This window comes from Promicromonospora soli (assembly GCF_014653785.1).
GTDB classification, from domain to species: Bacteria; Actinomycetota; Actinomycetes; order Actinomycetales; family Cellulomonadaceae; genus Promicromonospora; species Promicromonospora soli.
This window is the reverse complement of record NZ_BNAS01000004.1, coordinates 193,046-421,170: the sequence shown is the minus strand read 5'-3', so window position 1 is coordinate 421,170 and position 228,125 is coordinate 193,046. Positions and strand designations below refer to the sequence as shown.

The 228,125-nt window shown below is 71.1% G+C and carries 206 protein-coding genes, 2 tRNA genes, 3 pseudogenes and 1 riboswitch; of the genes and pseudogenes, 135 read left to right on the top strand and 76 right to left on the bottom strand.

The window, feature by feature from the left end; all coding sequences use genetic code 11:
• Positions 1-5 precede the first annotated feature (5 nt).
• Positions 6-1,301 carry an ABC transporter substrate-binding protein gene (locus IE250_RS15050; RefSeq protein ID WP_189670079.1) on the bottom strand — a complete coding sequence of 432 codons (1,296 nt, stop codon included), beginning with the start codon at positions 1,299-1,301 and terminating at the stop codon, positions 6-8.
• A gap of 221 nt (positions 1,302-1,522) precedes the next feature.
• On the opposite strand from IE250_RS15050, the gene IE250_RS15045 reads away from it, so the two are divergent.
• Positions 1,523-2,335 carry a DeoR/GlpR family DNA-binding transcription regulator gene (locus IE250_RS15045; RefSeq protein WP_189670078.1) on the top strand — a complete coding sequence of 271 codons (813 nt, stop codon included), beginning with the start codon at positions 1,523-1,525 and terminating at the stop codon, positions 2,333-2,335.
• Between the two features lie 143 nt (positions 2,336-2,478).
• Positions 2,479-3,420 (top strand): oxidoreductase, encoded by a 942-nt coding sequence (locus tag IE250_RS15040; protein ID WP_189670077.1) that lies wholly within the window; start codon positions 2,479-2,481, stop codon positions 3,418-3,420.
• A gap of 39 nt (positions 3,421-3,459) precedes the next feature.
• Here IE250_RS15040 and IE250_RS15035 read toward each other — a convergent pair whose 3' ends face one another.
• The gene (locus IE250_RS15035; protein ID WP_189670076.1) at positions 3,460-3,996 is read right to left on the bottom strand and encodes an AAA family ATPase; all 537 of its coding nucleotides are present in this window, start codon (positions 3,994-3,996) and stop codon (positions 3,460-3,462) included.
• Positions 3,997-4,008: 12 nt separating this feature from the next.
• A complete protein-coding gene (locus IE250_RS15030) occupies positions 4,009-4,587 on the bottom strand; it encodes a TetR/AcrR family transcriptional regulator (RefSeq protein ID WP_189670075.1) in 579 nt (192 codons plus the stop codon).
• A gap of 75 nt (positions 4,588-4,662) precedes the next feature.
• On the opposite strand from IE250_RS15030, the gene IE250_RS15025 reads away from it, so the two are divergent.
• Positions 4,663-5,070: a VOC family protein gene (locus IE250_RS15025; protein WP_189670074.1), complete on the top strand. Its 408-nt coding sequence runs from the start codon at positions 4,663-4,665 to the stop codon at positions 5,068-5,070.
• Between the two features lie 108 nt (positions 5,071-5,178).
• On the opposite strand, the gene IE250_RS15020 is transcribed toward IE250_RS15025, so the two are convergent.
• Both IE250_RS15020 and IE250_RS15015 read right to left on the bottom strand, forming a co-directional pair.
• Complete coding sequence (locus tag IE250_RS15020; RefSeq protein WP_229872477.1) at positions 5,179-6,660, bottom strand: non-reducing end alpha-L-arabinofuranosidase family hydrolase; 1,482 nt, start codon at positions 6,658-6,660, stop codon at positions 5,179-5,181.
• 303 nt (positions 6,661-6,963) lie between these two features.
• On the bottom strand, positions 6,964-8,448 hold the full coding sequence (locus IE250_RS15015; protein WP_229872476.1) for a non-reducing end alpha-L-arabinofuranosidase family hydrolase: 1,485 nt from the start codon (positions 8,446-8,448) through the stop codon (positions 6,964-6,966).
• Positions 8,449-8,952: 504 nt separating this feature from the next.
• Here IE250_RS15015 and IE250_RS15010 point away from each other — a divergent pair.
• The 15 genes from IE250_RS15010 (at position 8,953) to pcaC (ending at position 22,243) form a co-directional block, all read left to right on the top strand.
• Positions 8,953-9,891, top strand: a complete 939-nt coding sequence (locus IE250_RS15010; RefSeq protein WP_189670071.1) for an ABC transporter substrate-binding protein — start codon at positions 8,953-8,955, stop codon at positions 9,889-9,891.
• Between the two features lie 252 nt (positions 9,892-10,143).
• Positions 10,144-11,103: an ABC transporter substrate-binding protein gene (locus IE250_RS15005; protein ID WP_189670320.1), complete on the top strand. Its 960-nt coding sequence runs from the start codon at positions 10,144-10,146 to the stop codon at positions 11,101-11,103.
• Positions 11,100-11,903 (top strand): ABC transporter permease, encoded by an 804-nt coding sequence (locus IE250_RS15000; RefSeq protein WP_189670070.1) that lies wholly within the window; start codon positions 11,100-11,102, stop codon positions 11,901-11,903. The genes IE250_RS15005 and IE250_RS15000 overlap by 4 nt, the downstream gene beginning before the upstream one ends.
• Positions 11,900-12,715 (top strand): ABC transporter permease, encoded by an 816-nt coding sequence (locus tag IE250_RS14995; protein ID WP_189670069.1) that lies wholly within the window; start codon positions 11,900-11,902, stop codon positions 12,713-12,715. The genes IE250_RS15000 and IE250_RS14995 overlap by 4 nt, the downstream gene beginning before the upstream one ends.
• Position 12,716: 1 nt before the next feature.
• On the top strand, positions 12,717-13,640 hold the full coding sequence (locus IE250_RS14990) for an ABC transporter ATP-binding protein (protein ID WP_189670068.1): 924 nt from the start codon (positions 12,717-12,719) through the stop codon (positions 13,638-13,640).
• 35 nt (positions 13,641-13,675) lie between these two features.
• Complete coding sequence (locus IE250_RS14985; RefSeq protein ID WP_189670067.1) at positions 13,676-14,479, top strand: IclR family transcriptional regulator domain-containing protein; 804 nt, start codon at positions 13,676-13,678, stop codon at positions 14,477-14,479.
• Positions 14,480-14,537: 58 nt separating this feature from the next.
• Positions 14,538-15,776: a thiolase family protein gene (locus IE250_RS14980; RefSeq protein ID WP_189670066.1), complete on the top strand. Its 1,239-nt coding sequence runs from the start codon at positions 14,538-14,540 to the stop codon at positions 15,774-15,776.
• Entirely contained in the window at positions 15,773-16,480 is a 708-nt protein-coding gene (locus IE250_RS14975; RefSeq protein ID WP_189670065.1) for a 3-oxoacid CoA-transferase subunit A, read from the top strand. Before IE250_RS14980 ends, IE250_RS14975 begins: the two co-directional genes overlap by 4 nt.
• Entirely contained in the window at positions 16,477-17,157 is a 681-nt protein-coding gene (locus IE250_RS14970; RefSeq protein ID WP_189670064.1) for a 3-oxoacid CoA-transferase subunit B, read from the top strand. Before IE250_RS14975 ends, IE250_RS14970 begins: the two co-directional genes overlap by 4 nt.
• Positions 17,154-18,368 carry a 4-hydroxybenzoate 3-monooxygenase gene (locus IE250_RS14965; protein WP_189670063.1) on the top strand — a complete coding sequence of 405 codons (1,215 nt, stop codon included), beginning with the start codon at positions 17,154-17,156 and terminating at the stop codon, positions 18,366-18,368. The genes IE250_RS14970 and IE250_RS14965 overlap by 4 nt, the downstream gene beginning before the upstream one ends.
• A gap of 41 nt (positions 18,369-18,409) precedes the next feature.
• The gene (pcaH, locus tag IE250_RS14960) at positions 18,410-19,240 is read left to right on the top strand and encodes a protocatechuate 3,4-dioxygenase subunit beta (protein ID WP_189670062.1); all 831 of its coding nucleotides are present in this window, start codon (positions 18,410-18,412) and stop codon (positions 19,238-19,240) included.
• Complete coding sequence (gene pcaG / locus IE250_RS14955; protein WP_189670061.1) at positions 19,233-19,850, top strand: protocatechuate 3,4-dioxygenase subunit alpha; 618 nt, start codon at positions 19,233-19,235, stop codon at positions 19,848-19,850. Before pcaH ends, pcaG begins: the two co-directional genes overlap by 8 nt.
• Positions 19,843-21,030, top strand: a complete 1,188-nt coding sequence (locus IE250_RS14950; RefSeq protein ID WP_189670060.1) for a lyase family protein — start codon at positions 19,843-19,845, stop codon at positions 21,028-21,030. Before pcaG ends, IE250_RS14950 begins: the two co-directional genes overlap by 8 nt.
• Positions 21,027-21,848 (top strand): alpha/beta fold hydrolase, encoded by an 822-nt coding sequence (locus IE250_RS14945; RefSeq protein WP_189670059.1) that lies wholly within the window; start codon positions 21,027-21,029, stop codon positions 21,846-21,848. The genes IE250_RS14950 and IE250_RS14945 overlap by 4 nt, the downstream gene beginning before the upstream one ends.
• Positions 21,845-22,243, top strand: a complete 399-nt coding sequence (pcaC, locus tag IE250_RS14940; RefSeq protein ID WP_189670058.1) for a 4-carboxymuconolactone decarboxylase — start codon at positions 21,845-21,847, stop codon at positions 22,241-22,243. The genes IE250_RS14945 and pcaC overlap by 4 nt, the downstream gene beginning before the upstream one ends.
• A 78-nt stretch (positions 22,244-22,321) precedes the next feature.
• Here pcaC and IE250_RS14935 read toward each other — a convergent pair whose 3' ends face one another.
• Together IE250_RS14935 and IE250_RS24860 are read right to left on the bottom strand one after the other, a co-directional pair.
• Positions 22,322-22,873, bottom strand: a complete 552-nt coding sequence (locus tag IE250_RS14935; protein ID WP_189670057.1) for a hypothetical protein — start codon at positions 22,871-22,873, stop codon at positions 22,322-22,324.
• A gap of 100 nt (positions 22,874-22,973) precedes the next feature.
• A complete protein-coding gene (locus tag IE250_RS24860; RefSeq protein WP_268247831.1) occupies positions 22,974-23,102 on the bottom strand; it encodes a hypothetical protein in 129 nt (42 codons plus the stop codon).
• A gap of 59 nt (positions 23,103-23,161) precedes the next feature.
• On the opposite strand from IE250_RS24860, the gene IE250_RS14930 reads away from it, so the two are divergent.
• The 3 genes from IE250_RS14930 to IE250_RS14920 all read left to right on the top strand — a co-directional run bounded on the left by IE250_RS14930 (position 23,162) and on the right by IE250_RS14920 (position 24,875).
• Positions 23,162-23,914: a DUF2625 family protein gene (locus IE250_RS14930; protein ID WP_189670056.1), complete on the top strand. Its 753-nt coding sequence runs from the start codon at positions 23,162-23,164 to the stop codon at positions 23,912-23,914.
• 83 nt (positions 23,915-23,997) lie between these two features.
• A complete protein-coding gene (locus IE250_RS14925; RefSeq protein ID WP_189670055.1) occupies positions 23,998-24,552 on the top strand; it encodes a flavoprotein in 555 nt (184 codons plus the stop codon).
• Entirely contained in the window at positions 24,549-24,875 is a 327-nt protein-coding gene (locus IE250_RS14920; protein ID WP_189670054.1) for a hypothetical protein, read from the top strand. Before IE250_RS14925 ends, IE250_RS14920 begins: the two co-directional genes overlap by 4 nt.
• Here IE250_RS14920 and IE250_RS14915 read toward each other — a convergent pair.
• Positions 24,872-25,735, bottom strand: coding sequence for a PHP domain-containing protein (locus IE250_RS14915; RefSeq protein WP_189670053.1), 864 nt, complete (start codon positions 25,733-25,735; stop codon positions 24,872-24,874). The genes IE250_RS14920 and IE250_RS14915 overlap by 4 nt on opposite strands.
• A gap of 149 nt (positions 25,736-25,884) precedes the next feature.
• Between IE250_RS14915 and IE250_RS14910 the strand changes: the two genes are divergently transcribed.
• The gene (locus tag IE250_RS14910; protein WP_229872475.1) at positions 25,885-26,778 is read left to right on the top strand and encodes an aminoglycoside phosphotransferase family protein; all 894 of its coding nucleotides are present in this window, start codon (positions 25,885-25,887) and stop codon (positions 26,776-26,778) included.
• 368 nt (positions 26,779-27,146) lie between these two features.
• Here IE250_RS14910 and IE250_RS14905 read toward each other — a convergent pair whose 3' ends face one another.
• The 8 genes from IE250_RS14905 to IE250_RS14870 all read right to left on the bottom strand — a co-directional run bounded on the left by IE250_RS14905 (position 27,147) and on the right by IE250_RS14870 (position 36,778).
• Complete coding sequence (locus IE250_RS14905) at positions 27,147-28,253, bottom strand: N(5)-(carboxyethyl)ornithine synthase (RefSeq protein ID WP_229872514.1); 1,107 nt, start codon at positions 28,251-28,253, stop codon at positions 27,147-27,149.
• Between the two features lie 448 nt (positions 28,254-28,701).
• Positions 28,702-29,256 (bottom strand): peptide deformylase, encoded by a 555-nt coding sequence (gene def / locus IE250_RS14900; RefSeq protein ID WP_189670052.1) that lies wholly within the window; start codon positions 29,254-29,256, stop codon positions 28,702-28,704.
• 396 nt (positions 29,257-29,652) lie between these two features.
• Entirely contained in the window at positions 29,653-33,225 is a 3,573-nt protein-coding gene (locus IE250_RS14895; protein ID WP_189670051.1) for a hypothetical protein, read from the bottom strand.
• 333 nt (positions 33,226-33,558) lie between these two features.
• Positions 33,559-33,798: a hypothetical protein gene (locus IE250_RS14890; protein WP_189670050.1), complete on the bottom strand. Its 240-nt coding sequence runs from the start codon at positions 33,796-33,798 to the stop codon at positions 33,559-33,561.
• Positions 33,799-33,857: 59 nt separating this feature from the next.
• On the bottom strand, positions 33,858-34,373 hold the full coding sequence (locus tag IE250_RS14885; protein WP_189670049.1) for a YxiG-like protein: 516 nt from the start codon (positions 34,371-34,373) through the stop codon (positions 33,858-33,860).
• A gap of 173 nt (positions 34,374-34,546) precedes the next feature.
• A tRNA-Gly gene (locus IE250_RS14880) sits at positions 34,547-34,617 on the bottom strand.
• Positions 34,618-34,736: 119 nt separating this feature from the next.
• Entirely contained in the window at positions 34,737-35,846 is a 1,110-nt protein-coding gene (locus IE250_RS14875) for a transaldolase family protein (protein ID WP_308434141.1), read from the bottom strand.
• 194 nt (positions 35,847-36,040) lie between these two features.
• Complete coding sequence (locus IE250_RS14870) at positions 36,041-36,778, bottom strand: GntR family transcriptional regulator (protein ID WP_308434140.1); 738 nt, start codon at positions 36,776-36,778, stop codon at positions 36,041-36,043.
• 175 nt (positions 36,779-36,953) lie between these two features.
• Here IE250_RS14870 and iolC point away from each other — a divergent pair.
• The 9 genes and pseudogenes from iolC to IE250_RS14830 all read left to right on the top strand — a co-directional run.
• Positions 36,954-37,910, top strand: a pseudogene (gene iolC, locus IE250_RS14865) (5-dehydro-2-deoxygluconokinase); the annotation flags it as partial.
• Positions 37,911-38,021: 111 nt separating this feature from the next.
• Positions 38,022-38,885: a Cgl0159 family (beta/alpha)8-fold protein gene (locus IE250_RS24575; protein ID WP_444544354.1), complete on the top strand. Its 864-nt coding sequence runs from the start codon at positions 38,022-38,024 to the stop codon at positions 38,883-38,885.
• Positions 38,882-39,853 carry a 5-deoxy-glucuronate isomerase gene (gene iolB / locus IE250_RS14860; protein ID WP_189670047.1) on the top strand — a complete coding sequence of 324 codons (972 nt, stop codon included), beginning with the start codon at positions 38,882-38,884 and terminating at the stop codon, positions 39,851-39,853. Before IE250_RS24575 ends, iolB begins: the two co-directional genes overlap by 4 nt.
• Positions 39,854-39,855: 2 nt before the next feature.
• Positions 39,856-41,778, top strand: a complete 1,923-nt coding sequence (gene iolD / locus IE250_RS14855) for a 3D-(3,5/4)-trihydroxycyclohexane-1,2-dione acylhydrolase (decyclizing) (RefSeq protein ID WP_229872512.1) — start codon at positions 39,856-39,858, stop codon at positions 41,776-41,778.
• 52 nt (positions 41,779-41,830) lie between these two features.
• Positions 41,831-43,333, top strand: a complete 1,503-nt coding sequence (locus tag IE250_RS14850) for a CoA-acylating methylmalonate-semialdehyde dehydrogenase (RefSeq protein ID WP_189670045.1) — start codon at positions 41,831-41,833, stop codon at positions 43,331-43,333.
• 13 nt (positions 43,334-43,346) lie between these two features.
• Entirely contained in the window at positions 43,347-44,366 is a 1,020-nt protein-coding gene (gene iolG, locus IE250_RS14845) for an inositol 2-dehydrogenase (RefSeq protein WP_189670044.1), read from the top strand.
• Positions 44,367-44,409: 43 nt separating this feature from the next.
• Positions 44,410-45,369, top strand: a complete 960-nt coding sequence (locus IE250_RS14840) for a TIM barrel protein (RefSeq protein WP_189670043.1) — start codon at positions 44,410-44,412, stop codon at positions 45,367-45,369.
• A gap of 28 nt (positions 45,370-45,397) precedes the next feature.
• Positions 45,398-46,594 (top strand): Gfo/Idh/MocA family protein, encoded by a 1,197-nt coding sequence (locus tag IE250_RS14835; protein WP_189670042.1) that lies wholly within the window; start codon positions 45,398-45,400, stop codon positions 46,592-46,594.
• A 153-nt stretch (positions 46,595-46,747) separates the two neighbouring features.
• Positions 46,748-46,821: transfer RNA gene (locus IE250_RS14830), tRNA-Pro, on the top strand.
• Positions 46,822-47,104: 283 nt separating this feature from the next.
• Here IE250_RS14830 and IE250_RS14825 read toward each other — a convergent pair.
• Complete coding sequence (locus IE250_RS14825) at positions 47,105-49,174, bottom strand: glycoside hydrolase family 36 protein (RefSeq protein ID WP_189670041.1); 2,070 nt, start codon at positions 49,172-49,174, stop codon at positions 47,105-47,107.
• Between the two features lie 327 nt (positions 49,175-49,501).
• Here IE250_RS14825 and IE250_RS14820 point away from each other — a divergent pair, with 327 nt between their 5' ends.
• On the top strand, positions 49,502-51,271 hold the full coding sequence (locus IE250_RS14820; protein ID WP_189670040.1) for a cellulase family glycosylhydrolase: 1,770 nt from the start codon (positions 49,502-49,504) through the stop codon (positions 51,269-51,271).
• 65 nt (positions 51,272-51,336) lie between these two features.
• On the opposite strand, the gene IE250_RS24570 is transcribed toward IE250_RS14820, so the two are convergent.
• Both IE250_RS24570 and IE250_RS14810 read right to left on the bottom strand, forming a co-directional pair.
• The gene (locus tag IE250_RS24570) at positions 51,337-51,534 is read right to left on the bottom strand and encodes an SDR family oxidoreductase (RefSeq protein WP_229872474.1); all 198 of its coding nucleotides are present in this window, start codon (positions 51,532-51,534) and stop codon (positions 51,337-51,339) included.
• 275 nt (positions 51,535-51,809) lie between these two features.
• On the bottom strand, positions 51,810-52,976 hold the full coding sequence (locus IE250_RS14810) for a mandelate racemase/muconate lactonizing enzyme family protein (RefSeq protein ID WP_189670039.1): 1,167 nt from the start codon (positions 52,974-52,976) through the stop codon (positions 51,810-51,812).
• A 243-nt stretch (positions 52,977-53,219) separates the two neighbouring features.
• On the opposite strand from IE250_RS14810, the gene IE250_RS14805 reads away from it, so the two are divergent.
• From IE250_RS14805 to IE250_RS14760, 10 genes are all read left to right on the top strand, one after another.
• Entirely contained in the window at positions 53,220-53,660 is a 441-nt protein-coding gene (locus IE250_RS14805; RefSeq protein ID WP_189670038.1) for a hypothetical protein, read from the top strand.
• A 159-nt stretch (positions 53,661-53,819) separates the two neighbouring features.
• Positions 53,820-54,359 carry an NADPH-dependent FMN reductase gene (locus tag IE250_RS14800; RefSeq protein ID WP_189670037.1) on the top strand — a complete coding sequence of 180 codons (540 nt, stop codon included), beginning with the start codon at positions 53,820-53,822 and terminating at the stop codon, positions 54,357-54,359.
• Positions 54,356-54,871 carry a flavin reductase family protein gene (locus tag IE250_RS14795; RefSeq protein WP_189670036.1) on the top strand — a complete coding sequence of 172 codons (516 nt, stop codon included), beginning with the start codon at positions 54,356-54,358 and terminating at the stop codon, positions 54,869-54,871. Before IE250_RS14800 ends, IE250_RS14795 begins: the two co-directional genes overlap by 4 nt.
• Before the next feature lies 1 nt (position 54,872).
• Positions 54,873-55,700 (top strand): ABC transporter ATP-binding protein, encoded by an 828-nt coding sequence (locus tag IE250_RS14790; protein WP_189670035.1) that lies wholly within the window; start codon positions 54,873-54,875, stop codon positions 55,698-55,700.
• 8 nt (positions 55,701-55,708) lie between these two features.
• Positions 55,709-56,569 (top strand): ABC transporter permease, encoded by an 861-nt coding sequence (locus IE250_RS14785; RefSeq protein ID WP_229872473.1) that lies wholly within the window; start codon positions 55,709-55,711, stop codon positions 56,567-56,569.
• Between the two features lie 113 nt (positions 56,570-56,682).
• Entirely contained in the window at positions 56,683-57,780 is a 1,098-nt protein-coding gene (locus IE250_RS14780) for an ABC transporter substrate-binding protein (protein ID WP_189670034.1), read from the top strand.
• A 29-nt stretch (positions 57,781-57,809) separates the two neighbouring features.
• Complete coding sequence (locus tag IE250_RS14775) at positions 57,810-58,886, top strand: LLM class flavin-dependent oxidoreductase (RefSeq protein ID WP_189670033.1); 1,077 nt, start codon at positions 57,810-57,812, stop codon at positions 58,884-58,886.
• Entirely contained in the window at positions 58,883-59,557 is a 675-nt protein-coding gene (locus tag IE250_RS14770) for a cysteine hydrolase family protein (RefSeq protein ID WP_189670032.1), read from the top strand. Before IE250_RS14775 ends, IE250_RS14770 begins: the two co-directional genes overlap by 4 nt.
• Positions 59,554-60,888 carry an NtaA/DmoA family FMN-dependent monooxygenase gene (locus IE250_RS14765; protein ID WP_189670031.1) on the top strand — a complete coding sequence of 445 codons (1,335 nt, stop codon included), beginning with the start codon at positions 59,554-59,556 and terminating at the stop codon, positions 60,886-60,888. The genes IE250_RS14770 and IE250_RS14765 overlap by 4 nt, the downstream gene beginning before the upstream one ends.
• Complete coding sequence (locus tag IE250_RS14760; RefSeq protein ID WP_189670030.1) at positions 60,885-62,069, top strand: MFS transporter; 1,185 nt, start codon at positions 60,885-60,887, stop codon at positions 62,067-62,069. The genes IE250_RS14765 and IE250_RS14760 overlap by 4 nt, the downstream gene beginning before the upstream one ends.
• A 36-nt stretch (positions 62,070-62,105) precedes the next feature.
• Here IE250_RS14760 and IE250_RS14755 read toward each other — a convergent pair whose 3' ends face one another.
• The gene (locus IE250_RS14755; RefSeq protein ID WP_189670029.1) at positions 62,106-62,807 is read right to left on the bottom strand and encodes a FadR/GntR family transcriptional regulator; all 702 of its coding nucleotides are present in this window, start codon (positions 62,805-62,807) and stop codon (positions 62,106-62,108) included.
• Between the two features lie 148 nt (positions 62,808-62,955).
• On the opposite strand from IE250_RS14755, the gene IE250_RS14750 reads away from it, so the two are divergent.
• Genes IE250_RS14750 through IE250_RS14725 form a run of 6 tightly spaced genes read left to right on the top strand, consistent with a single transcriptional unit; the run spans position 62,956 to position 68,507 of the window.
• On the top strand, positions 62,956-64,185 hold the full coding sequence (locus IE250_RS14750; protein WP_189670028.1) for an aminotransferase class V-fold PLP-dependent enzyme: 1,230 nt from the start codon (positions 62,956-62,958) through the stop codon (positions 64,183-64,185).
• A gap of 52 nt (positions 64,186-64,237) precedes the next feature.
• On the top strand, positions 64,238-65,542 hold the full coding sequence (locus tag IE250_RS14745; protein WP_189670027.1) for an ABC transporter substrate-binding protein: 1,305 nt from the start codon (positions 64,238-64,240) through the stop codon (positions 65,540-65,542).
• 4 nt (positions 65,543-65,546) lie between these two features.
• Positions 65,547-66,488, top strand: coding sequence for a carbohydrate ABC transporter permease (locus tag IE250_RS14740; protein WP_189670026.1), 942 nt, complete (start codon positions 65,547-65,549; stop codon positions 66,486-66,488).
• Entirely contained in the window at positions 66,485-67,369 is an 885-nt protein-coding gene (locus tag IE250_RS14735; protein ID WP_229872472.1) for a carbohydrate ABC transporter permease, read from the top strand. Before IE250_RS14740 ends, IE250_RS14735 begins: the two co-directional genes overlap by 4 nt.
• Before the next feature lie 60 nt (positions 67,370-67,429).
• Positions 67,430-67,972 (top strand): hypothetical protein, encoded by a 543-nt coding sequence (locus tag IE250_RS14730; RefSeq protein ID WP_189670025.1) that lies wholly within the window; start codon positions 67,430-67,432, stop codon positions 67,970-67,972.
• 40 nt (positions 67,973-68,012) lie between these two features.
• Positions 68,013-68,507, top strand: a complete 495-nt coding sequence (locus IE250_RS14725) for a YbaK/EbsC family protein (protein ID WP_189670024.1) — start codon at positions 68,013-68,015, stop codon at positions 68,505-68,507.
• Here the strand turns inward: IE250_RS14725 and IE250_RS14720 are convergent.
• The 6 genes from IE250_RS14720 to IE250_RS14695 all read right to left on the bottom strand — a co-directional run bounded on the left by IE250_RS14720 (position 68,504) and on the right by IE250_RS14695 (position 75,331).
• Positions 68,504-69,397 carry an SMP-30/gluconolactonase/LRE family protein gene (locus tag IE250_RS14720; protein ID WP_229872471.1) on the bottom strand — a complete coding sequence of 298 codons (894 nt, stop codon included), beginning with the start codon at positions 69,395-69,397 and terminating at the stop codon, positions 68,504-68,506. The two genes, IE250_RS14725 and IE250_RS14720, sit on opposite strands and share 4 nt — an antisense overlap.
• A gap of 114 nt (positions 69,398-69,511) precedes the next feature.
• Positions 69,512-70,087 (bottom strand): cysteine hydrolase family protein, encoded by a 576-nt coding sequence (locus IE250_RS14715; RefSeq protein WP_189670023.1) that lies wholly within the window; start codon positions 70,085-70,087, stop codon positions 69,512-69,514.
• A complete protein-coding gene (locus IE250_RS14710; RefSeq protein WP_189670022.1) occupies positions 70,084-71,514 on the bottom strand; it encodes a purine-cytosine permease family protein in 1,431 nt (476 codons plus the stop codon). Before IE250_RS14710 ends, IE250_RS14715 begins: the two co-directional genes overlap by 4 nt.
• A 103-nt stretch (positions 71,515-71,617) precedes the next feature.
• Complete coding sequence (locus IE250_RS14705; RefSeq protein ID WP_189670021.1) at positions 71,618-72,439, bottom strand: C40 family peptidase; 822 nt, start codon at positions 72,437-72,439, stop codon at positions 71,618-71,620.
• Positions 72,440-72,593: riboswitch (cyclic di-AMP (ydaO/yuaA leader) on the bottom strand.
• A gap of 213 nt (positions 72,594-72,806) precedes the next feature.
• Positions 72,807-74,156 (bottom strand): FAD-binding oxidoreductase, encoded by a 1,350-nt coding sequence (locus tag IE250_RS14700; protein WP_189670020.1) that lies wholly within the window; start codon positions 74,154-74,156, stop codon positions 72,807-72,809.
• Positions 74,157-74,275: 119 nt separating this feature from the next.
• On the bottom strand, positions 74,276-75,331 hold the full coding sequence (locus tag IE250_RS14695) for a substrate-binding domain-containing protein (RefSeq protein ID WP_189670019.1): 1,056 nt from the start codon (positions 75,329-75,331) through the stop codon (positions 74,276-74,278).
• Between the two features lie 88 nt (positions 75,332-75,419).
• Between IE250_RS14695 and IE250_RS14690 the strand changes: the two genes are divergently transcribed.
• Positions 75,420-75,806, top strand: coding sequence for a MarR family transcriptional regulator (locus IE250_RS14690; RefSeq protein ID WP_189670018.1), 387 nt, complete (start codon positions 75,420-75,422; stop codon positions 75,804-75,806).
• Positions 75,807-75,816: 10 nt separating this feature from the next.
• On the opposite strand, the gene IE250_RS14685 is transcribed toward IE250_RS14690, so the two are convergent.
• The 15 genes from IE250_RS14685 to IE250_RS14615 form a co-directional block, all read right to left on the bottom strand.
• On the bottom strand, positions 75,817-76,467 hold the full coding sequence (locus IE250_RS14685; protein ID WP_189670017.1) for a hypothetical protein: 651 nt from the start codon (positions 76,465-76,467) through the stop codon (positions 75,817-75,819).
• 240 nt (positions 76,468-76,707) lie between these two features.
• On the bottom strand, positions 76,708-77,763 hold the full coding sequence (locus tag IE250_RS14680; RefSeq protein ID WP_189670016.1) for a HoxN/HupN/NixA family nickel/cobalt transporter: 1,056 nt from the start codon (positions 77,761-77,763) through the stop codon (positions 76,708-76,710).
• A gap of 76 nt (positions 77,764-77,839) precedes the next feature.
• A complete protein-coding gene (locus tag IE250_RS14675) occupies positions 77,840-78,679 on the bottom strand; it encodes an urease accessory protein UreD (protein WP_189670015.1) in 840 nt (279 codons plus the stop codon).
• On the bottom strand, positions 78,645-79,397 hold the full coding sequence (gene ureG, locus IE250_RS14670; RefSeq protein ID WP_229872511.1) for an urease accessory protein UreG: 753 nt from the start codon (positions 79,395-79,397) through the stop codon (positions 78,645-78,647). The genes IE250_RS14675 and ureG overlap by 35 nt, the downstream gene beginning before the upstream one ends.
• A gap of 40 nt (positions 79,398-79,437) precedes the next feature.
• A complete protein-coding gene (locus IE250_RS14665) occupies positions 79,438-80,193 on the bottom strand; it encodes an urease accessory protein UreF (protein WP_189670013.1) in 756 nt (251 codons plus the stop codon).
• 10 nt (positions 80,194-80,203) lie between these two features.
• Positions 80,204-81,904, bottom strand: coding sequence for an urease subunit alpha (locus tag IE250_RS14660; protein WP_189670012.1), 1,701 nt, complete (start codon positions 81,902-81,904; stop codon positions 80,204-80,206).
• Positions 81,904-82,320 (bottom strand): urease subunit beta, encoded by a 417-nt coding sequence (gene ureB, locus IE250_RS14655; protein WP_189670011.1) that lies wholly within the window; start codon positions 82,318-82,320, stop codon positions 81,904-81,906. Before ureB ends, IE250_RS14660 begins: the two co-directional genes overlap by 1 nt.
• Positions 82,321-82,328: 8 nt before the next feature.
• Positions 82,329-82,631, bottom strand: coding sequence for an urease subunit gamma (locus IE250_RS14650; RefSeq protein ID WP_189670010.1), 303 nt, complete (start codon positions 82,629-82,631; stop codon positions 82,329-82,331).
• A 97-nt stretch (positions 82,632-82,728) separates the two neighbouring features.
• A complete protein-coding gene (locus tag IE250_RS14645; protein WP_189670312.1) occupies positions 82,729-83,427 on the bottom strand; it encodes an ATP-binding cassette domain-containing protein in 699 nt (232 codons plus the stop codon).
• On the bottom strand, positions 83,427-84,266 hold the full coding sequence (urtD, locus tag IE250_RS14640; protein ID WP_229872470.1) for an urea ABC transporter ATP-binding protein UrtD: 840 nt from the start codon (positions 84,264-84,266) through the stop codon (positions 83,427-83,429). Before urtD ends, IE250_RS14645 begins: the two co-directional genes overlap by 1 nt.
• The gene (urtC, locus tag IE250_RS14635; RefSeq protein ID WP_189670009.1) at positions 84,263-85,327 is read right to left on the bottom strand and encodes an urea ABC transporter permease subunit UrtC; all 1,065 of its coding nucleotides are present in this window, start codon (positions 85,325-85,327) and stop codon (positions 84,263-84,265) included. Before urtC ends, urtD begins: the two co-directional genes overlap by 4 nt.
• The gene (gene urtB, locus IE250_RS14630; RefSeq protein WP_189670008.1) at positions 85,324-86,205 is read right to left on the bottom strand and encodes an urea ABC transporter permease subunit UrtB; all 882 of its coding nucleotides are present in this window, start codon (positions 86,203-86,205) and stop codon (positions 85,324-85,326) included. The genes urtC and urtB overlap by 4 nt, the downstream gene beginning before the upstream one ends.
• Positions 86,206-86,242: 37 nt before the next feature.
• Positions 86,243-87,511 (bottom strand): urea ABC transporter substrate-binding protein, encoded by a 1,269-nt coding sequence (gene urtA / locus IE250_RS14625; RefSeq protein ID WP_189670007.1) that lies wholly within the window; start codon positions 87,509-87,511, stop codon positions 86,243-86,245.
• 154 nt (positions 87,512-87,665) lie between these two features.
• The gene (locus tag IE250_RS14620) at positions 87,666-88,706 is read right to left on the bottom strand and encodes a proline racemase family protein (protein ID WP_229872469.1); all 1,041 of its coding nucleotides are present in this window, start codon (positions 88,704-88,706) and stop codon (positions 87,666-87,668) included.
• Between the two features lie 4 nt (positions 88,707-88,710).
• Positions 88,711-89,205 (bottom strand): hypothetical protein, encoded by a 495-nt coding sequence (locus tag IE250_RS14615; RefSeq protein ID WP_189670005.1) that lies wholly within the window; start codon positions 89,203-89,205, stop codon positions 88,711-88,713.
• A gap of 179 nt (positions 89,206-89,384) precedes the next feature.
• On the opposite strand from IE250_RS14615, the gene IE250_RS14610 reads away from it, so the two are divergent.
• The 3 genes from IE250_RS14610 to IE250_RS14600 are packed head-to-tail and all read left to right on the top strand — an operon-like array spanning position 89,385 to position 93,537.
• Complete coding sequence (locus IE250_RS14610; protein ID WP_189670004.1) at positions 89,385-91,523, top strand: serine hydrolase domain-containing protein; 2,139 nt, start codon at positions 89,385-89,387, stop codon at positions 91,521-91,523.
• A 2-nt stretch (positions 91,524-91,525) separates the two neighbouring features.
• The gene (locus IE250_RS14605; protein ID WP_189670003.1) at positions 91,526-92,890 is read left to right on the top strand and encodes a sensor histidine kinase; all 1,365 of its coding nucleotides are present in this window, start codon (positions 91,526-91,528) and stop codon (positions 92,888-92,890) included.
• Positions 92,887-93,537: a response regulator gene (locus IE250_RS14600; protein ID WP_189670002.1), complete on the top strand. Its 651-nt coding sequence runs from the start codon at positions 92,887-92,889 to the stop codon at positions 93,535-93,537. The genes IE250_RS14605 and IE250_RS14600 overlap by 4 nt, the downstream gene beginning before the upstream one ends.
• Positions 93,538-93,849: 312 nt before the next feature.
• Here the strand turns inward: IE250_RS14600 and IE250_RS14595 are convergent, their stop codons facing one another.
• The 3 genes from IE250_RS14595 to IE250_RS14585 all read right to left on the bottom strand — a co-directional run bounded on the left by IE250_RS14595 (position 93,850) and on the right by IE250_RS14585 (position 98,149).
• Complete coding sequence (locus IE250_RS14595; RefSeq protein ID WP_189670001.1) at positions 93,850-95,304, bottom strand: flavin-containing monooxygenase; 1,455 nt, start codon at positions 95,302-95,304, stop codon at positions 93,850-93,852.
• Between the two features lie 23 nt (positions 95,305-95,327).
• Positions 95,328-97,742 carry a 7,8-didemethyl-8-hydroxy-5-deazariboflavin synthase CofG gene (gene cofG, locus IE250_RS14590; protein ID WP_189670000.1) on the bottom strand — a complete coding sequence of 805 codons (2,415 nt, stop codon included), beginning with the start codon at positions 97,740-97,742 and terminating at the stop codon, positions 95,328-95,330.
• A gap of 110 nt (positions 97,743-97,852) precedes the next feature.
• Positions 97,853-98,149, bottom strand: a complete 297-nt coding sequence (locus IE250_RS14585) for an antibiotic biosynthesis monooxygenase (protein WP_189669999.1) — start codon at positions 98,147-98,149, stop codon at positions 97,853-97,855.
• Positions 98,150-98,410: 261 nt separating this feature from the next.
• Here IE250_RS14585 and IE250_RS14580 point away from each other — a divergent pair, with 261 nt between their 5' ends.
• From IE250_RS14580 to clpX, 7 genes are all read left to right on the top strand, one after another.
• Complete coding sequence (locus IE250_RS14580) at positions 98,411-100,660, top strand: ATP-binding protein (RefSeq protein WP_189669998.1); 2,250 nt, start codon at positions 98,411-98,413, stop codon at positions 100,658-100,660.
• Positions 100,661-100,795: 135 nt separating this feature from the next.
• Entirely contained in the window at positions 100,796-101,515 is a 720-nt protein-coding gene (locus tag IE250_RS14575) for an alpha/beta hydrolase (RefSeq protein WP_189669997.1), read from the top strand.
• A gap of 256 nt (positions 101,516-101,771) precedes the next feature.
• Positions 101,772-102,887, top strand: a complete 1,116-nt coding sequence (locus IE250_RS14570) for a flavin-containing monooxygenase (protein ID WP_189669996.1) — start codon at positions 101,772-101,774, stop codon at positions 102,885-102,887.
• A 260-nt stretch (positions 102,888-103,147) separates the two neighbouring features.
• Positions 103,148-104,521, top strand: a complete 1,374-nt coding sequence (gene tig, locus IE250_RS14565; RefSeq protein ID WP_189669995.1) for a trigger factor — start codon at positions 103,148-103,150, stop codon at positions 104,519-104,521.
• Positions 104,522-104,752: 231 nt separating this feature from the next.
• Positions 104,753-105,391, top strand: coding sequence for an ATP-dependent Clp protease proteolytic subunit (locus IE250_RS14560; RefSeq protein ID WP_373301693.1), 639 nt, complete (start codon positions 104,753-104,755; stop codon positions 105,389-105,391).
• 42 nt (positions 105,392-105,433) lie between these two features.
• A complete protein-coding gene (locus IE250_RS14555) occupies positions 105,434-106,165 on the top strand; it encodes an ATP-dependent Clp protease proteolytic subunit (protein WP_308434139.1) in 732 nt (243 codons plus the stop codon).
• A gap of 287 nt (positions 106,166-106,452) precedes the next feature.
• Positions 106,453-107,742, top strand: a complete 1,290-nt coding sequence (gene clpX, locus IE250_RS14550; RefSeq protein WP_189669994.1) for an ATP-dependent Clp protease ATP-binding subunit ClpX — start codon at positions 106,453-106,455, stop codon at positions 107,740-107,742.
• 34 nt (positions 107,743-107,776) lie between these two features.
• On the opposite strand, the gene IE250_RS14545 is transcribed toward clpX, so the two are convergent.
• On the bottom strand, positions 107,777-109,609 hold the full coding sequence (locus tag IE250_RS14545; RefSeq protein ID WP_189669993.1) for an AMP-dependent synthetase/ligase: 1,833 nt from the start codon (positions 109,607-109,609) through the stop codon (positions 107,777-107,779).
• A gap of 165 nt (positions 109,610-109,774) precedes the next feature.
• On the opposite strand from IE250_RS14545, the gene IE250_RS14540 reads away from it, so the two are divergent.
• The 3 genes from IE250_RS14540 to IE250_RS14530 all read left to right on the top strand — a co-directional run bounded on the left by IE250_RS14540 (position 109,775) and on the right by IE250_RS14530 (position 112,182).
• The gene (locus IE250_RS14540) at positions 109,775-110,122 is read left to right on the top strand and encodes a chorismate mutase (protein WP_229872468.1); all 348 of its coding nucleotides are present in this window, start codon (positions 109,775-109,777) and stop codon (positions 110,120-110,122) included.
• 203 nt (positions 110,123-110,325) lie between these two features.
• On the top strand, positions 110,326-111,504 hold the full coding sequence (locus IE250_RS14535) for a baeRF2 domain-containing protein (RefSeq protein WP_189669992.1): 1,179 nt from the start codon (positions 110,326-110,328) through the stop codon (positions 111,502-111,504).
• A gap of 174 nt (positions 111,505-111,678) precedes the next feature.
• On the top strand, positions 111,679-112,182 hold the full coding sequence (locus IE250_RS14530; protein WP_189669991.1) for a DUF1877 family protein: 504 nt from the start codon (positions 111,679-111,681) through the stop codon (positions 112,180-112,182).
• A 105-nt stretch (positions 112,183-112,287) separates the two neighbouring features.
• Here IE250_RS14530 and valS read toward each other — a convergent pair whose 3' ends face one another.
• Positions 112,288-115,044, bottom strand: coding sequence for a valine--tRNA ligase (gene valS, locus IE250_RS14525; protein ID WP_229872467.1), 2,757 nt, complete (start codon positions 115,042-115,044; stop codon positions 112,288-112,290).
• A gap of 64 nt (positions 115,045-115,108) precedes the next feature.
• Positions 115,109-118,852, bottom strand: a complete 3,744-nt coding sequence (locus tag IE250_RS14520; RefSeq protein WP_189669990.1) for an ATP-binding cassette domain-containing protein — start codon at positions 118,850-118,852, stop codon at positions 115,109-115,111.
• 125 nt (positions 118,853-118,977) lie between these two features.
• On the opposite strand from IE250_RS14520, the gene IE250_RS14515 reads away from it, so the two are divergent.
• Both IE250_RS14515 and IE250_RS14510 read left to right on the top strand, forming a co-directional pair.
• A complete protein-coding gene (locus IE250_RS14515; RefSeq protein ID WP_189669989.1) occupies positions 118,978-119,706 on the top strand; it encodes a helix-turn-helix domain-containing protein in 729 nt (242 codons plus the stop codon).
• A gap of 10 nt (positions 119,707-119,716) precedes the next feature.
• Positions 119,717-120,598 carry a hypothetical protein gene (locus IE250_RS14510; RefSeq protein ID WP_189669988.1) on the top strand — a complete coding sequence of 294 codons (882 nt, stop codon included), beginning with the start codon at positions 119,717-119,719 and terminating at the stop codon, positions 120,596-120,598.
• Positions 120,599-120,731: 133 nt separating this feature from the next.
• Here the strand turns inward: IE250_RS14510 and IE250_RS14505 are convergent, their stop codons facing one another.
• Positions 120,732-122,228 carry a serine/threonine-protein kinase gene (locus IE250_RS14505; RefSeq protein ID WP_189669987.1) on the bottom strand — a complete coding sequence of 499 codons (1,497 nt, stop codon included), beginning with the start codon at positions 122,226-122,228 and terminating at the stop codon, positions 120,732-120,734.
• Positions 122,229-122,410: 182 nt separating this feature from the next.
• Here IE250_RS14505 and cofE point away from each other — a divergent pair, with 182 nt between their 5' ends.
• Entirely contained in the window at positions 122,411-123,184 is a 774-nt protein-coding gene (gene cofE, locus IE250_RS14500) for a coenzyme F420-0:L-glutamate ligase (protein WP_189669986.1), read from the top strand.
• 373 nt (positions 123,185-123,557) lie between these two features.
• Here cofE and IE250_RS14495 read toward each other — a convergent pair whose 3' ends face one another.
• Genes IE250_RS14495 through IE250_RS14485 form a run of 3 tightly spaced genes read right to left on the bottom strand, consistent with a single transcriptional unit; the run spans position 123,558 to position 129,923 of the window.
• Entirely contained in the window at positions 123,558-127,655 is a 4,098-nt protein-coding gene (locus IE250_RS14495) for an ATP-binding protein (protein ID WP_189669985.1), read from the bottom strand.
• A gap of 52 nt (positions 127,656-127,707) precedes the next feature.
• A complete protein-coding gene (locus tag IE250_RS14490; RefSeq protein ID WP_229872466.1) occupies positions 127,708-128,406 on the bottom strand; it encodes a DUF4194 domain-containing protein in 699 nt (232 codons plus the stop codon).
• The gene (locus IE250_RS14485; protein ID WP_189669984.1) at positions 128,403-129,923 is read right to left on the bottom strand and encodes a DUF3375 domain-containing protein; all 1,521 of its coding nucleotides are present in this window, start codon (positions 129,921-129,923) and stop codon (positions 128,403-128,405) included. The genes IE250_RS14490 and IE250_RS14485 overlap by 4 nt, the downstream gene beginning before the upstream one ends.
• Positions 129,924-130,102: 179 nt before the next feature.
• Here IE250_RS14485 and IE250_RS14480 point away from each other — a divergent pair, with 179 nt between their 5' ends.
• The 5 genes from IE250_RS14480 to IE250_RS14460 all read left to right on the top strand — a co-directional run bounded on the left by IE250_RS14480 (position 130,103) and on the right by IE250_RS14460 (position 133,745).
• Positions 130,103-130,420 (top strand): helix-turn-helix domain-containing protein, encoded by a 318-nt coding sequence (locus tag IE250_RS14480; RefSeq protein WP_268247830.1) that lies wholly within the window; start codon positions 130,103-130,105, stop codon positions 130,418-130,420.
• Between the two features lie 190 nt (positions 130,421-130,610).
• Positions 130,611-131,294 (top strand): YdcF family protein, encoded by a 684-nt coding sequence (locus tag IE250_RS14475; protein WP_189669982.1) that lies wholly within the window; start codon positions 130,611-130,613, stop codon positions 131,292-131,294.
• 95 nt (positions 131,295-131,389) lie between these two features.
• Positions 131,390-131,770 carry a DUF1232 domain-containing protein gene (locus tag IE250_RS14470; protein WP_189669981.1) on the top strand — a complete coding sequence of 127 codons (381 nt, stop codon included), beginning with the start codon at positions 131,390-131,392 and terminating at the stop codon, positions 131,768-131,770.
• 50 nt (positions 131,771-131,820) lie between these two features.
• On the top strand, positions 131,821-133,077 hold the full coding sequence (locus IE250_RS14465; protein WP_189669980.1) for an NAD(P)/FAD-dependent oxidoreductase: 1,257 nt from the start codon (positions 131,821-131,823) through the stop codon (positions 133,075-133,077).
• A gap of 80 nt (positions 133,078-133,157) precedes the next feature.
• Positions 133,158-133,745 carry a 1-acyl-sn-glycerol-3-phosphate acyltransferase gene (locus IE250_RS14460; RefSeq protein ID WP_189669979.1) on the top strand — a complete coding sequence of 196 codons (588 nt, stop codon included), beginning with the start codon at positions 133,158-133,160 and terminating at the stop codon, positions 133,743-133,745.
• A 61-nt stretch (positions 133,746-133,806) separates the two neighbouring features.
• Here the strand turns inward: IE250_RS14460 and IE250_RS14455 are convergent, their stop codons facing one another.
• Together IE250_RS14455 and IE250_RS14450 are read right to left on the bottom strand one after the other, a co-directional pair.
• Positions 133,807-134,382: a redoxin domain-containing protein gene (locus tag IE250_RS14455; RefSeq protein ID WP_189669978.1), complete on the bottom strand. Its 576-nt coding sequence runs from the start codon at positions 134,380-134,382 to the stop codon at positions 133,807-133,809.
• A gap of 59 nt (positions 134,383-134,441) precedes the next feature.
• A complete protein-coding gene (locus IE250_RS14450) occupies positions 134,442-135,173 on the bottom strand; it encodes a TetR/AcrR family transcriptional regulator (RefSeq protein ID WP_189669977.1) in 732 nt (243 codons plus the stop codon).
• Positions 135,174-135,262: 89 nt separating this feature from the next.
• Between IE250_RS14450 and IE250_RS14445 the strand changes: the two genes are divergently transcribed.
• Complete coding sequence (locus IE250_RS14445; protein WP_189669976.1) at positions 135,263-135,640, top strand: VOC family protein; 378 nt, start codon at positions 135,263-135,265, stop codon at positions 135,638-135,640.
• Between the two features lie 195 nt (positions 135,641-135,835).
• Here the strand turns inward: IE250_RS14445 and IE250_RS14440 are convergent, their stop codons facing one another.
• The 3 genes from IE250_RS14440 to IE250_RS14430 form a co-directional block, all read right to left on the bottom strand.
• Positions 135,836-136,525, bottom strand: a complete 690-nt coding sequence (locus IE250_RS14440; RefSeq protein ID WP_189669975.1) for an SIMPL domain-containing protein — start codon at positions 136,523-136,525, stop codon at positions 135,836-135,838.
• Positions 136,526-136,588: 63 nt separating this feature from the next.
• Positions 136,589-137,689, bottom strand: coding sequence for a winged helix DNA-binding domain-containing protein (locus IE250_RS14435; protein WP_189669974.1), 1,101 nt, complete (start codon positions 137,687-137,689; stop codon positions 136,589-136,591).
• Positions 137,673-138,296: a DUF4126 domain-containing protein gene (locus IE250_RS14430; RefSeq protein WP_189669973.1), complete on the bottom strand. Its 624-nt coding sequence runs from the start codon at positions 138,294-138,296 to the stop codon at positions 137,673-137,675. The genes IE250_RS14435 and IE250_RS14430 overlap by 17 nt, the downstream gene beginning before the upstream one ends.
• A gap of 98 nt (positions 138,297-138,394) precedes the next feature.
• Between IE250_RS14430 and IE250_RS14425 the strand changes: the two genes are divergently transcribed.
• The 7 genes from IE250_RS14425 (at position 138,395) to IE250_RS14395 (ending at position 144,906) form a co-directional block, all read left to right on the top strand.
• Positions 138,395-138,844: a nitroreductase/quinone reductase family protein gene (locus IE250_RS14425; RefSeq protein WP_189669972.1), complete on the top strand. Its 450-nt coding sequence runs from the start codon at positions 138,395-138,397 to the stop codon at positions 138,842-138,844.
• Positions 138,845-138,929: 85 nt separating this feature from the next.
• A complete protein-coding gene (locus IE250_RS14420) occupies positions 138,930-139,304 on the top strand; it encodes a helix-turn-helix domain-containing protein (RefSeq protein ID WP_189669971.1) in 375 nt (124 codons plus the stop codon).
• A 619-nt stretch (positions 139,305-139,923) separates the two neighbouring features.
• A complete protein-coding gene (locus IE250_RS14415; RefSeq protein WP_189669970.1) occupies positions 139,924-140,379 on the top strand; it encodes an anthrone oxygenase family protein in 456 nt (151 codons plus the stop codon).
• A gap of 43 nt (positions 140,380-140,422) precedes the next feature.
• Complete coding sequence (locus tag IE250_RS14410) at positions 140,423-141,478, top strand: diaminopropionate ammonia-lyase (RefSeq protein ID WP_189669969.1); 1,056 nt, start codon at positions 140,423-140,425, stop codon at positions 141,476-141,478.
• A 35-nt stretch (positions 141,479-141,513) separates the two neighbouring features.
• A complete protein-coding gene (locus IE250_RS14405; RefSeq protein ID WP_189669968.1) occupies positions 141,514-142,389 on the top strand; it encodes a putative RNA methyltransferase in 876 nt (291 codons plus the stop codon).
• A gap of 126 nt (positions 142,390-142,515) precedes the next feature.
• On the top strand, positions 142,516-144,024 hold the full coding sequence (locus tag IE250_RS14400) for a flavin-containing monooxygenase (protein WP_189669967.1): 1,509 nt from the start codon (positions 142,516-142,518) through the stop codon (positions 144,022-144,024).
• 222 nt (positions 144,025-144,246) lie between these two features.
• Complete coding sequence (locus IE250_RS14395; RefSeq protein ID WP_189669966.1) at positions 144,247-144,906, top strand: hypothetical protein; 660 nt, start codon at positions 144,247-144,249, stop codon at positions 144,904-144,906.
• 318 nt (positions 144,907-145,224) lie between these two features.
• On the opposite strand, the pseudogene trpA reads toward IE250_RS14395, so the two are convergent.
• Positions 145,225-146,064 (bottom strand): annotated as a pseudogene (gene trpA / locus IE250_RS14390) (tryptophan synthase subunit alpha); the annotation flags it as partial.
• Between the two features lie 14 nt (positions 146,065-146,078).
• Positions 146,079-146,732, bottom strand: coding sequence for a hypothetical protein (locus IE250_RS14385; protein ID WP_189669965.1), 654 nt, complete (start codon positions 146,730-146,732; stop codon positions 146,079-146,081).
• A 161-nt stretch (positions 146,733-146,893) separates the two neighbouring features.
• On the opposite strand from IE250_RS14385, the gene IE250_RS14380 reads away from it, so the two are divergent.
• Entirely contained in the window at positions 146,894-148,129 is a 1,236-nt protein-coding gene (locus IE250_RS14380) for a cytochrome P450 family protein (protein ID WP_189669964.1), read from the top strand.
• A gap of 40 nt (positions 148,130-148,169) precedes the next feature.
• On the opposite strand, the gene IE250_RS14375 is transcribed toward IE250_RS14380, so the two are convergent.
• A complete protein-coding gene (locus IE250_RS14375) occupies positions 148,170-148,760 on the bottom strand; it encodes an HhH-GPD-type base excision DNA repair protein (RefSeq protein WP_189669963.1) in 591 nt (196 codons plus the stop codon).
• Between the two features lie 202 nt (positions 148,761-148,962).
• Between IE250_RS14375 and IE250_RS14370 the strand changes: the two genes are divergently transcribed.
• Both IE250_RS14370 and IE250_RS14365 read left to right on the top strand, forming a co-directional pair.
• The gene (locus IE250_RS14370) at positions 148,963-149,622 is read left to right on the top strand and encodes a hypothetical protein (protein WP_189669962.1); all 660 of its coding nucleotides are present in this window, start codon (positions 148,963-148,965) and stop codon (positions 149,620-149,622) included.
• The gene (locus IE250_RS14365; protein WP_189669961.1) at positions 149,619-150,239 is read left to right on the top strand and encodes a hypothetical protein; all 621 of its coding nucleotides are present in this window, start codon (positions 149,619-149,621) and stop codon (positions 150,237-150,239) included. Before IE250_RS14370 ends, IE250_RS14365 begins: the two co-directional genes overlap by 4 nt.
• 56 nt (positions 150,240-150,295) lie before the next feature.
• On the opposite strand, the gene IE250_RS14360 is transcribed toward IE250_RS14365, so the two are convergent.
• From IE250_RS14360 to IE250_RS14340, 5 genes are read right to left on the bottom strand one after another with little or no spacing between them, the layout of a single operon-like run.
• Positions 150,296-150,817: an alpha/beta fold hydrolase gene (locus tag IE250_RS14360; protein ID WP_189669960.1), complete on the bottom strand. Its 522-nt coding sequence runs from the start codon at positions 150,815-150,817 to the stop codon at positions 150,296-150,298.
• A complete protein-coding gene (locus IE250_RS14355; RefSeq protein ID WP_189669959.1) occupies positions 150,817-151,764 on the bottom strand; it encodes a GNAT family N-acetyltransferase in 948 nt (315 codons plus the stop codon). Before IE250_RS14355 ends, IE250_RS14360 begins: the two co-directional genes overlap by 1 nt.
• 51 nt (positions 151,765-151,815) lie before the next feature.
• Entirely contained in the window at positions 151,816-152,304 is a 489-nt protein-coding gene (locus IE250_RS14350) for a GNAT family N-acetyltransferase (protein ID WP_189669958.1), read from the bottom strand.
• Between the two features lie 19 nt (positions 152,305-152,323).
• Positions 152,324-152,806 (bottom strand): GNAT family N-acetyltransferase, encoded by a 483-nt coding sequence (locus IE250_RS14345; protein ID WP_229872465.1) that lies wholly within the window; start codon positions 152,804-152,806, stop codon positions 152,324-152,326.
• Positions 152,807-152,858: 52 nt separating this feature from the next.
• Positions 152,859-153,254 (bottom strand): nitroreductase family deazaflavin-dependent oxidoreductase, encoded by a 396-nt coding sequence (locus tag IE250_RS14340; RefSeq protein ID WP_189669956.1) that lies wholly within the window; start codon positions 153,252-153,254, stop codon positions 152,859-152,861.
• Between the two features lie 408 nt (positions 153,255-153,662).
• Here IE250_RS14340 and IE250_RS14335 point away from each other — a divergent pair, with 408 nt between their 5' ends.
• From IE250_RS14335 to IE250_RS14270, 13 genes and pseudogenes are all read left to right on the top strand, one after another.
• Complete coding sequence (locus IE250_RS14335) at positions 153,663-154,511, top strand: nitrilase-related carbon-nitrogen hydrolase (protein WP_189669955.1); 849 nt, start codon at positions 153,663-153,665, stop codon at positions 154,509-154,511.
• Between the two features lie 54 nt (positions 154,512-154,565).
• Entirely contained in the window at positions 154,566-155,996 is a 1,431-nt protein-coding gene (hydA, locus tag IE250_RS14330; RefSeq protein WP_189669954.1) for a dihydropyrimidinase, read from the top strand.
• A gap of 10 nt (positions 155,997-156,006) precedes the next feature.
• Positions 156,007-157,047 carry a TIGR03842 family LLM class F420-dependent oxidoreductase gene (locus IE250_RS14325; RefSeq protein ID WP_189669953.1) on the top strand — a complete coding sequence of 347 codons (1,041 nt, stop codon included), beginning with the start codon at positions 156,007-156,009 and terminating at the stop codon, positions 157,045-157,047.
• Between the two features lie 42 nt (positions 157,048-157,089).
• Positions 157,090-158,691 carry an HD domain-containing phosphohydrolase gene (locus IE250_RS14320; protein ID WP_189669952.1) on the top strand — a complete coding sequence of 534 codons (1,602 nt, stop codon included), beginning with the start codon at positions 157,090-157,092 and terminating at the stop codon, positions 158,689-158,691.
• A 70-nt stretch (positions 158,692-158,761) separates the two neighbouring features.
• Positions 158,762-159,430 (top strand): hypothetical protein, encoded by a 669-nt coding sequence (locus IE250_RS14315; RefSeq protein ID WP_189669951.1) that lies wholly within the window; start codon positions 158,762-158,764, stop codon positions 159,428-159,430.
• A gap of 35 nt (positions 159,431-159,465) precedes the next feature.
• The gene (locus tag IE250_RS14310; protein WP_189669950.1) at positions 159,466-160,041 is read left to right on the top strand and encodes a class I SAM-dependent methyltransferase; all 576 of its coding nucleotides are present in this window, start codon (positions 159,466-159,468) and stop codon (positions 160,039-160,041) included.
• Positions 160,042-160,249: 208 nt separating this feature from the next.
• Positions 160,250-161,152 carry an ABC transporter permease gene (locus tag IE250_RS14305; protein ID WP_229872464.1) on the top strand — a complete coding sequence of 301 codons (903 nt, stop codon included), beginning with the start codon at positions 160,250-160,252 and terminating at the stop codon, positions 161,150-161,152.
• Positions 161,149-161,985: an ABC transporter ATP-binding protein gene (locus IE250_RS14300; RefSeq protein WP_189669949.1), complete on the top strand. Its 837-nt coding sequence runs from the start codon at positions 161,149-161,151 to the stop codon at positions 161,983-161,985. The genes IE250_RS14305 and IE250_RS14300 overlap by 4 nt, the downstream gene beginning before the upstream one ends.
• On the top strand, positions 161,982-163,853 hold the full coding sequence (locus IE250_RS24945; RefSeq protein WP_308434137.1) for an ABC transporter substrate-binding protein: 1,872 nt from the start codon (positions 161,982-161,984) through the stop codon (positions 163,851-163,853). Before IE250_RS14300 ends, IE250_RS24945 begins: the two co-directional genes overlap by 4 nt.
• Entirely contained in the window at positions 163,853-165,157 is a 1,305-nt protein-coding gene (locus IE250_RS14285) for an aminotransferase class III-fold pyridoxal phosphate-dependent enzyme (RefSeq protein WP_189669948.1), read from the top strand. The genes IE250_RS24945 and IE250_RS14285 overlap by 1 nt, the downstream gene beginning before the upstream one ends.
• Before the next feature lie 115 nt (positions 165,158-165,272).
• Positions 165,273-165,491: pseudogene (locus IE250_RS14280) on the top strand (DUF6480 family protein); the annotation flags it as partial.
• Positions 165,492-165,557: 66 nt separating this feature from the next.
• Positions 165,558-166,397 (top strand): SDR family oxidoreductase, encoded by an 840-nt coding sequence (locus tag IE250_RS14275; protein ID WP_229872463.1) that lies wholly within the window; start codon positions 165,558-165,560, stop codon positions 166,395-166,397.
• A gap of 143 nt (positions 166,398-166,540) precedes the next feature.
• Positions 166,541-168,112, top strand: a complete 1,572-nt coding sequence (locus IE250_RS14270; protein WP_189669946.1) for a molybdopterin-dependent oxidoreductase — start codon at positions 166,541-166,543, stop codon at positions 168,110-168,112.
• A gap of 62 nt (positions 168,113-168,174) precedes the next feature.
• Here IE250_RS14270 and IE250_RS14265 read toward each other — a convergent pair whose 3' ends face one another.
• From IE250_RS14265 to IE250_RS14255, 3 genes are all read right to left on the bottom strand, one after another.
• Positions 168,175-169,611, bottom strand: a complete 1,437-nt coding sequence (locus IE250_RS14265) for an MFS transporter (protein ID WP_189669945.1) — start codon at positions 169,609-169,611, stop codon at positions 168,175-168,177.
• A gap of 230 nt (positions 169,612-169,841) precedes the next feature.
• Complete coding sequence (locus IE250_RS14260; RefSeq protein WP_189669944.1) at positions 169,842-170,630, bottom strand: hypothetical protein; 789 nt, start codon at positions 170,628-170,630, stop codon at positions 169,842-169,844.
• Positions 170,631-170,644: 14 nt separating this feature from the next.
• Positions 170,645-171,214 (bottom strand): SigE family RNA polymerase sigma factor, encoded by a 570-nt coding sequence (locus IE250_RS14255; protein ID WP_229872462.1) that lies wholly within the window; start codon positions 171,212-171,214, stop codon positions 170,645-170,647.
• Positions 171,215-171,636: 422 nt separating this feature from the next.
• Between IE250_RS14255 and ileS the strand changes: the two genes are divergently transcribed.
• Positions 171,637-174,978 (top strand): isoleucine--tRNA ligase, encoded by a 3,342-nt coding sequence (gene ileS, locus IE250_RS14250; protein ID WP_189669942.1) that lies wholly within the window; start codon positions 171,637-171,639, stop codon positions 174,976-174,978.
• A 109-nt stretch (positions 174,979-175,087) separates the two neighbouring features.
• Here the strand turns inward: ileS and IE250_RS14245 are convergent, their stop codons facing one another.
• Positions 175,088-176,341 (bottom strand): chymotrypsin family serine protease, encoded by a 1,254-nt coding sequence (locus tag IE250_RS14245; RefSeq protein ID WP_189669941.1) that lies wholly within the window; start codon positions 176,339-176,341, stop codon positions 175,088-175,090.
• Between the two features lie 312 nt (positions 176,342-176,653).
• Here IE250_RS14245 and IE250_RS14240 point away from each other — a divergent pair, with 312 nt between their 5' ends.
• From IE250_RS14240 to IE250_RS14195, 10 genes are all read left to right on the top strand, one after another.
• Entirely contained in the window at positions 176,654-177,925 is a 1,272-nt protein-coding gene (locus IE250_RS14240; protein ID WP_308434148.1) for a bifunctional folylpolyglutamate synthase/dihydrofolate synthase, read from the top strand.
• Between the two features lie 187 nt (positions 177,926-178,112).
• Entirely contained in the window at positions 178,113-179,108 is a 996-nt protein-coding gene (gene dhaK / locus IE250_RS14235; RefSeq protein WP_189669939.1) for a dihydroxyacetone kinase subunit DhaK, read from the top strand.
• A gap of 20 nt (positions 179,109-179,128) precedes the next feature.
• Positions 179,129-179,812, top strand: coding sequence for a dihydroxyacetone kinase subunit DhaL (gene dhaL, locus IE250_RS14230; protein WP_189669938.1), 684 nt, complete (start codon positions 179,129-179,131; stop codon positions 179,810-179,812).
• Positions 179,809-180,585, top strand: coding sequence for an HPr family phosphocarrier protein (locus tag IE250_RS14225; RefSeq protein ID WP_189669937.1), 777 nt, complete (start codon positions 179,809-179,811; stop codon positions 180,583-180,585). The genes dhaL and IE250_RS14225 overlap by 4 nt, the downstream gene beginning before the upstream one ends.
• Positions 180,586-180,643: 58 nt before the next feature.
• Positions 180,644-181,339, top strand: a complete 696-nt coding sequence (locus tag IE250_RS14220) for a TetR/AcrR family transcriptional regulator (protein WP_189669936.1) — start codon at positions 180,644-180,646, stop codon at positions 181,337-181,339.
• Positions 181,340-181,401: 62 nt separating this feature from the next.
• Positions 181,402-183,003, top strand: coding sequence for an MDR family MFS transporter (locus IE250_RS14215; RefSeq protein ID WP_189669935.1), 1,602 nt, complete (start codon positions 181,402-181,404; stop codon positions 183,001-183,003).
• Positions 183,000-183,440, top strand: a complete 441-nt coding sequence (locus IE250_RS14210) for a DUF4233 domain-containing protein (protein ID WP_189669934.1) — start codon at positions 183,000-183,002, stop codon at positions 183,438-183,440. The genes IE250_RS14215 and IE250_RS14210 overlap by 4 nt, the downstream gene beginning before the upstream one ends.
• A gap of 54 nt (positions 183,441-183,494) precedes the next feature.
• Positions 183,495-183,968 (top strand): nucleoside-diphosphate kinase, encoded by a 474-nt coding sequence (ndk, locus tag IE250_RS14205; RefSeq protein WP_189669933.1) that lies wholly within the window; start codon positions 183,495-183,497, stop codon positions 183,966-183,968.
• A gap of 127 nt (positions 183,969-184,095) precedes the next feature.
• A complete protein-coding gene (gene smc, locus IE250_RS14200; RefSeq protein ID WP_189669932.1) occupies positions 184,096-187,932 on the top strand; it encodes a chromosome segregation protein SMC in 3,837 nt (1,278 codons plus the stop codon).
• Positions 187,933-188,056: 124 nt separating this feature from the next.
• On the top strand, positions 188,057-188,602 hold the full coding sequence (locus IE250_RS14195) for a hypothetical protein (protein ID WP_189669931.1): 546 nt from the start codon (positions 188,057-188,059) through the stop codon (positions 188,600-188,602).
• Here the strand turns inward: IE250_RS14195 and IE250_RS14190 are convergent.
• Genes IE250_RS14190 through IE250_RS14175 form a run of 4 tightly spaced genes read right to left on the bottom strand, consistent with a single transcriptional unit; the run spans position 188,599 to position 192,567 of the window.
• Positions 188,599-189,435: an ABC transporter ATP-binding protein gene (locus tag IE250_RS14190; protein ID WP_189669930.1), complete on the bottom strand. Its 837-nt coding sequence runs from the start codon at positions 189,433-189,435 to the stop codon at positions 188,599-188,601. The genes IE250_RS14195 and IE250_RS14190 overlap by 4 nt on opposite strands.
• Entirely contained in the window at positions 189,435-190,505 is a 1,071-nt protein-coding gene (locus IE250_RS14185) for a FecCD family ABC transporter permease (RefSeq protein WP_229872461.1), read from the bottom strand. The genes IE250_RS14190 and IE250_RS14185 overlap by 1 nt, the downstream gene beginning before the upstream one ends.
• The gene (locus IE250_RS14180; protein WP_229872460.1) at positions 190,502-191,503 is read right to left on the bottom strand and encodes a FecCD family ABC transporter permease; all 1,002 of its coding nucleotides are present in this window, start codon (positions 191,501-191,503) and stop codon (positions 190,502-190,504) included. Before IE250_RS14180 ends, IE250_RS14185 begins: the two co-directional genes overlap by 4 nt.
• Positions 191,504-191,517: 14 nt before the next feature.
• Positions 191,518-192,567 carry an iron-siderophore ABC transporter substrate-binding protein gene (locus IE250_RS14175; RefSeq protein WP_189669928.1) on the bottom strand — a complete coding sequence of 350 codons (1,050 nt, stop codon included), beginning with the start codon at positions 192,565-192,567 and terminating at the stop codon, positions 191,518-191,520.
• A 177-nt stretch (positions 192,568-192,744) separates the two neighbouring features.
• On the opposite strand from IE250_RS14175, the gene ftsY reads away from it, so the two are divergent.
• The 18 genes from ftsY (at position 192,745) to IE250_RS14085 (ending at position 210,095) form a co-directional block, all read left to right on the top strand.
• Positions 192,745-193,935, top strand: coding sequence for a signal recognition particle-docking protein FtsY (gene ftsY, locus IE250_RS14170; protein WP_189669927.1), 1,191 nt, complete (start codon positions 192,745-192,747; stop codon positions 193,933-193,935).
• Between the two features lie 315 nt (positions 193,936-194,250).
• The gene (locus tag IE250_RS14165; RefSeq protein ID WP_189670300.1) at positions 194,251-195,558 is read left to right on the top strand and encodes an ammonium transporter; all 1,308 of its coding nucleotides are present in this window, start codon (positions 194,251-194,253) and stop codon (positions 195,556-195,558) included.
• A 43-nt stretch (positions 195,559-195,601) separates the two neighbouring features.
• Positions 195,602-195,940 (top strand): P-II family nitrogen regulator, encoded by a 339-nt coding sequence (locus IE250_RS14160; protein WP_129783581.1) that lies wholly within the window; start codon positions 195,602-195,604, stop codon positions 195,938-195,940.
• 20 nt (positions 195,941-195,960) lie between these two features.
• Entirely contained in the window at positions 195,961-197,775 is a 1,815-nt protein-coding gene (locus tag IE250_RS14155) for a [protein-PII] uridylyltransferase family protein (RefSeq protein WP_189669926.1), read from the top strand.
• Between the two features lie 37 nt (positions 197,776-197,812).
• The gene (ffh, locus tag IE250_RS14150) at positions 197,813-199,453 is read left to right on the top strand and encodes a signal recognition particle protein (protein ID WP_189669925.1); all 1,641 of its coding nucleotides are present in this window, start codon (positions 197,813-197,815) and stop codon (positions 199,451-199,453) included.
• Between the two features lie 127 nt (positions 199,454-199,580).
• Entirely contained in the window at positions 199,581-200,702 is a 1,122-nt protein-coding gene (locus IE250_RS14145) for an amidohydrolase family protein (protein WP_189669924.1), read from the top strand.
• A 173-nt stretch (positions 200,703-200,875) separates the two neighbouring features.
• Complete coding sequence (rpsP, locus tag IE250_RS14140) at positions 200,876-201,301, top strand: 30S ribosomal protein S16 (protein ID WP_189669923.1); 426 nt, start codon at positions 200,876-200,878, stop codon at positions 201,299-201,301.
• The gene (locus IE250_RS14135; protein ID WP_108491086.1) at positions 201,301-201,540 is read left to right on the top strand and encodes an RNA-binding protein; all 240 of its coding nucleotides are present in this window, start codon (positions 201,301-201,303) and stop codon (positions 201,538-201,540) included. The genes rpsP and IE250_RS14135 overlap by 1 nt, the downstream gene beginning before the upstream one ends.
• A 129-nt stretch (positions 201,541-201,669) precedes the next feature.
• Complete coding sequence (gene rimM / locus IE250_RS14130) at positions 201,670-202,218, top strand: ribosome maturation factor RimM (protein ID WP_189669922.1); 549 nt, start codon at positions 201,670-201,672, stop codon at positions 202,216-202,218.
• A gap of 1 nt (position 202,219) precedes the next feature.
• On the top strand, positions 202,220-203,002 hold the full coding sequence (trmD, locus tag IE250_RS14125) for a tRNA (guanosine(37)-N1)-methyltransferase TrmD (RefSeq protein ID WP_189669921.1): 783 nt from the start codon (positions 202,220-202,222) through the stop codon (positions 203,000-203,002).
• 238 nt (positions 203,003-203,240) lie between these two features.
• Complete coding sequence (rplS, locus tag IE250_RS14120) at positions 203,241-203,588, top strand: 50S ribosomal protein L19 (RefSeq protein ID WP_189669920.1); 348 nt, start codon at positions 203,241-203,243, stop codon at positions 203,586-203,588.
• Positions 203,589-203,900: 312 nt separating this feature from the next.
• Entirely contained in the window at positions 203,901-204,569 is a 669-nt protein-coding gene (lepB, locus tag IE250_RS14115; RefSeq protein ID WP_189669919.1) for a signal peptidase I, read from the top strand.
• A gap of 3 nt (positions 204,570-204,572) precedes the next feature.
• Positions 204,573-205,271 (top strand): ribonuclease HII, encoded by a 699-nt coding sequence (rnhB, locus tag IE250_RS14110; protein WP_189669918.1) that lies wholly within the window; start codon positions 204,573-204,575, stop codon positions 205,269-205,271.
• Positions 205,272-205,278: 7 nt separating this feature from the next.
• Complete coding sequence (locus IE250_RS14105) at positions 205,279-205,578, top strand: DUF2469 domain-containing protein (RefSeq protein ID WP_119137991.1); 300 nt, start codon at positions 205,279-205,281, stop codon at positions 205,576-205,578.
• 168 nt (positions 205,579-205,746) lie between these two features.
• Positions 205,747-206,178 carry a YraN family protein gene (locus IE250_RS14100; protein ID WP_189669917.1) on the top strand — a complete coding sequence of 144 codons (432 nt, stop codon included), beginning with the start codon at positions 205,747-205,749 and terminating at the stop codon, positions 206,176-206,178.
• On the top strand, positions 206,178-207,725 hold the full coding sequence (locus tag IE250_RS14095) for a YifB family Mg chelatase-like AAA ATPase (RefSeq protein ID WP_189669916.1): 1,548 nt from the start codon (positions 206,178-206,180) through the stop codon (positions 207,723-207,725). Before IE250_RS14100 ends, IE250_RS14095 begins: the two co-directional genes overlap by 1 nt.
• The gene (dprA, locus tag IE250_RS14090) at positions 207,718-209,088 is read left to right on the top strand and encodes a DNA-processing protein DprA (protein WP_189669915.1); all 1,371 of its coding nucleotides are present in this window, start codon (positions 207,718-207,720) and stop codon (positions 209,086-209,088) included. Before IE250_RS14095 ends, dprA begins: the two co-directional genes overlap by 8 nt.
• Before the next feature lie 53 nt (positions 209,089-209,141).
• Positions 209,142-210,095, top strand: a complete 954-nt coding sequence (locus IE250_RS14085; RefSeq protein WP_229872459.1) for a tyrosine recombinase XerC — start codon at positions 209,142-209,144, stop codon at positions 210,093-210,095.
• A 2-nt stretch (positions 210,096-210,097) separates the two neighbouring features.
• Here the strand turns inward: IE250_RS14085 and IE250_RS14080 are convergent, their stop codons facing one another.
• A complete protein-coding gene (locus IE250_RS14080) occupies positions 210,098-210,745 on the bottom strand; it encodes a M23 family metallopeptidase (protein ID WP_229872458.1) in 648 nt (215 codons plus the stop codon).
• 638 nt (positions 210,746-211,383) lie between these two features.
• On the opposite strand from IE250_RS14080, the gene rpsB reads away from it, so the two are divergent.
• From rpsB to IE250_RS14045, 7 genes are all read left to right on the top strand, one after another.
• Positions 211,384-212,370 (top strand): 30S ribosomal protein S2, encoded by a 987-nt coding sequence (gene rpsB / locus IE250_RS14075; protein ID WP_189669914.1) that lies wholly within the window; start codon positions 211,384-211,386, stop codon positions 212,368-212,370.
• Between the two features lie 106 nt (positions 212,371-212,476).
• A complete protein-coding gene (gene tsf, locus IE250_RS14070; protein WP_189669913.1) occupies positions 212,477-213,316 on the top strand; it encodes a translation elongation factor Ts in 840 nt (279 codons plus the stop codon).
• 318 nt (positions 213,317-213,634) lie between these two features.
• Complete coding sequence (gene pyrH, locus IE250_RS14065) at positions 213,635-214,354, top strand: UMP kinase (RefSeq protein ID WP_189670297.1); 720 nt, start codon at positions 213,635-213,637, stop codon at positions 214,352-214,354.
• A gap of 109 nt (positions 214,355-214,463) precedes the next feature.
• A complete protein-coding gene (gene frr, locus IE250_RS14060) occupies positions 214,464-215,021 on the top strand; it encodes a ribosome recycling factor (protein ID WP_189669912.1) in 558 nt (185 codons plus the stop codon).
• A gap of 50 nt (positions 215,022-215,071) precedes the next feature.
• Complete coding sequence (locus IE250_RS14055; protein ID WP_189669911.1) at positions 215,072-215,908, top strand: phosphatidate cytidylyltransferase; 837 nt, start codon at positions 215,072-215,074, stop codon at positions 215,906-215,908.
• Positions 215,908-217,068, top strand: a complete 1,161-nt coding sequence (gene rlmN / locus IE250_RS14050) for a dual-specificity RNA methyltransferase RlmN (RefSeq protein WP_189669910.1) — start codon at positions 215,908-215,910, stop codon at positions 217,066-217,068. The genes IE250_RS14055 and rlmN overlap by 1 nt, the downstream gene beginning before the upstream one ends.
• A gap of 5 nt (positions 217,069-217,073) precedes the next feature.
• Positions 217,074-217,616: a DivIVA domain-containing protein gene (locus IE250_RS14045; protein WP_189670296.1), complete on the top strand. Its 543-nt coding sequence runs from the start codon at positions 217,074-217,076 to the stop codon at positions 217,614-217,616.
• Positions 217,617-217,734: 118 nt separating this feature from the next.
• On the opposite strand, the gene IE250_RS14040 is transcribed toward IE250_RS14045, so the two are convergent.
• Positions 217,735-218,130 carry a MerR family transcriptional regulator gene (locus tag IE250_RS14040; protein WP_189669909.1) on the bottom strand — a complete coding sequence of 132 codons (396 nt, stop codon included), beginning with the start codon at positions 218,128-218,130 and terminating at the stop codon, positions 217,735-217,737.
• A gap of 122 nt (positions 218,131-218,252) precedes the next feature.
• Between IE250_RS14040 and IE250_RS14035 the strand changes: the two genes are divergently transcribed.
• Together IE250_RS14035 and IE250_RS14030 are read left to right on the top strand one after the other, a co-directional pair.
• Positions 218,253-219,494: an MFS transporter gene (locus tag IE250_RS14035; RefSeq protein ID WP_229872457.1), complete on the top strand. Its 1,242-nt coding sequence runs from the start codon at positions 218,253-218,255 to the stop codon at positions 219,492-219,494.
• Positions 219,481-219,795, top strand: coding sequence for a hypothetical protein (locus tag IE250_RS14030; RefSeq protein WP_189669907.1), 315 nt, complete (start codon positions 219,481-219,483; stop codon positions 219,793-219,795). The genes IE250_RS14035 and IE250_RS14030 overlap by 14 nt, the downstream gene beginning before the upstream one ends.
• Here IE250_RS14030 and IE250_RS14025 read toward each other — a convergent pair.
• Positions 219,792-221,075: a DUF418 domain-containing protein gene (locus IE250_RS14025; protein WP_189669906.1), complete on the bottom strand. Its 1,284-nt coding sequence runs from the start codon at positions 221,073-221,075 to the stop codon at positions 219,792-219,794. The two genes, IE250_RS14030 and IE250_RS14025, sit on opposite strands and share 4 nt — an antisense overlap.
• A 135-nt stretch (positions 221,076-221,210) precedes the next feature.
• Between IE250_RS14025 and IE250_RS14020 the strand changes: the two genes are divergently transcribed.
• Positions 221,211-221,831: a hypothetical protein gene (locus tag IE250_RS14020; RefSeq protein ID WP_189669905.1), complete on the top strand. Its 621-nt coding sequence runs from the start codon at positions 221,211-221,213 to the stop codon at positions 221,829-221,831.
• 85 nt (positions 221,832-221,916) lie between these two features.
• Here the strand turns inward: IE250_RS14020 and IE250_RS14015 are convergent, their stop codons facing one another.
• The gene (locus IE250_RS14015) at positions 221,917-224,862 is read right to left on the bottom strand and encodes a TIR domain-containing protein (RefSeq protein WP_189669904.1); all 2,946 of its coding nucleotides are present in this window, start codon (positions 224,860-224,862) and stop codon (positions 221,917-221,919) included.
• Between the two features lie 225 nt (positions 224,863-225,087).
• On the opposite strand from IE250_RS14015, the gene IE250_RS14010 reads away from it, so the two are divergent.
• Both IE250_RS14010 and dxr read left to right on the top strand, forming a co-directional pair.
• Positions 225,088-226,887: a RyR domain-containing protein gene (locus IE250_RS14010; RefSeq protein ID WP_189669903.1), complete on the top strand. Its 1,800-nt coding sequence runs from the start codon at positions 225,088-225,090 to the stop codon at positions 226,885-226,887.
• 12 nt (positions 226,888-226,899) lie between these two features.
• Entirely contained in the window at positions 226,900-228,066 is a 1,167-nt protein-coding gene (dxr, locus tag IE250_RS14005) for a 1-deoxy-D-xylulose-5-phosphate reductoisomerase (protein ID WP_189669902.1), read from the top strand.
• Positions 228,067-228,125: the final 59 nt, after the last annotated feature.

The window sequence follows — 228,125 nt, the reverse complement described above, 5'->3', positions numbered from 1 at the left end:
GAGACCTAGAACTCGGCTTCCCACGCAGCCTGGGTCTTGTCCAGCATTTCCTCCACGGTCTGGCCGCCGTCCAGGGTGACCTGGAGCTGCTCGCCGAAGAGGCGCATCAGCTGCTCGGCGACGGGAAGGCCCGTGAACTCGTTGGCGGGGTAGCCCGCCTGGTAGATCTCGAACGCCTTGGCGTAGAGCTCGTCGTCGGCCACGAAGTCCGGCGTCGAGTTCTTGTTGCCCGGGAACGCGTTGGCGATCGAGGACAGCTCCGAGTTGGTCTCCTGGCTCATCAGGAACTCGACCAGCTTGAAGGCCTCCTCCGGGTGCTCCGAGCTCTCGGCGACGCCGATACCCCAGGACGCGTAGGGGATGCCGCGCTCGCCCTCGTAGCCGTCCTCGGCAGGGACCGCCGAGATCGAGAACTCGAGGTCCGGGTTGGCCTCGCGGATGAGGTTGATGTGCGCGAGCGAGTCGATCATCATGCCGACGCGACCGTTCGTGAACTCCTCGACCTTGTCCTGCTCCTTCATCGTGAAGGAGCCCGACGCGATGACTCCGTCGTCCCACAGGCCCTGGACATACTCGACCGCTGACGTGACGTCGTCGTTCGTGACGTCGGGCTGGCCGTCCGTGAGCATCGTGCCGCCCGAGGCCCAGACCCACGACATGACGTCGTTCTGGATGCCGTTGGGCGTCTCGAGCGAGAGCGGGAGGGTCCAGCCGGTCGTGTTGTCGCCGAGGGCGGTGACCGCCGCGGCGGCGTCCGCGAACTCGGTACGGTTCGTCGGCGGGGCGTCCACGCCGGCGTCCGCCAGGAGAGTGTCGTTCGTGAACATCGGGTAGACGAAGTTGACGACCGGGATCATGTAGGTGGAGCCCTCGACCTGGACCTGGCTGGCCAGCTCGCTGTCGTCGTACCCGACCTCGCCCATGAGCGTGGTCAGGTCCGCGATGACACCCTGGGACGCGAAGTCGCTGACCCAGGCTCCATCGAGGCCGACGACGTCGGGCATCGTGCCCGAGGCGGCGCCCGCGAAGAGCTGCTCCTTGGTGGCGGCGTAGGGCCCGCTGATGAGCTCGACCTTGATGCCGGGGTTCTGCGCCTCGAACTCGTCCATGAGGGCGCGGAACTCACCGTCCGGCAGCTCCGGCTCCCACCACTGGGCGAACTCGATCGTGACGTCGCCGCCCGAGTCGCCGCCGTCGCCTCCGCCTGCGCCACATCCAGCGATTACGAGTAGTCCGAACGTGGCGGCCGTGGCGCCGGCGAGCTGGGCGATGCGCCGCCGGACTTGAGCTTCGTTGCTCATTTCACTCCTCAGTCTGATCTCGTGCAGTTTTACGCTGTCCTGTGCGCGTTACTGCAACTTTTGGCGACAGTAGCCGCATCGAGGCGCAGAGGTCAAGAGTCGTGGCGCTTCAGTATTTGTGGGGGTCTAGGGGTTGGACAGGGCTGCTGGGCCGCTCCCGGCGTGCCGTTTCATGCGGTCGAGTTCGCGCGAGGATGCCGTCATATGCTAGAAATTTCTGCATGACGACCAGCGAAGACGCAGGAGAGCGGGCACGTCACCTGCCCGCGGGGCGGCGCGCCGCCCTCGTCGACTACGTCGGCCAGCAGGGCCAGGTCACTGTCGCGCAGCTCGCCGAGCGCTTCGACGTGTCGATCGATACCGTGCGCCGCGACCTCGACCAGCTCGACGCCGAGGGCCAGCTGATCCGTACGCACGGCGGCGCGGTGAGCGCGTCGTCGATGGCGCCGAACGACAGCGGTCTCGATGTGCGCCTGCGCATGCAGGTCGAGGAGAAGGAGGCGATCGCGCGCCGCGCGGTGGAGATCGTCTCGAACGGGTCGGTCGTGATGCTCAACGGCGGCACCACCAACCTGGCGGTCGCCCGTAATCTGCGCAACCACCGCGACCTGACGATCGCCACGAACAACCTTCGACTCCCGGCGGAGATCCCGGCGAAGGTGTACCGCGACCTGTACGTGTTCGGTGGCTCGGTGCGCTCGATCACGCAGACGACGACCGGTCCCGTGAGCTTTCAGGTCGTCGAGAACGGCGAGCAGATCGCCGTGCAGGCCGATCTCGCCCTCATCGCCGTGGGCGCTGTCTCGACCACGGGTTTCTCGACCAGCAACCTAGGCGACGCCGCAATGATGGCGGCCATGATGGACCACGCGAGCAAGGTCGCCGTCCTCGCCGACTCGACCAAGCTCGGACGCCGCCTGTTCGCCAAGGTCGCAGAGCTGGCTCGCGCCGACTACTTCATCTGCGAGACCCGGCCGTCGGCCGACATCGCCACCGCGCTCGAGGCCGGCGGGGTGGAGATCCTCACGCCCTGACGCGGCAGCGAGCACGAGCCCCCGGTGGGTCCGAGGACAGCCTGGGGAGCTCTGTACCGCAGCGCGTGTACCGCGATCGCTGTACGCAAGATGCCACGCCAGGTGGACGTGGCGACTGGGGGCCACCGGTGAGAGTTGGGCCCATGACCACGTCCCAGCCCGTGCCCGCATCAGCGGGCGGTATCCCAGGTGCAGCAGCGAGCTCTGCTTCCGTGAACGCACTCCAGATCCCCGACCTGACCGGCCGCACCGCGGTGGTCACCGGGGCGAACAGCGGCATCGGCCTCCCGACGGCCCGGGCGCTGGGCCGTGCCGGCGCGCATGTCGTGCTCGCCGTGCGCGATCTCGACAAGGGAAAGGCCGCCGCAACTACGGTCCCGGGCAGTCACGAGGTCCGTCGTCTCGACCTCGCCCACCTGGCGTCAGTGCGTGAGTTCGCGGCGTCCTGGGACGGCGACCTGGACCTGCTGATCAACAACGCGGGCGTGATGATGGCACCGGAGGGACGCACCAAGGACGGGTTCGAGACGCACTTCGGCACGAACCACCTCGGCCACTTCGCGCTCACCAACCTGCTGCTGCCGCACATCACCGACCGGGTCGTGACGGTCTCCGCCGCCGCGCACCGGTGGGTCAAGGGAATCGACTTCGACAACCTCTACCTCGCCGGCGAATACAACCCCCGGCGGGCATACGGTCAGTCCAAGCTGGCAAACCTGCTCTTCACCCTTGAGCTTCAGCGGCGGCTCAGTGACGTTGGATCACGGGTGCGTTCGCTCGCGGCGCACCCCGGACTGGCGGTGTCGAACCTCGGCCCCAGGTCCGGCCTTGGAGCCCAGCTCGGCCGGATGCTCTTCAAGATCGTCGCGCAGGATACGGAGGCCGGCGCCCAGCCGACTCTCCTGGCCGCGACCCAGGACGTTCCCGGTGCCAGCTACGCCGGACCGGACGGGCACTCCGGGATGCGAGGTGCCCCCGCACTGGTCGGGCGGACGGCGGCCGCGAGCGACCCAGCGGCGGCCAAGCGCCTGTGGGCACAGTCCGCGGAGCTGACCGGCACCGACTTCTCGGGAGTACCACTGTGATCTGACCGGCCGACCAGTCGGTAGAGCGACGTAAGTCCGTCAAGGAAAGAGGAAACTGAGGGCCTGACGTGCCAACGCCGCAGGCTCCTGACCTTCGACATGCAGACGAAGGTTGCTCGGCAAGTGCGGCAGGTGGTGAGAGTAAGCCTCGTGATCGGCGCGAAGGAAGGCCGGGTCCTTGCTGACCCCGCGCCCGTGATCTGCCCTCGCTCGTGCGAGAGAGGCGTCGAAGTCGGCGGTCAACACGATGTGGAACACATCGGTGCCCTCGGGCACCTGGTCAAGCACTTGTTGCACCTCGGTCGGGTTCGACGTGCCTTCGTCGACCACGATGTCGATGCCCGTCGCCAACCAGGCGCCGACCGTTTGCGCATGGATCTCATGAGCCCACGCCCAGTCCGGAAGCGTCGGCAAAGCCATCTCTGCGACGGTGTCCAGGTCGGTAAGTGCGACCGAGAAGCCATCCAGCCGCAACAGCCGGGTCAGCTCGTCAGCCAGAGTGCTCTTCCCCGACGCGATCGGACCGCTGATCATCACCAGCCGCGGACGCGCGCGGCCCCGGTCCTTGTCGATCACATCGGGATTGTCTCAGGTGAGGGCCGCGGCGAGAAGGCGGTCCAGCGCCGCGTGGGCCTGCTTCGATGCTGCCGGTCTGTCCGCCTGCTGCGCGATCCAGAGCGCGGCCTCGTTCATGGCGCCGGAGAGCTGGGCGGTCAGCGCATCGAGCAGATCGTCGGCGACGCCGGCTTCCCGGAGTGCCTCGCGCAGGTGCCGGCCCGAGTTCGCCTCGTCGAGCCGGCGCCACTCCTGCCACCCGACGGCGGCCGGGGCGTCCACGAGCAGTACGCGCACCGCGGTGCCCGCGGTGATGGCATCGAGGAAGGCGTGGGAACCTGCGCGCAGCTGCTCGCGAGCGTCCGGTCCCGCACGGTCGGCGGCTGCGACCACGGCGTCGGCGACCTGTGACTGGAGTCTGGCCGCAACCGCGAGGAACAGTCCGGCCTTGTTCCGGTAGTGGTGGTAGACCGCGCCGCGTGTGACCTGGGCGGCCTGGGCGACGTCGTCGAGCGAGACCTCGGCGAAGCCGCGCGCGGCGAACAGCTCGGTCGCCGAGACGAGCACCTGGTGGGCGGTATGGGCGGCAGCGGCCGCGGAGGCACGAGGCACGGCACTTCCTTTTACGTACGGCGCGTATGTATTCTGACTCTCGTTACATTCACAGTGTACGTAAAGGAGCGCCCGATGTCCGTCACCAGCTGCTACCCGGTCCTCATGGCGCAGGACGTCGCCGCAGCGGCGTCGTTCTACCGCGACGCGCTCGGGTTCGAGACCACGTACGAGTCCGACTGGTACGTCAGCCTGCGCCTCGGTGCGTTCGAGCTGGCGGTGGTCGCCCACGACCACCCCACGGTCCCGGAGGGATACCGTGCGCTCCCGCGCGGCGTGATCGTGAACCTCGAGGTCGATGACGTCGACGCTGCCCACGCCCGCCTGACCGGGCACGTCGGCCTGGCACCGGTCCTGGCGCTCCGCGACGAGGACTTCGGGCAGCGGCACTTCATCGTCCCGGCGCCGGACGGCGTCCTGCTCGACGTCATCCAGCCGATCCCGCCCGCTGCAGAGTACGCGCAGGCCTACGCGGCTTCGTGACCTGGCCGGGTCAGCCACCACCCGGGCCGAACGGACAAGAGAGGCTCCGCCCCGGGCCACAACCCGAGGCGGAGCCTCACCACGCCCTTGACAGGACGGCACTACATATCAGCGCTGCAGGGTCAGCACACCCGGCCGATAGGGCAGCGTGCCGTACTCCCCGCCGTCAGTGTTGGGGTCGCGCCCCTGGTAGAGGAACTGCAGGTTGCAGGGGTCGATGGTCTTGGTCTGGTCGGGGTTGGTCCGAAGCAGATCGCCGTGGCTGATGTCCCTGGTCCAGGTGGCGCCGCTGTTGGCACTGCCGGCGAACGGGTTGTTCACCGTGTCGGCCCCGGCCTGCGGTGTCCACGTGCCGCCGAGGCTGGTGGCCGTGAACGAGCGGAAGTAGCGACCAAACCCTGTGTAGTTCTGGGCCTCGACGATCATGAGGTACTGGTTCTGACCCTGGACCTTGTAGACCTCGACCGCCTCGAACAGGTTGAGCGGCGTGTCGCGCAAGACCTCCGTGTACGACGTACCGAAGCTGCCCGGGAAGTTCCCGATGGGCATGCTGGCCCGGTAGACACTACCTTCGTCGTCGACGAAGAACATGTACATGTTCGTGTCGTCGCCGATGAGGGTCACGTCAAGCCCGCCCCGGGATCTCCCGTCGTCCGTGGGGGGAAGGTTCGCGGTGAAGAGCTCCTGCTGCGCGGACCAGCCGTTGGGGTTGGTGGGGTCGCTCGAGGTGCGGTAGGAGAATGTGCCTTGCCCGCCCCCGTTGTAGGCGAGCACCCAGATGTTCTTCGGGGCGAAGTAGAACAGCGTCGGCGCGATGCCACCGAAGGGAATCGTGTTCTGGGTGGCGGTGGCCATGTCGGACCAGTTCGTGAAGGGGCTGAAGGACATCAGGCCCCAGTTGCCGTCGGGATAGGGACGCGAGCCGTGCGTCGTGGCGTAGACGACCTTCTGGCCGTTGTGGACGACGGCGGTGAGGTCCTTGAGCGATGCCCACCCCGCCTTCGGCTGCGCCAGCGGGGCGGTCGATGTCCAGCGGTACGTCGACGGAAGGGTGCAGTTGGCGCTGCCGCCGTCGACGCGGACGAGCTGCCACTGCTGGTTGCTGCCGCCCCAGTCGCTGAACTGCACGACGCCTGCGCCGTCGTTGGTCGCCGCGTTCTGGACCTCGACCGCCTTGTTGCTGTTGCGGTTGATCAACCGGACGTAGCCGTTGTCGGAGTCGGCCAGCCGGAACTGCTGGTTGGCGCCGCCGGTGTCGGTCCACTGGTGGATGGCCGCGCCGTCGGCCGTCGACCAGCTGGACACGTCGATGACCTTGCCCGAGTGCCGGGCCTTGAGCTTGTAGTAGCCGCCGCCGGCGTCCACGAACTGGAACTGCTGGTTGTTGGCGTTGGTGCGGGTCCACTGGTGGAGCAGGGCTCCGTCGGCGGTGGACACGCCGCTGACGTCAAGGGCCTTGCCGCTGTTGCGGTTCAGCAGCACATACCAGGCGGTGGGGTCGACCGTGGCGGCTGCGGCCGTCTCGGTGACCGCGAAGATGCCGCCTCCGGCCACCAGTGCCGCCACGGTGGCGGCGACGAACCGCTTCAACCACCGAGGTCGCCGCGACGGCGGCGCGATCGATTGAGTACTGGAAAGGGCAGACATTGATCCTCCTTGATCAAGAAACGGACGGCCCACCCGGAGTGGGCGCACCGCAAAGCGAGGGAACTGTTCGACGAAGACAACCCGACTTCCGCAACGCAACTGCGTGATCCGGGCGGGCTCGGCCTTGCACCGAGCCCGCCCGCTACATCCCCACGCGATCGTGATCGCAGCAACCTGCGACAACGCTCACCCGACTCGGCGCGGGCTGTTGCCGGCGCACGTCAGGAACGGTCCTGGGTCACGCCACTAGCGCTGCAGGGTCAGCACGCCCGGCCGGTAGGGCAGGAGGCCGTACTCCATGCCGTCAGAGCTGGGGTCGCGCCCCTGGTAGAGGAACTGCAGGTTGCAGGGGTCGATGGTCTTGGTCTGGTCGGGGTTGGTGCGAACCAGGTCGCCGTGGCTGATGTCGGCGGTCCAGGTGACACCAGTGTTGGCCTTGCCGGCGAACGGGCTGCTCTCGGTGTCGGCCCCGGCCTGCGGCGTCCATGTACCGTCGAGGCTGGTGGCCGTGAACGAGCGGAAGTAGCGACCCCCGTTGCCCTGCGCCTCGACGATCATGAGGTACTGGTTCTGACCCTGGACCTTGTAGACCTCCGGCGCCTCGAACAGGTTGAGCACCGTGTCGCTCATGATCTTGGTGTAGTTCGAGCCGAAGCTGCCCGGGAAGTTCCCGATGGGCATGCTGGCCCGGTAGATGTTGCCGGCGTCGTCGGCGAAGAACAGGTACATGTTCTTGTCGTCAGCGATGAGGGTCTGGTCGATGGGAGCCCCGTCGGCGGGAGTCCCATCGGCCTTGGGGGGAAGGGTTCCTGTGAAGAGCTCCTGGTGCGGGCCCCAGCTGTTGGGGTCGCTGGGGTTGGTCGAGGTGCGGTAGGAGAAGGTGTATGGCCAGCCCCACTGGTAGGCGAGCACCCAGATGTTCTTCGGGGCGAAGTAGAACAGCGTCGGCGCAATAGCGGAGAAGCTCGTCATCTGGGTCTGGCCGGCCGAGGCCATGTCGGACCAGTTCGTGAAGGGGCTGAAGACCATCGAGCCCCACTTGCCTTCGCGGCCTGCTACCGCGTCGTGCGTCGACCCGTAGACGAGGTACTGGCCGTTGTGGCGGACTGCGGTGAAGTCCTTGAGCGCGACCGACCCGTTCCTCGGCTGCGCCAGGGGGCCGGTCGATGTCCAGCGGTACGTCGACGGAAGGGTGCAGTTGGCGCTGCCGCCGTCGACGCGGACGAGCTGCCACTGCTGGTTGCTGCCGCCCCAGTCGCTGAACTGCACGACGGCGCCGCCGTCGTTGGTCGCCGCGTTCTGGACCTCGACCGCCTTGTTGCTGTTGCGGTTGATCAGGCGCACGTAGCCATTGTCGGAGTCGGCCAGACGGAACTGCTGGTTGGCGCCGCCGGTGTCGGTCCACTGGTGGATGGCCGCGCCGTCGGCTGTCGACCAGCTGGACACGTCGATGACCTTGCCCGAGTGCCGGGCCTTGAGCTTGTAGTAGCCGCCGCCGGCGTCCACGAACTGGAACTGCTGGTTGTTGGCGTTGGTGCGGGTCCACTGGTGGAGCAGGGCTCCGTCGGCGGTGGACACGCCGCTGACGTCAAGGGCCTTGCCGCTGTTGCGGTTCAGCAGCACGTACCAGGCGGTGGGGTCGACCGTGGCGGCTGCGGCCGTCTCGGTGACCGCGAAGATGCCGCCTCCGGCCACCAGTGCCGCCACGGTGGCGGCGAGGAACCGCTTCAACCAGCGAGGTCGCCGCGATGGCGGCGCGATCGATTGAGTACTGGAAAGGGCAGACATTGATCCTCCTTGATCAAGAGCGGCTCACCCGAACAGGGCGCGCACCGCGAAGCATGCCCGGGCTCATGCGGTACAAATGTGAGCGCTAACACCCAAAAGGGGCGCAGCACACCTCATCCAAGTTCCGACGAAGCCAGCCGCCCGGTAAGTCAGACATCGTCGGCTAGCCCAGATTGTGAGCGCTAACACGCCTGTCAGTCAAGGCGGTCCGGTCGACGGTGCGTGTGGGCGCGTTTGACCTGGTCGGGCACCTGATATTCACCCGATCGTGACCGCTGCGGTGTTGACCGCGTAGGCACAATCCGGGACGGTTCTCTCTCAGCACACTCGTTCGGATAGCGCGCGCCCCGCACGTGTCACGGCGTGGGTGCGCGTACGTCATCGTCAGCATCCTGTTCGAAGGAGAACCCCCTAGTGCGACGCCTGTTCCCATTGACGGCTGCGACCATGGCCGCGGCCCTGGTCCTGGCCGCGTGCGGCACCTCTTCCAGCGGTGGTTCTGAGGGGGCCGCCGCCGGCGGTGAGCTCACCCCGGTCACGGTGGGCGTCATCCCGATCGTGGATGTAGCTCCGATCTACCTGGGTGTCCAGACGGGAATCTTCGAGGACCACGGGCTGGACGTCACGCTCGAGCTCGCCGAGGGCGGGGCAGCGATCGTGCCTGCCGTGGTCAGCGGCGAGTACCAGTTCGGGTTCAGCAACGTGACGTCCCTCCTGGTCGCGTCGTCCGAGGGTCTGCCGCTCAAGGTGGTGGCGCCCGGCGACTTCTCCACGGGGAAGCCGGGTAAGGACTTCAGTGCCGTGGTCGCTCCGGCCGACTCCGACATCACGAGCGCGGCCGACCTGGCCGGCAAGACCGTTGCCGTCAACTCGCTCAAGAACATCGGCGACACCACGATCCGTAACGTCGTCGATGCCGCCGGTGGTGACCCGCAGGCGGTGGCGTTCGTCGAGATGGGCTTCCCCGACATGCCGGCCGCTGTCGCCGCGGGCCAGGTCGACGCCGCGTGGGTCGTGGAGCCGCACCTGACCCGGGCGGTGGACAAGGGCGCAAAGATCGTCAGCTCCAACTTCGTCGCGACCGACCCTGACCTGCTCATCGCGGCCTACTTCACCTCCGACGAGGTGATCGCACAGGACCCGGAGACAGTGGACGCGTTCACGGAGGCGATCCAGGAGTCCCTGAGGTATGCCACCGAGCACCCCGACGAGACGCGGGCCGTTCTGGACACCTACACCGAGATCGACCCGGTCGTGAGGTCGGTCATGTTCATGCCCCGTTTCGCTCCCGATCTCGACACGGCGTACCTCCAGGTGGTGGCCGACCTCGGTCTGAAGTACGGCATGTTCGACAAGCCCGTGGATGTGACCCGGCTCCTGCCATGAGGCGAGGCATCCGCGAGTGATGAGATCGGCGGCGGGCGGTCGGTGCGCAAGGTGCGCACCGACCGCCCGTTCTGCGTGCCAGAGCCGCGTTGGCGTGGCCAGACAGGGTTGACCGCGGTAGCCGGTTCTGGGAGTGTTCTCTGTGAGCACACTCGTTCGGATGCCGCACAATCGGCTGTCGCGCGGGTGCACCAAACCTCACCGCAAGCACCACGTTCGAACACCCTTCGAAGGAGAACCCCAGTGCGACGTATGTTCCCTCTCGCGGTTGCCGGCACGGCTGCGGCCCTGGTCCTGGCCGCGTGCGGCGGCCCTTCCGACGCCGCGGAGAGCTCGCCGGATGACGCCGGGCTCACCGCCGTCAAGGTCGGCGTCATCCCGATCGTCGACGTCGCCCCGATCTACCTCGGTGTCCAGGAAGGGTTCTTCGAGGAAGAGGGGCTCGACGTCACGCTGGAGCTTGCCCAGGGCGGGGCCGCGATCGTGCCGGCCGTCGTCAGCGGCGAATACCAGTTCGGCTTCAGCAACAACACGTCCCTGTTGGTCGCGTCTTCGGAGGGCCTGCCGCTCAAGGCTGTCGCGGCGGGCAACTTCACCACCGGCACGCCGGGCGAGGACTTCGGCGCCGTGGTCGCCCCGGAAGACTCCGACATCGAGGACGCGGCCGACCTGGCCGGCAAGACCGTCGCGGTCAACACCCTCAACAACATCGGCGACACCACGATCCGCAAGGTCGTCGACGAGGCCGGCGGCGACCCGGCCGCAGTGGAGTTCGTCGAGATGGGCTTCCCGGACATGCCCGCGGCCGTCGCCGGGGGCCAGGTCGACGCCGCGTGGATCGTGGAGCCGTTCCTCACCATGGCGCTGCAGCAGGGCGCGAAGGTGGTGGCGTCGAACTTCGCCGAGACCGACCCCGAGCTGATGATCGCGTCGTACTTCACGTCCGAACAGGAGATCGCGGAGAACCCGGAGACCGTCGAGGCGTTCACGGCGGCCATGGACAAGTCCCTCACCTACGCCGAGGAGCACCCGGACGAGACCCGCGCGGTCCTGGACACCTACACCGAGATCGACCCGGCGGTGAAGGACGCGATGGTCATGCCCCGCTTCGCACCCGGCCTGGAAGCGTCGTCGTTCCAGGTGCTGGCTGACCTCGGCCTGGAGTACGGCACGTTCGACGAGCCCGTCGACGTGGGCCAGCTCCTGCCGTGAGCCGAGCCGTGAACCGGGTATCCGGTCGTCGCACCCCCGCCTGGGCCCTCGGCCTTGCGGGGGTCGCGACCCTGCTCCTGGTGGTCGAGATCGGGCCGCGGCTGGGGATCGTGGACGCGCGGTTCCTGCCGCCGACGTCGCAGATCCTCGCCGCGCTCGCCGACCGGCTCGGCATGCCGGAGTTCTGGACCGCGCTGGGCCAGACGCTCACGACCTGGGTCACGGGCCTGGCGATCTCGCTGGTGACCGGCGTCGTGCTCGGCGTGGTCATCGGCTCGGTGCCGGTGCTGCGCGCCGTGACGGCGTCGACCATCGAGTTCCTCCGACCGGTGCCGTCGGTCGCGCTGATCCCGGTCGCGGTGCTGCTGTACGGCACGGGCATGGCCTCGACGCTGCTCCTGGTCGTGTACGCGAGCTTCTGGCAGGTGCTGGTGCAGGTGCTCTCAGGCGTGCAGGACGTCGACCCGGTCGCCTCCGACACGGCCCGGTCGTACCGCTTCTCGCCGCTGACCCGGATCCGAACCGTCGTATGGCCCACGACCCTGCCGTACGCGATGACGGGACTTCGCCTGGCCGCGAGCGTGGCGCTGATCCTCACGGTGACCGGTGAGCTGCTCATCGGGACGCCAGGGATCGGCAAGCTCCTCGGCATCGCGCAGTCCTCCGGTGCGGTCGCCTCGATGTACGCCTACGTCGTCGTCGCGGGCCTGCTCGGCGTCGCGGTCAACGTGCTGGCTCGTGTCCTGGAGAGCCGGGCCTTGTTCTGGCACCCGTCGGTCCGAGGAGAGGTGGCGGCATGAGTGACGCGGCCAAGGTCTTGCGGTCGGTGCTCCTGACGGTGGGGCTGCCCCTCGTGATCCTCGTGGCGTGGTGGGTCCTGACCGCGAACAGCACCTCGTACTTCAACCCCCCGCTGCGCACGATCGTGGGCACGTTCGGCGAGACGTGGTTCGCGGCTCCGTCCGGCGAGGGGTTCGGCGAGAGCCGGTTCGTCCACGACGTCGTGCCGAGCGTGCTGCGGCTCCTCAGCGGCTACTCCGTCGCGGTGGTCGTGGGTGTCACGCTCGGTGTCGCGATCGGGTCCTCGCGAGCCCTGCGCGCGTACGCGGAGCCCGTGCTCGAGTTCTTCCGGGCGATCCCGCCGCCCGTGATGGTGCCGATCCTGATGCTGTTCCTCGGGATCGGGACATCGATGAAGATCGTCGTGATCGCGATCGGGTGCCTCTGGCCGATCCTGCTCAACACGGTCGAGGGTGTGCGCGGGCTGGACCCCGTGCTGCGCGACACCGCCCGTGCCTACCGGCTGGGCCGGGTGGCGACCGTGCGGCACCTCGTGCTGCGCGGCGCGAGCCCGCAGATCGTGACGGGCGCCCGGCAGGCGCTGTCCGTCGGGATCATCCTGATGGTGATCAGCGAGATGTTCGCGGCCAAGGACGGCCTGGGCTTCTCGATCGTGCAGTTCCAGCGCAGCTTCGCCATCCCGGAGATGTGGAGCGGCGTCATCCTGCTCGGCGTCGTGGGCGTGCTGCTGTCCCTCGTCTTCCGGGCCGTGACGAACGCGGTCCTCGGCTGGTACCTCGGGTACCGGCAGTCCCAGCACGGAGGTGCCTGACATGTCCAGCCCGGCCAGCCCGGCGAGCACGGCCGCCGATCACGCCGTAGGCCACACCGGCGGCGCACGGCTCTCCGTGCGCAACCTGCGCAAGGTCTATACCGGTCGAGGAGAGCCCGTCGAGGCCATCGCCGACCTCACCTTCGAGATCCGTCCGGGCGAGCTCGTCTGCGTCGTCGGCCCTTCGGGCGCGGGCAAGACGACCCTGCTGCGCTGTCTGGCGGGTCTCATGCCCGCGACGGAGGGGGAGCTGGTGCTCGGCGAGTCCGCGATCACCGGCCCCCCGGAGGGCATGGCAGTGGTGCTCCAGGAGTACGGACGCTCGCTGTTCCCGTGGATGACCGTCGCCCAGAACGTCGAGCTGCCGCTGAAGGAGAAGGGCGTCACGAAGTCCCGCCGTGCCGAGCTGGTGTTTGAGACGCTCGCGGCGGTCGGCCTGGGCGACGTCGCCGGGTCCTACCCGTGGCAGCTCTCCGGCGGTATGCAGCAACGGGTGGCCATCGCGCGCGCGGCGGCCTACGAGCCGCAGGTGCTGCTCATGGACGAGCCGTTCGCGGCGGTCGACGCACAGACCCGGTTCGAACTCGAAGACCTGGTCCGCACGCTGTGGAAGCGGCTGGGGATCACCGTGGTGTTCGTGACGCACGACATCGACGAGGCGATCTACCTTGGCGAGCGGGTGCTGGTCCTGTCGGCCAGGCCTACGGTCGTGCTGGAGGACGTGGCGGTCGGGCTGGGCCCTGAGCGCGACCAGCTCGAGACGCGTGGCGACGCGGAGTTCGCCCGCCTGCGCACGCACGTGTACGAACTGGTGCAACAGGCGAAGAAGGGCGTACGCAGCCTGGCCGACGCGCACCTCACTCACCCGGCTGCCGTGGACGCCGCTGGGTCACCTGGCACGCCGGGGGGCCCGGAGGTTCCCTGAGCCGGTCCGACATGAGCTGATCCGAGGAGGTCCAGATGGCCGACGAGACGAGCGTGGACGACGACCACGTGGCAGCACGTTCACCTGAGTTCGTGCAGTCGCTGGAGCGCGGGCTGGCGGTGATCCGCGCGTTCGACAGCGAGCGACGGTCGCTCACACTGAGTGACGTTGCCCGGGAGACGTCGCTCAGCCGCGCCTCGGCGCGCCGGTTCCTGCACACCCTGGTCGAGCTCGGGTACGTCGCGACCGACGGGCGCGAGTTCTCGCTACGGCCCGCCGTGCTCGACCTCGGTTACGCCTACCTCTCGAGCCTCACGCTGCCCGAGATCGCGATGGTGCACCTGAAGGAGCTCTCCGAACAGGTGGGGGAGTCGTCCTCGGTGGCGGTGCTCGACGGTGCGGACATCGTCTATGTGGCGCGTGTGGCGACGCGCCGGATCATGAGCGCGGCGATCCGGGTCGGCACCCGCTTCCCGGCGTATGCGACGTCGCTGGGGCGGGTGATCCTCGCCCACACCGAGCCGGAGGCGCTGGACGCCTACCTCGCCTCGACCGAGCTCGTCCCCCTGACGGCGCGGACGATCACCGATCCGCAGGAGCTGCGGGCCGAGCTGGCCCGGGTCCGCGAACAGGGATGGGCACTGGTGGACCAGGAGCTCGAGGACGGCCTGCGGTCGGTCGCGGCCCCGCTGCGGGACGGCGCGGGCGCGATTATCGCCGCGGTGAACGTCTCGGCGCTGGTCCGCCGCGGAGAGATACCGGAGATCCTGGAGCACCTGCTGCCTCCGCTGCTCGAGGCAAGCGCGGCCATCGAGTCCGACCTCGCCCGGATGCACTAGGCGCGGGCTGACGGCGGGCCCGGCCCGAGGTAACGACGACACGTAGGGGAGTGACTTGATGCGAGAGGCCTTTGTCTTCGACGCCGTCCGGACGCCGTTCGGGCGGTACGGAGGGGCGCTCGCCCACGTCCGGCCGGACGACCTGGCCGCGTTCGTGGTCGGCGAGCAGGTGCGGCGCGCGTCCGGGCTGGACCCCGCCCTGGTCGACGACGTGATCCTCGGCAACGCCAACGGCGCGGGCGAGGAGAACCGGGACGTGGCGCGCATGGCCGCGCTGCTCGCGGGTCTGCCGGTCACGGTGCCGGGCACCACGGTGAACCGGCTGTGCGGCTCGTCGCTCGAGGCCGCGGTACAGGCGGCCCGCGCGGTCGAGACGGGCGACGCCGACGTCGTCGTCGCGGGCGGCGTCGAGTCGATGAGCCGTGCGCCGTGGGTGCTGCCCAAGACCGAGCGCCCGTACCCGGCCGGAGACCTGAGCCTCTCCTCGACCACGCTCGGCTGGCGGCTGGTCAACCCGCGGATGCGCGCGGACTGGACGGTCTCGCTCGGGGAGGCGACCGAGCGGCTGCGCGAGAAGTACGGCATCACACGGGAGCGGCAGGACGAGTACGCGCTGCGCAGCCACAGGCTGGCCCACGCCGCCTGGGAGGCGGGGCACTACGACGGTCTGGTGACGCCCTACCCCGGCGATGTGTCCGGCAAGGCGGCCGGCAAGGAGCTGGCCCGGGACGAGCCGATCCGCCCCGACACATCGATGGAGCGGCTGGCGTCCCTGGCGCCGTCGTTCCGGCCGGCGAGCGACGGCCCCGGTGGTGGCACCGTCACCGCGGGCAGCGCCTCGCCGCTCACGGACGGCGCCTCGGCGGCGCTGATCGGGTCCGAGCGGGCGGCCGCGCTGACCGGTCTCGACCCACTGGCGCGCGTCGCCGGGCGCGCGGCGGTAGCGAACGAGCCGCAGTACTTCGGGTACGCGCCGGTCGAGGCCGTCGAACGCGCCCTGGAGCGCTCGGGAATCACCTGGGACGACGTCGTCGCCGTGGAGATCAACGAAGCATTCGCCGCGCAGACCCTGGCCTGCACCGACGCCTGGGGTGTCGACATGGACATCGTCAACGCCTGGGGCGGCGCGATCGCCGTCGGGCACCCGCTGGGAGCGTCGGGGACCCGCGTGCTGGGCACGCTCGCGCGGCGGCTCGTGGCCGACGGCGGGCGGTGGGGCGTGGCTGCCATCTGCATCGGCGTCGGGCAGGGCATGGCCGTAGTGCTGGAGAACGTGACGAACGGGAGGCCTGGATGAGCGCGGCACGATTCGCGAAGAGCGCGCTCGAAGCGCTCGGGGACGTCGCCGACGGCGCGACGGTGATGATCGGCGGGTTCGGGCCGGCGGGGCAGCCGACCGACCTCGTGGAGGCGCTGCTGGAGCAGGGCGCCTCCGGCCTCGTGGTCGTGAGCAACAACGCGGGCAACGGAGACGACCCGCTCGCGCGGCTGATCCAGCGTGGGCGGGTGGCCAAGATGGTGTGCTCCTTCCCGCGCCAGGTGGACTCGTGGCACTTCGACGCCGCCTACCGGTCCGGGCAGGTCGAGCTCGAGCTGGTGCCCCAGGGCAACCTGGCCGAGCGGATCCGGGCCGCCGGCGCCGGGATCGGCGCGTTCTACACGCCGACCGGATTCGGCACTCCGCTGGCCGAGGGCAAGGAGCACCGGCGGATCAGCGGGGTCGACCAGGTGCTGGAGTACCCGATCCACGCGGACGTCGCCCTGGTCCGGGCCGACCGGGCCGACGGCGTCGGCAACCTCGTGTACCGGAAGACCGCGCGCAACTTCGGTCCGATCATGGTGACCGCCGCGCGGCGGGCCGTGGTGCAGGTGCGGGAGGTCGTCCCGACCGGGGCCCTCGATCCGGAGGCCGTGGTCACGCCAGGCATCTACGTGGACGCCGTCGTCGAGATCGCGGGAAGCGCCAGGGGCGCGACGGGCGCGACGGAGGAGCCGGCATGACCGCTACCGACACCTCAGGACCGCACACTTCAGGACGCCGAGCCCCGCTGACCAAGGCCGAGATCGCGGCCCGGGTCGCGGCCGACATCCCAGCCGGGTCATACGTCAACCTCGGCATCGGGCTGCCGACGCTCGTAGCGGACCACCTGGCCACAGGCCGCGGGATCACGCTGCACACGGAGAACGGGATGCTGGGCATGGGCCCGTCCCCGGAGCCGGACGACGTGGACCCCGACCTCGTCAACGCGGGGAAGATCCCGGTGACCGAGCTGCCCGGCGCGTCCTACTTCCACCAGGCCGACTCGTTCGCCATGATGCGCGGCGGTCACATCGACGTCTGCGTGCTGGGCGCGTTCCAGGTCTCGACCTCGGGCGACCTGGCGAACTGGTCCACGGGAGCGCCCGACGCCGTTCCCGCCGTCGGCGGGGCCATGGACCTCGCGATCGGGGCCCGGCGCACCGTGGTGATGATGACCCTGCTGACAAAGGACAGCCGGCCCAAGCTCGTGGAGCGCTGCACGCTGCCGCTGACCGGCGTCGGCTGCGTGTCCCGGATCTACACGGAGCTCGCAGTCATCGACGTGGGCATCGACGGCGCGCGCGTCGTCGAGCTCTTCGGCACGACCCACGGCGAGCTCGAGGACATGCTCGGCCTGAAACTCGGGAGGACTCGTTGACCACGGAACACACGCCCGTCGCGATCGTGGGCGGCGGCCCCGCGGGGCTGCTGCTCTCGCACCTGCTGCACCGCTCCGGCGTCGAGCACGTGGTGCTGGAGGCCCGCCCGCGCCAGGAGATCGAGCACACGCACCGGGCCGGGATCCTGGAGGCGAGCTCGGTGCAGACCCTCGTCGACGCGGGCCTGGACCGGGTGCTGCGCGAGGGCGACCGGCACGACGGGATCGTGCTGCGGTTCGACGGCGAGGACCACCGCATCGACCTGACGGGCCTCACCGGGCGCAGCGTGTGGCTCTACCCGCAGACCGACGTGTTCATCGACCTGGCCACCAGGCGCGAGGCCGACGGCGGCGACATCCGTTGGGGCGCCACGGTCACCCGGGTGCTCGACGGCGACAGCGACCGGCCCGGTGTGCTCTGGACCGACCAGGAGGGGGCCGCACACGAGCTGCGCTGCGACGTGCTGGTCGGGGCCGACGGCTCGCGCTCGACCCTGCGGCACACGCTGCCCGAGGCGCAGCGCCGCACCTTCTCGCACGAGTACCCGTACGCGTGGTTCGGCGTCATCGTCCAGACGCCGCGGAGCGCGCCCGAGCTCGTCTACACGACGTCCGAGCACGGGTTCGCGCTCGTCAGCCAGCGCACCGACACCCACCAGCGGCTGTACTTCCAGTGCGATCCCGACGAGGACCCGAACACGTGGAGCGAGGACCGGATCTGGGCCGAGCTGCAGCGCAGGGTCGTGGGGCCCGACGGGTTCCGGCTCACCGAGGGACCCGTGGTGGAACGGTCGGTGCTGCGCTTCCGGTCCTCCGTCGTGGAGCCCGTACGGCACGGCCGCATGCTGCTGGCCGGCGACGCCGCCCACACCGTCCCGCCCACGGGAGCCAAGGGCCTGAACCTGGCGCTCGCCGACGTCGTCGTGCTGCACGACGTGCTGGACACCTGGATCGCCAAGCGGGACGACGCTCTGCTCGACGAGTACGGGCGCCGGGTGTCCGAGCGGGTGTGGCGCGCACAGCACTTCTCCGCGTGGATGAGCAGCATGCTGCACTCCCACCCGGGCGAGACCGGGTTCGCGGCCCGACGTCGCGTCGCCGAGCTGCGCACCCTCACGTCCTCGGAGGCCGGCCGGCGCTTCCTCGCCGAGGGGTATACCGGCTGGGGCCCCGTGCTCGGGAAGCCGGCGCTCGCCGGTCTTGCGTCGTGAGCGCGGGCGTGAACGACGATGACGTCGAGAGGGAGATGACGATGAATGACGCAGCGGCGGACATCGCAGCCGACACGGCACAGCACACCGCACTCGATACGGCCGCCGAGTCGCAGGCGCAGCTCAGCGCCGAGATCGAGGCCGGGCACCGGGCTTACGAGAAGGGTCTGCAGGAGGGCGCGCCGGAGGAGCTCGGTCCGCGGCGCAACTGGCCGCCGTACCGCAGCTCGCTCCTTCGACACCCGACCAAGGACCTGCACCACGCCGACCCGGAGACGATCGAGCTGTTCGCCCCCGTCTTCGGCGAGCGCGACATCGGGGCGCTGGAGGCGGACCTGACGGTCCAGCACAACGGCGAGCCGATCGGTGAACGGATAGTGGTCCGCGGCCGCGTGGTCGACGGGCAGGGGCGGCCGGTGCGTCGCCAGCTGGTGGAGGTGTGGCAGGCCAACGCCGCCGGCCGGTACATCCACAAGCGCGACCAGCACCCGGCGCCGATCGACCCGAACTTCACCGGGATCGGGCGGATGCTGACCGACGACGACGGCTGGTATCAGTTCCAGACCATCAAGCCCGGCCCGTATCCGTGGAAGAACCACTTCAACGCGTGGCGCCCGGCGCACATCCACTTCTCCCTGTTCGGGCGGGAGCTCACGCAGCGCATCGTCACGCAGATGTACTTCCCGGGGGACCCGCTGTTCCCGCTGGACCCGATCTTCCAGTCGATCCACGACCCGCGGGCGCGCGAACGGCTCGTGGCCACCTACGACCACGACGTCTCCCAGCACGAGTGGGCCACCGGATACCGGTGGGACATCGTGCTGACCGGATCGCACCGCACCTGGACCGAGCCGGAGGACGGCGATGAGTGAGCTGCTTCCGCCTACCCCTGGGCAGACCGTCGGGCCCTTCTTCGGCTATGCGCTGCCGTATGCGCGCGGCAACGAGCTGGTCGAGCCCGGCACGCCCGGCGCCGTGCGCCTGCACGGGACGGTGTACGACGGCGCGGGCGCCCCGGTGCCCGACGCGCTGATCGAGATCTGGCAGACCGACCCTGCGGGGAAGGTCGTGGCCCGCTCCGGTTCCCTGCTGCGGGACGGGACGTTCACCGGCTGGGGTCGCGCCGAGACGGACCGCGAGGGCGGCTACTGGTTCCGCACCCTGAACCCGGGTGCCACGGAGCCGGGCCGGGCACCGTTCTTCGTGGTGACCGTCTTCGCCCGGGGCCTGCAGGACCGGCTGTTCACCCGCGCCTACCTGCCGGACGCCACGACCGACGACGTCGTCGCGCTCATCCCGGGCCCGCTGGAGAACGACCCGCTGCTCGCCTCGCTCGAACCGGAGCGGCGCGCGACGCTGGTCACGGCGCGCGAGCCCGACGGCTCGCTGCGCTTCGACATCCGCCTGCAGGGGGAGAGGGAGACCGTGTTCCTCACGTACGACGAGGGGCCAGCAGCGGGCAAGGACGGCGTCGGTGCCTGACGTCGGCCTGCTGTGGCCGGGGGCGGCCGGCGACGACGTCACCGACGACGTCGCCGTCCTGCGGGCACTGCTGGCGGCCGAGGTGGCGTGGGTCCGTGCCCAGGCCGCCGTCGGGCGAGTTCCTGGCGCGGATGCGGACGCCGTCGGGGCGGCGTCCGCGGAGCTCGGCGGTGCTGCCGCCGAACGGCTCGCGCGCGAGGTCGCTCTCGAGTCCGCAGGTGGCGGCAACCCGGTGATCCCCCTGCTGGCCCGGCTGCGAGCCGCCGTCCCTGAGCACGCCGCGACGATTCACGCGGGCCTGACCAGCCAGGACGTGCTCGACACGGCGCTCGTCCTGGTGCTGCGCGACGCCGCGCACGCCGCCGTCCGCGATCTCGACCGGGCGTGCACGGCGGTGGCCCGTCTGGCGCGTACTCATCGCGACGCCCCGGCCCTGGGGCGAACGCTCGCCCAGGCTGCCGTCCCCACCACGCTCGGAGCCCGGTTCGCAGGCTGGCTCGGCGGCCTGCACGCGGCCCGCCGGTTCCTCGCGGAAGTCGCCGGGGCGCTCCCGCTCGCCTACGGCGGCGCGGCCGGTGAGCTCTCGGGCGTTGCCGGTCTCATCAACGACCCGTTTGTCCTCGTCGATGCCTGGGGCGCCGAGCTCGGCCTGCCCGTCCCGCCCGGCCCGTGGCACCCCACGCGCACGCCCATGACGCGGGCGGCGGCCGCGCTCGCCGAGACCTGCGCCGCGTTCGGGCACGTCGCGGGCGACGTGCTCCAGGGGGTGCGCCCCGAGGTGGGCGAGCTGCGCGAGCCGGCGGCGCCCGGCCGGGGGACGTCGTCGGCCATGCCGCACAAGCGCAACCCCGTTCTGTCCGTGCTGCTGCGACGATCGGCGATCGCGGCACCGCACCTGGCCGCGACCGTCCAGAGCGCGGCCGGCCTCGCCGCCGACGAGCGGTCCGACGGCGCCTGGCACGCCGAGTGGCCCGCGCTGCAGCAGCTCGCGCGGCACGCCGTCGTCACGGCCCGTCTTGGCGCCGAGCTGCTCGAAGGGCTCGAGGTCGACACCTCGGCGGCCGCGCGGAACCTGCACATCGCGCTACCCGACGCGCGCGGTGTCGGGGTCGCGCCCGCAATCGTCGACCGCGTGCTCGCCCAGCTCGCCGCCACGGAATCCGCCATGGAGGAATCATGACCGCCGCACCCGCACTCGGTGCCAGCGCCTACGCGCTCACCGACGGGTCCCGGCCGCTGCTCGTGCTCGGGCCGTCGCTCGGCACCAGCGTCACGGCGCTGTGGCAGGACGTCGTGCCGCTGCTGGTCGGCGACATCGATGTCGTCGGGTGGGACCTGCCGGGGCACGGCTCGGCGCCCGCACCCGACGCCGCCGACCTCGCTGGGCTGACGATCGCGGACCTCGCGCGGGGCGTGCTCGACGTCGTCGACCGGGCTCAGGCCGAGCGGGGCGACGCGGGTGGCCCGTTCTGGTACGCGGGCGTGTCCGTGGGCGGTGCTACCGGTTTGCAGCTCCTGCTCGACGCGCCCGAACGGTTACGCGGTGCTGCCCTGATCTGCACCGCAGCCCGGTTCGGCGAACCCGGACCGTGGCTGGAGCGGGCGCAGCTGGTCGAGGCCGCGGGTACGCCCACACAGGTTGTCGGCTCGACCCAGCGCTGGTTCGGTCCCGGGTTCGTCGAGCGTGAGCCCGAGGTGGTGCTGCGGTTGCTCGCCGGCCTCCAGACGGCGGACCGGTTCGGCTACGGCGCCGTGTGCCGGGCCCTCGCGACGTACGACCTGCGCTCGCGGCTCACCGTGGCCCCGGTGCCCGTCCTCACGATCGCGGGCGAGCACGACGTCCCCGCGCCGCCTGCCGCGCTCGAGGAGATCGCGCGCGGCGTCGGCGCTGTGCGCGTGGAGGTGCTCGACGGCGTCGCGCACCTCGCCCCGGCCGAGGCTCCCGTCCGCGTGGCCGAGCTCGTGCGCGAGCTTGTGACTGTCGGGGCTGCCCGATGACCGGCGGTGCCGAGTCGGTGCCCAGCGGCGCCGACGAGGGGATGCGGGTGCGGCGCGAGGTGCTCGGCGACGCGCACGTGGACCGCGCGACGGCGAGTGCGACGTCGTTCACCGCCGAGTTCCAGGACCTCATCACGCGGTACGCGTGGGGCGAGATCTGGACCCGTCCGGGCCTGGACCGGCGCAGCCGCTCCATGATCACGCTCACTGCCTTGGTCGCGGGCGGGCACTGGGGCGAGCTCGCGATGCACGTGCGTGCGGCGCTGCGCAACGGGCTCACCGTAGACGAGCTGCGTGAGGTGCTGCTCCAGACCGCGATCTACTGCTCGGTGCCGAGTGCCAACCACGCGTTCGCCGTCGCCCAGGACGTGCTGCTTGAGGAAGGGCTGCTCTGAACACAACTTGCCCGTCGGCGCCCGAGCCTGGCGGCGCTGGCCTGTCCGCCCAGGGGCGGCGCCGGTTGCGGACCGTGGTTACCCGACCTCCATCTGGGGCTGGGGGACGCCGAGTTCGTCGGCGAGCCGAGCGAACCGTTCCCATTCGGACTGGTCCTCGGTCTGAACCTGATACGAGACGGTCCCCGGCGTCCCGGTGACGACGACCTGCACGTGCCGGGCCCCGGCGTCGGCCAGGGAGAACGCGTCCACGACGTGCTCGGCCGTGACCGGTTCTGCCCACACCACGGATACCCGCTCGACGCCGTCGGCATCCTCACCGACGAGGTGTACGTGGGCATCGCGGTTCGGCCCAACGGGCCTGCCCGTCCGGAGGGCCACCTCGCCGGCCTCCGCGGGCGACAACCCCGGGTCCAGGTGGACGGTCGTCACCGACCACGTTGCACGCTCGCCATGCACGGGCGACCACTTGTCGTGCCGATCGACCTGCACCGAGGCGACGCCCTCCACCTGCTCCAGGTGCCACGCCGCCAGGCGCACGGCCGGCGGTGCTGCCCACGGCTGCCACACGAAAATCCCTCCGATGGCGACGATCAGCACGACCAGGATCAGCACACGAGGACGGGTCACGGCCACGATCGTGCCGGTCGGGGGCATCGGCGTCCACCAAAGCACCGCAGAGCTGCAGACCTGCAGAGTCAACGATGATCGGGCTGTGCACTGGGCGCGTCTAAACGCCGGTGGTGCCGTCGACGGCCTCACCGATCAGGTCGGCGTGGCCCTCGCTACCGTCCTGCTGGTACTGGGCCCACCAGGAGGGCTGCTCTATCAGGCCGGCGAACCTCAGGTTGAAGGACACCGGTCAAGCGTGCGCGAGCTGTCGATCTGCACAGCCGCGGCGGGACTACGATCGAGCGCGTGCGACTGTTCGAGAACCTGACCGCCACGCAAGAACCAGCCTGGCCAGAGCTGCAACGCCTCGTCAGCGAGGCGTCGGTTACCGTCGAGATCCTCGCCCCTGACGAGGCGACCAGCCGTCGCACACTCGAACAGCTCCAAGTCACGACCAGGTCGTTCCTCGGCGCCGTCGTCGTCCATACTGGCGGACTCCTGATTGACCACGGTTGGCTACGCGTATACGGAAGCCCGCCGCTTGGCGGCCCTGGCCGCCTGCCCGGCCTGGCCGCGATGAACGGCTTCCCGCCGGCACCCGATGCCAGTTGGTCCCTGGCACAAGGGCTCGTCGTCGCCCATGACGTCCTCGGCGGTACCTATGTCCTCAACGGGCACGACCCTGACGCCGTCGCACGACCAGGAAGACCTGGCGAGATGATCTATCTCGCACCCGACACGCTCCAATGGGAACGGCTCGAGGCCGGGCATGCCGCCTGGCTCGCGTGGGTGCTCGATGGTGGCTTGACCGACTTCACGGACGGACTGCGGTGGGACGGATGGGAAGCCGAGACCCGCAGCCTGACTGGTGATCGCGGCCTGAACTTCTTCCCGCCGCTGTGGTCCAAGGAAGCCCACGAAGACCTCAACGCCACCAGCCGCGCTGCCGTGCCCATGGCCGAACTGGTCGGGCTCGCTCGAGCGACTGCCGCCCAGATCGATGGTGCCGACCTCGGACCACTCGGAACGTTTGACGACCGTGTTTCTGATACCCGTTGACGGCAGGGCGACACCACGCAGTCCGAGGCGTCCCGAGACAGGCAAAGTCAGGCTACGACGCGGGGCGCAGTAGCCTCACGTCCATGAGCCTGGGTGTGTTGTACGTCGTGGTGACAGGTGCTGGAGCCGTCCGACAGATACCGTCGCGGCTTCTGCCGCTGGCTACCGAGCGGGGCTGGGACGTGCACGTTCTGGCCACCGATCAGGCGGTGCGCAGCTTCCCCGAGACGATGCAGCAGATCGCGGAGGTCCTGGGGCGTCCGGTACGGACGGACTTCCACACCACGGTCGGGTACTCGTTGCCCGACCCGGACGCCGTGATCGTGGCCCCGGCGACCTACAACACGATCACCAAATGGGCGCTCGGTATCGCAGACACCTACGTCCTGACGCGCCTGGCCGAACAGGTCGGCCGCAACGTCCCGATCGCTGCTGGGCCCTACGTCAACGCCAACTTCGCTGGTCACCCGACCTACCGGGGGAGCCTGACCATCCTCAAGGAGTGGGGCGTGAACGTGGTGGTCGGCCCGAGCGAACCGCACGAGTCGGGAGACGACGCAGCGGACGACTTTCCCTGGGAAGAGATCCTGGACACGGTGACGCCGCCGCCTCGCACGCGACGAGGAGGCCAAGGATGACCTTTGGCCTGACGATCCTCGCGACGGCGCCTGACACCTCCGACAACGAGATTCGTGTCCAGGCCCTGCGATGCGCCGCCGAGTGGGACCATCCGGAGGGCGACCTCGACGCGCGCATCGTCGCGTTCTACGAGGTGCTCCGCGGGGTGCACACGGATATCGGCCCGGCGTCGCGCAGCGAGGAGAATCCCTGGGCATCATCACCGCTGGAACACTGGAATCGACCACGTGACCATCAACCTGCGACACGGCTGGGCCGGCGACGTCGTCGACACCCACCGACGTGTGACCCGGCACTCGAGCCTCCTGAGGCCGAATCCTAAAGGGGTCGCGACTTCGTCCACAGCTCTTCCGCCACACTTCCCGGTCTGAACCCGAAGTGCTCCAGCATCGCGGTGGCTTCGGGAAAGTTTTCCGCGATCGCGTCAGGTGTGTGAGCGTCGCTGCCGATGCTGACCGTCCTGCCGCCTTCTTCAGCCCACCACTGTGGTATCCACGGCCAGAGTCGTCGCGTGTTCATCTCCAGGGCTCGTCCGCCATCGGCGATCGACCGCATCGCTGCTCTGAATGCTTCCTCGAACGGGCGCGGATCGAACGGTCCGACAGCCTCGGTAGGCCATTGGCGGATCGCGTAGTCGACGTGCGTGAAGACCTCGAAAACGTCCGAGCCTCGCACCATGACAGGGACCTCGTCCAGATAGCTATGCATGACTGCCGCCGGTTCGTGCTCACGGAAGAGCATGTTCGGTTCTGCGGCACCCTCACCGAGGTCGAGGGTATGCAGCGAGCCGAGAACCCGGTCGATCAGATCCAGATCGACGATCTCCTCTGCCTGAGCGCCGAACAAGTGCGGCTGTCCGAATTCCACTCCGGTGTGGATCCGGAGATCGGGGAAGTCGTGACGCATGCGGTCTATGGCATCGAAATAGCCTTCCGCGTCGAACGGGGGGAAGTCGACGCGGCCGGCACCGTTGATGAAGTCCTGCTGGTGTGGCATCAGATCCTCGGGTTCGGCCCGCCAAGTATCCGGAATATCGAGGTGCTCGGTGAAGAAGAGCGCTGGCAGCCCGATCTTCACGGCGTGGGCGCAGGTGGCGCGCATACGTCCGACTGCGTGAGATTGCGGGCCGCCGGTGTCCCACGACCACTCGCTATGAACATGACTGTCAGCCGGCAATGTCATGAGCCGATGCTGCCACCGTGTCCCGTTTGTCCCGATCGGGGGCCTGCCTCATCCGCCACGACACATCAGGATCGTCCACTCCCCACTCGCCGGCCAGCCTACGAAAGACCCATGCACGGACGAGGCGCAGCGCGCGTACTGTCCAGCGAGTGAATGAGCAACTTCCGGATGCAGTGTTGGCGAGCATCCTTGGCCAACCCGGAGGGCACCTCGTGAGCTGCCGGAGCGAACCGATCACCCGCAGCAGTGGTGCCGCCACTGAGGGCGTCAACCGGCTGGTCGGAGTGGCCAGGCTGGGCTCAGCCGATGTGCTGTTTCGTGTCATACGCAAGGCGTTCCGTCCGGTGCTGTCTGGACGTCACGCTTCCTACGCAAGCGATCCCGGCCACTGGGCGTACTGGCGCCGTGAACCGCTGGCCTACGCCAGCACGGTCCTACCCACCGGGCCCGGTCTATCGGCGCCGCGCTGCTACGGCGTCGTCGATGACGTCGTCTATCTGGCCGACGTGACCGGACGCGCCGAGTCCGCTGAGATCGCGGCGTACCGGCTCGGTGCATGGCAGGGGACCGCGTCGGTGCCGGACGTCTACTGGCTTTCCCGCCATCAGCTCGCCCAGCGCATTGAAGCCAGCAACCTCGACTGGGACCAGGTCAGCGCCGACCCTCGCCTCATGGCTCTGTGGCAAAGGCGTAGCGAACTACTCCACGATCTCGAGCACGTCCCACATGTCCTGGTCCACGGCGACTTCCACGACGGAAACCTCATCGCTGCGGACAACCTCACGACCGTTGTTCTGGACTGGGGCACACTCGGTGCCGGTCCCGTCGGCGCGGACCTGGCGGGTCTCGCTCTCAGCACGTGCAGCGATCTCCTCGACCGTTACGCGGATGGCCTGAACGGAACATTCGACAAAGCCGCCGTGGAGTTGGGGTACCGGGCCACCCTGACGCTCACCGGAGCTAGCCGGGTCCACTGGATGCTGTCAAGGGGCGTGCAGCCTTCCGACGAGTACGTGGAGTTCGTCCTGTCTCAAGCTCTCTGAGAGAGCTTGCCCTCACCTTCCCGCCAGGGAACGGAAGGCTTTCGATCGCGAGGCGCCGGAGCAAGCTCGGGCCGCGGGAGACGGCCAGACTGGACGGGCTGACACCAGGCCCTTCCCAGAGCAGGCCCAAGGCCGCCCGCACTCTTCCATCCCGCCGCCAACCCCTCGGACCTGGACTGACAGAGGGCCAACTGGCCGAGCTCCAGCACACCACCCACGGCTTCACCTTCAGCGTCGACCATGCCGCTCTACTTCGACTGGCCACGCCCGAGGGCTGGGTTGATTGGTTCGGCGACGACTCCGTCGTTCGGGACAGGCTCGCGTGGCCGGCTCCACGCCGGTGGTACCGACGTCCTGGCACAGAATGCCTAGGCAGCCCGAGTGTGCGGATAGACCGGCTCGCGATCCTGAAAACTCAGGATGCTCTGGTTCTGGATCACGCCGTCGTGGATCTCGATCGCGCGGGAGATGGTGAGATCCTTCGCCCACGCGGCCGGTCCTTCCATGACCGTGCGCAGGAACGGCAGGATCGCCTCGCTGATCTCCCATGTCGCTGAGTTCCACAGGTACGACGGGCTGTGGTCGACGGCGTAGTAGTCCACGCCTTGGCCGACTGTGAACATCGGCTCGTCGAACGTGGTGGGCCTCGCCCATTCGAAACCCATCCCCTGGTCACACGAAACGTCGATGATCAGGCTTCCCGAGGCGAAACGCTCCAGGTCCTCGGTCCTCAGGTAGGTCAACGGTGCGGCGACGTCCTGGAGCGTGCAGTTGACGACGATGTCGTGCGATGCCAGGAACTCAGGGAGCAGGACGTCGCCGGCCTGTGTAAGGACCTCGCTGAGGTGGGTCGGGCCATCGTCGGTGTTGAGCTGGGTGATGTGTGCAGTGTGGATCGGCGAGCCGACCGCCGCGACACCACGCTGCGTGAGGACCTGGATGTCGTGGATCCCGTGCGCCTTGAGCGCGGTCACGGCACCCCGCGCCGTGGCGCCAAAACCGATGACAACGGCGCTAAGTCGTGGCCCGTAGTCACCGGTCGAGCCGACCAGGCTTAATGCGTGCAGTACGGAGCAATAGCCGGCAAGCTCGTTGTTCTTGTGGAACACATGCAGGCTGAAGTCACCCCGGCGGGTCCAGTGGTTCATCGCCTCGAAGGCGATCAGCGTGAGCCGATTGTCGATCGCCGTCTGCGTCATTCCGGCATCCTGGACGCAGTGCGGCCACCCCCACAGAACGCGGCCCTCGGGAATCGCTGCCACGTCCGCCGCCTGCGGCTTGGGTAGAAGCAGCACGTCAGCGGATTCGAGCACCTCGGAGCGTTCCGCGACCCTACCCACGCGCGCCTCGAGGTAACCAGGTTCCAGCTGGAAGTCAGCGCCGTAGCCACGCTCGACGATCATCCGTGCGCGCACGTCCGCGTCGATCCGGTCCAAGTGATTGGGATGTATCGGCAGTCGCCGCTCGTTTTCCATCGAGGAGCCCGCAAGCAGCCCGAGGGTGAGCAGATCGTTGCTCGGCGAGGAGCCGTTCGACGACACGGTTGGGACAGCAAAGGAAAGGTGAGTGGCGTCGGAAATCGGGATTCCCATCATTGGGGAACCAAGGTCAGTTCCTGCCTCGACTGTACGCTGATCTCCCGCGAGGCATGACCGAGGGCCGAGCCCCAGCCGTCGCCACGGCAGTCGATCGGAGCCTTCCGGACGGGTCAACGTTCCGCTTCAAGTCTGAGCACCACGGTTCGCGGCCTGGTCGCCTGACCAGGCTGGCTACGCGGCTCTTCCGGCCTGGCGCACCCCGTGGTGTGCGCAACAGCCGGTTCACATGCCCGGCAGGGCCGGCATTGGATGCGTCGACGGGACATGTCGGCCGAGCGGATCCGGCCCGCCGACGCGGATGGCTGAGGCCGCCGTTGACGCCCTGTCACGCGCGGTTGGCGAGCCAGTTCTGGACTGTGGTCAGTGTGCTCATGTCGGGCATGCGGTCGACGAACTCGATTGCGTCCAAGTGGTCGATCTCGTGCTGGATGGTGCGAGCGACATACCCCGCGTAGTCCTCTGTGACATAGTCGCCATCAGGTGTCGTGTACTCGACCGTGATGTGGGCGGCTCGTGGGACCTTGCCCATGAGACCGGGGACGGAGAAGCAGCCCTCCCAGTCGTCGATCTCGTCCTGGGACCGGTTCACGATGACCGGGTTGATCATCGAGATGAGCGGGTGCTCGGGTCGGTCGGGAAATTCGTCGGTGCGACGTACCTCGACGACCGCGACCTTGACCGAGGCGCCAACCTGCGGGGCGGCAAGCCCGGCGCCGCTCAGTGCGCGCAGCCGGTCGACCATGGACTCGACCAGAGGCCGGGCTTCTTCGGCTGTTACCTGCGCGGTGGGCGCCTTGAGCCGGAGGTCGCCGATGGTGACGACGCCTTCTCTGGCGACACCAGCGATCCAGTCGCGGTCACTCTTGGGCAGAGTCGACATTCAGATTCCGTCCTGTCTCGGATGTGGTGGGGGCGGGAAGCTGTCCTTCGTAGGAATAGCGGCGCTTGGCGACCTGTGCCTCGAGCAGCCGGACCGTGCTGCGGTAGTCGCTTTGTCGGGTGAGTGGTGCGAGCGCGAGGGCTTCCTCGTGCTTGGCGAGCTGGACGGAGAGAATGCCCCGGTCGACCGCGCGGCGATTCGCACTGATGGCTTCTCGGCTCTGCCGAGTTCCGCAAGAACATGCGCCGACCTGTAGGCGAGGTAGCTGTTGTGCGGTTCTGACTCAGCGATGCGGTCGAGGTCCCCCAGTGGACGCGAGGTCAGATCTGAGATCATCCAATCGTTGCATGACGCTCGGCTATGGCCCGCCGGGACGCAATGCTTAGAGAACGCCATCTACGACCGTTCTTCCGCCTCTCGCTGCTCGACGGTGCGCAGACGGGCGTTCAAGTGCTCCAGGAGTCGGCGGGTCCATTCGATTACAGGGCTAGCCTCACCACGACGGTTCGCCCATTTCTTAACCTGCTCAATCTGCGACTTGACTCGATCTGACTCGGGGCCTGTCCAGAACCCGCTCGTGAATTGGCCCGCGAGAGCAGCAGCAACCTCGTCGTCCTCCCCGAACTTCTCCAGGAGGTAGCGCACGACCTCGGGGAGTTCCGCTCCGCCGACGGGAGCTGTCCACGCCAGTGTGCGCGCTCGATCGGCGTCCTCCCCAACCCACAACTTGGCGACATCGAGGTCGACAGCTGCTGCCAGCCACCCTCGGGCGGTGAACCCGACACGCCATGCTCCGTCAACGATCCGGCCCATGATGCCCGCCCACGCGTCGGGTCCCGCTGCTGCTATGGCTTGCTGAAGGAGTTTCATCTCCTCAGAACCTTCGTAGATCCTGAGCGCATCGCCATCGACGAGATCGATGAGCAGTTCGACCAGTGCGGACGGGTTGGACATGAGCTGCCGTCGAGCGAGCTGTGCCCAGTCCCAACTTTGCTGTCCGAGCTGTGGAAACTGACGACGCTCGGCTGCCAGCCTGTCGACGGTGGCGCGTAGGGGACCGTCGACCACTTCACGACCGTGCAGATAGAGGGCCACCAAGTCCACCACCGCGTTGTAGTCCGCCTGAGAACTCATGCGGGCCATCCAGGCGTCGACCAGCTCCGAGATCAAGGTCTGATCGAGTTCCCTCAGCCACCGAAAGAGGCGGACTGCGCCGTCACGCACAGACAATGACGGCAGCAGGCTTACCGCTCGTTCCCAAGCCCGATCGGTCGCGGGTCCTCGCGCAGTTAGGTCAAGTGCGGTGATGGGCGGCAGGTCGAGACCATCGATGAAAGAGTCGAATGCGTCCTCGTGGCCGCCCTCAACCTTTGCCCACAGGTAGCCGATAGCCGCTTCTCCTATCGACCCCGTGGAGACCGTGGAAAGATCGATGAGATAGCGGTCGCTGTCGCTCGCCAGCTCGGCAAGCAATCGGCCAACCTGATGCGCTGCGGGCAGAGACGGCTCTTGTAGCAGTTGGAGCAATGCGGGCGGACCGTTTTCGCCGAGCCGGTTTACCAGGGTCGAAAGATCTCTGGGCAGCACATCGGCCTGCCGGTCCCATGAATGAGTGTGAGCGAGCGTCCAAAGTTTGTCGGCGTCTGTTTCTCTGGGTAGCGCCGCCCTCAGTTCCTGAACTGCAGGCGCGCGCCCATCCTGGACGTCGGTGCGGTCGAACAGCGCTTCCAGGTCAGCGATCTCGCCGCGAACCACGCGCAGGCGAGACGAGTCAAGGGTCGCGAAAACGTCGCCGAGATGGCGTCGGTTAGCTTCGATCTCAAGGCTCGCGTGGATGCAGTTGATCAATGCTTTCAGGGCCGGTGCCGAAGTTTCAGGATCCTGGTCGTCACTCAGGCGACGGAGCAAGTCGATTGCTTCGTTCCGGTATTGCCAAGCGTCGCTGTAAGTGGCCGGCATACCTCTCGGGGCCACGATTGCGCCGCCCTGCAGTTCTCCCGACACGGCGATGGTCTCGTGAGTGTCCAGTGCGTGATCGGCTGCGCGGACTACAAGTCGTCTCACGCGGGGATCGGCCGAGTCTGCAGTACGTCTCAGGTATTGCATTCGCGTCTCTGGATCGGTTGCTGTGCCGGGAAGCATCGTGCCGAAGAGACCGACCCAGGTTCCGGACGAGTTGTTTGCGTAGTCCTCGTTCTCGTTGACCGCTAGGCGCAGGAGAAGGTCGGCTGACGCGACGAAGGTCGCGCTGTGCCAGGCAAGCTTTTCCAGCGTCCAGACCAGGTCTCGCCGGATCCCTCGCATCGCCAACAAGTCGCCGTCCGATGTGCCTCCAACTAGCGATATGAGGTGGTCGGTCACCGTGCCAGGCGCGAGAACGGCAACATGGGTGAGGAGGCGGCCGTTGCCGCCGTACCCGAGCCGCTCCCATGTTCCGAGCGGACCGTGCGGGGTGAGCAGGTGTGCAACGGCCGCGCGAACGACATTGGGATCGCCGATTTCAGTAGCCCGTCGGAAGAGACGCTCGGTGAGATCACCGTCGAGCGTGGGGAGCAGATCACGAACAATTGCTCCTCCAAACTCAGCCCATCCGCGATCGGCAAGGTACAGCGCGACCGGATGTGGCCCGACGCTGCGGTACCGACCCTGCTGAGACAACAGGCCTCGCTGATCAAGTGCAATGGCCGCACTACGCAGGTCGCGTTCGTCGATATTGAGGCCCTGTGCGACGACTGCTAGCTCTGACGCAACCTCACCGTCGAACCCGAGCCGACTAAACAGTGCCAGAGCGCAACAGCCTAAAAAAAGTGCGCCGTCAGGAAGTTGACTGGCGAGGAACGATCGCACATCGTTCGCAGTGATCAGTTCTTTCGCCGAAGTCGTTTCGTGCTCAGTCAGCGCTCTGGACGCTCTGAATGCATAGTCGACGTTGCCGGCCGCCACCTCGGTCACGACGCGAACGGCCTCGGGCCAGAGCGATGGCTGATTGGCACGCAAGAGCTCGTTCATGGCTTCGTCCTCCAGACCATGGATTCCGAGCATCGGCGACCGGGTTGACCGGCCCGATGGTTCTCCGATCGTGATCAACCGTAATGAGGTGTTGGCAGGAAGTACGCTCGCGTAAATGTCGTGCGCCTTGGCGTCACATTCATCTAGCACGACTATGGCGGTTCGTCTCTGATGCTGAAGGTCGCCAAGGTTGAGGGGCTGGAACGAGTCTGCGGCCGGTGCGTAGACGACAAGCGACTCGTATGGCTGTCCTCGCAGTGCCTCTAGGACGAGCCTCGTCTTGCCAAGCCCGCTGAAGCCCTCGACGTGGATATCCGGTGGCAAGCCACTTCCTTCAATGAAGTTCCGGATGCCAGCAATTTCGAGGCTACGTCTCTCCGAGGTAGTCCACTGGGTCATATGCTGGTTCGAGCTCGACCACTCGTCGAAGGTCTGACCGAGCCTGCCTATGGAACCGAGGAGGCGGTTGACCGCGAGTGCCGGGTACTCCTCGACCCACTGAGCGAGCGTGTCCGCCGTCAGAACTTCGATCGAGTCGTCAGTCAGCGCGATGCCCAGCTCCGTCGCCGTCGCGATCAGTGCGCCCCGCCGCCGACCGATCATCTGTGGCGTGAGGCTCTTGCCCAAGACGAGCCGGTACTTGCCGCCCCCCTTCAGCGTTTCAAGGGCCTTCACCGCTCCCTTAAGCTCGTCCCTGCACTTCGAGGGCGCCAGGTCTCCCGCCTTGAACTGCCAGGCGCTCTCGCCCTGGGGGACCCATCGAGTGGCAATTGAGCTCCGTAGCCCTGCGTCTACGCCACCGTCGGCGAGGTTGTCCCGGTAGGTCGTCTCCAACGCGGCACCTGCGATCCCGTGCGCCGCGATCTCGGTGGCGAGCAGTCGGTTGACGAACGGAGTGAAGTTCGCACCGCCGAGCGCACTAATGCTGGCGGGCTCGACCGCGAAGGGACCGAATGTCATAGAAACGTGTCCTTGGCCCCGTCGTCAGCACGGGCCGCGCTCAGGGCGGTAGCGGGCCTGTGCCTGTAGAGGTCGCTGTTCATTGCTGCTCCTGATCCGCTCTGACAGGACACCAGTTTGGGACTTCGGGAGGCGTCGATGTCGGAACCATACTGGCTAAAAAGGTGGACGATCGGGCGTCGCGAGGAGACCTGTCCTCCGCGGGCACCAAAGAATAACGACGCGTCTGGCCGAACACTGGTTCGCCGCACTACTGACGACGTGAGCGCGGCGTCACCGCTGCCCACCCCGGCCTGCTGTAGTACCAGGACCCGCTCATCTATCTGATCCTGGTCAATCCCAGCCGTGTTCGGTGTACGTCTTCTTGTCCCAGTCCGGGTAGCTCGTCGTGTAGATGCCCCAGCCCTGGTGCTCGTAGTACAGCGTCATTGCCTGGAAGTTGCTGCTGGCTTCAACCGTCCATGTGAGGCGAGCGGCGGCGGAGAGACCTGCGCGGGCCTGTTCTCCGAGCTTGCCGGCGAGGCAAAACATGTAGGGATTCCCCTCGGGGTCCTCCCAGAGTTCGTGCTGCACACAGTGAGTGTAGAGCGACCGGCCTGCCGCATGAGGGGCCATGCCCGGAGGACGGGCTACTACTCGAAGTGGAACTTCGCATCCGGGCCTGATGTCGGAACGACGAACGGAGAAGCCCCCGGGGCGATCTTGGTGATCTCCAGGCCAGAGAAAATAAGCGACAAGTTGTGCCCATTGGTTTCGATCAGTGCCTCGTGGAATGGCCGACCCATGTCGATTGACCACTCCTGTGCTTCGGGTGACGCAGGTATGAGTTGCATGCCCGGGTACAACGCCTGCCACTTAACTCCCCACACGTACGCTTCGCGCTCGCCCGACTCAATCCAAGCGTCGTAGTCGATCAGGTCGTCATCCTGCGAATAGAGCCAGACATCACGCCGAACGGTCGTCGTCACTGTCGCGCGAACACAATGGGTGAACCGGTACCGGATGTGCTCGGGCTCGATTCCCGTTCGTGGATCCGCTGTCGCGTAGATGTAAAGGTCGTAGTCACGCATGTAGTCGGTGAAGCCGTGGAAGACCAGGGCCTGGTCGAGCACCTCGTCAAACGCCTGCCGGATCTGCTGTTCGTCCACGGGGACACCCTGCACCAAGTGGCTCGCAGATGCCCGCAATTACAGCGACGAGGTCAGCAACCCCGTCGCGCAGGACTTAGGGCCATCTAGGGCCAAGCCCCGCCGCCCCCAGCCCTCCAGAACGCACGAAGCCCAGGTCAGAAAACGTCTCTGACCTGGGCTTCCGCACTCTGAGCGGGCGACGGGAATCGAACCCGCGTAATTAGTTTGGAAGACTAAGGCTCTACCATTGAGCTACGCCCGCGCGACCGTGGTTCGAACCACGGTGCGGGCCACACCTTAGCAAACCTCAAGCCCTGCGCAGGGTTCCGACCGCGTGGCGGGCGCCGGCGCGTGCGACCCCGGCCCAGTAGGGCCCGCGCCTCAGGGCGCAGGGATCAACACCTCCCGCACCAGCGCGTCGAGCAGCGCGTCGGCCTCGAGGAACTGACGCAATGTGCGACGCGACGGGCCGAACCCCGCGAACTCCTCGGGCGCGAGCCCGTCGGGCTCGTGAGCGGCGCGGAAGTCGGGCAGCGTGCGCGAGAGCGCGTCGAGAATCTCAGGGTCGACAGGGGAGTCGATGCGGGACGGTAGGGCGAGGCCGTTGCGGTTGATCGACTCCTGCCACTCGAACGGCGGCGAGATCACGAGGTCGCCGCCCACCAGCTCCGACAGGTGCAGGTGCGTGCGGAACGCCGCCGACAGGACACGGGTGCGATATCCGCGCTCCGCGAAGATCCGGTAGGCGTTCTTGAGCGCCGCAACACCCGCCCAGTCGAGGGCACCCGGCGGCAGGAGCAGGCCCTCGCGAGCTGCGACGATCTTGAGCCAGTCGTCGAGCCGGCCGCCCATGATCGTGGCGACGGCGCCCATCTCCTCGACCGGTAGGCCGGCGCGCTCGCGGCGGTCGAGACCGCGCTCGACGGCCTCGGCGACGGCCACCGCCTGTGCCACGGTGAACGAGACCGTCGCGTTGACGCTGATGCCGCGGTAGGTCGCTTCCTCGATCGCCTCGATGCCGACCTTCGTCGCGGGGATCTTCACGATGATGTTCGGCGCCAGTGCGGCGAACTGCTCGGCCTGGCGCACCAGGGCGGCGGCGTCCCGGTGCAGGCGCGGGTCGGTCTGGATCGACAGTCGCCCGTTCCGGCCGGCGGACTCTTCGAAGGCGGGCAGCAGCAGGCGGGCCGCCTCGACGCTGAGCTCCTGGACCACCGCCCAGCCGAGCTCGGACTCGGTGGCGGTGGGCTGCTCGTCAGCGAGGGAGCGCAGCCGCGCCGTCCAGCGCGGCAGGTCCGCCTCGATCGCGGCGAGCGCGATCACCGGGTTGCAGGTCGCGCCGACGGCGCCCCAGGAGATGGCCTGGCCGAGCTGCTCGGGGTCCGCCGAGTCGTTCCACAGGGCTGTCCGCGGGTGCTCGCGCGTCATGCGCGCAAGCGGGGTCTCCCCGCCGGCGCCGTCGGTCGTGGCGGTGTCGAGCGTCTGGGTCACGGGATCCTCCGGGTGCGTAGGCCGACGGTGCTCGTCCGCACCCGGGCCCGCATCGTCGCGGGGTTCGGCGTGGCCCCATTCGACAGTGCGTCCAGGCAACCTGTCAACAGAATGTCAGGACAAACAGCCCCAGACGTGCAGGTTGGTCCGATGACGTGTGCGTCCGACGGCGACGAGGGCGGGCTTGCGCCCGGTCAGCTCGCGAACAGCATCGTGTCGAACATGTACCGGGAGGCGCGGTAGATGTGCTGCCCGAACTCGATGCCGTGGCCGTTGTCGTCGTACGCCGTGCGCTCCATCGTCAGCAGCGCCGCACGCGGCTTCTCTTCGAGCACGCGAGCCTCGGCCGCCGTCGCCGAGCGGGCGCCGATGCGCTGCCGTGCGACCTTGGGCTTGGCGCCCCGCGCGCGCAGCAGGTCGTACAGCCCGTTCGACGCGAGGTCCTCAGCACTAGGGGCGATGTCCGGCGGCAGGTAGTTGGTGAGCACCGCCAGCGGCTCGCCGTCGGCCATGCGGAGGCGGCGGATCATGACCACCTCGCTGCCCTCCGGCACCTCGAGCGCCTCCGCGACCTCGGCGCTCGCGGGAACGGCCCGACGTTCGAGCACCTCCGTGCTGGGCTTGCGGCCGGTCTTCGACAGGTCGTCGTGCAGGCTCGTCAGCTCGACGGGCCGGCGCACGCGCGCGGGGGCCACGTGCGTCCCGACGCCGCGCTGGCGCACCAGGCGGCCGCGCTCGACCAGGTCCTGCAGGGCCTGGCGCGCGGTGGGGCGCGAGATGCCGAGGCGCGCCGCCAGCGCCACCTCGTTCTCGAGGAACTCGCCGGGCTGCATCCGTCCGTCCTCGATCGCTGCGTCGATAGCGGTGGCAACCTGGTGGTACAGGGGCACCGGGCTCGACCGGTCGAGGTCGATACGCAGCGTCTGGGGCACGGACAGCCTCCTTGTGGTCATCTACTCGTCCACGAAAGTCTAGCCGTCAGTGGTACTGAGGACGGGATGTTCAAATGTCAGGACAAAGGATTGACAGGAAGGCGGGTCGGGGGCAGGGTCGATACCTGCCGCACGGGTGGTGCGCGCGGATCCGCGACGATGGGGATGAGGCAGCATGACAGGACGCGACGACGCCCGGGCGCCGGACGTGCTCGCTATCGGTCGCATCGGGGTCGACGTCTACCCCCTGCAGAGCGGTGTCGGCCTGGAGGACGTGCAGTCGTTCGGCAAGTACCTCGGGGGAAGCCCGACGAACGTCGCGGTGGCCGCCGCCCGGCTGGGCCACGCCACCGCCGTCGTCACGGGCGTGGGGGAGGACCCCTTCGGCCGGTACGCGCGGCGCGAGCTCGGCAGGTTCGGGGTGGACGACCAGTACGTCGTGGTGGTGCCAGAGCTGCACACCCCCGTCACGTTCTGCGAGATCTTCCCGCCCGACGACTTCCCGCTCTGGTTCTACCGGTCGCCGTCGGCCCCCGACCTGCGGATCACGCCGCAGGACATCGACGTCGACGCCGTGCGGTCGGCCCGCCTGCTGTGGCTCACCGGCACCGGCCTGAGCGAGGAGCCCAGCCGGTCCGCACACCATGCCGCCCTCGCCGCGCGCGGCCGGTCCGGCCACACGGTGCTCGACCTCGACTACCGCCCCATGTTCTGGCCCGACTTCGAGGCGGCGCGCGAGCAGATCCGCGCGGTGCTGCCGCTCGTGACGATCGCCGTGGGCAACCGGGAGGAGTGCTTCGTCGCCGTCGGCGAGAAGGACCCCGAACGGGCCGCCGACGCGCTGCTGGCCACCGGCGTGCAGCTCGCAGTGGTCAAGCAGGGCCCCCGCGGGGTCCTGGCCAAGACCCGCGACGAACGGGTGGTCGTGCCGCCGGTCGCCGTCGACGTCGTCAACGGGCTCGGGGCCGGCGACGGCTTCGGCGGGTCGCTGTGCCACGGGCTGCTGCAGGGCTGGTCGCTCGAGCGGACGCTGCGGTTCGCCAACGCCGCCGGCGCGATCGTCGCCGCGCGGCTGGAGTGCTCGACGGCGATGCCGACGCCTCCCGAGGTCGAGCACCTGCTGGCCACCGGCGAGGTCCCCGCACAGGAGACCCGGACCCCCGTCGAGGTCCGCGAGCGCGCGACCGGTCCGTCGGGCGGCACCGGTCCCGGGGTTCCCATCGCGGGGGTCGCGCGGACGGCGCTGACCGTCGACGAGGTCGTCGAGCTGCGGCTGCGCGACCCGCGGGCGCTGCGCGAGCGGCTCCTGGCCCGGCCGCGGCCTCCGGAATCGTTCCCCGCTGAACGGTTCCTCGTCATCGCGGCCGACCACCCGGCGCGCGGCGCCGTGGCGGTGGGGGACGACCCCATGGCGATGGCCGACCGGCGCGACCTCCTGCGCCGCACGGCCGTCGCGCTGGAGCGGCCGGGCGTCGGGGGCTTCCTCGGCACGGCCGACCTCGTGGAGGAGCTGGCAGCGCTCGGGGCGCTGGACGGCAAGCTGGTCTACGGATCCATGAACCGGGGCGGCCTGGCCGGTTCGGCGTTCGAGCTGGACGACCGCTTCACCGGCTACGACGCACGCGGCATCGCCGAGGCGGGCCTGGATGGCGGCAAGATGCTGCTGCGGATCGACCTGCAGGATCCCGCCTCCGTCGTCACGCTGGAGGCGAGCGCCCGCGCCGTGGACGAGCTCGCCGACCGGGGCCTGGTGGCCATGGTCGAGCCGTTCATCTCCCGCCGCGTGGACGGGCGGGTTCGCAACGACCTGACGCCCGACGCCGTCATGCGCTCGATCGCCATCGCGTCCGGCCTGGGCCGCACGTCCGCCTACACCTGGCTCAAGCTGCCCGTCGTGGCGGAGATGGAGCGGGTCCTTTCGGCGTCGACCCTGCCCGCGCTCATCCTCGGCGGGGAGGTCACCGGCGACCAGGACGCCGTCATGGCAGGCTGGGCCAAGGCCCTCGCCCTGCCGACCGTGCGCGGCCTGGTCATCGGCAGGTCCCTGCTGTACCCGCCCGGCGGCGACGTCGCGGCGGCCGTCGACGAGGCGGTGACTCTGCTGTGAACGACCTGGTGCTCAGAGCGGGCGTCCCCGACGCGCGCGCCGGCGGCCCCGTCGCCGAGGTCACTCCCGAGCGGGCCGGCTGGAGCTTCAGCGGCCTGCTCGTCCACGAGATCGCCCCGGGCGGGCGCCTCGACCTGGAGCTCACCGCCGACGAGGCGGTTGTGGTGCCGCTGCGCGGGAGCCTGCGTCTGGAGGTGACGGACCCAAGCGGGCAGCGGCACGACCTGCGGCTGGCGGGGCGTCCGGACGTCTTCGCCGGGCCGGCGGACACGGCGTACCTGCCGGTCGGCTCGACCGTGACGCTGTGGCCGGACGGCGCGGACGGCGCGGACGGCGCGGACGCCAGGGTCGCCATCGGCACCGCGCGCGCCGGCCGGGTGCTGCCGGTGCAGGTGCTGCGGGCGCAGCAGGTGCCGGTCGACCTGCGCGGAGCGGGCCGGGCCAGCCGGCAGGTGCACAACTACACGATCGGCACCGGCGTCGAGGTGAACCGCATCCTGGTGTGCGAGGTGCTCACCCCGGGCGGCAACTGGTCCAGCTACCCGCCCCACAAGCACGACGTGCACAGCGACACGCCGGGCCACGAGGAGCGCGCGCTCGAGGAGATCTACTACTTCGAGGTCGCCGACGGCCCGGTAGGCCCCGGCCTGGCGTACCACCGCGTGTACGGCGCGCCGGACCGGCCGATCGACGTGATGGCCGAGGTCCGTACCGGGGACACGGTCCTGGTGCCGCACGGGTACCACGGGCCGTCCGCCGCGGCCCCCGGCTACGACCTGTACTACCTCAACGTCATGGCGGGCCCGGCCGACGACGGCACCTGGCTGTCCGTCGACGACCCGGCCCACCACTGGGTGCGCGAGACGTGGGAGTCGGAGCCCGTCGACCCGCGCCTCCCGCTGGGCAGGGTTCCGAGCCCTGCGCCCACGACGTCCCCGACCACGGAACTCACCGAGGAGCCCACGTGAGCATCAACAGCCCGAGCACCACCGTCCGCCTCACCGTGGGGCAGGCCCTGGTCCGCTTCCTCGCGCACCAGCACACCGAGCGCGACGGCGTGACCCAGCGGCTGTTCGCCGGGGCCTTCGGCATCTTCGGGCACGGCAACGTCGCCGGGTTCGGGCAGGGGCTGCTCCAGGCGCACGTCGAGGCCGCCGAGGCCGGGGTGCCCGCAGGCGAGCCGGGGCCCGACGAGCTGCCCTACCTGCTGGCCCGCAACGAGCAGGGCATGGTGCACGCCGCCGTCGGCTATGCCCGCACCAAGGAGCGCCTGCAGACCTTCGCGTGTACGGCGTCGATCGGGCCGGGCTCGACCAACATGGTCACCGGCGCCGCCCTGGCGACGATCGACAGGATCCCCGTGCTCCTGCTGCCCTCCGACGTCTTCGCGAACCGGCTGCCGGACCCCGTGCTGCAGCAGCTCGAGCACCCCGGGGGCCCCGATGTGACGGTGAACGACGCGTTCCGCCCGGTGTCGCGGTACTTCGACAGGATCTGGCGGCCCGAGCAGCTCCTGGCCAGCGCCCCGGCGGCGATGCGCGTGCTCACCGACCCGGCCGAGACCGGGGCCGTCACGATCTGCCTCCCCCAGGACGTCCAGGCCGAGGCGTTCGACTGGCCGGTCGAGTTCTTCCGCGACCGCGTGTGGCACGTCGCCCGCCCGGTGCCGGAGCCGGCCGCGCTGGCGCGGGCCGCCGAGGTGATCCGCTCCGCGCGGCGGCCGCTCGTGGTCGCGGGCGGCGGCGTCGTCTACTCCGGGGCGAGCGAGGCGCTGCGCGCCTTCGCCACGGCCACAGGCATCCCCGTCGCCGACACGCAGGCGGGCAAGGGCGCGATCCCCTGGGACCACCCGCTGGCCGTCGGGGGAGTGGGGGCGACGGGCAACGACGCCGCCAACGCGCTGGCCGCCACCGCCGACGTCGTCATCGGAGTGGGCACCCGCTACACGGACTTCACGACGGCGAGCCATACCGCCTTCCGCGAGCCCGGCGTGCGGTTCGTCAACCTCAACGTCGCCGCCTTCGACGCCGCCAAGCACTCCGCTGAGATGCTGGTGGCCGACGCCCGCGAGGGGCTCGCCGCGCTCACCGAGGCCCTGGCCGGCCACCGCACCGACGAGGACTACCGGGCCGAGGTCACGCGCCGGGTAGCCGACTGGCAGGCGGTCACCGACCGCTGCTACCACCTGGGGCACGGCCCGCTGCCCGCCCAGACCGAGATCTTCGGGGCGCTCAACGAGATGATGAGCGACGAGGACATCCTCATCAACGCCGCCGGGTCCATGCCGGGCGACCTGCAGGCGCTGTGGCGCGCCCGGACGCCGTCGCAGTACCACCTGGAGTACGGCTACTCCTGCATGGGCTACGAGATCCCGGCGGCGATGGGCGCCAAGCTGGCGGCGCCCGACCGGGAGGTCGTGGCGATCGTCGGCGACGGCACGTACCAGATGCTCCCGCAGGAGCTGGCGACCATCGTCTCCGAGCGCATCAAGGTGATCGTGGTGCTGCTGCAGAACCACGGGTTCGCGTCGATCGGGGCGCTGTCGGAGTCGCGCGGCTCGCAGCGCTTCGGCACCAGGTACCGGATGCGCAACCCCGAGACCGGCCTGCTCGACGGCGACGACGTGCCCCTCGACCTGGTGCGCAACGCCGAGAGCTTCGGCGTCGACGTGCTGGTCGCGAAGAGCGTCGACGACTTCCGGACAGCGTTCCGCACGGCCGTCGCCTCCGACTACGCGACGCTCATCCATGTCGAGACCGACCTGTACGGCCCGAACCCGCCGTCCTCGAGCTGGTGGGACGTGCCCGTGAGCGAGGTCTCCACCCTGTCCAGCACACGGTCCGCGCGCGTCGAGTATGACGCGGCCCGCGCAGCAGAGCGGCACTACCTGTGACCGTCCCCCGCACCGACTCCACCGACCCGACCCAGCACGAGCGAGGTTTCTCATGTCCCTGATCACCCACTGGATCCACGGCAAGCGGGTCGAGCCCTCGGGCGAGCGCACTCAGCCCGTCTTCAACCCCGCCACCGGCGAGGAGACCGCGCGCCTCGGTCTCGGCACCGCCGCCGACGTCGACCGCGCCGTCGCCTCGGCCGCGGAGGCCTTCGAGGCCTGGTCGCAGTACCCGCTCGGCAAGCGCGCCGCGGTGCTGTTCCGGTTCCGCGAGCTGCTCGCGGCGCATACCGACGAGCTGGCGCGCCTGGTCAGCCGGGAGCACGGCAAGGTCGTCTCCGACGCCGCCGGCGAGGTCGGCCGCGGCCTCGAGGTCGTGGAGTTCGCCTGCGGTCTGCCGCACCTCCTCAAGGGGGAGTACTCGGAGCAGGCCGCGACCGGCGTCGACGTCTTCTCGTTCCGCGAGCCGCTCGGGGTGGTCGCGGGCATCACGCCGTTCAACTTCCCCGTGATGGTGCCGCTGTGGATGAGCCCCATGGCGATCGCCACCGGCAACACGTTCGTGCTCAAGCCGTCCGAGCGCGATCCGTCCGCCTCGCTGTTCCTGGCCGACCTGTGGCAGAAGGCCGGTCTGCCCGACGGCGTCTTCAACGTCGTCCAGGGTGACAAGGAGGTCGTGGACGCGATCCTGCACCACGACGACATCGCAGCCGTCTCGTTCGTCGGCTCGACCCCCATCGCCAAGTACATCCACGCCACGGCGTCGGCGCAGGGCAAGCGCGTCCAGGCGCTCGGCGGCGCCAAGAACCACGGCGTGGTGCTGGCCGACGCCGACCTCGACGACGCGGTGAACCACCTGACCGCCGCGGCCTTCGGCGCGGCGGGTGAACGCTGCATGGCGATCTCCGTAGCGGTGGTCGAGGACTCGGTGGCCGACGCGCTCGTCGAGAAGCTCGCCGCCAAGGCCCGCGCGGTCAAGGTGACGTCCGGCGACCAGCCGGGGGCCGACATGGGCCCCGTCATCACGGCGGCCGCGAAGGAGCGCATCGAGGGCCTCATCGGCTCGGCCGAGCGTGACGGGGCCGAGCTCGTGGTCGACGGCCGCGGCCACACCGTGCCCGGCTACGAGGGCGGCTTCTTCGTCGGCCCGACGGTCATCGACCGGGTCGCGCCCGCGCACGAGGTCTACCGCGAGGAGGTCTTCGGCCCGGTCATCGACGTCGTGCGCGTCTCCGGCCTGGCCGAGGCGATCGACGTGATCAACGCGAACCCCTACGGCAACGGCACCGCCGTCTTCACGAGCTCTGGCGAGTCAGCCCGCACCTTCCAGCGTGAGGTGAAGGTGGGCATGATCGGCGTCAACGTGCCGATCCCCGTCCCGGTGGCCTGGCACTCGTTCGGCGGGTGGAAGGACTCCCTGTTCGGCGAGAGCCACATCTACGGCCCCGAGGGCATCAAGTTCTACACGCGCGGCAAGGTCGTCACGCAGCGGTGGCCGCACCGCGAGCAGCGCGCCGACGCCTCGTTCCACTTCTCCGGCGACTCCCAGAAGTAGGAGGACAAGACCCATGCGCATCGCGCTCATCGGCGCCGGACGGATCGGCGCCGTCCACGCCCGCTCGATCGCCGCGTCACCCGACGCCGAGCTCGTGCTCGTCGCGGACCCGGTGGACGGCGCCGCGGCGCGCCTCGCCTCGGCCCACGGCGCGGCGGTCACCACCGACGTCGGCGACGTGTTCGCAGACGACACGGTGGACGCGGTGGTCGTCGCGTCCCCGACCGCCCACCACGTCGAGCAGATCCTCGCGAGCGTCGAGGCGGGCAAGGCCGTACTCGCCGAGAAGCCCGTGGACCTCGACCTGGCCCGCGCCGACCGGTGCCTGGCCCAGGTGGGCGACCGCGCGGACCGCGTGATGCTCGGCTTCAACCGCCGGTACGACGCGGGCTTCGCGGAGATCCACCGCCGCGTGGGCGCCGGCGAGATCGGCGACCTCGAACAGCTCACGATCATCAGTCGCGACCCCGCCGCGCCGCCCGTGGGCTACCTCGCGGGGTCGGGCGGGATCTTCCGCGACATGACCATCCACGACCTCGACATGGCGCGGTTCTTCCTCGGTGACATCGTCGCCGTCCAGGCGGTACCGCAGCGCCTGGACCCCGCCTTCGCGGAGATCGACGACTACGACGCCGCGATCGTCACCCTCACCGCCGCCTCCGGCGCCGTGGCGATGATCATCAACAGCCGGCACTGCGCGCCCGGGTACGACCAGCGGCTCGAGGCGTTCGGCCCGCGCGGCGCGCTGCGCGCGGAGAACCACACGGCGACGTCGGTGGTGCTCGACGCCGCGGGATCCTCGGGCGGCCGTGGCCCGTACCTCGACTTCTTCCTCGAACGCTACGCCGCCGCGTACACGAGCGAGCTGGCCGCCTTCGTGGCCGCGGTGCGCGAGGGCTCCGCGCCGACGCCGTCGCTGCTCGACGGGCGCCAGGCGCTGGCGCTCGCCGACGCCGCGACCGAGTCCGCCCGCACGGGCCGCAGCGTGGCCCCCGCCCCGGTGCCGTCGACGGCGTCGTCGGCCGCCGTCTGACCCCTGCTGGACCCCCACCCCACCCCGGACGAGAGAGAACGAGATGACCAGCGAGACGACGTCCTCCGGCGCCCCCACCAGCAAGGCGCGCAACACCGACCCGCAGTTCAGCAAGCTCACCGTCGGCGTCTGCCCTGATCAGTGGGGCGTGTGGTTCCCCGACGACGAGAAGCAGATCCCCTGGGAGAAGGCGCTGGCCGAGATGGCCGAGGCCGGCTTCGAGTACATGGAGACGGGCCCGTACGGCTACTTCCCGACCGACCCGAAGCGCCTGCAGAAGGTGATGGACGACAACGGCTTCACGGTCGTCGCCGGCACCGGCTGGGGCGTGCTGCACAAGGCCGACGCCTGGGCCGAGACCGAGAAGACCTTCCGGGCCATCGCCGAGACCCACGCGGCCGTCGGCGCGGAGTACATAGTCCACCTGCCCCCGCTGTTCCGCGACGACAAGACCTGGGAGTGGACCGACGACCGCGTGCTGACGCCGGACGCCTGGAAGCTCTACACCGAGAACGCCAACCGGCTCGGCCAGATCCTCAAGGACGAGTACGGGCTGAAGATGGTGCTCCACCCGCACGGGGACAGCCACATCGAGACGCCGGAGGACATCGCGCGCGTGTTCGACGCGACCGACCCCGACTACGTCAACCTGTGTCTCGACACCGGCCACATCGTCTACGGCGGGGGAGACCCGCTGGAGATGGTGCGCACCTACCCCGACCGCATCTCCTACGTGCACATCAAGGCCTTCGACGTCGAGCTGACCGAGCAGGCGCACAAGGAGGACTGGCCCTTCGGCGAGGCGGTCGCGCGCGGCGCGTCGGTCCGGCCCCCGGCCGGTGCTCCCGACATGAAGGCGCTCGTCGCCGCGCTGGCCGGCCTGGACAAGGACCTGTACGTCGTGACCGAGCAGGACCTGTACCCGTGCGACCCGCGGCTGCCGCTGCCGAACGCCGTCATGACCCGCCAGTACCTGGCGTCGTGCGGACTGGGCCTGCTCTGACGGGGATGCTGGGACGGGGGGTGCTGACGTGACGGGACGACGGCGGATCGGCGTCGGGCTGATCTCCGCGGGCTGGATGGGCGCCGTCCACTCGCACGCCTACCGGGCGCTGGGGGAGCGGTACCCGGAGCTCGACGTCGACGTCGTGCCCGTCATCGTCGCCGACACCTCGGCGCCGAACGCCGAGGCGGCCCGGCGCCGCTTCGGCTACCGGGAGACGACCGCCGACTACCGCAAGGTGCTGGCCCACCCCGAGGTCGACGTGGTGTCGATCTGCGGCCCCAACTACCTGCACCGCGAGCACGCGCTCGCGGCCGCGGCGGCCGGCAAGCCGTTCTGGGTCGAGAAGCCCATGGGAACCTCGGCCGGGCAGTCGCAGGACATCGCCGACGCCGCGCGGGACGCCGGGCTGGTCACCGCCGTCGGGTTCAACTACCGGCACGCTCCCGCGGTGGAGCACCTGCGGTCGCTTGTCCGCTCGGGCAGGCTCGGCCGGGTCACGAACGTCCGTGTGGTGCTCGACGCCGACTACTCGTCGTCGCCTTCCGGGCCGCGGACCTGGCGCTTCGTACGGGCGACGGCGGGGTCGGGCGTTCTCGGCGACCTGCTCAGCCATGGCTTCGACCTGGCGCAGTACGTCGTCGCCCCGGTGCGCGAGGTCACGGCGCTCACGGAGACCTTCATCCGCGAGCGGCCGGCGCCGGCCGACGGCGGCGTCGGGCACCAGTCCCGCGGCGACCTCGGCGGGGAGCCGCTGCCCGTGGAGAACGAGGACTACGCGGCGGTGCTCGCGCGCCTGGTCGGCGGTGCCGTGGCGACCTTCGAGTCGTCCCGTGTGGCCGTCGGGCCGCGGTGCGGCTACGGCATCGAGGTGTTCGGCAGCCAGGGCACCGCCCGGTGGGACTTCGAGCGCATGAACGAGCTCGAGATCTGCCTCGGGCCAGGCGACGCCGGGTACGGCTTCACGCGGGTGCTGACGGACGGGGCGCACGGGGAGTTCGGCCGGTTCAACCCCGGCGGGGGCATGGGGCTGAGCTTTGAGGACCTCAAGGTCATCGAGGGCGCGCGGTTCATCACGTCAGTGCTCACGGGCAAGCAGGTGGCGCCGTCCGTGGCCGACGGGCTGCAGGCCGCTCGCGTGGCTGCCGCCGCGGAGGCGTCGGCGGCCGACGGGCGGTGGCACGAGGTGCCCCCTCCTGACGAGGGGGTCACGTACGGGGCGTAGGCCGGGCTCCCGTGCCGCTGCGTCAGGTCGCGCACGGGGCCATCGGGGCTGGTAACGACTGGCGTCCCTGCCGTACCCACCGGATATGATGGGGCGCGTCGGCCGGGAGCCGGTCCGGAGAACCCCAAGGTCATCCTTGGTTTTCGCCGATTACGGGCTGTGGCGCAGCTTGGTAGCGCATCTGCTTTGGGAGCAGAGGGTCGCTGGTTCGAATCCAGTCAGCCCGACATATGCCCACCAGCATCGATACTCATCGGCGCTGGTGGGCATCGTCGTTCCCAGTGACGGGCGGAGCCAATTCGGGAGCCTAAGATTGTCCTGCTGGAATCGGCTCGTTGGGGTTGATAGAGATCCGATGAATATCCCAAGCGCCGGATGTCCATCCGGGTGACGATCCCGGTCGACCGTCTGGTCACGCCCGGGTCGGTGGACCGGGCCGCCGCAGCGACCCTGCCGCTGGCCGGAATGACCGCGCAGCAGGCTCCCGGCGGCCCGGCTTTGGACCCTGGATCACCGCTGCACTGTGAAGATCCTGGCGGCGGGCCCCGCCGGCAGCTCGACGACCGGCGTCTCGCCGTCGGTGCGGATCGTCCACTCCGGCAAGGCGACCGGGTAGGCCTGCTTCAGGTCCCGCCCGCGCAGCCCTGGCAGCGCGACCTCCGCAGCCTCACCGCGCGACCACAGCGCCAGCAGCGACTCGGATCCGGTGTCGAGCTGCAGGGCGATCACCTCGTCCCCCCAGCCCGGAAGTCCCAGCGGCCACACCGGATGCGACCTGGCGATGCGATGCCGCCAGTCCTTGTGCAGCGCAATGGCTTCGCGCACCAGATCGGACTGCTCCGCGCTCAACTCATTGAGGAACCCGGAGAGGTACAACCGGCCCATGACGCCCGCCGTCATCGCGAACGCCGTCTCCTCCAAACCCATCGACGCGGCCGGATACGCCCAGTTCCCCGCCTGCTCGGGAAGGACGCTCGCAGGCGCCGCCGCCGCGATCGGCGCGTACTTACGGAAGTCCTCCTGGTCTGAGGTCGACTGCAGATGCGCCACCGAAAGGAGGTTGTAGTCCATGCGCAGCGCACCCGAACCACAGTTCTCGAACAGCACTCCCGGATGCCGGGCCTGCACACCGAGCAGCCAGTCGCGGAAGGCACGGGTGTGACCGAGCAGCCCTGCCCCTGGCGCGTCGGCGTCCACTTCAGTCCCGGCGCCTATGTTCCTGTTGTAGTCGAGCTTGATGAACTCGAGCCCGAGCTCGTCCACCAGCCGGTCCACCGTCTCGTCCAAGTGGGCGCGCGCCGCCGGATGCCGCAGGTCGAGCTGGAAGTTCCCCGCCACGATCACCCGCTCGCCGAACCGCTGGAAGAACGCCTCTTCCGGCAACCGCTCCGCCATCGCCGACTCGACCCCGACCGCCTCCGGCTCCAACCACAACCCGGGCCGCATGCCGTTGGCGCGGATGGCGTCGATGACCGACAACAAGCCGCCGGTGAACCGCTCGGGAGCCTCGAGCCACTCGCCCGCGCCGACCCACCAGGCGCTGCCGGGCGTGGCGTACCACCCGGCGTCGATGCAGAAGTACTCCGCGCCCGCCTCGGCCGCCGACTCGATGAGCGGTAGTAGCTTCTCCGTCGACGGCTCGCCCATGAGAGTGTTCATGTAGTCGTTGTAGACCACCGGAAGCCGAGCATCGACCGGGCGCACCTCACGGATCGCGCGCCGGTAACCGGTGAGCGCCGCGAAGGCCGCGTCCCGGCCGCCATCGGCGACGCAGAGTCCTGCCGGCACCGAGGTGAACTCTTCGCCCGGCGCCAGCCGGGCGGCGAACTGGTGGTGCCTGTCGGTCGCGCCGTGCACGCCCACCGTCACGGTGCTCCCGGTCTGTGCCACCTCCCAGTGCCAGCTAGCGCTGGTCTCGACCTGCCACGCGATCGAAGGGACGGTCTCGGCCGCGAGGACGCCGGTCGGCAGGAACGATCCAGTCGACCAGCTCCCATGGCTGGTCAGCGAGAAGAGCCCGCGCGGGTGCTGGCCGCCGTGCATCGCGGGATCGATGTCGGGCAGCAGCTCGCTCAATGGGCGCTGCCGCCAGCGCCCCTCGGCCCGCCATTCGCTCTCGCCCCAGAGGAGGTCGTGCGCACCGTCGGCGGGCACGGCCACGAGCGCTGAGCTCACCGAGAGCAGTACGAGACTCCGGTCGGCCACGTTGCGAACGGTGTGTCGGATCTGGAGGCCCGGTCCAGCGACGCGGAAGACGCTGAGCACCTCGACGCCGAACTCCGGTGCGCGCTGGCGGATCCGCAGCTCGGTCTCGTCCGATTCGTGGCCCGCGTAGCGGAGCCGCTGCCCGGCGCTCGAGTAGAGGAGGCCCTGGTCGTTGCTGGCGCGGTGCTCGACGCCGGCGGTGATGACGTCGATGATCGCCCAGGGTGCGGCCGCTGACGGCGCCTCGGGTGCGGTCGCGAGGCGCACGAGCCGCACGGGCCGGTCGTCGCGGTGGTCGAACTTCAGGTGGAGCCCGGGGAGGGCCCACTCGAAGACCGGATCCTCGTCACGATGCAACGGGGCTTGCGATGTCATTTACCACTCCGCTCTCGATTGAAATACGCCTATGCATCTTTCGGATGACCCAACTCAGAGGCGCCGGCCGGGTCCGTCCGAAGCCGAGCCCTGGGGCCTCTTCCTCGAAACGCATCGACGAATGTCCATGACGCCAGCTGACACCCGACGATAGCGAAACGAGCCAACTTCTGCCCGATTTGCTCGGAGTTGGGGCTTGCATCCTCGCCATCCCCACCCTACGTTTGTCGAAGCGCTTCAACGGAGCGCTGCATCACCCGAGGCGCGCTCGATGGGGAGCCAACCACCCCTTTTCGAGCGCCACATGTGCGCGAAGAAGGGCATACCGTGAAAAGACCCCCTTGGCAGAAGCTCGCAGCCCTGGCGGCCGGACTGGCACTGACGGCGAGCCTCGCCGGCCCCGCCGGCGCGCAGACGACACCCGAGCGCCGTTCGTCCCCGCCGGACCACGCGGTCACGGCCATGGAGCAGGTCGCGGCCATGCAGCCCGGCTGGAACGTCGGCAACTCCCTCGACGCCTTCGGCGGTGACACCGGCGGTGAGACCGCCTGGGGCAACCCGCCGATCACCGAGGAACTCCTCCAGACCATCAAGGCCGAGGGCTACAACTCGATCCGCCTCCCGGTGGCGTGGGACTACGAGCACACCGGCCCAGGACCGGACTACACGATCTCCTCCGAGCGCATGGAGCGTGTCGCGCAGGTCGTCGACTGGGCGATCGCGAACGACCTCCAGGTGCTGGTCAACATCCACGACCAGATGTTCACCAAGGAGCTGCCGGACGACCGCGAGAACGTGCTGGCGAAGTTCAACGCGATGTGGACCCAGATCGCCGAGCGGTTCAAGGACTACCCGTCCGAGCTGTCCTTCGAGAGCATCAACGAACCGCAGTTCCCCACTGACGTGGCCAACCAGGACGCCCACACCGCCACGCTCAACGTCAACTTCTACGAGACCGTCCGCGCCACCGGCGGGAAGAACTCGGACCGGCTCCTGGTGCTGCCGACGTGGGTCACCAACTCCGAGCAGCCGCACCTGGACGCGCTCAAGGCCACCATCGACGAGCTCGACGACGAGATGATCGCCGCGACCGTCCACTTCTACGGGTTCTGGCCCTTCGGCGTCAACGTCGCCGGGGTCACCACCTACGACGAGGCGACCCAGCAGGACCTCGAGAACTCCTTCCAGCGCACCAATGACACCTTCGTCGACAACGGCGTGCCGGTCATCGTCGGGGAGTGGGGTGTCCTCGGCTACGACTACACCCGCGGCACCGTGCCCAACTCGCCGCAGTACGGCGAATTGCTGAAGTTCTTCCAGGCCACCGCGCACGAGGCCGTCGAAGAGCAGCTGACCTTGATGCTGTGGGACGCCGGCTCGTACCTCAACCGCCACACCCTGGAATGGCGCGACCCGCTCCTGAAGGCGTACATGGACTCAGGTTTTACGACGCTTTCGGGAACCGCCTCGTTCGACTCGATCTACCTCGAGAAGGCCGGGACCATCGCGGACGAGTCGCTCACCCTCAACCGCAACGGCCTTGACTTCGAGGGCCTGTGGCAGGGGGACACCGCACTTACCGAAGGCGCTGACTACACCGTCTCCGGTGACACGCTCACCCTGACCGCCGCCGCGCTCACCCGTCTCGCGGGCGACCGCGCCTATGGCACCAACGCGACCATCGAAGCCCGCTTCTCGGACGGCCTGCCTTGGGCGATCCACATCATCACCTACGACAAGGCGCAGCTCTCGGACGCGTCCGGGACCATGGACGGCGCACCTTGGTCCGGGTGGGAGCCCTGCAACTCCTCGTGCTTCGCGATTCCGACCGAGTTCAACGGCGACCAGGTCGCCACGATGGAGGCCAAGTACGCCGACGGCACCAACGCCGGGCCCCACACGTGGACCGCCTTCAAGGAGTTCTGGGCGACCTACCGGCCCGACTACGGCGCCGGCACGATCAGCCTCACCCCTGACTTCTTCAACGAGGTCAGGGACGACGAGCCCGTCACCCTCACGTTCCACTTCTGGGGCGGCGACACGATCGAGTACACCGTCACCAAGTCCGGCACGACCGTGACCGGAACCTCCGCCTAGGCGGCAACCAGCAAAGCGGCGTGGACACCCAGGTGCCCACGCCGCTTTGCTGTCGTGGACTGTCGTCATTTGCCGCGTGCCATGGCGAGGCGGTCTTTGCGGGTGAGACCGGCTGTGGCGCCGCAGTCGCAGAGGATCTCGGTGCCGGTGAGGTAGCCGGGTCGTTCGCTTGCGCAGAAGGCGACGACTTCGGCGATCTCTTCGGGGCGGCCGTAGCGCTGCAGCGCGGCATAGTCGCCCCGGCAGGTCTCCCATCGCGGCACAGCACGTGCCGGACAGTCAGCACCAGTCCCGGGGCCACCAGGATGTTCGGACCGCTCGACGAATTGTCGAGAGAACGTCCTAGGTTGGGAGCAGAGGGTCGCTGGTTCGAATCCAGTCAGCCCGACATAGGCCCACCAGCATCGATACTCATCGGTGCTGATGGGCTTCGTCGTTCCCGAGGGCCGAAGGTGCCTACTGGGCGCCTACGCTGACTCGGCATCGCCGTGCGTCCGGCCCGCTCGGGCGGGGGCCCGGCGGTGGGGGGCCTGAAGGGTCACGCATGCAGGGCGCGGAGCACCTCGTAGAACCTCGCCTTGCCCTCGAAGCCGATGCCGGGCATCTCGGTCAGGCCGACGTAGCTGTCGTCCACCACGGCGTCGTCGGCGAAACCGCCGGTCGGCTGGAACTCGCCTGGGTAGGACTCGTTCCCGCCGAGCTTGAGCGCGGCCGCGATGTGCAGCGAGAACTGGTGGCCCCCGTGGGGGATGCAGCGGCGTGAGGACCAGCCATGCTGGGCGAGCATCTCCTGGGTGCGGAGATACTCGGTCAGGCCGTAGCTCAGAGCAGGGTCGAACTGCAGGTAGTCGCGGTCAGGGCGCATCCCGCCGTAGCGGATCAGGTTCCGGGCGTCCTGGAGGGAAAACAGGTTCTCTCCCGTCGCGATCGATCCGCGGTAGTGCTCCGCCAGGACTGCGTTCAGCCGGTAGTCGAGGGGGTCGCCGACCTCCTCGTACCAGAACAGGCCGTAAGGCTCGATCGCGCGGCCGTACTCGAGCGCCGTCGCCAGATCGAAGCGGCCGTTGACGTCGACCGCGAGACGCGACCCGTCGCCGTCCAGCACCTCGAGGACGGCCTCGATGCGCTTGAGGTCCTCCGACAGGTCCGCGCCCCCGATCTTCATCTTGACGACCCGGTACCCCCGGTCGAGGAAGCCCCGCATCTCGTCCTGCAGATCCCGCATGCCCTTGTCCGGGGCGTAATAGCCGCCGGCGGCGTAGACGAACACCTTGTCATCCGGCTGGCCATCGCCGTAGCGCTCGGACAAATACCGGTACAGCGGCTGGCCGGCGATCTTCGACGCGAGGTCGAACAAGGCCATGTCGACCACCCCGACAGCGACCGAGCGCTCACCGTGGCCCCCGGGCTTCTCGTTGTTCATCACGATGGGCCAGGCCTTGGTGGGGTCCAGCTCGCCCGCGTCGTTGATGAGCGCGTCCGGCTCCGCCGCCATCAGCCGCGGCAGGACACGGCGTCGAAGGATCTCGCCGGCGCTATAGCGACCGTTGGAGCTGAAGCCGTACCCGACCACCGGCTTGCCGTCACGGACGACGTCGCTGACCAGCGCCACGATCGAGCAGTCCATGGTGCTGAAGTCGATCCAGGCGTTCCGGATCTGGGAGCTGATCGGGACCACGCCTTCGTGGACAGAAACGATCCTCATTGAGTTCCGCACCTCGCATCCTGTATCTCACATCTTATGGAACCGGCCCGTTCCTGAAACTTCGGTGGTGCGGTCACCGCCCCCGGTCGTTCGCAACGGCTGACCTGCTCAGGAGCTGGACCGCCCGGCGTCCTACTCGTTTGCGGCCGGGGGGAAGAGTCACAAGAGGCTCCTCGGCCAGGTGGCCCGGGTGGCCCGCCTGTGGGAAACGGAGCGGAAACGTGCGCTTCCTACCCTGTGCGGATGGAAGCCCCGTCCCGCCGGATCGAGCTCGATCCCACCCGCAGCCGCTTCGCCGCGGACTCGATCGCCGCCGGCATGCTCGCCTCGATGAGCGCCGCGTTCGGGCGAGTGCTCGGCCCGGCGACGGTGACGGTCGACGGCGTGACCCGGTGCGAGGTCGAAGCCGTCGACGCGGACGGAGCGGTGTTCGCACAGCTCATCGCGAACACGGGCGAGTTCACGTCGGCGTACCGCAACCGGGTCACGGCAAACATGTTCAAGCTCGTCTGGGTCACCCGGGCGCTCTTCCCCGGCGCCCGGCAGGTGCTGTGCATCACCCCGTCGGTGACCCCCGCCTTCGCACCGACCGGCTGGGTGCGGGTCGCTTCCCGCGACCTCGGTGTCGAGGTTTTCGTCTACGACCCGGTCTCGGGCGCGCTCCGCCCGCTCGAGGACACCTGACGGATCGAGATTCATGAACACGTAACACGGCGGCACTCGACGGGTAACACTCCGCTCGTACGGTCGTCACCACGTGGACCTCCGCAGGGCACATCGCATCGACGATTCGCTCAGCACGCTTTCCACCTCCGAACCCGTGTATTGAGTTGTGGAGGCTCCATGCGTTCCATCGTCGTCGTCTCAGGAAACCCGAGACCCGCTTCAAAGACCACCGCCGTCGCGACCGCGCTCGCCGAGGCGATCGCCGCGGACAGCCCGGCGCAGGTCTCCGTCATCGAGCTCGCCGACCTCGGCCCCGCCGTGCTCGAGTGGGGCAACCAGGATGCGGCCGCTCAGCGTGAGCGCGCGGCAGCTGCGGACCTGCTCGTCGTCGCCACCCCGTCGTACAAGGGCAGCTACACCGGCCTGCTGAAGGCGTTCTTCGACGGGTACGGGCCCACCTCGCTGCAGGGAGTTCCCGCCGTGGCGGTGACCGTCGCCGCGTCGCCCGCCCACGCGCACATCACCGGCGAGTTCCACCTCGTGCCGCTCCTGCACGAGGTCGGCGCCGAGACACCGCTCGGTGCCCTGGGCGTGCTCGAGACCGAGGCCGCCGACGCCAACGCGCGCATGGCGCGCGTCGGGTCGTGGGTGGATCAGCGACGGCCTCTCGTGCGCGCCGTCTGGGCCGCGACACGCGGGACGGGGGTGTCGGCATGACCCTCGTCGACAAGGCGCCCGCGCAGAACGCCGCGCCCGCCAGCCCCTCCGCGCCCGACCCGCTGCGGCGCACGCTCGGCCACATGGCCACCTCGGTGACCCTCGTCACCACCGTGCACGAAGGCATCCGCTACGGCTTCACCGCCAACAGCTTCACCTCGGTGTCGGCCAATCCGCCGCTGGTGACCGTCTTCCTCGCCGACACGGCCGACTGCTACGGCGCGTTCGCGGCCACCGAAGTGGTCGCGGTCAACATCCTCGCCGAGGGGCAGGGCGACATCGCCCAGCACTTCGCCACGAAGGGGGTCGACAAGTTCGCGGCGGTCGAGCTCGACCCCGACCGCGACGACGTGCCGGTCATCGCCGGCTCCATGGCGACGATCCTCGGACGCGTCGAGACCCGCCAGACCGCCGGCGACCATCTCATGCTGCTGATCGCGGTCGACGAGGTAGTCCACAACGACCGAGAACCGCTGGTCTACCACAACCGTTCGTTCCGGAAGCTGGTCTGACATGGCTGCCAACACCGCCATCCGCATCGCCGAGGCCCGCAAGGTGTACGGGTCGGGATCGTCGGCCATGGTCGCCCTGCACGACGTCGACCTCGAGATCCCCACGGGACGCTTCGTCAGCATCATCGGCCCGTCCGGCTGCGGCAAGTCGACCCTGCTGCGGCTCATCGCCGACCTCGAGACCCCGGACGCCGGGAGCGTCGAGGTGCTCGGCGGCAGCGCCGCCGACGCGTGCGACGGCAAGCACGTCGGCTTCGTGCCGCAGTCGCCGGCGCTCCTGCCCTGGCTGAACGTGCTGCACAACGTCACCCTGCCCCACAAGGTCAACCGGGGGGCGTCGCGCAAGCGTCGTGCCGGCGCCGCCGACGCGCGGCCGATGCCCGACATGGAGCAGCTCCTGCGCGCGGTGGGCCTCGACGACGCGATGCACAAGCTCCCGTCGGAGCTGTCGGGCGGGATGCAGCAGCGCGTCGCGATCGTGCGGGCGATGGGGTTGCAGCCCGACGTGCTGCTCATGGACGAGCCCTTCTCGGCCCTCGACGAGTTCACCCGCGAGGCGCTCCAGGAGCAGCTGCTGGATCTGTGGGACGACACCACGGCGACGGTCGTGTTCGTCACCCATTCGGTGTCGGAAGCGGTGCGCCTGTCGGACCAGGTCGTCGTCATGGCCCCGCGGCCGGGGCGCATCATCGACGTCATCGACGTCGACCTGCCGCGTCCGCGCCGCTGGGATCGGTTCACGTCCGACGCGTTCCACCACTACGAGAACCTCATCCGCGAGTGCCTGCAGTCGGCATGGCACTCGCCCGACCTGCCCTCAGCGGCCTAGGAGTCGACATGACCACCCTCGAATCCTCCGCCGCCCCGTCGGCCGCCGCGATGACCGCGGCCTCCGCTTCGGCACGCGAGGGAGCCGCCCGGCGGTTCCCGAAGTTCCTCCGTCCCAGCCGCTGGGCGCCGATCGTCGTGATGGTCGTGGTGCTGGCGGTGCTGTGGCAGCTGGTCGCCGAGGCGATGCCCTACCTGCTGCCCCCGCTGGACGCGGTGGGGAAGGCGCTCGCGTCGAACCCGCTGTACTACCTCGAGAATGCGTGGATCACCCTGCAGGAGGCGCTGATCGGCCTGGCGATCGCGTTCGTCTGCTCGTCGGTGCTTGCCGTCGCCGTCAGCGAGGTGCCCGTCATCCGTCGCGCGGTGATGCCGGTCGCGGTCGTGCTCAACGTCACGCCGCTGGTCGCGATCGCCCCCGCTCTCGTGGTCGCCTTCGGGTTCGGCCCCGAGCCGAAGCTCATCGTCACCGCCCTCATCTGCTTCTTCCCGATACTCATCAACCTCACGGTCGGGCTGCGGTCGGTGCCGACGCCGGTGCTGCAGCTCTACCGCACCGTGCACGCGTCCCGTGCCGAGCTCCTGTGGCACGTGCGGGCACCCAGCGCGCTGCCGTACCTGTTCGCGGCGCTGAAGATCGTCTTCCCGCTCTCGATCGTCGGCGCGGTCGTCGCCGAGATGTTCGCGCCCGGGGCCGCCGACGGACTCGGCACCGCCATCAGTCTTGCCAGCTCCAACAACCAGCTGGCGGTGGTCTACACGTCGATCTTCATCCTCGCCCTCATGGGCGCATCACTTCTCGCGATCGTCACCGCGGTCGAACGGCGCGTCCTGCACTGGCACGAGACGCATCGATCCGAATCCGAGTAATCCTCCCCGCCGTCACCACCCGCACGACAGCTTCCACCGGCTCCATCCCCTCCCGCGCCCGGTACCCCGGTCGAGCGCGCCCTTTTGCGCCCCCCGCGCAACGAAGGAGAACCATGACCCCCCGCATCCTCACTAGTTCCGTCGTCGTCGGCGCCGCCGCCACCGCGCTCGTCGCGCTCGCCGGCTGCGCCACCGGTGACGACACCGCCGCGGCCTCCGACGCCGGTTCGGCCATCTCGGCCGAACGTTGCGCCGAGAACGAAGCCGCCGGCACCATCACCTTCCTCACCGGCTACCAGTACCAGGCGTCGGCATCGATCCTCGAGATCGTCGCCGCCGACGAGCTGGGCTACTTCGACGCCCTGTGCCTCGACGTCGAGATCCAGCCCGGCACCGGAGACACCGGCCAGAACACGCAGCTCGTGGCCTCCGATCAGGTGCAGTTCACCTCGGTCAGCCAGCAGAACCTGCTGCAGGCCCACGACACCGGCATCGACCTGCGCGGCATCTCGTCGTACTCGAACGTCGGGCTGGAGATCCTCATGACGATGCCGGAGGTCACCGACCTCGCTGAGCTCGACGGCACCATCCTCGGCCACAAGGGCGGTCTTCCGGCGGCGGTCGAGGCGATGCTCGACGAGGCCGGCGCCGACGTCGACAGCATGCAGCAGGTCGTGGTGGGCTACGACCCCTCGATCCTGCCGCGCGGCCAGGTCGACTCGCTCACCGGGTTCATCTCGAACGAGCCGAACCTGCTCACCGCCTCGGGCGAGGACGTCACGGTCTGGCGCCCCTATGACTTCGGCGTGCCGTCGTCGCTCGGTTCCCTCGCGGTGAACCCGGCATTCGCCGACGAGCATCCAGGAGTCGTGGAGGACTTCCTGCGGGCGTCGTTCCACGCGTTCGAGTACTGCGAGGCCAACGCCGAGGAGTGCGTCGGGTACACCGCGGAGCTGTCCGGCGAAGGCTACGACGTCGACCACAACGTCAACATCTGGACCACCGAGACCGAGATCGTCCGCGAGTCGCAGCGCGACGGCGCGAACTTCGGAGCCATCGACGAAGAGAACGTCGTGGCCATCGTCGACCTGCTGAACGGTTTCTCGCTGCTGGAGAACGACATCAGCGAGGACGAGGCGCTCGGCCTGTTCGAGACGTCGTACGTCGACGCGATCTTCGCCGACGGCGAGCTGATCTGGCCCGCCCCGTGACCGGCAGACCTTTCGAGAAGGAGCACCACATGAGTGAGCACAAGGAGTACGGCGTCTTCCTGCCCAATGCGGCGGGCGGCTGGATGATCTCGAAGACGGCGCCGTACCCGCCTGCGAGCTACGACTACAACCGTCAGGTCGCGCGGCTGGCCGAAGAGGTCGGGCTCGACTTCATCATGGCGATGGCCAAGTGGCGCGGATTCGGCGGCGAAACCGACCACTGGGGCGAGACGCTCGAGTCGATGACCATGATGGCGGGGCTGGCCGAGGCCACCGAGAAGGTGAAGATCTGGGCCACCGTGCACGCGAACATGCAGAACCCCGCGTTCGCGGCGAAGGTCTTCACCACCCTGCAGCAGATCAGTCACGGTCGGGCCGGCATGAACATCGTCAACGGTGCGTACGCCGACGAGTTCCAGCAGATGGGCATCTGGGACGAGACCATGTCGCACGACGAGCGGTACGCGATGACCGAGGAGTGGACGCAGGCCGTGCTGCGGCTGTGGTCGGAGCCGTCGGTGACGATGCACGGCGACTTCTTCACCCTCACCGACTGCGAGTCGCGTCCGCTTCCTGACCCGCGGCCGACGATCATCTCGGCGGGGCGCTCCGACCGCGGCAGGGCCTTCCAGGCGCAGTACGCCGACGGGGCCTTCCTCGGGTCGGAGAGTCTCGAGGGCATGCGCGACCTGTCGCGCGACGTGCACGAGCGCGCCGCCGCGGCGGGTCGCACGGTACGCACCTACTCGATGCTGACCATCGTGCAGGCCGAGACGGATGCCGAGGCCGAGGCGCTGGTCGCGCACTACGGCGACGGCCTCGACCGCGAGGCGTTGTCGAACATGCGCCGTTCGTGGGGCTGGGCACCCGAGCGTGCACTGTCGTGGGCGCAGAGCGCCCAGGGCGAAGAGGCGTTCCAGACCCCGTACGTCACCGGGTCGGCGGCGACGATCGCCGAGCGCGTGCTCGAGATCGTCGATGCCGCCGAGCTCGACGGTCTGATGCTCATCTTCCCCGACTACCTCGAGGGTCTGCCGCGCTTCGGCGAGACCGTGCTGCCGTCGCTGCGCGCGGCGTCCGCCCCCGTGGTGGAGGTCGCCTCGTGACGGCCCTGCGCGACCGCCAGCTCGCCGCTCTCGTCCCCGAGGCGGGTGCGCTGATCGTGGTGGACGTCCAGCGCTCGTTCGGCGACCCCGCCCTCCTCGCTCCGTACGGGCTGGACGCCGCGGCCGAGGCGGCAGTCGCCGCCGCCGTGACGCGGTGCGCGGCGCTGGTGGACGGCGCCCGCCGGCGCGGCGTGCCGGTGTACTGGGTGGAGCTCGGCACCCCTGCCGACGAGCCGTGGCGTGCGAGCGCCTGGTTGCGGACGGGGAACCTCGATGCACCAGTGGGACCCGAGGAGCCGTGCGTACTCGGGTCGCGGGGCGCCGAGTGGTACGGCGTGACACCCCTGACGGGCGAGCCGCGCATCGTCAAGCGCGGCTACAGCGGATTCGTCGGCACCGACCTCGCCGAACGGCTCGCAGCCGACGGCATCGAGTGGGTCGCGGTGGCCGGTCTGACGACGGAGTGCTGCGTGGCAGCCACCGCCACCGACGCCTTCCAGCTCGGCTGGCCGGTGCTCCTGGTCGACGACGCCACCGCCGCCTACGCCGGCGACATCCATCGTGCGGCGGTCGCCTCCCTCGCGCTCAACGTCGCGGTGGTCGCCGACACCGCCCAGGTCGAGGGCGTGTGGGCCGGCCGTGCCGCCCTCGTCGCGGAGGTGATCGCATGAGCGGCATGCACGTAGCTTTCGACCTGTCGTTCACCCACACCGAGGGGCGCTGGGCACGCCCGGGGTCGTGGGTGGGCCGTGCCTTCCCCGATGTGCGGATGTTCCAGGAGATCGCCGTCACAGCCGAGCGCGCCGGCATGCACCTGCTGTTCTTCGGCGACGGCAGCGGCATCCCCGACACGTGGCGCGGGTCGATCGATCCGGCGGTGGAGTGGGGCGTGCAGTGGCCGCGCCAGGACATGAGCCCGTTCATCGCAGCCATGGCCGGCGTCACGCGCGACATCGGGTTCGGTCTCACCTATTCCTCGACGTTCATGCACCCCTTCTATGTCGCGCGGCTGCTGAACTCGCTCGACCACGTCACGGCGGGGCGCATCGCGTTCAACGTGGTCGCCTCGAGCCGCAGCGCGGATGCCGCCAACTACGGGTTCGACCAGCTGCTTGAGCACGGGCTGCGCTACGAGCGGATGGAGGAGTTCGTCGAGGTCTGCCAGGCGCTGTGGGACTCAGTTCCCGCCGAGGCGATCGTGATGGACCGGGAGACGGGCCGTTTCGCCGATCCGTCGAAGGTCGCGGCGATCGGCCACGAGGGGCAGTTCTTCAAGGTCAAGGGCCCGCTCAGCACGATGCCGAGTCCGCAGGGGCGTCCGGTTCTCGTACAGGCCGGGAACTCCCCGCGCGGTGTCGCCGCGTCGGCGAAGTTCGCCGACGTCGTGTTCGGCTTCGGCGGCGCGGTCGCGTCGCAGCAGCGCCATCGGCGGATGCTCGACGAAGCCCTCGCGGCCGAAGGGCGCGATCCGCGGCAGGTCGGCATCCTGTGGGCGACGCAGGTGATCGTCGGACGCACGGAGGACGAGGCGCGCACCCGGCGTGACGCGGTGCTCGAGTTCTGGAGCGAGGACGCGGTCGGGGCCTACATCTCGCACAACGCCGGCTTCGACTTCTCGCGCGTGCCCGAGCGCATCGTGCTGGGCGAGCTCGCCGAGCAGATTCGCGCTGCCCAGGCCTCTCCCGGTGGGTTCGTCGGGTCGCTGATCGATGAGTGCGGCCCCGACCACGAGATCAGTCGGGCGGAGTTCTTCGAGCACGGCTGGCGCAGCGCCACGGGGCTGGACCACAGCGCGATCGGTACCCCCGCGCAGGTCGCCGACCAGCTCGAGGAGAACTTCGCCGCGACCGGATCGCGCGGCGGATACATGTTCACGACGCCGCTCGCGACTCCGTCAGGTCTCGCAGACATCGCCGAGCTGCTCGTGCCCGAGCTCGGCCGCCGCGGCGTGCTCGCCCCCCGCACCCCCGGTGGCCTGCTGCGCGAGAACCTGCGGGCATGACCGTCGTGCGGCCCGAGCCCGGGCTCGGCCAGGCCCTGCAGGTGTGCGCGCTGATCGGCACCGCGCAGATGACGTGGGGCGTGGTCGTGCCCGTGCTGCCGCTGTTCGTCGACGACCTGCGGATCCAGGCGGCGCAGCTCGGCACGATCATCGCCGCCTTCGCGATCGGCCGGGTCATCGCGAACGTGCCGGCCGGTCTCGCCCTGCGACGGGTGCCCGCGCGCCCCTTCGTGCTCATCGTGCTGGTCGTGCTCGCCGGCGTGACCGCGGCGACGGGGTTCGCGACCAGTGCGGAGTGGCTCATCGCCCTGCGCCTGGTCGCCGGACTTCTTGCCGGAGCCGCCATCACCCTCGGCTTCGCGGTGCTGTTCGCCGGTGCCCCGCCCGTGCGTCGTGGTCGTGTCGTGTCGATCGCGACGATCGTGCAGATGGGTGCCGCCGCCGTCGGGTCCCTGATCGGTGGCATCGCGGTCACCCTCGGCGGGGTGCCGGCGGCGTTCGTGGCGGCGGCGGTGCCGGTGCTCGTCGCCGTCGCCGCCGACCTCGTCCGTCCGGCATCCGGGTACTGGGGTGCGCTCGCGCCTCGTGGCGGCACGGAGCCGGACGCCGACCCGGCGCCCGCGCCGCGGCGTTCGGCGACGCTCGTCACGCTGGCGATCGTGTCTTTCGGCCTGTTCTTCGCCAGGTTCGCCGGAGAACAGGGACTCATCCCCGTGCTCGCGTACGACCACGGCGGCCTCGAACCGCTGACCCTCGGGATCGCGTTCGCGCTCGGGACGGTCGTCAGCGCGGCGGCGCTAGGTGTGGTCGGACGATGGGTGGATGCCGGGGGCCGCGTCGCGGTCATCGTGCTGTCGATCGTCGGGGTCGTCGCGGCGACCGCGGCGTTCGGGGTGCTGTCGTCACCCGTATGGTTCGGTCTCGCGATCGTCGTCTACGCGGTGGCCACGAGCCTGGCGAACGTCGTGCCGAGCGTCGTGACCGCCGAGGTGTTCCCCGGTCGCTCGTCGGGCGGGGCCGTCGGCGTCACCCGCACCGCCGGAGACGTCGGCGCGGCGGTCGGGCCCCTCGCGGTGTTCGGCCTCGTCGACCTCACCGACGCGGGAGCCGGCCTGGCGATGCTGGCCGCGGTGCCCGCCCTCGCGATGACGCTGCTGCTCGTGCGCGTGCGTCGCGCGTGAATCGATCGATCAAACCAGGGACCAGCGACCGCACACTCACACCTCGGGGCCCACCATTGCCTCGGGTGCGGGACGGCGTTCCCGCAGCCACACCTCGCTCTGGGCGACGTGCGCCGCCGCCGCTACGGAGGCGGCGACGGGATCGCGTGACACCAGGGCGCCCAGGATCGCTCGGTGGCCGGCGTCGGAGACCCGCTTGGTCTCCGGGGTGAGGACCGGGTAGGCGCGCGACCGCGACCGCAGCACCGACACCATCGACCCGAGCGACTCGTTGCCGCAGAGCCGCACGATGCCCATGTGGAACTCGTGGTCGAGCGCCGACTGCTCGTCCACGTCCTCGCTCGCCTCCAGCCGGTCGAGCAGGCCGCCCAGCGCGGCGAGCGTCGCGTCGTCGCAGCGTGCGGCCGAGAGAGCGACGGCGTGCGCCTCCAGCACGCGGCGCAGCTCGTAGAGCTCGAGGATCGACTCCAGGGGCAGCAGCCCGACGGTGAGGGACAGCGTCCGGATCATGTCGGCGGCGCGCAGCTCGCCGACGAACGTGCCCGCGCCACGGCGGGTCTCGACGACGCCGAGGGCCGAGAGCGTGCGGATCGCCTCGCGGATCGACCCACGTGAGACGCCGAGCCGCTCGCTCAGTTCTCCCTCGCTGGGCATCCGGTCACCCGGCTGGAGCGAGCCGTCGGCGATCAGGGTACGCAGCCCATGCAGGGCTGTCTCGACTGCGCTCACCTCGTGCATCCCCCCAGGATGTCAGTTTCTCCGGGGCGCGGCGGACATTTCGCGTCCGTAAAACCTGTCCTACAAATCTGTGTCGTTTGCGCGGAATCCCTGGTGCTGTCGTGTCTGATCTGCCATGGTTGTCCGACAACTACCAGAAAGGGTGTAGATGGACCAGACGCGCACGGCTCCGGCTCCGGCGCCCGTCCGACTCGCGTCCGGGGGACCGGCACGGGATGCGTGGCCGCTGGACCAGGCGGTCGTGCACCTCAACCACGGCTCCTATGGCGCGGTGCCCACCGAGGTGGTGCGCCACCAGGACGAGCTGCGCCGGCAGGCCGACCTGAGTCCCGTCGCCTGGTTCCCCCGCGCGCCCGAGCTCGTCGCAGCCGCCCGCCGGGAGGTCGCGCCCTTCGTCGGCGCCCGGGCCGAGGACACGGCATTCGTGCCGAACGCATCGGCGGCCGCGACGGTCGTGCTCAACGCCCTGCGGCTGGAGCCCGGCGACGAGATCCTCGTCACCGACCACGGCTACGGCGCCGTCACCATGGGTGTCCGCCGGCTCGCCCGCCGCTTCGGCGCCCGCGTACGGACGGTCGCCCTCCCGCTCGCCGCGACGGCCGACGAGGTAGTCGAACGGTTCCGGGCCGAGCTGACCGGCGCCGTGCGCCTGGTCGTCGTCGACCAGATCACCTCGCCCACGGCGCGCCGCCTCCCGACCGCCCGTATCGCAGAGCTCGCTCACGAACGGGGCGCCCGCGTGCTGGTGGACGGCGCGCACGCCCCTGGCCTCATCGCGGACGCCGCGGCCGACGCCGGCGCCGACTGGTGGTTCGGCAACCTGCACAAGTGGCCCTGCGCCCCGCGCGGCTCGGCCCTGCTCGTCACGCAGGCCGCCGACCGGGACGACCTGTGGCCCCTCATCGACTCGTGGGGCGCCGAAGAGCGCTACCCCGAGCGGTTCGACACCCAGGGCACCATGGACACGACCAGCTACATCGCCTCACCTCGCGCCATCGACTTCGTCGAGCGGGAGTACGGCTGGGCGCGCGCCCGCGAGACCATGACGGCGCTCGCCGACCACGGCACCGCCGTCATCGGCGCGGCCCTCCAGCCGTACGTCGACGCCCCGGTGGCCACCGACGTCGGCATGCCCGTCGTGTCGATGCGTCTGCTCCGCCTGCCCGACGGGCTCGGACGGGACCGTACGGACGCCGACGAGCTGCGCCTGCGCCTGCTGGACCTCGCCGGCGTCGAGTCGGCCTTCACGAGCGTCGCGGGCGTCGGCTACCTGCGCCTCTCGGCGCACCTGTACACCGAGCCGCGCGACTTCGACGCGTTCGTCGAGCGGGCGGTTCCCCAGATCCTGGCGTTCGCCGACGAACGCCGAGGCCGCTGACCAGCGGCACGCCACAGTCATCACCCGAACGAGAAGAAGGAGAGGTGCGCACATGAATCGCACCCGAGCTGCCGTCATCGCGAGCCTGGCCACGATCAGCCTGTTCGCGCTCACCGCGTGTACCGGAGCCGGAGCCGCGCAGGACGGCGCCGTCCGCCTGCAGATGGTCGAGAGCCTCACCAACCCGGCCCGGACGGCGCTCCTCCGCGAGCTCCTGGACGAGTTCGAGGCGGAGAACCCCGGCGTCACCGTCGACCTCGTCTCGCCGCCCACGGACCAGGCCGACCAGAAGCTCCAGCAGATGCTGCAGTCGGGCAGGGGCATCGACGTCCTCGAGGTGCGCGACAGCACCGTCGGGGCGTTCAGCAACAACGGCTGGCTGTACGACCTGTCGGACGACGTCACCGGCTGGGCGGGCTGGGACGACCTCACGGACAACGCGCAGGCGGTCACCGCCGAGGACGGCGCCCGCTACTTCGTGCCGTACGGCTTCTACGGGCTGTCGCTCTTCTACCGCACCGACCTCGTCGAAGAGGCGGGTTTCGACGGCCCGCCGGCGTCGTGGGAGGAGCTGCTCGAGCAGGCCTCGGCGATCCAGGACCCCTCGCAGAACACCTACGGCTACGCGTTCCGCGGCGGCCAGAACGGGTTCAGCAACGTCGTCGCCGCCGTCGAGGCATACACGATCGACGACCTCGACGTGGAGGACGCCTACCGGCTCGAGGACGGGTCGACGATCTTCTCCGCGCCCGAGGCACAGGACGCCGTCGACACCTACTTCTCCCTGTTCGAGCAGGCGTCACCGCCGTCGGCAGTGTCGTGGGGCTACCCCGAGATGGTGGAGGGCTTCACCAACGGGTCGACGGCGTTCCTGCTGCAGGACCCGGAGGTCATCGCCACGGTGTCGGAGTCGACGACGATCACCGAGGACCAGTGGTCCACCGCCCCGCTGCTGACCGGCCCCACGGGCAAGGCGGCGCAGCCGCTCGCGACCGCCGGCTGGGGAGTAGCCGAGGCAAGCGAGCACAAGGAGGAGGCGGTCAAGCTCGTCGAGTTCCTCTCGGGCGAGGAGCCGGCGACCCGGTTCGCCCAGGGGAACAGCCTCGTGCCGATCATCGACGGCGCCGGTGAGGACCCCTTCTACTCCGAGGGCCCGTGGTCGAGCTACGTGACGATGACGGAGGACCCCGACACGTACGTCAACGTGGTGCAGCCGCGCGGCGTGAGCTGGTGGACCGAGTGGGAGCAGAAGGCGGACCAGGACGTGCAGGCGGTCCTGCTCGGCGACATGACGACGAGCGAGCTGCTCGAGGCGTGGGACACCTTCTGGACCGAGAAGTACGCCGCGGAGCAGTGACGACGTGACAGCCACAGCCATCCGTGCACCGCACGCCCGGGTCCAGCACGGGCCCGGGCGCCGCAGGACCTTCAGACGCCGGCACGCGCTGACGATCCTCGGGTTCCTGGCGCCCGCCATCGTCTTCGTCTGCTGGTTCACCTACTTCCCGATGCTGCAGGGCGCCCACATGGCGTTCCGCGACTGGAACCTGTGGGACCTGACCTCGACGCCGTGGGTGGGCCTGGCGAACTTCGCCACGATCGTGAGCGACCCGGTCTTCCCCGTGGTCGCGGGCAACACGGTCGTGTGGGTCGTCGGCTCGATCGTTCCGCAGCTCGTGATCGGGTTCCTCGTCGCGCTGGCGCTGTGGCGCCGCTTCCGCTTCCGCGGGCTCTACCAGGCGCTCGTGTTCTACCCGTGGGCTGTGTCGGGCTTCCTGGTCGGCATGCTGTTCCGCTGGATGTTCAACGCGGAGTTCGGCGTGGTCAACGACCTGCTGATGAAGGCCGGTGCCATCGAAGCGCCCCTGCCGTGGCTCGCCGAACCGCGGCTCGCCATGGTCGCCGTCATCACCGCCAACGTCTGGTACGGGGTGACGTTCTTCGCGATCATGATCCTGGCGGCCCTCCAGTCGGTGCCCGACGACGTCCTGGAGGCCGCCGCCATCGACGGGGCGGGAACCGTACGCCGGCTCTTCTCGATAGTCATCCCGTACATCTGGACCACGCTGGCGCTGACCGTGCTGCTCCGCGCTATCTGGACGTTCAACTCGCCCGAGATCATCTACGCGATGACCGCCGGTGGACCCGCGGGCCGGACGCACATCGTCACCACGTGGATGATCGAGTACACGCAGCAGGGCAGCTACGGCCTGGCCAGCGCGATCGGGCTGGCCGTCATGGTGGTCCTGTTCGTGTTCTGCGCCTTCTACCTGACGGCGATCAGGCGGGTGAACCAGCGATGACAACGCTCGTACAGACCACGAGAGTCGCGCCGGCGGCGCCACGACGGCGCCCGTCACGGGTGACCGCGGGCAGCGTGGCCAGGGTCGTGGGACTTGCACTGTGGCTGGTCCTGACCCTGTTCCCGCTGTACTGGGTGGTCGTGACCTCGTTCAAGTCACCGGGTTCGATCAACCGGTGGCCGCTGGAGTACTGGCCGTCCGAACCGTCGATTGACAACTACACGGAGCTGTTCGCAACCTCGAGCTTCGGCACGTTCATCGGCAACTCGCTGGTGGTCGCGCTCGTCGCCGGCGCCACGGCGACGCTCATCGCGTTGCTCAGCGCCTACGTCCTGGCCCGGTTCGAGTTCCGGGGCAAGGGCGCGGTGCTCGGGGCGTTCCTGCTCACGCAGATGATCCCGGCGTTCATCGCGCTCGGGCCGCTGTACGCGATGCTCGCCGATCTCGGCCTGGTCGACACGAAGCCGGGGCTCGCGCTCGTCTACGTCGCGATGTGCATCCCGTTCTCCACCGTGATGCTGCGCGGGTTCTTCGAGAACATGCCCGACGCGCTGGAAGAGGCGGCGATGATCGACGGGTGCTCGCGCCTGGGTGCGCTGTTCCGGGTGCTGGTGCCGGTCATGGCGCCGGGGATCGTCGCTGCCTTCATCTTCAACTTCGTGAACTGCTGGAACGAGCTGTTCCTGTCCGTCGTGCTGATGAACTCCGATGCCAACAAGACGATCCCGGCGGCGCTCAACGGCTTCATCTCGACGTTCAACATCGCCTGGGGCCCGATGTCGGCCGCCGCGGTGCTCACGGTCCTGCCGACCATGGTGCTGTTCGCTCTGGCGAGCCGCTGGATCGTCGAAGGGCTAACTGCAGGGTCCGTCAAGGAGTAGCGCGCATCCGGATCCGAGCGGCATCTCGGAGCCAAACGCCCTTTATGTAGGGTTTGCCGGATGGACGTCCTGCTGACCCAGCTGCCCGCGATGATCGGTGTCCTGATCGGCGTGGTCGGGACGCTCGTCACCACGGCAGTCGCGGACGCGGCGCGTTGGCGACGCGAGCAGCGGGTCCGGTTCGACGAGCGGCTCCTCGATGTGAGCGCGGAGTACGCCGCGGCGATCCGCGAGATCGTCCAGACCCTCGCCAGCATGACGGCGCACGTGCGGCCGGGCGAGAAGTCGCCGCCGCTCACCCCCGAGGAGGGCAAGTCGATCTTGGACGCCGCCAACCGGCGAAGGATGCTGGCATGGGAGTCGCTGTGCCTGGTGGCGGACGACGCCACGGTCAAGGCCGGCAGTGACCTGTGGTCGGCGGTGCGTCCGCTGCAGTACGCGGTTCGAGACCTGGCAACCTTCAGCCCTGATGATTGGGAACCGCTGGACAGGGTCGTGCGGGCCCAGCAGAGGGACTTCTATCAGGCGGTGCGCCGGAGCCTCGCGATCGGGCCGCTGGGCGTGCCGGTCAGCCGGTACGAACGGGCAGCGCAGAGCACGTAATTCGCCGGACCTCGTCGGCTGGACTACCTAGGATCGCCGTATGCCGAACGAGGTCCCCGCACCGATCCACCCCGCCGTCGAGAAGGTCACCGCCGCGCTCGCGGAGGCCGGCGCCGTCGGCCAGGTCCGCTGGCTGGACGACGCCGCGACGACCGCCGCGCTCGCCGCCGAGTTCCTCGGCATCGCGGTAGGTCAGATCGCGAACTCGCTCGTGTTCCTGTTCGACGGCGAGCCGACCCTCGTCCTCACCTCCGGCGCGCACCGCGTGGACACGGCATGGCTGGGGGAGCGGCTGGGCGTGTCCATCACGCGGGCGTCGAAGGAGCAGGTCAGAGCTGCGACGGGCCAAGTGATCGGCGGCGTCGCGCCCGTGGGTCACCCGGCGCCGGTGCCGACCTACGTCGACACGGCGCTCGCCGCCTACGACGAGGTATGGGCGGCGGCCGGCCACGCCAAGACCGTCTTCCCGACGACGTTCGACGAGCTGGTCCGCATCACGGGCGGTACGCCGACGGCGGTGGCTCCGGAAGGCTAGCGAACCCCCGTCACGTTCAGCCGGATCGACAGCAGCAGGTTCGTCGCGGTCACGTACAGCACGTTCCGCTTGGGCCCGCCGAACGTGAGGTTCGAGCACACCTCGGGCAGCAGCAGCTTGCCGAGCAGGGTGCCGTCCGGGTGGAAGCAGTGCAGGCCGTCGTGGGCGGCTACCCAGAGCCGGCCCGCGTCGTCGACCCGCAGACCGTCGAAGCCGCCGGCGTCGGAGGTACCGAGCACCTCGCCGCCTGACAGAGAGAGGTCGGGCTGGACGTCGAAGCGGCGGAGGTGCTCGCGCCGGGTGTCCACGATGTAGAGGGTCTGCTCGTCCGCGGAGAAGGCGAGTCCATTCGGGCGGATGAAGTCGTCGGCGACCCGGGTGACCGACCCGTCCGGGTCGCGGCGGTAGACGTGGCAGCCGTCGATCTCGGGCGTGGCGCGATGTCCCTCGTAGTCGCTGTCGATGCCGTAGCTCGGGTCCGTGAACCACACGCTCCCGTCGCTGCGCTCGACCAGGTCGTTGGGGCTGTTGAGGCGTTTTCCCTGCCAGCGGTCGGCCAGCACGGTGACGGTTCCGTCGGGCTCGGTGCGGGTCACCGAACGGGTGCCCTGCTCGCACTGGAGCATCCGGCCCGCGCGGTCGATGGTGCGTCCGTTGGCGTAGCCGCCCGGGCTGCGCCAGACGCCGACGCCGCCGGTCGCCTCGTCCCAGGCGAGAACCCGGTCGTTCGGGATGTCGCTGACCAGCAGGGTGCGCCAAGCGGGCGAGTAGGCCGGCCCTTCGAGCCAGCTCCCCTCGTCGAAGAGCACCTTGACGTACTCGTCCCCGTTGACGGCGCCGAATCGCTCGTCACGGCGCTCCCACTGGGCGCGGATCCTGGTCACGGTCACGTCTGGCTCCTTTGATCTGGCTGGTGCCCAACCCGGGCGGGGACATCATCGCGCCCATAGCGCCGGGCCAACTGACGAATGTTCAGCAGGTACCTGCCGGCGGCTGGGGTCGGGCTAGACCTTGCCGAGCACTTCCTCGACCGTCGTCACCTCGATCAGCGGCGCGTACAGCCGCATGATCTCCAGGGCGCGCTCGTGGTTCTCCGCCGTCGAGCCCGCGCAGGCGTCCTCGACCACGAGCACCCGGCGGCCCGCGTCGGCGGCGGCGAGCGCCGTCGAGATCACGCAGCAGTCGGTGGCCACACCGGCGAGCACGAGCTCGCCTGATCCGCCGGCGGCGGCCTCCAGCTCGGGGCCCCACTTGCTGAACGTGGTGCGCGTGACGACGGGCACCCCGTCGTCCACGACGTCGGCCAGGTCGGCGATCTCGTACAGCGGGTCGTGCTCGGGCACGAGCGCGAACGGCCACTGGTCGAAGTAGGCGCGCCAGGCGCCGTCGGGCACCGCGGGGGCTACGTACCTGGTGAGGACGGTGCGGCCCGCGAAAGCGGGGAGCAGGCGGCGCGTACCGGCGAGCGCGTCCGGGTAGTCGGGCGCGGCCCAGGGGCTCGACGGGCGGGCGAAGACGTCCTGCATGTCGATGACGACCAGGGCGGCGTCCGGCCCGGGGACGGCCGCGCCGTCGGTCATCGCTCCTCCTGGCGGCGCACCGCGCGGGCGCTCAGCAGGAGTGTCCCGACGAACCCGATGGCCAGGGCGACGAGCACGCCCAGGTTGGCGAACGCCCAGCTGCCCTCGACCCCGCCCAGCGGGCCGAGCAGGTAGCCCTGCCAGGCCAGCCACGGCGCGTAGGTGTTGGTCACCAGCCCCCAGCCGACGGCGGTGCCGGCCAGGACCAGGAGCACGGCGGCCCAGTTCACGGATCCGTACCGGCCGGAGGAGTCGTACAGGTCGGCGTCGGTGTAGTCGCGGCGGCGCAGCAGGATGTCGGCGAGCAGCACGCCGCACCAGGCGGCGATCGGCACGCCCAGCGTGATCAGGAAGCCCTGGAAGGGGCCGATGAACGAGTCGGCGACGAACACGACGTAGATCGCGCCGACGATCATGAGCGCGCCGTCGATGGCGGCCGCGACCCAGCGCGGCGCGGGCAGGCCCAGGGACAGCAGGGCCAGGCCGGAGGAGTAGATGTCGAGCGCGGCGCCGCCGATCAGCCCCGCCAGCGCGACGACGGCGAACGGGATGAGGAACCAGGTGGGCAGGAGCGTCGACAGGGCGCCGATCGGGTCGGCGCCGATCGCCTCGTTCAGCTCGGGGTCGGAGCCGGCGAGCAGCAGGCCGAACGTCAGCAGGACCAGCGGGGCCAGCGAGGCGCCCAGGGTGGTCCAGCCGACGATCCGCGGGCCGGAGGCGGTGCGCGGCAGGTAGCGCGAGTAGTCGGCGGCCATGTTGACCCAGCCCAGGCCGAACCCGGTCATCATGAACACGAGCCCGCCGACCACCTGCGGGCTGGCGCCCGCGGGAATCGCGGCGACGGTGGCCCAGTCGATGTGGTCGGCCACGAGGATGATGTAGACGACGGTGAGCACGGCAGTCAGCACCGTGATGACCACCTGCAGCCGCATCACCAGGTCGAACCCGAAGATGCCCGCGACGACCACGATGCTCGCCACGACCACGAGGGCCACGACCTTGGTGGCCGTGCCGCCACCCCAGCCGAGGGCCCCGAGCACCGTCGACGTCGCGAGCGTGGCCAGGGCGACGAGGACCGTCTCCCATCCCACGGTGAGGATCCACGACAGCAGCGACGGAAGCCTGTTGCCCTGCACGCCGAACGCCGCCCGGGACAGCACCATGGTGGGCGCCGACCCACGCTTCCCGGCCAGCGAGATGAACCCGCAGAACAGGAACGACACCACGATGCCGATCGCGCCGACGACCACGGCCTGCCAGAACGACACGCCGAACCCGAGGAGGTAGGAGCCGTAGCCCAGCCCGAGCACCGACACGTTGGCCGCGAACCACGGCCAGAACAGGTCGCGCGGCGACCCGCGCCGCTCGGACTCGTCGATCGTGTTGAGGGCGTTGGTCTCGACTGCCGTGGGGGCGGGAGCGCTCATGGCGAAGATCCTGCCACCCGGATCCCGATACGCACGAGGGCCCGCACCGTGTGGTGCGGGCCCTCGTTGTGGTGCGCGGTCGAGCGTGGTCCAGCGTGGTTTGTCAGCCGACGCGGATGAACGTCGGGCTGTCCTGCCAGATCTCGGTGTAGCGGACGGTCTCGCCCGGGACCGGGGCCTCGACCTGCATGCCGTCGCCCGCGTAGATGGAGACGTGGCCGGGGCTCCAGATGAGGTCGCCCGGCAGTGCCTCGGCCGCGGAGACCACGGTGCCGGCGTAGCGCTGCTCCGCCGAGGAGTGCGGCAGCTCGATGCCGACCTGGGCGTAGACGTACGACGTGAACCCGGAGCAGTCGAACCCGGCGGGGGTCGAACCAGCCCAGACGTACGGCACGCCGAGGTACTGCATGGCGATGGAGACGATGTCGGAACCGGCGGCAGAGGCCGGGACAGCCTCTTCCACCTCCTCCTCCACGGGCTCGGCGGCGGCCTGCTCCTCGACGGGCTCGGCCTCGACGACGGGCTCCGGCTCGGGCTCGGGCTCCGGCTCGGGTGCCGGCGTCACCTTTATCGTCCCCGTCTCCAGGGCGAACTTGCTGTCGGCGGCGACCTTCACGGCCGGCGCGGTCAGGGCCGGCGCCGTGGTCACGGCCTGGGCAGCCTCCGCGGTCACGGCCTGCGCCGCCACCGCGTTCGTGGTGTCCGTCAGGATGTCGAGCTCGGCGGTGGCCGGGCTGTTGTCGGACACCGGCGCGGCGTCCGCGGGGACGCTGAGCAGCGAGACGACCAGGCCCGACCCGGCGGCGACGAAGGCGCCACGACGGGCGACGCTCGAGATGCTCCGCGCCGCGGCGCGGGAGAGAGGAGTCAGCGGTGTGATGGGTCTGCGGGCAGCACGATGGCGCCCAGGCGTGCGTGTAGTCACGTGTGGTCTCCTGACGCCTACGAAGTGAGCTGTCGGATTCGGATCGGAGATGACCCGGCCGCGGTACTTTCCGTGCGGCTTCACCCCAAGGGCACCGGTGGTGCCCGACTTCGTGGTTCCCCCGTCCCTGTCATCGGGTAGGTGCTGATCTCGGGGGCGGTGACAGGGTTCGGCGTCCGCCTCGAGTACTCGTAGCTCTCCCACGAGCGGACCGACGCTAACCCGGGACGGTTCAAAAGTCACAATCGCGTTACGGTCGTGGGGTACGTATATGTCTGGCTTGACCCGTTTATCAAACGTGGGCTATGTCACTGTGCGCGGCGCGGGCGCCGTCCCCGAATGGAACGGCGCCCGCGTGTGCGCAGGTTTACAGGGCCAATTCCGGCCGGACGTTGTGGTTGCGGGCGAACAGGTTGCTTGGGTCGTACTGCCGCTTGACCGCCGCAAGCCGGCGATACGTCTGCGTCGGATAGACCGCTGCCACGTCCTCCTCGGTCGCCGACGCGAGGAAGTTCGCGTAGGCGCCGCCGACGTGCGGCGCGAGCTTCTCCCAGATCGCGTCCAGGCCAGGGCGCGCGGCCTCGACGACCGGCTTCGGGCCACCGGTGAAGGTGGTGACCATCAGCTCCGCGTGGCGGTGCGCGTAGGCGGTGGCGTCGTCGGCGACCCGCGAGACCGCCCCGGTGACGTGGTGGATGGAGATCGACGGCGAACCCTGCGACGTCCCGACCCCGGCAAGGATCTGCAGGATGTCGGGCACCGACTCCCGGCCGACGAAGGCGTTCCGGGCCACCACCTGGATGCCGGGCGGCGGGGTCGCGCCCTCGGCGAGGATGTCCGCGTAGGGCTTCAGCGCGACGTCGTCGGCCACCACCGTCCCGAGCCCACGGATCGGGTCGATGGCCTGGGCCGCGAGCTCCGGGTCGTCACCGTCGAAGGTGACGTGGATCTCGACCGGTGCCTCGGGACCGCCGGCAAACGGGTTGGCCATGTTCGCGACGGACGTGAGCTCTTCCGGGGCGGTGCGGAGGTAGCCCGCCCAGCCCTGGAGCACGTCGGCGGCCTCCGCCGCCGGGAAGGTCACCTTGCCGAAGAAGACGCCGGTCGTCAGGTGCGCCGCGAACTCGAAGGCCGTCACGATCCCGAGATTGCCGCCGCCGCCACGGATCGCCCAGAACAGCTCCGGGTTCTGGTCGGCGCTCGCGGTCACGACCTCGCCGTCGGCCGTGACCAGCTCCGCGCCGACCACGTTGTCCAGTGCCAGGCCGTACTTCCGGACCTTCCAGCCGATGCCGCCGCTCAGCGTCAGCCCGCCGACGCCGACGCTCTTGGTGTCGCCCGAGGAGATCGCGAGGCCGTGCGGGGCCAGGGCTGCCGCTACCTGGCCCCAGGTGGCGCCGCCGCCGATCCGCACGAGGTGGCGTTCGTCGTCGACGATCTCCACGCTCGCGAGCTCGCTCAGATCGATGACGACGCCGCCGTCGTTGGTGCCGAAGCCCGGAAAGCTGTGCCCGCCGCCGCGTACGGACAGCGCGAGCCCCGAGCCGGAAGCAAATCCGACGGCCGCCCGCACGTCCCCTACGTTCTTGGGCCGGAGGACAAAGGCCGGGCTGCCCGCGGTGAGCACCGAGCGGCTGGCCGACTCGTACCCGGCTCCGCCCGGTTCGATGATGTCGCCGCCGAAGTCACGGCGAAGGGTTTCGAGCGCTGAAGTCATGACGTTCCTTCCACAGGGGAGTCGCGGTGTGTGCTGCACCGAACGAACAGATGACTCCCCGGGCCCGATGGGTGTGACCGCATGGCGATGTGACCTGGGTCACACAGTGGCCGCGTGGTTCAGAGCTCGCCCATGAGGTCGAAGTCGAACCCCTCGGCGCGCGCGATGTAGAGGCGATGCTCGGCATGGTTGCCCCGAAACCGCATGGGGCCGCGCGGCCCTTCGTACACGAGGCCGTCCACAGAGCGGTCGGTAGCGGCCACGGCAGCGCTACCCGCCCGCTCGACGATGGTCCGGAGCGCGAAGATGCCCTCGTAGCAGGCCTCGGCGGCCGCCCCGACGGCGGGGGCGTGCACGCCGTGGTGGGCCGTGTAGCGCCCGATGAGGTCGAGCGCCCCGCCCGTGGCCAGGCTCCGGAACCAGCCGCCGGTCGAGTACAGGTTGGCGGTGCCGCCCGTGCCGCTGCCCATGAGCATGTTCTCCTCCATGAGCGTGCTCAGGCGGACCATCCGGTCGTCCAGGCCCTGCCGGGCGAACGCACGGTTGAACCGGACCGCGTTCTGCCCGACCATCAGCATCAGCACGCCGTCGGCGCCCGAGGTCTCGATGTCGTTCACGACGCCGCCCAGCTGGGTGGCGCTCGCGCCCTGCTCGTTCAGGAACCTGGCGCCGGCGAACTCCACCCCGAGGGACGCGACCTGAGTGGACAGCACCTGGAACGTGCGCCGCGGCCAGGCGTAGTCGTCCCCGACGACGTACCAGCTGCGCACCCCGAGCTCGGCCCGCAGCCGGGAGATGGCGGGGAACAGCTGGGCCGACGGGACCTCTCCGGTCACGTAGAGGCCGGGCCGCGTCTCGGCGCCCTCGTAGGCCGCCGGGTAGACGTAGGGCACCCGGCGCTGCACCAGCGGCACGACGGCGTTGCGCACCGCCGACGTGTGCCAGCCGGTCAGAGCGTGGATGCTGCCCGCCATCAGCACCCCGGCCACCTGACGCCGCAGGATCGCGAGCGGCTGGCCCGCGTCGAGGAACTCGGCACGCACAGGGCGGCTGAGGATCCCGCCCGAGGCGTTCATCTCGGCGACGGCCAGCTCGGTCACTGCCTGGCACGACGGTCCGTAGATGCCTCCGGGACCCTGGAAGTGCAGGAGCGCGCCGATGACGAAGTCCGACATGACGCTCCGTCCCCGTAATGGGCCCTTTCTCCTGGGCTCGGCCAGTGTTGGCGGGTAGTGTACGAGCACACAGGGAGGGCACGCGATCATGCGCACTGCGAGCGAGACGGCGACGGCTACGCCCCACGACGACGTGGATGACGCGATGGCCGTCGCGATGCTGCGTGAGTCCGTCCTGGCCGCTCGGCGCGCAGCCAGGAACGCCGCTGAGGTGCTCGGCCCGGAGGGCTACACGCTCGACGAGTGGCTGGTCCTCGACGTCCTGGGCGACGGCGACGGCCTGACGATGTCCCAGCTGCGCGAGGCGGTGCTCGCCGACAAGGCGACCCTCGGCCGCCGGGTCGACGACCTCCTCACCAAGGCCCTCGTCTACCGCGAGGTCGACAGCTTCGACCGCCGTGTGATCCGCGTCTTCCTCTCGTCACGCGGCCGCGACGTCCTCTCACGCCTGACGGCGCGGCTGGCGCAGAGCTAGCTCTGGGGTACTACTTCTCCGGTGCCTCCCCATCAATCCTGACCTTGGCCCCGGTGCCCCGAAGCCACCGCGCGATCCACTTCGCGTCCGACTCGCTCAACCCAGCCGCGATGACCACGGGCACCTCGCTCGTGGCCGCGGCGTCCGCGGCGGGGCCGGCGACCTTGAGGTCGCCGTTCAGCATGCTGAAGGCGAAGAATGCGAACCGGGCCCGGCGCTCCTGGACCACGGAACATGTCCCGGAACCGAGCCAGATCGGGAGCGTGGCCGTCTGCGGGAGGCGCCGAACGAGGTGCCCGGTCATGGTCTCGAGTCGCGCGATCGCCGATCCGAGCGGCAGGCCGAGTCCGGCCATGGCGAGGATAACGACCAGCCAGAGCTGGGTGGTCGTGGCCGCCTGGTCCTCGCTCAGCCAGGACAGGCCGCCGCCGACGGCAAGGCCAAGGGCGACCAGTCCAAGTGCGAGGGCGCGCTTCTTGCCCAGGCGCTTGCCGACCACGACGAGCATCCCGAGCGTCGCGGTGGTCCACAGGCCGAAGAGGATCTGATCGACGAATGACCAGAGCCAGTCGCCCCATTGGATCAGCGGCCAGCCGGGACCAGTCAGGACGGCGGCGAAGGCGACGCCCGTCCACAGGTCGGGTTCGTCAGGTTCGTCCATCTCAGCCTCTCGCTCGTGTCCTGGAGCGGATGCGGCAACCCTCAGGGCACTGGTCGTGTTCCGCGCAGTCTGCGGCGCACGTCGACAACCAGGCTGTGGCGTCCATGGCTAACCCTGGCTGATCTGTTCAGTACAGCCCGCAGACCCTACCCACAGCCGAACCCAGTTCAGCGCCCCCGGCACCGACTGAAACCACCCAACGCGCCGCCGAGGCGCTCACGACCTGCCGAGTCAATACACCTAATCCGTCGGCCTACCCCTCCGCTGGGGAGTGAGGAGGAGAGCCCCCACACCCCACACCACCAGCAGCACCACCGTCAGCACTACCCCGTAGGGTTCGAGGCTGACGGAGGCTCCCGGGACCCAGCCGAGCCAGGGGGCATGCTCGATGGCGACCTGTACCAGCGTCACCGTGCCGATACACAGTGCAGCCAGCGCAGACACACCAGTGACGACGACGTCATAGCGCACCCGCGCCGGCGCCGGGACACCGGCGCTCCCACCGTCGGTCCGGGCGTGCGTGTAAGCGCGCCGGGCCACCGCGCCCTGGGCCGAGTCCAGCATCGACATGCCCGCGGCGAAGAGCACCGCGAGCGGCAGGGCCGAGTACCACGCGACCTGGCCGAGGGCGGCGGACGCCGTGATCGCCAGCAGGCCGATCTCCGCGGCCGTGTCGAACCCGAGGCCGAACACCAGCCCCACGACGTACATCCGGGCCGGCGTGTCCGTGGACCACTCGAAGCGGCGCAGCGCCCAGGTGACCGGCCCGCCGGTGTGGTGGTGCGCGTGCCCGCGCAGCGCACGGCGCAGCATGACGATGTTGACGGCCGCGATGGCCAGCAGGAACGTCCCCGATACGAGCGGCCCCCAGACCCCGGTGGCCCTGCGCAGCGGCGACGACTCGTCGCCGAGCATCGGCGCCAGGGCGTGCACGCCGAGCGTGAGGAGCAGAGCCGCGCCCAGGACCACCGTCGAGTGCCCCAGCGAGAACCAGAGGCCGACGCCGCGTGCGTCCCGGTCCGCGCGGACCAGCCTGCGCGTGGTGTTGTCGATGGTCGCGATGTGGTCGGCGTCGAACGCGTGCCGGAGGCCCAGTGCGTAGGCCGCCAGCCCCATGGCGACGGTGATCGCCCCGGCTCCGCCGTCGACGAGCAGAGCCGCGGCCAGGCCGCCGATCCCGACCAGGTGGAGCGCGACGACGACGGGGACCGTCGAGCTCCGGCGCTCGCGGTGCTCGAGGTGCTTGTGGCTGACCGGGCGGCAGGCGTTCTGGTCGGCGGGCGTGCTGTTGGTCATGTGTCCTCCGAGGGCCGGGATTCCTGACTCCGGTTCAGCAGGCTCGGCAGAGCCATAACTCCTGGCTTTCCGGCACTCATGAGCCTGCTGAACCACGGTCAGGAGTGAGCTCGAGGGGGCTGAGGTGCGTGGCCGCCCCGAGCCAGCGGGTGAGGACGCCGCCGCGTTCGAGGTGGAGCGTTGTCGCGTCGCCGAGGCCGGGCGTCTCGCCGGCGCCCGACGCCGTGCCGGGCCGGTCGTGGCCGCCGTCGGGGCTCCCGCCGAGACTGCCGTGCACACGGGTGAGGGTGTCGATCACGGGGTGGTCGCCGAGGACGCCAGGAACGGGGCGGTCGCCCGCGGCAGCCAGCTCTTCGACGAGGATCGGGCCGACGCCGTCGGCGATGTCGGTGCGCAGCAGGACGCGGCCGCCGCGTTCGCCGGACCGCCCCAGCACCACGGTCTCCCGCAGCGTGAGGCCGGCCCCCGCGCCGAGCCGCGCCGTCGTCGTGCGCCGCACGTCCGCGCCGCCGGCCACGACGAACGGCAGGCCCGCCCAGGCCAGGCCGGCCCCCGGCCCGAGGCGGATGTCGGCGTCCCATCGGCAGGCCTGCCCGTCGCCGTCGTACGCGACCGTCCCGCCGACGTCGGTGAGCGTGAGCGCGCACCCCGAGTCCACCTGGACGCTGACGACCACGTGGTCACCGCCGAGCAGCATGGCCCCGCCCGCGACGAGCGCCACCTCCGCGCGGGCACCGTCCCGGGCGACGAGCCGCGCCGCCAGCAGCCCGTCGGAGGTCCGGACGCGCACGGGCGCGCCAAACCCCGTCGGGCGTTCGACCGCCACCCGGGTCACCCGCGTGGCGGACGGCGCCGGCAGGCCTGCGTGCAGCATCGGCCGGTCAGTGCGCGTGGGCGTGGTCGTGCGCTCGGCCATCGTCGTCGTGGCTGTGCACGTAGCCACCGTCCTCGTCGGCGTGGAAGTGCGGCGCCATGGGGCCGGGGTCCTGGGCCACGTGCGCGCCCGCGCGGAAGCTGGTCAGCACGCCGAGAACCCAGGCCCGCAGCTCGGCGACCGAGGCGTCGTCGCTGCGGGAGAGCGCCACGACCGCACGGTTCTCGCGCGCCGCCGACGCGTCCGCGACCATCTGGGCGACGTCCACGCCGACGTGCGGCGCGAGGTCGGTCTTGTTCACGACGAGCAGGTCGGCCCGGCCGATCCCGGGACCGCCCTTGCGGGCGACGTCGCCGCCGCCCGCGACGTCGAGCACGAAGATCTGGGCGTCGACGAGCGCCGGGGAGAACGTGGCGGTGAGGTTGTCCCCGCCGGACTCGATGATGACCAGGTCGAGCGGGTCGAAGTCGCGCTCAAGGTCCTCGGTGGCCAGAAGATTCGCGGTGACGTCGTCGCGGATCGCGGTGTGCGGGCATGCCCCCGTCTCCACGGCGCGGATGCGTTCCGGTTCGAGCACGCCCGCCGAGCGCAGGAACCGCGCGTCCTCGTCGGTGTAGATGTCATTGGTGATCACGCCGATGCGGAGCTCGGCGCCGAGCGCGCGGCAGATGGTCGCGATCAGGGACGACTTGCCGACCCCGACCGGGCCGGCGACCCCCAGGCGGAGGGCGCGGGCGGGGGCTCGACCCTCGCCGGACAGGGGAGCGGAGACCGATGCGGACACGGGATCAAGCGCGGAATCAGGCACGGAACAACCTTTGGCTCAGGAGGGCGTGGGCCTGGGCCCAGCCCTCGGTCTGCGGGGAGCCGGAGGCCGGGATCTCCTCCGGGGTGGTGCACGCCGCGACGCGGAGCACGTGCTGCTCCGCCGCGGCGCACGCTTCGAGGACCCAGCGCGCGGGCGTGACCGGGTCGAGCGGTTCGAGCTTGAGCAGGGCCGACGCCGCCGTCTGGGCGTCGTCGTACACCGTGAGGCGCACCGTGTCCGCGGCGGGCAGGCCGGTCGCGGCGGCGACCGCCCCCAGGACGATCGCTCGGGGGAGCGGCCCGTGGACGGCATCGTGCGCGACGAGAGCCCGCACGGCGGGCGCGTCCGGCCACAGGGTGCGCGCGAGGCGCAGGTACCCGCGGCCGAGCAGCCGGGCGGCGTCGCGCAGCGCCGGGGCGGGCGTCCGGGCCGCCCACGCGCCGACGACGTCGGCGAGCCCGAAGCTGTCGAACGGATCGGCGACCTGGGCGCCGTCGGACGCTCCGGCGGATGCCCCGGTGAGCGGCCCTTCTGACGCCGCCGCGAACAGCCGCGCTGTCACCACGGCGGTGCCGGCCTCCACGAGGCTCACGGTCGTCGCGCGCCCGACCAGCCAGGCGGGCACCGCACCGGTCGGCATGCCGCCCAGCAGCGCGGGCTCGAGGCTGGCCGAGTGCGCGTGCCCGCCGCTGGGCAGGCGGGCGTCCGCGAGCAGCATCGCCACCGACAGGGCGTGGGGTGAGGTCATGTGCGCGGCCCTAGAACATCGAGTAGAGCTGGGCGAGCGGCAGGCGCACCGCGGGCGCCGGCTCGACGAGGTCGCCGTCCACCCGGATCTCGAACGTGTCCGGCCGGATGTCGATCCGGGGCAGGGCGTCGTTGTTGCGCATGTCCGCCTTCCCGACGCCGCGGGTCGGGGCGACGGCGGCCAGCTCGCGGCGCAGCCCGAGCCGGTCTGCCAGCCCGTCCTCGATCGCCGCCGGGGCCACGAACGCGAGCGAGAGGTCGCCCGCTATCGCGTCTCCGAACGCGGGACGTTGCAGCACCGGCTGCGGCGTCGGGATGGACGCGTTGGGGTCGCCGAGCGCGGCCCACGCGATCACCCCGCCCTTGAGCACGACGTCGGGCCGGACGCCGAAGAACCGCGGGTCCCACAGGACGAGGTCCGCCAGCTTGCCGGGCTCCACCGAACCCACATGGGCGTCGATGCCGTGGCCGATCGCCGGGTTGATCGTGTACTTGGCGACGTAGCGGCGCGCGCGCTCGTTGTCCGCGGGCTCGGAGCTCCCCAGCGGGCCGCGGCGGTGCTTCATGACGTGCGCCACCTGCCACGTGCGGGTGATCACCTCGCCGATGCGGCCCATCGCCTGGGCGTCGGACGACGTGACCGACAGCGCGCCCATGTCGTGCAGCACGTCCTCCGCGGCGATCGTCGTCGCGCGGATTCGGGACTCGGCGAACGCCAGGTCCTCGGGGACCGCCGGGCTCAGGTGGTGACAGACCATCAGCATGTCGAGATGCTCGGCCACCGTGTTGACCGTGTGGGGGAGGGTCGGGTTCGTCGAGCCCGGGATGACGTGCGGCAGGCCGGCGATCGTCAGGATGTCGGGCGCGTGCCCGCCGCCCGCGCCCTCGACGTGGAAGGCGTGGATCGAGCGGCCGCCGATGGCGTCGATGGTCGACTGCACGAACCCCGCCTCGTTGAGCGAGTCCGAGTGCAGTGCGACCTGCAGCCCCCACTCCTCGGCTCCGCGCAGGGCGGCGTCCAGCGCGGCCGGGGTGGCGCCCCAGTCCTCGTGGATCTTGTAGCCGCCCGCGCCGGCCAGGGCCTGCTCGGCCAGGGCGTCGGCGTTGACGGTGTTGCCCTTGCCGAGCAGCAGCACGTTCACCGGCACGGGGTCGAGGGCGCGCAGGATGTGGCGCAGGTGCCCCGCCCCGGTGACGGTCGTGGCCTTGGAGCCCTCGGACGGGCCGGTGCCGCCGCCCGCGACCGTCGTGATGCCCGTGGCCAGCGCCTCGTGCAGCTGCGACGGCGACAGCAGGTGGACATGGGAGTCGAACGCTCCGGCAGTAAGGATCCGCCCCTCGCCGGAGATGACGTCGGTCGAGGGCCCGATGACCAGGTCGGGATGGACGCCGTCGGCGATGTCCGGGTTGCCCGACCGGCCCAGGGCGACGATGCGCCCGTCGCGCAGCCCGACGTCGGCCCGCACCACGCCCCACCAGTCCAGCACGACGGCGTTCGTGATGACCGTGTCCAGGGCGCCCTGCGCGCGCGTGCGGGTCGACTGCGCCATCGACTCCCGGATCGACTTGCCCCCGCCGAACACCGCCTCCTCGCCGCCGGCCGTACGGTCCTCGGTCACCTCGATCCACAGGTCGGTGTCGCCGAGGCGGACCTGGTCGCCGACGGTCGGGCCGAACAGGGCCGCGTATCGCTCGCGGTCCACCCATGCCATCAGCGTTCCCCCTGCTCGTCGTCGGACGCAGGGCTCTGGAGGCCCGGCCTGCCGGGGGCCGGTGGGCCCGTGACCGGCCCCAGCGCGCCGCCGTCGCCCTTTCCGCGCTGGATACCCGGGACGCGCCTGGCCCCGCGGATCGCCACGGCGTCGACCAGGCGGCTCGCACCCGGCTCGAACCGCTGCGACGTGCCGGAGGGCACGTCGAGCCGGAACCCGTACGCGGCCTCCCGGTCGAACTCGAGGTCCGTGTTGGCGTCGGGCAAGTGCAGGTGGGAGCCGATCTGGACGGGCCGGTCGCCGGTGTTCAGGACGACGAGGCGCAGGCGTTCGTGCGGAGCGCGGTCGGCGTTGATCTCGATGCGGCCGGGCGCGACCCGGACGGCGCCCGGCCCGGTGGAAGTGTGGGCTGACATGTGGCCTCCTACTGGACCGGGTGGTGCAGGGTGACGAGCTTGCGACCGTCGGGGAACGTGGCCTCGACCTGCACGTCGACGAGCATCTCGGGGACGCCGTCCATGACCTGCTCGCGGACGAGGACCTCGCGGCCGGTGTCCATGAGCGTGGCGACGTCGGCGCCCTCGCGTGCCCGCTCGATCACCCAGCAGGACAGCAGCGCCACGGACTCCGGGTAGTTGAGCAGCACGCCGCGCGCCAGGCGGTCGCGCGCGACCATCCCGGCGGTGGCGAGGAGCAGCTTCTCGGTATCGGCAGGTGTCAGACGCACACCCCCACCCCCCTTTCCAAGACTTGGTTGTGGGCGCGATCGTTGCGCCTAAACCGGTCGGATAGTCGCAACGGTCGCGCCCACAACCAACGGCCGGTCATAGGGTTAGCGCCTTGCGGGCGGCTGCGGCCGCGGTCGGGACGCCGCCTTGTCCGCGGTGGGCGACGCGGCCCGAGGTGAGCACGGCGAACTCGGCGGCGTGCTCCACCGCGTAGCCGATGTGCTGCTCGACCAGCAGCACGGAGAGGCTGCCGGCGCCGGTGAGCGTCGAGATCGCGGCGTAGATCTCGGTCACGACGTTGGGCTGGATGCCCTCGACCGGCTCGTCGAGGACAAGCAGCGTCGGCCCGGTGACCAGCGCCCGCGCGATCGCGAGCTGCTGGCGCTGCCCGCCGGACAGCAGCCCGGCCTGGCGGCCGAGCAGGTCCCGCAGCGCGGGGAAGAGGTCGAGCGCCTCGTCCGTCCGACGTCGGCCCGCCCGCCCGTGCGCGTCCGCGACCACCTGCAGGTTCTCCCGCGCGCTGAGCTGGCCGAACGACTGCTGGCCCTGCGGTACGTACGCGATCCCGCGCCGCACCCGCTTGTGGGGCGCGAGCGCCGTGACGTCCTCGTCGGCGAGCCGCACCGACCCGGCGCGCAGCGGCAGCAGGCCCAGCACGGCCCGCAGCAGGGTCGTCTTGCCCGCGCCGTTGTGGCCCAGTACTGCGGTGAGCGCGCCGTCGGGGACGGTCAGGTCGACGCCGTGCACCACCGTCGTGCGCCCGTAGCCGGTGGTCACGCCGCTCAGCTCCAGCATCACGCGAGGTCTCCTTGTGTGGGGGCGCCGAGGTACACCTCGACGACGGCGGGGTCGTTCTGCACCTCGTTCACCGTGCCCTCCGCCAGGACCCGCCCCTGGTGCATGACGGTCACGGAGTCGGCGAACGAGCGGAGGAACTCCATGTCGTGCTCGACGACGACGACTACCCGCTGCGACCCGATGCGGCGCAGCAGCTGCCCGGTCTCCTCGCGTTCGGCCTGGGTCATCCCGGCCACCGGCTCGTCGAGCAGGAGCAGGTGAGCGTCCTGGACGAGCAGCATCCCGATCTCCAGCCACTGCTTCTGGCCGTGCGCGAGCACGCCGGCCGGCACGTCGCGCAGCGCCGTCAGCCCGACCGTCTCGAGTGCGTGCTCCACCGCCTCCGGCGTGGCCGGACGGCGCCGGAGCAGCGTGAGCGGCGCACGCCGGGCGCCGGCCGCGATGTCGAGGTTCTGCAGCACGGTCAGCTCCTCGAAGACGCTCGCGGTCTGGAACGTACGTCCCACCCCCGCGCGGGCGATGCGGTGGGTGCTGCGCCCGAGCAGCGCCGTCCGGCCGAAGCTCACGGAGCCCGTCGCCCGGACGAGCCCGGTCACCGCGTCGATGAGCGTCGTCTTGCCCGCGCCGTTCGGGCCGATGAGGAACCGCAGGTCACCCTGCGTGACCGTGAGGTCGACGTCGCGCACCGCGACGAACCCGTCGAACTCGACGCGCAGCCCGCGCACCTCCAGGTAGTCGTGCTTGAAGCGGTCGGCATCGGTCCCGAGCAGCGCCTCGGCCGCGGCCAGGTCGATCTCTGTCTCGGGCTGCTGCTCGGTCGATGACATCTCGCTCATGCTGGGCTCCCCTCGGGTGCACGACGGCGCAGCTTCCCGGCGACCGACGCGAGGCCGCCCGGCAGGAACGCGATGACCAGGATGAACAGCGCTCCCTGGAAGTAGATCCAGCCCGAGGGGAACTGCTCGGAGATCGAGGTCTGGGCCCAGCTCACGGCAATCGAGCCCAGCACCGGGCCGAGCAGGGTCGCCCGCCCGCCGATCGCCACCCCGATGAGGAAGCCGATCGACGGCACGACGCCGACGTCGGCCGGCGAGACGATCCCGGCGATCGGCACGAACAACGCTCCGCCGACCGCCGCCATCACCGCCGCGACGACGTAGGCGACGACCTTGACGGCGGCGGGGTCGTAACCGAGGAACCGGACGCGGTCCTCCTGGTCGCGTACGGCTACCAGCAGCTCCCCGAACCGGGAGACGGTCAGCTGGCGCACGATGGCAACCATCAGCAGCAGCACCGCGGCGGCGATCAGGTAGAGCATCTGCTTGTTGACCGGGTCGGCCAGGTCGTAGCCGAAGAACGCCCGGAAGCCGTTGAGCCCGTTCGTCCCGCCGGTGGTCTGCTGCTGGCCGATGAGCAGGATCGCGAAGGCCGCCGCCAGCGCCTGGGACAGGATCGCGAAGTACGCGCCCCGGACCCGGCGGGTGAACACGGCCCAGCCGAGCAGCGCTGCCAGCGCCGCCGGGACGACCAGGATCAGCAGGATCGCCGAGACCGGCGACCGCAGCGGCTCCCACCAGCCCGGCACCTGTCCCGTGCCGTACAGGAGCATGAAGTCCGGGACGCCGCCCGGTCCGGCGTCGGCCAGCTTGAGGTGCATGGCCATCAGGTAGGCGCCGAGGCCGAAGTAGACCCCCTGGCCCAGGGTGAGCAGCCCGCCGCGGCCCCACGCCAGGCCGATCCCGACGGCGACCATCGCCAGGCAGAGGAACTTGGCGAGCAGGTCGAGGCGGAACGGGCTGAGCACCAGGGGCGCGAGGAGCAGCAGGACCGCGGCGAGGCCGAACGCCGCGAGCGTCCGGGTGCGGCCCGGCCGCAGCAGAGTGGTGAGGACGGTCATGCGAGACTCCTCGTCCGGACCGAGACCAGCCCTTGGGGTCTGAGCTGCAGGAAGGCCACGATCGCGACGAACACGAGCACCTTGGCGACCGAGGCCGTCGTCGAGTACTCGAAGAACGCCTGCATCAGGCCGAGGGCCATCGCCGCGATCACGGTGCCCTTGATCTGGCCGATGCCGCCGGCCACGACGACCAGGAACGCGTCGACTATGTAGTTGGTCCCGAGCGTCGGGCCGACCGAGCCGAGCAGCGTGAGCGTGACGCCCGCGATGCCGGCCAGGCCGGACCCGATGAAGAACGTGACGCGGTCCGTCGCCCGCGACGAGATGCCGGATGCCTCGGCCAGGTCCCGGTTCTGCACGACGGCGCGGATCCGCCGCCCGAGCGGCGTGGCCCGCAGGGCCAGCGCCAGGGCGACGACGCACACGATGGCGAGCGCCAGGATGAACAGGCGGGTCCTGGGCAGCGCGAGCCCGCCGATCTCGACGGCGCCCGACAGCCATGCGGGTGCGCGGACGTCCACGTTGGGCGCGCCGAACACGTCCCGCGCGACCTGCTGGAGCACGAGCGCGACACCCCAGGTGACGAGCAGCGTGTCCAGCGGCCGGCGGTACATGCGGTGGATGAGCGTGGCCTCCAGGAGCAGGCCGAGCAGACCTCCGACGACGAACCCGAGCGGGAGCGCGAGGAGGAGGCTCACGCCGGCGTCGCCCACGACACCCTGGATGACGAACGCCGTGTAGGCGCCGGCCATCATGAACTCGCCGTGGGCCATGTTGATGACGCCCATCTGGCCGAAGGTCAGAGAGAGCCCGAGGGCGGCGAGGAGGAGGACGGAGCCGAGGCTCAGTCCAGCGAAGAGCTGGGCGATGATGTCCATCGAGGTCCGTTTCGGTCTGTCTCGTGTCGGCCCGGGGTCAGGACAGGCCGTCTGCCCAGTCGTAGCCCTCGAGGTACGGGTCCGGCTCGATGGGCTCCTCGGAGCTCCACTCGGTGTGGATCAGGCCGTCCGCGCCGATCTTGCCGATGAGGGCGGTCTTGGCGATGTGGTGGTTGTCGCCGTTCACCACTACCTCGCCCTCCGGAGCGTCGAAGGTGACGCCGTCCGCCGCGGCGGTCACGTCCTCGACGGCGAACGACTCCGCCTTCTCGACCATCGCCTTCCAGAGGTAGAGCGAGGTGTAGGCGGCCTCCATCGGGTCGGACGTGGGCCGGTCCTCGCCGTACTCCGCCTTGAAGGCCTCGACGAACGCGGTGTTCGCGGGGCTGTCCACGGTCTGGTAGTAGTTCCACGCGGTGAGCTGGCCCTCGACGTTCTCGATGCCGATGCCGCCGACCTCTTCCTCCGCGATGGACACCGAGACGACCGGCATGTCGTCGGCGGACATCCCGACGTTCTTGTACTCCTTGAAGAACGCGACGTTGGAGTCGCCGTTGAGCGTGTTGAACACGGCGTCGGCGTCGGCGGACTTCACCTTGTTGACGATCGTGGAGAAGTCGGTGTGGCCGAGCGGTGCGTACTCCTCGCCGACGATCTCGATGTCGTGGGCCTCGGCGTAGGCGTTGATGATCTTGTTCGCCGTGCGCGGGAAGACGTAGTCCGAGCCGACCAGGAACAGCGACTTGGTGCCCTGCTCCACGAGGTAGTCCAGGGCGGGCACGATCTGCTGGTTGGTCGTGGCGCCGGTGTAGAAGATGTTCGGCGAGGACTCCAGGCCCTCGTACTGCACCGGGTAGAACAGCAGGGAGTCCTGCGCCTCGAAGACCGGCAGCATCGCCTTGCGCGAGGCCGACGTCCAGCCGCCGAACACGGCGGCGACGCAGTCGCTGGTGATGAGCTTGCCGGCCTTCTCGGCGAAGACGGTGGGCTCGGACTGGCCGTCCTCCGAGACGATCTCGAGCTCCTTGCCGAGCACTCCGCCGTCGGCGTTGATCTCCTGGGCGGCGAGCTCGAGGGAGTCGTGGACCGTCTGCTCCGAGATGGCCATCGTGCCGGACAGCGAGTTGAGGAAGCCGATCTTGACGGTGTCACCTGACGTGTCGACGCAGCTCTCGGCCGAGGCTGACGTGTCGCTCCCGGCGTCGACGCGCGCCCCGCAGGCGCTCAGGGCGACAACACAGAGGGCAGCGAGTGAGACGGTGCTCAGACGCGTCGCGCCGTAGCGTGACGTGGACCGAAGACGCATGGGGGATGCTCCGTTTCGTGGCCGTCGGCCCGGTGTGGGCCGACCGGTTAGGTTCAAATGAACCTAAGTGGACGGAGATGTCGCTCCCGTTCTTCCGCTGTAACTTTCGTGTTTCCCTGCGGCCCGTCGTGTTTCCTCGGTGGTGCCGTGGGTCTCATCGGAGCACGAACCCGGGCACGAGCGGGTCGGCGGGGTCGACCACGAAGAGGTGCTCGCCCGTGCGGTAGGCCATGCCGGTGACCTGCGAAATCACTGCGAGGGAGTCGCCGACCCGGGTCGTGCCGACGACGGTGCCCGTGAACGTCGACCCCACTATCGACTCGTGCAGCAGCGTCGCGCCGCCGACGCCGACCCGGCCGTCGTCGGCCAGGACGGCCAGCCGCGCGGCCGTGCCCGAGCCGCAGGGCGAGCGGTCGACCTGGCCGTCGGCGAACACGGTGACGTTGCGCTGGCGGACGGTGCCGCGGTGGTCGTCGCTGGGGTCGCTCGCGTCGCCGAGCTCCTCGTGCAGGATCGTCCCGTACACGCCGCTGAGGCGCGGGTCGGTGGGATGGACGGCCAGCCCGTCCGCGTCCAGCGCGCGCTTGACCTCGCGGCCCACCGCGATGAGGTCCCGGTAGCTCGCCGGGTCCACCGGCAGGCCGAGGCTCGTCGCGTCCACGCTCGCGTAGAACGCGCCGCCGTAGACCAGGGTCACCGCCGTGATGCCCCGTGAGGTGCGTACCGGCAGGTCGCGGGCCACCACGTAGCTGGGGACGTTGACGAAGTCGACGGCGACCGTGCGCCCGCCTTCCCGGTGCACCCGCGCGGTGACCCGGCCCGAGGGCACGTCCACGACCACTTCGACGACGCCGTCGACGGGTGCCGGGACCAGGCCGGTGTCCACCGCCCAGGCGCCCAGGGCGATCGTGCCGTGCCCGCAGGCCGTCGAGAACCCGTCCTTGTGCCAGAAGAGGACGCCGAGGTGGGCGCCGTCGTCGTCGGGCGGAACGATGAATCCGCCGTACATGTCCGCGTGACCGCGCGGCTCGGAGCACAGCGTGCGCCGCAGCTCCTGGGCGTCCGTGCTCGTCAGCGCGCGGGCCCGGCGATCGGCCACCGAGTCGCCCGGCAGCGGCACGGGCACGTCCGCCACGATCCGGAAGGGTTCGCCGGCGGTGTGGTAGTCGGTGGCGGCGACGGTCTGCGTGATCACGCCGTCAGCCCGCGGCTTCTGGCCGGGCGTCATCCATGGCCCGCGCCGGTTCGTCCTCGTCCTTGAACACGCTCATCCCGGTCACGACCAGCGTCGTGAAGAGCGTGACGAGAATGCCGATGACCCACAGCGTCCACTGCAGGAAGGGCCAGGGCGCCAACGTCCCGAGGAGCCAGAAGCCCCACGCCAGCCCGCCACCCACAAGGATGACGATGATGATCCCGATCAGCTTGCCCGCGTCCACCTTTCGGCGCTGCTGCTGCCGCTCGACGCGTGTCGAGACCACCCGGCGCGCGGTCCGTACGGCCAGGTGATTCACCGCCTCCTCCAATGCGGACTTGCCTTCTCCCGCCGGCATGTCGTTGTGGATGCTGACCAGCCTGTGCAGCCGGCGCTCGGTACCCGGCAGCACGCCGACGAACGAGGCGATGGCCGACAGGACGGCACCCATGGTTGGTAGAGCAACCGACACGATCGACACGATCTCCGAGGTCGTCACGCGCAGGAGCCTATAGATGCGTGCGGGTCGCAGGCCACCACCGCCGCCTCCACCAAAGGTCGTAAGGCAAGTGCCTGCTCGCGGGCGATGTGGTCTGGCGACCGTCCCGACAGGCTTGGGTCGTCCGGAAGAAAGCCCCCGGACCAGCCCGAACACCTGCCAGCGCAAGGAGCGCGACGATGCTCTCGTCCCACGACCACACACCCGTCGAGCGGCCGGACCGCGCCCTGTCGGGCAGGCCTGGCGGCATCCGCCCGCCCGCCCGCCGTGCCGCCGCACTCACCGCCTTGGGCATCCTGGCCGTCAGTCTGGCCGCCGGTGCCCCGGCCTCCGCGGCAACTGCCACGACCGCCGTCGAGCCGACGCCGCCCCCGCCGATCTCGGCACCGGCCGGCGAGCGCCCGCTCGTGCGGTCCGACGTCGACGCGTGGCTGGACGGCCTGCTCCCGGCCGCGCTGGAGAGCGCCGGCATCGCCGGCGGCGTCGTCTCGGTGGTGCACGACGGCGAGATCCTCACAACCCGCGGCTACGGCTACTCCGACACGGGTTCGACGGGCGGCGAGGCGGTGCCGGTCGACGCCGAGAACACGCTGTTCCGCCCCGGCTCCGTGTCCAAGCTGTTCACCGCCACCGCCGTCATGCAGCTCGTGGAGAGCGGCGACCTCGACCTGGACACCGACGTCGCGGAGTACCTCGACTTCGACGTCCCGCGGTCGTTCGACGAGCCCATGACGCTGCGCTCCCTGCTCACTCACACCGCCGGGTTCGAGGAGCGGATCGGCGGCCTGATCGGCGCCGGCGACACGGCGGTGAACCTGCGCGAGGCCCTCGCCACCGAGCCCCCGGAGCAGATCTACGAGCCGGGCACCGTCCCGGCCTACTCGAACTACGGCAACGCGCTCGCCGGCTACGTGGTCGAACGGGTCAGCGGCATGCCGTTCGAGGAGTACGTCCAGCGCAACGTCCTGACGCCGGCCGGCATGACGTCGTCGACCTTCGAGCAGCCACTGCCCACCGGCCTGGGCGACCGGATGTCGAACGGCTACGCCACGTCGTCCGCGGCCCCCGGCCCGTTCGAGATCGTCGGTACGCCGCCGGCCGGCTCGCTCACCTCGACGGCGCCCGACATGGCGCGGTTCATGCTGGCCCAGCTCGGCGAACCCGGCGCGGGCGAGCTGCTCGAACCCGAGACGCTCGACCTGATGCACGCCCCCGCCCTCGACGAGAGCACGCTGGGCAACCTGGCGGCGGGGCCGCGGATGACGCTCGGGTTCTTCGACGAGAGCCGCAACGGCCACCGGATCGTGGGCCACGGCGGCGATACCCAGTACTTCCACTCCCACCTGCAGATCTACCCTCAGGAGCGCACGGGCATCTTCGTCTCCCTGAACAGCACGGGCAACAGCGCCTACGCCAGCCTGGCGCTGCGCGAGTCCGTGCTGCACGGCTTCAGCAACCGGTACTTCCCCGCGAGCACAGCGCCCGACGCCGCGGCGTCCGGCACGAGCGTGGAGTCCGGCGCCACCGAGGCGACGGCCAAGGAGCACGCGGCGATCGCCGAGGGCAGCTACGTGGCCTCGCGCGGTATGCAGAGCACGTTCCTGGCGGCGCTCGACGTCTTCAGCAGCACCCAGGTCACCGCGCGTGCGGACGGCCGGCTGCTCATCACCCCTGGTCCGGGCACCGACTCGCCGGCCCTGTACGAGGAGGTCGCGCCCTGGGTCTGGCGAGAGGTCGGCGGGCAGCGCACGCTCGGCATGCGCGCGGTCGACAACAAGGTCCAGGCCATCGGGTACGAAGGCGCGTTTGCCCTCCTGCCGGCCCAGCCGGAGCGGACCCGGGCCGTCGCGATCCCGGTGCTCGCGGGATCCGCCCTGATACTGCTGGTGACCGCCGTCGCGTGGCCGGTCGGCGCGATCCGGCGCCGGATCCGCAAGCGTTCCCTGCCAGCGGCCGCCGGGCGGCAGCGCCCGGCGGGCAACGGGCGTCTGCGCCCGGAGGGCTCTGGGGGCGCGGTGCGTATCCTCACGAAGATCGCGGCGGTCTGCGTCACGCTCGCCCTCGCGGGCTGGACCATCACCGTCCTGACCGTCATGAGTCTCCAGGACGTCCCGGTCGCCTCGCTGCGGCAGCTCCAGGTGCTGCAGGGGCTCGGCGTACTCGGGCTGGTCCCGGCTGTGCTGCAGGTCGTCGACGAAGTCCGGCACCGGCGCAGCTCGGCCCGGATCGTGGGCGCCGTGCTGGTGGTGCTCGCGCTGGCCGGCGCCGCCTGGTTCGCGATCGAGTTCCGCCTGCTCGCGCCGTCGGTATCGTACTGACGATGCCTACGACCGATGGCACCACGGTGCTCGACGACGCCGCGGTCCCGGCGCGCGCCAGCCGGCTGGACGCGCTCCTCACCCGCCTCGGCGTGACCGGTGCGCCGGCGCGGGACGGCCTGCTGGCCGCCTTCGTCACGCTGCTGACGGCGGGCATGCTGGTGCTGCTCTTCGAGTACGTGCTGGAGGCGGAGGACCTGACCGTCGGTCCGGTGCAGAGCGCGGTGCTCGCGGCCGCCACGTGCGCCCAGGCGGTGCCGCTGGTGCTGCGCCGGACCCGCCCGATCCTCTGCCTGGGGCTCGTGGCGGCCTGCCAAGTGGTTGTCGTCGCGGTCTCGCCGCCGGACCTGTCGGTCGGTGGCATACCGCAGGTCATCGCCGGATACACGATCGGCACGCTGCTGCCCGCCCGCAGAGCCCTGGCGGTCACGGGCGCAGCCGTGCCGGTCGGGGCCTTGACGGCGGCGGTGACCGCCCTCGTATCGGGCAACGGCCTGCTGCTGCCTGTCGCAAACCATGTCCTGGCGGGGATCGCCACCTATATGGTCAGTGCCCTGGTCGGCGGGGCGGTGGCGACCCGCCGCCGGTACGTCGTGCTGCTCCGCCTCCGGGCGGCCGAGCTGCTCCGCACCCAGCGCGCCACCACCCAGGCGGCGATCTTCGCCGAGCGGTCGCGTATGGCCCGCGAGCTGCACGACGTCGCCGCGCACCACCTGTCCGGCCTCGTCGTGCAGGCGGCCGCCGTCGAACGGCAGATCGACAGCGACCCGGAGGCCGCGAAGGCCGGGACCAGATGTATCCGCGGGCAGGGCAAGGAGACGCTCGACAGCCTCCGTCTCATCGTCGGGGTGCTCCGGGAACGCCCTGGTGCCGACGGAGCCGGCGCCGACGCGCACGACGCCCCGCCCCCTGGGCTCGGCGCGCTCGACGGGCTCGTGCGGACGGCGCGCACCCTGGGGGACGCCGTGGACCTGGTCCGCGAGGGTCCGCCGCGCGCGCTGGCCCCCATCGCGGACGCGGCGTTCTACCGCGTGGCGCAGGAGTCGCTGTCGAACGCCCGCCAGCACGCCCCCGGTGCGCCGGTGCGCACGACCGTGCGGTTCGGGGAGCGGGAGGTCTCGCTCGAGGTGGTCAACGAGCCGTCCGCGGGGGCCGCCACGGCGGACTCGGCCCGGCAGGGCATGGGCCTGATCGGGATGGGGGAGCGGGCGCACCTGGTGGGGGCGACGCTCACGACCGGTGCGACGCCGTCCGGCGGATGGCGGGTCCGCCTGACGCTCCCGCTGCACCACGAGCCGGCGCGTACCGTTTCGGACGCCGAGACATCCGCGGCTCCCGCGGCGCTCCTCGAAGGGGGACAGGAATGATCAGGGTCATGCTCGTCGACGACCAGGCGGTGGTCCGGGCGGGGTTCCGCTTCCTGCTGGAGCAGGCCGACGACATCGAGGTGGTCGCCGAGGCCGCAAACGGTCCGACGGCGGTCGAGCTCGCCCGCCGGCACCGCCCCGACGTCGTCTGCATGGACGTGCGGATGCCGGGCGGTGACGGCCTTGCCGCGACGCGCGAGATCGTGGCCGGCGAGGCGGCGCCGGCGGTGCTGGTCGTGACCACCTTCGACCTCGACGAGTACGTGTTCGGCGCCCTGGAAGCGGGCGCGTCCGGGTTCATCCTCAAGGACTGCGAGCCGGAGGAGCTGATCGACGCCGTCCGCCGTCTCGCCGACGGGCACGGCCTCATCGACCAGGCGGTGACCCACCGGGTGATCACGGAGTTCGCGCGCCGCAAAGCCCCGCCCGCACCGGCGTCGGACGCCGGGGGGCGGCTCACGGCCCGCGAGGCGGAGATCGTGCGGCACCTCGCCCGCGGGCTGTCGAACGCGGAGATCGCGAAGGAGCTGGTCGTGGAGACCAGCACCGTGAAGTCCCACCTCGGCCGCGCGATGGCGAAGGTCGGCACGCGCGACCGGCTGCAGACGGTGGTCTGGGCCTACCAGAACGGCCTCGCCCAGCGCTGATCGTCAGGCCAACGGCCCCGGCCAGGCGTACGGCGGGCATGGCGTGCGGCGTGCGGCAGGCGCGGGGCGCGAAGCACGGCGGCAAGGTAGACCCGGGTGACGGGTTTCCGGGCCTGCTGAAATGCGTTCACATCTGCCTTGCTGAATTCGCCTGTGCTGAACTATTCAGCGCAGACCGCAAACCCAACGCCCAGCCGAACGTAGTTCAGCCCACCTGGCACCCACCGTCAGGACCTACCTCGCCTCTCGCTGCGGGCTGCTTCGACCCGTGGCTTCGCGCAGCCCCGGCCCGCCGTCGCTGACCGGCTGGGGCTAGCGCGGAGGGGCGCCCGCGGGCACGCCGTCGGTGACGAACGGGGCTGGGTCGAAGACGCCGAACCGCTCGCGGTACTCCGCCGCGCGGCCGGGCCACAGGAGGGTGAGCCGCCCCGAGCGCTCGTCCACGTACCAGCTCCGGCACCCGCCGCGCAGCCACACCGTCCCCGCTGCGCGCCGGTCCACCTCGCGCGTGTACGCGGCCTCGGCCGCCGCGGACACCTCCAGCGGCCCGCCGCTCGCGTCCAGGTGGTCGAGCGCCCCGAGCACGTAGCCGACCTGTGCCTCGATCACCTCCAGGGCTGAATGATGGCCGAGCCCCGCATTGGGGCCGTCCAGCACGAAGAGGTTCGGGAAGCCGTGCACCACCGTTGAGGCGTGGCTGGTCATGCCCTGCGCCCAGTGCTCGGCGAGGGTCTGCCCGCCGCGGCCCGTCACCAGGTGCGCGAACGGCGGGCGGGTGGTCTCGAACCCTGTGGCCAGCACCAGCACGTCCACCTCGTACCGGGCGCCCGACGCCGCGACCAGCGTCGACCCCTCGATCGCGACGGGCGCGCTCGGCTCGAGCGTGACGTGCGGCTGCTGCAGGGCCGGGTACCAGTCGTCGCTGAACAGCGCGCGCTTGCAGCCCACCGCGTAGTCCGGGGTGAGCAGCGCGCGCAGCGCCGGGTCCGGCACCTGGGCGTGCAGGTGCGCCTCCGCGCGCTCCCGCAGCGCGGCCTCCGCCGTCGTGCCGGCGATGCGCGCCTCGAAGAGCCGGTCGGCCTCCTCCGCCAGCGACGCACGGTCCGGCCGGGCCTCGCCGGGTGCGTACGCCCGGTCACCGCGCGGCAGCACCCACGGCGGGGTGCGCTGCAGCACGACGACGGACGCCGCCCGCCGGGCCACCTCGGGCACGAGCTGCACCGCGCTCGCGCCTGTCCCCACGACGCCGACCCGAAGCCCGGCGGGCAGCTCCCGGTCCCACCGGGCGGAGTGGAACACGCGACCCGGGAACGTGCCGAGGCCCCGGATCTCGGGCACGCGCGGATCGCTGAGCCGGCCGACCGCCGTGACCAGCACTCGCGAGGTGAGCGGTCCGCGCGAGGTCGTCAGGTGCCACGTAGCGGCGTCCTCGTCCCACCGGGCGCCGCTGAGCTCCGTGCCGAGGCGCAGGTGCGGGGCCAGTCCCTCGGAGCGTGCGACGTCCCGTACGTACTCATGGATCTCGGCGCCCGGGGCGAACACTCGCGACCAGGAGGGCTGCGGCAGGAACGAGTACGAGTACAGGGCGCTCGGGATGTCGCACGCGACGCCCGGGTAGACGTTGTCGCGCCAGGTGCCGCCGACGTCGTCGGCCCGCTCCAGGATCGCGAAGCCGGTGCGGCCGGCGCGCCGCAGGCGGGCGGCGAGCCCTACCCCGGCGAGCCCTGCTCCGACCACCGCCACGTCCACCTCGGTGTCCGTCCTCATGTCTGTGGCCGGGTACGCCGCCGTCACCCCACCTGCTCGTACGTCGTGGTGCGCTGCCGCACCGGCCGGCCCAGCTCGGCGGCGAGCCGCGTCACGTCCGCCACCGACAGCTCCCGTCCCTGCTCGGGACCGGCATTCGGGTCCAGGACGCCGTCGAGCAGCACGCCACCCAGGTCGTCGGCGCCGCCCGCGAGCACGCGCTGCGCGCCGCGCATCCCGAGCTTGGTCCACGCCGCCTGCACGTGGTCGATCCGGCCCGCGAGCATCAGCCGCGCCACCGCGTGCAGTGCGCGGCTCTCCCGCAGGGTCGCCGTGCGCGCGGCGGGCACCGGCACCGGCGACTCCGTCGGTAGCCACGGCATCGGGATCAGCTCCGTGAACCCGCCGGTCGCATCCTGCACGCGGGCCAGCGTGCGCAGGTGCCGTACCTGGTCGCGCGCCGACTCGGCGTGCCCGTACACGATCGTCGCCGTGGACCGCAGGCCCGCGGTGTGCGCGGCGGTGACGAGCTCGACCCAGCGCTCGGCCGGGATGTCCGTCCCGCCGGTGAGCAGGGCCCGGATCCGGTCGTCCAGGATGCGCGCGCCCGTGCCCGGCACCGTGTCGACGCCGGCCTCGCGCAGCTCCCGCAGCCAGTCCGCCAGGGGCAGTCCGGCGCGGGCGGCGCCGTCGGCCAGCTCAGCCGGGCGGAACGCGTGCAGGTGCAGGCCCGGCCCGCCCAGCTTCACCGCGCGGGCCAGGGCGAGATAGCCCTCCGCGCCCGACGCCGCCGGCGGCGCCCCCTGGGCGCACACCTCGGTGGCGCCGAGCGCCACGGCCTCCGCCGCCAGCTCGGCGACCTGCTCGGGCGCCAGGCCCAGCGACGCGTCGATGTTCCGGTTCACCGCGTAGGTCACCGCGTCGCCGGTCCGGTCGCGGCGCACCTGGTCCGCCAGCGCGGCGAGCTCCTCCAGGTCGGCGCCGTCCGCGCCCAGGAGCTCGACCCAGGCGGCGTCGTCCAGGCCCGCGGGGTCGGCCTCGGCGTCGGCGAGCAGCCCGCCCAGCCTGCCCGACGTCGTCCCGCGGCCCGGGTGCACCAGGCCGTTGTACACCGGGGCGGCCCCATCCGACGTCGAGACGTTCTCCCCGGCCGGACCCGAGGCCGGGAACTCGCCGAGGAGGGCGTCGTGGCGGGCCAGGCCGTAGTCGTCGGCGAGGGCAAGGACCCTCGTCCGCAGCCGGTCGTCGAGCCAGTCCGCTCCGTCCCGCGCCTCGCGCAGGTAGTGCGGGTGCGCGGTGAGGCGCTCGCGCAGCGTGTACCCGCCCTCGCCGGTGAGCCGCGCCAGGTCCTCGATCTGCGGCCACGGCCGCTCGGGGTTGACGTGGTCCGGGGTCAACGGGCTGACGCCGCCCCAGTCGTCGATGCCGGCGCGGACCAGGAGCTGGAGCTCGGCGGCGTCGGTCAGGTTGGGCGGGGCCTGCAGGCGCATCCCCGGGCCGAGCAGCACCCGCGCCACCGCGACGGCCGCCGCGTACTCCTGGGTCTCCAGGTCCTCGGCGCCCATCATGGCCGTAGCGGACTTCGCGCGGAAGTTCTGCACGATCACCTCCTGCACGTGGCCGTGCCGGGCGTGCGCGTCGCGCAGCGCCAGGATCGAGTCCACGCGCTCGGCGTAGTTCTCGCCGATGCCGAGCAGCACGCCGGTGGTGAAGGGGATGCGGGACCGGCCGGCGTCCTCGATCACGCGCAGCCGCAGGGCCGGGTCCTTGTCGGGGGAGCCGAAGTGCGCCTGGCCCTTCTCGGTCCACAGCCGCGAAGAGGTGGTCTCAAGCATCATGCCCATGGACGGGCCGACCGGCTTGAGCCGCTGCAGCTCCGCCCACGACATCACGCCCGGGTTGAGGTGCGGGAGCAGCCCCGTCTCGTCGAGGATCAGGCGGGCCATGTGGCCCACGTAGTCCAGCGTCGAGGCGTAGCCGTGGTCGTCGAGCCACTGCCGGGCCACCGGCCAGCGGTTCTCCGGCCGGTCGCCGAGCGTGAGCAGGGCCTCCTTGCAGCCCAGCGCCGCGCCCTGCGACGCGACCTCCAGGACGGCGTCGGCCTCCATGTACGGCGAGATGCCGGCCTTGGCGAGCTTGCCCGGCGACTGGACGAAGATGCAGTAGTGGCACCGGTCCTGGCACAGGTGCGTCAGCGGCACGAACACCTTGCGGGAGTAGGTGATGACGCCGGGACGGCCGGCTTCCTGAAGACCGGCGTCGCGCATCGTGCCCGCGACGGCGAGGAGCCGGTCCAGGTCGGCGCCGCGGGCGTGCAGCAGCACCTCGGCATCCGCCCGGCCGGGGGCTGTGCCGCCCCCTTCCTCCAGACGGTCGAGGGCCGCGTCCAGGACCGGACGGTCCGGGGTCGGCTGGTCAGCGCTCTGTGAAGGCATGCGCAGGGTCAGAGGAACACTCATGGGCCCACCTCGGGTGCAGGAACCGGATCGGGATGGTCCGGAGGGGACTGGCCGACACTATGTCATCGGGCGATGGGTCTTTGCGTCGTCCGACGACGGGACATTTCGGGTCACCCGGCGTCGGCGAGGGTGCCCTCCTCGGAGCTGACGAGGGAGTCGATGGTCGCGAAGAACGCCTTGATCCCGGGCAGGTTCGCGCCCTTGACGCGCGAGGCGGCGAAGTCCTCGGACGAGCGCCACTCGACGATGTCCAGCCACTCGTCGTTCGGCAGGCGCACCAGCCGCGCCGCGAGGAACCCGGCCCGGTCCGAGCGGAAGTCGTCGAGCATGGCGGGTCGCGCAGCAAGCATCGCGTCGGTCTTCTCGGGCAGCACCCGGAACCGGGTCAGCTCCACGGACGTGCTCATCGTTCCTCCTGCTTTCGCCTGGGATGCGGGGCGTGCGGTCGGGGACACCGTAGGTGAGTCAGGCGTCAACGGGTTCGGCCACACACAGCACCAACTGTGAACATTGCCCGGATCATCCAGGCGGCGCGCTGGGGACTGAGTTGTGCGACACCGACTCTCGCTCGGGGGCGAACCTTGCGCCGATAATTCTGGGGAACACTGCGATAATCGACCCGCCCGAGCGCACCCGCGCCTGTGGCGGGCGAGGACGCTGGAGTCGTGATGATCAGAGAGCCGCGAAGCGCGTTCGTCGGCCGTCATCGCGAGTTGGAGACCATCCGGTCGCTCCTCGACGCATCTTCGCTCGTGACGCTCACGGGCGTCGGCGGTGCAGGCAAGACCCGGCTCGCGATGCGCGTGGCGAACCAGTACGCCGAACACGAGGGCATCGACTGCTGGTTCGTCCCGCTCGAGTCCGTGCAGGACCCGCAACGAGTGCCGAGCGCGGTGGTGCGCGCCCTTCCGCTCGCGGACCAGTCGGCGCGCGATCCGCTCGAAGCGGTCGTCGCTGCGCTTCGCGACACGCCCGCGATCCTGGTCCTGGACAACTGCGAGCAGATCATCGATGCCGCCGCCTCGTTCACGGACGACATTCTGCTCGCGCTCCCGCAGCTCACCGTGCTCGCGACGAGCCGTCGCCCGCTCGAGCTCGACGGCGAACTCGTCTACACGGTGCCCCCGCTGTCGATCGAGGCCGCTTCGGACCGGCCGTCTGAGGCGGTGGCGCTCCTCGTGGCCAGAGCGCGTGCCGCCGACGCCGCCTTCGAGCTCGGTCCGACGGAGGTGGAAGCCGCCGTCGAGCTGTGCCGGTCCCTCGATGGGCTGCCGCTCGCGATCGAGCTCGCGGCGACGCGTCTGCGGACCCTCTCGATCGCGGAGCTCGCGAGCGGTCTCTCTTCCCGATTCACCCTCCTTCGCGGCGGCTCCCGCAGCGCCGTCGGGCGGCAACGCACCCTGCGGGCGGTGGTCGACTGGAGCTACGAGCTGTGCGCACCCGACCATCGGGAGCTCTGGTGCGCGCTCGCTGTGTTCTCCGGCCCGTTCGACCTCGAGGCCGCTGCGGCGGTCGGGGGTTACACGATCGACGACGTCGTCGATCCCCTCGACGAGCTCGTCGCGCAATCGGTCGTCGAGCCGGATCATGAGACCGGTCGATTCCGGATGCTCGAGACGATCCGCGGCTACGGGCGCGAGCGCGCCGAGGAGGAGGGGCGGTCGCCGTTGCTGGCCCGACGCCACCTCGATCACTTCGCGGCCGTCGCGGCGAGTTCGCGAGTGGACTGGTACGGCCCCGGCCAGACCACGGTCCTCGCGCGACTGCGCGCCGACCGGGCCGAGCTGCAGTCCGCTCTCACCGTGGCTACCGCGATCGACACCGACGCGGCCCTCGCCGTGTTCTCCGATCTGCGCTACCACTGGGCGGTCGGCGGGTTCATCCCCGAGGGACGTGGCTGGGCGACCCGCGTGCTCGCCCTGCCGGGTGGCTCCGCCACCCATCGGGTTCCGGCTCTCATCAACGCCGCATGGCTGTGCCTGCTGCAGGGTGATCTCGACGAAGCGGCGGCGCGACTCGACGAGGCGGACAGCCAGACGCCGTGCGCCTCGCTCTCAGCGGACGGCGCGGCCATGATCGGTGTCGAGATCCACCGCTGGCGCGGCACGCATGCGATGTTCTCCGGCCGGCCCCGGGATGCCGTCGGCGAGTTCGAAGCGTCGATCCGCGGCGCTCAGGGGTGCGGCCATCCCGAAGAGGCCCTCCTCGCGCAATTCCAGCTCACCACGGCGCTGAGCCATCTCCGCGAGCCCGAGGCGGCCCGTGCCGCGAGGGACGCACTCTCCTACGCCGAGTCCGTGCACGAGAACTGGATGCGCTCGCACGCCCTGTGGTCGCTCAGTCTCGCCGCGTTCGTCGAAAGAGACCTGAATACCGCGGAACGGTTCGCGCGGGAGGCCATCGTTGCCGATCGCGGTTTCGACGATCCCGTCGGCGAGTGCCTCATGCTCGAGGTGCTCAGCTGGGTCGACGCCGAGCGCGGCCTGGCGGATCGGGCCGCGATCCTGCTGGGGGCGACCGACGCCCGCTGGCGGCTCATCGGTTCGGCTATCACGGTCCACGGGCCGCAGCTCGCGGCTCATCACGATCGGTGCGTCGATGAGCTCCGGCGGCGGCTCGGCCCCCAGCGGTACGACAAGCTCGTCGGTGCGGGTGGACACCTCGTCCCCGACGAGGCGGTCGCATTCGCCCTCGAGCCGAAGACCACGGTCGGGGGCGGGCTCAGCGCGCGGGAGCGCGAGGTGGCGATGCGCATCCGTCGCGGGATGACCAACCGTGACATCGCCGAGGAACTCGTGCTCTCGGTGCGCACCGTCGACACTCACGTGCAGCGCATCCTCGGCAAGCTCGGTTTCTCGTCGCGCGCTCAGATCGCGGCCTGGTACGAGGCGACGTTCGCCTCCGAGTCGATTACGTAGTCTCACGGATACCGCCACCTAGCCTGCGGCGACACGCTGGGCGAACGACACCGACGTCGACCCAGCAGGTGCGCGACGTCCGGCATCGCGACAGCGAACCCGTGTGCATCTCGTCCGAAAGGCACTGATTCTCCGATGACTGCGCTAATCCGCCCCCGAATCATCCTCGTCCACGGCGCCTGGGTTGGCCCATGGGAGTTCGAACCGCTGGTGCAGATCCTGCGGGAGCGCGGCTGGGAGGTCGACGCGCTCGATCTTCCCTCGACCGGGAGCACCGAGGGCATGCTCCAGGATGCCGCGGCGATCACCGCCGCGATCGATCGCGCCGGCGGACCGGTCGTACTCGTCGGGCACTCCTACGGGGGCGTGCCCGTGACCGAGGCGGGCGATCACCCCGCGGTCGAGCGCATCGTGTACGTCGCGGCGTTCGCGCTCGACGCCGGTGAGAGCGTCATCGCCTCGATGGGCGGCTCCCTCCCCGAGGTGTGGGGCACCGCCGACGGTCAGCTCACGATGGGCCGGAGCCGAGACGAGCGCGTGGACCTGATCGCCGCGGACATGCCCCCCGGAGTTCCGCGCGAGGCATCCGAGCAGCTCGCCGATCTGTTCCGACCGCAGTCGCTCGCCTCCTTCGGCGACGAGGTCTCCCGCGTCGCATGGCGGGTGAAGCCCGCGACCTTCATCCTCACCGAGAACGACGCCGTCCTCCCGCCCGCGTTCCAGGAGTCGCTCGCCGTGCGCAGCGGCGCCGAGATCGTCCGTATCCCTCACGGTCACGCGCCGTTCCAGGAGGACCCCGCCGGCTTCGCGGACTTGCTCGAGCGCGTCACGGCCGTCTCGTCCGTCGCAAGCTGAACGCTCCACCCGGACAGCCGAGCACCTGAAGCGGGTGCCAGGTCTGCTGAAATTTATTCGGCCTGGCCCCGCCTGGTTCACCTCCGCTGAATCGTCCAGCAGAGCTGACGAACACCAGGCTGGGGCGAACGTAATTCAGCCCACCTGGTAACCCGCCGAGAGGGCACCACACGCCCTGCCGCGACCTGCGGGAGGATCGTCCGATCGGCGCCACGTAGGCGACGTCGAGAGGGCACCGGACCAGTACGCTCCAGCCATGCCTCACACGGTGTACGTCATCGGCGCCGGTCCCGCCGGCTTGGCCGCAGCAGCCGCCCTGAAGTCCAAGGGCGTCGACGCCACGGTCCTCGAGAAGTCCGAGCACGTCGGCAATGCCTGGCGGCACCACTACGACCGCCTGCACCTGCACACCACGCGCGGCCTCTCGCAGCTTCCGGGCCTCCCGATCCCGCGCGAGTTCGGTCGCTGGGTCGCCCGGGACGACGTCGTCCGCTATCTCGAGGCGTATGCCGCACACCATGACCTGCGGATCGAGCACGGTGTGGAGGTCAGTCGCCTCGACCGCGCCGACGGCGCCTGGACGGTCACCACCGCCGAGGGCAAGCGCGCGGCCGACGCCGTCGTCGTCGCCACCGGCTACAACCACACCCCGCACGTGCCGGACTGGCCCGGCCAGGACTCGTTCCCCGGGCAGGTCGTGCACGCGAGCCGATACCGGAACCCGGCCCCGTACGTGGGCCAGAACGTGCTGGTGGTCGGCGCCGGGAATACGGGAGCCGAGATCGCGCAGGACCTCGCCGAGAACGGCGCTGCGAGCGTCCACATCGCGATCAGGACGGCGCCGCACATCGTCCCGCGCAACCAGGGGCCGTGGGCCGCGCAGTACACGGGCCTGCTCGTGCGCCACCTGCCGACCGCCCTCGTCGACGCCCTGAGCGTGCCCGTGCGCAAGGCCAGCTTCCCGGACCTGTCGCACCTCGGCCTGCCGATCCCCGAGGTGGGCCTGGCCACCCGCGTCGCCCAGGGCGCTATCCCCGTGCAGGACATCGGCCTGGTCGCCGCCGTCCAGGCCGGGACCGTCCGTGTGGTGGTCCCGATCGAGCGGTTCGACGGCGGCGAGGTGGTCCTGTCCGACGGTGCCCGCCTGACCCCTGACGTCGTGCTCGCCGCGACCGGTTACCGTCGCGCGCTCGAACCGGTGGTGGGCCACCTTGGCGTGCTCGGCGACCAGGGAAAGCCGATCGTCACGAACGGCCGCCCCGCTGCGCCGGGCCTCTATTTCACGGGCTTCACCAACCCGATCAGCGGCATGTTCCGGGAGATGGCGGCGGACGCCCGCCGGATCGCACGGAACGTCGTCGGCGGCCGCTAGAACACAAGGACCACCAGCGGGACGGTGCCTGACGGCTGGGATGCGACGATGAAGGTTGTGCGACGCTGAAGGTTGTGCGGCATGCCACCCGTTTGCATTCGGCGCCCGAGGTCAAGGGGCGTACGATTGACGGGTTGCCCGTGCGCCCGTCGTACGTCGCTGTTCAGCGAGCAGCTGCAACTGAAGCAGAGCATCCCCGCGCCACCCGGGACGCAGTACGCCGGCGTGCGCGCACCCCCGACATTCTGGAGACCATCGAAGTGAAGAGCGCCGTCGAGACCTTGGAGCCCACCAAGGTCAAGCTGACCGTCGAGGTGGACTACGACGAGCTCAAGCCGAGCATCGATCACGCCTACGAGCACATCGCGGAGCAGGTGAACATCCCCGGCTTCCGCAAGGGCAAGGTCCCCCCGCGCATCATCGACCAGCGGGTCGGCTGGGGCGCCGTGATCGAGCACGCCGTGAACGACGGCCTCTCCGGCTTCTACCGCGACGCGCTCGGCGAGACCGACCTGCGTCCGCTCGCCCAGCCCGAGATCGACGTCACGGACGTCCCGGCCAAGGCCGGCGAGGGCCAGCTGAAGTTCACGGCCGAGGTCGAGGTGCGCCCCGAGATCGAGCTCCCGGAGCTCTCCGACGTCGACCTGACCGTCGAGTCGACCACGGTCACGGACGAGGACGTCGCGGAGCGGATGGACGCCCTGCGCGAGCGCTTCGGCACCCTGGTGGGCGTGGACCGTCCGGCCGTCGAGGGCGACTACATCGTCATCGACCTGAAGGCCGTCATCGGTGACGAGGAGGTCGACTCCGTGTCGGGCGTCTCGTACCAGATCGGCTCCGGCAACATGCTCGAGGGGCTCGACGAGGCCCTGACCGGCCTGTCCGCCGGCGAGACCACCACGTTCAAGGCACCGCTGGCCGGCGGCGACCACGAGGGCAAGGAGGCGGACGTCACCGTCACCGCCACCTCGGTCAAGCAGCGCGACCTGCCCGAGGTGGACGACGACTTCGCCCAGCTCGCCTCGGAGTTCGACACGCTGGAGGAGCTGACCGACGACCTGAAGACCCAGGTCGCCGGCATCAAGACCTCCAACCAGGCGGTCACCGCCCGGGACGCGCTCATGGAGAAGCTGCTCGAGACCGTCGAGGTCCCCGTGCCGACCGGCGTCGTCGAGGCCGAGGTGCACCGTCACCTCGAGTCCGAGAGCCGCCTGCAGGACGACGAGCACCGCGCCGAGGTCACCGCGGACGCGACCAAGGCGATCAAGAACCAGATCCTGCTCGACACCCTCGCCGAGAAGCTCAAGGTGCAGGTGAGCCAGGGCGAGCTCGTCGAGTACCTGGTCAGCGCCTCGCAGCAGTACGGCATGGAGCCGAGCGAGTTCATCCAGACGCTCGAGCAGGGCGGGCAGATCCCCGCCATGGTCGGCGAGGTCGCGCGCTCGAAGGCCCTCGCGGTCGCCCTGCGCCAGATCGAGGTCAAGGACTCCGACGGCAACGTCGTGGACCTGAGCGAGTTCATCGGCTCGGACGAGACCGACGAGGCCCAGCAGGCACTCAACGACGCCATGGCGCAGGCCCAGGCGGCCGGCGAGGCCGAGGAGCCCGAGACGTCGGAGCCGGCGAAGGCCTGAGACACGCCGGGCCCGTGAGGGCTCAGGCATGACGTCCGACGGCGGTCCGCACCCTCCGCGCGAGGGTGCGGATCGCCGTCTGCGTACCCCCTGACTTCGCCGTGGGCAGCACCGGTGCGCTGTCGGCGAAAAGCCCGCTGAATCAGGAGTTCTGGCGGGCAGAGGCACGTTAGGGTCGAGCGACACGACGTCGTAGGACGTGGTCCAAAGACGAGAGTCAGAACCGAGGAGATGGACGTGAACGATCTGCTGCGGATGGATGCTGGGCCGGTAGCGCGGACGGAGGGTGCTGGCTTCGGGCTCAACGACTCCATCTACAACCGGCTGCTCAAGGAGCGCATCATCTGGCTGGGGTCGGAGGTGCGCGACGAGAACGCCAACGCGATCAGCGCACAGATGATGCTTCTCGCGGCCGAGGACCCCGACAAGGACATCTGGCTGTACATCAACTCGCCCGGCGGCTCCATCACGGCCGGCATGGCGATCTACGACACCATGCAGTGGGTGAAGCCGGACGTCGCCACCGTCGCGATGGGCATGGCGGCCTCCATGGGGCAGTTCCTGCTGTCGTCGGGCGCCAAGGGCAAGCGCTACGCCACGCCCCACGCTCGCGTGATGATGCACCAGCCCTCGGGCGGCATCGGCGGCACCGCGACCGACGTGCGCATCAACGCGCAGCTCATCATGCACATGAAGAAGGTGCTCGCCGAGCTGACTGCCGAGCAGACCGGGCAGCCGCTCGAGACGATCATCAAGGACAACGACCGCGACAACTGGTTCACGGCCCCTGAGGCGCTGGAGTACGGCTTCATCGACCACGTCGTGGAGAGCGCCACGTCGGTCTCCGGCGGCGGCGGTATGACCAGCTGACCGCCCGAAAACGCATCCAGACCTTTTTGCGAGGAGACCACCGTGAGTCCTGAAGCCCAGTTCGTCGCAGCCGCAGAGCGCCTTGCCGGCGCACGTGCCCACTCGGGCATGGGGCTGCCGTATTCCACCGCCTACGGTTCTTCCGGCGCCATGCCGTCCGCCCGCTACGTGCTTCCTCAGTTCGAGGAGCGCACCGCGTACGGCTTCAAGCGCCAGGACCCGTACACCAAGCTGTTCGAGGACCGCATCATCTTCCTGGGCGTCCAGGTCGACGACGCGTCCGCCGACGACGTCATGGCCCAGCTCCTGGTCCTGGAGACCCAGGACCCGGACCGCGACGTGATGATGTACATCAACTCGCCGGGTGGCTCCTTCACGGCCATGACGGCGCTGTACGACACCATGCAGTTCATCAAGCCGCAGATCCAGACCGTGTGCCTTGGCCAGGCGGCGTCGGCCGCTGCGGTCCTGCTGGCCGCGGGCCAGCCGGGCAAGCGCCTCGCGCTGCCGAACTCGCGCGTGCTGATCCACCAGCCCGCGATGGAGGGCGGCGGCTACGCGCAGGCCTCGGACATCGAGATCCACGCGAACGAGCTCATCCGCATGCGCGAGTGGCTCGAGAGGACGCTCGCGTTCCACAGCGGCAAGGATGAGGAAGAGGTGCGGAACGACATCGAGCGCGACAAGATCCTCACCGCCGCCGAGGCCAAGGACTACGGCCTGGTCGACGAGGTGCTCGAATCGCGCAAGGCGGTAGCGGTCGTGCGGCCCTGACCGCTCGGTCCAGGTTTTCGAGACCGCTCGATGCCCGACGCCGGGGCGCCCGCCAATACTGGTGGACGACGAGCCCCGGCGTCGGGCATTGTGGGACACGCCACGCAGAATCTGACAAAATTGTCATGATCTGGTGAAAATCGGTCGGGCGACCCGCCGGGCCGCCCGGCTGACAACAGCCCACCGGTGGTGTGGAATGGAACTGAGACCGCTCGACGTCGCGGATCTGCTGGGCCAGCCGGCCCGGACGGGACTCCGCGAGGGTGCACAAGGCGAGGAGACAGGTAGTGGCGCGAATCGGTGACGGCGCGGAACTGCTGAAGTGCAACTTCTGCGGTAAGTCGCAGAAGCAGGTGAAGAAGCTGATCGCCGGGCCGGGCGTGTACATCTGCGACGAGTGCATCGAGCTGTGCAACGAGATCATCGAGGAAGAGCTCGGTGAGGCGGCAGAGCTAGGCCTGACGGATCTGCCCAAGCCACGCGAGATCTTCGAATTCCTCGAGCAGTACATCATCGGCCAGGACCCCGCCAAGCGCGCCCTGGCCGTCGCCGTCTACAACCACTACAAGCGGATCCAGGCGGGCGAGGCCGGACGGTCGATCGGACCCGACGACCAGGACCCCGTAGAGATCGCCAAGTCGAACATCCTGCTCATCGGCCCCACGGGCACGGGTAAGACGTATCTGGCGCAGACGCTCGCGAAGATGCTCAACGTGCCGTTCGCCATCGCTGACGCCACCGCCCTCACAGAGGCCGGCTACGTGGGCGAGGACGTCGAGAACATCCTGCTCAAGCTCATCCAGGCCGCTGACTACGACGTCAAGAAGGCCGAGACGGGCATCATCTATATCGACGAGGTCGACAAGGTGGCCCGCAAGGCCGAGAACCCGTCGATCACGCGCGACGTGTCCGGCGAGGGCGTGCAGCAGGCGCTCCTGAAGATCATCGAGGGCACCACGGCATCGGTGCCGCCGCAGGGCGGGCGCAAGCACCCGCACCAGGAGTTCATCCAGATCGACACGACGAACGTGCTGTTCATCGTGGCGGGCGCGTTCGCCGGGCTGGACGACATCGTGGCCGCCCGGTCCCGCAAGCGCGGCATCGGGTTCAGCGCCCCCATGGAGTCGATAGCGCTCGACGAGGACCTGTTCGCCGAGGTGCGGCCAGAGGACCTGCAGAAGTACGGGCTGATCCCCGAGTTCATCGGCCGCCTGCCCGTCATCGCGTCCGTCTCCTCGCTCGACCGCGATGCGCTGGTCCGGATCCTCACGGAGCCGAAGAACGCGCTGGTGAAGCAGTACAAGCGCATGTTCGAGATCGACGGCGTGGAGCTCGAGTTCGACGAGGAGGCTGTCGGCGCGATCGCCGAGCAGGCCCTGCTGCGCGGCACCGGCGCGCGTGGCCTGCGGGCGATCCTCGAAGAGGTGCTCCAACAGGTCATGTTCGACGTGCCGAGCCGCGACGACGTCGAGCGCGTGGTCATCACCCGCTCCGTGGTGCTCGACAACGTGAACCCGACGGTGGTGCCGCGCAAGAGCCCGGTACGGGGCCGTCAGCCGCGCGAGAAGAGCGCCTGACCGGGTACTGGTCCCACCCCCGGCGAGGTCGGTGTCAGTAGGTCGAGGCCGGCTGGGTGTGCGCCACCGGGGCGCCGTACAGCGCGTCGATCATGTCGGCGAAGTCGGCGAGCACCTTGGCGCGCTTCACCTTGATGGACGGCGTGAGGTAGCCGTTCGCCTCGGTGAAGTCGATGTCGAGCACCGTGATCTTGCGGATCGACTCGGCCTTGGAGACCGCCTCGTTGGCGTGGGCGACCACCTTGTCGAGCTCGGCCAGGACGCGCGGGTGCACGCGGGCCTTGTCCACCGACAGGTTGGGCAGGCCGTTCGCGGCGCACCAGCCGGGCAGCATCTCGGCGTCGAGCGTGACCAGGGCGCCGATGAACGGCCGCTGGTCGCCGACCACCACGACCTGGCTGACGATCGCGTGGGCGCGCATGCGGTCCTCGAGCACGGCCGGTGCGACGTTCTTGCCGCCGGCCGTCACGATGATCTCCTTCTTGCGGCCCGTGATGTGCAGGTGGCCGTGCTCGTCGAGGCGACCCAGGTCACCGGTGCGGAACCAGCCGTCGACGAAGGCCGCGGCGGTCAGCTGGGGCTCGTTGCGGTAGCCCCGGAAGATGTGCGGGCCGCGCAGCAGCACCTCGCCGTCGTCGGCGATGTCGATGTCCGTGCCGAAGAACGCGGGGCCCACGGAGCCGATCACTTGTCGGTCCGGGCGGTTGACCGTCGTCGGGGCGGTGGTCTCCGTGAGGCCGTAGCCCTCCAGGATCGTGACGCAGGAGCCGCGGAAGAAGTGGCCGAGGCGTTCGCCGAGCGGCGCACCGCCCGAGACAGCCCACTGGAGCTGGCCGCCCATGGTCGCCTTGAGCTTGCTGAAGACCAGCTTGTCGGCGATCGAGTGCTTCGCCGTGAGCGTGCGGCCCGGGCCCGACGGCGTGTCCAGGGCGCGGGAGTAGTCCTCCGCGACCTGGGCGGCCCAGGCGAAGATCTTGGCCTTGAGGCCTGACGACGCCCGCTGCTCCGCGCTGTTGTAGACCTTCTCGAACACCCGCGGCACGGCCAGCAGATAGGTCGGGCGGAACGAGCCGAGGTCGGCGACGAGGTTCTTGACGTCCGGGGCGTGGCCCAGGACCGCCTGGCCGGCGATCGTCGCCACCTCGACGTAGCGCGCGAACACGTGCGCGAGCGGGAGGAACAGGAGCGTGCGGGCGTTCTCGGCCTGGAGCAGCTCGGGGATCCCGACGGCGGCGTTCATCGTCAGGTGCGCGAAGTTGCCGTGCGTGAGCTCGACACCCTTGGGACGGCCGGTGGAGCCGGAGGTGTAGATGATGGTCGCCAGGTCGTCGCGCCGGACGGCGTCGCGCCGCTCGGCCACGATGCCGGCGGACAGGTTGGTGCCCGCCTTCCGCAGGCCGAGCACGGCGTCGTCGTCGAGGAGGAGGATGTCCTCGAGCCCGGGCAGGTTGGGGCGCACCTGGGTGACGATGTCGGCGTGGGCGCTGGACTCGACGACGATGAGGCGGACGTCGGCGTCGGACAGGATCCACTGCACCTGCTCGGCCGACGACGTCTCGTAGACGGGCACGGGCACCGCGCCGGCGGCCCAGATGGCGAAGTCGAGCAGCGTCCACTCGTACCGGGTGCGCGACATGATCGCGACGCGGTCGCCGACACCGATGCCACGAGCCACGAGGCCGCGGGCGACAGCGAGGACCTCGTCCTCGAACTGGCGCGCCGACACCTTGATCCACGGGCCGCTGGGGGAGTCACGCCGCTCGATGAGTGCCTCGTTCCCGGAGCGGGCCACCCGGTCCGCGAGGATCGTGTTGATGCTGGTGCCCTCGGGCACCTCCACCAAGGCCGGCGACGAGGCGAGTGTCATGTGCTGCTCTCCGTTGAAGTCTTGAACAGGTGAAGCCACAGTTCCGGGCCTTCACCAAGTTGCGTGCCTGCTCGGCAGACTGTAGCCGATCTGCGTCGCAGGTCGGAACAGCCTTTGCCTGGTCGCGCTTCGCCGGTCAGGGCCCCGGGCGGTTAGCCTCTACTTGTGTCTGACAACCAACCGACCAGCGCTCCGGTGCCGTCCGAGATCATCCGCCTCCGCGGGAGCATCGACAACATCGACGCGGCACTGGTGCACCTGCTGGCCGAGCGGTTCAAGATGACGCGCAGGGTGGGGGAGCTCAAGGCCGTTGGCGGCCTGCCCCCCGCGGACCCGTCGCGCGACCAGGAGCAGATCGCACGGCTCACGAACATCGCTGAGGCGTCCGGTCTGGACCCCGAGTTCGCCGTGCAGTTCCGCCAGTTCATCGTGAGCGAGGTCATCCGCCACCACGAGCTGATCGCCGCGCAGCACAAGGGCGACAACCTGCCTGAGGTCGACACCTACGCTTGAAGGGGCTAGCGCTTGGCGTGAGTTTGCCAATTTCTGGTGACTCGTCGACGTTGAGTGGTAGAAATTTGGTGCCCTGGTCACAAGTAATTCCCGCAGGGGGGTGGCGCTGGCCCGCGATCCGTCGTTTCCTGGAGGGAACGCCGGGGGGCGGGGTCATGCGGTAGGGCATCACCTCGACCTCGGCGGGAGATGCGGAGGTGCGTATGAAGATCGATTGGCTCAAACCCCTCCTCGGCCACCGGGGCCCCTTTGCGACGGTGTACCTGGACGTGACGCCGTCCCAGCAGGCCGCTGACCGCGACGTCGGCAGTCGCTGGAACGCCGTGCGCAAGGAGCTGGCGGAGCAGAAGGCCCCGAGGGCCGTGCTGGAAACGATCGAAGAGGTGGTGGTTCGGCCCACGTGGGTTCCGGGACCGCACGGCAGGGTCGTCATCGCCGACGACACGGGCGTGCTGGTGGATCGCGTGGTGAACAACCCGCCGGCCTCGAGCTCCGGCTCGTGGGCGCCGGTACCGGCGCTGCTGCAGGCCGCACTGGCGGCCGACGAGTCCGTGGAGCTGCTCAAGGTGGCTATCGACCGGACGGGCGCGGACTTCTTCCGTGTGGGGCAAGGTGGCAAGGTGCACACCACGTTCCAGGCGCCGCACGACGAGATCGAGAAGTCCGGCTCCACGGGGGTCAAGCGGGCGCGCATCGAGTCCCGCGCCGAGGACTCGTGGGACCGCAACGCGGAGGCCGTGGCGGCCGAGATCGAGCGTCGCGTGGCTGAGACCAGGCCAGAGCTGGTGCTGCTGACCGGGGACAAGCGGGCGGTACCGCTCGCGCGTGCCGCGTTGACGGCGCCGACGGCGGAGAAGGTGGTCGAGGTCCCTGGCGGTGGACGTGGCGCCGGGGTGCACGAGGGTGCGTTCGCCGAGCGGGTCTCCGAGGTTCTCGACTCCTACCGGGAGCGGCGTCGCGAGCGCGTCATCGCGGAGCTGCGGCGTGAGCTCGGCCGCGAGTCGAACGCCGTGACGTCGGTGGACGACGTCGTGACGGTGCTCGCCCGCGGGCAGGTCAAGGAGCTCGTGCTGTCGGAGGAGTATGTCTCGGCCACGGGGCCCATCAACGGGCGGAGGCTCTGGATCGGTCCGGATCCGGTGCACATCGCGGCGTCCCGGTACGACCTCGAGGCGATGGGGGTCACCGACGGGCTGGAGGAGCTGCCTGCCACGGTCGCGCTTGTGCGTGCCGCGGTGGGGCAGGACGCCGGCCTGACGTTCGCCCCTGAGGGCTCGATCGAGCTCATGGACGGAGTCGCCGCGACACTGCGATGGCACGACGACGGCACGCCGACCGAGGCGCTCGCGAGCATGTCGGGCGACGATCGACGCATGCACTGACTCGCTCACGTGAATTCGTTGTGAATTCTCGGCCGGTTGACCGGGGTAAAGGCGGCCAGAACGGGCGCCCACGGGTCTGGAATTTCCGGTTTACCGTCTATGGGAAATTGTTGCTCAGAATGTGTCCGGTTTGCCCATACACACGGAAACGCATTATCGGTACGGTCTCGGGCCATGGGGATTCATTGTGAGTACGCGCGGCTGGCCGCCGACGACTTCGACAAGGCACGGACAGATCTGACCTGGGCGCTGGAGCACATCGACGAGCTCGCCGGCGAATGGGTACAGATGGACCTTCCGGCAAAGGAGGCGAGGTACTTCAGCATCGGCACAGTATGGGGACCGCTCCACACGGTGCTGCTGGTGCACGGCGGGATGCCCGTCGACCCGGTCCAGGGCGGTGTCGAGCTTGCTCCGACCGGCGGGATCAAACCGGCGCGCTATCTGGGCCCGGAGGAGGTGGAGAAGGCCGCCGCGTTCCTGGTGGGCACGTCGTTCGAGGCCCTGGCGCCGCTCGCCGACGCCGCCCACGTGTGCGACGAGGATGTCTGCCCGGACCCGACCGAGCACGCCGCGGAGACCGATCCGAAGCGCCTGGCGGAGGCATACGGTGAGCTCACCGCGTTCTACGGCGCCGCCGCCGAGGCGGGCGACGCCGTGGTGCTGATGCTCAACTGACGATGCCGAGGTAGAACTGTGGCGAGATAGAACTGGGGCTGAGGCGCTGATCAGCACCTCAGCCCCAGTTCTATCTCGCCACAGTTCTACCTCGGCAGAGAGCGGTCAGCCCTTGTTGCGCGGCGGGGCCTCGCCCAGCTCGCTCGACGTGACGACCATGCCGCCCTGGACGGCCTGGTCGCCCTGGCCTTCCGCGGCCGCCACCAGATCGAGCGGGCCGGTGACGCGGCCGGCAGCCTTGATGTCCTCGACCGCGGTCTCGACAGCGGCGAGCGACCCGGCCGGCACGGCCAGCGCCGCGGCCACGATGGGCGTGCGCATCGACGCCTTCGCCTCGGACTTCACCTTGCGCAGCGCCGCCAGGGCGTGGCCGGCGGCCGCGAGGTCCGCCGGGTCGGCGTCGCCGCCGGCCACCCGCAGCGGCTCCGCGACTGGCCAGGCCGCGCGGTGCACGGAACCCTCGCGCCACCAGGACCAGACCTCTTCCGTGGCGAACGGGAGGTAGGGCGCCAGGAGGCGCAGCATGGTGTCGAGTGCGATGGCCAGGCTGGTGCGGGCCGACGTCGTCTCCGGGGTGAGGTCCGCGGAGTCGGCGCCCGCGCCGTAGGCGCGATCCTTGACGAGCTCGAGGTAGTCGTCGCAGAACGTCCAGAAGAACGTCTCGGTGACTTCCAGCGCGCGCGTGTGGTCGTAGGCCTCGAGCGCCGCAGTGGCCTGCTCGACGACACCTCCCAGGCCCGCGAGCATCGACCGGTCCAGAGACACCGTGACCGCTGCCGGGTCGAGTGCGATCTCGCTGCCCGCGCCGCCGCCGAACGACAGCGCGAACTTCGAGGCGTTGAGGACCTTGATCGCCAGGCGGCGGCCAATCTTCATCTGGCCCACCTCGAACGCCGCATCGGTGCCCAGGCGAGCCGACGCCGCCCAGTACCGCACCGCGTCCGAGCCGTGCTCAACGAGCAGGTCCATCGGCGTGACGACGTTGCCCTTGGACTTCGACATCTTCTTGCGGTCGGGGTCGAGGATCCAGCCGCTGATCGTCGCGTTCTTCCAGGGCAGCACCTTGTTCTCCAGGTGCGAGCGCACCACGGTGGAGAAGAGCCACGTACGGATGATGTCCTGGCCCTGCGGACGCAGGTCCATCGGGTAGACCCGCTCGAACAGGTCGTTGTCGCGTTCCCAGCCGCCCACGATCTGCGGGGTCAGGGACGACGTGGCCCACGTGTCCATGACGTCGGCGTCGCCCACGAAGCCGCCGGCCTGGCCGCGCTGGTCCTCCGTGTAGCCGGCGGGCGCCTGCGAGGTCGGGTCGACGGGCAGGACTTCCTCGGCCGGGGCGATCGGGTGGGCGTAGTCCACCTCGCCCGACGCGTCGATCGGGTACCAGAGCGGGATCGCGACGCCGAAGAAGCGCTGGCGGCTGATCAGCCAGTCGCCGTTGAGGCCGCCCACCCAGTTCTCGTAGCGCACGCGCATGAAGTCCGGGTGGAAGTCGAGCTCCTTGCCGCGGGCCAACAGCTCCTCGCGCAGCCCTTGGTCCCGGCCGCCGTTGCGGATGTACCACTGGCGCGAGGTCACGATCTCGAGGGGCTTGTCGCCCTTCTCGTAGAAGTTGGCCTTGCGCTGCGTGGCGACGGGCGCGGACGGCATGTCGCCCGACGCGGTGAGCGCGTCGACGATGGCCTTGCGCGCGCTGAACGTCGTCTTGCCCGCGACCTCCGTCTCGAACAGCTCGGCGCCCGGACCGCCTGCGATCCACTCCGGCAGGTCGCCCGTGACGCGGCCGTCGCGGCCGATGATCGAGCGGGTCGGCAGCTGCAGCTCACGCCACCACTGGACGTCCGTGAGGTCACCGAAGGTGCAGCACATCGCGATGCCCGCGCCCTTGTCCGGCTCCGCCATGTGGTGGGCGACGACGGGCACCTCGACGCCGAACAGCGGCGACGTCACGGTCGTGCCGAAGAGGTGCTGGTAGCGCTCGTCGTCCGGGTGCGCGATGAGCGCGACCACGGCCGGGATGAGCTCGGGGCGCGTGGTCTCGATGTACACGGGCTCGCCGTCGGACTGGTGGAACGCGACCCGGTGGTAGTGGCCCGGGTAGTCGCGCGCCTCGAGCTCGGCCTGCGCCACCGCCGTCTGGAACGTGATGTCCCACAGACCTGGCGCCTCCGCCTGGTACGCCTCGCCACGGGCGAGGTTGCGCAGGAAGGCGCGCTGCGCCGTCGCACGGGAGCTGTCGCCGATGGTCTGGTAGGTCTGTGCCCAGTCGACCGACAGGCCGAGGCGGCGCCACAGCTCCTCGAACGTGCGCTCGTCGTCCGCCGTGAGGCGCTCGCACAGCTCGATGAAGTTGCGGCGGCTGACCGGGATCTGGTCCGCGGGCTTCACGTTCTTGCCGTCGGTGCCCTGGTGCGGCGGCTCGAAGCCTTCCGTGTACGGCAGCGACGGGTCGCAGCGCACCCCGAAGTAGTTCTGGACGCGACGCTCGGTGGGCAGGCCGTTGTCGTCCCAGCCCATCGGGTAGAAGACCTCGCGTCCCTGCATGCGCTTGTAGCGGGCGACGACGTCGGTGTGCGTGTAGCTGAAGACGTGGCCCACGTGCAGGGAGCCGGAGACGGTGGGCGGCGGGGTGTCGATCGAGTAGATCTCGGCGCGCGTCTTGGTGCGGTCGAAGGCGAAGGTGCCCTCGGCCGTCCAGCGCTCGTCGAACTTGGTCTCGAGACCGTCCGTGCTGACCTTGTCCGGTACCTCCTTGACCACAGCGCGTACGACGTCGCCGCCGCCTACCGAGGCGGCGGGAGAGTCTTGGGCGGGTGTGGTCGCGGCCGGGTCCGTCGGCCCGGGGGAGGTGGGAATGCTCATGCGGACAAGTGTCCCAGATTCGAGCAACCCGAAGCGCACGTTTTCCACAGGTTGGGCCGGCCGGTCAGCCGGCCAGGTGCGACCAGTTCGGCTCAAGGTCGCGCCAGTGCCCGACGGCGGCCACGCGCCCGCCGTCGAGCACCACCACCCGGTCGGCCACGGCCAGGGTCGCGGCGCGCGACGTCGTGCCCAGCACCGTGGTGCCCGCGGCCCGCAGGCCCGACCACACCTCCGCCTCCGTGACGGCGTCGAGGGCCGAGGAGACGTCGTCCACGAGGAGCAGATCGGACCCCGTAGCCAGCGCCCGGGCCAGACCGAGCCGCTGCACCTGCCCGCCCGAGAGCCGCAGGCCTCGGTGCCCCACGAGCGTGCTGGTCCCGCCCGCCTCGGCGACGTCGCGCTCGAGCCCGGCCGACCGGACCGGGCCGGCCACGGGGCGGTCGTGGTCGAGGCGCACGTTGTCCGCGACGGTCCCCGACACGACGTGCGGCACCTGGGCGACGTGCGCGACGCGGGGCGGGCGCAGGAACGTCTCCGGGTCGGTGATCTCGGCGCCGTTCCAGGTCAGTCGGCCGCCGACGTCGACGAGGCCCGACAGGGCGGCGAGCAGGGACGACTTTCCGGACCCGACGCGGCCCACCACGAGCACCAGCTCACCGCGCCGGACCGTGAGCTCCACGCCGGCGACGCCCACCGTGCCGTCGTCGTGCGTTGCGCTGACGCCGTCCAGGCGCAGCTCGCGCAGGGCGCCCGCTGCGGCCGTCCCGGCGTTCCTGCCCACCTGTCCGTCCGCGTGCTCACCGGCCTGCTTGTCGGCCTGCTCGTCGGACACGGCCGTCCCGGATGGGACCGCTGTGCCCGCGAACAGGTCGATGTCGCGAGGCACGTCGGCGAGGCGGTCCGTGCCCGCGTACCGGGAGCTGACGTCGACCCAGCGCCGGGCGGTCGCGGCGCTCGTGACGAGGTCGCCCAGCCCGTACCCGATCCAGCTGAACGTGCCGATCGACGTGCTGACCAGGAGCGTTGTGGCCAGTGACCACGTGCCGTTCAGGTGCAGCGTCCACGCGAGCACCGCCGCGGCACGGCTCAGCACGGACGGGCCGAGGCCCACCAGGAAGCCGGTCCGCTCCTCCCGCAACGAGGCCTGCACGCGGCGGCCGTCGACCCGGGCGACCTGGGCGAGGACGCCGCCGGTCGCTGCCGTCAGCTTGACGGTGCGCACGGCGTCGAGGGCCGATCCGAGCAGGCGGCCCAGCTCCGCCGCGGCGTCGCCTGCCCGCCGCGCGGCGGCCGCGACGGAGCGGCTGCCGAGGACCTGGACGGCGAACATCACGGCCGCCATGGCGAGCCCGATCGCGCCGGCCAGCAGGCTCCCGCTCAGGAGCACGAGCACCGCCAGGGTGACGGGCGCCGTGACGAGCTCGCGCCAGGCCTGGGTGTGGCCGGTGAGCCGATACTCCTCCTGGGCGCGTGCGGCGATCTCGCCGGGGGCGTCGCGGACGGTGCGCCGCTGCGCCGTCTGCCCCCGCAGGACCGCGAGGTGCAGCCGCAGCCGCGAGTCGGCCCACCACCGTGCGCTCGTCAGCCGGACCGTATACGGCAGCAGCGTGTTGGCCACCACCGCCACCAGGATCGCGCCGGCCAGCAACCAGGGCGTGGAGCCGTGCTCCAGGCTCACGACGAGCGTCGCCCACAGCCAGCCGACCACCAGGCCGGTCGAGGTGAGGTAGTCCGTCAGCTCCCACACGATGGCCGGGACAAGCAGGCCCGCCGGGCGGGCGCGCAGCGTGCTCCACACGGCGCGCATCATCGACCCACGCCGCGGCTGGGCGGCCTCGCCTCGCCGCGCCGAGACTCCGACGCCGGTGCGGGCTGCCTGTGCGGACAGGTCTGGTGCACCGGGGTTCGGCGCGGGACCGGGTGCACTGGTGCCCGCCCCAGCGCTGGGCATGCGGACGGCGACCGCCCCGGCGTCGCTCGCCCGAGCGCCGCCTGCCCCAGCGGCGACCGCCCCGGCGTTGGCCGGCCCCTCGGAACCAGGCGGGGCCGCCGCCTCCGCGCCGAGGTCCGCGAGCCCAGCCGCGGTGACCAGCCGGGCGAAGTGGCCGTCCGATGTCGCCAGCCGGTCCCACGGACCGTGCTCCACGAGGCGGCCGCCCTCCAGCACCGCCACGGTGTCGGCGTGCCGGGCCGTGGACAGACGGTGCGCGACGACTATCGCCGTCCGTCCCGCCAGGAGGGTCTGCGCGGCCAGGGTGACCCGTTCTGCCGTCGCCGGGTCCATGCGCGCGGTGGCCTCGTCGAGCACCACCACCTCGACGTCACGCACCAGGAGCCGGGCGAAGGCGACGAGCTGCTCTTCCCCGGCCGACAGGGTCACGCCGTCCGGCCCCAGCCGGGTGTCCAGGCCGTCCGGCAGGGACGCGACCCACGCGCGCAGGCCGAGCGCGTCCACAGCCTGTTCGACCCGCTCCGCGGGAACGGGCGTCCAGAGCTTGATGTTGTCGGCGAGCGTCGCGGCAAGGATCTCGGTGCGCTGCCCGACGACACCGACGCGTGTGCGCAGCTCGTGCACGTCCAGATCGGTGATGTCCCGGCGGCCCAGGAACACGCCCCCGGCGGGCGGCTCGACCGCCCGGGACAGCATCTTGGTGAGCGTCGTCTTGCCCGATCCCGTCCGCCCCACCAGCGCGCAGGTGCCGCCCGCCGGAATCGTCAGCGAAAGCGGGCCGAGGGTGAAGCTGCCGCCGTAGGTGAATGTCAGGTCGCGCAGCTCGATGTCGACCCCGTTGGACCGGCCGGAGCCGGTCCGGCCCGGGAACGGCGCGCCGCCGTCGGGCTCCTGGGGTGCGGCCAGGAGCTCGCGCACCCGCTGGAACGTGCCGATCGCCTCCTCGACCCGGGGCAGGAGGCGGCCCAGCACGTCCACCCGGCCCACGAACCCCGTGACGAGCAGCCACAGCGTGACGAGGCGCGCGACGTCCAGCGTGCCGCCCGTGACGGCCCACACGCCGCCGACAAGGACTGCGCCCACCAGGGCGTCCAGCGGCAGCTCCGTGCGCAGGCGGACGCGGGAGAACGCCATGGACCACTCCTCCCGGAGCCGGATCTGGCGCGCGGCCAGCTCGGCGTACCGGCGCAACGCGTAGCGCTGGCCGTGCGCGGTGCGCAGGTCGTCCCGGGCCGTGACCGCCTCCTCGAACTGCGCCATGTGGTCCGAGACCGCCTCGGCGCTGCGCCGGCTCAGGGCGCGCAAGGGCCGCGCCGACCGGCGCGCGAACATGAGTACCGCGGCTGCCACCAGCGGGAACGCGACCCACGCCGGCCACCACACCAGACCGGCCGCCACCCACCCGACCACCAGGCTGATCGCCGCCTGACCCAGGGTGATGCCGATCCCGCTGATCGCGCGGGTGAGCCGCGCCGGATCCCCGTTGACCCGGTCAAGGAGCTCGCCCACCGCCTGCTCCTCGAGTGCGGGCAGGGGTTGGCCCAGGGCAGCGGCGGCGAGGTCCGAGCGGAGCGTGGCCTCCGCTCGGGCTACGGCGCGCTGCACCACCAGCCACGTCACGGCGTCCAGCACGACGACAGCGCCGCTCACCACCGCGAGCATGACGAGCGTGTCCCGGGCCGGGTCCGCGGCCATCCTGCCCGTCACCACCGCGGCGTACGACGAGGCCGCAGCGGCCAGCAGCGCTGCCGGGACCGCGATGGCGGCGACACGCAGCGCGCGGCGGCGCCACGGGGTGTGGCGCTGACCGCTGGGCGGGCGAGCTCGGCGGCTCGGCCGAGCCGGGATGTGGGGCACAGCACGACTCTGCCACTGGCCTCTGACACTCGGCGGGCGCCCCCAGGATGCGGGCCCAGGTGGGTCCCGACGGGTCCGAGCAGAGCCAGGGGCGGGTGTCAGAGGTGCCTTGTAGCGTGGTTTTCGTGACCCCTTACCGTGAGCTCGCGCCGCCCACCGGCCTGCTGCCGGTCGTGGCGTGCCTGTGGGAGCACGAGGCGCCGCCCGGCCACCAGCAGCGGATCATCCCGGACGGCTGCGTGGACCTGGTCCGGCTCGACGGCGAGCTGGTGGTCGTCGGCGCCGACACGGGCCCGGTCGTCGCCGGGCCCAGCAGCGCTCCGGCGTCGCGTACCAGTGGCATCCGGCTCCGGCCCGGCGCGGCGGGCGCCGTCCTGGGCATCCCGGCGTCGGAGGTGCGGGACCTGCGCGTGCCTCTCGCCGACGTCTGGCCAGACGTGGGTCCGGCGCTCGCCGACGCCCTCAGCGCGGCCGACCCACCAGGGCGGCTGTACCTCCTGGCGCGCACGGTGCTGCAGCGCAAGGCGGAGCGCGACGGGCTGGTCGCGGCGGCCGCGCGAAGGCTCGGCGCGCCCGGGACGCGGATCTCCGGCGTCGCCGAGGCCCTGGGCGTGAGCGAGCGGCACCTGCACCGCCGCACCGTGGAAGCCGTCGGCTACGGGCCCAAGATGCTGGGCCGAGTGGCCCGCTTGCGGCGGCTGATCGGCCTGTCCTCGGGTTCATCGACACCGCTCGCGGAGCGCGCGGCGGCGGCCGGGTACGCGAGCCAGGCGCACATGTCCGACGAGGTGCGCCGCCTGACCGGTCTCACGCCCGTCCGATTTCTGGAAGACGCCGCCCTGACCGCCGCCTAGCGTCGCAGGCATGAGCACAACAACGGGAATCGACATCGGAGCCGCCAAACGGTTCATCTACGACGACGCCCGCCTGCTGGAGCGGCACCGCCTCGCGGTGCTGTTCGACGGCGCACCGAGCGGACGTGTCCTGGACGCCCTGCGTCCTTACCGGAACGACGACGGCGGATGGGGCCACGCCCTGGAGCCCGACCTGCGCGGGCCCGACAGCCAGGTCTCGGCCGCGATGTCCGCGCTCGAGGTGCTCGCCGAGCTGGGCATCGCCGCCGACCCGGCGGTGGAGCTGCTGGTCACCGAGACAGCCGACTGGCTCGCCTCCGTAGCACTGCCGGACGGCCGGGTGCCGCACGTGCTGCCGACCGGCGTCGGCTACCCGGCCGCGCCGTGGATGCAGGAGCCGAGCGACAACGGGCTGCTCACGTTCGCGATCGCCGGCCACCTGTGGCATCTGGGCGTGAACCACCCGTGGCTCGACGCGGCGACCGCATGGTGCTGGGGGCAGGTGGAGGGGGACGCCCTCCTCCAGGGCGGGTACACGGTCGAGTTCGCCGTCCACTTCCTCGACGCCGTGCCCGAGCCGGACCGCGCGGCGGCAGCCGTCGAGCGGCTGCGGCCCGCGCTGCGCGAGGACGGGTCCATTCCCGTCGAGGGCGGGCAGGACGACGAGAAGCTCCGGCCCCTGGAGCTGTCCACCAGGCCGGGTGCACCCAGCCGGGCGCTGTTCTCTTCAGGCCAGATCTCGGCGGAGCTGGACCGGCTCGAGCAGGAGCAGCTGGACGACGGCGGCTGGGACTTCGACTTCCTCCACTGGTCGCCGGGACAGGCCGTGGAGTGGCGCGGCATCGTCACGCTCGGTGCGCTGCAGACCCTCCGGACGCACGGGCGCCTCTGAACCGACCGCGAGCCCCCAGGCGCACAGGACCTCGTTTGTTGTGGGCGCGATCGTTGCGACGTGGTGTCCGTTTTAGGCGCAACGATCGCGCCCACAACAAAGGGTGGTCTGCGGGGGTCCATCGGTTGAGCCGTCAGCGGGTGGCGTCCCAGTACCAGCCGTAGCCGTATTTGCCTTGCCGCACCTCCACAGCGGCCAGCGGCCCGACGTCGGGCAGCGTGACGGTGACGGTCACCGGATTGGTGTCCATGAGGTTGCCCAGCGTCCAGAACGTGTCCTGCGCGGCCGCGTCGGCGGGCTCGCTCGGCAGCGTCGTCCCGTCCTGCCCGACGGCGTAGACGTCGAGGTGCGCGCTCGGCGTCGGATTGCCGTAGAGGCTCGTCCCCACCTGGTCGCACGCGAGCTTCAGCCTGGCCTGCCGCTCCTCCACCCCGATGACACCGGCGATCCAGCACGAGCCCTCGTCGAGATGTTTGACGGTCCCTTGTGCCCAGGGGCGGTCCCGGCTGCCGTCGGCGGCCGGCTGGACCGGGCTCGGGCTGTTCTGCGGTGGTGTGGTGATCAGCGTCTGGCCGCTGCCGGTGGGCTCTCGGTCGTCACTGGTGAGCGAGCTCCAGACACCGAACGTGGCCCCGGCCAGCACCGCCGTCCCGGCAGCCACCGAGCCCAGGACGACCATGGTCCGCCTCCGGCGGCCCCTGTGCGCGCCGCCCCGTGGTGTGCGGCGACGACCGGCGCCGGAAACTCGCCGCGGCTCGACCAGGGGGAGCGTGACACCGGCCGGGGCGGGAGCGCCGAGCGAGTGCAGGATCGCGTCAAGAGACGGCCGCCCCTCCGGGTCCCTGACCAGGCAGGCATCGAGGAACGGGCGCAGGTACTCGGGACAGTCGTCGTAGGACGGTTCCTCGGCCGAGACCCGGTACAGCACGACGGCGGGATGGTCCCCCTCGAAGAGGTAGTTGCCGGTAGCGGCGTAGTAGGCAAGCGCGCCGAGCGCCCAGACGTCGGTTGCCGAGGTCGTACGGCTCCCCATGGCCTGTTCCGGGGCCATGTACATCGGCGTACCGACCGGTTGCCCGGTCATGGTCAGCCGGGTCGCGCCGATCGAGGAAACCACGCCCAGGTCGATCAGGCGCGGACCGTCGGGCCCGAGGATCACGTTGGCCGGCTTGACGTCGCGGTGCACCAGACCGGCGCGGTGGATCGTGTGCAACGCCTCGGCGACGCCCACGACCAGGTTCGCCACGGCCGCCTGGGGCAGTGGGCCGTGCGCGGCCAGCTCCTGCGAGAGGGTCGGCCCCGGCACGTACTCGGTGGCGAGCCAGGGAAGCTCCGCATCGGGATCGGCGTCGACCAGGTTCGCGATGAACCGGCTGCGCACCTTGGCCGCGGCGCGTACCTCGCGCCGGAAGCGCGCGCGGAACTCGTCGTCGTCGAGCTGGGCGCCCCGGATCAGCTTGATGGCTACCTGCTGCCCGCGGCGCGCCGTCCCCAGGTAGACGTCGCCCATGCCGCCGCTGCCCAGCCGGCTCCGGACCCGGAACGGCCCGATGGTGCGCGGCTCGCCGGACCTCAGGGCCGCCGGCTCCGGTATGAGGACCTTCGACCGAGCGGGCGGATCGTGCAACACGGAAGGCTCCCCCTAGCGGTCCAGGGCGAACCGGACATATATGGCGTGAACGCGTGGCAGGTTATCGCACCGAAGTGGTCGGTCGCCGCAAAACTAGCCCCGGCACACCCGATCACCCAGGGCCGACGGCGCCGGCTCCGCGCCGAGCCCTCGAGCCCGCGCCGGAATGTGAGGATGGTCCCGTGGAACGACTCAGCATCTGGGCCCCCGACGGACTGCCCGAGATCACGCCCGGCGACGACCTCGGCGAGCTGATCGCCGACCTCCTGGCGGGTCAGGAGGAGCAGGACCGGCCGCGCGACGGCGACGTCGTCGTCGTGACCTCCAAGATCGTCTCCAAGGCGGAGGGCCGGGTCGTGGCCGCCGACGACCGCGAGCAGGCGATCACCGACGAGACCGTCCGCGTCGTCGCCCAGCGGGAACGCCCGGGGCTGCCACCGCTGCGGATCGTCGAGAACAAGCTTGGCCTGGTGATGGCCGCCGCCGGCGTCGACGCCAGCAACACGCCCGAGGGCACGGTCCTGCTCCTCCCCCTGGACCCGGACGTCTCGGCCCGCACCATTCGCGCCGCGCTGACCCAGCGTCTGGGGCTGCGGCGGATCGGCGTCGTCGTCACCGACACGGTCGGCCGCCCGTGGCGGGAAGCCCTGGTCGACATCGCGATCGGCTGCGCCGGGATCACCCCGACGGACGACCTGCGCGGCAGCACCGACACCCACGGGCGCCCGCTCAACGTGACGGTCACCGCCGTCGTCGACGAGATCGCCGCGGCGTCCGAGCTGGTGCGCGGCAAGTCGACCGGCCGGGCCGTCGCCGTCGTGCGCGGCATGGGCCACCACGTCACCGACGAGGACGGCCCGGGCTCCCGCGTCCTGGTGCGCGGCAGTGCCGACGACCTGTTCCGGGAGGGCTCGGCCGAGGCCTACGCCCGCGGCTTCGCGGACGGCCGTCGCTGACGCCTCGCCTACCCGGTGACTCTGCCTAGGTTCATGCGATCTCTGGGCCGAATCCGTGGGTGGCCGGTCAGGGCTGTTGGTCTCGCGGCGGTGGGCTCGGTGTCGGTCGGATGGTTCGCGGGGCTCGCCGAGTTCGGTCGGACGGTGGACCAGGCTCGACGAGATCGGTCCGTTGACTTGAGATCGGTCCGCCGATGGACCGATCTCGAGGCACCCGACCGATCTCGTCGGCGCCCGCCCCGAGGACCGAACTCATCACCCCTTAGCCCCGCGCGCGGAATCCCCCCGCCCAGCAGCTCGGCAACTGACCTCGCAAAGGAGATATGCCAAGCGCCGGGAGGCTGCTACAGGGGAAGGCCGGGTGGGTGAGCCTTTACAGCGAGGGGCGGCGCGAGGTCATGCGGACGACGGGCGACGAGCCGTGCGGTTCGCCCGGGGTAACGGTGACGGACCAGTCCGGCTCGGGTTGGCCGTCTCCGATCTCGTCCGACGCCGGGTCGGCCGCCCCGCCCGCTGCGTTGCCGGTCGCCGGTCGATCGCCGTCGGGCCGGACCTCGGTCGCGGCATCCGGAGCGACAACATCCCAGCTGACGGGGTCGGATTCGACGGGAGCCGGTCCGGCAGGAGCCGGTCCGGCAGGGATCCAATCCACGGGTGCCTGGCCGGGCGGCGGCGGGGGTGGAGGCGGTACCGGTGGGATCCCGCGCGGCGGGGTGGTGGTACCGGCATCGTCCGCCGGAGCCGGTGATGCAGGCTCCGCGGCGCGGCTCGGCGCCGGCGGGGCGGGCGGATTCGGGGCGCGGCTCGGTGTCGGCGCCGCGGACGCCGCCTGAGCCGGAGCAGCCTGAGCCTGAGCCGGAGCAACTTGAACCGGAGCCGCCTGAGCGGGAGCAGCTTGAACCGGAGCAGCCTGAGCCGGAGCCGCCCCCACAGCAGCGCCAGGCAGCGGACCGACCGCCGGCGTCGCCCGCGAAGCCGGCCCACTCGCCGCACCACCGCCAGCACCGCCGCTCGAACCGCCGCCCCGGGTGGCCGAGGGGACCGGGACGACGTCGGGCAGCGGGGACTCGAGCAGGACCACGTCCACGCGCGACTCCCGCATCTCGCGGCAGGTCGCCAGGCCTATGCCGCCCACGTAGTCCTCAAGGGTCTGCAGCAGCTTGAGCGGCGTCGCCAGGATCATGTGGAACCCGAACGCCGCGAACGTGTCCATGGCGGTGCGGGTGAACGCCGTGTCGGCCTTGTCGAAGGCCTCGTCCAGGAGGATCGAGCCATAGGCGGGCGTGGCCGAGTCCGAGGCCCCGGCCAGCTGATACCGCAGGGCCGCGGCCAGGCAGAACACGACCAGCTTCTGGCGCTGGCCGCCGGAGAGGCCGGCGGAGGAGTCGTGCACGGCCAGGGCGATGCCGCCCGCGGTGACCTCGACGCCGGTGAAGTGCACGTGCCGCCGCGTGTCCAGGCACAGGGCCCGCCAGGCGCGGTCGGCGGGGTCGCTGGAACCGAGCCGGCGCACCAGCTGCTCCAGCACCTCGTACGCCGGCTCGGTGTCGCCGGTGAGCGCGTCGAGCGTCGCGAGGAACTCCTCGACGGCCGCTGGCCGGCGCTCCTTGACGCGGATCTCCAGGTACCGGTCGGTGTCGAACGGGGAGCGGCGCAGGGACGTGTTCACCCCGACGATCCGCTCGCGGATGGCCGCGGGTGCCTGCCGGATCTCGGCGGCGAGCTTGCGCAGGGCGCGCCGTGCCTGGTCGGTGAGGAGGTCGGAGAAGCGGGCCTCCTGCTCGGGCAGGCGGGACGTGCGGATGCGCTCCAGCACCTCGAGGTACCGGGACCGGTCGCCGACCTGCGCCGTCAGGTCGCGCGTGATGGCGGGCCAGCGGCGGCGGAACTCGGACAGCAGCCCGACGATCTCCCGCTCGGCCGCCGCCGAGGTGCGCAGCCCGGCCTCGCGTTCCGCGTCCAGCGTGCGGGACACGGTGAGCGAGACGTCGTCGATCACCTCGTGGGTGACCGTCTTGCGCACGGCGGCGTACCGCTTCTCCAGCTCCTGGCGGTGCGCGAGCGGGATCGCGTTGGTCGGAGCGTCGCCGAGCTCGGCGACCACGCGCTCCAGGGAGCGGCGGTGAGCGCGCGCCTCGGCGAGGGCGTCGGCGGCCTCGGCGGCGGCGGCGCGGGCATGGTCCAGGCGGGTCTCGGCCGCCGCGACGTCCTGGGACGCCTGCAGCAGGTCCATCGTGCCGTCCAGCAGCCGGTCGAACGACGCCTGCGCGTCGGTCAGGTCCGCCTCGGCGGTCTCGATGTCCACCTCGCGCCACTCGCGGCGGGCCACGTGCCGCAGCGTGAGCTGGCGGCGCACGGCTTCGCGCTGCTCGGCGACGGCGTCGGCCACGGCGCTGTCGGCGTCCGCGAGGCGGGCCTGGGTCTCGCGCGCGAGCTCCAGGAGCTGGTCGAGGCGGTCGTCGGCGTCCCAGCCGAGTGCCCAGTCCTCGACGCCGGGGAGCAGTGGCTGCTCGATCTCCTCCGGCCCGTGCTTGATCAGGCCCTCGCGGGTGACCGCGCGCTCGTGCAGGTCGAGCCCGGCGGGCTCGTCGACGCACAGGTAGTCGTAGTTCTCGGACAGGCGGCGGTGCAGCCAGCCGGACATGGGGCTGTCCTTGACCTCGACCTTGTGCACCAGCGAGGCGTCGTCCGTGGACCGGGGCGCGTCGTTGCGTACGCCGACCACGCGGTAGCGCAGGCCGAGACCGGCCTCGACGGCCCCCGCGACGGCGGCACGGTGCGCGGGGGAGACCAGCACGAGCGTGGCCAGCGGGCGCAGGATCGCCTCGATGACGGGGCGCCACTCGGCGTCGTCCTCCCGGACGCGCAGGAGCTCCGCCGCGAACGGCAGCATGGCGATGTCGAGCCCGGCGGCGTCGGCCACGGCCTGGCGGGCAGCGGCCAGCTCGGCGGGGACGTTCGTCTGGGTCTGCCGCACGGCCTGGATCCGCGTCGCCACGGCCTCGTGCCTGTGCCCGACGGCGGAGCGTGCCGCCAGCACCTCCCGGATGTGCGCGTCGAGCGTCTCGGGTGCGCGGGACCGCCCGACGGTGGCGACAGCACCCGTGGCGACCGACGGCAGCGCCCCCGTCGAGACCCCCGCCACCGAGGGGACCGCGCCCGTCGACACGGCGGACACCTGCCCGGTCGAGACGGCGGGCAGGGCGCCGGTGAGCGCCGGGACCCCTCCGGTGGCCGGCCGCTTCGGGCCGCCGAGCTCCCACCGGGCCTTCTCCTTGAGCGCCGCGAACTCCGCGAACGTCTCGGGCATGTTCATGCCGACCGACTGGAGGTCGGTGGCGAGCTCGCCGCGCCGCGTGCGGACCAGGGCGGCGATCTCGCCGGCCCGCTGCAGGCGGTCGGCCTGCGTGGCGAGCGCCTGCCCGCCGCGCGCGCCGAGCACGTTCACTGCCTGCTGGTGCGTGTTCGCCGCGACGTCGACCTCGGTGTCCGCGGCCTTGCGGTGGTGCTGCGCCCGATCCTCGGCCGCGCGCGCCTCGGCCAGCGCCCCGTGGGCGAGGTCGAGCTTCCACGCGTCCTTGAACGTCTCGAGCGACCCGCGCAGGGTAGCCGCGCGCACACCGGCCGACGAGCCCTCGTCGTACGCCTTGGTCAGAGCCGCGAGGCGGCCCAGGTGCTCGATCTGCCGGCGGGAGGTCTCGATGTCGGCGTAGGCGCGCGCCACGTCCGCGAACTGGTCCACGGCCTGGGCGGCCAGCTCGAACGTGCCGGGCTCGTCCAGCATGTGCCCGCGGAACAGGTCGTCCAGGCTGCCCAGGTTCTTCGCCGACTGCGTGCGGTGCAGCAGCACCAGAGCCTGCTCCGACCCGATCCCCAGCGCCTGGGTGAACGCCGCGGCGAACGGCCCGTGCCGCTCGCTCACCGTCGCGCCGGGCCACGCCGCGGTCACGCCCGCGACGTCGGGCCCGGAGCGGACGTACCGCTCGAAGTCCAGCAGCCCCACCTCGTCCGGTACCACCACATGCAGCATCGCCGGCGTCGACGAGCCCCGCGTGAGGTGGAACAGGCGCACCAGGGTCACCGTGCCGTCGGGGGAGTCCGTGCCGTTCGAGTACCGCAGCAGGATGCCCGACCAGGTGGCGCCCGCGCGCAGGTGGTCGGCCACGACCTCGCCCGTGCTCTCGTCGGTGCGATGGCGCCATGCGCCGCGCACGTACGAGACGACGTCCCGGTCACCCGCCTCGCGCTCGGTGGCGGCCGTGCCGGCCGCAGCGACGTTGAACCGCAGGTGCTCCGGCGGGGTCAGGACGGCGGCGACGGCGTCGACCAGCGACGACTTGCCCGAGCCCGAGTGGCCAGTCAGGAGGAACCCCTCGCGGGGCACCGGCACCACGTGGTGCCCGGAGAACGTGCCCCAGTTGACGAGCTCGACGCGCGCGAGCCGCCACTGTCCGGGGTGGGACGTGATCACTTCGGGGCCCCCGCGCGATCGGGAGCGCAGCGAGCGATCGGGTGGGGTGACATCATGTGCTCTCCTTCGCCAGTCGGGCGTACTCGGCGCTCAGCGCCGCTACCTGATCCGCGCCGAACACGGTCCGCAGCACGGGGGAGACCGTGCACCGGTCCCCGCTGAGCGGCTCCAGCATGCCTGACTCGATCAGCCGGGCCCACGTAGCGTCCAGCTGCCGTGTGAAGTCCATGGGCGAACCACCGCCCCGCCGGCGGTACATCGCGAGGTGGTCGGCCGCCTCGTCGCGGCTGACCGCCACGCGCCCGTCCGCCGAGTCCAGCAGCAGGGCGCGCAGGTACAGCAGCAGTGCCGTGTCCAGGAAGGTCAGCGTCACCTCGCGCACCACCTGCGGCGCGTCCGGCGACGGCGCGTCCCGCACGAACGCGACCTGCGCGTCGGCGTCGACCACCAGGTCGAGGTACTGGTCGGCGAGGCGCTCGCGGACCACGTCCTCGTGCGCCAGGAGCGCGCGCCAGGTGTCCGTGTCGGACTCGGCGGCGAGGTAGGGGCCGCGTACGAGCCGGGCCAGCGCGAGGCGCGCGGGCGCAGGCAGCGTGCCGTGGTCGCCCGGCCAGAGGCGGGCACCGGCGCCGGCGTCACCGGCCTCGTGGCCGGTGGTGCTGCCCGACGGCGCGCCGCCGCCGGCCGGCCGGCCGGGACGCGCGCTGCGGAGGTCGGTGCGGGCGGATCCTGTCACGTCGGGTTCGGTCACGGGACATGCTCCTCGAACTGGTGCTGGGGAAGTGCGGTCCGCCGCGCGACGCCGCGCGAGGACCGCCAGCTCACGTCCTCGCGGTCGCCTGTGGGGGTGCCGTGCTGCTCGCCGAGCGTCAGCAGTCCGACGACGCTCGCGGCGCCCTGGGTGGCGGGGTGCGCCGCAAGAACGGAGGCGATGGTGGCGCGGCCGGCGTGGTCGACGACGGAGTTCACGTGCCCGCGCAGCTCGTCCACGTCGATCTCGGAGTCCCGCGCCATGGCGCGCAGCGCCGAGAGCGAGACTGCCCGCGGCGGCGGTGCGGGGGCGGCGAACGGCGCCTCGGCATCCTCCCCGCCGGGGTTGTGCGGGGTGAGGCCGCCTACGGACCGGGGTGCCACAGCGCCGACGGGCAGCGTGAGGCGCATCTCGGTGCCGGGCGTGACGTCGGGCGCCGTGGCGAGGGCGGCGTCCTGCGCCTCGCCGATCAGGCGCCGCAGCGCGCGCTCGGCCGGGAGCTCGCCGGACCGCACCATGCGCTGCAGCGCGCGGCGCAGGCCGGCCATGGTGTCGGTGAGCTCGTCGGCGGCGTCCTGCAGCGTGGGCAGCAGCCGGCGCAACGCCGACGCCTCGCCGGGCCCCAGGTGGACGCTGCCGAGCACGCGACCGACGTCGTCCTGCGCCGTGTGCTCCGCCTGCCGCAGCAGGTCGCGGAACGCGACGAGGCCGCGCCCCGCCTCGGACTCGGCGAGGTGGTCGACGCCCCGGTAGACGTCGTCGAGGAAGGTGTCGCGCGAGCCGTCGGACTCCAGGAGTCTGCGCCGCAGCTCGCGGTCCGTGCGCTCCAGCTCGGTACGCACCCGGGCCAGGTCGGCGGGGATGTCGCCGGCGAGCGCGAGGACCTCGCGGGCACGCTCGGCAGCGGCGTCGGGCGGCAGGGGCTCGTCGTCGCCGCGGCGGGCGCGCTCGATCTTCGCGTCGAGGGCGGCGCGCTGCTCCAGGAGGGAGGCGAGGCGGGCCTCGGGGTCGGGATCGGCCTCGTCGGCCAGCCGGTGCAGGCCGTCGAGCACCGCGCCGAGCCGCGACGGCGTCACCGCGGGGTGCGGCTTGCTCAGCCGGGAGACGAAGCGGATGGCGACCAGCGCGCCGTCGGACAGCTCGACGGTCTCGACGCCGGGCTCGCCGGCAGCATGCGGGGCGGCCCGGCGCCGCACGAGCACGCCCTCGTCGATCCACTCGGACACGTAGAAGTAGCCGGAGTAGGGCAGCTCGAAGCCCGCGCGGCGCAGCTCGGGCACGTCGTCGTCGATCCGGTCGGCGAGCTGCTCCACGGGGAGCCGACGGCGGGACGCGCCGAGGTTGCGGTCCAGCAGCACGACGGCGGCCGCGGCGTTCCTCGACCGCAGCAGCACCCACGCGGGGTGCTCCTGAAGCAGGGCGCGCACGGCGCGCGCCGCCTGGCCGCGGCGACCTGCCCCGTGCCCGGCGGCCTGCCGGGGCGCGGCGGCGTCACCCGGTGAGCTCGCTGTACCCATGGGGGCAGAGAGTAGTGGGCCAACGTGTCGGTGCGGCACCCCCGAAGGAAACATGGCGAACACACGCCTGTCGCTGAGCCGCGACGGCCATAGACGTATAGAGTCAGGTCTCACAGGGCTTGCCGGAAAACAGATCTTCACTTTCCGGCGGGCCCTGTCGTGCGTCATGGCACGTTTCGATGGCCGAGCATCGACGGGAGGGCACCTTGCTCACGACCGCAGCCCAGATCATTGTCCGGATCCGTGCCGAGCGGGAGCTCAGCATGAGTTCCCTGGCAGTGCTCGCGGGCGTCCCCACGTCGACGATCAGCCGCATCGAGTCCGGGCAGATCGAGCCCACGCTCGGAATGATCCGGCGCATCGCGCTGGGCGCCGGCTACCACCTGCACCTGCAGTACTACGACCTGTTCTCGGGCAGGCTCGAGGACGATGCCGCGCAGGTGAGGGCCGCCGACGGCACAGGTGAGGGAGACGGCGACGAGGCCAGGGGGCGCTAGGGCTGTCTGGTCGATGTCCGCTACCTTGTCTGCGCATGGGATGTCTGCGCGGGGGGCGCGAGAGCGCCGCAGGACGGCGCCGGTGGCCGGTTTCTGATGTACGTGACGTTGCGCGCAATACCCGCGGAATCCGGGCGCGTACTCACGGTCTTGGTGTGCCCCGCATTCCTCTGAGCAATATGGTCGCCCTATGCCGAACGTCATGATCCCCGCCGAAGTGCGGGAGGACGTAGAGACGCTGTGGGCGTTCCACGACCTGAAGCACGAGCCGCGACAGGTCGACGTCTGCATCGGCCTGGGCGGGCACGATCTGGGGGTGGCCGACTACACGGCGGACCTCTACCTCGAAGGGCTGTTCCGGCAGATCGTCTTCACGGGGGCGAACGCGCCCACCACCCTCGATGCCTTTCCCGAGGGTGAGGCGTTCGGCTACCGCGACCACGCGATCGCGCGCGGCGTGCCCGCCGATGCGGTGCTCGTCGAGCCCGCGGCGACCAACACGAGCGAGAACCTGGAGTACAGCCGCAAGGTGCTCGCCGAGCACCAGATCGAGCCGTCCTCCCTGCTGCTCGTCTCGCACCCCTACCAGCAGCGACGCGCGTTCGCGACCTGCCGGGTGGTGTGGCCGGACGTCGACGTGCTGTGTGTCTCCCGGCCCATGGCGCTCGACGCGTACCTCCGGGCGATCGGCGACGCCGACCGGGTGGTCGACATGCTCGTCGGCGAGACCCAGCGCCTCACCCTGTACGCGGAGCTCGGGTTCATCTCGCACGAGGAGGACATGCCGGACGGCGTCATGTTCGCCTTCGACCGGCTCGTGACGGCGGGATACACGTCGAGGCTCGTGGAGGACCGGCGTCCGATCGACGTGTGACCGTTCAGCCACGCGCCGACGATGGGATGAACTTCACGAACCGGGCCACTCGTCAATGCCTGGCGAGTCGCCCCGTTCTCCGTTACGTTCCGGGCATGCGCGAGGAAAACAAGCGGGGCAAGGATCCCAGGAAGTTCACCTGGCAGGAGATCCTCACGTTCATCGCGGGCGCCGGGTACGTGGCCAGCCCGATCGACCTCCTGTCGGAGGGTGTGCTGGGGCCGCTCGGCCTCGGCGACGACGCGATAGCGATCATCATCGCCGGCGTCGCCCTGTTCAAGGCGGTGCAGCGGTTCCGGAAGCACCGGCCCGTGCCCGGCACGACCGGGGGCACGACGCCGGGCAGCGCCACGCCGGGCGGCACCGGGGCGGGCACCTCGCCGTCGGACACCGCGACACCGGGCCGAACGCCGGGGGACAAGACGATCCCGGGCACCTCTGAGGACGTGACGCCGAACCGCAAGCCCAGGCGCTGACGCCGTCGTCCGCCTGGCCCGTCCGGCAGAGCCGGTCTACTGTCGACGGCGTGGCCGGCACCAACGCACCCAGAGTTCTTGTCGTCGGGGGCGGCCCGACCGGTGCGGCCACGGCGATCGCGCTGCGGCGCGAGGTGCCTGACGCCCACGTGACGCTGGTCGACAAGGCGACGTTCCCGCGGGACAAGACCTGCGGCGACGGTCTGGGTCCGGGCGCCCGGAGGGTGCTGGACGGGCTCGGCCTGTCGGAGCTGTTGGAGCGGTTTCACATGCCGATGTCGGTGGCGATCAGCGGCCCGGGCGGGGTGGAGGCCGTCACGCACGGCTCGATGGTCGAGGGCCGCGACATGGCCGGGTATGTCGCCCCGCGGCTCGCCCTGGACGACCTGTTGCTGGGTGCGGCGCGCGACGTGGGTGCCGAGGTCCGCGAGGGCGTGTCGTTCAAGGAGATGGCGCCGGCCGACGGCGGCGAACGGGTCACCCTCTCCGACGGCGCGGCCACGTTCGACGTCGTCATCGGGGCGGACGGCGCCTACTCCGGGGTGCGGCGCGCCATGGGGATCGAGCGCCCGTCGATGCGGCACACCCACATCGCGATGCGTGCGTACGGGAGGGTCACGCACCCGGACAAGCCGGTGGGCGACACCCTCCGGTTCGACTTCCTGGAGTCGCTCCTGCCGGTCTACGGCTGGGTCTTCCCGCTGGCCGACGACGGCGCGAACCTCGGCGTCGCCATCCCGGTGAACCATCTCAAGCGGCAGACCGAGCGGCACGGCCGCAAGCTGCGCGACCTCCTCGACATGTACGTCGAGGACCTGGAGCGGCGCGGCTTCTCAGTATCGGGGCTGGAGCGGGTGGCCGCGCACCAGCTGCCACATGCCGCGGCCCGCACGCCGATGACGGCCCGGGGCCGCGCCGCGGTCCTCCTGGGCGACGCGGCGGCGATGATCAACCCGCTGAGCGGCGAGGGGATCTTCTACGGCATGGCCGCCGGGGTGCAGCTCGCAGAGCACCTCGGCGCGCTGGAGCGGTCGGGCGAGACCTGGCGGGGCGAGGGCCTGCCCGGCGCGCTGGCCGGCTTCGTACGGGCGTACCGGAGCCGGTTCGCGCGGCACTACCGGGAGTGCTACCTGGCGCAGCAGCTCATCCGCTCCCCGTTCTGGGCGGCAGCGGCGACCCGCGCCGTCGCCGCCTCCGACGTCGCGATGGCGCACGTGGCGCTCATGCTCTTCGACGAGCAGTCGGCGGGATCTCGCGGCGTGCTGCGCCTCGCCGCGCACAGCCTGCGCTCGCTGCTGCGGCGCTGAACGGGCGCTCGGCTGGAACGGGCAAGCGGGGGCAATCGTTAGGATCAGTGCACCTGATCCACCCCGATTCGAGGACGACGATGTCACGCACCATCCGCCGGGCTGTCGCACGACTGATCTGGGCCGTCACCGGCTACCGGATGCGCTCGGAGCCTGCGCCGACCCGGCCAACGGTGTTCATCGGTGCGCCGCACACGTCCAACACGGACTTCTTCCTCATGCTGGCCATCGCGTTCGACATGGATCTCGACGTCCGCTTCCTCATCAAGGACTCCTGGTTCAAGGGGCCGATGGCCCGCATCATGCGGTCGCTCGGCGGAATCCCCGTGGACCGGAAGGACCCGGCCAGCATCGTCGACGAGATCCTCGCGGCGGTCGGGCGGGGCGAGGAGTTCCACCTCGTCGTGACGCCGGAGGGCACGCGGGGCGCCGGGTCCGGCTATTGGAAGTCGGGGTTCTACCGCATCGCGCTGAAGGCAGGCTTTCCGGTGACGCTCGGCTACGTCGACGGGGTGGCCCGCGTGGCCGGCATCGGGCCGAGCATCGAGCTCACCGGCGACGTCCGCGCCGACATGGACGTGATCCGCGAGTTCTACAAGGACAAGTCGGGGGTCAAGCCGGCCAACCGAGTGGAGCCGCGCCTCCATTCGGAAGAAGAGGGCGCGTAGCGGAGCGGTCTCGACAGGCTCGACCAGCGGTGGTCGAGCCTGTCGAGACCGGCACGTGGGGTCACATCGTGAGCGACGTGACCTCGTCGTGCAGCTTCATCGGGTCCATCGGGCCGTGGTGGGTCACCTCACCGTGATCGTCGATCAGCACGACGTCGCCGTCGGCCATCACGCCGAAGTGGGACGCCAGGTCGCCCATGCTGTCCTCGAGCTGGGTGACGCCCTCCACGTCAGCCATCGGGTCGTCCATGGGGTCGCTCTCCTTGCCGGCCAGCGAGAGGAGCTCGACGTCTTCGACGTCGGCCAGGGCGGACGCCGTGTCCGAGCACGTGTCGCACATCTCCGACCAGAAGAAGACGACGGCGGGGCTGCCCGCGAGGTCGGCGCCCTCGAAGGTGTCGCCGCTCGCGGTGGTGGCGGTGAAGTCGAGGGCCTCGGACATCATCTCGTCGTCCATCGGGGACTCCTCCATGGGCGACTCCTCGTCCATCGGAGACTCCTCGTCCATGGGGCTCTCCGACATCGTGTCCTCGGACGTCGCGCTGCTGCCCGGCTCCTCCGCGGAGCCGCACGCAGCAAGGGTGAACGCACAGGTCAGGGCTATGGCGGCGGTGGCGCCGCGGCGCATTGTTCTCATGCCGTCGACGCTAGGCGCGGGCCCGGACGAACAACCCTTACGGCCTGCTTACCGGCTTCTTACGCGCGCGGTCCGTCGGCCGCTACCGCCAGGGAGTCGAGCACGCGCGCCATGCCGAACTCCCAGGCGTGGGCGGGGCTGGAGGGCGCGTTCATCGCCGCGCCGGCGGCGCTCCCGACCCGGCGCGCGAGCTGGTAGTCGTCGCCGAGGTACTCCGCGAGCCGCCCTGCCCACCGCGCCCAGATCTGCGGCATCTCGTCGGCCCGCGGATCGGGGCGCTGCGCCCGGGCGGCCGCGCGGACGAAGTCGAGCACGAAGGTGAGCGCGGCATCGCGGGCGACGTCGTCCAGGGGCAGCGGGTCCAGGGCGTGGAGCTCGTGGTCGTACTTGGCGATGGTGCCGGGGCCGAACGCGGTGCGGTCGTCCTCGATCTCCAGGAGCCACGGGTGTTCGCGGTGGAGGGCGAGGTTCGTGTCGGCGACGCGGCGCACCCGGGCCCGCCAGCCGGCTCTCCCGTGGTCGGGCAGCGGCATGCGCGCGAATGCGGCGTCGGCCATCAGGACGAGCAGGTCGTCGCGGCCGTTCACGTGCGTGTAGACGGACATGGTCGAGACACCCAGGGCGTCGCCGAGACGCCGGACCGTGACGGCGGCGAGGCCCTCGGCGTCGGCCAGGGTGCTCGCGGCGTCGACGACGGCGCCTGTCGTGACACGGGAGCGGGGCCCGCGCGCACCGCCCTGCGGGGCGGCCGGGTGGTCGCGCCAGAGCAGGTCGATCAGCTCGCGGGGCATCGGGTCTCCAGAATCGGGGTGACGGGCCGGGAACATTCTGCAACCATCTTACGTTGTACGCCGTACAAGGTTCTGATGCGAGGAGTCCGTTGAACATCACCGGTACCGCCCTGTCCCTCAACGTGCCCGACGTCGCCGCGTCGGCAGAGTTCGCCAAGCAGCACTTCGGGTTCACCGAGGCAATGTCCGACGACGGGTTCGTGTCGCTCCAGCACCCCACGGCCGGTCTCAACGTCGTCTTCCTGCGGGTCGGCCTGGGCTCCTTCAAGCCCGAGCGCATCGCGGGCCCCGCCGGCCAGGGGATGCTCATCGCGTTCGTCGTCGACGACCTCGATGCCGAGTACGCCCGTATCTCCGCCGCCGGCGCGGAGGTAGTGACGCCGCCCGAGACCGAGCCCTGGGGCGAGCGCTACTGCCAGTTCGCCGACCCCAACGGGATCGTGTGGCAGCTCGTCCAGTGGGTGTGACCCCGGTTCGGCTGGGCTCATCCGTGCGCCCAGCCGGACCGCCGGGTCACACGCACCGTGATCAGCGGGCCGTCGGGCGGGGCGACGCTCGCCGAGACCGCGACGGGGAAACCGATACTCCTGGGAGGGGTAACGGACAGCTAGCAATGCTCGCTGAGCGTTACCCCTCCCCAGGCGTATCGGTTTCCCAGAGCCTCAGCCCTCGACGATGGGACCCGTCTCGTAGTCTGCGGACAGCGTGACCTCGACGTCGATGTCCCGCGGCTGCAGCTCGACGTGCGCGCCGCCGCCGGCCCCGGCCATGTCGGCGGAGGCCCGCATGGCGTACATCGGCGCATTGCCGCCGCCGTTGTCGCCGCCGCGCAGGCCCGCTTCGTAGATCGCGACGGGCGCCACCGGGCCGAGGCCCAGCGCGTCCGCGTACGACTGCGCACGCACCACCGTCTCCTCGGCGGCCTCGACCCGGGCCTCGGCCTGGAGCGCCTTGCGCGTCTCGTCGGTCAGGGTCCAGGACATCCAGTCGATCTCGACCCCGTCGACGTCCATGATGTCGGCGAGCCATGTCGAAAGGGCCTCGAAGTCCATGAACGTGACCGAGAGCCGCGCCGAGGCACGGAACCGCCGGATCCGCTGCTTGCCGCCTGACTCGGAGCTCTTGACCCGGTCGTCGGAGACGTACGAGTGCACGGACGCCGAGTCCCACCGCTCAGCGGCGCCCGCCGAGACGTGTGCCTTTGCCTGCTCCACGAGGATCGCGTGGGTCCTGCCCACCTGCTCGACGACGTCGTTGCGGAGCGTGCCCGAGAACGCGACGTGCAGGTTGACGGTGCCACGCTCGGCGGGATGGGTGCGCTTGGCCTGGCCTTCGACGGCGATGCGAGTCATATGCGGAGTCTGCCGACTAGGCCTCGACCTGCGCCACCCCGGCGCGCCCGCTCTCGACATACCTCAGCCGATCGTGCCCTTGCCCACCGAGCCCCGGGTCAGGGTGGGTTCGAGCCCGCAGAACGCGCCGTAGCGCGCGGCCTCGGCCTCGATCGCGGCCCACAGCTCGCGGCTCGGCTCCTCCGTGAGCTCGACGGTGATCTCAACGCTGTTGGTCTTGAGCACCCGGGACCAACCTCCGGCGATCATCCCGTCCAGTGCCACGAGTCCCATGTACAGCCAGCGGCTCGGCATCGTGTCTCGCGTCAGGCCGGGCCAGCCCTTGAAGTCGTGGCAGAAGAACTCGTCGTACACCGACAGCAGTCGGACCGTGCCCTGCGGCGCAGGCTCGGGCAGGTCGCCGTCTGTCCAGAGGGTCAGGCCGGCGAGCTCGTGGCGGGTGAGCCCGGCGTCGGCCATCGCGGCACGGGCCGCCGTCTTGGTGAGGCAGCCCCACCACGCGACGTCGTCCGCGCGGCACGGGCCGTGCCCGCGCACGTACGCGCGGGCCAGGTGGATCCGGGCCTCGTCCTCGTCCCAGGTCTTCTGCCCCGGCAGCAGCCGGTAGGTGGCCTGCTTGCCGCGCATCGGGCCGCTGGCCACGAGCAGGTCGAGCTCGGCGTGCATCATGACCTGGCCCAGGTGCCAGTTGTCCAGCGGCGCGCCCTCGGCCTCCGCCAGCACGACGCCGATCTCCTTGCGGGTGAGCGGGCCGTGCGCCAGCGCGTCGGCGAGCACCGCGTGCCGGCGGGGGAGCAGCGAGTGGTCGAATCCCCGCGGCCGCTCCGCCGAGAGCATGGCCCGGCGGATCTTGGGCGCGGAGGCCGTCATGAGCGGCGCCAGGTCCTCGGGCACGACGTAGTGCCAGGTGGGGCGCAGGATATGCGTGCGCAGCACCGACCCGTCGGCGAGGGCAGCCTGCACCTCGGCGAGCGTGGGCGGGGTGGCCAGCCGCTGCGCCACGCCCCATGCGGAAGAGTGCAGCTCCTGCGACTGGACGGCACCCAGCCGGGCGACGACGCCGGCCACACCGCCGTCGTCGGCTCCGGAGGGGCGCAGCGTGCCCAGGCCCACCGAGGTGAGCCGGGCGCGCTGGATCGTGCGCACGTCAGACGTAGTAGGCATCCGCACCGCCGTGGCCCGCCGCCCTGGCGCGGCGATGCTTCACCAGGCTTCTGATCAGCAAGATCACACCGACCACGAACAGGATCAGCACCGGGATGATCGCGAGCGGAGCAAGCACCGCCAGGAAGCCGAGGCCGATGCTCGTGACGTCCTCCGCGGCGCTCACCACGGGCGCGGCCGTGCCGCCCGAGACGGTGTTGGCGACGACGCGCCCGCCCGCCTTCGCAGCGTGCGTGGCGAGGGCGAGGACGATGCCCGAGACGATCGGGATCCACTGGCCGGACTCCACGAACGCGCCCGGGTCGGTGACCGTCGTCGTCTCCGACATGGAGCCGGCGCCAAAGGCGATGCCGCCCGCGGTGGGCCGGATGACGGTCTGCACCACGTCGTTGACGGAGTCCAGCACCGGGATCTTGTCCGCGACGAACTCGAGCACCAGGAGAACGGTCAGGATCGCCAGGACCCAGGGGTTCTCCAGCCACGACCAGGTGTCCGGTAGCGACACGAGGTCCGTGAAGCGCGAGAGCACGCCGAGAAAGATGAGCGGGATCCATGCGTTGAGGCCCGCCGACAGGGCGAGTCCGCTTCCGGTGGCAATTTCGAGCATGCCTCGAAGTGTTCCACGGCACACCGACACTCCGGGGCCGAAATGTACCCGGTGTGCCCGATCCGTTATCGGACCGTCGCGAGGGTTACGGTCAGCGCATGACTTCCTACCAGCGCCCCGGCTGGTTCACCCGGAACATCGCCAACCCGGTCGTCGGTGGGCTGGGGAAGATCGGCATCAGCGTGCTGGGCAGCCGCGTGCTGGAGGTGCGTGGCAGGAAGACCGGGGAGCTGCGCCGCACACCGGTGAACCTGCTCCGTCTCCGCGGCCAGTCCTACCTCGTGGCGGCGCGCGGCATCACCAACTGGGTCCGTAACGCGCGGGCCGACGGCGGTCGCGTGATCACCGTGCTCGGCAGGAAGCGCGAGGAGTGGATCCTCGAGGAGCTCACGGCCGACGAGGCGGTGCCCGTGCTCCGCTCGTACCTACGGCGCTGGAAGTGGGAGGTCGGTGCGTTCTTCCCGCCCGGCACCTCCGCGGACATGCCCGAGGCGGATCTGGCCGCCCTCGCGGCGGAGCACCCCGTGTTCGAGCTCCTCCCGCGCTGAACCTGCCGGGTGGTTGAGCACCCGGACCGCGGGCCGCGACTGATAGTGTGTAGCACAAGAGTTACACCATTCATTGGAGGCCGCGATGCGCAGCGCATTCTGGGACGACCACGAGCGCGACCTCCGCGACCCCGAGTATGCCCGCGAGTTCGCGGCGGAGTCTGCTCGGATCTCCGCGCTCGACGCCCTGGTCAACGCGCTCGAGCAGGCGCGCGCGGCAGAGGGCTTGACGAAGGCTGACCTCGCTCGCGCGACCGGGATCACTGGTTCGGCAGTTCGTCGGCTCCTGACTGCGGCGAACCCCAACCCGACGCTGGGCACCGTTGTCGAGATCGCCGCCGCGCTGGGCTTGAAGCTGACGGTCGAGCCCATGACCGAGGAGGAACGCCGGGCGGTGACCGAGCCGATGCTGTGCGGTGTCCGCAAGGCCGCGTCGGGCACCGAGAAGGACGTGGCGTGAGAGTCAGCCGACCGGCCCAGGGTTTATCGACCAGTAGTCATCGACGTACTTTCGGATGGCGGCGTAGTCGTTCGCGGTGAGAACGGTCCGGAAGGCCTTTCGTCGCCCGTCGATGATGGCGAGCAGGGGCTTGTCGAGGCCTACGGCCTTGTAGTCGAGAACACAGTAGAGCCGGTAATGCGTGCGACGAGTGTGTGCCGTCGACGCGCACCTCGAAGACTCCTCGCATGTCACCGTGCATCGCCTCCCACATGCCGCCACCTGCAAAACGGATCGGCGGTGCGGCGGCTACCTCGGTCACGACGGCGCGCAGCCGAGCGCGGATCGTCGTCGGGCAGGAGTCGATGAAGTCGCGAGCCGGGAGCGAGTTGTCCGGGGCCCGATAGAACACGACTACGTGGGCGTCGGTGGGCAGGGGGCCAGTTCTGGCCGCCGAGGTCTTGTGACGCTTAGATGGCGACATGTGTCGATAATCTAGATGTGTAGTTCGCCTCCTGCCACCGGTGCGCGAGATGTGTGGTGAGCGCCCGGTTCGTCATCGGTCTCCCTGGAACATCCGGACCTGTTCTGCAAGAGTTGCCGGAGCTCACCGCACCGGTGCGCTGACCAGGAGGCTCGGATGGTGTGGACGATCTTCGCCGTGGCATCGGTGGTGCTGCTCGGGGTCTCGGCGGGTGTGTTCTTCGGCTTCTCGTCGTTCATCATGAGCGGCCTCGCCCGTGCCGACGACGCCGCCGCCGGGGCCGCGATGAACGGCATCAACGAGACTGCACCGCTGCCCGCGTTCATGAGCGTCTTCTTCGGTGCCCTCCTCGTCCCGGCGGGCACCGGCATCTGGGGCCTCGTCGACGGGCGCGACGGCGGCGCCTGGATTCTCGCGGCCGCCGCGGTCTACCTGGTCGGCACCTTCGGCGTCACCGCTGCCGTGAACGTGCCCCTCAACAACCGCCTCCTCGCAGCGCAGGACAAGGCAGCGGGCTGGCGCGCCTACCGGCGGCCATGGACCGCGTGGAACCATGTGCGCACGCTCGCCGGTGTCGTGGCGACGGCGCTCGCGGCGGTCGGGCTGCTCTGACCGGGGTCGGAGTCCCGGCCGAGCGTCGGGGACAATCGACCATATGCCCGCCATCGACTTTCACCGCACCCTGCCCGGATACGCGCCGACGCCGTTGCGGGACGTGCCACGGCTCGCGGCGGAGCTCGGCGTCGGACGGGTGCTGGTCAAGGAGGAGTCGAGCCGGCTCGGGCTGCCGGCGTTCAAGATTCTCGGCGCGTCCTACGCGACGGCGCGGGCGCTGGGGGAGCGGTTCGGGCTGTCCGCGGTCACCCTGGGCGCGGTGCGCGACGCCGTCCGGGGCCGCGCCGTCCGGCTGTATGCCGCCACGGACGGGAACCACGGCCGCGCCGTCGCCCACGTTGCCGCCATGATCGGTGCGGCCGCGACCATCTACTACCCGCCGGGCATCACGGTGGCCGCGAAGAAGGCCATCGGCGCGGAGGGTGCGCAGGCCGTCGAGGTCGACGGCACCTACGACGACGCCGTGGCTCGCGCGGCCGCTGAGGCGGCCGTCGACCCGGAGGCGGTGCTGGTGCAGGACACGTCCTGGCCCGGGTACACGGACGTCCCCCGGTGGATAGTCGACGGCTACTCGACGCTGTGCCTCGAGACCGATGACCAGCTGGCCGCCCTGGGGCTTGCCGCGCCGGACCTGGTGGTGGTGCCGGTCGGTGTCGGCTCGTTCGCGCAGGCCGTGGTGAGCCACTACAGGGGCAAGGGGGCCGACGGCGGCGCGCTGCTCGCCGTTGAGCCCGACCGCGCCGCGGGGCTGGTCGCGTCGCTGCGTGCGGGCAGGCCGGTGACCGTGCCGACCGGCGACACGATCATGACCGGCCTCAACTGCGGCACCGTCTCCGCGCTCGCGTGGCCCGTGCTGCGGGACGGGCTCGACGGCGCGGTCACCGTCTCGGACGACCAGGCGGCGGCCGCCGTCGACGACCTGGCGCGGTTCGGCGTCGACTCCGGGCCGTGCGGGGCGGCGACCCTCGCCGCGGCCCGCCTGGTGCTGGGGCAGCCCGGGTGGCGGGCGGCGATCGGCCTGCGGCCCGACGCCGTCGTCCTGCTCCTGTCGACCGAGGGGCGGGCGGCGAACCCGGTCCCGGAGGGCCGCGTCTAGCCGTTCGCCCCACTGTCGCTGAAAGGAGTGTGCTCGTGCCCGTATCCCTTCCCGCTGCTCTCGACCCGGTCCTCCCGCTGCTGCGCTGCCCGTCGTGCGGCGAGGAGCTGTCGCCCGGCGACGGTGCGCTGCGGTGCCCGCAGCGCCACTCCTTCGACGTCGCCCGGCACGGATACGTCGGCCTGCTGACCGGTGCGCGCGCGACCAGCGGGGACGATGGGCCGATGGCCCGGGCCCGGAGGGAGTTCCTGGCCGCCGGCCGGTACGCGCCCATCCGCCGGGCCGTGGCGAACCTCGCCACCGAGGCCGACCTCGCCGCGGGGCGCACGGGCCGGCCCGGGCGGCCGGCCACCGTCATCGACGTCGGCTGCGGCACCGGCTACTACCTCGCCGGGGTGCTCGACGCGCTGCCCGACGCCGTCGGCCTGGGCCTGGACACGTCCGCACATGCCTTGCGCGCGGCGGCCAAGGCGCACGAGCGGGCCGCCGCCGCGACCTGGGACGTGTTCCGGCCGTTCCCGATAGCGTCGGAGCAGGTGGACGTGGTGCTGGACGTGTTCGCCCCGCGCAACCCGGCCGAGTTCCATCGGGTGCTGCGCCCCAGCGGCGTCCTGGTCGTGGTGCGGCCCTTCGGCGGGCACCTCGCCGAGCTGCGCCGCCAGGTCACGCAGATGGTGACCGTCGACCCGGACAAGGAGCGGCGCCTCCACCAGGCGCTGGATCCCTACTTCGAGACGGCGCGCACGGTGCAGGTCGAGTACACGACGCCCCTGACGCCGAGGGAGGCCGTCGACCTGGTGCTGATGACGCCGAGCGCGCGCCACGTGACCGAGGCGGAGCTGTCCGACGACGGCGAGCTGCCCGAGCAGGTGACGGTGTCGGTGCTGGCCACGGCCTACCGGCGGCGGTGACGGTCCCACCATCGGGACAAGAGCGCACACCGCCCGCCACCTGCAGCTCGACTCTGCGAGCGGGTACGATTCGACCGGATTGCCCGAGTCGTTGATCGTCTGGTTCGAGGAAGCAAGGGGTTGGCGTTGAGGATCGCTATCGTCGGAGCAGGATTCGCTGGAATCGCCCACGCAAGGGTGCTGAGGGAGCTGGGGCACGAGGTCGTCGTGTTCGAGAAGGCGCCCGACGTCGGCGGTGTATGGAGCGCGACCCGGCGGTACACGGGACTGCGCACCCAGAACAACCGGAATTCCTACGCGTTCTCGGACCTGCCGATGCCGAAGGAGTACCCGGAGTGGCCCACGGGCGAGCAGGTCCAGGCTTACCTCGAGCGATACGTGCGGACCTTCGGCCTCGAGCCATCATTTCGGCTGTCCACCGAGGTGGTGAACGTCGTACCCACTCCGGATGATGACGGCTGGCTGGTCACCGCCCGCCCTGCCGGGGCCTCGCTGCGCCCCCCCGAGCACTTCGACCACCTCGTGATCGCCAACGGCATATTCTCCGACCCGACGATCCCCCGCTTCGAGGGCTATCCCGATTTCGTCCGGTCCGGTGGGCGTCTCGTGGCCTCCAGCCAGCTCACCGACGTCGAGTCGGTGCGGGACAAGCACGTCGTGGTCGTCGGCTACGGCAAGTCCGCCTGCGACATCGCAGCCGAGATCGGGCAGGTCGCGGCCAGCACCACGGTCGTCGCGCGGCACCTGCTGTGGAAGATGCCCAAGAGGATCGCCGGCGGCCTCAACTTCAAGTACCTCCTGCTGACGCGGCTGGGCGAGAACCTGTTCCGGTACCAGACCCAGGACAGCGGCATGGAGCGCTTCCTGCACGGGCCGGGCAGCGCAGTGCGGCAGGGCCTGGTCGACTGGATCGGTTCCGTGGTGACCTCCCAGCTCGGGCTGAAGAAGCTCGGCCTGGTGCCCCGCGGCGAGTTCTCCGACATCGCCCGCAGCACCGTCTCGCTGTCCACGGACGGGTTCTACGAGCAGGTCGCCGCCGGGACCATCGCGGTGCACCGCGACACCCAGATCGGCCGGTTCGTCATCACCGACGCACAGCCCGTCGCCGAGCTGACCAACGGCGAGTCGGTGAAGGCCGACGTCGTGATCTGCGGGACCGGGTTCAACCAGCGCGTCCCCTTCCTGGGCGACGTCGTCACCAAGCGGCTGCTCGACGAGCGGGAGAACTTCCAGCTGTGGAAGCAGATCCTGCCCCATGACGTGCCCAACCTGACCTTCGCCGGCTACAACTCCTCGTTCTTCAGCCCGCTGTCGGCCGAGGTCGGCGCACTGTGGGTCGGGGCCTACCTGGCCGGCGTGCTCAACCTTCCGCCCGTCAAGGAACGCCGCGCGATCGTCGCCGAGCGAGTGCAGTGGATGGAGCAACGCACGAACGGCCGGCACGCCCGCGGCACCAACGTCCTGCCGTTCTCCCTGCACAACATCGACGAGACGCTCGAAGACATCGGGATCGACGTCTCCCCTGGTGCCCGGGCGATGCAGTGGCTGCTCCCCGTGGACCCGAGCGCCTACTCCGGCCTGCTGGCCAAGCTCAAGAAGAAGATCGCGCGGGCCGAGGCCACCGCGGGAGCCTGACCGTCGCCGGCGGCGCCGCCACATCCACCGGGGCGAAGGCCAACGGGAGTGGGGGCGTCGATCGGTCGCGAATGCGTCGAGCGCCGGACCAACCCCGTTCCGGTGCTCTCGAGTCGAGCCAGACCATACCCAGACCGATCCGGAGGGCCCCATGAACGACGACCTCGTCAACCAGCCCCTGTGCACCGCCCCCGCTCCCACCGTGCGACCGGGCTCCTGGCGATGAGCGCCCGGGGACGTGACCACCAGGTCGTGGACACCGACGTGCCCGTCGACGTCATCGACGACATCGAAGAGCTGCAGCCCGGGGACGCCGCGTTCATCTACCTGGCCGGCCCCGGCTACACGCCCGGCGTCTACGCTCCTGTCGACGTCATCGACGTCATCGACGTCCTGGACGACGTCCAGCCAGGTGATACCGCCTTGATCTACCTGGCCGGCCCCGGGCCCTGTCTCGTGGCCGGCACTGTCGAGTCAGTCGTGCCCCCCGGACGCAAGCGTCCCGGCCACCAGATCACCTTCACCGCACCGGTCACCGACGACCCCGGCTCATCCCAGCTTCAGGTCTTGCCCGGGAGCACCCAGGTCTTTGTCCGCGCGTACCGTGTCAACCAGCACCGCGTGGAGCGTCGCGCACGACGGGCGCTGAGCCTTGCGGCCGACGTCGGCTCGTCTGCGGCCTATCCCTCCGCGCCTCTGGTCGCCCCCGAGCCGCAGATCGTCTCCGGCGTGATCGGATCCGTCGACCCGTGGGGGCTGCTCTCGTCAGGGCACCTCATCACCTACACCGCGCCCGCGCTCGACGACGGTTCGTACCAGTTCCCTGTCACCCGCCCCAGCGCCTACGCGTTCATCAGCGCCTACCGAGCACACACCACCTGAACCCCGGCACCCCGCCTGGCGCAGGGCCAGCACGGGGTGCCGGATCGACTCTCAGTCGCTGATCGTGGCGGAGCGGGCCATCTCGTAGATGTCCTTGAACGACCTGAACCGGCCGGGATTCTCGTCCAGGAGCTTGTGAACCGTCGCCACCTCCTCGTCGGAGATCGTCCCTGCACGGATCGCATCGTCCACGTCGTTGCGGATCTCCTCGTCGTCGCCGGGCATCGACATCGTGCTAGGCATCTTGGATCCTCTCGCGGTGCTGTCGGCCGACATCTCCAGCATGGGGGCGGGGTGGTCCGGCACAACCTGCGGGCGGCGTGCTCGGCGCACCCCGGAGGCCAGCTCGCGGGTGATGGTCGCCAGGCTCTTGAGCTGGTCGGCCCACGGGTCGTCCCCGAGCAGCGGACGCACCAGGACCGAGCCGACGATGACGCCGTCGGCCCATCGCCCGACCTCGGCCGCCTGGCCGCCGTTGGAGACGCCCAGGCCGACGCACACGTGCGTCGCCCCGGCGGCCCTGGTGTCCGTGACGAGCTTCTCGGCCCGTTCACCCACCGTGGCGCGGGTCCCCGTGACACCCATCGTGGAGGCGGCATATACAAAACCCCGCGACGTCGAGGTCGCGGCCGCCAGCTGCTCCGGTCGCGCGCTCGGTGCCACCAGGAACACACGGTCCAGGCCGTGCTGATCGCTTGCCGCGACCCATTGGCCGGCCTGGCCGGGGTCCAGGTCCGGGGTGATCAGCCCCGCCCCGCCCGCAGCGCTCAGCTCGCGGGCGAACGCGTCCACGCCGTAGCTCACCACCGGGTCCCAGTAGGTCATCACCAGCACCTCGACCTGGGGTGCGTGCCCGCGCAGCAGGCGCACCGCATCGAAGAGATGCCCCACCCGTGTCCCGGCCTCCAGCGCGATCTGGGACGCCTGCTGGATCACGATCCCGTCCATGACCGGCGCCGTGTACGGGATCCCCAGCTCGATGATGTCCACGCCGCTGTCAGCCAGCGTGTACAGCGCCTCCATGCTGCGCTCCAGGTCTGGGAACCCCAGCGGGAGGTACCCCACCAGCGCCGGACGCCCCTCCTGCTCGCGCAGACGGCTCAGCAGTGCGGCGGTCCTGCCCTCGGCCAACACCGCGTTCTCGTACCCGTTCTCCATGGCGGTCATCACAGCTACCAGCGCGGCCGCAGGGCAGGAGAGTTCTCGTCGTCAGCGGAGGCGGCGACCAGGGCCAGCTGATGTGCGGCGCGTCGTGCCTCGTCTGCGCTCATCGGGTCGCGCAGACCTGGCAGGAAGACCGTGCTGGCCCCTGCCTCCCCGGTCCTGCCGACGATGCGGAACGAGGACAGCCACCCCGAAGCAGCGTGCGCCGCATGGTGGGCGACACGGATGAGCTGCTGCTGCCAGCCGGTCAGGCCCACCTCGGTCTTGCCGTCGACGTCCACCGCGCACAAGGCCAGATTGCCGCGCAGCTCCTCGTCCGGGACAACCTGCCCCGCCCCGGCCGCCAGAGCCGCCCTGACCCGCCGGGCTACCGGGTTGACCGGGTACTCCTCCGGCAGGTCGCGGCCGACCTCCGGCCGGTACCCACGGATCCCGGGGACCTCACCACGAGGGTCCACGACGGTGACCCTGGCGGCCGTGCCGTGCAGCGGGTCGGCCGCCTCCCGCACCTCCTGCGGCGTCCCGTCCTTGATGGTCAGCAACCCGTCCGGATTGATCAGCGCGAACACGTTCCTGCTGGACGCCAGGCGGTGCTCCTCCTGAGCCAGAGCAACCTGCAGAGGCGGGGGGACGTAGTCGTCCCATGGGGCCGGATCTGACATGGCCACAGAGTACGCGAGCACAGGGAAAAATGCGTACATATCGACCCTCGTGAGGAACTACTTCCGACATTCGGCGCGCTTCCGATACTGGTCATCGGACATGCGATACATTCCGCCCAACGACGCGCCGGCGCCCCGTCGCGCCCGAGAGCCGGGGGACAATGACAGTCACGACGACCACTCAGTCGGAGCGCCTGGCCGACCTGGCGGACCTGACGCCGCTCATCGAGACCACCACGAGCCCCGATCCCGCCCAGGTATACGAGCGGCTGCGGGACCGGTGGGGCAACGTGGCTCCCGTGCTCCTCGTACCCGGTGTGCGGGCGTGGCTCGTGCTGGGGCACCAGGAGCTGGCCACGGTGCTGCGCACCGAGCGTCTGTACTCGCGCGACTCGCGCAACTGGGGCCTGGTCGCGGACGGCACCGTGGACGCTGGCAGCGGCGTCGGCGCGATCCTCGCCCCGCGCGACAGCGTCTACTACGTCGACGGGGAACGGCACCGGTACCTGCGGTGCCTCGTCGACGACGCGTTCGACGGGTTCGACGAGCACCGCCTCGCGGTGAACGTCCGGCAGTGGTGCGAGCTCACGCTGGACCGGGTGGCGGCCAAGGGCGAGGCAGACCTCGTCGGTGAGTACGCGTGGGCCATCCCGCTGCTCGCAATGTCCACGATGTTCGGGCTCGACCATGCGGAGGCGCAGGCCATGCTCGGCTACGCGCGCCAGATCTTCCGGGCCGAGGGCGTGGAGGCTCTCGAGGCGCTCGCGGCGCAGAAGACACTCATCGTGGACCTCGTCGCCAGGCGTCGGAAGCAGCCGTCGAACGACATGACCTCGGCGATCCTGCGCCACCGGAGCCGGCCCAACGACGAGGACGTGCAGAGCGCGGTCTCGACCATGCTCGTCCTGGGCAGCGAGTTCGAGGTCGCGTGGATCACGCAGTCGCTGCGGATGCAGCTGACGGACCCGCGGTTCGACGCACGGTCCGGCGGCCGGCTGTCGGCGTCGGACACGCTGGAGGCCGTCCTCGGCTCGATCCCGCCGGCGAGCAACACGGCGCCGCGCTACGCGCTGGCCGACACGGTGCTCGGACAACGCAAGATCCGGGCCGGCGACGCGGTCGTGCCGGGCATCCTGGGCGCGAGCGCGGAGTCGCGCGCGTCCGGCGACGACATCTGGCTCGAGCCCGGCAACCTGTCCTACCTCACCTGGGGCGCCGGCCCGCACGCCTGCCCGGTACGCCGCCCGGCCAGGGTGATCGCGAAGGTAGCGGTCGAGGTGGCGCTGCGCCGCCTCGGCGGCATGACGATCACGGTCCCGCTGGAGTCGCTGCGCGCCACGGGGACCCTGTGGTCCTCGATGCCGTGGCAGCTTCCGGTGCGGTTCGAGGTGCGCTGACCGCGAGGATCTCCGGCGCCACCACGCCCGCCCCAGACCCTCAGGCGTTCTTGGCCGCCGCCTTCTGGGCCTTCTTGAACGCACGGACCTCCTGCAACGTCTCCGCGCTGGTCACGTCCGCGATCGAGCGGCGCGAGCCGTCCTCGCCGAACTCGCCCGCCGCCTCGCGCCAGCCCTCCGGCTGGACGCCGCGCTGCTTGCCGAGCAGGGCGAGGAAGATCTTGGCCTTGCGCTCCCCGTAGCCGGGCAGGGCGTTGAGCCGCTTGAGCACCTCGGCGCCCGTCGGGGCGCCGCCGTCGGCTCCGGGCGTGGTCCAGATCCTCGCGGCGTCGCCGTCGTACTCGTCGACTATCGCGCGCGCGAGCTCCAGCACACGGCCTGCCATGGACCGGCCATATCGGTGGATCGCCGGGGGAGTGGTCGCCATGGTCACGAACTCGTCGGGGTCGGCGTCGGCGATGGCCCGCACGTCGAAGGAGCCCATGCGGTCGCGGATCTTGCCCGGACCGGCGAACGCGTGCTCCATCGGGAACTGCTGGTCGAGAAGCATTCCGACCAGGAGGGCGAACGGGTCGTCGCTCAGCAGCCGGTCCGTGTCGGGGTCGCCGGTGATCCAGAGCTCGGTGGTCATGAGCCCATTGTCGCCCACGGGATCCGGCGCGCACCGCTGTACGCAGGCGCCGTTGAGTGCCCAAATCCGGAGGAGCCCAGAACCGACGACTACTTGGTGGCATAGACCGCGAACCGCAGATCAGTACGGCGGTGGAGGGCCCGGCCCGTCACGAGGGACAGATCTGTTGACGGGTAACTTCGCATAGGCGATACTAATTGTCATGTCATTGCTTGCCGTCGGTGAGGCCGCAGAGCGCCTGGGCATCTCCACCCGCCAGGTGCAGCACTTGGTCGCGCGCGGCGAGCTCCGCCAGCTTGCCCGGGGCGTCCTGGACGAGGCATCGGTCGACCGCTTCCTCGCAGTGCGGGGTACTACCGCTCGCACCCAGGCATGGTCCGAGCCGACGGCGTGGGGTGCCATCGCAATCTTGTCCGGTCAGGTGCCGCAATGGATGGGTGGGTCGCAGCGCTCCCGGCTCAAGGCACGCCTTCGGAACCTGTCGTCCGCCGGCCTCATCGAGCGGGCACGAAATCGCGCCGAGGCTGCCCGGTACGCCGGACATCCAGCGGCCGTCGAACGGGTGCAGGCAGAGATAGTCGACACTTCCCGCGCAGCAGTGACGCTTGGGCTCGCGACGACGACGGCTGTCGATGGTTACGTCGCCCACGCCGCCCTCGACGGCATCCTGGTCCGTCACGGTCTGATGCATGACGACGCTGGGCGGTTCACGCTGCGTGCAACGTCGATGGATCTGGCCGTCGTCCGTGGTCTCGCCGAAGAGGGCGTCGTGCTTGCCGCTCTCGACCTTGCTGGGTCGCTCGACCCGCGCGAACGCGCGGTGGGTACCTCTGCCCTCGACAGAGCGCTGAGGCAAGTGTGACTTATCGACCTGTCATCGAAGTCGCGACACCACCTGGCGGATGGGGCGTTCCTTGGCCGAACGTCGCTGCTGCTGCCTTTGCGCTGGAGGGACTTGGCTACTCCCTCGCGACCTCGCTCGACCCTCTGGAGAAGACTGCCCACCGATTCACACGCGGCGATGCCAAGGTCGATCTAGTCACCAGCGCACCTGATGTCGTCGATGTCCTCGTGGCGGACCATGCCGCGCCTCGTGTCACCCAGAAGCTCCGCGGACATGTGATGGTCGCCATCGAAGGCGGCACCCAAGCCCTGCGCCGTACGGTCAATGCTCGCTTGGTCATTGGTCCGGAGCGCGCGACGACGGTCAGCGTGCCTGGGGTCTTCGGTGCGATCGTGCTCAAGGCGGCGGCTTACCAGGCGGACTCTCGCGACCCTGACCGCCATTTGCAGGACGCCGCAGTCCTGCTGTGTTGCCTCGCCGACCCCTACGCGGGACGCGAGCACTTCGCAGGCTCTGACAAGCAGCGGTTGCAGACACTCGTCCGCAACCTGCCGGATCAAGCCCGGGCCTGGCAGGCAATACCCGCCGAGCAACGCCGCAACGGTCAGTCCGCACTCCGCATCTTGGCAGCGTGAGCGGATCCGGCCGGGTGATCTGGCTGTCGTGCAGGAACGTGACGCGCCTACCTGGGTCACGGGATCAGCCGGTTCACCAGCTCCAGGGTGTCCGAGGTGAAGTGCCCGTCGTCGCGCACCACGAGAGTGCCGCCGAGCCGGTCGAACATGGCCCGGCCCTGGTCGGCGTCGCACCCGAACTCGTCGGTCACGGAGTTCAGGAACACGAAGCTGCTTGCGTGCGACCGGATAGCTGCCCAGTCATAGGTGTCCTGCAGCACCGGCTCGGGCTGGTCGTTCGGCAGCGTCGAGTAGCCGGCCACGAGCACCGCCTGTGCCACAGCGACGTCGAGGTGCTCCAGGAGCGCCAGCAGCAGCGCGGCCCCGCCCGAGTGCCCCACCAGAACGGTGTCCTCGTCGAAGGTGTGCGCCGCGAGCACCGTGGGCAGGAACGTCGCTATCGGCTCGACGTTGGTTCCCGGGTGGTGGGGCGTCTCGACGTCGTACCCGCGCGTCCGCAGCTGGTCCGCCAGCCACGGGTACCAGATCCACTCGGGCCGGGCGCCAGTCCCGTGGAAGATGATCGCCCGGCGTCCCATCAGCCCTCCCTCGTGGTGGGGGACGTCGCGGGGGTCGGCTCCAGGTCCAGTGCGAGGTGGAGCTGATCCAGCACCGGCTCGAAGCCGATCGTGGCGTACACGTGGTTCGACACCGGGTTGTCCCGGTCGGTGTAGAGGCAGACCCGGTGACCGGCGTCGAGCACCCGCTGGGCCACCTCGGCGACCAGCGCCCGGGCGTATCCGCGGCCGCGGTGCTCGGCCGGCGTGTAGACGGGCCCGATCCGGACCACGCCGTACGACGGCGGCCGCACGCCGGTCAGGTGCACCACCTCGCCGTCGACGTCCCACAGCCACACGACGCCCTCCTCGATCCAGCGCCGGGCGCCCTCGATCCGGAGCGGCTCGGCGTCGGGCGCACGACCTGCCTGGGCGTCCGCCTCCGCGTGGAACACGTCGAACCAGGCGCTGACCAGGGCCAGGTCGTCGAGCGTGGCCGGGCGCGGGCGGCCCGGCGGCGCGGGGTCGGGCGGGACGATCCGGGTCGCCTCCCAGAGTCGGTCCGGTCGGTCCGCGTGCACGGTCCCGCCCGTGGTCCGCTGCACCTCTTCCGTGAAGGCGCGGACGGCGGGCAGGGGACCGTTCGCCGAGGTCAGAGGCGCTTCGCCGGCACGCGTGGTGCGCTCGACGGCGGCCAGGGCCAGCGTCCGCGCGGCGTCCTCGGGGAGCGCGGGCACCCAGACCGTGTGCGGCGAGTGGGGCATGGTGCGCATCGACACCCCGACGACGGCGCCGCCCGTGTCGCGCACGACCGCCCACCACATCGGATGCGCGGGACGCGCCCTGCCGGGTGCGAACGACCGCGCGGCATGGTGAGTCACCGACGCGACAACGCTCCAGACCACCGGCTCGGCGGCCAGGAGGTCGCCGGCGACCGCGAGGACTGCCGCCGGATCATCGAAGAACTCGACGCTGTGTGCGGTGGTCATTCCGGAATCGTGGCACGACCGGCCCGTCCGTTCGAGTGGATTCGGGTGCCGTCAGCGCACCAGGCGTACCTCGAGCACGTTCGTGTACGGGTCGGTGGCGGTGACGCCGTCGGGCAGGAACCCGGCGCGCTGGAAGAACTTGCGCGCCCGCGGGTTGGACGCGAACGTCCAGAGCTGGGCCGGCGTGCCGGGCGGGAGGGCGTTCTCCAGCAGGGCGTGGCCCACGTTGGTGCCGTGGAAGGCCGGGTCGACGTACAGCTCGTGCAGCTCGACGGCCCGGACCGGGGGGTGGCCCAGGTGCGGGCCGGACGGGTTCTTCATCGCGAAGCCGACGATCTTGTCGCCGACCTCGGCGACGAGTGCCTTGTTGCCGGCGGCGAGGATACGCATCCAGCCCTCCGTGCGGGTGCCGAGCGTCTCGGTCTCCCAGTGCTCGGCTGAGAGGAGCTCGCCGAAGACCGCGCGCCGGGTGGTCCAGTGCACCGCGGCGATACCGACGGCGTCGTCCGGGGTCGAGGCGCGGATGTGGAAATCTGACATGAGTCGAACGGTAACCCGACTACCTGACCATCCGAACCTCGGCGAGGTCAGCGGTGCTCGCGTCGACGACCCGGGCGCCCTCCATGACGAACCCGTTGCGCTCGTAGAAGCGTCGGGCCCGCGGGTTGGCCTCCGCGACCCACAGCTGGGCGCCGGTCCCGGGCGGCACGACGGCGTCCAGCAGCGCCTGCCCGACGCCGGTCCCGTGGTGCGCCCCCAGGACGTAGAGCAGGTACAGCTGCCGGCCGCGCACCGGAAGGACATCCTCCTGCTCGACGGCGTCACCGGACATCGCGATGCCGATCACCTCGCCGTTCACCTCGGCGATGACGGGCGTGGCGCCGTTCCTCAGCCACCGCTCCCACGTCGTAATGCGGCGCTCGAGCGTGGCGGTGGCCCAGAACGCCGGCGGGAGGATCGCCCCGTAGGTCGCGACCCAGGTGATGTGGTGCACCCGGGCGACCGCGGCGGCATCAGACAGTGTGGCTGTGCGCAAGATCACGACGCGAAACATACTCCCGCGCCGAGGCACCCGATGACACCGGACCGACCGGTCAGCCCTGGTGCAGCGTCCCGACCAGGCACTCCTCGATGCCGAGCGCCGACAGGAGCACCGACGGCACCCGTGCGAGCCAGTCGACGACCTCGTACGCGGGCACGACCCGCACGTCCTTCACCAGGTAGTCCAAACCGCCCCGCGTCAGCCGCACCGTCCCCGAGCTCATCGTGTTGCGGACCCAGTCGGTGTTCGAACCCCAGGGCAGCGGCACGACCGCCAGGATCTCCTGCTCGGGCCGGGCCGCGAACGCGACCACGGGAGTGCGGTACTCCTTGCCGGACCTGCGGCCCACGTGGTGCAGCACCACCGCCGGCGGGACACGTCCTGCGACGCGGAGTACCCACGGGTTGATTACCTTGCCTGCCTGGACGACGAACTCTGGAGCGGCCATGGCTCCCATCATGGTTCAGGTGCGGGTATCCGTCAGCCCGGAGCGCGGATCGATGTCGGACGACGGTCAGCCGCGGTCGTGGGAGAGCACCGGGTTGCGCCCACGGGTGAAATTCGACGCGCCATCTCGCGTCCAGGCGGGAAGCAGTTCACAGTGAGAACTGCATCGACGAGCCAAAGCAGGGCCCGCGACCCGGCGCCACGGAACACCGGCCGGACTCGGCCCCACGGCGGTTTCGCTGCGAGCGTCGCCGCCGGTTCCGACCGGCCTTTGATCGGTCCAGCCCGAACGGCTGTGCCGACCGGGCCGGGTCCCGGAACAGCTGTCACGTCCTGGAAACGGTTTGGGGCTCGCAGCCGAAACAGGTCCCGGCTTTGCTGGTCACCTGCTTCAGGCGAGGGAGTTTGAATGAGCACCGTCCGAGTTGCGTTCACGCAGGCCCGCTGGACCGGCGACAAGGAGTCCATGATCGCCCTTCACGAGGGCTGGGCCCGGGAGGCGGCGAGCCAGGGCGCGCAGGTGATCGCCTTCCAGGAGCTGTTCTACGGCCCCTACTTCGGCATCACGCAGGACCCGGCCTACTACCGGTACGCCGAGCCGGTCACCGGACCCACCGTCGAACGGTTCGCGGCGCTCGCGGCCGAGCTCGGCATCGTGATGGTCCTGCCGATCTACGAGGAGGCCCAGCCGGGCGTCCTGTACAACACGGCGGTGGTGGTCGACGCCGACGGCACGGTGCTCGGCAGCTACCGCAAGCACCACATCCCGAACCTCGACAAGTTCTGGGAGAAGTTCTACTTCCGGCCCGGCAACCTGGGCTTCCCGGTCTTCGACACCGCCGTCGGCAAGATCGGTGTCTACATCTGCTACGACCGGCACTTCCCGGAGGGCTGGCGTGAGCTGGCGCTGAACGGCGCGCAGATCGTCTTCAACCCCAACGCGACCAAGCCCGGGCTGTCCAACCGGCTCTGGGAGATCGAGCAGCCCGCCGCCGCGGTCGCCAACGGCTACTTCGTCGTGGCGAACAACCGGGTGGGACTGGAGGACAACGAGTACGGCGACGAGGCGGTGAACTTCTACGGGTCCTCGTACGCCGTCGGGCCGGACGGGAACTACGTGGGCGAGCTCGCGTCCTCGACCCACGACGAGCTGGTGGTGCGCGACCTCGACCTCGACCAGGTGCGCGAGGTTCGCGAGCGGTGGCAGTTCTTCCGCGACCGTCGTCCGGACGCCTACGCCGCCATCACCGCGCCGTAGCCCGGGGCGCGCAGGCTCCCGTAGACGAAACCCGCAGACCGATATGGAGGCACGATGACGATTCTCATCACCGGCGGGACAGTCGTGAACGCGACGGGCACGGTCGAGGCCGACGTGCTGATCGACGGCGAGACGGTCGTCGCCGTCGTCGCCCCCGGCAGCACCGCCCTGGGGGCGGACCTGGCGGCCACCGCGGACCGCGTGATCGACGCGACCGGCAAGTACGTGGTGCCCGGCGGCGTCGACGCCCACACGCACATGGAGCTGCCGTTCGGCGGCACGGCCGCCAGCGACACGTTCGAGACCGGCACCACCGCGGCGGCCTGGGGCGGCACCACCTCGATCGTCGACTTCGCCGTGCAGCGGCAGGGCGAGCGCGTCCAGGACGGGCTGGAGGCGTGGCACAAGCGCGCGGCCGGCAACTGCGCCATCGACTACGCGTTCCACCAGATCATCGGCGGGGTGGACGACGACTCGCTCGCCGCGATGCGCACCCTCGTCGACGAGGGCATCACGAGCTACAAGATGTTCATGGCCTACCCGGGCGTCTTCTACGCCGACGACGCCCAGATCCTGCGCGCCATGCAGGTGGCCCGCGACGAGGGCCTGCTCACGATGATGCACGCCGAGAACGGCCCGGCGATCGACGTCCTGGCCGCCCAGCTCGTGGACCAGGGCAAGACCGACCCCTATTACCACGGGCTCGCGCGGCCCTGGCAGCTCGAGGAGGAGGCGACGCACCGGGCGATCATGCTGAGCGACCTCACCGGTGCGCCCCTGTACGTGGTGCACGTCAGCGCCAAGCAGGCGGTCGCCCAGCTCGCGGCCGCCCGGGACGCGGGCAAGAACGTGTTCGGCGAGACCTGCCCCCAGTACCTGTACCTGTCGCTGGAGGAGCAGCTCGGGGCGTCGAGCGAGGAGTTCGGCACGTTCGAGGGTGCCAAGTGGGTGTGCTCCACCCCGCTGCGTGCACGGGCGGAGGGGCACCAGGACGCGATGTGGCAGGCCCTGCGCACCAACGACCTGCAGGTGGTCTCCACCGACCACTGCCCGTTCTGCATGAAGGACCAGAAGGAGCTGGGCCGGGGCGACTTCCGGGCGATCCCGAACGGCATCGGGTCGGTGGAGCACCGCATGGACCTGCTCTACCAGGGCGTGGTGACGGGCAAGATCTCGCTCGAACGCTGGGTCGAGCTGTGCTCCGTGACCCCGGCGCGCATGTTCGGCATGTACGGCACCAAGGGCGTGATCCAGCCGGGCGCCGACGCCGACATCGTCGTGTACGACCCCACCGGTCTCACCACCCTCGGCGTCAGGACGCACCACATGAACATGGACCACTCGGCGTGGGAGGGCTTCGAGGTCGACGGGCACGTCGACGTCGTCCTCTCGCGCGGCGAGGTGGTCGTGGACGACGCCGGTTTCCACGGCCGGGCCGGTCACGGCCGGTTCGTCAAGCGCGGTCTGAGCCAGTACCTGGTCTAGGGGGAGCGACATGGATTTCGGGATAGTGCTGCAGAACAACCCACCCGCCAGCCGGGTGGTCGACCTGGCTCGCCAGGCAGAGGACCAGGGCTTCGGTTACGTGTGGACGTTCGACTCGCACCTGCTGTGGCAGGAGCCGTTCGTGATCTACCCCGCGATCCTGGCGGCCACCGAGCGGGTGATCGTGGGGCCGATGGTGACCAACCCGGCGACGCGCGACTCGACGGTGCTGGCCTCCATGTTCGCCACGCTCAACGACACCTACGGCAACCGGACGATCTGCGGCATCGGCCGCGGCGACTCCGCCGTGCGCACGCTGCACGGGCGGCCGGCGAGCCTGGCGACCCTGCGGGAGTCGGTCGCCGTGATCAAGGACCTCGGGAACTCGCGCGAGGCCGACGTCAACGGCAGTCCGGTGCGGTTCGCCTGGTCGCAGGGCTCCGAGCTGGACGTGTGGGTGGCGGCGTACGGGCCCAGGGCGCTCACGCTGGCGGGGGAGGTGGGCGACGGCTACATCCTGCAGCTCGCCGACCCGGACATCGCGGCGTGGATGATCGGCGCCGTCCGCGAGGCGGCGGAGGCCGCGGGCCGGGACCCGGAGGCGCTGAAGTTCTGCGTCGCCGCGCCGGCGTACGTGGGCGACGACCGGCCCCACATGCGCGACCAGGTGCGGTGGTTCGGCGGCATGGTCGGCAACCACGTGGCCGAGATCGTGGCGCGGTACGGGGCCTCGGCGACCTCGAGCGGCGGAGCGCGGATCCCGGCCGCGCTCACCGACTACATCAAGGGCCGCGAGGGCTACGACTACGCCGAGCACGGCCGGGCAGGCAACACCCACACCGAGTTCGTGCCCGACGACGTGGTGGACCGGTTCTGCCTGGTGGGCACCCCGGACGAGCACATCGCCCGGCTCAAAGAGCTCGAGGCCCTCGGCTGCGACCAGTTCGCGATCTACCTGCAGCACGACGCCCAGGAGGAGACCCTGAAGGCCTACGGCGAGACGATCATCCCCGCCATCCAGGGCGCCCACAACCAGGGCGTATCTGCGTGACAGCCCGCGAGGACGGAGGGGGTCCCCGCGTATCGTGGAATGGTGTCCGACCGATCGCCGCAGGACAACGACGAGGTACGCACGGCTGAGGTTGTCGCGTCGCTGTCACTCGCGACGGATCTGGGAATCGGTGTGCCGCTCGAGCACGGTCTGCACAGCGCGCTCATCGCCACGCGCCTCGGAAGCATTCTGGGGGTAGACCCGGAGACGCAGGCCCAGGCGTACTACACCTCGTTGCTGTTCTACGTCGGTTGCACCGCCACGGCGAAGACCGCGTCGGAGGTCTTCGCCGTGGACAATGCCTTGACGACGTACGGCGTCCCGGTCAGGTTCGGGTCCCCGGCGCAGATGCTGGCGGGAATGAGCCGCGCCGTCGCGCCACCGGGACGACCGCTGGCGGTGCGTGCTCTGCAGCTCGCGCGGGGAATGCCGGCGTTGGCCCGCGAGTTCGGCGACGTGGTGGCCGCCGACTGTGACGTCGCGCAGATGCTCACCACCCGACTGGGGCTCCCCTTGGTGGTCCCCGCCCTGTTCGCCCATGCGAGCGACCGATGGGACGGAAGGGGTTGGCCCGCGCGCCCCAAGGGCGAGGCGATCCCCCTGCCGATGCGCATCGCACACGTCGCCCGGGACGCCGCCTTCCAACGCATGCTGGGAGGTGACGAATTCGCCGCCCGCGTGGTGCGCGGCCGTGCCGGTGGTGCGTTCGACCCGGACGTCGCAGAGCCGTTCGCCCAGCATGCGGCGGAGATCCTGGCGTTTGATCCGCACGGCTCCGCGTGGTCGGAGACCCTGGCAGCCGAGCCCGCGCCGCACCTCATGCTCAGGGACGAGGCCATCGACCGTGCCCTCGGAGCGATGGGCGACTTCGCCGACCTGGTCTCGCCGTACTTCGTCGGCCACTCGGCCGACGTGGCCGGGCTGGCTGCTGACGCCGGCCGGCGTTGCGGGCTCGACGCCGCTCAGACCATCGCTCTGCGCCGGGGAGCGCTCGTCCACGATGTGGGGCGGGTCGCGGTACCGGTCCGCATCTGGGAGGACCGCGGACCGCTCTCGCCGGATGACTGGGAGCGGGTCAGGCTGCACGCGTACTACACCGAGCGCGTTCTCAGCCGATCGCCCTTCCTGGCGGAGCTCGCCCCGGTCGCGGCGTTCCACCACGAACGGCTCGACGGCTCCGGCTACCACCGGGGAACCACAGCCGGGGCGCTCACCACGCCTGCGCGCGTGCTCGCGGCCGCCGACGCGTACCACACCATGACCGAGCCGCGTCCCCACCGCGACACGCTCTCGCCGGCCCGAGCCGCGCGGCAGCTTGGCGAGGAGGTCCGCACCGGCCGCCTTGATGCGGACGCGGTGGTCGCAGTCCTCGCAGCGGCGGGCCAGCGCGTCCCGCGCGTCCCGCGCCCGGCCGGTCTGACCGACCGGGAGAGCGAGGTGGTGGTCCTGCTCGCCCGAGGCCTGCAGACCAAGCAGGTCGCCCGCGCTCTGGGGATCTCGGTCAAGACCGCTGACAGCCACATCCAGAACGCGTACCGGAAGATGGGCGTCTCCACGCGTGCTGGAGCCGCGCTGTTCGCCATGCAGCACGGCCTGGCGATATGGGGAGAACTCCCGATAGAACGCGCCGTCGATCGGTCCTAGCGTCGAAGGCAACCTGACCGCGCACCGCGCGGCTCGCTCCCCGGCCGACGCACCGACAAGGAGGCATGCGATGTCTACGACCAGAAGCTCGCTTCGCACAGGTGTGGTGGTGATCGCACCGGTGATCTTGCTCGCCGTCCTCAGCTACCACCCGTACCTGGAGGGCCGTCTGCCCAACGCCGGGGCAGTGGCCGAGGCGGTCGAGTCCGACCCGGCACGCTGGGGTGCTGTGCACCTGGCGACGGGTGTCGCGTCCGGCGTGCTTGCCCTTGCCTTTCTCGCGGTCCGGGCTCACCTCCGTGAGGCGGGCGAGGACCGCTGGAGCGCGGCAGCGCTGCCCTTCGTCGTCATGGGCTGCACGCTCTACGCGATGCTGCCAGGGCTGGAGTTCGCGCCGCTCGCAGCGGTCGAGGCGGGTGGCGACGTCGAGGCGGCCCAGGAGGTGCTGCATCCCTGGTTCGTCCCGCTGATGGTGGCGGCGGGGATAACCTTCGCCGCCGGGATGTTCGGCTTTGCTCTCGGCGTGCGTCGCAGCGGCTTGCTGAGCCCTGGGGTCACCAGCCTCGTCGTGGTGGCGTTGGGCGTCATGGCCCTGTCTCGCGTCGTCCCGCTGGCCGCAGTCCAGTTCTACGTGCAGGGTCTCGCCGGACTCGTGGCGCTGCTGCCGTTGGCAGGCAGCATGTGGAAGCGACGGACAGCTGCCGTCCCTGCGCGGCAGCCTGCACCGCAGGCGACCTGACCGGCGCCGAGTCACGGGCGCGATCAGGAGCGGACATGCTCAACCCGAAGATCGGAAGGCTCTGGCCAGGTCGGCCGAGATCGGCGGCCGGGAAGCATCGCCGGTGCGATGTGCGAGCCGGGTTGCCACCCGAGCGCCTGATCCTCCGGAACAGCCGGCAGTGGATCTGCTCCCGAGCGACGGGCAGGGTGCTGGAGGTCGCCGTGGGCACGGGCCTCAATCTGCGCCACTATCCCGAAGACGTTGCCCTGACCGCGGTCGACCTCGACCAGGAGCTGCTCTCGATCGCTCGCAGACGTGCGGAGGTCCGTCACCACGTGTCGCTGCTGCGGGCGGACGCCGCACGGCTGCCGTTCCCGGCGGGGAGCTTCGACACGGTGGTCTGCACCCTTGCCATGTGCGAGTTTCGCGATCGCGGAGCGGTCCTTGCCGAGATGGACCGGGTCCTTCGTCCGCGGGGTCGGCTGCTGCTGCTCGACCACGCTCAGTGGCGCTGGATCCTCCACGGGCGACCGGCCACCCTCGCGGTCGACGCCGGCTTCGTGCCATACCGGCAAGAACGACTGTGGTTCGGTCTCATACAGCGGTTGGAGGCCCGCAGACCAGCGTAGGGACCGGCCGGCCGGAGAGACGGGACGGCTGTCGCCGTTTCCCGGAACAAGTGTCACCTCCTGGAAACGGGCGGGGTCTGCAGACGAAACAGGTGACGACTTTGCTGGCCTCTTGCTGAGGCAAGGGAGTTTAGTTGAGCACCATCCGAGCAGCGTTCGAGCAGGCCCGCTGGACCGGCACCATCTCGGCCTCGCCGGGAGCCGCCCGGTGAGCCGGCAGTGGCAGGGGTCCGGCAAGCGCCTCGGACCAGCACTGGCCGGTGCCGCGGGGGTCCTTGCGCTGGTGGCTGCCTGGGAGGCGTACAAGGCCCTGGTGCCCGACGACGGCTGGGTGCTCGGCGAGGTCCGGGTGCTGCCCCGCACCACCGACGTGGCGATGCCGCACCTGTGGGACATGGCCGCCCGCGCGGCCGAGCCGCTGACCTCCGCGCCCGACTCCCCGCCACTGTGGCTCGTGACGCTGCAGGGCGCGGGGTTCACGCTCGGGGTCTCGGCCGTGGGCTGGGTGGCCGGGGTGGTGTTCGGCCTGCTCGTGGCCGTCCTCATGGCGCGGTTCGTGCCGGCGCGCGCCGGGCTGCTGCCCTGGGTGGTGCTGAGCCAGACGGTGCCCCTCATCGCCATCGCGCCGCTGGTCAAGCGGTGGGGCGCACAGCTGGAGGTGGGCACCTTCGACTGGCAGGACTGGATGTCGGTGGCCGTGATCGCCTCGTACCTGGCGTTCTTCCCGGTGTCGGTCGGGGCGCTGCGCGGGTTCACGTCCCCGGACGCCGACGCCGACGGTGTGCGGCTCGACCTGTTCCGCGCCTACGGCGTCGGCTGGTGGACGACGTTCTGGCGGCTGCGGGCGCCGTCGTCGGTCCCGTACCTGCTGCCCGCGCTGCGCCTGGCCGCCGCGAATGCGGTGGTCGGGACCGTCGTGGCGGAGGTGTCCACGGGCCTGCGCGGCGGGCTCGGCCGGATGATCGTCGAGTTCGGCGCCTCCGCGAGCGCTGACCCGGCCAAGCAGTGGTCGCCCATCGCGGGCGCCGTGCTGGTGGGGCTCGCGGCGACGGGGCTGGTGGCGCTGGTCGCCCTGGGCCTGCGCCGGTACCGGGTGGGGGAGGCGGCATGACCGCGGTGGTCGTGTCCGGCGCTGGCCGGGTGTTCGACGGTGGGTCCGACGCCGGGACGGTGGCCCTGACCGACGTCGACCTCACGGTCGGCGAGGGCGAGCTGGTGTCGCTGATCGGCCCGTCGGGCTGCGGCAAGTCGACGCTGCTGCGGCTGATCGCGGACCTGGACGCCCCGACGTCGGGCAGCGTGGCCGTGTTCGGCAAGACGGCGGAGCGGGCGCGCAAGGACCAGGACTACGGGATCGCGTTCCAGCAGGCCGGCCTGCTGCCGTGGCGTTCGGTGCGGGCCAACGTGGAGCTGCCGATGCAGCTGCGCGGCGGGGCCGGGCAGCGCGGCAAGTCCGGGCAGCCGAACAAGGCCGAGCGCGCGGCGCGGTCCGCCGAGCTGCTCGCCCTCGTCGGGCTCACGGACTTCGCCGACCACCGGCCGCACCAGCTGTCGGGCGGGATGCAGCAGCGGGTGGCGATCGCGCGGGCACTGGCCCGCAGCCCCCGGCTGCTGCTGATGGACGAGCCGTTCGGCGCGCTCGACGAGATGACGCGCGAACGGCTGCAGGACGAGCTCCTGCGGATCAGGGCCACCACCGGCGCGGCCGTCGTCTTCGTGACGCACTCGATTGCGGAGGCCGTGTACCTGTCGGACTGCGTGGTGGTCATGTCGCCCCGGCCCGGCCGCGTGGTGGCGACCCTGGACGTCCCGCTCGGCACCCCGGCCGACCGGGCGGCGCGCGGCATCGGGCTGCGCGAGGACCCGGCGTACTTCGAGCGGGTCTCGGCCGTGCGCGAGGCGCTGCACTCGGGCGACGCCGCGTCCGACCGGGTGCCCACGTGATCCGGGGCCGCGGGCTCGCGCTGGGCGCACCCGTCGCCGTCGGCGTGCTGGCCGTTGCGCTCTGGCAGGCGGTGGTGACCGGGCTGGGCGTCGAGGCGTTCGTGGTGCCCGCGCCGTCGGACATCGCTGCCGAGCTCGGCGCCAACCTCGGCGTCGTCACGGACGCGGCCCTGGCCACGGCGACCAACGCCCTGCTGGGCCTCGTGCTCGGGACGGTCCTCGCCCTGGTCGGCGCCGGGATCTCGGCGGCGTGGCGCCCCGTCGCCGACGCCGCGAACCCGCTGGTCACGGCGACCGCCGTCGTGCCGATCGTGTGCCTGGCGCCCGTCTTCTACACGATGTTCGGCTCCGACGCGCAGACCACGCGCGTCGTCGTCGCGGCGATCGCCGTGTTCGTCCCCGTGTACATCAACACGCTGCGCGGGCTGCGCACCGTCGAGCCCGTGCACCGGGACCTGATGCGCTCGTACGCCGCGACGCCCTGGGAGGCCACGCGGCACGTCACCCTGCCCGGCGCCCTGCCGTTCTTCTTCACGGGGCTGCGGGTCGCGTCCTCGCTCGCCGTCATCTCCGCCCTGGTCGCCGAGTACTTCGGCGGGCCCGTCGACGGGCTCGGCAAGGCCATCACCTCGGCCGTCTCCTCCAGCCGCTACGCCCTGGCCTGGGCGTACGTGCTGGGCGCCGTCGCCACGGGGCTCGTCTTCTATGCCTTCACCGCTTTGATCGAGAGGAATACCATGCACCGCAAGAACGTGCTGCGCACGTCACTGGGCCTGGCCACGGCCGTCGCGCTCGCCGGCTGCGCCGGGGCGTCCACCGAACCCGAGGCCGGCGGGCTCACGCCCGTCACCCTGCAGCTGCAGTGGGTGGCGCAGGCGCAGTTCGCCGGGTACTACGCCGCCGTCGACCAGGGCTACTACGAGGACGAGGGCCTGGACGTCACCATCCAGGAGGCCGGCACCGACACCGTGCCGATCGACGTGCTCGCCGCCGGCGACGCCGACTACGCGATCTCGTGGGTGCCGAAGGTGCTCGGGTCCATCGAGCAGGGCACCGAGGTGACGAACGTGGCGCAGGTGTTCGAGCGCTCGGGCACGCTCCAGGTCGCCTTCAAGGACGCCGGGATCGCCGAGCCCGCGGACCTCGCGGGCAAGAAGGTGGGCTCCTGGGGGTACGGCAACGAGTGGGAGCTGTTCGCCGGCATGCAGGACGCCGGGATCCAGACCCCGGACGACATCGAGCTGGTGCAGCAGGCGTTCGACATGAACGGGTTCCTCGCCGGCGACATCGACGCCGCCCAGGCCATGACGTACAACGAGTACGCCCAGATCCTGGAGACCGTGAACCCCGCCACGGGCGAGCTGTACCAGCCCGAGGACCTCGAGGTCATCGACTGGAACGACCACGGCACGGCCATGCTCCAGGACGCGATCTGGGCCGACGCCGCCCGCCTGGCCGACGACTCGGAGTACGCGGACACCACCGTCGGGTTCGTGAAGGCCTCCCTGAAGGGCTGGGCGTACGTCCGCGACAACCCCGAGGAGGCGGCCGGGATCGTCACCGCGGCGGGCTCGACCCTCGGCACCTCGCACCAGCTCTGGCAGACCAACGAGGTGAACAAGCTGATCTGGCCCTCCACCAGCGGCATCGGCACCGTCAACGCCGACCAGTGGGACCAGACCGTCGAGATCGCCATGGGCACGCAGAACGAGACCGGCGCGACGGTGATCTCCGCCGAGCCGCCCGAGACCGCCTACACCAACGAGTACGTGGAGCAGGCCCTCGCGGAACTTGCGGAGGAGGGCGTGGACATCCAGGGTGAGGAGTTCGAGGCACTCGACGTGCAGCTCACCGAAGGGGGCAGCTGATGGCAGAAGACGACGTCCGCGCGATCGCCGCTGCCCGCGACCTGCTGATCCAGTCGTGGTCGCCCAGCTCCGCCGCGCCGTCGTTCGTGATCGCCGGCGGCTCCGGCTCCCGGGTGTGGAACCACGCGGGGGAGCAGTGGCTCGACATGTCGTCGATGCTGGTGAACACCAACATCGGGCACCAGCACCCGCGCGTGGTCGAGGCGATAGCGCGCCAGGCGGGCGAACTGGTGACCGCGTCGCCGGCGCTCGCGGTGCGGGTGCGGGGCGAGGCGGCCGAGCGGGTGCTCGCCCGCGCGCCGTTCGGGCCGGGCGGCAAGGTGTTCTTCACCAACGGCGGGGCGGACGCGATCGAGAACGCGATCCGCATGGCCCGCGTGCACACCGGCCGGAACAAGGTGGTGTCGATGTATCGGTCCTACCACGGCAACACCGGCGTGGCGATCGTCGCGACGGGCGACCGGCGGCGGGTGCCGAACGAGTACGCGACCGGGCACGTGCACGCCTTCGGGCCCTACCTGTACCGGTCGGAGTTCTGGGCGTCGTCCGTCGAGGAGGAGTGCGAGCGGGCGCTGCACCACCTGGAGCGGGTGGTGCAGGCCGAGATACCCGAGACCGTCGCGGCGATCCTGCTGGAGACCGTCCCCGGGACCGCCGGCATCCTCGTGCCGCCGCCCGGCTACCTGGCGGGCGTGCGCCGGATCGCCGACCGGTACGGGATCGTGCTGATCCTGGACGAGGTGATGGCCGGGTTCGGCCGCACCGGCTCGTGGCTCGCGCTGGACCAGCACTCCGTTCGCCCCGACCTGATCGTCTTCGCCAAGGGCGTGAACTCGGGGTACGTGCCGGCGGGCGGGGTCCTGGTGTCGCCAGAGATCGCGGCGACCTTCCAGGAGCGGGTGTTTCCCGGCGGGCTCACCTACTCGGGGCACCCGCTCGCCATGGCGGCGATCGTCGCCACGCTCGACACCATGGCCGACGAGGGGATCGTCGAGAACGCGGCGCGCATCGGGGCCGAGGTGCTCGGCCCGGGCCTCGCCGCGATCGCGGAGACGAACCCGCTGGTCGGGGAAGTGCGGGGCCTCGGCGTCTTCTGGGCGGTCGAGCTGGTCGCCGACCCCGTGACAAAGGAACCGCTCGGCGCGGGCGCGATGGCGGCGATCAAGAAGAACCTGCTCGACGGCGGCGTGCTGCCCTTCATCGCCGACAACCGGGTGCACGTGGTCCCGCCGTGCGTCATCACCCCCGACGAGGCGCGGGAAGGGCTGGCAGTGCTCGGGAGCGTGCTCGCGGCCGCGGCGTAGGGCTCGCCGGGCTCTGCCGCGCGGGAGCCCGGCGCGCGACCGGGATCGGGCGTGCCTACCGTGGAAGGACCCCCGATGGCACGGAGATCCACCATGACCAACGACCCGGAAGACCAACCCCGACCCGGAGCCGGACGGCCGCACGATGCCTGCCAGCGGCAACCTCCAGCCCGGCGAGACCCCGCCCGAGTCCGACCAGGTGAGCGCACCGCAAGGCCACGAGGAGCACGGCCCGCCACGCGGGACCCACTGGATGTGGGTCGTCGGGATCCTGGTCGTGGCCGGGCTGTTCGTCGTCATGTTCGTGGGCTACGCCGCCGGCCTGCTCGACTGACAGATCGCCGCTGACCCCCCGGATCGCGCCGACGGCGGGCGGCGGCAGAGGCATTACAGTGCGGCCATGAGCGACAGCACCGCCCCTGAGACAGCCACCACGACCGGCCCCGCGAGCGCCGTCGGGACCGCTCCGGAGACCAAGCCGACCCGTCGCGCCCTGGTGACCGGGGCGTCGTCGGGCATCGGTGCCGCGACCGCGCGGCGGCTGCGCGCGGACGGCTGGGACGTCGTCGCGGCTGCCCGCCGCGCCGACCGCCTGGAGGCGCTCGCGGCGGAGACCGGCTGCGAGACCTACGTGGTCGACCTGACCGACGACGACGCCGTGGCCGCCCTCGCGTCCCACCTCGCCGCCACCGGCGGGCTCGACGCCCTGGTGAACAACGCGGGCGGCGCGTTCGGCCTGGACCGCGTGGAGGACGCCGACATCGACGACTGGCGCCGCATGTACGAGATCAACGTGCTCGGCACGCTGCGCGTCACCAAGGCCGTGCTGCCCCTGCTGCGCAAGGCCGGCGCCGACAAGGGCGTCGCCGACGTCGTGAACGTGACCTCGACCGCCGCCCAGGGCGCCTACGAGGGCGGCGCCGGCTACACGGGCGCCAAGCACGCCGAGCACATGCTGTCCCAGACGCTGCGCTGGGAGACCGCGGGCGAGCCGGTGCGCGTCATCGAGGTCGCCCCGGGTGCCGTGGCGACCGAGGAGTTCTCGCTGGTCCGGTTCGGCGGCGACGCCGAGAAGGCCGCCACCGTCTACGAGGGCTACACGCCCCTGGTCGCCGACGACGTCGCCGACACCATCGCCTGGACCCTGTCCCGCCCGGACCACGTCAACATCGATCTGGTGACGATCCGGCCGCGCGCGCAGGCCCACAACTCGAAGATCGTGCGGGGTACGGGGGTCTGAGTCCGCGGGTTCTGCGACTTCGGTCCGTTGCCCGGCTTCTGCGACTGCCGGGTGGTCCGTCCGGCGGGCTCGGCGTCTTACAAGGTGGTGACAGCCTTCCGCCAGAGCTCTTGCCGCACCGAAACGCGTGCCAGGCTGGGCTTATGACTCAGGCAACCGAGAGTCCCGCGAGCCCGCGGGCCGACAGCTCCCCGCACGACGCCGGCTGGGCCGCCCTGGCCGGCGTCCTCGCCGGTGCCGCGGGGCTGGCCGTCGCGGAGCTCGTCGCCGCTCTCGTCGCGCCCGGCGCCAGCACCCTGTTCGCGGGCGGCGCCGCCGTCGTCGACGCCGTGCCCCCGTGGCTCAAGGATTTCGCGGTGGAGTGGTTCGGCACCAACGACAAGGCGGTGCTGCTCGGATCCATCGCCGTGGTGCTGGCCCTCGGGGCGGCGCTCGCGGGCTGGCTGGAGCTGCGCCGTCCGCCGTCGGGCGCGCTGCTGATCGCGGTGGTCGGCGTCGTCGGCGCGATCGTCGCGGTGCTGCGCCCGGACGCGACGCCGCTGTGGGCGCTGCCGAGCGTCATCGGCATCGGCGGCGCCGTGATCCTGCTGCGGACGGCCGTGACGAAGCTGCGGCCCGTGCCGGACCAGTGGGCGGAATCGGGCAGCGTGGTGGACCGGCGCGGGTTCCTGGCCGTCACAGGGATAGCCGCGGGCGTGGCGGTGCTGGCTCTGGCGGGCTCCCGCGCGCTGTCGGCGGGTTCGGCGGCGGTGAACGCGGTGCGCGAGAAGATCCGCCTGCCCGCCGCCCGCACCGCGGCGCCCGAGGTGCCGGCGGGCGCCGACCTGGAGCTCGACGGCCTGGCCCCGTACATCACGCCGAACCCGGAGTTCTACCGCATCGACACCGCGCTGCGGGTGCCGCAGCTGGACCCGCAGGACTGGTCGCTGGAAGTGCACGGCATGGTGGACGAGCCGTTCACCATCACCTGGGACGAGCTTCTCGCGCTGCCGCTCGAGGAGCACCACGTGACGCTCGCCTGCGTGAGCAACGCCGTGGGCGGCGACCTCATCGGCAACGCCCTGTGGCTCGGCTACCCGATCCGTGCCCTGCTGGAGCGTGCCAAGCCGCAGGCGGGCGCCGACATGGTCCTCTCCCGGAGCGACGACGGATTCACCGCGGGAACGCCGCTGGAGGTGCTCCAGGACCCGGACCGCGCCAGCCTGCTCGCGATCGGCATGAACGGCGAGCCGCTCCCCGTGGACCACGGCTTCCCCGCGCGGCTCGTCGTGCCGGGCCTGTACGGATACGTGTCCGCCACCAAGTGGGTGACGTCGCTCAAGGTCACCACCTTCGACGCCGACCAGGGCTACTGGACCCCGCGCGGCTGGTCGGAGCTGGGGCCGATCAAGGTTCAGTCGCGTATCGACGTGCCGCGCGGCTCGGCGGCGGCCGGGGCGGTGACCGTGGCCGGCGTGGCCTGGGCGCAGCACACGGGCATCGGCAAGGTGGAGGTCCGGGCCGACGACGGCGAATGGGTCACCGCCGAGCTCGCCGAGACAGTGGGCTCGGACACGTGGCGCCAGTGGCGGGCGTCGATCGACCTGGCGGCCGGCGACCACACGCTCGCGGTCCGGGCCACAGACGCCGAGGGGCTGGTCCAGACCGAGGCCGAGGCGCCGCCCGCGCCCGACGGCGCGACGGGCTGGCACACGGTGAACGTGTCGGTGGGCTGACCGGACCACGAAGCTGACCGGGTTCCGGCCCCGGGGGCGTAGCAAGCGCATGGTCAACGCGGTCAGACGGTGCCCGGGCGGGCCGGCTCGGCGGCGACGTCGGGCGTTTCGTCCGGCGTCGTGCCCTCGGGGACGTCCCCCGGCGCCTCCTTGTACCGCCGGCTCAGGAGGCGGTAGTACTTGCTCGACAGCGCGTACACGGTCAGCGCGAGGCCGAGCACCGCGATGAGCACGAACACGAGCGCGATCCCCCGGGCGTCGCCCGTGCCGAACCAGTCGCCGATCCACCGGGCTCCCGTGCCGCCGTCGCGCATGAACGGGATGAAGAAGAACTGGGTGAGCGGGCTGATGAGGAACGCCGTGAGCGGCGAGGCGGCCTGCTCGAGCGACTGCGCGAACCCGAACACGCGGCCCTGGCGCTCGTAGGGCACGACCTTCTGGAGCACGGTCTGCTCGGAGGCCTCGACGTACGGCATGGCCACCATGTACGCCGCCAGGCCCGCCACGAGCCAGACCACCGAGGCCTGCATGGGGAAGACGATGGTGACGGCCCACAGGGCCAGGTTGACCAGCAGGATGGTGCGCACCGGGTTGGACCCGAGGCCCGTGCGGGCGATGAGCAGGCCGGACACGATCATCAGGGCACTCAGCGCGCCCCAGACGAAGCCCCATGCCTGCACCGACATCATCGACAGCCCGTAGGCGTCCATGAGCGCCATGAACCCGCCGCCGAGCAGGTTGTTCAGGGCCGTGAAGGCGATGAGCGCCCACATCCCGGGGATCTTGCCGACCACCTTCATGGTGCCCCTGAGGTCGACCTTCCGGGGCTCGCCCTCGGCCGCCGCGTGCGACAACGACTCGGGGACCTTGACGAAGTGCAGGTGCACCAGCGCCGCCGCCAGGATGACGAGGGCCAGGATCAGGCACGTCCGCATCCCGTCGAAGGCGACGAGCAGGCCGCTGATCACCGACGTCACGAGGAACGAGATGCCAAGGACCGTCCCGACCAGGCCGTTCGCGCGGTCCCGGAGCGTCTCGTCGAAGAGCGCCGTGACCACCGTCGGGAGCGCGATCGAGCGGAGGTTGCCGGCGATCACGCCGCACATGAGCAGCACGACGAGGACCCAGAGCCGCACGCTGCCCGGGTTCGTCCACTCCTCGGCCGGGGTGACGAGGTACATGACCAGGCAGACCGCGTAGAACGTGAGCGACACCAGGGCCGAGGCCTGCATCACCGTCTTCTTGCGGTGATGGTCCACGAGGCTGCCGAACCACACGCCGGTGGCGACCATGGCGACGAGGAACAGGCCCGCGATCACGCCCGTCGCGAAGACCGACCGGGTCTGCAGGAACACGAAGAACGTCACGGCGAACCACACCGTGTAGTTGATGACGCCTACGAACAGCACGTTCGTCAGCAGCTGGACGAAGGTCCGCACGGTCGGGTCGGAGAGACGGAGACGCGGCGCGGCGTCGGCGGTGTGCTGGTCATTGCTCATAGGACAACTCCAGTACCTCAACGATGGTTGAGGTCAAGACCGTGGCTTGTACCTCAGCGTTCTCCAGGTTGACGACGAGCGCCACCGAAACTCATCTGTCGCCTGGCGGCTCGATGTCGCCGACGAGGAATTGACCATGCGCTTGCTCCGGGACGGCACGTGAGGTCCCGGAGCAAGCGCATGGTCATTCCTGCCAGGCGAGCCGACGGCGGCCGCGCAGGTCAGGCCGATCAGTCCAGGCTCAGCGAGGCCCGGAACCCCTGAACGAACTCCGCGCTTCCCTCGCGGGGCAGGTTCAGCGTGATGACGTAGGTACCCGGTCCGTCGGCGCGCTCGATGACGAACATGCGCGGCCCCTTCGAGTTGCCGGGCACGTCCGTGCCACTGGGCAGGCCCGCGACCTCGGCCGAGATATCCGCCACGACGGCGCGTGAGGCGCCCGGCAGCTCGAACTCCGAGGCGTCGGTTTTCGACGCTACGTCCGGCCAGGCCGGCGACTCGGAGCCCGCCGCGTAGTGGGCGACCCTGACAAACGGCGGGGCGTCCGGGTCCTCGCTGCTGTGCCACATGTCCGACGTCACGCCGGGCTCGTCCTGGACCGGGCCGCTGGTCACGATCTCGGGCGGCAGGGCATAGGTGAGGCCCTCCAGCTCGTGCACCTCCCATCCGTCGGGCGCCAGGGCCACCGCCGCCAGCCTCTCCTTCTCCCTGGCCAGCGCCTCCGCCTCCGCGGCCGACGCGGCTGCCTCGGACGACGGATCCGCCGACGCCGACACCGACGCGGCCGCGCCCGGGAGGAGCACGCCCTGCGACGTCGGGCCGCCGAGGGCGAACGCGCTCACCGCGACGGCCGCCACCGCCGTCACTCCGCCGGTGGTCACGAGGACCGCGCGGCGGGTCCGCGTGCGGCGGATCGCGACGCGTGACATGTCGTGCGGGTTTGCCGGGGTGGGCGGCACGATGCCGGTGCTGAGGTCGCGCATGTGCGCCACCCAGCGCTCGTCCACAGGTTCGGTCATGATGTCGCTCCTGGTCATGCGTCCTGTCCTTCCGAAAGCAGCTCGCGCAGGCGGGCGAGGCCGCGTGCGCCTTGGGACTTCACGGTTCCGACGCTGACGCTGAGCTCCTCGGCGACATCGGCCTCCGACCGGTCGAGCAGGTGGCGCAGCACCACCACGCGACGCTGGCTCGGCCCGAGCCGCCGCAGCGCTCGCACGAGGCGCTCGCGTTCCGCGACCTGTGCGCCGCTGTCGGCGGCGGGGGCCCGGCTCGCCTCCTGCGCGACGGCGACGGTCTCGGGCGACTGCAGCACCTCGCGGCGCGTGCGCCGCCACCCGTCGATGCGGGCCGTGGCGAGCACCCGGCGGGCGTACGCGAACGGGTTGCCGTCCTTGAGCCGGGACCAGTGCCGGTAGGTGCGCTCCAGCGCGATCTGGGTCAGGTCGTGGGCGCGGTGGTCGTCGCCGCACAGCAGGTAGGCGATGCGGTGCAGCGCCGCTGTGCTCTCGATCGCGAAGAGCCGGAACTGCTCCTCGGCGGACATGCCTGTGCGGACCACGGAGAACTCGAGGTCCCCCGTGGTGCGACCTTCGGGGTCTGGCACGGGCTCAGCCCGCCAGGAGGTTCCGACCGCGGTGCCGGCAGGTGGGCCGATCGCTTGGCTGGTTGCGTTCATGCCCCCAGGACGCACGCGGGGTGCGAGCAGGTTGCATGCCGGATCTTTCCGGTTGCCACTGCCCGGTACGATTGACCCACAGGCATCGACCCGGCTATCACCGGTGAGCCTCCGGAAGAACAGGTGACCCCACCGCCCTGAGCTTGTCGAAGGGTCGGGCAGCGGGGAGCCCCAGTAGAACCGGACGGGTAGGCCCGTCACAGCCGTCAACGAGCGGATGCCCGCCACTGCCGTGGCGAGCGTCAAGCGGGGTGGTACCGCGGCGCACCCAGGTGCGGCGTCCTCGCAGCAGAGCAACACAGACGTCCACCTGCTGCCGAACCGCTGAACCGCCAGGAGCCAGAAGAACCATGGCCTATCCGCTGCACCGCCCCAGCGACGCCGAGAACGCCGCGTCTGAGAACCCAGTGCCCGCGTCGCCCAGCCTGCCCTCTCTCGAGCGCGACATCCTTGCGTACTGGGAGAAGGACGACACCTTCCGCGCGTCGGTCGACGCCCGCCCGGCCGGCGAGAACGGCAGCAACGAGTTCGTGTTCTACGACGGCCCGCCGTTCGCGAACGGCCTGCCGCACTACGGACACCTGCTGACCGGGTACGCGAAGGACGTCGTGCCGCGCTACCGGACCATGAAGGGGCAGCGCGTCGAGCGCCGCTTCGGCTGGGACACGCACGGCCTGCCGGCGGAGCTGGAGGCGATGAACCAGCTCGGCATCAAGACCAAGGAAGAGATCCTCGAGCTCGGCATCGACAAGTTCAACGAGGCGTGCCGCTCCAGCGTGCTGAAGTACACCGACGAGTGGCGCACCTACGTGACGCGCCAGGCTCGCTGGGTGGACTTCGACAACGACTACAAGACCCTGAACCCGACGTTCATGGAGAGCGTGCTCTGGGCCTTCAAGTCGCTGTACGACAAGGGCCTCATCTACGAGGGCTTCCGCGTGCTGCCCTACTGCTGGAACGACCAGACGCCCCTGAGCGCGCACGAGCTGCGCATGGACGACGACGTGTACCAGCAGCGGCAGGACCCCTCCGTGACCGTCGGGTTCGCGGTGACGGAGGTCTCGACAGGCTCGACCACCGGTGACGACTCGCTGCGCGTCGGCGACCACCTGCTGGTCTGGACCACCACGCCGTGGACCCTGCCCTCCAACCTGCTGGTCATGGTGGGGCCCGACGTCGACTACGCCGTCGTCGAGTCGTCCTTCACCGGGACCCCGCAGCGGTACGTGCTGGCGGAGGCCAGGGTGGACGCGTACGCGCGCGAGCTGACGGATGAGGGCGCCGAGGCGCCGAACGTCGTCGGGCGGCTCAAGGGGAGCGACCTGCTCGGCGCGGCCTACGCCCCGCCGTTCTCGTACTTCGAGGGTCACGTGGGCGCGCATCGCGTGGTCGAGGCCGACTTCGTCACCACCACCGACGGCACGGGCCTGGTGCACAACGCCGGCGCCTTCGGCGAGGAGGACAAGCAGGTCAGCGACCGCGAGGGCGTGGAGCCGGTCATCCCCGTGGGCCCCGACGGGCGGTTCACCTTCCCCGTGGAGGAGTACGCGGGCCTGCAGGTCTTCGACGCGAACGCGCCGATCATCGACCACCTCAAGGCCCGCACACGCGGTATGGCGGACGACGAGGCGGGGCGGACGACGCCGGGCACCGTGCTGCTGCGCCGTGAGCAGTACGCGCACTCCTACCCGCACTGCTGGCGGTGCCGCAACCCGCTGATCTACATGGGCGTGTCCTCATGGTTCGTGGAGGTGACGAAGTTCAAGGACCGCATGGTCGAGCTGAACGAGCAGATCACCTGGGTGCCGGACCACATCAAGCAGGGCCAGTTCGGCAAGTGGCTGGAGAACGCGCGCGACTGGTCCATCACGCGCAACCGGTTCTGGGGGTCGCCCGTGCCGGTGTGGAAGTCGGACAACCCCGCCTACCCGCGGATCGACGTGTACGGGTCGTTCGAGGAGATCGAGCGTGACTTCGGGCGGCTGCCCCGTGACAAGGACGGCAACCCGGACCTGCACCGCCCGTTCGTCGACGAGCTGACGCGGCCCAACCCGGACGACCCTTCGGGCGCGTCCACGATGCGCCGCATCGAGGACGTCCTGGACGTCTGGTTCGACTCCGGCTCCATGCCGTACGCGCAGGTGCACTACCCGTTCGAGAACGCCGACTGGTTCGAGGACCACTACCCGGGCGACTTCATCGTCGAGTACATCGGGCAGACGCGCGGGTGGTTCTACACGCTGCACGTGCTGGCCACGTCCCTGTTCGACCGGCCGTCATTCCAGACGGCGCTCTCGCACGGCATCGTGCTGGGTTCCGACGGGCGCAAGATGTCGAAGTCGCTGAAGAACTACCCGGACGTCAACGAGGTCTTCGACCGCGACGGGTCCGACGCGATGCGCTGGTTCCTCATGGCGTCGCCGATCCTGCGCGGCGGCAACCTCGTGGTCACCGAGGAGGGCATCCGCGACGCAGTGCGCCAGGTGCTGCTGCCGCTGTGGAGCACGTACTACTTCTTCACCCTGTACGCCAACGCCGCCGGCGACGGTGCGGGCTACGCCACGCAGCCCCTGACGCCCGAGCGGGTCGCCGGGCTGCCTGTCATGGACCGCTACCTCCTGGCGCGCACGCGCGGGCTGGTCGCTGACGTGACCGAGCAGCTCGACACGTACGACATCGCGGGCGCGTGCGACTCGGTACGCCAGTACCTGGACGCCCTGACCAACTGGTACGTCCGCACGCAGCGCGACCGCTTCTGGGCGGAGGACACCGATGCTTTCGACACCCTGTCGACGGCGCTCGAGGTGCTGTGCCGGGTGATGGCGCCGCTGGCGCCGCTGGTCACGGAGGAGGTCTGGCGCGGCCTGACCGGCGGGCGCTCGGTGCACCTCGCGGACTTCCCGGTGGTCGAGGCCGCCTCGGTGGCCGAGGCCGCCGGCTACGTCGGCGACGTGCTCGTGGCCGACGACGCGCTCGTCGCCGCCGTCGAGTCCGCGCGGGCCGTGGTGTCGCAGACGCTGGCGCTGCGCAAGGCGAACAAGCTGCGGGTCCGGCAGCCGCTGCGGTCGCTCGTGGTCGCGGTGGCGGACCCCGCCGGCGTCGCCCCGTTCACCGGGCTGCTGGAGACGGAGCTGAACGTCAAGGAGGTTCGCCTCGTGACGTTCTCGCCCGAGGCGGCCGCCGACCACGGCATCACCGAGCGCCTCGCGGTCAACGCCAGGGCCGCGGGCCCGCGGCTCGGGCGCGGGGTGCAGGCAGTGATCAAGGCGGCGAAGTCCGGCGCCTGGTCCAAGACCGGCACGGGTGCCGTTGTGGTCGCGACGGCCGACGGCGACGTCGAGCTGCTCGACACCGAGTACGACCTGACGACGGTGGTCGGCGGTGATTCCGCGGAGTCGGCCGACGTCGCGGCCGCCGTGCTCACCGGTGGCGGCTTCGTGGTGCTCGACCTCGGGCTCGACGACGCCCTGCGTGCCGAGGGCTACGCTCGCGACGTCGTCCGCGACGTGCAGGACGCACGCAAGGCCGCCGGCCTGCAGGTCGCCGACCGGATCGACCTCGACCTCACCGTCCCGGCCGAGTGGGTCGCCGCCGTCGAGGAGCACCGCGAGCTGGTGTCGCGCGAGACGCTGGCGACGTCGGTCACCGTGACCGCCGGGGACGAGCGCGCGGTGTCGGTCACCAAGGCCTGACCGGAGAGCCGACCGCTGGTCGAGCCCTACCGCTGGTCGAGCCCTACCGCTGGTCGAGCTTGTCGAGACCCCTCGGCAAGCTCGACCAGCAGCGGGCGCACGTGCCTCGTCAGTTGTTGATGCGCGCGCCCCAGTGGCGCAGGATGTCCACCATCGGGATGCCGTAGACGTACGAGAAGCACTGGGTGGTCACCGAGGTGCTGCCGCAGCTGCGGCGGTTCGAGCCGCCGTCGATCATCCCGCTCGCGTGCGCCCGGCCGTCGACGAGCATGTACATCGGGCCGCCGCTGTCGCCGCCGCCCACCACGACACCGCCGTCGTCGCGGCCCGCCCGGAAGCCGTGGCACGTTCTCTTGCCGCAGCTCCACGCGACGTCGGTGGCGAGGATCTTCGCCCCGCAGTGCTCGCCGGTGACGGCCCCGGACGAGCAGACCCTCTGCCCGACGGCGGGCGCCCGCACCGCGGCGACGGGGATCCGGTAGCGCGCGCTGGCTTGGGACGCGTTCCAGCGGCCGGCGAACACGCTGCTCGCCGTGGCGCCCGCCGGCTTGATGAGCTCGGCGTCGAGCTGCAGCGCGCGGCTCGAGACCGTGCCCATCCGCTCGCCCGCGCCGTCGCGCACCACAGAGCCGAATCCCCTGTTGCAGTGCGCGGCGGAGACGATCCGCTCGCTTCCCGCCGCGGTGATCACCGAGAAGCCCGTCGAGCAGTAGTCGGTGCCGTCCCGTGAGGCGATCGCCCCGCCGGCGTGCCACGGCGCCCGGTCGTTGCGGCGGCTAGCGGCGGTGGACCGGAAGCCGTCGTCATCGACCATCCTGAGCTGCACCGGGACGCCGGCGACGCGTTCGAGGTTCCGGGCCAGACCGGTTGTACGGGCGGCGGCCGAGTCGCGGCTGACCTCGACGACCAGCCCCGCGTAGTCCGCCGCCGGGAGCGCGGCCAGCACGGCGTCCGGGCCGTGCACCGCGCGCTGAGCGTCCATCAGCCGGGTGCTTGCTGCGTGCAGATCCGCCCCGCTGAGTGCCGTCGGCACGACGTCGACGGCCACGCCCTCGGGGGCCGTCGTCTCCAGCGCACTGACCAACGCCGGCGCCTCGCCCTTCCAGGAGACGGTCACCTTCGCGGTGTCGTAGTCGACAGCGACCCCGGCGTAGCCGGGCTCGCCGGCCAGCGCGGTCGCAGCGTGCACGGCACGGTCCACGGCGGCAGCCGTGACCGTCTGGTTCGGGCGGTTCAGCTCGGCATGGTGCGTCTCCGGCCGGCCGACGCCGGTGGAGCCGGCCGCCTCTGGAACGGAAAGTGCCATGGCCGCTGCCATGGCCCCGACGACGATCGCGCGCCGCACCGTGCTGTCTCGCCTCATGCTGCCATTCCCCCCGGCCGCCCCCTTGCATCGCCGACCGACGACGCGCTGCCATCGTTCTTCACCGGGTGAAAAGCTGCAACAGGGTGTGTGATGCGTCGGTGTGATCCAACCGTTTCGCTCCAGCAGGTCGAGGAAACCTATCCTCAGTACGTGGCCGACTCCCTGAACAAGACCCCCCGCGGCGGATCCAGCAACCGCCGTGGTACCAGCCGTGGCGCCGAGAACGCGGACCCCGCCGTCCAAGAGGCGCTGAACCGGGTCTACAAGGAGATCCTGTCCCGCGCCCCCGAGCACGACATCGACCCCACCATGGCCCGCGTCGAGCGCGTCCTGGAGCTTCTGGGCGACCCGCACCGCGCCTACCGGACCGTCCACATCACGGGGACCAACGGCAAGTCCTCGACGGCCCGCATGGTCGAGCGCCTGGTCCGCGAGCACGGACTGCGCACCGGACGGTTCACGTCTCCGCACCTGACGAGCGTCACCGAGCGCATCGCGATCGACGGCGAGCCGCTCACCCAGGAGCAGTTCGTCGAGGTGTTCGAGGACGTCGCGCCCTACATCGGCGTCGCGGACCGCGAGTCCCAGGAGCAGGGCGGCCCGCGCCTGAGCTTCTTCGAGGTGCTCACCGTCATGGCCTATGCCGCGTTCGCCGACGCGCCGGTCGACGTCGCGATCGTCGAGGTCGGCATGGGCGGCAGGTGGGACTCCACCAACGCCGTCGACGGCGAGGTCGCCATCATCACGCCCGTCGCCATGGACCACGAGCGCTGGCTCGGCTCCACGCTCGACGAGATCGCCACCGAGAAGGCGGGCATCATCAAGGACGGCGCCGTCGCCGTGATCGCGGAGCAGCCCGACGCCGCGCTCGAACCGATCCTCGCCCGCGCCCAGGAGGTCAACGCCCACCTGATCCGGGAGGGCGTGGACCTCGAGGTCGCGGACCGGCGCATCGCCGTCGGCGGGCAGCTCATCGACCTGCGCACCCCCGCGGGCGTCTACACCGAGATCTTCCTGCCCCTGCACGGGGCGCACCAGGCACGCAACGCGCTGCTGGCGCTCGCGGCTACGGAGGCCCTGATGAGCGGCGGGCGCGCGCTCGGCGCGGAGATCGTCGAGGCGGCGTTCGGCGACGTCGACGCGCCGGGCCGCCTCGAGGTGGTGCGCACCAGCCCCACGGTGGTGGTCGACGTCGCGCACAACCCTGCCGGCGCGGAGGCCCTCGTGGACGCGCTGGAGGAGTCGTTCAACCTGCAGCACATCGTCGCCGTCGTCGCCGTCATGGCGGACAAGGACTCCGAGGGGCTCCTGTCCGTCCTGGAGCCCACGGTCGAGGAGATCGTGGTCACCCGGAACTCCTCGGAGCGGTCCGCGGACCCGGAGGAGCTGGCGGAGGTGGCGCGCGAGGTCTTCGGGGAGGAGCGGGTGCACGTGGCCAGCCGGCTGGACGAGGCGCTGCAGATCGCGGCCGACCTGGCCGAGGCCAACGACAGGCACGGCAGCGGCGTCGGCACCGGTGTGCTCGTGACCGGCTCGGTGGTCACGGTCGCGGACGCGCGCATCCTGGTCGGCCGCGGCTGACCCGCAACTCGGTTGTGGGCGCGATGGTTGCGACTACGTGTCTGTTTTAGGCTGAACGATCGCGCCCACAACCAAAAAGGGTGGGTGCTGTACTGCCGCCGACCCGGTGGTGTTACATGAACCCCAGGGGAATCGTGTGCAGGCCCGGTGCCGTCGCCGGGCCGCACAGCCCCGCGAGGAGGCCGTCGTGAAGAAGCTGCTGAACGATCCAGCCGATGCTGTCGCCGACTCCCTGGCCGGTTTTGCGCTCGCGCACGCCGACCTGGTCCGCGTCAATCAGATGCCCGTGTTCGTCAGCCGAGCCGGGGGTGCGGTGACCGGCAAGGTGGGGCTGGTCAGCGGGGGCGGGTCGGGGCACGAGCCGCTGCACGCCGGCTTTGTGGGTGACGGCATGCTCGACGCCGCAGTCCCGGGCTCTGTGTTCACCTCACCGACCCCCGACCAGATCCTGCCGGCGATCCAGGCCGCGGACGGCGGTGCCGGCGTGCTCACGATCGTCAAGAACTACACGGGCGACGTGCTCAACTTCGAGACCGCGGTGGAGCTCGCCGTGGAGGACAACATCGAGGTCGCCTCGGTGCTCGTGAACGACGACGTCGCCGTCGAGGACTCGCTGTACACCGCCGGCCGGCGCGGCGTGGCCGGAACGCTAGCCGTCGAGAAGATCGCGGGTGCCGCCGCCGACCGGGGCGGCGACCTCGCGGGCGTGACCGCCGTCGCCGAACGGGTCATCGCGAACGTGCGGTCGATGGGCGTGGCACTGGCGGCACCCAGCGTGCCGCACGTGGGCCGGCCCAGCTTCGACCTGGGTGACGACGAGATCGAGGTGGGCATCGGGATCCACGGCGAGCCCGGCCGCCACCGGGTGGCGGCCGCCAGCGCCGACGAGGTCACGGAGATGCTCCTGAACCCTGTCGCCGACGACCTCGCCCTGGTCCGCGGCGAGCGAGTGTTGCTGTTCGTCAACGGTATGGGCGGCACCCCGCTGTCCGAGCTCTACGTGGTCTATGGTCGAGCGCGGCGCCTTCTCGAGGAGCGCGGGGTGACGGTCGCCCGGTCGCTGGTGGGCAACTACGTGACGTCCCTCGAGATGCAGGGGGCATCGGTCACCGTCCTGCGACTGGACGACGAGCTGGAAGCTCTCTGGGATGCGCCGGTGAACACTGCAGCACTCCGGTGGTGAGACAGGAAGGGTTCCAAGACATGGCGTTGGACGCGGACTGGGCGGAGCGATGGGTTCGCCGCACGGCGGACGCGGTCGCGGACGCGAAGGACGAGCTCACCGAGCTCGACCGGCAGATCGGCGACGGCGACCACGGCGAGAACCTGCACCGCGGCTTCCAGGCGGTGGTGGCGCGGCTCGACGACGCCGCGGCCGAGCGCGGTACCGGTGACGAGCGGACCGTCGGCGACGTGCTCAAGCTCGTGGCGACCACGCTGATGTCTACGGTGGGCGGCGCGTCCGGTCCGCTGTACGGCACGGCGTACCTGCGGGCCGCCAAGGTGTCGGGGCGCGTCCAGATCGACTCGCCCGCCGTCGTCGCGGTGCTGGAGGCCGCGCTCGAGGGCGTGGCCTCGCGCGGCAAGGCGACCGTGGGGGAGAAGACGATGGTCGACGCCTGGCAGGCGGCGGTCGACGCGGCCGAGGCCGCGTCCGGCGACGGCGGCTCCGAGGTGGACGTCCTGCAGGCGGCAGCCGAGGCCGCGGACAAGGCCGCGACGGGCACGATCCCGATGATCGCGACCAAGGGTCGCGCCTCCTACCTCGGAGAACGCAGCGCGGGGCACGAAGACCCGGGCGCGCGGTCCACCGCACTGGTCCTCGGCGCGGCGATGGCGGCGGCCCTGTCCGGACCCACGCCGGCCGACCCCCGCAGCGCGGCATGACGGCGCGGGTCGCGCTGGTCCTTGTCTCGCACTCGGCCGATCTGGCCCGCGGCGCAGCCGAGCTCGCGGGGCAGATGGCGCCCGACGTCCTGGTCCGCGGCGTGGGGGGCGGCCCCGACGGCGGGCTGGGTACCTCGCTCGACGCGATCCAGAAGAACCTCTCGGAGGTCCTGGCGGCGCTGGCTGACGCTGCTCTGGCTGACGCTGCGCCCGCCAGGGGTGCGCTCGGCAGCAGCGCCAGCGGCACGCCCGGCGGCGGCGTCGTCGTGCTCGGGGACCTCGGTTCGTCCGTGCTCACGGTCGAGGCGGCGCTGGAGCTGGACGAGTCGCTCGCCGAGCGCGTGGTGCTCGCCCGCGCACCGTTCGTCGAGGGTGCGGTCGCCGCGGCCGTGACGGCGCACGGCGGGGCAGACCTGGACACGGTGCTGGAGTCGGCGAACGCGTCGGTCCGGATGTTCGCGGCGATCGAGGCGGCTCAGTCGGCCGAGGCGAGCGAGGCGGCGTCGGCAGGCGGGGCCGGGAGCTCGGGCACGGTGACCGTGCGCAACCCCCTCGGCCTGCACGCGCGGCCGGCGGCGCTGGTATCGCGCAAGGTCGCCGAGCTCGGTGCCACCGTGACCATCGACGGCGTGGACGCCTCCAGCGTGCTGCAGCTCATGGCGCTCGGCGCCACCCAGGGCCGGGAGCTGCTCGTCGAGGCCACCGGGGACGGTGCGGCGGAGGCGGTGGCGAGTGTCGTGGCGATGATCGACGCCGGCTTCGGCGAGGTGTGACAGCCGCTTCACTTTTTGCAGTTGATGGAATTTTGCATCGGGTGCAATAATTAGCCGCATGGTCCCCACCTCGTCGCGCGAGACCGCGCCCGCTGATGCCGAACCGCGTCCCACCCTGCGCGAGCTCGCGTCCGCGCTGGAGGGCACGCCCGCTGAGCAGGGGCTGCGCGAGCGCAAGAAGCGTGCGCGCCGCGGCGTCCTGATCGACGCGGCGCAGAGGCTCGTCGCCGAGCACGGCCTCGACGCCGTGACCGTCGAGATGATCAGTGCCGAGGCCGGGGTCTCCCCGCGCACCTTCTTCAACTACTTCGAGTCCAAGGACGACGCCGTGCTCGGCGCGGACGACACGGACCTGTCCGAGGACGTCGTCCGGACGTTCGTCGACGGCGGCCCCACCGGCCGGCTGCTGACCGACCTCCAGGTCCTCGTCGCCTCCCTGCTCGCGCCGCACGGCGAGGCCCACGTCCGGGTGATGCGCGCCATGGACCTCATGCAGCAGGAACCGCGCCTGCTGCAGCGCCACGTGTTCTGGATGGAACGGCACAAGAGCCGGCTCGTCGAGCTCTTCGAGGCCCGCCGCGAGACCACCCCGTTCAACGCCGACGCCGAGATGCTCACGATCCTCGTCGTCCTGCTCATCCGCACGTCGCTCGTCGCCTGGGAGAACGCCGGCTTCACCGGCGACCCGGCCGACCACCTGCCCGGCGCCGTCGCGCAGCTGATCGACGTCGTCGCCCGCGATCTCGAGTCCTGACGCTCTTCCTCGTCTCCAGCTCCCCAGCTCTTCACCGACCTGATCCCCAGAAAGGCACCTTCATGAGCCATGCCGTCGCAACGGCGCCGGACAGGCCGCTGGTAGTCCTCAACCAGCGCACGATCTGGCTGATCTTCGGGGCCCTGATGGCCTCGATGTTCCTGTCCTCTCTGGACCAGACCATCGTCGGCACCGCCATGCCCACCATCGTGGGCGAGCTGAACGGCGTGGAGCACCAGGGCTGGGTCATCACGGCCTACATCCTGGCGATCGCGATAGCGATGCCGCTCTACGGCAAGTTCGGCGACCTCTACGGGCGGCGCTGGCCGTTCCTCGTGGCGGTCGGCCTGTTCGTCGTCGCCTCCCTCGGTGGCGGCATGGCTCAGACGTTCGAGTCCCTCGTGGCCTGGCGTGCGGTGCAGGGCCTCGGCGGGGGTGGCCTGATGATCCTGTCGCAGGCGATCATCGCCGACATCATCCCGGCGTCCGACCGTGGCAAGTACATGGGCCCCATGGGCGCACTGTTCGGCATCTCCGCCGTCGCCGGCCCGCTGCTCGGCGGCTGGCTCACCGACGGCCCCGGCTGGCGCTGGACGTTCTGGATCAACGTGCCGATCGGCATCGCCGCCTGGTTCATCGCCTACTTCGCCCTGAAGCTGCCCTCGCACCGCTCCACCAAGCCCACGGACTGGGGCGGCATCCTGACGATGGCGCTCGGCACCACTGGCATCGTGCTCCTGACCAGCTGGGAGTCGCTCGGCAACGACGGCTACGACTGGGCCGACCCGATGCTGCTCGGCCTGCTGCTCGGCACCGTTGTCATGGTCGGCCTCTTCGTGTTCATCGAGAACCGGGTGGCGGAGCCGCTCATCCCGCTGCGGCTGTTCAAGAACCGGACGTTCACCATCACCACGCTCATCGGCCTGGTGCTCGGCATGGGCATGTTCTCCGCCATGTCGATGCTGCCGACGTTCCTGCAGATGTCGAGCGGCGCGGGCGTCACCGAGTCCGGCCTGCTGATGCTGCCGATGATGGCCGGCGTGATGCTGACCTCCATCGTCTCCGGCATCGCGATCTCGAAGACCGGCCGCTACAAGATGTTCCCGGTCGTGGGTCTGGCCGTGACGATCCTCGGGATGGTCTGGCTGACGACCATCGAGGGCGGGATGTCCCTGTGGCTGTTCGGCGCGATGATCTTCGTGCTCGGCGCCGGCATGGGCCTGATCATGCAGACCATCGTGCTCGCGGTGCAGAACTCGGTGGACCCCCACGAGCTGGGCACGGCGACGTCGTCGAACAACTTCTTCCGCGAGATCGGCGCCGCGGTGGGTACCGCAGCGTTCACCACTGTGTTCACGTCACGCCTCACGGACAACCTGCAGGGCGTCTTCGCGGGCGTTCCGGAGGGCGCCGCCCCCGCCGGCGGCGGCTCCGGCCTGACGCCGCAGATCGTGGACCAGCTCCCCGAGCCGCTGCACAGCGGCGTGGTCGACGCGTTCGCCAGCTCGCTGGCGCCGGCGTTCTGGTACCTCGTGCCGCTGGTCGCGATCGGTCTCGTGCTCGCGCTGTTCCTCAAGGAGATCAAGCTGTCCGGCGAGGCCGGGATGGTGGCGCGCGGCGAGGCGGTCATGGAGGGCAAGGAGACGGATATCCTGAGCCGGTGAGCAAGGACCAACCCGCCCCCGGCGACCGCATCAAGCCCAAGAAGTCCGCGCTGGTGCAGTTCACGTCCACCACGCTGCTGCTCGAGGCGTTCCTCGTGATCTTCGCGACGCTGGTGGTGTGGGGGCTGCGCGACTCCGACTTCGGGCGCGGCCCGCTGCGCATCGACTCGGGCGCGGCGATCTGGCTGCTCGGCGGTGTCCTGGCCCTGGTGCTCGTGATCCTGTCGCGGGTCCAGGGCTCGTCCGCCGGCCGGGCTGCCGGTTCGGTCGCCCAGATCCCGGTGCTCGGCATGGGCCTGCTGGTGCCGATGATGTTCTTCGTCGGGGGAGTCTTCGTGGTGCTGTGGATCTTCGCGCTGCGCCTCGGCTCGCGCGTGGACCGGGAGCGCGCGGAGTACGACGCCGAGCACCCCGAGACGGCTCCCAACGCCGGCTGAGCCTGTGGGGGCGCCCGGTCATCCTGGTGCTTCCGGCCCGGATAAGGTTGCCCCATGACCGACGTCGCAGAGAAGACCCTGCCCACGGAGGCCTCGACGCAGCCCGTGGCCGAGCGCACCCTCGTCCTCGTCAAGCCGGACGGCGTCCGCCGCGGCCTGTCCGGCGAGATCCTGCGCCGCATCGAGACCAAGGGCTACACGCTACGCGCCGTGCAGCTGATGGACGCCACCCCCGCGCTGCTCGCCGCGCACTACGCCGAGCACCAGGGCAAGCCGTTCTACGCACCGCTGGTCGAGTTCATGATGTCGGGCCCGGTCCTGGCCGTCGTCGCCGAGGGCGAGGGCGTCATCCCCGGGTTCCGCTCTCTGGCAGGCGCCACGAACCCGACCGACGCCGCCCCCGGCACGATCCGCGGCGACCTGGGCCGCGACTGGGGCACGAAGGTGCAGCAGAACCTGGTGCACGGCTCCGACTCGGTGGAGTCCGCGGTGCGCGAGATCGCGCTCTGGTTCCCCGAGCTGGTCTGACCCCCACCTCTCTTGGTTGTGGGCTTGATCGTTGCGCCTAAAGCGGGCACATAGTCGCAACGGTCACGCCCACAACCAAGAGGCGTATGTCCGACGTTTGGCCCTCATCCACCGTTAGGCTCACCGAGTGCACCTCAAGACGCTCACGCTCCGGGGCTTCAAGTCCTTCGCGTCGGCGACCACCCTCGAGCTCGAGCCGGGCATCACCTGCGTGGTAGGCCCCAACGGTTCCGGCAAGTCCAACGTGGTCGACGCGCTCTCCTGGGTCATGGGTGAGCAGGGTGCCAAGTCGCTGCGTGGCGGCAAGATGGACGACGTCATCTTCGCCGGCACCTCCGGCCGGGCGCCGCTCGGCCGCGCCGAGGTGGCCCTGACCATCGACAACACCGACGGCGCGCTGCCGATCGACTACACCGAGGTCACGATCTCCCGCACGCTGTTCCGCAGCGGCGGCTCCGAGTACGCGATCAACGGCAACAACTGCCGCCTGCTGGACATCCAGGAGCTCCTCAGCGACTCCGGCATCGGGCGCGAGATGCACGTCGTGGTGGGGCAGGGGCAGCTCGACGCCGTGCTGCGCGCGACGCCGGAGGAGAGACGGGGCTTCATCGAGGAGGCGGCGGGCGTCCTCAAGCACCGCAAGCGCAAGGAGAAGGCGCTCCGCAAGCTCGACGCGATGCAGGGCAACCTGGCCCGTCTGAGCGACCTGACCGCCGAGCTGCGGCGTCAGCTCGGCCCGCTGGGCCGGCAGGCCGAGGCGGCCCGCAAGGCGCAGACCGTCCAGCGCGACCTGCGCGACGCGAAGTCCCGCCTGCTCGCCGACGACCTGGCCCAGCTCACCGCCCAGCTCGAACAGGAGCGCGCGGACGAGCGGTCCCTCAAGGAGCGCCAGGCCGAGACCGAGGCTGCGCTGGCGGAAGCGCGCGGCATGCTGGCCCGCCTCGAGGCGGCGACGTCGGCGGAGTCGCAGCAGGTCAGCCAGGCGGGCGACACCGTGTTCGCGCTGTCCCAGACTCGGGAGCGCCTGCGCAGCCTGCAGTCCCTTGCGGGGGAGCGTGCCCGCCTGCTCGGCACGGCCGAGCCCGCCCACCAGGGCCAGGACCCCGACGACCTCGAGGCGCAGGCAGCCCGAGCCCGCGCGAGCGAGGAGGAGCTGGTCACCGAGGTCGAGATGGCGCGCGAGGTGGTGGAGACCGCCGTCGACGTCCGGGCGGAGGCCGAGGCGGCCGCCCAGGCCGCCGAGCGTTCGCACGCCGCGCTGCTGCGCGCCGCTGCGGACCGCCGCGAGGGCCTCGCCCGCCTGGCCGGCCAGGTAGCCGCGCGCCGCAGCCGAGTCGAGGCCGCGCAGTCCGAGCTGGACCGGCTGCGCGATGCTCTGCTCGAGGCCGAGCAGCGCGTGGAGGAGTCCTCGCGTGAGCTGGCCGCGCTCGAGACGGAGGTCGGCGGGGTCGAGGGCGGCGAGGAGGGGCTCGACGTCGCGCACGAGGCGGCGTCCGAGGTTCTCGAGCTGGCGAAGGCCGAGGTCAGGCACCTCCAGGAGCAGGTGACGACGGCGCAGCGGGACCGCAGCGCCGCAGCCGCGAAGGTCGAGGCGCTGGAGCTGAGCCTGGACCGCAAGGACGGTGCGGGCACGCTCCTGGCCGCCGACCAGGCGGGCGTCCTGGGCTCGGTGGCGGCGCTGCTGGGTATCGAGGCGGGTTTTGAGAACGCGGTAGCGGCCGCGCTCGGCCCGGTGGCGGACGCCGTCGCCGTCGCCGGAGTCGACGAGGCCGTGGACGCGCTGCGGCTGCTCCGGGACGAGGACGCAGGCCGGGCCAGCCTGGTCGTGGGCTCGGACCGGAGGGGGTTCGGCGACGGGTTGGACCGGCCGTCGGTCGACCTCCCAGCGGGCGCCCGCTGGGCCACTGACGTGGTCCAGGTGGCGGGCCCCGCGTCGGCCGCGCTGCTGACGATCCTGCGCGACGTGGTGGTGGTGGACGACCTGGCGCGTGCCCGCGCCCTGGTGCGGGACCAGCCGGTGGTCGCGGTGACCCGCGCCGGCGACCTGCTGGGCCGTGCGCGGGCGTGGGGCGGCTCGGCGGCCGCGCCGAGCGTGCTGCACCTGCAGTCGGCGCTGGACGAGGCGAAGGCCGCCCGCGACGACGCGGCGGCCCGGGAGACCGACGGGTCGGCGCATCTCGAGCGGGCGCGGGCCGAGCGCACTGCGGCGCAGGAGCGGTACGACGAGACACTCGCCAGGCTCGGGGAGGCGGACGCCGCACGCGCGGCCGCCGCGGAGCAGCTCGGGTCGCTCGGTGCGGCCGCCCGCGCCGCCAGGGCCGAGGCCGACCGGCACCGCGCCGCGCTGGAGCAGGCGCAGTCGCGGCGGGCCGAGGACGAGATCGAGCTCGAGGCGCTCGTCGAGCGCATGACGATCGCCGAGGAGGAGGAGCCCGCCGACGGCGAGGGCTCGATCGACGACGTGCAGGCCGAGCGGGACGCTGCCGCCGCTGCCGCGACGGCGGCCCGCGCGCGCGAGACCGAGGCCCGGCTGGCGCTGCGCACCGCCGAGGAGCGCGCCCGCGCCGTGTCGGGCCGCGCGCAGGCGCTGGCGGCGGCGGCCGAGCAGGAGCGCGAGGCCCGCGCCCGCGCGGCCGAGCGTGAGGAGTCGCGGCGTCGTGACGCGTCGCGCGCGACGCTGGTGCAGCAGGCCGTCGCGGTGGCGCTCGAGGCGATAGCGCGGTCCCTGGACCGGGCGGCGGCAGACAAGGCCGCGGCCGAGGAGGCCCGCGCGGCCGGCTCGGAGCAGCTGGTGGCCGTGCGCGGCAGCGTGGAGCAGCTGACGGGCGAGCTGCGCGAGCTGACCGACGTCGCGCACCGCGACGAGGTCGCCCGTGCCCAGCAGCTGCTGCGCCTGGAGCAGCTGCAGACGCGCGCGACCGACGAGCTGGGCATGGACCCGGACGTGCTCGTGGAGGAGTTCGGCCCGCACCAGCTGGTCCCGGTCTACGAGGGCGACGCGACCGTGCGCGGACGGCGGCGGCGCGCCGTCGTCGAGCGCGACGACGAGGGCAACCCCATCCGGTACGAGGGCGACCCGGCGCTGCCCCGAGGGGCAGCGGCGCGTGAGGACGCGCTCATCGCGCGCACGCGCGCCCTGCACGAGGCGGGTCTCCGCCCGGACGACCCCGCGGCCACCGCGGTGATCGTCGCGGCCGCCGGCGCAGAGCCGGAGGAGGCCCCCGCCGAGGGCGAGGCCGTCGCGAGCGAGGAACCCGCTCCCAGCGAGCCGAAGCCCGACCGGATGGTCCCGTACGTCCGCCAGGAGCAGGAGGAACGGCTGGCGAAGGCCGAGCGGGCGCTGTCGCGGATCGGCGCGGTGAACCCGCTGGCGCTGGAGGAGTTCGCGGCCCTGGAGGAGCGTCACCAGTTCCTCGTGGACCAGCTCGCGGACCTGAAGAAGTCACGCGAGGACCTGCTGCAGATCGTCGACGACATCGACGAGCGCGTGCAGCAGGTGTTCGCGGAGGCGTTCCAGGACACGGCGGCGAAGTTCCTCGAGATCTTCCCCCGGCTGTTCCCCGGCGGCGAGGGCAAGCTCACGCTCACTGAGCCGGACAACCTGCTCACCACCGGCATCGAGGTCGAGGCGCGTCCGGCCGGCAAGAAGGTCAAGCGGCTGTCGCTGCTCTCCGGCGGTGAGCGCTCGCTGGCCGCCGTGGCGTTCCTCGTGTCGATCTTCAAGGCGCGGCCCAGCCCGTTCTACATCATGGACGAGGTCGAGGCCGCGCTCGACGACGTGAACCTCGGCCGCCTCATCGAGATCTTCAAGGAGCTGCAGAAGGACAGCCAGCTCATCGTGATCACGCACCAGAAGCGCACGATGGAGGTGGCGGACGCCCTCTACGGCGTGACGATGCGGGGCGACGGCGTCACGACGCTCATCAGCCAGCGCATGGGCGACCGCGAGACAGTCACCGCTTGAGGTGGACCCGCGGCGGGTGATTTTTCAGGTCTGAGATATTTCTCCTGCTGAAACGGCGCGTGTCGCGCGGCGTGTCGCAGGCCTCTGCGCGGCGGGACCGGACATCACGCGACACAATAGGCCCATGTGGTGGTCGGTCATTCTGCTCGTGGTGTGCCTCGTGCTGGCGGTCAGCGTCTTCGTCGTCGCCAGCCAGATGGACGCGCCCTCGAGCGGCAGCACGGAGGAGTTCTCGTTCCTCCGGTGGTTCCGGGCCGTCGTCGCCCGTCTTCGCGGTGACGCCAAGAGGCGCCGGCAGGGCCGGCGGTACGGCGCGTCCGCTGTCGCCACCCATGCCGTGGGTGCCCCGTCCGTCTGGGTCGGCAAGCCGCGCGTGATCAAGCCGGACACCTCTCCGGTGGACATGGGGATGTCCGAGTTCTTCGCCGCGACCATCGAGTCCAAGCCCGGCTACGTCGACGCCGAGGAGCTGACCGACGTGCTGAGCCGGGCCCGGGACCAGGCGCAGAAGACCCTGCACGTCCCGCTCGGTACCGTGCCGCTCAAGCCGGCCAACCTCGTTCCCGGCCAGCTGCGGGCCGTCCGGCCGTTGCGATCCGTGCGATCCCTGCGGAAGGCCACGCAACAGCCGCCCTCGGCGGAGGCAGGACCGGCCCAGGCCGCGAGCTAGGCCGAGCAGGACGAGCCGGCGCGCTGCTCCTGGACGGTGCGGTGCGAGACGATCACAGGTGTGCCGCTCAGCGGGTCGGTGAGGATCGACGCCTCGACCGAGAACACCTCGCGGAGCAGGTCCGCGGTCACCACCTCGGCGGGCGGGCCTTCCGCGACGATCTCGCCGTCGCGCATGGCGACGATGTGGTGCGCGTACCGGCACGCGAGGTTGAGGTCGTGCAGCACCATGACGACCGTCCGGCCGCGGTCCCGGTTGAGCGTGGCGACGAGCTCCAGGACGTCCAGCTGATGGGCCATGTCGAGGTAGGTGGTCGGTTCGTCGAGCAGCAGCAGGTCGGTCCGCTGGGCGACCGCCATCGCGATCCAGGCCCGTTGCCGCTGTCCGCCGGACAGCTCGTCCACGGCCCGGCCGGCGAGATCCTCCGTGCCGGTGGCGCGCAGCGCGTCCGTCACGGCCTCGGTGTCGGCCTCGCCCCACTGGTGCCACCAGCTCTGGTGCGGGTGCCGCCCACGGGAGACGAGCTCGCGGACGGTGATCCCCTCGGGCGAGACGGGCGACTGGGGGAGCATGCCCATGACCCGCGCCACCTCGCGGGTGGGCCGCTCGGAGATCGCCCTTCCGTCCAGCAGCACCGTGCCGCTCGCCGGCGGCATCAGGCGGGCGAGGCCGCGGAGCAGGGTGGACTTGCCGCAGGCGTTGGGCCCGACGATGACCGTGACCTGCTCGTCCGGGACGTCGAGGGACAGCTGCCGTACGACCGTCCGGTCGCCGTAGCCCAGGGTGACGGCGTCCGCCCGCAGGCGGGCGTCCGTCGCGGTGGCCGTGTTCATCAGGGGGTCCCTCTCGTCGAGCGGCGACGCTGCAGCAGGTACAGCAGGTAGGGCGCGCCGACCAGGCCGGTCAGCACGCCGACGGGGAGCTGGGACGGCAGTGCGGTGCGCGCGATGGTGTCCGCGACCAGCACGAGCGACGCGCCGGCCGCGGCCGCCAGGATCGGCGGGATGTCGGGGACGGCGGCGAGCCGGCGCGCCACCTGGCCGGAGACCAGGGCCACGAACGCGACGGGACCCGCGGCCGAGGTGGCGAGCGCGGCGAGACATACGGCGATCAGGAGCAGTACGGCCCTGGCGCGTCCCGGCCGGACACCCCACCCGGCCGCGACGCCGTCGTCGAAGAGCAGCGCGCGGTTGGTGTGGGCGAGCACGAGGGCCGCCGGCAGTAGCACTGCCACGCCGACCAGGACCGGCGTCGCCTCGCCCCAGCCGCGAGCGTTCAGGCTTCCGGTGAGCCAGGCCGCCGAGCGCTGCGCGTCGTAGACGTCGATGCGCGTGAGCAGGAACTGCGTCAGGGCGGTCAGCGCGGCGGACAGAGCGATGCCGACGAGGAGGATACGGCGGCCCCGCAGGCCGCCGCCGCGGGCGAGCAGCGCGATCAGCCCGGCGGCGGCGAGGCCGCCCGCGAGGGCGGCGACCGGGATCGGCACGACGCCGATCGGGCCGCCCAGAGAGCCGATGGCGATGACGGACACCACCGCGACCGACGCGCCCGCACTGATGCCCAGCACGTCGGGGCTGGCCAGCGGGTTGCGCAGCACGCTCTGGCTCAGCCCGCCGGCCACGCCGAAGGCGGCGCCCACGGCCATGGCCAGGACCACCCGCGGCTGCCTGACCTCGAGCACGGCATAGACGGTGTTCTCCGGCCCGCGCCCGTGGAGCGCCTCCCAGAGGGCGGCGGGCGTCGTCGGCTCGTCGCCCAGGCTCAGGGCGACAGCGGACACGACGGCCAGGAGCAGCAGGGTCCCGAGCACGGCGACGACCACTCGCCGTCGTGGCCGTGGCCGGGGCAGCAGGGAGCGCACGGGGTTGCGGGAGCGCGCGGTGCGCGTCGGGGCGGCGATCACTGGGAACGCTCCTTCGCGCGTCGGGTCAGCCAGATGAAGAAGGGCGTGCCGAGCAGCGCGGTGACGACGCCCACCTGCACCTCGGCCGGGCGCGCTACGAGGCGGCCGACGACGTCGGCAGTCACCAGCAGCAGCGGACCCAGCACTGCCGAGAGGGCCAGCACGCGGCGCACGTCGGTCCCCACCAGCGCGCGGGCGATGTGCGGGATCACGAGGCCCACGAAGGCGATCGGCCCGGCCAGCGCCACCGCGGTCCCCGACAGCAGGACCACCGCCGCCCCCGCCAGCAAGCGGGTCCGCAGGACGGCGACGCCGAGGGCCGCAGCGGTGTCGTCGCCGAGGGCCAGGGCGTTGAGCGAGCCCGAGACGACCACGGCCAGGATCGCGCCCGCCACGGCCGGCGGGATCGCCGGCAGGAGGACGGCGGGGTCGGGCAGGCTCAGCGCGCCCACCACCCAGAACCGGTACTGGTCCATGGTCGATGCGCTGAGCAGCACGGTCGCCGAGACGGCTGCGCCGAGGAAGGCGGTCATGGCCATCCCGGCGAGTGTCATGTTCACGGGTGTGAGCCCCTCGGGCGAGCGGCTCGCGAACAGGTACACGGCCGCCGTCGCCAGCGCCGCCCCGGCCAGAGCAAGCAGCACGCGGGGCGTGCCCGCGCCGAGGCCGAGGAACGCGCTGCCCGCGACCACTGCCACCGCGCCGCCGGCGGAGATGCCCAGCAGCCCGGGGTCGGCCAGCGGGTTGCGCGTGACCGCCTGCGCCAGCACCCCGGCGACGCCGAGGGCGGAACCGACCAGCAGGCCGAGCAGGGTTCGAGGCAGCCGCAGCTCCCAGATGACTGTCGCGGCGACCCCGTCCTGGCCCAGGAGCCCGGCGAGGGTCTCGCCCGGCGACAGGACCCGGGTCCCCACGATCACGCCGGCCAGGGCGGCGACGACGAGCAGGGCGAGCGCGCCCAGCAGGACCGCGGCGACCGCGGTCCCGCTGCGTGCCACGGTCCGGGGCGCGCTCAACGCTGGTCGGCGGCGATGGCTTCCAGGTCGTCGAGGACCAGCTCGGCCCCCGCCACACCCAGACCCAGGTACCAGGTCTCGTCAGCCACCTCGTGCACGACGCCGCCGTCGGCCACCGCGGGGACCTGGTCCCACAGGGGACCGTCGACGACCGCGGCCTGCTCGGTGGAGTCAGCCTCCCCGTAGGTGCCCCACAGCAGCCAGTCGCCCTCGGCGAGCGTGATCTCCTCCGCCGAGATCTCCACGGCGAGGTCGGCGATGTCCTCGGTCTCCGGCCGGGGCAGGCCGGCGTCGTCCAGGATGATGCCGATGAACGAGTCGTTCGCATACAGCCGGATCTGCCCTGCCATGAGGCGCAGCATGGAGACCGTCGGGGCCTCGCCGCCGTTCGCCTCCGCGACCGTCGCGCCGACCTCGGCCGCGCGCTCCTCGTAGGCGTCCAGCAGCTCCTGGGCGCGCTCCTCCTCGCCCACGGCCGCCGCGTTGAGGAGGAAGTTCTCCTTCCACAGGACGCCGGGGCGCGGTGCCAGGACGGTCGGCGCGATCTCCTGCAGCTGACGCTTGAGGTCGTCGTCGTCGATCCGCAGCGACGTGCCGAGGATCAGGTCCGGCTCGAGGTTCTTGATCTGCTCGAGGTCCAGGGCGTCGTAGGGGCCGAGGTCGACGGCGTCGCCCACGTCCAGGTAGCCGGGCGCCATGCCGACGTCGGCGGGGTGGGCGATGCCGACCGGCTCGATGCCGAGGGAGGCCATGTTGTCGAGCTCGCCGGTGTCGAGCACGATGACGCGCTCCGGCTTGGCGGGGATCACCGTCTCGCCGACCTCCTCGTTGGCCACGAGGTTGCGCACCGTGCGCGGGAACTCGCCCGGGCCGGCGTCCGTGCCGAGCTGGGCAGCGAGCTTCCGGACGTCCTCGAAGCCCTCCTGGCCGGTGGCGACGTTGGACTGGTTGTCACCGGTGCCGGACTCGTCCGTCCCGCTGCAGCCGGCGAGCAGGAGGGCGCCCAGGGCGAGGGCGGCGACGGACGCGGAAACTGCGCGGGGCATGTTTGTTCCTCATGTGTTCTTGGTAACGGTGATGCGCGGCCGTGTGCGGAGCCGGCGCGTCGCCTCGGGCACTTCACCCTACATGTGCAAATTAGGTAAGCCTAAGCCGTTCCCGGCGCACCAGCCGAGAGCCTGGTCACTTCCGCGCCGCGGTCCCCGAGATGAAAGAATCTGGGCGTGAACGAGCTTCCCTGGATCGAGATCATCTCCGCCCTCGCCGTCCTCGCGGGCGGCGGCGGCATCGCCGGCCTCCTCGTCGCCCGACGCCGGAGACGGGCCGAGGACCAGGAGCAGGCCGAGCGGACGGCTGAACGGGAGGCGGTAGCCGAGCCTGCGGTGACGGCCGAGCCGGAGGCGACGGCCGCGCCCGTCGAGGCTCCCGACCTGATGGTCGAGCCGGGCCCCCTGCTCGAACCGATCGAGAAGCCCGCGCCCACCGCCGGCCGTCTGGTGCGCCTGCGCGAACGCCTCGCGCGCTCGGGCTCGCCGCTGGGCGCCCGGCTGCTGTCCGTGCTGTCCCGGGACACGCTCACCGAGGACGACTGGGACGAGATCGAGGAGGAGCTCCTCCTCGCCGACGTCGGCGCCGGCCCGACCACCGAGCTGCTGGACGCGCTGCGCACCAAGGTCCGCGTGCTGGGGGTCCGCGAGCCCGCCGCGGTGCGCAACCTGCTGCGCTCCGAGCTCGTGGCGCTCCTGCAGCCCGAGCTGGACCGGACCCTGCACACCGAGCCGACCGCGGGGGAAGCCGACGCGCACCTGCCCGCCGTGATCCTCGTGGTGGGCGTGAACGGCACGGGCAAGACGACGACGGTCGGCAAGCTGGCCCGTGTCCTGGTGGCCGACGGCCGCAGCGTCGTGCTCGGGGCCGCCGACACGTTCCGGGCCGCGGCCGCGGACCAGCTGACCACCTGGGGCAACCGGGTGGGCGTGCCGACGGTGCGCTCGGACCGCGAGGGCGCGGACCCGGCGTCTGTGGCGTTCGAGGCGGTGGCGCGCGGGCGGGACGAGAAGATCGACGTCGTGCTCGTGGACACCGCGGGGCGCCTGCAGAACAAGGCGGGCCTCATGGACGAGCTCGGCAAGATCGTGCGCGTGGCGAGCAAGGTCGCGGCGCCTAGCGAGGTGCTGCTCGTGCTGGACGCGACCACCGGTCAGAACGGGCTCTCGCAGGCGCGCGTCTTCGCGGAGGTCGCCGGCGTCACGGGCATCGTGCTGACCAAGCTGGACGGGACCGCCAAGGGCGGGATCGTGGTGCAGGTGCAGCGGGAGCTCGGTGTGCCGGTCAAGCTCGTCGGCCTCGGTGAGGGCCCGGACGACCTGGCGCCGTTCGACGTCGGCGACTTCGTGGACGGAATCCTCGGCTGAGGTACCGGCTTGAGTGCCGAATGAAGTACTGCCGAATTTCGGTCATGAATTGGTCCCCGCTGGCCATGTGTCCAGTATGTGAGAAGATGCCAGCGCGGTGTGACGTCACAGATCGATACCGGTGAAATCACGATCGGATCACGGTTCGGCAAGATATTTCGCCCAAGTCGCTCGTGAAATCAGACGTTTACATTCGCCCCGCCTGCGTCACGCATCCGTAACCTCGATGCAGGTCACGCGTAACGGCTTCCCGCGACCGTAGTCGCGGTGGGCCGAGTCAACAGGACCGGTCCGGGGAGAGAGGCATTGTCCGCGATGGAATTCGAGCTCGATAGTGGCAATACAGCCTGGATGATCACCGCAGCCTCGCTCGTGCTGCTGATGACGCCGGGCCTGGCGTTCTTCTACGGCGGCATGGTGCGCGGCAAGAGCGTCCTCAACATGATGATGATGAGCTTCAGCTCGATCGGCGTCGTCGGTCTGCTCTGGGTGCTCTTCGGCTACTCGCTGACGTTCGGCACCGACATCGGCGGCTTCATCGGCAACCCGGTCGACTACTTCGGCCTCGCGATGACCGATGCCGAGTCGCTCATGGGCGCCTACGGCGTTCCGGCCACCGTCGCGGCGGGCTACCAGGCCACGTTCGCGATCATCACCGTCGCCCTCATCTCCGGCGCCATCGCCGACCGCGTGAAGTTCGGCACCTGGATCGCCTTCGCCGCCCTCTGGGTGACGCTGGTCTACAGCCCCGTCGCGCACATGGTCTGGGGCGGCGGCCTCCTCGGCGCCGACGGGCCGATCGCCTCGGCCCTGTCGGTCCCGATCGACTTCGCCGGCGGCACCGTGGTGCACATCAACGCCGGTGCCGCGGGCCTGGCGCTCGCGCTGATCATCGGCAAGCGCAAGGGCTTCGGTACCGTTGCCATGCGTCCGCACAACCTGCCGTTCGTCATGCTCGGCGCCGCCCTCCTGTGGTTCGGCTGGTTCGGCTTCAACGCCGGCTCGGAGTTCGCCGCCGACGGCACCGCCGGCCGCGCCTGGCTCAACACCCTCGTCGCGACCGGTGTCGCGATGCTTGCCTGGATGGCCACCGAGAAGCTTCGTGACGGCGCGCCCACCACGCTCGGTGCCGCGTCCGGTGTTGTCGCCGGTCTGGTCGCCATCACCCCGGCCGCTGCCGCGGTCGACACCTACGGCTCGATCGCCATCGGCCTCGTCGCCGGTGTCCTCTGCGCCCTGGCCGTCGGCCTGAAGTACAAGTTCGGCTACGACGACTCGCTCGACGTCGTCGGCGTGCACCTGGTCGGTGGCCTCGTCGGCACCGTGCTCATCGGTCTCTTCGCCACCGACAACGCAGAGCAGTTCGGTGTCTGGTACCCGGAGGGTGCGCTCAACGGCCTGTTCTACGGCGGCGACGTCACGCAGCTGCTCACCCAGATCGTCGCCGCGCTCATCGCCGTCGTGTTCAGCTTCGTGGTCACCGCGATCATCGCGTACGCGCTGAAGGCCGTCATGGGCTGGCGCATCTCCGAGGAGGCCGAGGTCAGCGGTATCGACCTGGCCGCACACGACGAGACGGCGTACGAGGTTGCGACCGGCTCTACCATCACCGAGGTGCGCTGACCGTGACCACGGTGCAGCAACCGACTCTGAAGGAGGTACGCGCATGAAGCTCGTCACGGGTGTCATCCAGCCCCACCGTCTCGACGACGTGAAGACGGCGTTGGAGGGTGCAGGGGTTCGCGGTATGACCGTCAGCGAGGCCAGCGGCTACGGCCGGCAGAAGGGCCACACCGAGGTCTACCGCGGTGCCGAGTACACCGTCGACCTGGTGCCCAAGGTCCGCATCGAGGTCCTCGTCACGGACGAGGACGTCACCGCGGTGACCGACGCGATCGTCGGCGCGGCCCAGACCGGCAAGATCGGTGACGGCAAGGTGTGGGTCGTGTCGGTCGACGACGTGGCCCGCGTACGCACCGGCGAGCACGGCGACGCGGCCCTCTGACCGGGAGTGTTCGACTACGCATGACCAATGACCCGGTGCCCGAGGGCGCCCGGGAGCAGGCGGAGGCCCCGTACCCCACTGGTGGGGTGCGGGGCCTCCGCGACGAACTCCTCAACATCGCCGCGGACCTCACAGGCCCGGGCCGTTCGGGCCTGGCCCGGCGGTCCGCCGTCGGGCAGCGGGTCACCGACCGCCTCGGCGCCCTGTTCGCGGAGGCGACCGACGACGTCGACCCGTCCGGCATCGCCCTGGCGGCCGTCGGCAGCCTCGGTCGGGGCGAGCTCGGCCCGCTGAGCGACCTCGACCTCGTGCTCGTGCACGACGGCCGGACGCACGGTGCCGACGAGCTGCAGCGGGTGGCCGAGCGCCTCTGGTACCCGCTGTGGGACTCGGGCGTGGACATCGACCACGCCGTGCGGTCCCTGAGCCAGTCGCGGCAGGTGGCGGCGAGCGACCTCCCGGCGGTGATCGGCTGGCTGAGCGTGCGGGCGGTGGCCGGCGACGCCGTCGTGGTGCACCGGGCGGCGTCGGCCGTGCTGACGGACTGGCGCGCCGCCGCGCGGCGGCGACTGCCCGAGCTCATCTCCTCCACCCGCGACCGCGCGCAGCGTGCGGGGGAGCTCGCCTACCTCATCGAGCCCGACCTCAAGGAGGCGCGCGGCGGCATGCGGGACGCCATCCTGCTCTCCGCGCTGGCCGCCACCTGGCTCACCGACCGCCCCCACGGCGCGGTGGACGCCGCCTACACGCACCTGCTCGACGTGCGCGACACCCTGCAGGTGGTCACCCGGCGGCGCACCAGCCGCCTCCTGCTGGCGGACCTCGAGGACGTCGCCGAACGCACCGGGCACGACGACGGGGACGAGCTGCTGGCGAGCCTCGCCGAGTCCGGCCGGGTGATCTCCTACGCGCTCGACATGACCATCCGCCGAGCGCGCCAGGCGCTGTCCCGCCCGGTGGGCGTGGGCAAGCCGATCATGGTGCGCGGACGGCGCACGCCGCCCCGCCTCCGCTCGGTCGGCGACGGCCTGGTGGAGCACGACGGCGAGCTCGTGCTCGGCGTCGGGACCCGCCCGGCGGAGGACCCGCTGCTGCCGCTGCGGGCCGCCGCGACCGCTGCCAGGACCGGGCTCGTGCTGTCGCCCGTGACCATCCGGAGCCTGGAGCAGTGCCCGCCCCTGCCCGAGCCGTGGCCGCCGGCCGCGCGCGAGAGCCTGCTCGCGCTGCTCGCCGCGGGGCAGGCGCAGGTCCCGGTGTGGGAGGCGCTAGACCTCGCCGGCGTGGTCACCTCCTGGATCCCGGAGTGGGCGGACGTGCGCAACCGGCCGCAGCGCGCGGCGATCCACCGGCACACGGTGGACCGGCACCTCGTCGAGACGGCCTCGGTGGCCGCCCGGCTGCGGCGTCGGCTGCCCGACCCTTCGACAGGCTCCGGCCAGCGGGCCGCAGGCGATGCCGGCGACCTCCTGCTGCTCTCGGCGCTGCTGCACGACATCGGCAAGGTGCGTGGCGCGGCCGACCATTCGGTGGAGGGTGCCCGGCTGGTGCCCGGCATCCTGACCCGCTCGGGCTTCGCCCCCCAGGTGGTCGACGACGTCACGCGGCTCGTACGGCACCACCTCACCCTCGCCGACCTGGCCACCAAGGCCGACCCCGACGACCCGGCCACGCTGACGACGCTGCTGGAGGCGGTGGACCACCGGCGCGACCTGCTCGACGTGCTGCGCGCCCTGACCGAGGCGGACACCACGTCCCTGGGGCCCAAGGCGTGGACGGGCTGGCGCTCGCAGCTCGTGGACGGGCTCACCGAGCAAGCCCGGGCTCTGTTGCCCTGAGGAAACGGTGGTGACCGACCTCGATTAGGCTGTGCCCGTGTTCAATTCCCTGTCCGACCGGCTTACCTCGACGTTCAAGAACCTGCGCACGCGGGGCCGTCTCTCCGAGGCGGACATCGACGCGACCGTGCGGGAGATCCGCCGCGCCCTCCTCGACGCGGACGTCGCCGTGCCCGTGGTCCGCGAGTTCACCGGCGCCGTGCGCGAGCGTGCGCTGTCGTCGGAGGTCTCCGGTGCGCTGAACCCGGCCCAGCAGGTCGTCAAGATCGTCAACGAGGAGCTCGTCGACATCCTCGGCGGGGCCACACGCCCGCTCACGCTGGCCAAGACGCCGCCCACCGTCATCATGCTGGCGGGTCTGCAGGGTGCCGGTAAGACGACCCTGGCGGGCAAGCTCGCGCACGCCCTGAAGGGGCAGGGCCACACGCCGGTGCTGGTCGCCGCCGACCTCCAGCGCCCGAACGCCGTGACCCAGCTGTCCGTGGTGGCCGAGCGCGCCGGTGTGCCGGTCTTCGCGCCGCACCCGGGCAACACGTCGGAGGCCGACGACCCCGCTGCGGACGCGCCGCTGATCGGTGACCCGGTCGGCGTCGCCAGGGACGGCGTCGCGTACGCGAGGGATCGCCAGCACGACGTCGTGATCGTGGACACCGCCGGCCGCCTGGGCATCGACGAGGTGCTCATGCAGCAGGCGTCCGACATCCGCGCGGCGGTGAACCCGGACGAGGTCCTGTTCGTCATCGACGCGATGATCGGCCAGGACGCGGTGAACACCGCCAAGGCGTTCGCCGACGGCGTCGACTTCACCGGTGTGGTGCTCTCGAAGCTGGACGGTGACGCCCGTGGTGGTGCCGCCCTGTCGGTCGCCAAGGTGACCGGCAGGCCGATCATGTTCGCGTCCACGGGCGAGAAGCTGACCGACTTCGAGGTCTTCCACCCCGACCGCATGGCGAGCCGCATCCTCGACATGGGTGACGTGCTCACCCTGATCGAGCAGGCCGAGAAGGCGTTCGACGCGGACGAGGCCGAGAAGATGGCGGCCAAGGTCGCCAGCGGCCAGGACTTCACGCTCGCGGACTTCCTGGTGCAGATGCAGCAGCTGAAGAACATGGGCTCCATGAAGAAGATGCTCGGCATGCTGCCGGGCATGGCCCAGATGCGGGACCAGCTCGACCAGTTCGACGAGCGCGAGGTGGGACGCATCGAGGCGATCATCCACTCGATGACACCGACCGAGCGCGACAACCCGAAGATCATCAACGGCTCGCGCCGCGCCCGCATCGCCAAGGGTTCCGGCACCACCACCACGGCCATCAACCAGCTGCTGGAGCGCTTCGAGAGCGCCCAGAAGATGATGCGGCAGATGGCCAAGGGCGGCGGCATCGGGCCGAACGGGATGCCCGCGATGCCCGGCGGCCCCGGCATGGGCATGGGCAAGAAGTCCCGCGGCAAGACGGCGCCGCCGAAGAAGGGCAAGAAGGGCAAGTCCGGGAACCCGGCCAAGCGCGCCCAGCAGGAGCGGGAGGCGATGGAGCGTGCCCTGGGCGGTGGCCCCGCCGCCAAGCCGGCCGCGCCCGCGGGTTCGGCCTTCGGCGTCGCCCCGAAGAAGAACGACGAGGCGCCGGACCTGAACAACATCGAGCTGCCGCCGGGCCTGGAGAAGTTCCTGGGTCGGTGAGGCCTTCCGGCCGGCCGGCGTCACCGGCGCGTGGCTCCGGCCGGGTGGTTCCTGCGGGGGCGCAGCCGGTGACGGTGCCGGTGCAGGGCGAGTCCACAGTCTGAGTCGGGAAGAGCTAAGGAGCCGGATGTCTGCGCTGGAAGGCCCGACCGCGGCGATCCGCGGGCGCATCCTGCTGGGCGACGACCGAGAGGTCGAGGAGGTCTGGGTCCGCCGGGGCCGCGTCAGCCTCACCCGCCCGTCGGCGCAGGGCACCAACATGCAGGTGCTGGAGGGCTGGGCACTGCCCGGCCTGGTCGACGTGCACTGCCACATCGGTCTCGCCGCCGACGGCGCAGTCTCCGTGGACGAGGCAGAGAAGCAGGCGGTGGCGGACCGCGACGCCGGGGTGCTGCTGATCCGCGACGCCGGATCCCCGCTCGACACCTCATGGGTGCACGGGCGCGGCGACCTCCCGCACCTGCTGCGGTCGGGCATGCACCTGGCGCTCCCCAAGCGATACCTGCGCAACTACGGGCTCGAGCTCGAGTCCCCGGAGCTGCTCCCCGAGGCTGTGCGCACGCAGGCTCGGCGCGGCGACGGCTGGGTCAAGCTCGTCGGCGACTGGATCGACCGCACGCTGGGGGCCGACGGCGACCTGCGCCCCCTGTGGCCCGACGACCTGCTCCGGGAGGCGGTCGCCGTGGCGCACGCCGAGGCGGCACGCGTGACTGTGCACGCCTTCGCCACCGAGACCATCGACGGGCTGCTGGCGGCCGGTGTCGACTGCATCGAGCACGGGACCGGCATGACGGCCGAGCACATGGCCGAGGCCGCCGTGCGCGGGATCGCCGTCACGCCCACGCTGCTGCAGGTAGGTCAGTTCGAGAGCATCGCGGCGCAGGCCGACGGCAGGTACCCCGTGTACGCGAAGCGGATGCGCGCCATGTACGCGCGCCGCTACCAGCAGGTCCGGGACCTGCACGAGGCGGGTGTGCGGCTCCTGGTCGGCACCGACGCGGGCGGGACGATCTCGCACGGCCGCATAGCGGACGAGTGCGCCGAGCTGGTCGCGGCGGGCATCCCGGCGGCGGAGGTCGTGGCGATGGCGTCCTGGCGCGCCCGCGACTACCTGGGCTTCGGGGCCGTCGTCGAGGGGTCCAGCGCGGACCTCGTGGTGTACCCGGCGGACCCGCGCGAGGACATCGAGGTGCTGCGGCATCCCACGGCCGTCGTTCTGCGCGGCACCGTCTATCCGACCGCCCGCTGAGGGTGTGACGCACGCGCGGTTGGTGGGGCCCGTCGCCGTCTGGCACAATGTGCAGGTACTCGGCGTGCCCGGGCCCCTCTCACCCGGCCAGGCTGCGTCTCGGTCCCACCCACTGCTTCACCCCACGTCGCGGTGCTCGGACCATCCCATCAGAAACCAGGAGAGACCACTTCGTGGCTGTCAAGATTCGTCTCAAGCGTCTCGGCAAGATCCGGGCCCCGTACTACCGTGTCGTCGTCGCCGACTCGCGCACCAAGCGCGACGGTCGCGTGATCGAGGAGATCGGCAAGTACCACCCGACCGAGGAGCCGTCGCTCATCGAGATCAAGTCGGAGCGCGCACAGTACTGGCTCGGCGTCGGCGCACAGCCGACCGAGCAGGTCGCCGCTCTGCTCAAGGTGACCGGTGACTGGCAGAAGTTCAAGGGCCTGCCGGGTGCCGAGGGCACCCTGCGGGTCAAGGGCGACAAGGTCGACGCGGCCGCCGCTATCGAGGCCGTCGCCGCCGATGCCGAGAAGGCCAAGGCCAAGGCTGCCGAGAAGGCTGCTGCTGCCGCCGCCGAGGCTCCGGCTGCGCCGGCCGAGGGCGACGAGGCCTGATGCTCTCGGAGGCCCTCGAGCACCTGGTGCGCGGCATCGTGGACAACCCGGAAGACGTGCGCGTCTCCGCGAAGACGCTGCGCCGTGGTGACCTGCTCGAGGTCCGCGTGCACCCCGACGACCTGGGCCGTGTCATCGGCCGAGGCGGTCGCACGGCTCGCGCTCTGCGCACCGTGATCGGTGCGCTCGCCACCGAGGGCCCGGTGCGGGTCGACGTCGTGGACGTCGACCGGCGCTGAGGTTCCTTCAGTACCCAGCACTACGACGAGGCCCGGTCCGAACGAGGACCGGGCCTTGCTCGTTCCCGTTGGTCGCTCGACAAGCTCAGGAACCGCTGGTCGAGACCACCTTCATCTTCGAGGAGTGACATGCAGCTGACCGTGGCCCGCGTCAGTAAGGCGCACGGGCTCAAGGGCGAGGTGGCCCTCGACCTGCGCACGGACGATCCGGAGACCCGGCTCGCCGTCGGGGAGCGGCTCGAGACCGTGCCGGCCGCCGTCGGACCGCTGACGGTGACGCACTCGCGCGAGTACCAGGGCCGGTGGCTGGTCACGTTCGCCGAGATCGCCGACCGGAACGCCGCCGAGGACCTGCGCGGGACCGAGCTCGTCGTCGAGGCGGACGCCTCCGACGAGGAGGACGCCTGGTACCCGCACGAGCTCGAGGGCCTGCGCGTCGAGCTTGCCGACGGCACGGTGGTGGGCAAGGTCATCACCCTGGAGTACCAGCCGGCCCACGAGGCGCTGCTGATCGAGGAGAGCCTGCCCGACGGCGGCACAGCCCGCACGCTGGTCCCGTTCGTCCTGGCGATCGTGCCCGTGGTCGACGTCGCGGGCGGCCGCGTGGTGCTGACCCCGCCCGGCGGCCTGCTGGCACGGGACGCGGACGCCGCCGTCGTCGACCGGGAAGACGACTGACGTGCGCGTCGACGTCGTCTCGATCTTTCCGGACTATCTGTCGGTGCTCGACCTGTCGCTCGTGGGCAAGGCGCGGCAGCGCGGCCTGCTGGACCTACGCGTCCACGACCTGCGCGGCTGGACCACCGACCGGCACCGCACCGTCGACGACACCCCGTTCGGCGGGGGAGCCGGCATGGTGATGCGCCCGGACGTGTGGGGCACCGCCCTGGACGAGGTCCTGGAGCCGGGCGCGCGCCTGATCCTCCCGACGCCGTCAGGCGAGGTGTTCACGCAGCGGCACGCCGAGAGCCTCGCGTCGGCCGACCAGCTGGTGTTCGCGTGCGGGCGGTACGAGGGCATCGACGCGCGCGTCGCCGAGCACTACCGGGACGCCGGCGTCACGGTGCACGAGCTCTCGATCGGCGACTACGTGCTCAACGGCGGCGAGGTCGCGTCGCTGGTCATGATCGAGGCCGTGGCGCGGCTGATCCCCGGCATGGTCGGCAACCCGGACTCGCTGGTGGAGGAGTCGCACGGTGCAGCGGGGCTGCTGGAGTACCCGGTGTACACGAAGCCGCCGTCGTGGGCGGACCTCGAGATCCCGGAGGTGCTGCTGTCAGGGCACCACGCGAAGATCGAGCGCTGGCGACGGGACCGCGCGCTGGAGCGGACGGCGCAGCTGCGGCCGGACATGATCGCTGCGCTGGACGTGGCGAGCCTGGACAAGCACGACCTGGCGCTGCTCGCGGAGCTCGGCTGGGTGCCCGGCCCGGACGACGACGGGAAGCTCGCGCGGGCCTGAACGCCCGCGGGTGACGTCACACCTGCTCGGCGCGTCGGCCTGGACGCTCGTGTGGCAGAATGGGCCGTCGGTGCGTCGCCGGTCAGGTCTCTGCCACAGGGGACGACCGGGGCGGGCAACCGCCCCTGACCGGGTCAAGCCGCACCGCCATCCACACCCTTCCGGGACCCTGACGGCCAACAGCCGGGGCAGGGCCCACGAGATTCGCGCCTGACCTGTGGCAGGCCCGGAGAGAACGATGCAGAAGCTCGACATCATCGACGCAGCCTCGCTGCGGTCCGACATCCCGGCATTCCGCGCCGGTGACACCGTCAAGGTCAACGTCAAGGTCGTCGAGGGCAACCGCTCTCGTATCCAGGCGTTCCAGGGCGTTGTGATCTCCCGCCACGGCGGCGGGATCGGCGAGACGTTCGCGGTCCGCAAGGTCAGCTTCGGTGTGGGAGTGGAGCGCAAGTTCCCGCTGCACGCGCCGACCATCGAGTCCATCGAGGTCGTCACCCGCGGTGACGTGCGCCGCGCGAAGCTGTACTACCTGCGCGAGCTGCGCGGCAAGAAGGCGAAGATCCGCGAGAAGCGCGACAACTGACGCTCCCGAGCGTCTCTGCGCGACGGCACCGGCCGCCATCCTCCGTACCGAGGGTGGCGGCCGGCGCCGTACCCGCCCAGGTCTGTGGGGATATTCGACGGGGTTCATGTTCGCCCGCCGACTATTTCGCAGGCGACGCTCCGAGGTGACAGAGTTACCCTCGTGACGAGTTTCGACCGGGTGGCACCGCACACCCCTACCGATGGGACGCCCTTGAGCGCAGTTGATCCGTGGGGGAACGGTGGGGCGCATCGTCGGGGTGGGGCCGCGCACGGTCGTGAGCCGAGAAAGCAGCAGTCGGGCCTTCTCGCGATGCTCAAGGAGATCGCGATCATCGTGGTCAGCGCGCTGATCCTGTCGTGGCTGATCAAGACGCTGCTGGTGCAGCCGTTCTACATCCCGAGCGCGTCCATGGAGGACACGCTGACGCAGGGCGACCGCGTGATGGCGTCGCGCCTGACACCTGGCCCGTTCGACCTGGAGCACGGGGACATCGTCGTCTTCGTGGACCCGGGCGACTGGCTGCCGCCGTACCCGGCACCGGACCGTGGGCCGGTGGGCAACGCGGCTGTCTCGCTCCTGACGACTGTGGGGCTGCTCCCGCAGGACACCGGCGACCACCTCATCAAGCGCCTGATCGGCCTCCCCGGTGACAAGGTCGTGTGCTGCGACGCGGAGGGGCGCGTGTCGGTGAACGGCACGCCGGTCGACGAGACGTACATCAAGCCAGGATCGGTCCCGAGCCAGGACCCGTTCGACGTCACCGTGCCCGCGGACATGCTGTGGGTCATGGGTGACAACCGCCAGAACTCGCAGGACTCGCGGTACAACCGCGGTAAGCCGGGCGGCGGGTTCGTGCCCGTCGACAACGTCGTAGGCACTGCGTTCGCGACCGTGTGGCCGCTGGACCGGCTGGACTGGCACAGCCGCCCGGACGCCGTCTTCGGCGCGGTTCCGGACTCGCCCACCGCGAGCAAGTAGGTGGTGCGCAAGGTGCCCACGCTGCGACAGGAACGGGCGCTCCTCGCCTCAGGCGCCCGCCTCGTGGCGGGTATGGACGAGGTGGGGCGCGGGGCCCTCGCGGGCCCGGTCAGCGTGGGCGTCGTGGTGGTCGACGCCGGTACCCGCACCGGGCCCAAGGGCGTCGCCGACTCGAAGCTGCTGACGCCGATCGCGCGCGAGGCCATCGCGCCGGCCGTCCGGCGCTGGGCGGTGGCCTGGGCAGTGGGCCACGCGAGCCCGGCCGAGATCGACGAGCTCGGCATCATCGCGGCGCTCCGGACGGCGGGGCGGCGCGCGCTCGCGCAGGTGCGGCTCCAGTGCGGCGCCATCGACGTCGTCGTGCTGGACGGACAGCACGACTGGCTCTCGACCCCGGCGCTGGACCTGGACCTGTTCGCTGCCGCGGAAGCCCTCGCGGTGGCCGACGACCCGCTGCCCACGGTGCGGACCCTCATCAAGGCCGACATGACGTGCACGTCCGTGGCCGCCGCCAGCGTGCTGGCCAAGGTCGAGCGCGACGCGATCCTGGTCGAGCTGGCGAAGCAGCACCCCGAGTACGCGTGGGACCAGAACAAGGGCTACAGCGCGCAGGCGCACATGGACGCCCTCGGGCTGTACGGGCCGACGCCGCAGCACCGCAGGTCCTGGAACCTGCCCGGAACGCCTGCGTCGGTGGGATGATGTCGTCGTGAGCGCCGAAGACCTCGAGAACTACGAGACCGAGATGGAGCTCGCGCTCTATCGCGAATACCGCGACGTGGTGGGCCTGTTCTCCTATGTGGTGGAGACCGAACGCCGGTTCTACCTGGCCAACCAGGTGGACCTTCAGGTGCGGTCCGCCGCGGGCGAGGTGTACTTCGAGCTGCGGCTCGGCGATGCCTGGGTGTGGGACGTCTACCGCTCGGCGCGCTTCGTGAAGTCGGTGCGCGTCGTGACGTTCAAGGACGTGAACGTCGAGGAGCTGGCGAAGGCCGAGCTGGCGCTCTGAGGCCGACCGGCTGAAGCTCGTCGGAGGCTCGCACAGACCCTCGTGACGAGATTCCAGCGGTCCGAGCGCTACGCCGGCCCTGTGGATCGTCGATCTGTGCACAGGTGAGCCCGCGAGCGCCGTCGGACGGCCCTGCCGTGACCAAGGCTGGTCATGGAGGTGGACGCGATGGCGAAGAAAGACGGCGTGGGCCGGTACGGCGAGCGGGTTGCGCTGCGGCACGTGGAGGCGCGTGGCTGGCAGGTGCTCGACACCAACTGGCGCGGCAAGGACGGGGAGCTCGACATCGTCGCCCTCGACGGCGACGTGCTCGTGGTGGTCGAGGTCAAGACCCGGTCGAGCCTGGGGTTCGGACATCCGGCGGAGGCGGTCACGCCACGCAAGCTGGCGCGCATCAAACGGCTGACGGGGCAGTGGCTCACCGTCTTCCGGGAACGCCCCGCCGCGGCGCGGCTGCAGGAGGGCGCGGCGCCGGGCAGCCAGGCGCCGGTACTGCCCGAGACCCGCCCGCGCTTCGGCGCGATCCGTATCGACGTGGTCGCGGTGACGCTGCAGGAGCAGGGGCGCGCAGTCGTCGAGCACCTCGAGTCGGTGGCCTGATGGGTATCGCGACCACGCGGGCGGTGTCGCTCGTCGGGATGCAGGGGCACGTGGTGGAGGTGCAGGCGCACCTCGCAGCGTCGGTCCCGGGGTTCACGCTGGTGGGGCTGCCGGACGCCGCCCTGAGCGAGTCACGTGACCGGGTGCGGGCAGCGGTGACGTCCACGGGGCTGCACTGGCCCGTCAAGAAGATCACCGTGAACTTGTCGCCCGCGTCGCTGCGCAAGCAGGGCAGCGCGTACGACCTGGCCATCGCCGTGGCGATCCTCGCGGGAGCGGAGGGGCCGTCGTCCGCCGGGCTGAGCAGGGTGGGGCTCGACCGGGTGGTGCACCTGGGCGAGCTCGGGCTCGACGGGCGCATCCAGCCGGTGCGCGGGGTGCTGCCGACCGTTGCAGCGGCCGTCGACGCGGGTTATCCGGACGTCGTCGTGGCGGCCGGGGACCTCGACGAGGCGCGGCTGGTGCCGGGTGCCCGGGTCGTGGGCGCGGCGAGCCTGGCCGAGGTGGTGGCCCTGCACGGCGGGCCGCCGGAGCTGGTGCGTGAGGTGGTGGCCGTGCGGCCCACCCGCTCCGCGCTGTCCGCTCGCCTGCCGGGCGACCTGGCCGACGTCGTGGGGCAGGAGCGGCCTCGCGCAGCCCTTGAGGTGGCGGCCGCCGGCGGCCACCACCTGCTGCTCGTCGGCCCGCCGGGCGCGGGCAAGACCATGCTGGCCTCCCGCCTGCCGGGGATCCTCCCCGACCTCACCGACCGGGAGGCTGTCGAGGTCACGGCCGTGCACTCGGTGGCGGGCACGTTCGACCCGGGCGGGGGACTGATCCGTCGGCCGCCGTTCGAGGACCCGCACCACACCGCGACGCAGGCGGCGGTGGTGGGCGGCGGATCCGGCATCCCGCGCCCGGGTGCGGTGTCGCGGGCGCACCGCGGAGTGCTCTTCCTGGACGAGGCGCCAGAGTTCGGGAGCAAGGTGCTGGAGACCCTTCGGCAGCCGCTGGAGCAGGGCGAGCTGGTGATCCACCGGTCGGGCGGCGCGGCGCGCTACCCGGCTCGGTTCCAGCTCGTCCTGGCGGCCAACCCGTGCCCGTGCGGGCTCGCCATCGGCAAGGGGCTGGAGTGCACATGCTCACCCACGGTGCGGCGCCGGTACTTCGCGCGGCTGTCGGGGCCGCTGCTGGACAGGGTGGACGTGCAGGTCGAGGTGCATCCCGTCGACCGGGTCGAGCGGGTGGAGGGCACGTCCGAGCCGACGTCGTCCGTTGCCGCCCGGGTGCTCGCCGCGCGGGAGGCCGCACGGGCTCGGCTGGCCGACACGCCCTGGTCCACCAACGCGGAGATGCCGGGGCGGTTCCTGCGTGACCTGCTCAGGCCGCACCCCGGCCTGCTCGCTCCGATCGAGACCGCCCTGACCGCGGGGACGCTGAGCCTGCGCGGCGTGGACCGGGTGCTGCGGATGGCCTGGACCATCGCCGACCTCGCGGGGCGCGCGGCCCCCACGGTGTCCGACGTCGGGAATGCGCGGCTGCTGCGCACGGGAGGCGACCATGGCTGAGCCGCTCTTCGAGCTGCCACGTACGGGGCTGCGGTTCGACACCCGCGACCCGGTGCTGGCGCGGGCTGCGTGGAGCCGGATCGCCGAGCCCGGTGATCCCGTGGCCGGCGCCCTGGTGGGGCATCTCGGGCCCGTCGACGCGCTCGACTGGCTGGTCGACGCCGCCCGGGATCCCGAGCGGTCCGGCGCCGCGCTCCGGCGGATCGGTGGTGGCGGCCTGCTGGGGGCGGGTGCCGATCCGGGTGCGGGCTCGGCGCATGGCACGGGTGCGGGCCCGGCGTCGGGTGAGGGTGCGGCTTCGGGCGCGAACTGGGCCCCGGCCCGCCCGACCGACGCGCCGGGGCGGCTGCTCGGGCCGGTCGGCGAGGGCCCGCCGGTGTCCGGGACACGCGCCGCCGGGCTGGTCGCCGCGGCCGTGCGGCGCTGGGCGCCCCGGCTCGAGCGCCTCGATCCCGAGGGCGAGCTCGCCGTGCTCGGCCGGTACGGCGGCACCTTTCTGGCACCGGACGACCCCCGCTGGCCGACGGCTCTCAGCGGCCTCGGCGCCACCGCGCCCCTGGCGCTGTGGGTGCGCGGTGACCCCGACCTGGCCCGGCTGGCGGCGCGCTCGGCGTCGCTGGTCGGATCGCGTGCCTGCACCGAGTACGGCATCCGCGTGACGCGCAACCTGGCGTGCGGCCTGGCCGACCGCGGGTTCACGGTGGTCTCGGGCGGCGCCAACGGGATCGATGCGGAGGCGCACCGCGGCGCGCTGGTGTCCGGGTCGCCGACCGTGGCGTTCCTGGCGGGGGGCGTCGACCGGCTGTACCCCGCGAGCAATACCTACCTGCTGCTGCGCGCCATCGAGCAGGGCGCCGTGGTGAGCGAGGCGCCTCCCGGTTCGGCGCCGGGCAAGCAGCGGTTCCTCAAGCGGAACCGGCTCATCGCCGCGCTCACGGCAGGCACGGTGGTGGTCGAGGCGTCGCTGCGCTCCGGCGCGCTCTCCACGGCCAACCATGCGGCGGCCCTGCTGCGCCCGCTGGGTGCGGTGCCGGGGCCGGTCACGTCGATGGCGTCCGCGGGCTGTCACGAGCTGCTGCGTCGCGGCGCCGCCGTGTGCGTCACCGACGCCGCCGAGGCCGCCGAGCTGGTCGGGCACGTGGGGGAGTCGGCACCGGAGCGGCGAGGCGAGACGCGGCCGGGCGATGACCTCGACGCCGCGGGCAAGGCGGTGCTCGACGCCCTGCCCGTGCGGAGGCCGGCGCACGAACGCTCGATCGCTCGTGTCGCGGGGCTCGCGCTCGGCGAGGCGACCGGGGCGCTCGGGCTGCTGGAGCTGATGGGCCTGGCCGAGCGGAAGGACGGTGGCTGGCGCAGGCGCTGAACGGGCGGCGCGCCTTCTTCACCCTGCGGCGGGCGAGCTGCACACTGGCAAACGTGGACCTTACCGACCTGTCCGGCTTGCCTCGACTGCCCGAGCAGCTTTCCGACGCCGTGTCCCGGTTCGCCAGCTACCTGCACGCCCAGCGCGGGCACTCCGCTCACACTCGGCGCGCCTACGTAGCGGACGTGACCGATCTCCTCCGGTACGCGACGCGGCATGGCAGCACGCGTCTCGACGCCATCGACCTCACGCTGCTGCGTGGGTGGCTCGCGTCCCAGTCGGACCGGGGGCTCGCGCGCTCCACGCTCGCCCGCCGTGGCGCCTCCGCGCGCGCGTTCCTGCGCTGGGCGCACCGCACGGGGCTGGTGCCCGTGGACCCCTCGGCCCGCCTCGCGAGCCCGAAGGTGCCGCGCACCCTGCCCACCGTGCTCGACGTGGACGCGGCCAGCCGTCTGCTCGACGGCGCGCGGGCCGCCGCGGACGACGCCGACGAGGCGGCACGGCCGGCGGCCCTGCGTTCGTGGGTCGCCGCGGAGCTGCTGTACGGCGCGGGGATCCGCGTGGGTGAGCTGGTATCCGTCGACGTCGGGCACGTGGACTCCCGGGACCGGCTCGTGCGGGTGCTCGGCAAGGGCGGCAAGGAGCGGGTGGTGCCGTTCGGCATCCCGGCCGCGCGTTCCGTGGACGCCTGGCTGGCCGACGGACGGCCCGTGCTGGCCACGGCCACGACCGGCGACGCGTTTCTCGTGGGGGAGCGCGGCGGACGCTGGGGCCAGCGCCAGGTGCGCGAGGCCGTGCACCGCCTCGCGGCCCAGGCGGGCGTCGACGACGTCGCGCCGCACGCCCTGCGCCACTCCGCCGCTACCCACCTGCTGCAGGGCGGCTCCGACCTGCGCGCGGTGCAGGAGGTGCTGGGCCACGCGAACCTCGCGACCACCCAGCGCTACACCCACGTGGACGCCGAGCGGCTGCGCAGCGTCTACGCCCAGGCCTTCCCGCGCGCCTGAGCTCAGCGGTCGGGGAGCAGCACGATCGTCGGGCGGTCCAGCAGGGACAGCGGGTCGATGTAGCGCTCGCCCCGTCGCACACCCCAGTGCACGCACGAGCTGGGCGCGCAGTGGTTCGGCGTCGTGCCATCTCCACCGCTGCCGCCCGCAGGCCCGCTCTCGACGACGCCGATCGCCGTACCCGCGGTGACTGCCATCCCGACCGGCACGGACGCCGCGACCGGCTCCAGGCTCGACCGCAGGCCGTCCGGGTGGGTGACCACCACGACCCCGCGCCGCGCGACCTGTCCGGCGAACGTCACGACACCGGCGCCAGGAGCCAGCACGCGCGAGCCCGCAGGCGCGGTCAGGTCCACACCGCGATGTCCGGCTCCCCACTCGTGCTCCGGCGGATCGAACCGGCGCTCGACGCCGGACGGCGGGTCCGCACCGGGCACCGGCGGCACGTAACCGGTCGGCTCTGTGCCGGGTTGCGGAGCATCGGCCCGCGAGACGCCCGCCCGGGGAGCGTCGACCGGGCCCACCCGGGAGTCGTCGGCCGGCGCGCGCGTGCGGTCGATGCTCGCGGGGATGGCGACGTCCGGCCCCGAGCGCAGTGCGGCGGCAGGCCCGGTCGCCGTGAGGGCGATCAGGGCGACGGTGCACAGCACCGTCAGGGCAACGGTGCGGGTTCGACCACACGCTCGACGGCGGGTTCGACCAGTGATGCGCGCTCGACCGCCGGTTCGATCGCGGGCACCGGGGCGGGCACGGCCGGCGGAGCAGCTCGGAAGTGTCGTCATCCCGTGAGCATCACCCGGGTGGCCGCGCCGGAGCGGGCGGCGGAGGCCCGCCTGTGCACAAGCAGGCTCGAGCCCTCCCTGTGGTCGTGCTCGCCGCCTGCTGGCGCCGTCGCGAGGGTCGTTCCGGCGGCGCGAGGAATTACAGAGCTGCGCCCCGGATCAAGGTCTCCGCGGGAGCGCGGGACGTCACAGTTGCCGCACTGCACTCGGGTCATCGTTGCGGGGGCCGGTCGGGTAGACTTCCACCCGCGACCGGCATGCTCTCCTCGTCTGGCAGACGAGCAGTCCACCGGCAGGGAGAACCCGGTCGACAACGCGCGTCACATCAAGTCGCGTCCGGCAGCGGTCCGGCCCACAGGGTCGGCGTCGGGCAAGGCGTGGCGCCAGGGGCACCAACATCGGTGCCGACCTCAACCGAACCCGCGGTCCAGGGCGTCAGCCTGGGGCCGCCCTGAAATGCGTGCGGAGCACCCGAGTCGATCTCGGCCGCACCGAAAGGACGTGTCATGGCCGTCGTGTCCATGCGCCAGCTCCTCGAGAGCGGTGTCCACTTCGGACACCAGACCCGCCGTTGGAACCCGAAGATGAAGCGCTTCATCTTCACGGAGCGCAACGGCATCTACATCGTCGACCTGCAGCAGTCGCTGCACTTCATCGACAGCGCCTACGACTTCGTCAAGGAGACGGTCGCCCACGGCGGCTCGATCCTCTTCGTCGGCACCAAGAAGCAGGCACAGGAGCCCGTGGCCGAGCAGGCCGCCCGCGTCGGGATGCCCTACGTGAACCACCGCTGGCTCGGTGGCATGCTCACGAACTTCACCACGGTGCACAAGCGCCTGCAGCGGATGAAGGAGCTCGAGGAGATCGACTTCGACGACGTGGCCGCCTCGGGCCTCACGAAGAAGGAGCTCCTGGTCCTGCGCCGCGAGAAGGACAAGCTCGCGCGCACGCTCGGCGGTATCCGTGACATGGCCAAGGTTCCCTCGGCCGTCTGGATCGTCGACACGAACAAGGAGCACCTCGCGGTGGACGAGGCCCGCAAGCTGGGCATCCCCGTCGTGGCGATCCTCGACACCAACTGCGACCCCGACATGGTCGACTACGCGATCCCGGGCAACGACGACGCGATCCGCTCTGTCACGCTGCTCACCCGCGTGATCGCGGACGCCGCCGCCGAGGGCCTCATGCAGCGCCACTCGGGTGGCAAGACCGGTGCCGAGGCCGAGGCCGCCGCCGAGCCGCTCGCCGAGTGGGAGCGCGAGCTCCTGGCCGGCGAGACCACCGAGGGCACGGTCGACGCTCCGGCTGAGGCCACCGGGGACACCGTCTCCGAGGCCGCTGTCGAGGCTGCTCAGGCCGCCACCCCGGCTGCTCCCGCCGAGGTCGTGGAGGCCGTCGAGGCCGCCGAGGCCGCTCCGGCCGCCGCCCCCGAGGTCACCGAGGCTGCCGCTGAGGTCGCCCCGGAGGCCGCCGAGGCCGAGACCGAGAAGTGACGCGCTGCGTCGGCCGGGTCCGCTTCATCCGGACCCGGTCGGCGCTCCGCTCCTGAAGGTCGCACGACCTCCCACGAACAACACGACTGCACGGAGGACCAGAACAATGGCGAACTACACCGCCGCTGACATCAAGGCGCTGCGTGAGCGGACCGGCGCCGGCATGCTCGACGTCAAGAAGGCCCTCGACGAGGCCGACGGCAACGCCGAGAAGGCCATCGAGATCATCCGCACCAAGGGCCTGGCCCGCGCCGCCAAGCGCGAGGGCAACGCCACGTCCGAGGGCCTCGTGGCCGTCAAGGTCGAGGACACCGCGGCCGGCCAGGTCGCCACGATGATCGAGCTGAACGCCGAGACCGACTTCGTCGTCAAGAACGAGAAGTTCATCGCGCTGGCCGACGCCGTCCTCGAGGCCGTGGCTGCCGCCGGTGCCACCGACGAGGTTGCGGCCGCGGCCGCCGCCGCCGCTGAGGGCACCGTCGCCGAGCTCATCGCCGTTCAGGGCGCAACGCTGGGCGAGAAGCTCGTCCTGCGCCGCGTCGCGCGCGTCGAGGGCCCCAAGGTCACGACCTACCTCCACAAGACGGCCAAGGACCTGCCGCCGTCGATCGGTGTCCTCGTCGTCACCGACGAGGCCGGTGCGGCCGTCGCCAAGGACGTCGCGCAGCACATCGCGGCGATGGCCCCGAAGTACCTCACGCGTGAGGACGTACCGGCGGACGTCGTCGAGAAGGAGCGTGCGATCGCTCTGGAGACCTCGAAGAACGAGGGCAAGCCGGAGGCCGCGCTGCCCAAGATCGTCGAGGGTCGCCTGAACGGCTTCTTCAAGGAGGTCGTTCTCATCGACCAGCCGCTGGCCAAGGACCCGAAGACCACGGTCGGCAAGCACGTCGCCGCCGTGAACGGATCCCTGACCGCGTTCGTGCGTTTCCGCGTCGGTTCCTGACGCAGCTCGGTCGGCCCGGTCCGCGCTTCGGCGCGGGCCGGGCCGACGCATACGCGGGCCGGTCCCGTCGACGGGGACGGCTCGCAGGCCACGCTCCTGAATGGAGCGCGGCGACTTCGATATCTTCGGTGCGGTGTAGAGCCGGGTGGGCTCCACCTCGCACCAGGGGTCTCGAGGTCGTCCCGGACGCCTCTGCCCGGCGCGGAGGTGCGTTGCCCGCGAGTCGGGCAGTATTCCGGGAGGGCCAGTGTCCGACAGTGACGACCGAAGGGTGACGAACCAGTGAGCGACGAGGCGACCCAGAACTTCGCGGTGGACATGGATGGCAAGCCGGCCCGGCGGGTGCTCCTGAAGCTGTCGGGCGAGGCGTTCGGCGGCGGCAGCGTAGGGCTCGACGCCGACGTCGTCCGGCGTATAGCGAAGGAGATCGGCGTGGCCGTCCGCGACGGCGTGCAGGTCGCGATCGTCGTCGGCGGCGGGAACTTCTTCCGCGGCGCCGAGCTGAGCGTGGCCGGGATGGACCGCGCCCGCGCGGACTACATGGGCATGCTGGGCACGGTCATGAACTGCCTGGCCCTCCAGGACTTCCTGGAGCAGGCCGGCGTCAAGACGCGCGTGCAGACCGCCATCACGATGGGCCAGGTCGCCGAGCCGTACATCCCGCTGCGCGCGATCCGGCACATGGAGAAGGGCCGCGTGGTCATCTTCGGCGCGGGCGCAGGCATGCCGTACTTCTCCACCGACACCGTCTCGGTGCAGCGCGCCCTGGAGACGCACTGCGAGCAGGTGGTCATGGGCAAGAACGGCGTCGACGGCGTGTACGACTCCGACCCCCGCCGCAACCCTGACGCGAAGAAGCTCGACCACCTGACCTACACCGACGCCCTCGTGAACCGGCTCGGCGTCATGGACGACACGGCGCTGGCCATGTGCCGCGACAACGACGTCCAGATGCGAGTCTTCGGCATGGAGGGCGAGGGCAATGTCACCCGTGCGCTGGCCGGCGAGCCGATCGGCACGCTGATCACCACACGCTAACCACGTGCGGACGGGCGAGTCCCGGCAAACGCGCGATCCTTTCGGTAGCCGGGCAAACTGTCCGTAGAGTGGCCCCGGCACCACCCGTAGACGAACGACAGGAGCAGTGGTGATCGACGAGACCCTCCTCGAAGCCGAGGAAAAGATGGAGAAGGCGATCGAGGTCGCCAAGGAGGACTTCGCGGGTATCCGCACCGGTCGCGCGAACGCTGGGATGTTCAGCAAGATCACGGTCGACTACTACGGCGCGCCCACGCCGCTGCAGCAGCTGGCGTCGTTCAACATCCCGGATGCCCGCACGGTGATGGTGGCCCCGTTCGACAAGACCTCGCTGCCTGCCGTCGAGAAGGCGCTGCGCGACTCGGACCTGGGCGTGAACCCGGCGACCGACGGCAACGTCGTCCGCGTGGTGCTGCCCTCCCTCACGGAGGAGCGCCGTCGCGACTATGTGAAGCTCGCCAAGACTAAGGCCGAGGAGGCGCGCGTCTCCGTGCGCAACATCCGGCGCAAGGCCAAGGAAGAGCTGGACCGCATCGTCAAGGACGGTGAGGCCGGCGAGGACGAGGTCACGCGCGCCGAGAAGGAGCTGGACAAGCTCACCAAGAGCCACGTCGACGTCATCGACCAGTTGCTCTCCAGCAAGGAGAGCGAGCTGCTCGAGGTCTGATGTCCGCACCGCCTCGAGACAGAACTGAGCGAGATAATGCGCACGTCGTCGTGAGCCCTGAGTCCGCACCTACCCCGCAAGCGTCGCGCGCGGGCCGCAACCTGCCCGCCGCGATTCTCGTCGGTCTCGGGCTGCTCGGCATCGTCGGGGCGTCGTTGTACTGGCGGCCCGAGCCGTTCGTCCTGTTCGTGGTCGCCCTCATGTGGGCGGGCCTCTGGGAGCTGCGCCAGGCGTTCGCGCGCCGCGACCTGCACCTGCCCATGGTCCCGCTGTTCGTGGGGGCCGCCGGCATGGTCGTCTCGGCATACCGGGGCGGCCCGGAGGCGCTGTTCGTCGCCTTCGTGCTGACGGTCGCCGCCGCCGTGGTGTGGAGGGCGCTCGACGGCTCCGGCCTGGGCGCCGTGCGGGACTCCGCCGCGGCCGTCTTCGCCGGCGCGTACCTCCCGTTCATGGCCGGCTTCGTGGTGCTGATGCTGGCGCAGCCCGACGGCGAGATCCGCGTGGTGCTGTTCATCCTCCTGGCGGTCGCCAACGACACCGGCGGCTACGTCGCCGGCGTGATGCTGGGCCGGCACCCGCTGGCGCCGACAGTGAGCCCCAAGAAGTCGTGGGAGGGCCTGGCCGGCTCGATAGTGCTGGCCACGGCGGTGGGCGTGCTCGGAGCGGTGTACGGGCTGGGAGAGAGCCCGGTGCTCGGCATCGCGCTCGGGGTCATGACCGCCGTCACTGCAACTGTGGGCGATCTCGCTGAATCGCTGCTCAAGCGTGACCTAGAATTGAAGGACATGGGCTCATTGCTCCCGGGGCACGGGGGCGTGCTGGACCGTCTCGACTCGATGCTGATCACAGCGCCCTTCGTCTATCTCGTGCTCTCGGTGGTTGCCTGATGAAAACGTCCCTCGCCCAGCCGACCGTCCGGCCCTCGGACGAGACCCCTGCGATTCCGCTGCAGATGGCGCCCAAGCGCCGCGGCAAGCCGCCGAGGCACTTCGCCGACCTCACGCCCGAGGAGCGGGTGGCCTCCGTGATCGAGGCGGGGGAGCCGGCGTTCCGCGCCAAGCAGCTCGCCACGCACTACTTCACGCACTACACGAGCGACGCGGCGAAGATGACGGACCTCCCGGCGAAGTCCCGGGAGAACCTCGCGGCCACGATGTTCCCGGAGCTGATCCGCCCCACGCGCAAGCTGGAGGCCGACGGCGGCACCACCGTCAAGACCCTGTGGCACCTGTTCGACGACGCCAAGGTCGAGTCGGTGCTGATGCGCTACCCGAACCGCACCACGCTCTGCGTCTCGAGCCAGGCCGGCTGCGGTATGGCGTGCCCGTTCTGTGCCACGGGCCAGCTGGGGCTGACGCGCAACCTGTCGACGGCGGAGATCCTGGAGCAGGTCCGCGCGGCGTTCCGCTCGCTGGCCGACGGCGAGATCCCCGGCGGCGTCACCCGGCTGAACAACCTGGTGTTCATGGGTATGGGTGAGCCGCTGGCCAACTACAAGGCAGTGATGGAGACGGTGCGGGCCCTGGTGGCGCCGCAGCCGGAGGGCCTCGGCATGTCGGCCCGCAACATCACGGTCTCCACGGTGGGCCTGGTCCCGGCCATGCAGAAGCTCACCAAGGAGGGCATCCCGGTGACGCTCGCGGTGTCGCTGCACGCGCCCGACGACGACCTGCGCTCCGAGCTGGTGCCGATCAACACCCGCTGGAGCGTGGACGAGACGCTGGACACCGCGCGGAACTACTTCGAGGTGACGGGGCGTCGTGTGTCCATCGAGTACGCCTTGATCAAGGACATGAACGACCACGCGTGGCGCGCTGACCTGCTGGGCGAGAAGCTCAACGCGCGCGGCCGCGGATGGGTGCACGTGAACCCGATCCCGCTCAACCCGACCCCCGGATCGATCTGGACTGCGAGCGATCGTGAGGTGGAGGACGAGTTTGTGGCACGATTGCGCGGTCACGGGATCCCGACCACCATCCGTGACACCCGCGGCAGCGACATCGACGGGGCATGCGGGCAGCTGGCGGCTGAGGAGGACGACGAGTGAGTGGGATGTTCAACAGCGTTCCCGCGATGCGCACCGGGTACGACAAGGACGAGGTCGACGAGTTCTTCGAGCACGCCCGGCAGGCATACGAGGGACGCACTGCGGACCGGCTGACGAGTGCCGACATCCAGGCCTCGACATTCGACCTGACCCGTGGCGGGTACAACACCCACGAGGTCGACGCGGCGCTCGACCGGCTGGAGGCGGCGTTCATCGCCCGGCAGCGTGCGGAGTACGCGGCCGCGCACGGCCAGCAGGCCTGGATGAACGCGCTCGCCGAGCGTGCGCGTTCGCTTTACGGGCGGCTGGGCCGGCCCGACGGCGAGAAGTTCGCACCCGCCGACCGCGGCGCCCAGGGTTACGACAAGGACGACGTCGACGACCTGTGCGACCGGCTGATCGGGTACTTCGACCGTCAGGAGCCGCTGACCGCGGGCGACATCCGGTCGGCCACGTTCGGCCGGGCCCGCGGTGCCGACGCCTACGACGAGGCCTCGGTGGACGCGTTCCTGAGCCGTGCGGTGGAGGTCCTGCTCGGGGTGGAGTGACCCCGTGCCGAAGTAGATGGCGAGATAGAACTGTGGCCGAGGTGATGATCATCGCCTCGGCCACAGTTCTATCTCGCCACAGTTCTACTTCGGCCCAGCAGGTCGGAGGCCCAGCCGGTCAGACGGCGACCGCGGGCTCTCGTTCCTCGCGCAGCAGCACCTCGTGCTGGGTAGCCGTCAGGAAGCTGCGGATAGCGTCCCGGCTCCGGGTGAGGCAGTCGATGCGCGCCTGCACGCCCACCAGCTCCGTGGCGAGCTGCTCGGCGACCTCGCGCGGGCAGGTCGGCTGCTTGCGCGCCGCGGCGTCCTCGGTGTCGAGGAGGACCTTGACCAGCCGGGTCGGGATGCCCGCCTGGACCAGGCCGGCCACGCGCGAGACCCGCTCCACGTGCGCCTCGGTGTATGTGCGGTAGCCGTTGGGCGCACGGTCCGCCTCGAGCAGCTCCTGCTGCTCGTAGTACCGGATGAGACGGGTGGTCACACCCGTTCGCGTGGCGAGCTCACCGATCTTCATGGACTACCTCCGAGCAGGGCTTGACATTGACACTGGTGTCAAACTTTAGCGTTGCCGACATGGAGACAACAGGCAATTCCCCAGCAGCAGGGTTGGTCGTCGAACCGCCTTCAGGCACCCGCTTGGGAGCACCGCCCGCGGACGTCCTGCCGTGGCCCTCGCTGCTCGTGCTCGGCGCCGGGACGCTGCTCATGGTCACCGCCGAGATGCTTCCCACTGCTGTGCTCGAACAGATGAGCACCGGCCTCGGCGTCGCCGAGTCGAGCACCGGCCTGCTCGTCTCGATGTGGGCGGCGGTCGTCGTGGTCCTGAGCTTCCCGCTCGTCCGGCTGACGCACCGGTGGGACCGCCGCGCGGTGATCGCCGGCGGGCTGGCCGTCCTGGCGCTGTCGTCCGCGCTCACGGCCCTCGCCCCGACGTTCCCGGTGGCGGCCGGCGCGCGGGTCCTTGGCGCGTCCGCCGTCGGGCTGCTGTGGGCGACCACGAATGCGCACGTCGCCGACCTGGTCTCCGACCGCCTGCTCGGGCGCGCGATCGCCGTCGTCCTGGGCGGGGCGACCCTCGGGATGGTGGTGGGCACGCCGCTGGCGCGGCTCGTGGCGGACGCCGCCGGCTGGCGGGCCGCCTTCTGGGCCCTCGCGGCCCTGAGCCTCCTGGGTGCGGTAGTGGTCAGGCTGGTCGTCGCCCGCGCTGTCGGGACCGGCGGCACGACGGCGGACGGCGCTTCGCCCGACGCGGGAGGCGCCGCCCTCGCGCCGCAGCGGGGGATGGGACGGCTCCTGGCGGTGACCGGGCTCGTCGCGCTCGTCCTGGTGGGCCACTACGGCGCCTACACGTACGTCACCCGCCTGACGGAGGCGCCCGCGCAGGCCCTGCCGGGCGGCATGGGTTCCCTGCTGCTGGTGTTCGGGCTCGCGTCGGCCGTGGGGGTCGCGCTGGCGGGCCGGCTCGGCGACCGGAGCGGCCCCGCCCTCGTGGTGAGCGTGGCCGCGACCGCGCTGACCGTGCTGGGCCTCGGCGTCGTGGATGCCGGCCCGGTGGTCGGGATCGCCGTGGTCGTGGCGTGGGGCGTCGTTTCGGGCGGGATGCCGCCCTTCGCGCAGACTCTGATCCTGCGCCTGGCCGGACCCGAGCGCCGCTCGTTCGCGGGCGCGCTGATCCCCGTGCTGTTCAACGGCGGCATCGCGGTCGGGGCAGCGCTGGCGTCGCTCGTCGTGGCGCGGTCGGGCGTGTCGGCCCTGCCGGCGCTGGGGGCCGTGGTGGTCGGCGTGGCCGCGGTGGGCCTGGTCCTGGCTGTCCGGCGCGGACAGCCCGCCGCGTGGTGCATGATCGGGGGAGCATCCGGCAGCGATGACAAGCGATGACGAGCAGATGACGAGCAAGGAGAACCACGTGTCCGAGTTCCTGGCCGACCAGCCCGGCAAGCACGACCTCGACGGCGACGGCATCACTGACGTCGAGGTCGCAGACACCGACGGCGACGGCGTGGTGGACGCCCAGTTCGAGGACTACGACGCCGACGGCGTCCCCGACGTCGAGCTGTACGACACCGATGGTGACGGGCGGCCCGACGTCGTCCTGGAGAACGCCGGCGGAACGCGGACGATCTCCGTGGATACCGACGGCGACGGCGAGGACGACGCGGTCGACTCGTTCCCGGCCTAGACCTGGACCGGAGCCTGCACGGGCCGGCCGTAGACCAGCCGGCGCAGCGCCACCTCGGCCGGGCCGCGGCGGCCCGTGCGCTCCTGCCAGACCGCGAACGCCACGGTGGCTCCCCAGACGACCACCGCGTACAGCAGCATCGTCCACGAGCTGAGGTGCTCGCCGAGGCCGAGCCCCCACGCGGTGAGGATGGGTGCGCACAGCACCGACTGCAGCAGGTAGGAGGTCAGCGACCGCTTGCCGACCGCCTGGACGGCGCCGACGAAGGGCCCGTCCGTGGTGAGCAGGTTGCGCGACGGCGCGCCGCTGCGGCGTAGCGCCACCCGGTGGCCCAGCAGCCCGAACAGCGCGACGTAGCCCAGGCCGCCGAAGAAGCCGGTCAGGACCTGCACGGGGATGAAGACCCAGGCGGCGTGGTCGGGCACGATGGCGACGCCCACGTGGTCGAGCGCGGAAGGCAGCGGGCCGAGCCAGCCGATCGTGATGCCGACCACCGCGACGCGGCGCAGCAGCGGCAGGTGCTCGCCCGGGTTCTCCAGGATGCGGCGGCGGCCGGCCCAGAACGCGAGCAGCAGCATCATCGGGACCACGAGCATGAGCACGCCCTGCGCGACCGTGCCGAGCGCCCACCAGCTCAGGCGCTCGCCGATCGAGTCGAGGTACGACGTCGCCGACATCGAGTCGGTCGTCTGGGCGAAGTCGGCCGCGATCGACTGGGCCAGGGCGTCGTCCGCGGGGAGCTGCGCCACGAACCACGCGCCGATCACCGCGAACACCACGCCGATCGTCAGCAGCCCGCCGAACACCCATGTCCACACGATCAGGGTGACGTCCTTGGCCTTGAAGAAGAGCCACACCATGAGCAGGCCGGCCAGGCCGTACGCGCCGAGCACGTCGCCCATCCAGAGCAGGGCCGCATGGACGAACCCGAACACCAGGAGCAGGGCGTTCCGCCTCTGCAGAAGCTTGCGGGCGGCGTCCTCCGGGGTCCCGGAGGAGACCTGGCGGTTGTAGAGCTGCATCATCCCGTAGCCGAACAGGAACGCGAACATGGGGTAGGTCCGCATGTCCACGAGAGTGATGATGAGGAAGTCCGCCACCTTGTCGACCGCCGAGCCGTCGACGGGGTGCGACGACCCGTAGTTCATCTCGCGGCCCCACAGGTAGTAGGGCGTGTTCGCGACGGCGATCAGGAGGAGCATGAGGCCGCGCGCGAGGTCGGGTGCGGGCGAACGCTCCGAGGCCTGGACGGGTCCCCGGGTCAGGGCTGTGGTGGACATGGTTACATCTCAGCAGGCCGGCGGCCTGGCCGCGAGGAAAGCCGCGCCGCCGGAGGCCTGGGCCCAGGAGTACGGCGCATACCGGACCGATCGCCCGTTCTGGTAGTTTCGTCGCACCGTGGACAGGAGGAACGAGTGAGCACGGACGCACTGCCGGAGCAGGCACAGGTGGCTCAGGTCACCGCAGCAGGGGAGGCGACACCGGAGCTGGCGCCGCAGGCGGCGGTCGACGTCGCAGAGCGGGCCGAGACCCCGGAGCAGGACGAGACCCCGGAGCGCGAGGAGAACCTCGAGACGCGCACCGTGGCCAGGCTGCACGAGCTGGTGGTCTCGGGCGCGGAGAAGCTGCCCGGCGAGACCGGCAGCACTGTGTCGCGGCTGGCCGTGGCGCTGCTGTCGTTCGGCAGCCAGGCCGCCGCGAAGGACCAGGACAAGCCGACCACCAAGCTCATGGGCGAGGCCGTCGAGCTGTACCGCAGCCTCGACGACGACGACCCGGGCAAGCAGCGCGCAGCCCTGGAGCACGCGCTGGAGACGGTCACGACGTCGGTGATCGGCGGCAAGGAGCGCTCGCAGGTGCTCGAGGTCGCCGAGGAGGCGATGAGCCTGTGGGCCAAGCTGCGCGGGACGTCGTCGGACCTCGCCAAGACCGACGCCGCCGCCTCGATGCGCTCGCTCTCCAGCGTGCTGCGCAAGGAGGGCCGCGACGACGAGGCGGACGAGACGGAGAACGAGGCCAAGCGCCTGGAGGCGTAAGCCCTCCGTACCCCCTTGTTGTGGGCGCGATCGTTGCGATAACACGCCCGTTTTAGGCGCAACGATCACGCCCACAACAAAGCATTCAGGGAGAGCAGGCCGGGTTCTCGCCGAGCGTCACTCCGTCGGGCATGTCGTCGGCGGTCGGCTGCCGCCCCGCCATGGCGCAGGCCCGGGCGATCATCTGGTCGTCCGAGAAGGTCCACCCCGTGGTGACGCCATGGTTCTGGACCACGAGAAGCTGGCCGTCGCCCGCATGCACGTCGCTCGCCGCGGCCTCGCCGCCTGGCGAGTACAGCCGCGTCGCCAGCTCGCCGACCTTCTGACCGGTGTCGATGTCGAAGAACGCCAGCGCCCGGCCCTGGTTCCGCGCCACGAGGTTCGGCCCCGGCAGCACCGCCATCACGTCCCCGTACGTGCCGGCGAGGTCGAGCGCCTCGGGGCCCGACGCCGCGGAGACCGTGCGCAGGCGCACCTTCGAGTCCAGGCCGAGCGTGACGAGCTGGTCCGGTACCGGCCGGTGCTCTGCGTCGTTGTGCGCGCCGATCATGTGCACCTGCGCCACGCTGCTGCCGCGCACCGTCCAGACTTCCGTCTCGCCCCGGGCCGCGGCGTCGAGGTCGGCGACCCGGAGCGAGAAGTCGCGGGGCGCGACAGCGACCCGGCTCCCGTCGTCGGACACCGCCACCCGGCCGGGCTCCGCCCACGCGGAGCCGAGCCGGGGCGTGCTGCCCAGCGGGCCGGGCACGTACAAGGCCCGTTCCTGGAGGCCGGCGTCGAGCAGGTGGAGGCCGGAGCACGCGTCGACCAGCAGGATGCCGTCCTGCGTGCGCTGGGCGCTCATGATCGTGGCGCAGGCCGGGTCGCCCCGATCGAGGCCGGGTACGAGGTCGCGGAACCCGGCCTCGTAGCCGGCCACCGTCCCGCCCTGGGTCCGGTACGCATTGCCGTCGGGGGTGATGAGCAGAAGCCGGTTCGGGTCGAGCCACACCGGCAGCAGCGGCCGGCCGGCGTCCGCGCTGTCGGGCGGGAGGGATACCGTGCCGAGGCCGTGGATCATGACCGTGCCGTCCGACCAGGATGCCGCGGTGCTCGCCGGCCGCGTCGGCTCGCCCCGGAACGTGGCCAGGACCGCAGTCGGGCCGGGTCTCGACAGGCTCGGCCCCCGAGCGGCCTCCGCCGCGCCCGCCGCGCTCGGCAGCGGCATGTCGCCGTGCGTGCCGGCCGTGGTCCACAGCGCAATGCGGCCCTCCGACGCCGCCGCTACCCGGTCGACACCGACCAGCACCGGCGGGCCGGGCCGCCGGATGCCCGACAGGTGCCAGGTGCGGTGCTGGTCGGTGCCGCCGGAGATCTCGCACGCGATCAGCCCGTTGTCCGTGGCGACCAGGGCGCGGGTGGTGGCGTCGTCGATCGCCACGACCTCCGGGTTCGACCAGGCGCGCGGGACCGGGCAGTCCGCCGAGCGCGCCGAGCCGTCGGCCCAGTGGTGCACGGTCACCGTGGTGCCGCCGGCACCGGAGGTCAGGGTCGCCCAGTCGCGTAGCGACGGCGACGGGACGCCGCCCTCGGGCAGGTCGACCGGTCCGGGTCTGCTCAGCCGCAGGGTGTCGAGACTGCGGATCTCGAGGGTGCCAGCCGCGGCGTCCGCCACGGCGAGCGTGCGGCTGGATCCGACCGCGAGCGACGTGACGGCGAGCTCCGTGTCCGCCGTGCTGCCGAACTCCAGACGCCGCTCGTCGGACTCCAGGTCGGCGAGGTCCCGGCCCACGAGGCCGATGCTGCCGATCCGGTTCTTCCCGGTCCCGGCGTCGTACCACGCGATGAACAGCGTCTCGCCGTCGGGCGTGAGCGCGACCGCCGACGTGCCCGGTAGGTCGAGATGCGTCTGCCGGCTGGTGCTGCCCTCGGGCAGCGGCCCGAACCGGCCGACCGTCACGCCGAGGTCGTCCACCGCGGCGACCACCGTGCCGTCCGAGCTCCCGGCCACGACGGGTCCGGTGTGCTCGGACCCGGTGACGGTGCCGAACGGGGTGCGGTCCCCGCGCAGGACGGTGGGCGCCCCGTCGTCGGGGTTCCACCGCACGAAGTCGCCGGTGTCGGTACGGCCGACGATGCCGGTGGTGGTCGGGGCGACGTCGGCGAGCTCGGTCTCCTCGGGCACGTCCACGGTGCGCAGCAGGTACGGGTCCGCGGGCTCGTTCGCCGTGACCGCGTTGAACAGCGCCGTGCGGGTCTGCCCGTCCCGGAGCCGGCCGACCGCCTCGACCGCCAGCAGCTGCGCGGTCGCGGGATCGTCCTGGTGCACGACGTGCGACGTCGCCCCGAGCAGGTGCGCGGCATTCGCGTTCACGGCGTCGTTCGCGCGGTCCGCCTCCCGCAAGGCGTAAGCGAACGCGCCGACGGCCAGGAGCAGTATCGCCCCGAGGACCACGCTCACCAGACGGCTGCGCAGGCCCGCCGAGCTCTGGCGGGCGATGTGGGCGCTGAGGATCTCCTCGGTGCTGGCATCGGGGCCGCGCAGCGGGGTGACGAGCTCGGCGAGCGCCGTCGCCCGGTCCGGGTGGTGCCGCCAGGACCGACGGCGCTGGCGCAGCCGCGTCAGGTCGGTCCACTTGGGCTCGTGGTCGATCCGCTGGGCGAGCGGCGCGGGCAGCGCGGTGGTGCTGATGGTGTCGATCCTGTTCGCCGTCTGGTCCCAGACGATCTTGCCGCTGGTCAGCGCCACCAGGAGGGTCTCGGGCTCGCGGTGGTCGAGCCACCACGCCACCTCCTTGGCCACGTAGTGGGAGCTGGCGGCGCCCTCCGAGGCGAACAGGATGAGGTAGCTCGAACGCTCGAGCTTGCGCTCGATCGCGTCCCACAGGCTGGGGTTGTTCGCCAGGCCGGTCCGGTCCAGAAAGATGTTCAGGTCGGGGACGCCGTCGCGCTTGTCGAAGTCGAGGAGCTGCGCGTGGAAGGCGGGCGCGAACTCGCCGTCGGAGTCGCGGCTGTACGAGAGGAAGCCGTCGTACCGGGCGCCGCGCGGCACCGCGTGCGCGCTGTTTGGGGGTAACAGACTGGCGGGTAGCAGGCCGGCGGGCAGTTTGGTGGGTAGCAGGGAGCGGACTCTCCGGTCGGTCATCCTCGCTTCCGCAGCCTTTCCTCGGCGAATGTTGCGGACCCGGAGAAATATATCCCCCGGTGTGTAGTGTCGCCGCAGGTCATGACGGTCGGTCGGGGCCGGGTCGGTCGGGTCGACGAGGAGGGCAATGAGATGACGGCACCGGAGCTGGTCCTCCCCAGCGGCGGACCCCGGCGGCTGCGGGTGCGCCGGTCGTGGGTACGCGCCGGCTTCACCGCGCTGTTCGGCGTGGCGTTCGGGCTCGGGCTGTGGGGCTTCTGGCTCTACCGGACCTCCCCGGACTTCGTCTGGGGCACCACCGGGTGGGACCTGGTCTACTACTCGGTCCAGCTCTTCGTGCTCGGCGCCGAGGCCACGAACGAGGGCGGCGACCTGCCCTGGCAGCTCCAGGCCGCGCGCTTCCTCGCCCCGGTCGCCACCGGCTACGCCGTGTTCGAGGCGGTGCGGTCGCTGTTCGCCGACCAGTTCGTGCTCATGCGCACGCGCCGGATGCGCGGGCACGCGATAGTCGTCGGCCGCACGCCCGAGGCCGACCTCATCGCCGGGGCGCTCGCGGCACGGGGCGCGCTCGTCGCGCGCACCGCCACGGGCGACGCCGAGTCGCTGCGCAGCGCCGGCGTGTCCGGCGCCGCCGTGCTCTACGCCTGCGAGGCCGAGGACGACGAGCCCGGCGTCAACGCGCTCACCGTGGCCGTGGCCAAGCGCGCGGACCGGGACCCAGCCCTGTCCGGCCTGCGGCTCAACGCGCACGTCAGCGACCCGGAGCTCGCTCTCGCGCTGCAGGCGCGGCACCTCAGCCACCCGCAGCCCGGCGTCGACTTCTTCACTCTCGGCGAGCTCGTCGCCCGGTCCCTCGCGCGCCGCGACCACACGATCGCCCGCGGCGACGCCCCGCACGTCTCGATAGTCGGGCACGGCACGTTCGGCCGGGCGCTGGTCGTGGCGTTCGCGCGCCTGCGAAGCGTCGAGATCGCGTCCGGCGGCGAACCGCTCACGGTGACCCTGGTCGGGCCGGGCTCGCGCGACGCCGCCGAGGCGCTGCGCGCCCGCTGGCCCAGCGTGCGCGCCGCGTGCCGGCTCGTCCCGGTGGAGACGTTCGCCGAGGTCCGCGACGTCGGCATCCCGCAGCGGGTCTACGTGTGCCACGACGACGACGGCGAGGCGCTCCGGCACGCCCTGCGCGACAGCGACCTCTGGCGCGCGAGCGGGGGCGCCGTCGTGCTGCGCCTCAACCGCCTGGCGGGCCTGGGCGGGCTGTTCGGCGTCCACGACGACGCGATCCTCGACGACCTCGGCGGGCGCCTCGACGTCGTCGAACCGGGGACGCTGCTGCGCAGGGCGACCGCGCCCGGCGTGCTGGTGCACGACGACGTCTACGACCTGATGGCCGTCTCGGCGCACCTGACCTACCTGCGCAACCAGCGCTCTCGCGGCGTCGCCTGGCAGAGCACGCCGGCCATGGTCTCGTGGGCCGACCTGTCCGAGGACCTGCGGGCCGCGAACCGCGCACAGGTGCGCGCCATCCCCGACCGGCTCCGCCAGATGGGCTGCACCGTCGTGCCCGCCGGCGACGCCGAGCACGGCCGGATCCCGGAGCCCGTGGTGGACGCGCGAGCCGTGGACGAGCACGAGCGGTGGATGGCGGAGAAGATCGCCGCCGGCTGGACCTACGGGCCCGAGCGGGACGACGTCCGCCGCCTGCACCCGGACCTGCGGCCCTGGGCGGACCTGTCCGAGCCGGACCGGGAGAAGGACCGCGCGGTGATCCGCGCGATCCCGGTGATCCTCGCGGACTTCGGCCTGCACGTGGTCCCGCTCGACGACAACGCCGGATGGGAGGCCGCGGGCGAACCCGTCCGAGACCCGCGCGGCGTGGTCCGGGGCTGGCGGGTGTTCGGCCGGGGCAGGGCCGAGCAGCCCGGCGAGGGCTGACAGGATGGGCCCATGCGAAGCGTCACCCTCCTCGGCTCCACCGGTTCCATCGGCACGCAGGCCATCGACGTCATCGGCCGCAACCCCGACCGCTTCCGCGTGGACGCCCTGTCCGCCGGGGGCTCGGACCTGCCCGCCCTAGCCCGGCAGGCGGCGTCGCTCGGCGTGCGCGCCGTCGCGGTGGCCGACGCCGCGGCGCGTCCCGCGCTGACCACCCTGCTGCACGAGGCAGGGGCCGTCGGCGTCGAGGTGCTCTCCGGGCCCGACGCCGCGACCGAGCTGGCCGGCCGGGGGAGCGACGTCGTGCTCAACGGCATCACCGGTTCGGTAGGCCTGCGCCCCACCCTGGCCGCGCTGGCGGCCGGCTCGACGCTGGCGCTCGCGAACAAGGAGTCGCTCGTGGTGGGCGGCGCCCTGGTCAAGGCCGCGGTGCGGCACGAGGGCCAGATCGTGCCCGTGGACTCTGAGCACTCGGCCATCGCGCAGTCGCTGCGCTCGGGGTCCGCGGCCGAGGTCCGTAGGCTCGTGGTGACCGCGAGCGGCGGGCCGTTCCGCGGCCGCTCACGCGCGGAGCTGCGGGACGTCACGCCCGCGCAGGCCCTGCGGCACCCCAACTTCTCGATGGGGCGCGTGGTCACCACCAACTCCGCGACCCTGGTGAACAAGGGCCTCGAGGTGATCGAGGCGCACCTGCTGTTCGACCTGCCGTTCAGCGCCATCGACGTCGTCGTGCACCCCCAGCAGATGATCCACTCCATGGTCGAGTTCGTCGACGGCTCCACCATCGCTCAGGCCGGGCCGCCGCGGATGCTCGTGCCGATCGCGCTCGGCCTGTCCTGGCCGGACCGCCTGCCCGACGTCGACGTGCCGATCGACTGGACCCAGGCCGCCACCTGGGAGTTCGCGCCCCTGGACGACGACGCCTTCCCCGCCGTCCGCCTGGCCCGGCAGGTGGGCGAGGCCGGCGGCACCCATCCGGCGGTCTACAACGCGGCGAACGAGGTCTGCGTGGACGCGTTCCACGACGGCCTCATCGGGTTCCTCGACATCGTGGACACCGTGGCCGCCGTGGTCGAGGAGCACGCGACGACGGGCGCGGGCGACGCGGGCTCGGTCGAGGGCGTCCTGGAGGCCGACGCCTGGGCTCGGACCCGCACCACGGACCTCCTCAAGTCCTGACCTCTTGGTTGTGGGCGCGATCGTTGCGCCTAAAGCGGGCACATAGTCGCAACGATCAC

What these genes read in the sequence shown, in the direction of transcription:
- def (WP_189670052.1), bottom strand. Translation starts at nt 29,256, where the DNA reads ATGTCGACTCTGCCCAAGAGTGACCGCGACTGGATCGCTGGTGTCGCC.
- IE250_RS14575 (WP_189669997.1), top strand. Translation starts at nt 100,796, where the DNA reads ATGACTGCGCTAATCCGCCCCCGAATCATCCTCGTCCACGGCGCCTGG.
- pyrH (WP_189670297.1), top strand. Translation starts at nt 213,635, where the DNA reads ATGGATGGCAAGCCGGCCCGGCGGGTGCTCCTGAAGCTGTCGGGCGAG.
- IE250_RS14570 (WP_189669996.1), top strand. Translation starts at nt 101,772, where the DNA reads ATGCCTCACACGGTGTACGTCATCGGCGCCGGTCCCGCCGGCTTGGCC.
- IE250_RS14545 (WP_189669993.1), bottom strand. Translation starts at nt 109,609, where the DNA reads ATGACACTCGCCTCGTCGCCGGCCTTGGTGGAGGTGCCCGAGGGCACC.
- IE250_RS14510 (WP_189669988.1), top strand. Translation starts at nt 119,717, where the DNA reads ATGAGCACAACAACGGGAATCGACATCGGAGCCGCCAAACGGTTCATC.
- IE250_RS14535 (WP_189669992.1), top strand. Translation starts at nt 110,326, where the DNA reads ATGAAGATCGATTGGCTCAAACCCCTCCTCGGCCACCGGGGCCCCTTT.
- dhaL (WP_189669938.1), top strand. Translation starts at nt 179,129, where the DNA reads ATGGCGTTGGACGCGGACTGGGCGGAGCGATGGGTTCGCCGCACGGCG.
- IE250_RS14095 (WP_189669916.1), top strand. Translation starts at nt 206,178, where the DNA reads ATGGGTATCGCGACCACGCGGGCGGTGTCGCTCGTCGGGATGCAGGGG.
- IE250_RS14660 (WP_189670012.1), bottom strand. Translation starts at nt 81,904, where the DNA reads ATGGCATGGGTGGACCGCGAGCGATACGCGGCCCTGTTCGGCCCGACC.
- IE250_RS14265 (WP_189669945.1), bottom strand. Translation starts at nt 169,611, where the DNA reads ATGAGCAATGACCAGCACACCGCCGACGCCGCGCCGCGTCTCCGTCTC.
- rpsB (WP_189669914.1), top strand. Translation starts at nt 211,384, where the DNA reads ATGGCCGTCGTGTCCATGCGCCAGCTCCTCGAGAGCGGTGTCCACTTC.
- IE250_RS14240 (WP_308434148.1), top strand. Translation starts at nt 176,654, where the DNA reads ATGGCCCGCGTCGAGCGCGTCCTGGAGCTTCTGGGCGACCCGCACCGC.
- IE250_RS14675 (WP_189670015.1), bottom strand. Translation starts at nt 78,679, where the DNA reads ATGGCCGAGCGCACGACCACGCCCACGCGCACTGACCGGCCGATGCTG.
- IE250_RS14215 (WP_189669935.1), top strand. Translation starts at nt 181,402, where the DNA reads ATGAGCCATGCCGTCGCAACGGCGCCGGACAGGCCGCTGGTAGTCCTC.
- IE250_RS14685 (WP_189670017.1), bottom strand. Translation starts at nt 76,467, where the DNA reads ATGGACGAACCTGACGAACCCGACCTGTGGACGGGCGTCGCCTTCGCC.
- IE250_RS14595 (WP_189670001.1), bottom strand. Translation starts at nt 95,304, where the DNA reads ATGAGGACGGACACCGAGGTGGACGTGGCGGTGGTCGGAGCAGGGCTC.
- IE250_RS14435 (WP_189669974.1), bottom strand. Translation starts at nt 137,689, where the DNA reads ATGCCTACTACGTCTGACGTGCGCACGATCCAGCGCGCCCGGCTCACC.
- IE250_RS15045 (WP_189670078.1), top strand. Translation starts at nt 1,523, where the DNA reads ATGACGACCAGCGAAGACGCAGGAGAGCGGGCACGTCACCTGCCCGCG.
- IE250_RS14310 (WP_189669950.1), top strand. Translation starts at nt 159,466, where the DNA reads ATGCTCAACCCGAAGATCGGAAGGCTCTGGCCAGGTCGGCCGAGATCG.
- IE250_RS14665 (WP_189670013.1), bottom strand. Translation starts at nt 80,193, where the DNA reads ATGACCTCACCCCACGCCCTGTCGGTGGCGATGCTGCTCGCGGACGCC.
- IE250_RS15025 (WP_189670074.1), top strand. Translation starts at nt 4,663, where the DNA reads ATGTCCGTCACCAGCTGCTACCCGGTCCTCATGGCGCAGGACGTCGCC.
- IE250_RS14340 (WP_189669956.1), bottom strand. Translation starts at nt 153,254, where the DNA reads ATGGCCGCTCCAGAGTTCGTCGTCCAGGCAGGCAAGGTAATCAACCCG.
- IE250_RS14750 (WP_189670028.1), top strand. Translation starts at nt 62,956, where the DNA reads ATGGACCAGACGCGCACGGCTCCGGCTCCGGCGCCCGTCCGACTCGCG.
- urtD (WP_229872470.1), bottom strand. Translation starts at nt 84,266, where the DNA reads ATGAGCGAGATGTCATCGACCGAGCAGCAGCCCGAGACAGAGATCGAC.
- IE250_RS14800 (WP_189670037.1), top strand. Translation starts at nt 53,820, where the DNA reads ATGCGTTCCATCGTCGTCGTCTCAGGAAACCCGAGACCCGCTTCAAAG.
- IE250_RS14605 (WP_189670003.1), top strand. Translation starts at nt 91,526, where the DNA reads ATGCCTACGACCGATGGCACCACGGTGCTCGACGACGCCGCGGTCCCG.
- lepB (WP_189669919.1), top strand. Translation starts at nt 203,901, where the DNA reads ATGCTCAAGGAGATCGCGATCATCGTGGTCAGCGCGCTGATCCTGTCG.
- ureB (WP_189670011.1), bottom strand. Translation starts at nt 82,320, where the DNA reads ATGTCAGCCCACACTTCCACCGGGCCGGGCGCCGTCCGGGTCGCGCCC.
- IE250_RS14415 (WP_189669970.1), top strand. Translation starts at nt 139,924, where the DNA reads ATGGTGTGGACGATCTTCGCCGTGGCATCGGTGGTGCTGCTCGGGGTC.
- IE250_RS14470 (WP_189669981.1), top strand. Translation starts at nt 131,390, where the DNA reads ATGCGCGAGGAAAACAAGCGGGGCAAGGATCCCAGGAAGTTCACCTGG.
- IE250_RS14270 (WP_189669946.1), top strand. Translation starts at nt 166,541, where the DNA reads ATGACTCAGGCAACCGAGAGTCCCGCGAGCCCGCGGGCCGACAGCTCC.
- IE250_RS14925 (WP_189670055.1), top strand. Translation starts at nt 23,998, where the DNA reads ATGAGCCTGGGTGTGTTGTACGTCGTGGTGACAGGTGCTGGAGCCGTC.
- IE250_RS14275 (WP_229872463.1), top strand. Translation starts at nt 165,558, where the DNA reads ATGAGCGACAGCACCGCCCCTGAGACAGCCACCACGACCGGCCCCGCG.
- IE250_RS14375 (WP_189669963.1), bottom strand. Translation starts at nt 148,760, where the DNA reads ATGACCACCGAGCTCTGGATCACCGGCGACCCCGACACGGACCGGCTG.
- IE250_RS14475 (WP_189669982.1), top strand. Translation starts at nt 130,611, where the DNA reads ATGCCGAACGTCATGATCCCCGCCGAAGTGCGGGAGGACGTAGAGACG.
- ileS (WP_189669942.1), top strand. Translation starts at nt 171,637, where the DNA reads ATGGCCTATCCGCTGCACCGCCCCAGCGACGCCGAGAACGCCGCGTCT.
- IE250_RS14325 (WP_189669953.1), top strand. Translation starts at nt 156,007, where the DNA reads ATGGATTTCGGGATAGTGCTGCAGAACAACCCACCCGCCAGCCGGGTG.
- IE250_RS14920 (WP_189670054.1), top strand. Translation starts at nt 24,549, where the DNA reads ATGACCTTTGGCCTGACGATCCTCGCGACGGCGCCTGACACCTCCGAC.
- IE250_RS14350 (WP_189669958.1), bottom strand. Translation starts at nt 152,304, where the DNA reads ATGTCAGATTTCCACATCCGCGCCTCGACCCCGGACGACGCCGTCGGT.
- rplS (WP_189669920.1), top strand. Translation starts at nt 203,241, where the DNA reads ATGCAGAAGCTCGACATCATCGACGCAGCCTCGCTGCGGTCCGACATC.
- hydA (WP_189669954.1), top strand. Translation starts at nt 154,566, where the DNA reads ATGACGATTCTCATCACCGGCGGGACAGTCGTGAACGCGACGGGCACG.
- pcaH (WP_189670062.1), top strand. Translation starts at nt 18,410, where the DNA reads ATGAATGACGCAGCGGCGGACATCGCAGCCGACACGGCACAGCACACC.
- IE250_RS14755 (WP_189670029.1), bottom strand. Translation starts at nt 62,807, where the DNA reads ATGCACGAGGTGAGCGCAGTCGAGACAGCCCTGCATGGGCTGCGTACC.
- IE250_RS15005 (WP_189670320.1), top strand. Translation starts at nt 10,144, where the DNA reads ATGTTCCCTCTCGCGGTTGCCGGCACGGCTGCGGCCCTGGTCCTGGCC.
- dxr (WP_189669902.1), top strand. Translation starts at nt 226,900, where the DNA reads ATGCGAAGCGTCACCCTCCTCGGCTCCACCGGTTCCATCGGCACGCAG.
- IE250_RS14840 (WP_189670043.1), top strand. Translation starts at nt 44,410, where the DNA reads ATGACCAGCGAGACGACGTCCTCCGGCGCCCCCACCAGCAAGGCGCGC.
- IE250_RS14040 (WP_189669909.1), bottom strand. Translation starts at nt 218,130, where the DNA reads ATGAAGATCGGTGAGCTCGCCACGCGAACGGGTGTGACCACCCGTCTC.
- IE250_RS15050 (WP_189670079.1), bottom strand. Translation starts at nt 1,301, where the DNA reads ATGAGCAACGAAGCTCAAGTCCGGCGGCGCATCGCCCAGCTCGCCGGC.
- IE250_RS14915 (WP_189670053.1), bottom strand. Translation starts at nt 25,735, where the DNA reads ATGACATTGCCGGCTGACAGTCATGTTCATAGCGAGTGGTCGTGGGAC.
- ndk (WP_189669933.1), top strand. Translation starts at nt 183,495, where the DNA reads ATGACCGACGTCGCAGAGAAGACCCTGCCCACGGAGGCCTCGACGCAG.
- IE250_RS14335 (WP_189669955.1), top strand. Translation starts at nt 153,663, where the DNA reads ATGAGCACCGTCCGAGTTGCGTTCACGCAGGCCCGCTGGACCGGCGAC.
- IE250_RS14190 (WP_189669930.1), bottom strand. Translation starts at nt 189,435, where the DNA reads ATGAACACGGCCACCGCGACGGACGCCCGCCTGCGGGCGGACGCCGTC.
- IE250_RS14985 (WP_189670067.1), top strand. Translation starts at nt 13,676, where the DNA reads ATGGCCGACGAGACGAGCGTGGACGACGACCACGTGGCAGCACGTTCA.
- urtC (WP_189670009.1), bottom strand. Translation starts at nt 85,327, where the DNA reads ATGACCGTCCTCACCACTCTGCTGCGGCCGGGCCGCACCCGGACGCTC.
- IE250_RS14945 (WP_189670059.1), top strand. Translation starts at nt 21,027, where the DNA reads ATGACCGCCGCACCCGCACTCGGTGCCAGCGCCTACGCGCTCACCGAC.
- IE250_RS14425 (WP_189669972.1), top strand. Translation starts at nt 138,395, where the DNA reads ATGACTTCCTACCAGCGCCCCGGCTGGTTCACCCGGAACATCGCCAAC.
- IE250_RS14600 (WP_189670002.1), top strand. Translation starts at nt 92,887, where the DNA reads ATGATCAGGGTCATGCTCGTCGACGACCAGGCGGTGGTCCGGGCGGGG.
- valS (WP_229872467.1), bottom strand. Translation starts at nt 115,044, where the DNA reads ATGAGCATTCCCACCTCCCCCGGGCCGACGGACCCGGCCGCGACCACA.
- IE250_RS14825 (WP_189670041.1), bottom strand. Translation starts at nt 49,174, where the DNA reads ATGACATCGCAAGCCCCGTTGCATCGTGACGAGGATCCGGTCTTCGAG.
- IE250_RS14700 (WP_189670020.1), bottom strand. Translation starts at nt 74,156, where the DNA reads ATGACTTCAGCGCTCGAAACCCTTCGCCGTGACTTCGGCGGCGACATC.
- rlmN (WP_189669910.1), top strand. Translation starts at nt 215,908, where the DNA reads ATGAAAACGTCCCTCGCCCAGCCGACCGTCCGGCCCTCGGACGAGACC.
- IE250_RS14610 (WP_189670004.1), top strand. Translation starts at nt 89,385, where the DNA reads ATGCTCTCGTCCCACGACCACACACCCGTCGAGCGGCCGGACCGCGCC.
- IE250_RS14710 (WP_189670022.1), bottom strand. Translation starts at nt 71,514, where the DNA reads ATGAGCGCTCCCGCCCCCACGGCAGTCGAGACCAACGCCCTCAACACG.
- IE250_RS14805 (WP_189670038.1), top strand. Translation starts at nt 53,220, where the DNA reads ATGGAAGCCCCGTCCCGCCGGATCGAGCTCGATCCCACCCGCAGCCGC.
- IE250_RS14045 (WP_189670296.1), top strand. Translation starts at nt 217,074, where the DNA reads ATGTTCAACAGCGTTCCCGCGATGCGCACCGGGTACGACAAGGACGAG.
- IE250_RS14780 (WP_189670034.1), top strand. Translation starts at nt 56,683, where the DNA reads ATGACCCCCCGCATCCTCACTAGTTCCGTCGTCGTCGGCGCCGCCGCC.
- IE250_RS14195 (WP_189669931.1), top strand. Translation starts at nt 188,057, where the DNA reads ATGTGGTGGTCGGTCATTCTGCTCGTGGTGTGCCTCGTGCTGGCGGTC.
- cofG (WP_189670000.1), bottom strand. Translation starts at nt 97,742, where the DNA reads ATGAGTGTTCCTCTGACCCTGCGCATGCCTTCACAGAGCGCTGACCAG.
- IE250_RS14895 (WP_189670051.1), bottom strand. Translation starts at nt 33,225, where the DNA reads ATGACATTCGGTCCCTTCGCGGTCGAGCCCGCCAGCATTAGTGCGCTC.
- IE250_RS14970 (WP_189670064.1), top strand. Translation starts at nt 16,477, where the DNA reads ATGACCGCTACCGACACCTCAGGACCGCACACTTCAGGACGCCGAGCC.
- IE250_RS14990 (WP_189670068.1), top strand. Translation starts at nt 12,717, where the DNA reads ATGTCCAGCCCGGCCAGCCCGGCGAGCACGGCCGCCGATCACGCCGTA.
- IE250_RS14315 (WP_189669951.1), top strand. Translation starts at nt 158,762, where the DNA reads ATGTCTACGACCAGAAGCTCGCTTCGCACAGGTGTGGTGGTGATCGCA.
- IE250_RS14585 (WP_189669999.1), bottom strand. Translation starts at nt 98,149, where the DNA reads ATGAGCACGTCCGTGGAGCTGACCCGGTTCCGGGTGCTGCCCGAGAAG.
- IE250_RS14440 (WP_189669975.1), bottom strand. Translation starts at nt 136,525, where the DNA reads ATGACTCGCATCGCCGTCGAAGGCCAGGCCAAGCGCACCCATCCCGCC.
- IE250_RS14135 (WP_108491086.1), top strand. Translation starts at nt 201,301, where the DNA reads ATGCTCTCGGAGGCCCTCGAGCACCTGGTGCGCGGCATCGTGGACAAC.
- IE250_RS14790 (WP_189670035.1), top strand. Translation starts at nt 54,873, where the DNA reads ATGGCTGCCAACACCGCCATCCGCATCGCCGAGGCCCGCAAGGTGTAC.
- dprA (WP_189669915.1), top strand. Translation starts at nt 207,718, where the DNA reads ATGGCTGAGCCGCTCTTCGAGCTGCCACGTACGGGGCTGCGGTTCGAC.
- IE250_RS14725 (WP_189670024.1), top strand. Translation starts at nt 68,013, where the DNA reads ATGCCGAACGAGGTCCCCGCACCGATCCACCCCGCCGTCGAGAAGGTC.
- urtB (WP_189670008.1), bottom strand. Translation starts at nt 86,205, where the DNA reads ATGGACATCATCGCCCAGCTCTTCGCTGGACTGAGCCTCGGCTCCGTC.
- IE250_RS14155 (WP_189669926.1), top strand. Translation starts at nt 195,961, where the DNA reads ATGACCAATGACCCGGTGCCCGAGGGCGCCCGGGAGCAGGCGGAGGCC.
- IE250_RS14430 (WP_189669973.1), bottom strand. Translation starts at nt 138,296, where the DNA reads ATGCTCGAAATTGCCACCGGAAGCGGACTCGCCCTGTCGGCGGGCCTC.
- IE250_RS14260 (WP_189669944.1), bottom strand. Translation starts at nt 170,630, where the DNA reads ATGACCGAACCTGTGGACGAGCGCTGGGTGGCGCACATGCGCGACCTC.
- IE250_RS14385 (WP_189669965.1), bottom strand. Translation starts at nt 146,732, where the DNA reads ATGTCAGATCCGGCCCCATGGGACGACTACGTCCCCCCGCCTCTGCAG.
- IE250_RS14420 (WP_189669971.1), top strand. Translation starts at nt 138,930, where the DNA reads ATGCGCAGCGCATTCTGGGACGACCACGAGCGCGACCTCCGCGACCCC.
- IE250_RS14795 (WP_189670036.1), top strand. Translation starts at nt 54,356, where the DNA reads ATGACCCTCGTCGACAAGGCGCCCGCGCAGAACGCCGCGCCCGCCAGC.
- IE250_RS14645 (WP_189670312.1), bottom strand. Translation starts at nt 83,427, where the DNA reads ATGCTGGAGCTGAGCGGCGTGACCACCGGCTACGGGCGCACGACGGTG.
- IE250_RS14145 (WP_189669924.1), top strand. Translation starts at nt 199,581, where the DNA reads ATGTCTGCGCTGGAAGGCCCGACCGCGGCGATCCGCGGGCGCATCCTG.
- IE250_RS14160 (WP_129783581.1), top strand. Translation starts at nt 195,602, where the DNA reads ATGAAGCTCGTCACGGGTGTCATCCAGCCCCACCGTCTCGACGACGTG.
- rimM (WP_189669922.1), top strand. Translation starts at nt 201,670, where the DNA reads ATGCAGCTGACCGTGGCCCGCGTCAGTAAGGCGCACGGGCTCAAGGGC.
- IE250_RS14220 (WP_189669936.1), top strand. Translation starts at nt 180,644, where the DNA reads ATGGTCCCCACCTCGTCGCGCGAGACCGCGCCCGCTGATGCCGAACCG.
- IE250_RS14785 (WP_229872473.1), top strand. Translation starts at nt 55,709, where the DNA reads ATGACCACCCTCGAATCCTCCGCCGCCCCGTCGGCCGCCGCGATGACC.
- IE250_RS14410 (WP_189669969.1), top strand. Translation starts at nt 140,423, where the DNA reads ATGCCCGCCATCGACTTTCACCGCACCCTGCCCGGATACGCGCCGACG.
- tsf (WP_189669913.1), top strand. Translation starts at nt 212,477, where the DNA reads ATGGCGAACTACACCGCCGCTGACATCAAGGCGCTGCGTGAGCGGACC.
- IE250_RS14560 (WP_373301693.1), top strand. Translation starts at nt 104,753, where the DNA reads ATGGACGTGAACGATCTGCTGCGGATGGATGCTGGGCCGGTAGCGCGG.
- IE250_RS14715 (WP_189670023.1), bottom strand. Translation starts at nt 70,087, where the DNA reads ATGACCGACGGCGCGGCCGTCCCCGGGCCGGACGCCGCCCTGGTCGTC.
- IE250_RS14025 (WP_189669906.1), bottom strand. Translation starts at nt 221,075, where the DNA reads ATGTCCACCACAGCCCTGACCCGGGGACCCGTCCAGGCCTCGGAGCGT.
- IE250_RS15040 (WP_189670077.1), top strand. Translation starts at nt 2,479, where the DNA reads ATGACCACGTCCCAGCCCGTGCCCGCATCAGCGGGCGGTATCCCAGGT.
- IE250_RS14245 (WP_189669941.1), bottom strand. Translation starts at nt 176,341, where the DNA reads ATGAGGCGAGACAGCACGGTGCGGCGCGCGATCGTCGTCGGGGCCATG.
- pcaG (WP_189670061.1), top strand. Translation starts at nt 19,233, where the DNA reads ATGAGTGAGCTGCTTCCGCCTACCCCTGGGCAGACCGTCGGGCCCTTC.
- pcaC (WP_189670058.1), top strand. Translation starts at nt 21,845, where the DNA reads ATGACCGGCGGTGCCGAGTCGGTGCCCAGCGGCGCCGACGAGGGGATG.
- IE250_RS14975 (WP_189670065.1), top strand. Translation starts at nt 15,773, where the DNA reads ATGAGCGCGGCACGATTCGCGAAGAGCGCGCTCGAAGCGCTCGGGGAC.
- IE250_RS14730 (WP_189670025.1), top strand. Translation starts at nt 67,430, where the DNA reads ATGGACGTCCTGCTGACCCAGCTGCCCGCGATGATCGGTGTCCTGATC.
- IE250_RS14395 (WP_189669966.1), top strand. Translation starts at nt 144,247, where the DNA reads ATGAGCGCCCGGGGACGTGACCACCAGGTCGTGGACACCGACGTGCCC.
- IE250_RS14775 (WP_189670033.1), top strand. Translation starts at nt 57,810, where the DNA reads ATGAGTGAGCACAAGGAGTACGGCGTCTTCCTGCCCAATGCGGCGGGC.
- IE250_RS14380 (WP_189669964.1), top strand. Translation starts at nt 146,894, where the DNA reads ATGACAGTCACGACGACCACTCAGTCGGAGCGCCTGGCCGACCTGGCG.
- IE250_RS14455 (WP_189669978.1), bottom strand. Translation starts at nt 134,382, where the DNA reads ATGAGAACAATGCGCCGCGGCGCCACCGCCGCCATAGCCCTGACCTGT.
- IE250_RS14580 (WP_189669998.1), top strand. Translation starts at nt 98,411, where the DNA reads ATGATCAGAGAGCCGCGAAGCGCGTTCGTCGGCCGTCATCGCGAGTTG.
- IE250_RS14225 (WP_189669937.1), top strand. Translation starts at nt 179,809, where the DNA reads ATGACGGCGCGGGTCGCGCTGGTCCTTGTCTCGCACTCGGCCGATCTG.
- IE250_RS14010 (WP_189669903.1), top strand. Translation starts at nt 225,088, where the DNA reads ATGACGGCACCGGAGCTGGTCCTCCCCAGCGGCGGACCCCGGCGGCTG.
- IE250_RS14695 (WP_189670019.1), bottom strand. Translation starts at nt 75,331, where the DNA reads ATGTCGGACTTCGTCATCGGCGCGCTCCTGCACTTCCAGGGTCCCGGA.
- IE250_RS14370 (WP_189669962.1), top strand. Translation starts at nt 148,963, where the DNA reads ATGTCATTGCTTGCCGTCGGTGAGGCCGCAGAGCGCCTGGGCATCTCC.
- IE250_RS14285 (WP_189669948.1), top strand. Translation starts at nt 163,853, where the DNA reads ATGGCAGAAGACGACGTCCGCGCGATCGCCGCTGCCCGCGACCTGCTG.
- IE250_RS14530 (WP_189669991.1), top strand. Translation starts at nt 111,679, where the DNA reads ATGGGGATTCATTGTGAGTACGCGCGGCTGGCCGCCGACGACTTCGAC.
- IE250_RS14460 (WP_189669979.1), top strand. Translation starts at nt 133,158, where the DNA reads ATGTCACGCACCATCCGCCGGGCTGTCGCACGACTGATCTGGGCCGTC.
- IE250_RS14680 (WP_189670016.1), bottom strand. Translation starts at nt 77,763, where the DNA reads ATGACCAACAGCACGCCCGCCGACCAGAACGCCTGCCGCCCGGTCAGC.
- IE250_RS14030 (WP_189669907.1), top strand. Translation starts at nt 219,481, where the DNA reads ATGACAAGCGATGACGAGCAGATGACGAGCAAGGAGAACCACGTGTCC.
- IE250_RS14360 (WP_189669960.1), bottom strand. Translation starts at nt 150,817, where the DNA reads ATGGGACGCCGGGCGATCATCTTCCACGGGACTGGCGCCCGGCCCGAG.
- IE250_RS14765 (WP_189670031.1), top strand. Translation starts at nt 59,554, where the DNA reads ATGAGCGGCATGCACGTAGCTTTCGACCTGTCGTTCACCCACACCGAG.
- IE250_RS14300 (WP_189669949.1), top strand. Translation starts at nt 161,149, where the DNA reads ATGACCGCGGTGGTCGTGTCCGGCGCTGGCCGGGTGTTCGACGGTGGG.
- IE250_RS14175 (WP_189669928.1), bottom strand. Translation starts at nt 192,567, where the DNA reads ATGCCCCGCGCAGTTTCCGCGTCCGTCGCCGCCCTCGCCCTGGGCGCC.
- IE250_RS14480 (WP_268247830.1), top strand. Translation starts at nt 130,103, where the DNA reads ATGGCCGAGCATCGACGGGAGGGCACCTTGCTCACGACCGCAGCCCAG.
- IE250_RS14980 (WP_189670066.1), top strand. Translation starts at nt 14,538, where the DNA reads ATGCGAGAGGCCTTTGTCTTCGACGCCGTCCGGACGCCGTTCGGGCGG.
- IE250_RS14165 (WP_189670300.1), top strand. Translation starts at nt 194,251, where the DNA reads ATGGAATTCGAGCTCGATAGTGGCAATACAGCCTGGATGATCACCGCA.
- IE250_RS14450 (WP_189669977.1), bottom strand. Translation starts at nt 135,173, where the DNA reads ATGCCCCGCGAGCTGATCGACCTGCTCTGGCGCGACCACCCGGCCGCC.
- IE250_RS15010 (WP_189670071.1), top strand. Translation starts at nt 8,953, where the DNA reads ATGGCCGCGGCCCTGGTCCTGGCCGCGTGCGGCACCTCTTCCAGCGGT.
- iolG (WP_189670044.1), top strand. Translation starts at nt 43,347, where the DNA reads ATGCGCATCGCGCTCATCGGCGCCGGACGGATCGGCGCCGTCCACGCC.
- IE250_RS14100 (WP_189669917.1), top strand. Translation starts at nt 205,747, where the DNA reads ATGGCGAAGAAAGACGGCGTGGGCCGGTACGGCGAGCGGGTTGCGCTG.
- IE250_RS14735 (WP_229872472.1), top strand. Translation starts at nt 66,485, where the DNA reads ATGACAACGCTCGTACAGACCACGAGAGTCGCGCCGGCGGCGCCACGA.
- IE250_RS14355 (WP_189669959.1), bottom strand. Translation starts at nt 151,764, where the DNA reads ATGACCACCGCACACAGCGTCGAGTTCTTCGATGATCCGGCGGCAGTC.
- IE250_RS14745 (WP_189670027.1), top strand. Translation starts at nt 64,238, where the DNA reads ATGAATCGCACCCGAGCTGCCGTCATCGCGAGCCTGGCCACGATCAGC.
- IE250_RS14995 (WP_189670069.1), top strand. Translation starts at nt 11,900, where the DNA reads ATGAGTGACGCGGCCAAGGTCTTGCGGTCGGTGCTCCTGACGGTGGGG.
- IE250_RS14690 (WP_189670018.1), top strand. Translation starts at nt 75,420, where the DNA reads ATGCGCACTGCGAGCGAGACGGCGACGGCTACGCCCCACGACGACGTG.
- IE250_RS14485 (WP_189669984.1), bottom strand. Translation starts at nt 129,923, where the DNA reads ATGGGTACAGCGAGCTCACCGGGTGACGCCGCCGCGCCCCGGCAGGCC.
- IE250_RS14760 (WP_189670030.1), top strand. Translation starts at nt 60,885, where the DNA reads ATGACCGTCGTGCGGCCCGAGCCCGGGCTCGGCCAGGCCCTGCAGGTG.
- IE250_RS14810 (WP_189670039.1), bottom strand. Translation starts at nt 52,976, where the DNA reads ATGAGGATCGTTTCTGTCCACGAAGGCGTGGTCCCGATCAGCTCCCAG.
- urtA (WP_189670007.1), bottom strand. Translation starts at nt 87,511, where the DNA reads ATGCGTCTTCGGTCCACGTCACGCTACGGCGCGACGCGTCTGAGCACC.
- IE250_RS14850 (WP_189670045.1), top strand. Translation starts at nt 41,831, where the DNA reads ATGTCCCTGATCACCCACTGGATCCACGGCAAGCGGGTCGAGCCCTCG.
- IE250_RS14905 (WP_229872514.1), bottom strand. Translation starts at nt 28,253, where the DNA reads ATGGAAAACGAGCGGCGACTGCCGATACATCCCAATCACTTGGACCGG.